This is a genomic window from Rudaea sp. 3F27F6, assembly GCF_005503555.1.
In the GTDB taxonomy this organism is placed as follows: Bacteria; Pseudomonadota; Gammaproteobacteria; order Xanthomonadales; family Rhodanobacteraceae; genus Rudaea.
In genome coordinates, this window is sequence record NZ_SCNG01000001.1 from 56,094 (window position 1) to 286,779 (window position 230,686).

Below are 230,686 nucleotides of genomic sequence, written 5' to 3' on the forward strand. Positions count from 1 at the left end.
CGCGGGGCGCCCGGAATACGCACGCGTCAGCCGCGTGCTGTCGGCGCTCGCATGCATCACTGCGTGTTTCCAGGCCGGCGGCGCGCTCGATTCCGGGCAAGCAATGAACGCGGTGCCGAGCTGCGCCGCCTGCGCGCCGAGCGTCAGCGCCGCGGCGATGCCCTGCCCGTCCATGATGCCGCCCGCGGCGATCACCGGCACGGCGAGCGCGGCGGCCATCTGCCGGTACAGCGCGAAGCCGCCGATCAGCGCGTCGTCGAACGGTACGAGAAAGGTGCCGCGATGCCCACCGGCTTCTGTCGCCTGCGCGCAGACCGCATCGGCACCGACTTCCACCCAGGCGCGGCCTTCAGCGAGCGTCGTCGCGGTGCCGATCACGAAGGTGCCGCGCGCATGCAGGCGCTCGATCTGCTCGGCGGAAAGTATGCCGAAGGTGAAGCTCGCGACCGGCGGCGCGGCTTCGACGAGCACCTCGAATTGCGCGGGGAAATCCTGCCCCCACTGGCTCGGCAGCTCTTCGGCCACGCCAAGCTCGCGCCAGAACGGTGCCAGCCATTCGCGCGCACGAAGCACCTGAGCCTCGTCGACCTGCGGTGCGCCGAGCACGAACAGATTCACCGCGAACGGCCGTGTCGTACGCGAGCGCAGTTGCGCGATCTGCTCGCGCATCGCCGCGGGCGACAGAATCGCCGCGGCGAGACTGCCGAGCCCCTCGGCCTCGCAGACGGCAACGGCGAGATCGATCGTGCTGACGCCGTTCATCGGCCCTTGGATCAAAGGCAGGTCGATACCGAGGCGTTGGGTCAATGACGTCTTGATGCTCATTTCAAATCGATTGCGTTCGCTAACGAGAGAAGACATTCCATCGCGAAAGACGCGGAGAAACGCTGCAGAACATGATACTTCCTATCGTGCTTATCTCTTCGGCTATTGAACTGAGACGAACGAAAGATTGGACCGCAGAGAACGTACAGAACATGGAGACAGAAAACGATTGATGCCGAAGTTTTTCTCGGCGTTCTCCGTGATTGAAGCTCTTCTCTAGATTCAACTCAATCGATCGAACTCGCACGCGTTCGACAAACTCCTCACCGCATCGACATCACATGATCTTGGCCGATGCAGCGGCTTCTATCGCTGCTGTCGATACGGCGCGAGGATGGCCGGATCGGCGAGCAGCGGTTCGGGCACGAGCCAGCGCGGCTCGCGGCCCGTGGCGAGCAGCGCGCGCACCTGGCTTGCGGAAATGTCGAGCGGAGTCACCGGAATACTGAGCACCTTGCCGGCCGGCGTATCTTGCAGCTCGCGCGGCGAACGCGCGCGACGCGGCACCGCCTCACCGACGAGTTCGCCCGACCACGGCTCCGTACGGCCCGGCCGCGTCAACATGACGATATGGGCGAGGCGGAATAACTGCCGCCATTCACGCCAAGTCGGCAGCGAACCGAACGCGTCGGCACCGACGAGCAGGATCAACGGCTGTGCTTCGCCGAATTCGGCGCGCAGGCCGCGCAGGGTATCGACCGTATAGGACGCGCCTTCGCGTCGCAGTTCGCGCGTATCGACGACGAGGCGCGATTGGCCGGCGAGCGAGCGTTCGAGCATATCGACGCGTTGCGCCGCGCTCGCCAATGGCGCGGGCTTGTGCGGCGGCACGTGCGCGGGCATCAGCCTCACTTGCGCATCGAGCGCCTCTGCCGCCTCCCAGGCGACGCGCAGATGACCATTATGGACCGGATCGAAAGTGCCGCCGAGGATGGCTATTGGGAGCATGAGATCAGTAGCTTTTTTCCACGGATTACACGGACGAACACGGATAGAGCGGAACAGATAGAACAAATGATCGGCTTCTATATTCCGCTTTATCCGTGTGCATCCGCGTAATCCGTGGCCAAATCTTCTCTGAAACCTAGCCGGCACGAACCAAACCCGCGCGCGGCTGCGCGATCGCGACGAGCAGGCGCTCGAATTCGACCCAGGCATCGCCGATGCCGCGGCCCTTGCCGATGCGGTCGACGCGGCCGGCCTGGATCAGGCATGCGTCCCAATGCCCGCGGTCGGCGCGCGACAGCGCCTTCTTGTAGATCGCCTCGCGCGCGGGCCAGATGCGTTCGGCCTTGAACGCGGCCGCGGGGTTGCCGCGCGCATTCGCCAGACGCGCGAGCAATTGCAATTGGTTGAGCATCCAGCCGAGCATCGCGACGACTTGTTCGCCTTCCGCGCGCAGTCCGGCGAGGATGCGCAGCGCGCGCGCGGAATCGCCGGCGAGCGCCGCATCGGCGAGCTTGAACACGTCATAGCGCGCGCTGTCGGCGACGAGATCTTCGAGCGTGGCCGCGTCGAGCGGCTTGATCTGATCGGGACCGCTGCCCTGCAATAGCGCGAGTTTGTCGATCTCCTGCGCCGCGGCAAGCAGATTGCCTTCGATGCGTTCGGCGAGCGCGTCGATCGCATCGCGCGTCGGCTTAAGGCCGCGCGTAGCCATGCGTTGCGCGATCCAGTCGGGTAGTTCGTTCGGTTTGAGCGGCCACATCGACACGAAGATGCCGGCTTTCTCGACCGCAGCGACCCAGCTCGTCTCGTGCGCCTTCGACCATTGTGTCGCGGTGATCAGCAGCACTGTGTCGGGCGGCGGGTTCGCGCAGTAGTCGATGATCGTCTGCGCGCCTTCCTTGCCGGGTTTGCCGGTCGGCACGCGCAGGTCGATCAGCTTGCGCGTCGCGAACAGGCTCATCGCGCTTGCGCTCTGAGCCAGCGCGTTCCAGTCGAAGCCGGAGTCGGCGTCGAGCACTTCTCGCTCGCTGTAGCCGAGTTCGCGCGCACGTGCGCGCAACGCATCCGCGGCTTCGAGCAGGAGCAGGTGCTCCTCGCCCGCGAGCAGATAGACGGGCTTGAGCTCGCCCGTCGCGAGTTGCTTGCGCAGCGCCGGTAACGGTGTCGGCATTTTGTACGGGGATTTACTGCGACAGGCGCCGTTCGACCGAATCGATCTTGCGCATCACGGCCTGGGCCATGTCGCGTTCCATTTCGCGGCGGATCACGTCCTGCTGAGCGCCCGTGCCGGCGGCCTGGGTCTGGTCGAAGGTGAAGCTGCGCGTTTGTTCGATCGGCTGCTTTTCGAGCACGGTCTTGCCGGCCGAATCGACGATCTCGAGATCGACGTGGTAGATCATGTTGAACTCGTTCACGCGCGCATTGCCGCCGACCGAGCCGACCAGCGTCTGCACGCCGACGGCGGTCATGCGAATCTCGCCGACACCTTCGCCGGGCGCCGCGATCGTGGCGCCGGCGCGCTTCATCGCGTCTTCGACGCTGCGCCGGAGCTGCCCCGCCGGTTCGGAGCTGACCACCGCGACGCGCTGCATGCTCGGCGCGAGCTTGACCTCGCCGCGCAGATGGAAACCGCAGGCGGAAAGCAATGCGGCGGCGCAAAGCGGCAGCACCGCCTTGCCGAATCCCCAATTCCGAATTCCGAATCTCATGGTTTCATCCTACGACAATATTCACGATCTTGCCCGGCACGACGATGACCTTCTTCACCGTCTGCTCAGCGATGAACTTGATCACGCCGGCATCTGCCAGGGCGATTTTTTCGATTTCCTCGCGCGAGGCGCCGACCGCGGCCTCGATCTGTCCGCGCAGCTTGCCGTTGACCTGCACCGCGAGAGTCACCGCGTCCTTGGTCAGCGCCGACTCATCGATTGCAGGCCAGGCCACATCGATGATCGCCTGCTGCTGCCCGAGCGCAAGCCACAGCGCGTGCGAGATATGCGGCGTGATCGGATTGAGCAGCAGCACGATTGTCTCGAACGCCTCGTGGCGCACGGCGCGGCCCTGGTCCGACATATCGTCGAACTTGCCGAGCGCGTTGAGCAGCTCCATCAGTGCCGCAATCGCAGTGTTGAACGACAGGCGGCGGCCGTAGTCGTCACCGACTTTGGCGATGGTTTCGTGGGTCTGCCGGCGCAGCGCCTTCTGCGCAGCGTTCAGCGCGCCCGCATCGACCACGGGATGATCCGGCTGGGCGACGTGCGCATGCAGGTCGCGCCACAGGCGGCGCAGGAAGCGCGCCATGCCTTCGACGCCCGCCTCGTTCCACACCATCGACTGCTCGGGCGGCGCGGCAAACATCGAGAACAGGCGCACCGTGTCGGCGCCGTACTTCGCCACCATGATCTGCGGATCGACGCCGTTGTTCTTCGACTTCGACATCTTCTCGATGCCGCCGATCGACACCGGCTTGCCGTCGCTCTTGAGTACCGCGCCGACGATGCGCGCTTTGTCGTCGCGCTGAATCTCGACGTCGGCCGGATTGATCCAGGTCTTCAAGCCGTCGGTCTCTTCGCGATAGAACGTCTCGGCGATGACCATGCCCTGACTGAGCTGATGCACGACCGGCTCATCGCTCGTGAGCATGCCCTCGTCGCGCATCAGCCGATGGTAGAAACGGAAATACAGCAAGTGCAGGATCGCGTGCTCGATGCCGCCGATATACATGTCGATCGGCAGCCAGTAGTTCGCGCGCTCGTCGACCTGCGTCGCCGCGCCGGGCGAGGTGTAGCGCGCGTAGTACCAGCTCGACTCCATGAAGGTGTCGAAGGTATCCGTCTCGCGCTCGGCCGGGCCGCCGCACTGCGGGCAGGTGGTCTTGCGCCAGCTCGGGTCGGCCTTGATCGGCGATTGCACGCCCATGAACTGCACGTCTTCGGGCAGCACGACCGGCAGTTGGTCTTCCGGCACCGGCACCGCGTCGCACTTGGGGCAATAGATGATCGGGATCGGGCAGCCCCAATAGCGCTGGCGCGAAACGCCCCAGTCGCGCAGGCGGTAGTTGATGCGCCGCGTGCCCTTGCCTTCACGCTGCAACTTATCGGCGAGATAGTCGAAGGCTTCGCGGTAGTTCTTGCCGTCGAGTTCGCCCGAATTCACCACGGTGCCGTACTCAGTGTAGGCGCCCTCGGTGATGATGCGGTTTTCGAACTCTTCGACGATGCTCAGCGCGCTCGGCGCCTCGACCACATCGATCGCACGGCTCTGGCCGAGCGCGGCGGACATCGGATCCTGGTTGCCTTCGGCCTCGCGGCCGAGTTCGGTGATCGCGTCGCGCACGGCGTCGCTGACGATCACCATCTTGATCAGCAAATCGTACTTGGTGGCGAATTCCCAATCGCGCTCGTCGTGCCCCGGCACGGCCATGACCGCACCGGTGCCGTAGCCCATGAGGACGAAATTCGCCGCCCAGATCGGCAGCTTCTCGCCGCTGATCGGATGGATCGCGTGCAAGCCCGTGTCGACGCCCTTCTTCTCCGCCGTCTCAACGACAGCCTCGGACGCGGCAACGTGGCGGCATTCCTCGATGAACGCGGCCAGTTCGGGATTGTGCTGCGCGGCCTTCAGCGCGAGCGGATGCTCGGGCGCGATCGAAACGAAGCTGACACCCATCAGCGTGTCCGGCCGCGTGGTGAACACAGTCAGCGGCTCGCTCTCGCCGTCCACGCCGAACTGGATTTCCAGACCTTCCGAGCGCCCGATCCAGTTGCGCTGCATCGTCTTGACCGCGTCGGGCCAGCCGGGCAGTTTGTCGAGGCCGTCGAGCAATTGGTCGGCGTAGTCGGTGATCTTGAGGAACCACTGCGGAATCTCGCGTCGCTCGACGAGCGCGCCCGTGCGCCAGCCGCGGCCGTCGATCACCTGCTCGTTGGCGAGCACCGTCTGGTCGATCGGGTCCCAGTTCACCACCGAATTCTTGCGGTAGGCCAGTCCCTTCTTGAACAGACGCACGAACATGCGCTGCTCGTGCACGTAGTAATCCGGGCGGCAGGTGGCGAATTCGCGCGACCAGTCGATCGCATAGCCCATCGTCTGCAGCTGCGCGCGCATGTGGTCGATGTTGGCGTAGGTCCACTTCGCCGGCGCCGTCTTGTTCTTGATCGCCGCGTTCTCCGCGGGCAGGCCGAACGCGTCCCACCCCATCGGCTGCAGCACGTTCTTGCCGAGCATGCGCTGGTAGCGGCTGATCACATCGCCGATCGTGTAGTTGCGCACGTGGCCCATATGCAGCGCACCCGACGGGTACGGCAGCATCGACAGGCAGAAATACTTCTGCTTGTTCGGGTCTTCCTTAACTTCGAAAGCCTTGGTGTCGTTCCAGAATTTTTGCGCCGCGGCTTCGACGGCGGCGGGATCGTAGTGTTGTTCTTGCATGATCGATCGGAAATGGCGCATCCGCGCGCCGTAGGCAGGTCGCGCAGGGTACCTTACGGGGGCGATTGGCGCCAATCCGCGGCGTCGGCGCAAGGCGAATCCGCTGCCCGCGCGAGCGGCGATACACGGGCGATTCCGCTACTGCGCCGAGCCACCGACGAGTGGCCGCAACCGTTTATGCGGCAGTGCGCATGGCTTCCCTCCTGGCCAATCGCTAGCATGCGGGTCCCTTAGCCGGAGATCGCCATGCGTCTTAGTCTTGCCGTCGCCCTCGCCCTCGCCTTGACCCTCACCACCTCCGTGCACGCCGACGACAAGGCAGCGGCGACCGGACTGACGGCCATCCGCTGCGGGCACCTGCTCGACACCGACGCCGGCAAGCTGCTCGGCGCGACGACGATCGTCGTCGAGGGCACGCGGATCAAGGAGGTCAAGGCCGGCAGCGTCGACATTGCCGGTGCGGCCAAGGTCATCGACCTGCCGACCAGCACTTGCCTACCCGGCCTGATCGACAGCCATACCCACCTGACCTTCGAGACCAGCCCGACCGGCTACACCGACCAGTTCCGCTGGAACGTCGCCGACTACGCGATCCGCTCGACCGTCTACGCCAAGCGCACGCTTGAAGCGGGCTTCACCACTGTGCGCAACCTCGGCGACGGCAACGGCGAATCCGTCGCCCTGCGCAACGCGATCAACGCCGGCATCATCCCGGGTCCGCGCATCTTCACCGCGGCGCAGGCGATCGGCTCGACCGGCGGCCATGCCGACGGCACCGACGGCTACCGCAAAGACCTCGCCGGCGATCCCGGACCGAAAGTCGGCATCATCAACGGCACCGACGATGCGTGGAAAGCCGTGCGCCAGCACTACAAAGACGGCGCCGACGTAATCAAGATCATGCCGTCCGGCGGCGTGCTCGACGAGAGCAGCAGCGTCGACAACGCGCAGATGACGATCGAAGAGATCAAGGCCGTAGTCGCCGCGGCGCGCGACTACGGCTTCGTCGTCGGCGCGCATGCGCACGGCGCCGAGGCGATCCGGCGCGCGGTGCTCGGCGGCGTCGATTCGATCGAACACGGCACCTTCATGAACGACGAAGACATGAAATTGATGAAGGAACACGGCACTTGGTACGTGCCGACGATCATCGCCGGCAAATACGTCGAGGAAAAAGCCGGCGTGCCGGGCTACTACCCGCCGCAAGTCGCCGCGAAGGCCAAACAGGTCGGCCCGATCATCCAGGCCACCGCGGGCAAGGCCTACAAGGCCGGCGTCAAGATCGCCTTCGGCACCGACGCCGCAGTGTATCCGCATGGTCAGAACGCAAAAGAGTTCAAATACATGGTCGACGCCGGCATGCCGCCGCTGTTCGTCATCCAGGCCGCGACCACCCATGCGGCGCAACTGCTGCGGCGCGAGAAGGACCTCGGCAGCATCGCCCCGGGCAAATTCGCCGACGTAATCGCAGTCGACGGCAACCCGCTCGACGACGTCACCGTGCTGCAGAAGGTCGGCTTCGTTATGAAGGCGGGGGAGCGCTACAAATAGCAGGCACTAGATCCACGCACTCTAGCTCTGCAGAACCCAGCGCACATAGACCGTGCCTTCGCTGCTGGGCGCGCCGAGCTGGCCGTACTACGAGTATGTGCGCTCCACCGACAGGCCCGGCACGCTGCTAGTCGGCAGTTGCGGATAGGTCTGCGTGTCCACACGGCTCGCACTGTTGTACGTCGTTCCGTTGACCAAGCTCAGCGTTGAGCCCGGCTCGTTGATCATCGCCTGAATGCCGCTCGGGCGGCTTGCGTCGTCATAGGTGTATTGCTCTTTCCAAACCGCGGCGCTCAACGCTGGGTCGCTCTCTTTGCCGCGGCGGCGGATAAAGAAAAAATGACACCTTTTCTCTCACCTTACCCATTCTTATTATCAAGAAGATTGAATTATTGACTTTGCCTCATTGCATTTGAGGCAAACAAAGATATATACCATGCCGCAATCAGCAATGATGAACTCATCATTTATCGAATCCAATTGGCCGTAGAACGTCATCGGCCCACCACAATCAGAGCAATTCGGCCATTCTGCTCTTTGTAAAAAACTAGGCCTACCACCGAGCTGATGACGAGTGCCGACTTCTTGAGAAGCCCATTCGAATTTGGGCAAGTTCGCTGCATCTTCGCTCAACGGTTCCGGGCGAAGACGAAATGGTGGAATTTCTTTCATTTTCTTACTTTATTTACTGCAGGGACGACGGCTCGACCTCCAACCCTTCTAACCCATCGAACCACTCATCGCGTAGGCTATCGGGTAACTTCGTTCCGCACCACGGACAATAGTCGATTTCCAACGCGCTGCTACCTCCGTCCAAGATATCAATACCGTACTCGCGAAATTTCGCCGAATAGCTGACCGGTATCTATTCGCTTTCAACAGCAGGATTCATCTGCCTGCACCAGTGTGGAGGGGTTTTCATATATCCAACTTCCTTCTAGGTACATGCTGTTTAGTCATCTTTTGGTATGCCTAACTAGAAAGTCTCGTCAAATAGATGATCCTGATCCCATCCTTGCTCTCTGCCTCAATCGATCACCCCATTCACCACCGACTCTATCGAGCACATCATTCAACGGCCAACCTGGAGCAGTTTCGATTAAGTGAAGAAGAGTCCATGCAAGACCGAAACAGTAATCAGGCCCGAAGAGCTTCACGAGCACCATTGCCTCAACGTCAGAGACAGGCTGCTTAATTTCCGTTAGCAGATTTTGGACCTTCTCCAACCAGACCACATCAGGATTCGCCGAACCAGGTAATGGCCCGAGCTTCATCAGTTCTTCGACTTTGGATTGCATACGATCGTCCGTCCCCATCTCGTTCTTGGAGCCTATAGCAGCTAATCGGGGAGTCGAACGAGACGCAGACTGTGAAGAAGTTGGTATTTCTCTCCTCCAGCAAGTTCTTCTGTGAGTTCCTGCCCAGCCCAAGCGGGTGTCATTAAGTGAAGGTGGCCGACATTTGATCTCAAATACTCCAACTTCCGAAGAAGCACGCCCAGCCCTTCGGCATCGAAACACAAGGCAACTTCCGGGTCCTCGCCCTTCTGAAGTTCTACGGTCAGTTTCATTCTTCTGATCCTCCTCCCATTTCGTATTTCTTTTTCCCCAACGGCCCTTTGTAGCTTCTCAATCGGTTTACATCAACATGAGGCGCCTCGCCAAAGCTAAGTCTGCGCGTCCACGCGGCCCGCGCTGTCGTAGGTCGTCGCGCTAAACAGGCTCAGTGTCGAGCCCGGTTCGCTGATCGTCGTCGCGATGCCCATGGGTCGGCTCGCGTCGCCATACGTGTATTGTTCTTTCCAGACCTCGGCGCCCGATGCTGGATCGTTCTCCGTGCCGCGGCGGCGCGACACCGTGGCGATCTGGCCCACTCCGTTCGTCGGATCGTAGGTCCACGTGTCGAGCAGGCTCTCCACCGCCACCCGGGCCTTGTCGGTCGGCGAGATCTGCTTGCGCTGCGTCACCCGGCCTAGCACGTCGCGGCCGGTCACCTTTGTCGTCACTTTGCGCGCGTCGGTCCGCGCCTGCAGCTCTCCGAGCGCGTTGTAGGTGAAGTTCCACGTGCCCTGGTCCGGGTCCACGCTCTGCAGTCGATGGCCCAACGCGTTGTAGGTCGCCTGGATAACGTTATTTTCCACGTCGCGGATCGCCGCCACGTGGCCCAGCGCATCGGGCCAGTAGTTCGTCGTCTTGCCGTTCGCATCGACCGTCTGCATCAGCTGACCGAGCACGTTCGTGCTGCGGCTCATCGTGATCGACGAATTCGGGCAGCGGCAAGCGGGGTTCTTGATCGTTCGCGCTGACGGCAATTTGTTCGGCAACCTGCACAACGCGCGGGGTGTCTATGCGGCCTGGTGCGAGCGGCAGGAGGTGCAGACCCACGCGCTACGCTATGCCTTTGCGCATCACCAGTACCGGCACTATCGGGCCGATAAGGTTCTCCCATCGCGAGACCCTGACCGCGCTGAGCAAGGATCTGGGGCGCGGCGACAGTCGTGGCCGTTGGGTCAAGATGGTTTACCTGCGTGGCATGGACTCGGCTTAGTTCGACTAGCCGCTCAACGCACAAGCTCGACGCGAAGCCGGGCTAGATGCGTCAGGTATGCTGGTTAACTGGCTATGGGTTGGGAACCATTTTCTACTGGTTTCCACGTTACAAATCCATCAACCCAATGATCCTGTCCAATGACGTAAGGATCGACGGAAAAACCTTCAGGAAAGTCCTCAAATCCTGTTCTCTGGCGAGCGCGCTGAACTGCCGCGTTTGCAGCATCGGCTGTTGCATACACGCCGACAAACTTGAAGTCTTCCTCACCATTCGGAAGATCATGGACGTGAGTAACAATGAAAATTTTTTCCACGATATTTCTCGATTGATTACTTATTTAGGATCGACGAAGGAGCGATCCCCCACTTGCGAATCTTGCTCCATTCCGAACTAGGTCCTGTCGGATAATTTCCTTTTCCATATTTCCCACCAAGAAGCCTGCCTGCAAAGCTCTTACCGCTCTCACCAACTTTCGGTCGTTCTCCTTTCGCCCAGCTCGGAACACCCTTCGCACCTTCTTTGCCGCTGACGCCGGGTACTGGAACTTTCGTGGCATCAGATTGATCGCTCGTCATCGCGGTCGGCCCGCGAATCCCTTCAGCATCCCCAAATCCCGGCGTGGTCGGTAGCGATGGAGCCTGAGGTAACGTCAGCGGACACGAATTTCCGCAAGTATTCGACTAGCCGCTCAACGCACAAGCCCGGCGCGAAGCCGGGCTTGTGCGTCAGGTGTGTGAACACCACTGCCTAACCGAGAATCGCGGTACGTCCCCGATTATTCTAGTGTTACGCTGCCCCCTTATTATTCCCGAGCTAGTACGGTAGTGTAATACCGCGTTCTGAACAGATTCGCTCAAAGTAAGTCAGCGCGCCAAACAGTTGCTCCTTCAAATCCTCTATCTCACCTGCCAAGTCCTCTAGCTGTCCAGTATCGAGCAGTCGTTCCATTAGCTCCACCTGCTTCTGCAGGGACCGCAATGTGTCACCCTGGACAACTACACCAGGATAGTTCCTCTCCGGCAACTGCACGACCGCATAGTTGACTGGCGGGCTCAGAAGATCGGCTTGCATAGTCATAATTCGCTCCTCACTTACTGCTGCGGCGTGAAGGTGATAAACGGCTCATTCTGCTTCACCTTTCCTCTGAAGAAGTCTTGGTTGCGTGGCCCACCGAGCCCTCTCGGACCTTCGGGCAAAGAGCTGCGAAGACTGTGAATCGTTCTACCCTTAGTAGCTTCTGGCACAACGTAGTCCCAGTCTGACATTGCATGAGTTGTACCTTTGGCCCGACTCCCAATCACCGTAATTTCAGTGCCGGTTCGATTAGCAGCGTTCTGAATGCGCACAATCTCCTGGGCAGTAAGGTTCTCAAGCTTCGCCCCCCCACCAACCAGCGGCCCTACACCCTTCGCAACAACACGCTCTGGCATCCCAACTAGAGATGCCATAAACATGGCACCTTCGCCAACCGCAGCGCCACGCCGGCTTTCCGGCGGAACAGGCGAAATGGGCACAATGTCGTCCAGCAGGTGTCTCTCACCGCCGCTCGTAGCCCAAACAGCAAACCGCATGAAGTCATTTGACGCGCGATTTGCGGTGTTATTCGCACCTGTAACAAACCCAAACGCATCATCACCAAACGTTCCCGGTGCGCGGCCACCATCTCGGTAAGCTGTGCTTTCCGGCAGGAATCCTTGCGTTAACGAGTCCATGAATTTGGGGAACTGCTCCGCAAGACGAGCAACCTGGCCCATCGCGTTATTCGTAGCTTGGTTGATCGCTTGCAAAGTACCGTAGATGTTATTTAGCGCGCGAACTTGGTTCGCATTCAGTGTTTGCGATCCATTGTTGGTAACCACCACGGTAGCTACTTTCTTGCCATTGGAATCGACTATTTGATTAACGCCATCGTTCGAAGCAAGACACACAGAATCAACCTTGCCTTCCTTATCCATCTGGCATTGATAACCCGTCGGGTCTTTACCACTAAGCGGATTGTTCCCAATATAACTATATGGATTCAGCGATTGCGAGCTAGCTGGATTCGCAATGATCGGATCGACATTGAGGAACCTCCCTAATTGGTAATCGTACACCCGCCCGCCCATATGGATCAGCCGCACCTCGTCCGCATGGTCGTGCTTGGTGAACCCGTGGATCGTCTTGTCGAGGTCCAGCGTGCCGTTCTCGCGGTTCCCCATGTCGCCATTGCGTGCCTTACCGAACGCGTCGTACATGCGTGTCGTCGGCACGTTGTTGTCGACCACGCTGATCGTGCTGCCGAGCCGGTCTCTGAGCAACACGCTGACGCTGTCCACGCCACCCGTCCGCGTCACCACCACCGGACCCAGCTCGTGCACCTGCTTGGCACCGTTGCCCACGCCCACCTGCTCGTAGCCGTTCGGGCCGAAGTAGCGCAGACCCTGACCTGACAGTTCCGTGGTCATGCCACCCAGCGTCGAGTAGCTCCAGTTCATCATGCCGGTTGCCGGATTGCGCACGATGCTGCGCGGATGGTTGTCCGCGTCGTACACCGCCGTGATCGCCCCGCCGATCACGTTGCCGTTCGCATCACAGGTGTAGCTCAGGCCGTTCGCCGAAGTGACCGCATGCGGGCCGCAGCCGGTGCTAGTACCGCCGTACGCGTAGCTCGTCGTACCGTTGTCGCTCTTGCTGACGATGTTGCCGTTGGCCGAGTAGGTGTAGGTCACCGGATCGCCGATCGCTCGCGCCGCTTTGGTCAGGCGCTGCAGGCTGTCGTAGGTGTACGTCTCGGTATTCGTCGCCGCGCCCGCGCTGCGCTGCTGACGCATCAGGTTGCCGAAGCCGTCGTAGGCGTAGCTCACCTGATCGCTCGTCCCGCCACTCCAGCTCAGCGTTTTTGACTGGCCCGTCGAGAGGTAGTCGCTGTGGCTGCCCGTGATGACGCCGGGATACTGCTCCACGGTCACATGGCCCCAGGCGTTCTGGCCCTGCCCGACCCAGTACACATAGCCCGTGCCCGCGTTGCTCAGCGCGCCGAGCTGGCCGTAGGCGGTGTACGTGTGTTTCACCGACAGGCCCGCCATGCTGCTCGTCGGCAGTTGCGGATAAGTCCGCGTGTCCACGCGGCCCGCGCCATCGTAGGTCGTCGTGCTGAACAGGCTCAGTGTCGAGCCCGGTTCGCTGATCGTCGTCGCAATGCCCGTCGGGCGGCTTGCGTCGTTGTACGTGTACTGCTCTTTCCAGACCTCGGCGCTCGATGCCGGATCGTTCTCTGTGCCGCGGCGGCGCGACACCGTGGCGATCTGGCCCACGCCATTCGCCGGGTCGTACGTCCACGTGTCGAGCAGGTTCTCCGCCGCCACCCAGGCCTTGTCGGTCGGCGAGATCTGCTTGCGCTGCGTCACCCGGCCCAGCACGTCGCGACCCGTCACCGTCGTCGTCACGTTGCGCGCGTCGGTCTGCGTCTGCAGCTCTCCGAGCGCGTTGTAAGTGAAGTTCCACGTGCCCTGGTCCGGGTCCACGCTCTGCAATCGATGGCCCAGCGCGTTGTAGGTCGCCTGGATAACGTTGTTTTCCACGTCGCGGATCGCCGCCACGTGGCCCAGCGCATCGGGCCAGTAGTTCGTCGTCTTGCCGTTGGCGTCGACCGTCTGCATCAACTGGCCCAGCACGTTCGTGCTGCGGCTCATCGTGATCGACGAATTCGGGCAGCGGCAAGCGGAGTTCTTGATCGTTCGCGCTGATGGCAATTCGGCCGGCAACCTGCACAACGCGCGGGGTGTCTATGCGGCCTGGTGCGAGCGGCAGGAGGTGCAGACCCACGCGCTGCGCTACGCCTTTGCGCATGACCAGTATCGTGCCTATCGGGCGCAAGGGTTCTCGCATCGCGAGACCTTGGCCGCGCTGAGCAAGGACCTGGGGCACGGCGACGGTCGCGGCCGGTGTGGGTCAAGATGGTTTACCTGCGCGGCATGGATGCCGCCGGGTTCGACTAGCCGCTCAATGCACAAGCCCGGCGCGGAAGCCGGGCTTGATGCGTTAGGTGTGCCTGATCAGCTGACTATGCTACCGCCAGCGGTGGAGCCAGCACTTCACGGAACGAGTAGCCCGTGAAGCCACCTTTCTCGAAGACCGTTTTGAACCGCTCAGAGACATAGCAGGCAACCCGGTATCCCTCCGGACGAAAAATGTCGCAGCCTGCTAGGCGATTGCCGAGGAGCACCGCTTTTCGAACCGCGCTTATTTGCCCGCGCTTGCTAGGAGCGGTGAAGTTGTCGGCAAACAGGCTGATGTCAGAACGCTTCCGATCCAGGGCGTCGCGCACTGTCGTAATGTTCGCCACAGCGAAGCCTTCGATTTCTTCATCATTGGGCCGCAGCACTCGAAGCGGCAAGTACTGGATGTCGCAGCCGACTCCGCCTTCCTCCAATGCCGCCCGAAGGCGCGCCGAGTAGATCGGCACGCCAAGGTAACTTTGCAACACGTCGTCCGGGTCACCATCATCTGCTGGCTTGGCGGCCTTAATCCATGCGTTGGCCGGCCAATTTTCGACCCTTTCACCTCGTCGCAACAACCAGTCCTCCATCCCTAGGTCACCATCATCGGCGACGTAGGGGTTGGCCACAGTATTGTCACACGCGATCGCATCGAACCATTTCACGGGATACCGGCCCCTTTCACCATTTCCGGGTTCTTCAACAGCTCTTGCCTTATCTCATCGAGCGTCGTTCGGAGTGCGCCTTGCGCTTCGACGCCTTGCAGTCCATCCGTCGCTTCTTGGAGTCTGCGTAAAACATAGTTGTGATACTCGGCGGCATGGCGACCAGCATGGCCTTCCAGAAGTACTTTCTTTGCCTCGTACTGCAAATTCATTCCAGCTCGTTTGAATATCTTCTGGAATGCTTCGGTGAACCCACTTTTGATCGCCTTATCGGTGGCGATGTGATGCAACTGGGACTTTACTAGCGGCAGCAGAACTCCCGCACCCGCTTTAATCGCGGTAGCGCTGGCAATGGATCCCCACGATTCAATCCCGTCATTGTTCGGCGCATGTTCTGAGCTGCCAAAAAGAAAGCCCCCCCGTCGCGAGATAGGCGGAGTAGCCCGCTTCTTTCCAAGGATTCCATTGCGTAGTGTTCGCGAGCATGTACTGCCCGCGCTGCGCGTCGGTCCAAGGCAATCCTTGAACTTTCCCTACGGGCTGATCCGGCCCGAGCCCGTAGGTCGAAACCACTTGCCCCAAAGCACCGTTAGTCGCCGAACCGATCGAGTTGTAGCTGATGGGTCTTCCGCCGCTCAGCGCATTGGAGATATAGCCCGTCTGACCAGTGAAGGTGCCACTGACCGAGCCGCCGCTTCCCTTAACAGTGATCTGATCGCCCTTGTCGGCAACAACTAGAGTCGTCTTCTTACCATCCTCTCCCTTGTGATGTTGCCGCTGTTCGAGTAGGTGTAGGTCACCGGATCGCCGATCGCGCGCGCCGCCTTGGTCAGGCGCTGCAGGCTGTCGTAGGTGTACGTCTCGGTGTTCATCGCCGCACCCGCGCTGCGCTGCTGACGCATCAGGTTGCCGAAGCCGTCGTAGGCGTAGCTCACCTGATCGCTCGTGCCGCCACTCCAGCTCAGCGTTTGTGACTGGCCCGTGGACAGGTAGTCACTGTGACTGCCCGTGATCACGCCGGGGTATTGCTCCGCGGTCACATGGCCCCAGGCATTCTCACCCAGCCCGACCCAGTACACATAACCCGTGCCCACGTTGCTCAGCGCGCCGAGTTGGCCGTAGGCGGTGTACGTGTGTTTCACCGACAGGCCCGCCATGCTGCTCGTCGGCAGTTGCGGGTAAGTCTGCGTGTCCACGCGGCCCGCGCTGTCGTAGGTCGTCGCACTGAACAGGCTCAGTGTCGAGCCCGGTTCGCCGATCGTCGTCTTGATACCCATCGGGCGGCTTGCGTCGTTGTACGTGTACTGCTCTTTCCAGACCTCGGCGCTCAATGCCGGATCGCTCTCCGTGCCGCGGCGGCGCGACACCGTGGCGATCTGGCCTACACCGTTTGTCGGATCGTACGTCCAGGTGTCGAGCAGGTTCTCCGCTGCCTGGCGCAGCGCATCGGCCCAAGGATTCGTGTCTTGCCGCTGACGAAATTCCTGCTGTCATATACGCGTCGCCAGGAGCGTACTGCGTACCATATTAGCAGCTCAAATCAGAGCAACGCCAAGCGACCGATTCGCCACTCTTGTAGAACCATCTCAGCGGTAAAGCCGATTACTCCTTTCATGCGCGAGATGAACTCCAAAACGGCGACAGCACGACTCTCGTCCAAAGACAGAAAATGAGTTGCTGCCCAACACCGGACGCTAGCATCTTTGTTATCCAGCAATGGCTCAAGCAGCGTGCGCTCTCTATCGGGGCGCTGACGCATCACTTTCAATATCTCGAAAATAATGTCAGACATCTGATTCGCCCGATCACTATCAATCGGGCGAGTCATTGCTTTTCCGTGTTGACGAGCAGCATCAACGTACCGCTTCACGAGTTCTTCATCATTCATTTTTAATCAATGCGCGGGGTGTCTATGCGGCCTGGTGCGAGCGGCAGGAGTTGCAGACTCACGCGCTGCGCTACACTTTCGCGCATGATCAGTACCGGCTCTATCGTGCCGAAGGGTCCTCGCACCGCGAGACTCTGGCCGCACTGAGCAAGGACCTGGGGCACGGCGACGGTCGCGGCCGTTGGGTCAAGATAGTCTATCTGCGCGGCATGGATGCCGCTGAGTTCCACTAGCCACTCAACGCACAAGCCCGGCGAGAAGCCGGGCTTGTGCGTCAGATATGCCTATCCTGTCGTTATGCTGATGACCCTTCCAACTGCAACCTCTTTACCTTCCCAGAGTGCTATCGACACTCCTGGCGATAGCTTCGGCAAGACAAGATTGGGATTCATGAACTTGACCGGCAACCTATAACTCTTGCCCAGATGAAGCACCCCTTCCTCAAGCGGCAAGCGACAATCGAATGCCTCGCCACCTACAAAAAGCGGACACCCGTAGTAGCTGCCCACGACATCACTACGGCGACCACCTTCGGCCGTCGTTTTGAATCGAACTTCAATAATGGCGTCTGATTTCATTTTGGTATCGGCATAGTGCTGAGTACTTCAGGCGTTAGTCCTTGCAACCGCTCGCCCGGGATGACCCAGGCGGGAATACCACGATCTACCGTTGCCGGGGCAAGTCCATTGAAGATGCTATTGGGCACACGAGTCTGAATCAATGTATACGGCGCATCGCCAAATCCATTGACTGCTTGCCTGGCATAGGACGCAGCTGCATCCGCAGAAGTGGTGAAGTATTTGCCTTCTGCCGAGCCAAGGTTTCTCAACACGTTCGTTGCTTGAATGTCTGCTAGCTCCTCTGGGCCAACTGCTCGATAAAGCATCGTCGTTCCATTCTTTACCGTATTGCTAGTTGCGCTTACGGCCCCGGCCAACACGGTTGTAAGAACAGTTTTGTCGCCACTCCCAGCGGGATGTTTTTCATAAAATCTTGAACATTGCTCTGTACCTTGATTGCAGGCAGCAACAGACGCTTTGAGATAAGCGTTTAGGTCTTTGTCAGTTCTGAATTCTCCATATCGCAGGTTGGCAAAGCGCTGCCCGATCCGACCAAGGAAGGTATCGGGTAGCCCAGAAGATAGCGGCCCGGAGTTGTCGGGGTATGGATCACCACAACGCAGCGGAATCTGACATCCGCCCGCATTCGGCGCAGGCTGCCCTGGCTGCGTCGCTGGCGTGCCGCCTGTCGGCGCTCCCAACACTTGTTGTCCAGGTGTATTGCCACCTGCCCCCTGCGAATTCGACTTAGTCGATCCGTTTGACGATGATATTTCCTTTAGCCACCCCGACAGAGCCTTGTCGTCTTCTTCTCGCCAACATGGGCTGCCTGGTGTCTTGTCACCAAAGCACTGATATCCCGTTGGATCTTTGCCCGACAACGGATTGTTCCCAATGTAAGAGTAGGGATTCAGGCTCTGGCTGTTGTGCGGATTGCCGATAATCGGATCGACATTGAGGAACCTCCCTAATTGGTAATCGTACACCCGCCCGCCCATATGGATCAGCCGCACCTCATCCGCATGGTCGTGCTTGGTGAACCCGTGGATCGTCTTGTCGAGGTCCAGCGTGCCGTTCTCGCGGTTCCCCATGTCACCGTTGCGTGCCTTGCCGAACGCGTCGTACATGCGTGTCGTCGGCACGTTGTTGTCGACCACGCTGATCGTGCTGCCAAGCCGGTCCCTCAGCATCACACTGACGCTGTCCACGCCGCCCGTCCGCGTCACGACTACCGGCCCCAGCTCGTGCACCTGCTTGGCACCGTTGCCCACGCCCACTTGCTCGTAGCCGTTCGGGCCGAAGTAGCGCAGGCCCTGGCCTGACAGTTCCGTAGTCATGCCACCCAGGGTCGAGTAGCTCCAGTTCATCATGCCGATTGCCGGGTTGCGCACGATGCTGCGCGGATGGTTGTCCGCGTCGTACACCGCCGTGATCGCTCCGCCGATCACGTTGCCGTTCGCATCGCAGGTGTAGCTCAGACCGTTCGCCGAAGTGACCGCATGCGGGCCGCAGCCGGTGCTAGTACCGCCGTACACGTAGCTCGTCGTACCGTTGTCGCTCTTGCTGACGATGTTGCCGCTGTTCGAGTAGGTGTAGGTCACCGGATCGCCGATCGCGCGCGCCGCCTTGGTCAGGCGCTGCAGGCTGTCGTAGGTGTACGTCTCGGTGTTCATCGCCGCACCCGCGCTGCGCTGCTGACGCATCAGGTTGCCGAAGCCGTCGTAGGCGTAGCTCACCTGATCGCTCGTGCCGCCACTCCAGCTCAGCGTTTGTGACTGGCCCGTGGACAGGTAGTCACTGTGACTGCCCGTGATCACGCCGGGGTATTGCTCCGCGGTCACATGGCCCCAGGCATTCTCACCCAGCCCGACCCAGTACACATAACCCGTGCCCACGTTGCTCAGCGCGCCGAGTTGGCCGTAGGCGGTGTACGTGTGTTTCACCGACAGGCCCGCCATGCTGCTCGTCGGCAGTTGCGGGTAAGTCTGCGTGTCCACGCGGCCCGCGCTGTCGTAGGTCGTCGCACTGAACAGGCTCAGTGTCGAGCCCGGTTCGCCGATCGTCGTCTTGATACCCATCGGGCGGCTTGCGTCGTTGTACGTGTACTGCTCTTTCCAGACCTCGGCGCTCAATGCCGGATCGCTCTCCGTGCCGCGGCGGCGCGATACCGTGGCGATCTGGCCTACGCCATTTGTCGGATCGTACGTCCAGGTGTCGAGCAGGTTTTCCGCCGCCACCCAGGCCTTGTCGGTCGGCGAGATCTGCTTGCGCTGCGTCACCCGGCCCAGCACGTCACGACCGGTCACCGTCGTCGTCACGTTGCGCGCATCGGTCTGCGTCTGCAGTTCTCCGAGCGCGTTGTAGGTGAAGTTCCATGTACCCTGGTCCGGGTCCACGCTCTGCAGTCGATGGCCCAGCGCGTTGTACGTCGCCTGGATAACGTTGTTTTCCACGTCGCGGATCGCCGCCACGTGGCCCAGCGCATCGGGCCAGTAGTTCGTCTTCTTGACGTTCGCATCGACCGTCTGCATCAGCTGGCCAAGCACGTTCGTACTGCGACTCATCGTGATCGACGAATTCGGGCCACCGCTTCCGCAGTAACCGCTGGCCGTGATGTTCGTTTGTCGGCCTACGTATGCATAGGTCGTGTCGAACTTGCCGCCGCTGCATGCCGCCGGCGCCTCCTTGGAGGTGACGCGATTCAACGCGTCGTAGGCGAACTCGGTGTAAGACGGCTGATCGGCGCCGACGTAGTACGGGGTGGATTGTTTCCAGGTCCGGCCGTTCTCGTCGTACCGGGTCAGCGTCGCGCTGAACGCGTACTGCAACTGGTTGCGCGCAATGCCGCTGTATCCCGCCTGCGCTTGTTTCACCGGGCGGCCCAGCAGGTCGTACCACACCACTTTGGTCGGATAGCCCGCCTGTGTGCTCACGGTGCGGAACGCCGCCAGGGTTTCGTTCGCGTCACTGCCGGAGCCGGTGCATCCGCCGGCGCACGGCGTCGTCGCGATATTGATCGCCGGCTCGATCAGACCCCCGGCATTGCTGCGCGTCGTTTGCATGGCGTGGCCGAAGGCGTCATAGGTCGTGGACGCGATGATGCTGTTGGGATCGATCGCGCTCTCGATCTGGCCGTCCCGGGCTCGCGTCGTCGTCTTAACCTCGTGACCCAGGCCGTTCTTGGTGCTCGCGACGAAGTAGCCGTCGCTGCTGTATGCGTACGTCGTCGTGCGCGCTTGGTCAATGCCGGACCCGGTGATCTGCACCGCCGTAGGCAGGCCGTAGTTCGTCGCGGCCGGAGAAGCAGGATACGTGTACGTCGTCGTCGATTCCTGATTGGCGACGCCTGGCTGCACGGTCTTGGTTGCCGGCGTGCGGTTCGGATCGTTCCAGGTGTACTTCGTCGTCAGCGTCTTCGCGCCCGTGTCGGTACCTGCAGGCGGCGCCAAGGCATAGCTGACTTGGGCCTGTGCCGTGGTGGTATCGAGCTTGTCGAGCCACCAGTCCGACACCTTCGAATAGTCGTAGGTATTGGTCGTTGTCGTCGTGTGGCTGTCGACGAACGTGCCGCCCGAGGCGTCGTCGCCGCGCGACACCGCCTGTTTCTTTATATTGCCGTAGACGTCCCACTCGCTGTTGGAAGTCGTGCTGTGGCCAGATAGATCGCCGGTGCCGAAATCGTAGTCGTTGCTCGCTTGTGTGCTGGCCACAGGACGCTGCACCGTCGCCGCTGTTGGTATGGTCAGTGGCGCGGTGCCCGAATCGCTCTGCGGACACGAAGCCAGGCTGCCGTCAGACTGGACGCACGAATACGCGGCGGTCTCGGTGCGGATCGTGCGCGAGCCGTTTGTCGCCGCCGTTCGCGTGGTCACCTGATCCATCTTCCCGACCAGCGGGAACTTCTGCTTGAACGTCGTCGTCGTCGCCAACCGCTGCGACGCATCGCTTGCGGCGTTCTCCACCGTGATCGTGCGGAAACCCTGGAACCCGCGGCCGAGGTGGTTGTACATCGCTTCGCTGTAGCCATACACCGCACTGCGTGCACCCGTTGTACCGCCGATGCCGTTGCTCTGCGTCATCGCGCTGACCACGGGCATGCTGCTCGTGAAGTAATAGTGGCGCGCATCGGCATAGCCGCCGTCGCCATCGATCAACGGATTCTTGATCGTGTAGAGCGAAATGCCGTCCTGCGCGATCGGCTGGGCCAGCGGCAGATAAGTCCACTGCGCCGTGTCGCCGAGGCCGTTCGTCGCCTTCGCCAATAGGCCGGGCAGCCCCCCGGCGGTCGATGTGGACACGCTCAGTGGGGAAACCACCGAGCGCAACCCGGTGCCGACGTTCTGGTTGATGAAGATCGGAGAGTCGTATTTGAAACTCGAAGCTGCCACGGAGGACGGGCTCGCGTCCGTAGGCGACGCGTACGTCGGGACTGTGGCGGGCCCATACCCCGGCTCGTCGACAATAAGGCAGCTGTCCCACCTCAACGTCGTGTTTGGCAGCGGCAATTCGAATCGCGCATGCGGACAGCCGATTCGAGTGACGAGGTCCTGCAGACCGTCTCCGAACACGTCGATGTTGGGTGGCGAGGACTGTGGATTCGACAGCGTAGAAACGAGCGAGGTCTCTACCAAGTCGGCGCGAATACTCGTTGCGTCGAGCTGCACGAACTTGACCGCCGCAAGATGATAGGCGCTCGCATCGGCGTATCCCACATCGTCATGCCCTGTATTCGAACCGTACATCGGGAAGATGACGTTCTTGTTCCACTTGCTGAAGCCGTCCGGAGCCGGCCCAGGCATATGGTAGTCGCCGCTAGGATCCTGCGGACAGGCGTAAGCGGGACACATCCACGCAGTCTGATCCGGCAACGGCCCTGTCGTTGTCTCCGAGGTTTGGCATTCGCCGTTCGGTGTCGGCGGCAGCGCATAGAACACGCACATTTTCAGCGCGAAACCTTGTTGTTTGGAGACGACGAGCACTTCCGGCTTGCCGTCGCCATCGATATCTGCCTGCGGCAAGCGGCCGGCGTACTTGAAAAAGTAGCGATAGGGCTGCGATGGATTGTTGTAATTGTCGAGTCCGGCATTGCGGCCGTTTCCGCTCGTCGTGATCAACGGGCCGAGGTGACCGCCCGTATTCAGGCGGACCTGCCAAATTCCCTGGTTAGGACGGGCAATGACGAAATCGTTCAGCCCATCGCCGTTGACGTCGATCCAATGGATCACATAGCGGGTTGACCTGGAACATTCATCGTCCATCCCTGAGCTGCTGACCAATCCAATCTGCGTGCAGCTCAGCGCAACCTTGGTGCTCGGCACACCGTTGACCACTTGCATGGAGAGAATCTTGCTCAGCGCAGCCCCCCCGTTATCGCCATCGCCTGCCAAATAGTTGTTGCCGATGAAAATATCGGGAATACCGTCACCGTTGAAGTCGGTGATTTGTGAGATGCGTTCGTCCAGCGTGATGTAGTAGAGCGTCGGATCGCCGAGCGTCGGCAATTTGACTTCGCGATTCAGGCACGACAATTGAATTCCGTCCGAAAATTTCGGCGGATGAGACGCATCCATCTGTCCGGTCAGCGGATTGACTTCCGTTTGATTCAAGTACGCGAACACGGCGCGCTTCGGGGTTCCGCTCTGGTCGTTGCCGCAATCGTTCGCCTGCGCCGCGGCAAACTGTTCCTTGACAATATCGAGCTTGCCGTCGCCGTTGATGTCCACGACGTGCACAGAATCCAGTTCAATGCCCTGCGGTATCCCCGGCGGAGGAACGAACGCCGGTATGTTCGTCGGCAATATTTGAAGAGCCTCGCTTCCCGTGGCGATGGCGCCTCGTTTCAAATTCCAAACGGCCAACTGGACTTTACCGAGATCGGAACTCGAGCGCGGAAGGAGGATCGCCGCCGAACGTCCATCGCCGGCGAAATCCCCATAACAGTCGCTCTGCGCTATGCACAGTTTCCCGGTCATCTCTACGGCGCTGCGCACTTGGCGATCCGCGGTCAGTTGGACCAAATAGTCTTTGCCGGTCTGCCCGCGACCGATATGTGCAGCCAGTTCCGCCGTGCCGTCACCGTCCATGTCTCCAGCCGATACGATCCAATCGTCCGGATCGTCGGTGTTGGGGTCACCCGCTACCGGTGCCGCCAGCGCCATGCCTTTGGCAGTCATTGCTTTCATGACTGCCGCCGATAACGATGGCGGTGTCTGCGGCGCCGTCGGGATCTTGAGAGCTGCCAAGGATGTTAGATGGAAGTCCGGCTTCGCATCGCCGGCGTCTTTCTCCGTCGAAACGAATTGAGTTTCGGGATGGCAAACCAAGCCCTCGGAGCCCGAAGCACATTCCTTCAAACTCACCATCATCAAGCGCTGGCTATAGGACGACACGGCGTACGTCGGCGTGTAGGTCCGCACAGTTGCTGTCCCGACTTTGGTCGTGATCGATTGCAGCGCTTGCGTCTGCATCGTCAGACCGCCGGCCAGATAGCTCGACGAAATATCGGTTGGCACGGCTGACCCGTTCGAGGCGCTGACCGCATTGGTGCGCGGTTGGTATACGAAACTCACCGAACGATCGCCGACGGTCGCGTTGTAGCCGGTATAGGCCACATTGCTCAGCAATACTTCGCCGTCGCCCTTGTTGGTATAGGTATAGATTTGATTGTTACCGACCCGGTCTTCGATCTTCTCGACGAGCCAACTCAACGCCGCGGGAGCGCCCGTCGGCTTCACGCGCGAGGACGCCGTACTCGAGATAGAACAAGACGATCCGTTGGTCACACCGCCGTAATGCAGGATGCGGCCGTTCTTCTGTTCCACGCGGAAGCACGCAACGTCGCTACCGCTGATATCGCCGCCGATCTGCGTGATGCGCGCATAGCTGTCGACCTCGGTGCGGTATTCGGTGCCTTGCGTGCCGTAATTTTTGGTGTCTGCCGTGCCGTCGTTTTTGGTTTTGGCCACCTTGACGAGCCGCTGACCGTCGAGGCAAAGGCGATCGGTGTCCGCATACGTGACGCCGAGTGTTTGCCCGTCCTGCTCCGGCGTCCGCGGGCAGCGATGGATCGAACTCAACCCGGAAATCGTCCAGCCCATGCCCACCACGCCGTTGCCGCTGCGGCTGTTGTAGACGAGCGCGAGATCGGGCTGCATGCCGGCGCGTCCCGGCGGCACGACGATCGGCACGTGATACTGCGCCGCACCGCCGTCGGTGCCGGCCTGGCCTGCCATTGTGCCAACCGTCGGATCATGCGTGACGGCTGGGTCGATCGGCGGACCGAACGTCGGCATCGAAGGCGGCGTGGCGGTGCTGCCCACAGCCAGTTGCGTCACATTCACCGTCACTGGATCGAGCCCGATGACGAGGATCGACAAGGTCGCCGTCCGCGCGGTCGTCAGCGCGTTCGCCGTCGTCGTCAAACCGAGCGAACCGTCGCCCGTGCCGTGGTCCGGCGCCACCGTCAACCAGTCGCGCACGCTCGAGGTCACCGTCCAGGAACAGCCCATCGGTTTGACCGCGACTTTCTGCTCCGCGAGGCCACCGCCTGCCGGCAGTTGGATATCGGTCGGCAGCACGGTCAGGTTGCAGTTCATCGCCTCCTGCGAGACGGCCAGCGCGGCAGAGGCATCCTTGCCGATCACCTTGACCGTGCCTTTTAGCGCTTTCGCCGTCGTGTTCGCTCCCTTCGGCGCGAGCGTGATCTTGCCCGGACCGATGCCGCCGGTCGGCGTCGCCGTCAGCCAGCCCACCGCATCGCTGTTGTCTACGCTCCAATAGCAACCCGTTGGTGCGTCGACGTTGATCTGGCGCGTCGTCGTCGCCGTATCGCTCGCGAGGAATCCAACGTTGTCCGGCGTTAAGGCCAGCCCTGCGCAAGACGCGCCTTCGCTCGGGGGCACGGTGACGAGGCCGCTGGATGTGTACTCGCTACACAGGCTGTCCGTGCACGCCGCCACTCCGATGTAGTAGGTGCTGGGCGCAAAATCGACCTTGATCGACGTTGGCGTCAGCGGGACGCGATCGACCACGATGCTCCACGGCACGTCGTTGCGCAGACGGTAAGCGATAAGGTAGGAAGTCGGCGAAATACCGCCTTGAGCCGCCTGCCAGTCGATCTGAATCTTGCCGCCGCCCGCGTAGGCAGCGGTCACCGCCACCGGCGGTCTCGGGAAGTCTTCGGGATTGCCGACACTGATTGCCACGTTGTCGCTGCGATCGCCGAACCAGACCGCACCCGAGTCGGCGTCCTGCACAAGCTGCCATTGCAGGTTGTACACCCCTGCGATAGGCGGCGTCTTCGCGTTGAATAAGAACGTGACGGTCTCGCCAGGCGCCACCGGCGCAGGCAACTCCACACGCCGGCTATCGACCCAATTCCAATCGATGGAGAGCGCGCCGAGACGAAATTTCTGCTCGCGCGTCCAGGTCGTGCTGCCGGTGTTGCGGAAGGTCAGCGACGCCTGAATAGTCGTGTTCTTCGGCGCCGCGTTGCGCATCTGCGCCCAGGTCATCGGATTCTGGTAGAGGAACTGTGCATCGAGCGCCGGCGTCGGCAGCACGGTGAAATCCTGCGGGCTTACCGCCGTCTGTGCGTCGACCTTGACCGTGATCGGGCCGGTGACGGCCGCGAGGGGCACGGGCACACGCAACGTTTTGCTGTCGACGAATTCGACCTTGGCATCATCGACAGGCGCGCCGCCGGCGAAGGTGACCTGGTTGCGTCCGAATACCCGGCTGAACCCGGTACCCTCGATCGTGATGAAAGACAGGAACGATCCGCGCTTCGGCGAGACCCTGGTGATCGTCAGCGGTGTCGGCGGCGGCGCGACATAGTTGAAGTTTTGCAGACTGGTCGCGCTGAGCCGGCTCGACGTGGTAACGGTGAACGGGCCGCTCTGCACGTCGCGCACGATCTGCACCTCGATCGTCGTTTCGTTCCACGACATCACCGGCACCCTGAGGTCGCCCAGCATCACGGTGTCGCTGACCGGATAGAAGTTGGTGCCGCTGATCGTGACCCGTGTTCCGGGGCCACCGCCTGCGGGCGCGAAACCGGTGATCTTCGGTCGAGGCGAGAAATTACCGGCGGTCGTCACCGTCTGGCTGCCGACCTTCACCGTGATCGGGCCATATGTCACCGGGTAAGGCACTGTCACCGTCAATTGTGTCTTTGTCGCATTCACCTCGCTTACGTCCGCTCGCGCGGCGTTGCCGGTAAAGGTGACGGCGTTGTCGGCCGCAGTGGAACTGAAGCCGGCGCCCGTCAGGATGATCTTGCTGCCAGCCGTATCGCCGGCACCGTCGATCCAATAGACCACCAGCGGCACTGGAGTAACGTTGATGTTCTGCAGGGAGGTGAGCCCAAACGCTGCACCCCCGTCTTGCTGCATCTGCCACAAAAATGCGTAAGGGCCCGGCGTTTCGGGCGCGGTCACGGTGAGCTGGAACGTCGCGTTCTGGCCCGGCGCCGTATCCGCGGACAACGACACTTTGCCGCCGACACCCCAGTCCAGCCCGTTGGTGCTGGCAAGCTGGATCGTCTGCCCGGCACGCCAAGTCGACGAGCCGATGTTCTGCATCGTGATCGCGACATTCGGATATTTCTGTCCCGCGGTCATCGTCGCCGGTACATTCTGCGAGACGAACTTCGCCGCAAGCGCCGGTACCGTGAAGGCACTGCTCGACGCGCCCGTAGCACTGGCGACCTGGACCGAAATCGGTCCGGTAGACGCGCCGGCCGGTACGCGGGCGGTCAGTTGCGTGGCGGAGACCGGTGTAACAGTGGTCGCCGGCACACCGTTGAACTTGACCGTGTTCGTGTTCGTCGCGACGCTGAAATTCGTGCCGGTGATCGTGACCAGTTTGTCGACTTCGCCGCTGGTCGGATCGAACCCGGTGACGGTCGGCACTGGGTCGGTGACGGTAAATGTATCTGCGCTACTGACCGGACCGTCGGCCGTCTGCACAGTGAGTTTCGCACTCGCGGCATTTTGCGGAATCGTCGCGACAATGGTCGTGTCGCTCCAACTGCCGACACTCAGCGCACTCGAACCTATGGACGCGCTGCGTTGCGTCGCGCCGAAGCCACTGCCGCCGATCGTCACCGACGTGCCCGGCGGCCCGGTCTTCGGATTGATCGAATTGAGTACCGGGACCAAGGTGAAGAACCCGTTGGCTGTGGTGACCGTGTTCTGTCCGACCGTGACAGTGATGGCGCCGCTCATCGCATTTGCCGGCACGATAACCGTCAGCGACGTCGAGCTGGCCAAAGTGACTTGCGCGTCAAGGCTCGCGCCTTTGAACCGGACGGAATTGCTTCCCGGCGTCGTATTGAACCCACTGCCGCCGATCACCACCGACTGGCCGATCGAAGCTGCGAGGCTTTGGCCGGTGACAGTCAGCGGCGCTTGCCAGACCCACCACACGTCGACACTGCATTGTTGCGAAGCATTATTGTTGTATGCGGGATTGGTCATGAACACGCGCGTGATGAATTGACCGTAGCGCGGATTGCCGGGGTCATACTGCGAGTGCGGGACGTCCGCGTACCAAGTACCGCCACCGGCATTTATACCCTGCAGCCACTGCAGGTCGTTCGTGTTGTTCTCTTCGACCCACCAAGTCGGGAATTTCACGTCAGAGGCATTCTGTACACCGTAGGCATAAATACGCTGGCTCGTTGCATTCGTCGCGACGACCGCCGCCTGTGCCGCAGCCGACGAACACGTCGCTGCCGGTGTCGGATCAACCGTGAAGCTCGGGCCGTTACCGGTCGAGACACCGACGCTGACGCTGACCGGTCCCGTGGTCGCGCCGAGCGGCACCGTGGCAGTCAGCTTCGTGCTGGTCATCGACGTCACCGTCGTTGAGGCGACGCCGTTGAACTTGACCACGTTGCCGCCTGCCGCCGTGCTGAAGTTGGTGCCGGTAAAAATCACCGAGTCACCGACCATACCGTGCGTCACCGACAAAGTGCTGACGGTCGGAACGGGCGGCGTGACCGTGAACGGATCGACGCTGTAGTAGAACTGGTTGGCAACGTCGGCGAATCCAAACTGGCTGGAACTGGCGCCGTTCGGAATCGTGGCGACGATTTGTGTCGGGCTCCAACTCGAGATTGCCAACGGCCGCCCCCCGATGCCGACGACTGCGCCGCTTTGCGTCGCCCCGAAACCGGTGCCGGTCAATGTGACCTGAGTGCCGACCGGTCCGTTCAATGGAGTAAAACGGGTGATGTCCGCAACGACCGAAAACGCGCTCGTCGAGACACTTTGCCCGCCGACCCTCACCGTGATCGGACCGCTGCACGCGTCGGGCGGTACCGTCACCTCCAACGCGTTGCTGCTGGTTGCGGTCTGGTTGGCCGCCTGACTGGCGCAAGCGAATTTGACGGCATTGCCACTCGACGTCGAACTGAATCCCGTACCATTGATCGTGGTCGATTGGCCGACTTTAGCCGCAGACGGTTTGACATTGCCGACCGACAATGTCACCGGCGTGACCGTGACCGCAGCGGCCGGCGCGATCGTGCCGAACCAGCCCACGCCGTCCTGCAGCATCTGCCAGACGAAGTTATAGCTGCCCGGTGTTGCTGGTGCCGTGATCGTGAAATTGAACGTCACCTGCTGGCCGTAAGCCACGTCGTTCGGCAGGGCCACACGCTGGCCGACGCCCCAGTCCACACCGTTCTGCGAACCGAGACGATAGAGCTGTCCGGCAGTCCAGGTGCTGGAACCGATGTTCTGCATCGTCACCGACACCGCCGCAGTCTGCCCGGCGATCATCGTGCTCGGCGGCGGCGTCTGCGCGATGAAGGCCGCCGCTTGGGCGGCGAGCGGATTGACCGTAAAGGTGCCGCTGCTCGTCGCGGTCTGTCCGTCCTTGGTCACGCTGATCTTGCCGCTCGTCGCGGTCATCGGCACGACCGCCTTCAGCCACGTGCCGACGTTGCTGCGATCCGAGATCGTGGCCGTGACGCCGTTGAACTTGACTACGTTGTTCGCGATCGTGGGGCTGAAATTTGTGCCGTTGATCTGGATCACGTCGCCGGGTTTGCCGCTCGTCGGCGTGAAGCTCGTGATCGTCGGCGCCGGATGAGTGACGGTGAACGACTGCGTGCTCGGCGCCGAAGTCATGTCCCAATTGGTCAGCGTGATCGGTCCGGTCTGCGCGCCATTGGCCACGAACGTGACGATCGTATTGTTGACAGTAGGACTCGATGAAGACGAAACACCACCGGTGAAATTGACCGTCGAGTACCAGACATTGCGTCCGGTGATCGTCAAGTTCGTCAACTCGGCCGGGCCGCTCGTCGGCGTGAACGAAATCCCGTACGGCGGGTAGTAGTAGAAGCCCGCCGAGACAGCCGTATTGCCGCCGACCGTGACGCTGATGGAACCGGTGTCGCCGCTCGGTGCCTTGACCGCCAAACTCGTCGAGCTGGCCGAGACGACATTGGCATAGGTTCCGCCGAACTGGACCGTGTTATTGGCCGGGTTCGGATCGAAGCCACTGCCGACGATCGTGACTATCGTGTCCGGTGCGCCCTTGGCCGGTGAGAAGTTGTCGATCGTCGGCCCCGTGCCTGCGGCCACCGCCGAGGCCGCCGCAGCGCGCCCAACGGCATTGCCGGTTTGCGTCGATACGCCCGCGATGGTGAAGTCTCCGCCCGTCTTCGACTCGATCCCGTTGATCGTCAGACTCAGGCGCCCCGTGGTCGCGCCAGGGGGAATGCGCACGCTGAGCGACGTAGCACTCGCCTGCGTCACTTCACCGGCGATGCCGTTGAACAACACGCGGTCCGCCGTGGCGATCCGGCTGAAGTTCTCGCCGCTGAGCGTCACCGTCTCGCCGACCGCGGCCTGCTGCGGACGCAGACCGGTCAGACGCGGCAGACCCGTCATCTCGACGCCCCAGGCCTGTAACTCGACGATACGCGCCGCACCGGCCAAGCCGGCCTTGGCGACAATGCGCAGGCGCATTGCCGCGGTCGGCGCGAACGTCACCGTGCGCTTGACCAGATTGTTGTCGGTGATCTGCGCGACCGTGACCCAGCCATTGCGCCACACCTGCACATCGAATGCGGTCAACCCCCACTTCGTGAAGGTCGTCGAATCGGTCGGCTCGCCGCCTTGTTCGTAGTCGTCCTGCAGCGTCCACAGCGTCACCGCATCGAGCACCTGCGGCTTCTCGAATGCCAGCTCCACCGTGGTCGGGAACGCGCCCTCGCCTGCGCTCATCCAGCCGCCCGTCGCGGCGTTGCCCCAGTCCTTGCCGTCGACGATGCCGTCCACCATCGCGGTGGCCGGATACAGTTCCTCCGATGCCGAGTCCGCGACGATCGTCGCGGTCGGCGCCGGCGTTTTATCCTTGTTCTTGCTTGCCATCGGCAAGGCGACATTGCCGATACCCGAGGCGCCCCAAGCCTCGAGCTCGACGAGGCCGATGCCTTCGCTGCCGCCGCTCGTGCAGATGACGCGCACTGCACCGGCTGACACCGGCGCGAACGACACGCTGCGCTTGATCAGGTGGTTGCCGCTGACGTGAGCGACGGTCTTCCAGTTGTTGCCGTGGCCGTTGGACACCTGCACGTCGAACTCCACCACGCCGACGCGAGTGAAGGTGCGCGCATCGATGCCGTCGGCATCGACCACGACGCCGTCCGGCGCGGAGTACAGGGTGACCGCATGGATCGTCTGCGCCGTCGCGAACGTGACTTGCGCCCATTCGTTCGCCTTGGTCGCAGCGCGCCAGCCGTCGCCGTGACCCCAGGTCGACCCGAGCCAGGCGTCGTCGTTCAAACTCGCCGCGGGGTAGTCCGCGCTCGATGCCGTCGACGACACCGACGCCGCGCCGCCGTTGGCCGAAGCAGCCCAATCCACGATCGTATCGGCGGTTTGGGCAAGCACCTTGCCCGAGAAAAGACACAACAACATCCCCGCCATCGCCCTTGCGGCGACGGCGCTTCCCCTGTGCAAACCCATGCCCTACCCCGAAACCATTTCTGCAAAAATAGCTATCGAATGTAGACGTTTATTTACAAAACTGTCAATCACCGATTATTTTGCGGATGCGTGATCCTGGTGCCGATAACAGGTGATCAAGCTTCCGAGTACAGATATCTTGTAGGTGCTTATCGACGATGCTCAAAGGTCGGCGATTAATACTTGCCTCGCGCAATCAAATACGCGCTTTGGGATAACTTGCCGCCCAATGAAGTAGTGAAACGTCGACAACGGCAGATGTCCGCCCGCAGCCGGCACGTACCAAGACAATGTCACCGGGAGTTCACGAATGCCATGCAGACTGAGGCCATGTCGACGCAAACTTCGCGGATCCGTCCGTACCTCTTTCTCGCCCTGTTCGCCGTGACCTTACCCGTCGCCGCCGCAGAATCGCCCGCACACGTGCGCCCCATTGCGGATCACGTGCTCGTCCTCGGTCATCGCGGCGCGAGCGCGCTGCGTCCGGAACACACCCTGGCTTCGTACGGCAAAGCGATCGAGGACGGCGCCGATTTCGTCGAGCCCGATCTCGTCATGACCAAGGACGGCGTGCTCGTCGCGCGTCACGAGAACGAAATCTCCGGCACCACCGACGTCGCCAAGCATGCCGAGTTCGCGGCGCGCAAGGCGACCAAGACGATCGACGGTCAATCGGTCAGCGGCTGGTTCACCGAAGACTTCACCTTCGCCGAATTGAAAACTCTGCACGCACGCGAGCGGCTGCCCGAACTGCGTCCGGACAATGCGAAATTCGACGGTCAGTTCACCGTGCCGAGCTTCGAAGAAATCGTCGAATTCGTCGCCGCCGAATCGAAACGGCGCGGGCGCGTCGTCGGTCTGTATCCCGAAATCAAGCACTCGACTTATTTCAAAGGCATCGGCCTGCCGATGGAAGATGCGCTGCTCGCTGCGATCCGCAAGCATCCTTACACGGCGAAAACCGCGCCGCTGTTTATCCAGTCCTTCGAGATCGGCAACCTCAAGTATTTGCGCGGCAAGCTCGGCAAAGATCTGCCGAAGGTCAAGCTGATCCAGTTGCTCGGCGAAGAAAAAGAACAGCCTTACGACGCAGTCGCGGCCAAACAGCCGCTGAGCTTCGGCCAGATGATGCAGGCGCAGGGCCTGATCGAAATCGCTCGCTACGCCGACGCGATCGGACCGAATAAACTCTCGATCATCCCGCGCACGGCCGACGGCAAGCTTGCCGCTCCGACTGCGCTCGTCGCAAATGCGCACGCGGCCAAGCTGCTCGTGCATCCGTGGACGTTCCGCCCGGAAAACTATTTCCTGCCGAGCGATCTGCGCGCACCGGGCACGCCGGCCACGCGCAACGACGCCGGGCTCGTCACCGAAATCCGCGCCTATCTCGACGCCGGCATCGACGGCTTCTTCAGCGACGATCCGGCTCTTGGCCGCAAGGCGCTGGAACGTTGAGATGAAGCGGCGGCCTTCCGTGGCCGCCGCCCCTCCGCAACGCCCCCTATCCGCGCACGCCGACGGATTTACTCGCGGTGAGCAGTTCGCCTTGCAGGGTTTCGATCGCGGCAATGTGCGTATGCACGGCATTGATCAGCGCCGTCGCGAAGGCGAATTCGGCTGGCGTGGTCCAGCCGGGATTGCGGATGATTTTAAGCAGCTCCGCCAGCGTCACACCGCGCCCGAGTTTGGCCAGCGCGTCGCTCAATGCGGAAATCTTCTTGTCCAAAATATGTACGTGATCCGAAGACATAAACAGTTCCTCTCAGAATGGGTCGAGGGCCGCACCGCCCTTTGCGTGGGGCTTTCCTGGCCCGCGGGAAAAACGTTGGTTCGTCCTAAGCTTTTCTCTTCGTGCGCCTTGCGGGATGCGTCCTTGCGTACTAGTTACGCGCTTCGGAGCGCGGCACTGACAACGGATTCGCAAGCACCGCGCCGTCATAGATCGAGCGACAGGTCAGTTTCGCTGTAGCCCCAGCTCTTCAATGCTTCGGCGAGGTTGTCGTAATTGGAAGGACGCGTGGCGCCGGCGGGATTCTGTTTGTACGCAGCGAGCTTCGCCGTACCCGACGGCTGCCCCTGCGGCGCGATCTCGTTGTAGCCCATCAGCATCGGCAGTTCGTTCGCGTTCTCCGCTGCGGACAACTTGGTCAAAAGCGGTTTCAGTGCATCGGCGATGGCGTCGTCGGATGCGGACACGATCCCTCTCGGGTCCTGCGTGCCCGACTGCGGGAACACGATGAAGCTCACCGGGAAGTTATTGTTGAAACTGTTGCCGCGTCCGCTGCCACCGAGATCCTTGCCGACCTTGTGCGAGCACTCGCCGAGCTTGTAGCCATAGCCGGTGTCGACGAAGTAGAAGCCGCTTTGCAGGTTCTGATCGTGGCGCAATGCGAGACCGTAGTCGCCGAGAGCGACGCCGAGCGCCTGGAACTTGTCCGACAGCGCGCCGTAGGCGACGCGCGAAGCGTCGACGTAGCTGTCCTGGCGATATTCCGCTCCGGTCGGCTGCGGCGTGCTCGAGACGTAGTAGCCGGGATTCGGATCGTCGTTCTTCGCCTGCTGGATCACCGGAAACTTGCCGCCAACCTTGACCTCGTCGCGCTGGTCGATCTGTGCGTCGCCGCTCTGCACAGCGGCATCGGTCGCGCTCAGCGCGACGACACCGAACCAGTGCGTGCTGTCGAATGCATTGCCGAGATCGTCGTCGCCGGTGAGGCCGCTACCCGGCGGCGCATATGCCGTCGGCGAGCCGTCGAAATCGACGTTGACGTGACCGAAGTACACATACGCGACGGCCGTGTCGGGATCGGAATCCCAGCTCACCACGGTAAGCGGAATCTTCGGGTAGTCGCTGCCGTTATGCCAGAGCAGCGAGTGGTCCTTGAATACGAGTCTTGCCATGTCAGTTTCTCCTTTGTCGAAACGTCATTGCCTTCCGATCGCCGCGGTCGCTGCACGTTGCCGGCGATACCCGAACCGTCTGCGCTTTCCTCAGGAAGAAAAGCGCGTGGACTTGTTCCAGGTATCGGCGGACGTCAGAAAGTCGTGCGCACCTTGATCGTCGGTATCGGCGCGAACGGTGTTGTTGCCCTCGAAGCCCATGCAGACCGTGTCGCGGCAGACTTTTTTCACCACGTCGAGGTCCATCAGGCGCGCAACGCCCGCGTCGCTCAGAATGTTGTTGAGCGCACTCGCGACGCGGTCGCCGAGCGGCGCGACCACGCTCGCGGAAACGGCATTTCCGTCGGAGTCGTACTGCAACTGGATAAAGCCGGTGCCGTCCATGCAGTCGTTGTTGAAGTTCTGATTGATCCACGACAGCAGCATGCTCGCCGCAATGGTCTGCACGGTCGGCGGCACCACGGTGCGCAACGCGGCGAGTTCGTTCTCGATGCCGCCGATGTAGCCGCCGCGACCGCCTTCGTCGTTGCCGTTGTATTCGTTGCGAATCTGGTTGCGCAGCGCTTCGCCGGTCTGCCCCTGCGTGTAGTTGTTGACGATCGTCGCGCGCAGCGCGGAGACCCATTCCGACGCCGCTTTGCTGACAGCGGCCTTGGCAGCGCGATCGACTTCGTCGGACAGCGCATGCACGAGATCGACGAGCGGACCGAGATCGGCTCCGGTCGAATCCTTGACCGCGGTGACCGCGGTTTTTTCCAGCGTCTTCAATCCGGTCTTGAGGAACACGCCGACGATGTCGGGACTGGCCTCCTGCGCCGACGCGGTCTGGAACGCGGCCTGGACGTTGTCGATGGCCGCGGTGTAGGCGGTCACCATTTTCGATTTGGCTTCGACCACGGCAGCCACGTATTGGTCGATGGTCTGCATGTCGGTGTCGTAGTCGGTGGCGGTCGTGTCGCTCATGTCGTTCTCCTGTTCGGGTGAGAGGGTGGAGGCCGGCGGGATTCGCGCGGTTTCCTTCGGTGGTTTTTCAGCGATGGCTTCGCCGGGGCATTCGTGGGCTTGGCTTTCGAGTCATGGATTGATTTGCTGCGAAGGCGTTGTGCCGCTGCGTCATGCGTCGCTGCGCGCCGGCTTCGGTCCGCTCGCACGCAGACCCATCATCTGCTGCAGCGCGTTGAACCAGAACGGCGCGCCGAGCGAGACGCCGAACGCGGTCAGAACCCATCCGAGCACGCGCCACACACCGCTCGCGCCGTCGCCGAATACGGCGTGGGCGAAGATCGCGAACGGATCGGAAGTGGCGCCCGCGTGCTTGGCGTCGTCGGTCCAGCCGATCGGAATCGGCAGAGCCTGCAGTTGTTGCAAGACGGCTGTGGCATCGGCGGGCGGCGTGCCATCGGCTCCCGGCGCAGGTTTAGCAGCAGTCGCCGCCGCGGTCTGCACGATCGCCGCGCGCACCGTGGCCGGATCGTTCCATAGCGTCGTTGCGATGCGGATCGAGTCGACGTTGAATGCCACCGCCGCGACGAGTCCGAACGTGAGCAAGAAGTACTGACTGAAGCGCTTGTACTCTCCGCTCGCGCGATCCATCGCGTCGTCGAACCAGGTCTGCAGATGCGTCTGCAGCGCGTCGAGATCGCCCGCGGCGCGCTGCACGAACATGGTCAAGCTGTCCTTGGCCGAGCTGGCGGGAAGCTGGGCTACGCCGTTTTCGATCTGGCTGAACGCCGGCGCCTGACTGCCTTGTGCGAGCACATTCATCAGCGCCAGCGCAAAACTCTTCGCCGGCAGATAGGAAGGCAGCTCGGCCGCACCGAGCGGCTTCACCAAAGCATGCGCCTTGACGCGCGCGGCGAGCGACGGCGCATCGCCCGAGCCGAGGTTGTCGCAAAGCAGGCGGTCGAGCGTGCCGAGCAGGCGCTTGCCGCGCAGCTTGATCGCACCGACGACGAGTTCCTGGAACGACGAGGCGAGCATGCCGAGCAGCAGATAGGTCAACACCAACCCGAGAGCAACGTTGAAAGCGGTTCCGATGGACATGTCTCGATCCCTCAGTCTTTGAGCAGGTTGAGCAGCACGCGCGTCTGGTAGTGGTACGAGTCCTGCCCGGCGCCGTTGTAGCGGCGCACGGCGTAGGGCCAGTCGCAGGCAAAGTCGGCGCGGTCGGGCACACCGTGATAGGTCGCCGTGGCGTAGTACTGATCGACGTGGTAACTCGACGCCGATCCTTCGCAGCACGGCATGCCGGGAACGATATTCACCTTGCGCGCAGCGAGCGCGCAGTTGCGGCAGTCGGCTAGGTAGCGCGCGTCGCGCGGCGCGTACTTGCACAGGCGCAGCGGCAACAGCGGATGCTCGGCGCTGCGGTCCTCGGCACGGTCTGCCGTGCCGGCGACGAAATGATCGAACTTGTCGCGCAGCTCGGCATAAGCGTGCCTGACGTTCTGCGCCGGATCGCGCATCAGGTCGTTCACTTCCGCAGCGCTCGGCGGATGATGGAACAAGGTGTATTGGCCGACGCCGTAGCCGCGCGACGTGATCGCGTCGGCATTCGCCGCCTCGGCGTGATCGAGGCCGACGACGATGTAGTCGTCGGCGTTGCCGCCGGCCGGCACGCAGAAATGCCGCACGCCGCTTTCCTGGCGGAAAATAGCGAGCATGAACGGACTCGGCGCAATACCGTTGTAGAGCTGCGCGATCGCCGCGGCGACCTTGGCGTTCTCGCCGGCCGGATCGGCCGCATTCGGCAGCTTCGCCACTCGCGTATCGGCAAGCAATGCGGCGATGCAGCCGGCCAGGGCCTGGTCGACCACGCCGTTCACCGCCGTCACCTGGGGCACGCCGCCGGCCTGATTGAAATCGGTCATGGCGACCGGCGCCTCGCCGTCGGCTTCGCGCGAGGTGCCGTGATTGTTGAGCAGGTCGAACTGCAGCGCGCGCACGGCGCTTTCCGTACCCGCGCCGAAGCTGCCGTCGATCATGCCGCGCAGATAGCCGAGTGCGCGCAGATCTTCCTGCAGCGCGCTCACCATGTGCGGATCGTTGCTCGCGTTGCGCGCCAGGCTCAGGCCGGCTTGCTGATAGATGGGGCTCATGGTCGGGTCTGCCGTTGCGTCATTGCGGAGTGTTTTTGTCGATGTCGCTTTGCAGGAGGAGCAGCACAGGCGCTTCGGTAAAGTCGTGCTGCACGCTGAATTGCAGCAGCGCACGCGCCGCATCGACGAAAGCGATGGTCAATTGCACGGTGCCCGGCAAGGTGAAGACCGCGTTCTCGAGCGGGATGACGATATGCCGGCTGTCGGAGAGCAGGTTCTTGCTCAGCGCCAACGTCTGCGGCGCGACGCCCGGCAACGATGCGAACGTCATGCTCGCGGAAACCGACAGGACATTGGCGAAATTCACTCCGCTCGCATCGATCGCAACGACGTATTGCGTCTCCTGCACGTCGGCGGTCTGAAAGTCGAGAAAGCGCGCGACGTCCGCCTTGGCCATCGGCGTCGGCAGAATCAATTGGCCGTCCGCGGCGATCGCGAGATTCGCGTGGTCGGCCGGCAGCGGGATCGTCGCCGTCGCTCCGGCGGCCAACGCGATCGCGCCGGGCACGACGGCAATCGCCGACGGCGAAACAAGCGCGTAGCGCGACAACTGCAGGCCGAGCGGCATTTCGTTGGTCAGCTTGATCTGCGCCGCGGCCTCGTCGATGCTCGGCACCAGCTCGTCGGCGCCCGCGGTGTACTTGAAGTTCAGCACCAGCGGCGCGAGCACCGGTTCGGTGTAGGCATCGTCGAGTTTCAGGCTCAGCGAACCGACCAGGGTGGTGCCGTTGGTCGAGCACAGTTGCGCGATCAGCAGATTGGCGTTGGCGACCGCGGGCGTCTGCGCGCTCGCATCGGCCACCGACACGCTGACCGCGAACGAATTGGCCTCGGCCGCCGCGGTGAACTGCGAAGTACTTTGGAACGCGGTCTGCAGCGTCGACGCCGGCGTATCCTGGAGAAATTCCGGCAGCTTGAGCTTGAAGTCCTTCAAGTCGGCGTTCTGCGAAATCTCCTGGGCGAACTGCAGGAACTCGATGCGGCTGACCTCGGGCGCCACGGTGAAGTCGAACTCGAACTTGCACTTGCTGCCGTTCGACGCGGCGCTGTCGACCAGGGCCAGGCACTGCGCCGCGCAGCCCGAGCGGCCGCGCACGATCGAGTAGCGCGCGGGCACGACGACGATCGTGTGGCTAAAGCTGCCGACGTAGGCGCGGCGCAAACTCGGATAGCGCTGACTGATGTCGCCGAGCGCCTTGAGTTCGCGATACTCCGAACCGCCGCTATCGAACTCGCGCAGATCGTCGGCGTCGCGGATCACGCGGTTCGGAATCGCGTCGGTCGATACAGTGAATTTCAGTTGATAGCCGTCCTGGCGATATTTCAGGCCGAGCGCGATCTGCGCCTGCCAGGTCTGCCGCGTCTGCACGAACGAAACCGGCGGCGCCACGCCGCCGAAGCGGAAGTTCTGCACCGCGACCGGAACAAACGAACGCAACGGCGCGGGCGCGGCGACCGCAGCCAACGGCTCCGGGGACGCCGGACCGGTCCTGACCGGCAGGAAACGCGGCAGGAAAACCGGAGCGCCGACCCTGCTCCACGCCGCATAGGACGCGGCGAGCTGGATCTGCGCTTTGCCGAACACGGTCAGGTCTTGATACAGCCCGAGCACCGAAGAGCCGAGGATCGGCGCGAAGCTCAGGGTCAGGCTGCCGTCGCCGTTGTCCTTGACCGTGCCGGTCACGTTGCGTTGCTTCGCCTGACCGCTGTCGTCGGTGTAGGCGCTCACGAGCGTCGCGCTCAAGTCCGCGAGCGGAATTTCCTCGAGGTGTGCGCTCGGATTGGCCTTGGCGAAATCGTTCGCATCGCCTGGCCGCGACTTGCGCAAGGTCAGACTGATCTGCGCGGTGTAGAACGGATTGCCTTGGGCGTCCTGCCCCGATTGCTTTGCTGCGAAGGCGAAGCCCGCATCGACGTCATCGGCCAGCGCGTAATCGGCCAGGTACCAATGCAGATTCGCGTCATTGCGGTCGGCGAACAGGCTGCCCGTGCGCGTACTCAGCATGGGCAGACTCGGCGGCTGCGGCGGCGCCACCGTTACCTGGGTCGCAACGAGAACGTCGCGGTTCAACACGAGCTTCGACAGATCGACTCGTGCCGCCGCGCCGAGCGCGGGCGCGGCGGGCGCCGCCGCCACCCGCGCCGGCGGGATCGTCACGGCGCCGGCGAGCCGCACCGTATTGCCAGTCAGGAACTGATTCATCGCATCACATCCGTCAAGGCCGTGGGCTCACTTCGCCGCGGTTTCCTGCAGCGTCTTCAGGATGTACTGGCTGACCAGCGCATTCTTGTCCGGGTCGGTCAGCTCGGGCACGATGATCTTGCACGGCACGATGCGCTTGATCCGGCCGAGATTGAGCGGAATCGCCTGCACGCCACTCCAGGTCACCGCAGTGCCGGCAAAGTCCGACGGCGGCGGCGCGACTTCGACATCGATCTTCACCTTGGCCACGGTCTCGTTGAAATACTTGTCCGACCAGACCTGCCAGATGCCGACCGGATTGGCCTTGGGATCGTCGTTGGACATCACGATCACATCGCTGCGGCTGCCCATCTGGATCGTCAAGGTCACCGTGACGTTGGACGACTTGATCGGCCGGTCGAGGAAGAACTTGATGTAGACGTAACCGACTTCTTCCGGGCCGATCACCGGGTTGTGCATGCTCGTCGTCGTCTCGATCTGCATCTGCGTGGAGTTGTTCGAGAGATCCACGCGCGGATCGTCGGGCTTGTAGACAAGGGTCTTGGTGATCTTGACCTGATCTTTGTCCCAATCTGCGGGGCTCGGCTTGTCGAGGCGCAGATTGGAAAAGTTGATCAGGTCGTTCGGGTTGTCGCGGCTCCAGCGGCCGAGCGTGACCGGCGCGGTGCTATCGATCTTCCCGGGCGTGTAGTGGAAACCTTCGGCCTTGGGCACGAGCTTGACCTTGCCGTCGGGCCCGACCGGATTGTCGAAATCGACGAAGCTGACCTGCACGAGCGCGGCGCTGATCGGGTCCGACGTGACGCTGTCGCCGAAGTCGATGTTCGGCGAAGCGACGACCTGGATCTTCTTGAAAAATTCGCCGATGTCGACGATCGAAAGATACTTGTCGAGGTTGGCCTTGATCGCCGGTTCGATCGACGTGAGCGTGCCCGACACCGTGTCGTCCTTGGAAATTGTCTGATCGATCTCGAAGTGATCGTCGAAGACAACGCCGTGCTTCTGATAATTGAACTTGAGCGACACCGCCGCGCCGCCGCAGGCGCCGGTACTCGCCTTGGCCGGATCGTCCGGTTTCGGCTGCCAGTTGAAGATTTCGTTCTTGACCAGGTCCCAGGCCTTGTTCTGCATGTCGGATACCTGAGTCTCGATCAGCTTCTTCATGTCGGCGTCGACATCCGTGCCGTTCTGCCGGATGACCGTGGAAATGCCGCCGCTGGTCACGCAAGACTGATAGTTCGCACTTAGGTCGGCTTGGAAGAAACCCATGTAATTCGCCGCGGCCGCACCGGAGAACTGGGTGAACACCTTGTCCACGTCCACGTGCATCTGGATGTCGCAGGCATTGATGTAGAACAGCAGCTTCATGTTGTAGTGCACGGTAAACGGACAGCGGCCGTCCTTGAGCGCGCCGACGACCGCGCCCGCGGCCATCTGATTGCAGGTGACGAGGAAGCTGCTGATGCCCGAGGCTTCGATGCTGCCCTTGCCCGTGCCCTGCGCGCCGATAAACCACGGCGACTTGCCGTCGCCCGTGCCGGGCAGTTGCGGAATCTCGATCGTCACGTTGTTGTCGACGATCGGCACGATGCCGAGCAGCGGCGCAGGTGCGCTTGCGTCGCGCGAGAAAAATGCGACGATGCGCGCGGGCGGCTGGTCGTGGTCGCCGGATTTGAGTTTTTCCAGCGCGGCCGCGATGACGCTCTCCGGCACCGCCATCGTCGTCGAGAACGAGATGAACGCGCCGCCGGCATCGACTTCGCCGTTCGTGCTCGGCGCGCCGCCGGGCATCAGCGAGTCCTCTTCCGTCATCAGCCCCTTGAACAAGGTGACGCTGAAATCGAAGTCGGTCGGCGAATCCGCGCGCTTGGCCAGATAAATCTGCTTGGGCATGTAGTAAAACTGAGTCGGCAATCCGCTGCTCTTCAGTTGCGGATTCGCGGCGTCGGGAAACACCTCCAGCGCATACTTGGCGCCAGTCTGGTCGTCGATCTCGATGGTGATGAAGTCGGGCCCGAACAGCGGGCCGAGGGGATGGATGCCGTTGTCGATCATGGGCGCCGCCTCCTGGCGGCTGACGAATTCAAAGGGGGAAACGAAAGAGCGACCGCATCGTTCGCCGCGAGTCGCGCCGAACGGCACGCCAGGCGCACGCATTCGGCATTTCGATTGTTCGCATTCGGCAAACCATGTACCGCTCTTTCCCGCCCTGCCCGCTCGACGCAGAAGCAGGACATGCACGGTTACGCGAATGCGCTTGCATCACTGACAAAAATTTTTTCGGTGTGCGTCGATCGCGCTTCGATGCCTTCGTCAGGGCGACAACGGCACGAAGAATTCGCGGCATCGTTTCGCCGAGCCGAAAGCATTTAACCCATCAGAGGAGAAAAACACCGAGCCGCGCACGGCCACATCCAGTGGCCGGATGATCGGCACATGCTCGCCGCCGAAGGCCGAGCCGCGGAATCGCAATGCCGGCGGCGCGTGTACGAATCCAGACACCGCCGCGGCGCAACGTGGGCGCCCAGGCCGATCTGTATTTCTTGCACTACTATGTCAGCGATTCACCGCAATTGACGTAACCGCAAGTCGTACCGAACCGGCTTTCGGATTCGGACGCATCGACCCCGATGTGTTGCGCATCGGGACTCTTCTCATCTTTTTTTGAGGATCGGATCATGAGCAGTGGCGGAACAGTAGGCGGGGGCGAAGACACACAGAGCATTTCCATTCCCTGCGGCGGCAAGGCCGCGATGGAATTGCATTCGAATGCACTGACCGACAAGGACCCGGTCGTGCGCGCGACGGCGCTGTTGATTTCGGGCAATACCTTTCTGAGCTCGTCGCAGGACCGATGCCTGCCGCTCAGGATCAGATCGCGCCTCGAAGAGGTAGGGCTGCGCCTGCTCGAAGCGAGCACGGAACTCCTCGCTCGCCACGAAAAGATCTGAGCGTCCCTCAGATTTTCTTCGCGGACTGCACGCGCGCCAACACCCAGCGGAAGCCGTGTTGACGCGCCGTCTCCACGAGACTGCCACGCGCGGCCGCTGCGGCCGGATCGGAGCCGCGTTGCAGCGCCTGTACGAGAGCCAGTTGCGCTTCGAGCGAACTGGCCAGCCAATGGCGTGCCGCGGCGTCCCGCGCCAATTCTTTCAAGCGCGCGACTCCCTGCGCGCGCTTTCCCGATGCGACGGCGGCCTGCGCCAAACCGACATCGACATCGAACACGTCGCGGCGTGATGTGATCCGGCTGCGCAACTGCAACGCGCGCTCGACCGCGCGGTCGCGTTCTTCGCTGCGGCCCAGCGCATCCAGACACTGCGCCATATAAACCTGGGCCTGGGCTTCATTGCCGATCGACTCGCCGCGGGCGAACTCTTCGATCGCCGGTGCCAGCCGCTCGCAGGCTTGTGCGTATCGGCCATCGGCCAAGTCGATCTTCGCCAGGCTCAAATCGATCTCTCTTTGCGTGCGGCTGTCCTTGACCTCGTGCGCGCCCTTCTGCGCGTCGCTAAAGACAGCGACCGCCTGTTCGACGTTGCCGAGATCCATCTGGATCAGGGCGCATTCGCGCAGCGCAGTGATGCGCGCCATCGGATTGCCGAGCTGCTGCGCCTCCGCCTGCGCCTGCGCGCAGCTTTTTTCGGCACCGGCCAGATCGCCGCGCAGACGCAGCGCCTCCGCGTAATTGACCAGCATGTCCACGTGCGGAAGTTTCGCCCCCGCCTGCTCGCCGAGTTCGAGCGCACGGCGCAGGTCGTCCATCACGTCGTCGCTGACCGCCTCGTCCATGCGCAGGAAAGCCAGCGCGTTGAGCACTCGCGCCTCACCGACCGCGTCGCCGGTCTCGCGGCGGATTTCCAGCGAGCGCCGCCCTGCCTCCTCGGCCGCGTCACGGTCGCCGAGATCCACCAGCACGCGCAGCAGGTTGAAATACAGGATGCCGAGTCCGTGCTGATCGCCACTGCGCTGATAAATCTCGCGCGCGCGCTCGTAGTAGTTGCGCGCTGATTTCGGATCGTTCTGCTGCGTGCTGATGCGCGCCAGTTCGACATAGGCATTGGCCTCGCGATGCGGGTTGCCGACCTGTTGATTGTCCGCGGCGGCTTCGCTGAACAGCCGCTGCGCTTCATCGAGCTTGCCGGTGCCGCGCAGGCCCTGGGCGAGCAAGTGCTTGGCGAGCGCGGCGAGGGCCACGTCGTCGCGTGCCTTGGCTTTGCGCAGGGCCGTCTCGGCGAACGCGATCAGGCTCTTCAGGTCGTTGCGTCGCTGCGCCGCGGTGGCCGCGCGGATGTCGACGCGCGGATCGTCTCCACTACCGGGCAGTTTGCGCAAATCGGCCAATGCCGCATCGAATTCCTTCCATTTGCCGGCCTGGGTCAGATCGTCGATCAGGGCGAGATGCAGCTCCGGATTGTTCTCGTCGACGGCGAGCGACTTCCGGTCGAGCTCGATCGCACGCGCCCAGTCGGCCTGCTGCACGGCGACCTCGCGCTCGATGTGCAGTCGCAGGTCCGGTGGCAGATCGGCGCTGTTCGCCTCGGCCTGCCGGGCGGCCGCTTGCGCCTTCGCGTCGTAGCCGAGCTGCTTCCATGCCTGAGCGAGATACAGATTCGCCTGCGCATATCCGGGCGCCATCGCGACGACGCCGAGCAGCTCGTCCCTGGCTTTGGCGGCGTCGTATTTGTGCAGCGCTTCGAGCGCGATGCTCATCGCGCGGGTGACCTCGATGTTCTGCGGCCGCGCCTCGCCATTCGCATGCGCTTCTTTCGGCGTCAGGCCAAGATAGCCGACCTGCTCACGCAAGCTGGCGCCGGCCTTCTCGACCAACTCGGCCAGATCGGACAGCGCGCCGGTCTGCGCGACGTTCGCCAGCGCAGCGCCGCTGCGTGCGTCCTGCAAGGCGAGATCGAAGCGCAGCCTGCCCTCGCCCGGTGGACCCGAAACCAAATAGCTACCGCTGAGCACGTAATCGGCGCCGAGCCTTCGATGCAGCGTCGCCAGACTTTGCGTCGAGTAGCCGCCGGCCATCGGCGGGGCGAGGTCGCTGCGCGCCGAGCGGACCAGTTCGTCGGGCAGAGCGTGCATGCGCGCGCCATGCGCGAGTTCGGTGGCGAGCATTTCCGCGAGCGCCGGCGCGAGCCAGTCCGCGTCCTTGTTCGCCGTGGAGTTGCGGAAGTCGACGATCGCCAGTGTGGCGTTCGCCGGCGCGGCGGGCGCCAACGTGCGCGTCAGCCAGCTCGCCGCGGCGACCACGGCCACGGTCAAGGCGACCGCGAGCGCCGCGGCGGTGCCGGCGCGGTGCCTGCGCATGAAAACGGCAAGGCGATGCGAGAGCTGTTCGCGCCGCGCCGTGATCGCCTTGCCGGCGAGGTGATTCTGCAGATCGGCGGCGAACGCGGCGACGCTCGCATAGCGACGCGCAGGTTCGCGGCGCAGCGCGGTCAGCACGATCATGTCGAGATTGCCGCGCAGTTGCCGCTTTGGCACCGGCGTCGACGCAGCATCCGCGCGGCTCGGCGCGCGCGGGTCTTCGCTTTCGATCACGCCGAGCACGTCGCGCTGGCCGACCGCGCCGCGAAAATCGTGCGTGTGCCGGCCGGTCAGCAGTTCGTAGAGCATGCAGCCGAGCGCGTAGACGTCGGTCGCCGGCGTGATCTCGCCGCCGCGCAATTGCTCCGGCGCCGCGTAAGCGGGCGTCATCGGCTGCTCGCGCTGCAGATGCGTGATCGTGTCGGCGTCGGCGACGTCGCCAAGCAGTTTGGCGATGCCGAAATCGAGCAGCTTGACCCCGGCGCTGCGCGTCACCAGCACGTTCGACGGCTTGAGGTCGCGGTGCACGACGTGATGCTCGTGGGCGAATTGCACCGCGGCGCAGATGTCGAGGAAGATGCGGATGCGGCCCTCGAGGCCGACTTCATGACCGCGGCAGTAGTCGAGCAATGGCAGCCCCTCGACGTACTCCATCGCGAAGTACGGGCCGCCGTTGGCGGTGATGCCGCCGTCGATCAGATGGGCGATATGCGGATGGTGCAGGCGCGCGAGGATCTGGCGTTCGCGCAGGAAGCGCCGGTGTACGGCCTCCGAATCAAGTCCACTGCGGATCAGCTTGAGCGCGACGCGCTGCTCGAACTGCTCGTCGGCGCGCTCGGCCAACCAGACCACGCCCATGCCGCCGGCGCCGATTTCGCGCAGCAGACGCCACGGGCCGATACGGTCGCCCGTGCGCACGCTGGCAACGCCGTGGTTGCCCGTGGAATCCCTCGCGGCGGCACGGCGCGCCTCGTCGAGTCCGACTTCGAAGCGCGGCGCGGTGTCGTCGGCTGCGATCAGCGCAAGGACTTCGCTACGCAGCTCTTCGTCGCCCGCGCAGAGGCGCGCGAGCATGTCGCCGCGCTGCGCCGTGGGCGCGTCGACGACTTCCTCGAACACCGCGAAGATGCGCTGCCAGCGTTGCGTTTCCGAATCCGTGACCACACGCCACCTTTCCGTCCAGCCGCGATAGCGCGGCACACCGCCCTGCCCCTTTGCGCCGGTGATCGGCCCGGCCGCCGCGAACGCCGACGGCTACGCGTCCGCCTTGTCGGCCAGATTGAGTTCGCGGATCAGGAACGCGCGCGCACGGCGCCAGTCGCGAAATACCGTGCGCTCGGTCAGCCCCTGCAACTGCGCGATCTCGGCGATCTCGAGGCCGCCGAACACGCGCCACTCGACCAGTTTCCCGGCGCGCGGATCAATCTGCGCAAGACGCTCGAGTACATCGTCGAGCGCGACCAGATCGACCGTGTCGCCGGTCAGGCCCGCGTCTTCGTGCAAGGTCACCGCGCGGTACTCGCCGCCGCGCTTCGCACGCCCGCGGCTGCGCGCGTGATCGACGAGAATCTGCCGCATCGCGCGCGTCGCCAGCGAGAGGAAATGCACGCGGTCGATCGATCCGATCTCCGGCGCGGCATGCAACTTGAGATAGACTTCGTGCACGAGTCCGGTGGTATCGAGCGTCGCCGGGTCGCAGGCGACGCGGCGCTGGCCGCGTGCGATGCGCCGCAGTTCCTGGTAGACCAGCGCGAACAAGGTCTCTTGCGCGGGTTCGGGAGACGGTCGAGTCGCATGGATCATGATCACGGACCCCATCGGCCGCAGAATCGCCTGCGTTGCGTGCAGCAGCTACGGATCTTCCCCTGCGCGCAGCTTAGCATCGATCCGCGGCCGCGGATGCGCCTTCGCAGGCCTTCCGCCGGGGCCGCTGGACCGGCGAAAACGCTGTGCTTGTAAAACGCGGACTGCATCATATTTTACCGTTTCCAACGAACCGACTTGCCACCCATGACCGACACCGCCAACGTCTTCGACGTCACCGAACAAACCTTTGAAACCGACGTCGTCCAGACTTCGCTGACCACTCCCGTCCTCGTCGATTTCTGGGCCGACTGGTGCGGTCCGTGCAAGTCGCTCGGGCCGATCCTGGAAAAAGTCGTCGACAGCTACGGCGGCAAGCTCAAACTCGGCAAGGTCGACACGGACAAGGAAATGCAGCTTGCCGGTGCATTCGGCATCCGCAGCCTGCCGACCGTCGTGCTGGTCAAGGACGGGCAGATGGTCGACGGCTTCATGGGCGCACTGCCCGAGTCCGGCGTGCGCGCTTTCGTCGAGAAACATCTCGGCAAACCGGCTCCGGTCGAAGAACCGGCACCGGTGCCCGATGCCGCGCTCGCGAACGAAACGCCGCAGCAGGCCGTCGCGCGCGTGAACGAAGAGATCGCCGCGAACCCGGACAAGCCCGAACTCCAACTCGACCTCGCCCTGGCGCTCGCGCGCGCGGGCGAAGCCGATGCGGCCCAGGCACAGCTCGACGCCCTGCCGCCGAACCTGGCGAGCGACGCCAAAGCGAAGCGCGTCTCCGCGCAACTCGATTTCGCGCGGACGCTGAAGGACGCACCCGATGCCACCGCACTGCGCGCCCGACTCGTCCAGGATCCCAGCGACCACGCCGCACGCGACCTGCTCGGCGTGCACCTGTTGCTCGGCGACGAGCCCGCGCAAGGTCTCGACGAATTCCTCGCCCTGCTGCGTTCGGCGCGCGAGTGGAACGAGGGCCAGGCAAAGAAGCGCCTGATCGCCGCGTTCAACGTGCTCGATGACGAGGAGTTGGTGGGCGCCTATCGGCGCAAGATGTCTTCGTTGTTGTTCTGATCTCTCTTTTTTTAGGGGCAAGAGCTTCCACTCGCCCTGCGGGCGAGCGGCTTACTTTCTCTGCTCGTGCAGAGAAAGTAAGCAAAGAGACACGCCCCAGAACATTGCGCCCTATGGGCATCCTGCCCATAGGGTCCGCGTCAGCGGACGGGTTCCGCTAATTGCACCTCCGTGTGCAATAGCGGAATGCGCGCGATCCATCGCGCGCACCCTGCGGGCCTTTTCGTCCGCTGCCGCCGCAATGTAATGGGGACCCGAGGAAGCCGGAGCAGCGCGCTTCGTGCGCGCCAGAGAAAAAGCGAGACACAGGCCCTCGATGCTCGGCTCTGCCTCTGCCTTTGCTTTTGCTTGTGATCTCGGGCCCCCGTCAGCCGCGGCGAGGGCATGACGGAATCGCCCGTAGGGTCGCGCGCAGGATGCGCGCGAGTTCGCGAATGGACAGGGATGTCCATCGAGCGAACCCCGGCATGACCTCGCGGACCGCCGTAGGCGGCGCGGCTCCCGGGGCGGCGTTTCTTTGGTTACTTTCTTGTCGCTGTAGACAAGAAAGTGACCCGCTCGTCCGCAGGACGAGTGGAAGCCTTTGCTCTTAAACCAACACAATCAAAAACAAAGTCGCTGGATTCCCGCCAAGAGCGCGCGGGAATGACGAGCAAGGGCGAGAGCGCGATTCCCGCTTTCGCGGGAATGACAAACGAAAAAACGAAAGCAACGTGCCGACGTGTTACGCCGGCTTCCCCGTCCGCCGCAATCCGAACTGAATCAACAACCCAATTACCACGAACAACACCGCCGCACTCAACGCGAGCGACCAGTGAATGCCAATGCGCGCACCAGCCAGCCCGACGGTGATGCCGCTGAACATGCGCATGCCCATCGCGAACATGCTGAACACGCCGATCGCACGGCCGCGCATCTCGGCCGGCGCTTCGAGCTGGACCAGGGTCTGCGCCATCGCGTTGAACGACAGCTCGACGAAACCGGCGACGAAGAGCAGCGCGAGTGCGAGCGGATAGCTCGACGTCAAAGCGAAGCTACCGAGTGCAACGCACCAGATCATCGCGAGCACGCAGGCCGTGCGCGCACGCGGCTGCAGCAGGCCGCGGCTTTCGAGTACGAAGCCGGCGGTCAGGGCGCCGGCGGCGTCGGCGCCGAGCAGCATGCTGTAGAAGAAATCCGCTTTACCCTGGCCGAGGTCGTGAGCAAAGCCCGGCATCTGCGCCTGGTAGGCGTTGCCGATGAACAGCGAAGCGCAGCCCGCGAGCAGCGTCATCGCGAGAATCACGCGATGCTGCGCGATCTCCTGCAGTGCGCGCCAGATGTCGCCGAGGCTGCGCACAGCCCGCGTCGCGACGGCGGCGCCGGCGGTGCGGAACTTCGGTCCGTACGGCGCGACCGCGAGCCAAAGGATGAAAGGCAGGTAGAGCAGCGCATTGGTCAGGATGCCGACATTCGGCCCGAGCCACAGCAGTAGAGCGCCGCCGACGCCGGGGCCCATGAGCATGCCGAGCTGGCGCGCGGTCGCGTTGAGGCGCACCGCACTCTGCAGATGCTCGCGCCCGACGATGTCGTGCAGCAGCAACTGCGACGGCGGTCCCCAGAGCACGCCGGCCATGCCGTGCACGATCAGCAGCGCTGCAGCATGCCACACCTGCAGAGTGCCGGTAATGAACAGCACGCCCCATAGGATCGACACACACATAAACAGAGTCATGCCGAGCTGAATCATGCGCCGCGGATCGAAGCGGTCGGCAAGCGCGCCCGAGTAGACCGAGAACAGCAGGAACGGCAGCCAGTGCGAAATCACCGCGAAGCCGCCGAGAGCCGGCGAGTTGAAGTGCTCGTGGATCACCCAGTAGCTGATCACGTGTTCGATGTTGTCGGCCATCATCGCCAGGGCCGAGAGGAAGAAATAGGCGCGGAAGCCCGGGTGCCGCAAGGCGGCGAAAGCGACATGGGAAGTTTGTGCAGAAGCGGGAGCGTTCATGGATGTCCTTGAAACCAATCCGGTCAAGCGAAGGCGCCTCGGGCTTCGCCTTGCGGCGAAGACACAACGAGTCCGGCAATCCGGAGACGGTGGGCGCGTTGGTTGACGTGAACGCTTACGGCAGCCGCGAGAACCGCGATGCGGCGTGCATGATACCGGCGCGTCGGACGCCGTGGCAAGGCGACCGCGGCGGATAAAATATTTTTCATCCGCCGCGCGCGGTTGAATTCAAACGCGTTAGCGGGCAAGGTCGAACCGGATCACTCACACCGCCGACGATGAATCTCACCACGCAATCGTTCTCCGCGCGCACCTTGCGCCGCGGGCTCAATATCTGGCCGCCGTTCCTGTTCGGCGGCATGCGCGTGCTCGAATGGAGCGAAGACTGGCGCCACGTGCGCGTGCGCATGAAGCTCGCCTGGTACAACCGCAACTTCGTCGGCACGCAGTTCGGCGGCAATCTGTTCTCGATGACCGATCCGTTCTGGATGATCATGACGATGCAGGCGCTCGGCCGCGACTATATCGTCTGGGACAAGGCCGGCGCGATCGAATTCGTCGCGCCGGGGCGCGAAACGGTCTACGCCGACTTCGTTCTCGACGAGGCCGTGCTCGACGAAATCCGCGCGGCGACCGCAAACGGCGAGAAGTACCTGCGTTGGTTCGACACCGAAGTCAAAACCGCCGGTGGCGAAGTGATCGCGCGCGTGCGCAAGCAGATCTACGTGCGGCGCAAGCGCGACAAATAGCTGCGTCCGCGGCGGCGCTCGTCTTGCACCGCCGCCGCGCAAGCGCTGAACCTCGGGCGAATCACACGCGGCCCGCGCATGCAAGGCCGCCCCCGCATCGCTATGATGCACGTCCTCGATTCCGTTCCGTCACTTTCCGATCCGTCGCCATGCCCCGCCTCTACCTGCAACGGTATCTGATTACCGGCCTGCTCACCTTCGTTCCGCTGTGGCTGACCTGGATGGTGTTCGCCTTCATCGTCAGCGTGCTCTCGCATGTCGGTGCGCCGGCGGTCACGGCCACGTTTGCGCTGATCAGCGCGATCTTCCCGGCCGCGGCGGAGTGGCTCGGGCAGGAATGGTTCCGTTCGATCGTCGCCTTCGTCGGCACGATCGTTGCGCTCTATCTGCTCGGCTTCGCCGTCAGCCGCATGCTCGGCCAGCGCCTGCTCGAAGCGTTCGAGCGCCTGATCGGCCGCATTCCGCTCGTGCAGACGATCTACGGCGGCTCGAAAAAACTCATGACGATGCTGCAGAGCAAGCCCGGCAGCACGCAGCGCGTCGTGCTGATCGGTTTTCCGTCGCCGACGCTGAAGACGATCGGTTTCGTCACACGCACCTTCGCCGACAGCAATGGCCGCGAGATGGCCGCGGTCTACGTGCCGACGACGCCGAATCCGACTGGCGGCTATCTCGAGGTCGTGCCGGTCGACGAACTCATCGCGACCGAGTGGAGCGTCGACCAGGCGATGGCCTTCATCCTATCGGGCGGCGCTGCGGGACCGGACAAGCTGCCCGACATCCCCGCGCCACCGCGTCCGTAATGCTGCGCCGGCTCGCCTCGATTCTCTGCCTGCTCGCTGTCTGCGCCGCAAGCGCGCATGCCGATGACTGGACCACGCCCGCGGAAACCGCACATTTCAAAACGACGCCGAGCTACGCCGACACGCGCGCCTATCTGCAGAAGCTCGCCGCCGCCGCGCCCGACAAGCTCAAACTGACGCGCTTCGGCGTCTCGCCGGAAGGCCGCGACCTGATGCTCGTCATCGCCGCGAGTGGCGGCGAGTTCACGCCTGAGGCGGCACGCCGGTCGGGCAAGGAGATCGTCTTCGTCCAGGCCGGCATCCATGCCGGGGAGATCGAAGGCAAGGACGCGGGACTGATGCTGCTGCGCGATCTGGTCGATGCGAAATCCGCATCGGCGAAGACGTCGCCCGCCGCCGCGCGGCTCCAGCACGCGCTCGACCATGCGATCCTGCTCTACGCGCCGATCTTCAACGTCGACGGCCACGAGAATTCCAATCCGTATCTGCGCATCAACCAGAACGGGCCCGACGAAATGGGCTTCCGCGCGACCGCGCAGAACCTCAATCTCAATCGCGACTACATCAAGGCCGCTGCGCCGGAGATGCAGGCCTGGCTCGCATTGTGGAACGCGTGGCTGCCGGATTTCCTCGTCGACGTGCACACCACCGACGGCGCCGACTACCGCTACGACCTGACCTGGTACACCGAGGATTGGGGACCGCTCGACGCGGGCATCAAGGCCTGGCAGGACACGGCGCTGAAAATGCGCATTTTTCCACAAGTGGAAAAACGCGGGCATCTGGTCTCGCCGTATCTCGAATTGAAGGACCACCGCGACATCACCAAGGGCATCGAGAATTTTGGCTCGGGCCAGCGCTACTCGACCGGCTATGCCGCCCTGCAGAACCGCGCCGCGCTGCTGGTCGAAACGCATATGCTCAAGTCGTACGAAGTACGCGTGCGCGCCACCTACGATCTGGTCGCGGCGATCCTCGACGAATTGCGCGCGCATCCCGGTGAGCTGCGCCGCGTGGTCGAAGCTGCCGATCGCAATACGATCGCGCGCGCCGCGCAGCCCAACGCATCGCTGCCAATCCTGTTCGACACCGGCGAACGGCCGACAACGTTCAAACTCAAAGGCTACGCATTCACGCAGACGCCGAGCGAGATCTCGGGCGACGTGTGGACGCAATACGACCCCGGCAACGCCAAGGACTACGAAATTCCGAACTGGCGCGATCTCGTGGTCAAGCACAGCGTCACGCTGCCTGCGGCGTATCTCGTGCCGGCCGGCTGGCCGCAGGTTATCGAAAAGCTCAAGCAGCACGGCCTGCAGATCGAACTCACGGCCAAGCCGTTGACCGTCGCCGCCGAGCGCTATCAGCTCGACGCTCCGCAGTGGGCGCCGGCGCCGTTCGAGGGGCAGTTGATGCTGCGGAAATTCACCGCGTCGACGAACAAGGCCACGCTGACGTTCCCGCCCGGCTCGGCGCTGGTGCGTCTCGACCAGCGCGCGGCCAACGTCGCGGTCAATCTGCTCGAACCCGAAGCGCCCGATTCGCTGCTGCGCTGGGGCGTCTTCAATGCGATCTTCGAGCAGAAGGAAGGTGCCGATGCGCGCGTGCTCGAAAAACTTGCGCGCGACATGCTCGCCAAGGATGCGTCGCTCAAGGCCGAATTCGAGACGCGCTTGAAGAACGACCCCGCGTTCGCCGCCGATGCGCATGCGCGCCTCGACTTTTTCTATCGCCGCTCGCCGTGGTACGCCAAGCAGAATGTCGGCGCCTACCCGGTCGTCAGACTCGACGCGGCGGCGCTCGAAGCGGCGCGCAACGCGCCTTGAGCGCGCGAACGCGGAGATCGCGCCGGCTTTTTAAAAAAGAATTCGAACGTATGTAGGGCCTTTCGCGGCACGCGCGGGCCACCATATTGCCGCTCACTGCGACGAAACGGCGGCGTACGCCGTCCAAACTATGCCTTCCGGCACTGGTCACAGGTGTCTCCGGAGGCGCAAGCTGTTTACAAACGCAACAGTCTCCTTGATGTTATTGCTACGGCCGGTGCCTCACCGGCCTTTTTTTCTGCCGCGCGGCGCTGCCGCCGGCATGACTTTCTGCACTGCTGGCGCAGGTCGCAGCGCCCTATCCTGCGAGGTCGCCTTTACCGACTGCAGGAGTTCATATGATCCGTCGTCTGCGCGCACCGCTCGCCTTCGCCATCGCCGCCGTTCTCGCGGGAGGCGCCCATGCAGCCTCGCCGCAGGCCGGCAGCGCCTTCGATCCGGCTTCGCTCGATGCCAAGTTCAATCCCTGCGATGATTTCTACGGCTACGTCAACGCCAGGTGGATCGCGGCCAATCCGATCCCGGGCGACCGCACACGCTGGGGCACGTTCGACGAACTGCGCGAAGCCAGCCTCAAGGCGCAGCACAAGCTGATCGAGGATCCGGCCGCCGCCAAGGCGGCGAAGGGTTCGATCGAGCAGAAACTCGGCGACTTCTACGCAACCGGCATGGACGAAGCCGCGATCGAGAAAGCCGGCATCGTGCCGCTCCAGGGCGAGCTGAAGAAAATCGCCGCGCTCAAGTCGAGCGACGACCTCGTTCGCTATCTGACCGATGCGCATGCGCACGGTCTCGGCGGCTATTTCGGTTTCGGCGCATCGCCCGACTTCAAGAATTCGAGCATGATGATCGCCTACGCGGGCGAAGACGGTCTCGGCCTGCCCGAGCGCGCCTATTACCTCGAAGACCGCGCCGACTACGTGAAGATCCGCGGCGAATACGCAGAGCACATCGAAAAGACTTTAACTCTCGCCGGCGTCAAGCCCGAAGAGGCGAAGCAGGACGCACAGTGGATCATGGCGCTGGAAACGCGCGACGCGAAGGCGTCGCTGTCGCCGATCGAAGCGCGCGATCCGAAGAACCAGTATCACTACGTCAGCGTCGCCGACGCGGACAAGGCGACGCCGCATTTCTCGTGGACGAAGTTTCTCGCCGCGCAAGGCCTCTCCGGCGTGCAGGGTTTCTCGCTTTCGCAGCCGGAATGGTTCGCCGAGTTCGACAAGATGCTGACCGAGGTGCCGATCGCGCAGTGGAAAGCCTATCTGCGCTTCCACGCGATCGACGAAGCCGCACCGTACCTGAGCCACGCATTCGTCGAAGAACACTTCGACTTCAACCAGCACAAACTGCGTGGGCAGAAAGAGATCGAGCCGCGCTGGAAACGCACGCTCAATGCGGTCAACGGACACCTCGGCCAGGCCATGGGCCAGCTCTACGTGAAGGAAAATTTCCCGCCCGCAGCGAAGCAGTCCGCGGAGCAGCTCGTCGGCAATCTGCAGGCCGCGCTGAAAATCCGTATCGAGAAACTCGACTGGATGAGCGCGGAGACGAAGACCAAAGCGCTGGAGAAATTGTCGACGTTCCGGCCGAAGATCGGCTATCCCGACAAGTGGCGCGACTGGACCGGCCTGACCATCACGCGCGCCGGCTATCTCGACAACGTGCTCGCCGCGAGCAAGTTCAATCACGACTGGCGCATGGGCCGTATCGGCAAGCCGGTCGACAAGACCGAATGGGGCATGACGCCGCAGACAGTCAACGCGTCGTACTCGCCGCTCAAGAACGAGATCACCTTCCCGGCGGCGATCCTGCAGCCGCCCTACTTCGACGCCAAAGCCGACGACGCGCTCAACTACGGCGGCATCGGCGCGGTGATCGGCCACGAGATCACTCACGGTTTCGACGATAAGGGCAGCCAGTTCGACGCGCAGGGCAACAACAGCAACTGGTGGACCGACGACGATCGCAAGAAATTCACCGAACGCGCCGACAAGCTCGTCGCCCAGTTCGACGGCTACGTCGCACTGGAAGACATTCACGTCAAGGGCAAACTCACGCTCGGCGAGAACATCGCCGACCTGGGCGGCCTCAATGTCGCCTACGACGCGCTGCAGATCGCGCTGGCGAAGAACCCCGACGAGGCCAAGTCGAAGATCGACGGCTTCACCCAGGACCAGCGCTTCTTCCTCAACTTCGCGCGCCTATGGCGCACCAACACGCTGTCGGCGACGGCCAAGGTCAATCTCAACACCGATCCGCATGCGCCGGGCCAGTTCCGCGCGATCGCCGCGCCGTCGAACATGCCCGCGTTCGCGCAGGCGTTCTCGTGCAAAAGCGGCGGTGCGATGGTGCGCGACGGCGACAAGCAGGTGAAGATCTGGTAGCCACGCGCAGCGACCATCCACACACGGAGAGCTTCAGCTACCGGCGCGCCGAACGTGCGCGCCGGCCGATTTATTGAAGAAATACTGCAATGGTTCGAATGCTAACCTCGTCGCACAGTTCGACGAGAAACAGGCATGAATCGCAGATCCCCGCCGTGGGGAGCCATTGAAGCGTTCGTCGTCGCCAGCCAGTCGGCCAGCTTCAAGGATGCGGCCGCCGAACTGGCGCTGAGTCCGGCCGCGTTCTCGCGGCGCATCCAATCGCTGGAAAACCACATCGGCGTGCGTCTGTTCGACCGCACCGCGCCGACGCTCGACCTGACCAGCGCCGGTCACACCTACCTCGAACGGCTCAAGCCGGGCTACGACTCGATCCGCGCCGCGGCGGAATGGATGCTGCCGAATCCGAAACAGCGGCCGATCCGCGTCGGCGTGTCGCAATCCTTCGCGATCAACTGGCTGATCCCGCGCCTGCCGCGCTTCCAGGCTTCCGCGCCCGATATCCGCCTCGTGCTGCACACCTCGGCGCACAGCGCGGACGTACAGGGCGGCGCCGCCGACGTGCGCATCCTGTTCGGCCACGGCGAATGGGAAGACGTATCGACACAGAAGCTGTTTGACCTCGAAGCCTGCGTCGTCAGCGCGCCCGTGCTTGCCGACGGCGAGGCGCCGCCGCGCACGCTGCGCGATCTCGCCGATTGCTGCCTGCTCGATCTGGCCAACCCGCGCGGCAGTTGGGACCGCTGGCTGGCCGCAACGGCACACGACGGCGCCGTCGCGCCGCGCAAGCGCATCGAGTTCGACAGCCTGCAAGTGATGTACGAGGCCGCCGCGCAAGGCATGGGCGTCGCCCTCGGCGTGGCGCCGTTCGTCGATCAGTTCCTCGCCGGCGGACGCCTGCGCGTCGCACTCGGTCCGGCCTTGCCGATGCACGGCGCCTACTACGTCACCGCCCTGCCGGAAATGCGCCGGCACCCTGCCGTGGCGCGATTCTGGAACTGGCTTGCGGGCGAATCGGCGACACCGCCGCGCATCGCCATTCATTGATTACACGCTGATGACTTTTCTGCGCTTCAACGCTTGCGTTGCGTGCAATCGCGCTTGTCTGCTTCGCGCTGGCCCGCTTCGCGGCCGACTCCAATAATTTCGCCAACGCGGCGCATCGTGCGCCGCGAACGTTTTCTCGGAGCCGGTATGGGGACCCTCGAAATTTCGACACGTTCGGCGCTGCAGGCGCTCGCCGCCGTGTTCGCCGTGAACGGCAGCGCGGCTGCGCAAACCGCGCACGAACAGACTGCGCAGATGGACACGATCGTCGTCACCGGCACGCGCTCGCCGGGACGCACCGCGCTCGAATCCTCGGTGCCAATCGACGTGATTGGCGTCGAACAATTGCGCGCGACCGGATTCAGCGATCTCGCCCAGGCGCTCGAATATTCCTCGCCCGCGGTCAATTTTCCGCGCGCGCACACCACGCCGAGTTCGGCGAACACGCGGCCGATCACCTTGCGCGGCCTGTCGCCCGACGAAGTGCTCGTGCTGATCAACGGCAAGCGCTGGCACACGAGCGCGGTGATCAACACCAACTTCGCCGTCGGCCGCGGCTCGGCGCCGTTCGACCTCGGCGCGATTCCGCTGTCGGCGATCGACCACGTCGAGATTCTGCGCGACGGCGCCGCCGCGCAATACGGATCGGATGCGATCGGCGGCGTGATCAACATCATCCTGAACTCGGCCGACCAAGGCGGATTGGTACAGGCGGGCAGCAGCATCACCGATCGCGGCGACGGCCTGCATTTCGACGGCTCGGCGAACAAGGGCTGGGAGTTGCACGGCGGCTTTCTCAACCTCACTGCGGACGCGACGACGCAGCGTTCGACCAATCGCGCCGGCGTCGATCAGCGCTACGGCCGCGTCACCTATCTGATCGGCGATCCCGACGCGAAGATTCTCAACCTCGCCGCCAACGCCTCGGTCCCGGTCGGCGCGGCGAGCGATCTCTACGCAACCGCGCTCGTTTCACGCAAGGACAGCGTCAACGCGGCCGGCTTTCGCACGCCGGGCACGTCGCCGCTGTTTCCCGCGGGATTCCGTCCGCTGGTCAATCCACTGATCTGGGATGTCGGCGGCACGGTCGGCCTGCGCGGCCGTCTGTTCGGCGAGTTCGCCTTCGATCTGAGCAACACGTTCGGCCTTTCCAACGCCGATATCAGCGTGCGCAACAGCGCCAACACCTCGCTCGGCGCCGACAGCCCGGCGCGGTTTGACGCGGGCACGGCACGCTACGCGCAGAACACGACGAACTTCAATCTGAGCCGGCCGCTCGACGGCTGGCTGTCCGGCGGCAATTTCGCCGCGGGCCTGGAATACCGCTGGGAAAATTACCGGCTGCGGCAGGGCGAACCGGCTTCATATTTCCGCAGCGGCGCGGCGGGATTTCCCGGTTTCAATCCGCGCATTCCGGTGGACAACGGACGCAATGCCGCGGCGGCTTACGTCGATCTGGAAATCAAGCCGGCGGCGTGGCTGACTCTCGGCGCGGCCGCACGCTACGACCACTACAGCGACTTCGGCAGCGCGCCGACCGGCAAGCTCAGCGCACGCGTTCAAGCGGACGAACACTGGAGTCTGCGCGCGTCGGTCAGCAACGGTTTCCGCGCGCCGTCGCTGCCGCAGCAGTACTACAGCTCGCTGACCAGCGTCGCCAACGGCGCGAACAAGGAAATCGTCAACGTCGGCACTTACCAGGTGCGCGATCCGGTCGCCCAGGCTCTCGGCGCCACGCCGCTGCGTGCGGAAAAATCGCGCACGGCGACCGCGGGCATCGTCTATGCCCCGTCGCATGACTTGTCGTTCACCGCCGATTTCTTCCGTACCGACATCGATCACCGCATCGCCCTGAGCGACGCGCTCGGCGGACCCGCGGTGCTCGCCGCGCTGCGCGCCGCCGGCATCACCGACGTGCAGCAGGCGGCATTCTTCACCAACGCGCTCGATACACGCACGCAGGGTTACGAAGTCACGGCGAACTATCGCACCCGTCTCGACGAAGCGACCTCGCTGCAGATCAAGTTCGGCTACGGCCATTCGCCGACCACGATCCGTTCGACGGCGCCAAACCCCATGCTGCCCGCGCTGCCTCTGCTCAGCGAGCATTCGCTGCTGTTGTTGACCAGCGCGCAGCCGGAGAACAAGGCCACCTCGCAATTCAGTCTGACCCGCGGCGGCTGGAACCTCACGCTCGACCTGACCCGCTACGGAAAATACGTCGATGCGCCGATCCTGAGTCCGCAGACATTCGGCGCGAAGACGGTGGCCGATCTGTCCGTCTCCACCGCGCTCGGCCAGACGGCGACGCTCACGCTCGGCGTGCTCAATCTCGGCAACGTCTACCCGGACAAGCTGGCGCAGCAGGACGTCGCGTTCAAATCGTTCGGCGGCAGCTTTCTCTACGGCGAGGAATCGCCGTTCGGCATCAGCGGCCGAACCTACTACGCACGCCTGAAGTGGGAGCTGCCGTGAAGCTCGCGATCGTCTCCGATACACATCTTGCGCAGCGCGCCGCGGCGTTCAACGAGAACTGGCAGTCGGCGCAGACCTGGATCGACACGAGCGGCGCCGACGCCGCGATCCATCTCGGCGACATCTCCGCGGACGGCGACGACGATCCGGCCAGCCTCGAATTCGCCGCCGCGGTGCTGTCGCGCTCGGCCATTCATGTGCACGCACTGCCGGGCAACCACGATCTCGGCGACAACAGCCGCGAGGCCACTGCCGCGGAAGCGCATTCGATCAACGACGCGCGACTCCAACGCTACCGCGAACATTTCGGCGCGGACCGCTGGTCGCTGACGACGCCGCATTGGCTGCTGCTCGGCATCAACGCCCAACTACTCGGCACCGGCATGGACGAGGAACACGCGCAATTCGCCTGGATCGAAGAGCAACTGCACGCGCACGCCGAAATGCAGGTCGGCTTGATGCTGCACAAGCCGCTGCTACCCTTGGCCCCCGGCGAACTCGACGAAAGCGAACGCTACGTCCCGCCCGCGGCACGGCAACGCCTGCTCGATCTGCTGCGCACGCACGCGCTGCGCTTCGTCGTCAGCGGACACACGCACCAATCGCGGCGGCAACGGCTCGACGGCATCGAACACGTGTGGGTGCCTTCGACTTCGTTCTGCATTCCCGATGCGATACAGCCACGTCTCGGCGAGAAGATCGTCGGCCTGATGCAGCTCACGCTGAAGGACGCGGAGTATCGCTTCGACACGATCCTTCCCGACGCGATGCGCCGCTGCAATCTGCTCGATCAACTGGACATCTATCCGCAACTCGCCGGCATCAAGCAGCGGCTCGGCGCGGCAGGCGAACTATGACCCGAACCTCTCCAGCGCCGAACGCACCGTCCGCGCCCTATTCTGCCGTCGTCGTCGGCGCGCTGACGCTCGCCTACACGCTGTCGTTCGTCGATCGTCAGATACTCAGCCTGCTGGTCGAGCCGATCAAGCACGACCTGCATCTGAGCGACACGCAGATCAGCCTGCTGCAGGGACTCGCCTTCACCGTGCTCATGGGTGTCGGCGGACTGCCGATCGGCTGGCTCGTCGATCGGCTTCCGCGTCTGCGCATCGTCTCCTGCGGTATCGCATTCTGGAGCGTGATGACCGCGTGCTGCGGCCTGTCGGGCAGCTACGCCGCCCTGCTGCTCGCGCGCATGGGCGTCGGCCTCGGCGAATCGGCGCTCAATCCGGCCGCGTATTCCGCACTTGCCGATGCGGTGCCGCGCAAGCGGCTCGGCTTCGCCATCGGCGTCTACGGCATGGGCGTGTATATCGGCGCGGGCCTGGCGATGATCCTCGGCGCCGAAGCGATCTCGCGCATGCCGGCCGGCGGACTGACCCTGCCGCTGCTCGGCACGATGCGCTCCTGGCAGGCGGTGTTCGTTCTAGTCGGACTGCCGGGAATTTTCCTCGCCCTGCTGACTCTGCTGATCCGCGAACCGGTGCGCCGCGAGACGCTCGATGTCGGCACGACGGACCTGCCGGCGGTACCGTCTTCGACGCGCCGCTATCTGCTCGACAATCGCCACGCGCTGAGCATGCTGATCCTGTGCCAGTCTTTCGCCGCGATGCTGTCCTTCACCCTCAACGCCTGGGCGCCGAGCTTTTTTATCCGCAGCTTCGGCTGGAGCATCGCGCAAACCGGCCACGCTTACGGCATCACCATCGCCTGCGCCGGCGTGCTCGGATTTCTCTGCTGCGGCGTGCTCGGCGACCGGCTCGCCGCGCGCGGCGACATCGCGGCGCGCATGCGCATCATGAGCTACGCGATGCTCGCGAGCGCGCCGCTGTGCCTGCTTGCGCTGACCGCCGCCGATGCCGGTGTGGCCTTGACCCTGCTCGGCGCAACGACGTTCCTGATCACGGTAGCGATCGGCAGCGGCCCGGCGGCCTTGCAGGAAATACTGCCGAACCGCATGCGCGGCACGACGACCTCGCTCGCGGTGCTGGTCGTCAATCTGATCGGCCTCGGGCTCGGTCCGACCCTCGTCGCCGTGCTGACCGACTACGTTTTCGCCGATCCGAAGCAACTGCATACCGCGCTTGCGATCACCACGCCGTGCATGGCGCTCGCCGCCACCGTTTTCGGGCGGTTGAGCCTAAAGCCCTATGCATCGAGCCGGCTCTATCTGGCACGCTATCTGCGCGAGCAGGCACATGCTGGCTCTAGCGAACTGGTGCCGGCCGCAGCGCAGGCCGCGCATTGAATTCCCGCTGACGGAGCATCCCGTGCCGAAAATCCATTTGATCCGCCACGGCCATGTTGCCCCCGGCGACCGCGGCTGCGCCGATCCGGGACTCGACGATCTCGGCCTTGCGCAGGCGGCAAGCCTTGCACTGCGTTTGGCCGAACAGTTCCCTCGCCCATTGCCGATCCTGTCGAGCCCGCTGCTGCGCTGCCGGCAGACCGCGGCGCCGCTCGCGCAACTCTGGAATTCGACGCCGACGATCGATGCGCGCGTCAGCGAGATTCCCTCGCCGAGCGCCGAACCCGCGGCGCGCAAAGCGTGGCTCACCGAAATGCTCGCGGCCTCCTGGCCGGACCCCGCGAGCCCGGACTCCTCCAACGATTTCTCAATGCGTCTGTCCGCCTGGCAGAACGCTGCGCTCGCCGCGATTGCCGAATGCGCCGAAGACACCGTGATCTTTTCCCACTACTTCGCGATCAACTGGCTCTGCAGCGCAGCCAGCGGTTCCGCGCGCATCGACCGTTTCCGCCCTGCACATACCGCGATGACTTCCTGCGAGTTCGATCGCGGCGTGCTCAGCCTGATCGAACAGGCATAAAAGGGCTCCGAATTTAGACGAGGAAAGCCCGAGAAAGCGCTGGAAACTGACCCAATCCAGCGCCCGATACTCAATCTGAAGGTTGTATACAATTTATCAACGGCCGATGGCGAAGGGGTTTCGGGAGATTCCCCAAGGGTTTCCACCCAAATGGGCGGTTCGGCCCTGCCGTCAGTTTTCGAGCTTTTTCAGCCAATCGCCCGCGGTGGTGGGTCCGGTCGCCACGGTATCGGTGTGGTCGGCGATGGTTTGACGAATGGCCACCCAGAACTTGGCACCGGTCGGCGCACCGAGCTTCTTCAAGGCCGCATCGACGAGCGCCTGCTTCGCCGGATCGACGGTCTCGTTCTGGATCAGCAGGAAGTCCCAGGCGCCGCCGTCGGAGTGCACGTACAGCTCGCGCGGCGGCAGGCCGGCCTGGCGATTGGCTTCGTCGTACTGCGCGATCAGCTTGAGGAACTCGACATGCTTTCCGGGCGCGATGTGATAGATCTCGATCATGCGCGTGTCGTTCTGTCCCGCGAATGCGGATCCAATCGAAGCGAAAGCGAGGGCTGTTGCGAGCAAGCATTTCGAAAGCGTCATCGTGATCTCCGTTGTAATGGTGTCGGGTGGAAAGTTCGAAGAGAGCCGAGGCGGTGGGGCCGATACGGTCCCGCAGCGCAAGCGGAAAAGAGACGGCAGCAGTCAGGGCGTCGACGGAGAATCGGACTCCTCACGCTCGCGCTCGCGGCTGAACCACTGTTTCGCCAGCTTGCGCGGCTCGGGATAGATCTCGTCCAGCGTCGCCGCGTCGTAGAGGCGCCCGTTCTTCATCACCGAGGTGATCGCGAGCGCGTTGCGGATATCGGCGCGCGGATCGCGGTCGAGCACGACGAGATCGGCGTACTTGCCGGGTTCGAGGCTGCCGATCTCGTCCTGCCGGCCGATCGTCTCGGCGGAGCCCATCGTTGCCGCACGCAACACCTCGTGCGGCGTCATGCCGCCGGCCGCGTGCGCCTGCATCTCCCAGTGGGTGCCGTAGCCCGGCACTTCGCCATGCGCACCGATGCCGACCAGACCGCCGGCACGCTGCACCTTGGCGGCGCCCTGCGCGATCGCGGCGAAGAAATACTCTTCGGGTGCATTCCAATGGCGGCGCGCGAATTTCTTTTCGGCAAGCAGCGGCGGCGAGAAGTGGCGCAACTTCGCGTCGGCTTGCGGCGCATCGCGCTCGATGTAGAAGTTCTGTGCGGGCGGACCGCCGTGCGAGATCTGCAGGGTCGTCGTGTAGCTCGTGCGCGTCTGCGCGAGCAGTTCGACCACGTCCTTGTACAACGGCGCCGCGGTCAGGGCATGTTCGTTGCCGGCGAAGCCGTCGATGATCTGGGTCAGGTCGAGCTTCATGTCGAGCGCGCCTTCGGTCGTCGGCTGGATGCCGAGTTCCTTCGCCGCCATCGCGACCCATTGGCGCACGCGCCGATTGCCGGTGCGATATTCCTTGAGATTGCGCGTGCGGAAATGATCGGGGTAGCGCGACAGCACGTCTCGCACTTCGCCAAGGTTGGCGAACTCGTTGTAGGAGAAAATTGCCGGCCCCGTCGAGTAGACGCGCGGCCCCAGCGACAACCCAGCGTCGAGCATATCCTGGTAGGCCAGCATATCGATCGACAGCGGCGACGGGTCGAGTCCGGCGGTCTTGCCGTAGGCGAGATCGGTCAGGAAGCTCCAGTTCTGCCTGTCGAGAACGCCGCGCCGGATTTCGGCCCAATGATCGTGCGTATCGATAAAGCCCGGCACGATAAACTTGCCCGCGACATCGCGAACGACGGCGTGCTGGGGAACCGCCACCGCACCGCGTTTGCCGATCGCGGCGATGCGATTGTCGACGACGACGACGTCGGCATCGTCGATCACTTGATCGCCGTGCATCGTGATCGCCGTCGCGCCACGCAACACGAGCGTCCCGTGCGGCACGTCGCGTGGCACTTCGACCTTCAGCGCAAACGATTCGACGCCGTGCTGGCCCGCTTGCGGCTTCGCGCCCTGCCCTTTTTCGCCGGCGCGATCGAGCGCAATTTTCTCCAACGGCTGCCGATACAGCGTCGAGCCGACGACCCAGAAGACCGTTTTGCCGCCGTCGGCCCAGCCGAAGAAGTCCGCGCCGACATTGGTCAATTTGCGATGCTCGACCGGCGGCACAGCGAGATCGATCGCCTCGCCGGGCTTGTCAGGCATGCGCAGCAGATAGAGTTGTTCGACGATTTGCGCGAGGACGTATTTTCCGTCGGGACTGATCCGCAGATCGTCGACGGGCACGCGGCCTTCCTGGAAGTAGAAGCCGGGCCCGGTGACGGAGACGAGCTTGTGACGGCCCGAGCCGTCGAGTTTGACGGCGTTGAGGCCGTCCTCGAACACCACGTCGACGTCGGCGCGGTCTGCGCCGAAATGCGGCAGACCGCCCATGCGTCCGCGTGCGAGCACGCGCGGTTCGCCGCCATGTACGGGAAGCGCGATCAAGTCCGCCTCGCGCAGCGGACCGTATTCCATATAGGTGTGCATGCGCTCGGCGTTGCTCGAGCGTTGCGCGACGACCGTCGAACCGTCCGGCGTGAATGCAGGATAGGTGTAATACGCGGCGGCCTGGGTAAGAGCCGTCGGCTTTCCGCCGGCTGCGTCGATGCGCCAGATCCGGCCGGCCTCGTCCGCGCTCCAGCTCACGTAGACCAGGGACTTGCCATCGGGCGACCAAGCCGGCTGGAACGCCGCCACCCCCGCGGGCGTCAACGCGCGCGGTGCCGCATCGGGCGCAAGCTCCATCGTGTAGACGCGGCCGAGCGCGGAGAACGCGACTCTTCGGCCGTCCGCAGACAATGCCGGGAACTGGGCAAGACGCGCACGCACCAGACCGGTGTCGTCCTTGAACGACTGCCGCAGCGACGGGCCGATGTCGAGATCGACGTGCGCGCGGAACGGAATGACGGCGGCCTTGCCACTCGCCAGATCGACGCGGTGGATTTTGCCTGCGTAGGCAGCGATCACGGCGCGCCCGTCGGGGGTGAACGCATAGCCCGGGACGAGATCGCGCGTTCCCGAGCCTTCCTGGTCGTCGTGTTGTTCGACCCGGATCAGTTTGCGGTCGGCGCCGCTGTCGAGATCGCGCACGCGCAAGCCGGTCTGGCCGCGATCGCGCACGGCATACACCAGCGTTTTGCCGTCGGGCGACAAGGCCGGCCGCATCGCGCTGCCGGAGTTCGTGACGATGGTGTTGCTGGCACCGCTGACGAGGTCACGCCGTTCGATGCTCCACATCGGCAGCGTCATGTCCTCCTCGAAGGTGCCATAGCATCCGGCGAGAAAAAGCGTACGGCCGTCGCGCGCCGCGACGGCGCCGAGTGCACTGTAGCGTTGCTCCTTCGGCTGCGCCTCGTAGGTCTTGCCCTGGGTGATGCGCTGGCCTTTGCCGTCGCCGTCGAGCGCAAACCGCCACAGCTCGAACGCGGTCAAGTCGGGATGGTAGATCGAGACGAAAATCGCGCGTCCGTCCGCGGACCACGTCGGCGAGGTGAATTCGGCGTTGTCGTCGAACGTCGAAATCTGCCGCGCATGCGCGCCGTCCCTGTCGGCGATCCAGACGTTCTCATTGCCCGAGCGGTCGCTGACGAAAACTATGTGCTTACCATCCGGCGCGAATCGCGGCTGCGAATCGAAAGCGAGGCCGCGCGTGACCGCGGTTGCCTCGCCACCGCCGATCGGCAGCGTGTACAGATCGCCGAGCAGCTCGAACACGATGCTGCGCCCGTCGGGCGCCACGTCGAGCGAGATCCAGGTGCCTTCGTCGGTGTCGAAACGAACGTGGCGCGCCGGCACGAGCGGCAGCGCGTTCTCCACCGCCGTCGCGAGACCCGCGGCGAGGCAAAGCAGGCCGATCAGGAGCAGCCGGTTCAAGCTCATGGGTCGGTGATTCCAGTGAGGAAAGAGGCAAGCGGCATCGCAGACGATTTCATGGGCGATAGGCGGGCGGCCAGCGCTCCTGCGCATGTTTCGGCGCGTAGCGATCGCGCAACAGCGTCTGGCGCGTGATTTGCGATGCGGGTTCGCCGCGAACGAGGACGAGATCGGGCGCACTGGCCGGCTCGAGCGGGTCGCCGCTCCATATCACCAGATCGGCGTCGAGTCCGCGCGCCATGCTGCCGTAGCGGTCGGCGATGCCGAACATGCGCGCCGGATGGATCGTCAACGCCTTCAGCGCTTCGGCAAAGGACAGACCGTTGGCGACCGCGAGACCCGCGCCTTCGCGCACGGCCGCGCCGGCGTTGTGGCTGAGATGGATCGTATTGCCCGACACGCTGAACGCGATCGTCACGCCGGCCTTGGCCAGCAGCGCGGCGTTGTCGGCACGCGCGCCGAGTTCGTCGAAGGTCCACGGAATGTCCGCTTCGGGATCGAGCACGACCGCGACCTTACGCGCCGCGAGCAGATCCGCACAGCGCCAGGCTTCGCTGCCGCCGAGCACGATCAACGGAAGGCGATAGTCGTCGGCCAGCGCCACGGCTTGGCGAATATCCGATTCGCGCGCGACACGCATAGCCAGGGGCATGTGTGTTTCGAGCATCGCGTGCAGCGCCGCGATGTTGAGCGAGTTCTGCAATTGATCGCGCGGCGCCGGTACGGTTTTCGACGGGGCATAGGTCTTCGCTTCGTCGAAGGCGTTGCGCAACAACTGCCATTGCGCACTGCGCGAGCCGCCGCCCTGCTTGGTCGCGAATCCGCCGACGCTTGCATACATCGCCGCTCTGGCGCGATCGAGAATGCTGCCACCGGGTTGGATGCGCAGGACTGCGCCCATGCCGAGGAAGGCCGGGTCCGATGCCGCCGTGGGACTCGTCGCTGCGCGCGTCAGCCCGTCGGCGAGCGCCACCGGCAACAGCATCGAGTTCGCATTGAGTCCGTACTGCACATCGAACGCCGCGCCGAGCGGGCCGCCGCTCACGCCGTGGTCGCGCGTTTCTTCGAGCGAGGAGACTTCGACTAGGCCAAGGTGCGTGTCCGCATTCATCAGGCCCGGCGTGACGAGGCGGCCCACCGCGTCGATCACGCGCGCGCCCGGCGGCGGCGGCTCCTTGGCAACGACCGAGTCGTAGCGGCCGTCGCGGATCACGATAGTCGCATCGTCGACGCGGCCGCCGCTGGCGTCGGCCATTGTCCACGCCTGCGCATGCACGATGGCCACGGTTTCGCTCGCGCTCGCGTCGGTCGGCGCAAGACCGAACGCCAAGGCTGCGGCCATCGCACTTGCGAGCGACAAGAACTTATTTGCCATCGCCGCCCACCTTCGCCGCCTTCGTCGTGCTCGGTTGGCCGAGTTCGAAATCCGAACGCGGCTGGCGCGCCGGATTTGCCCGGTCGTAGACCAGCGCGCCGTCGATGAAGACCTGATCGGCTTTGGTGTAGACGCTGAACGGGTCGCCCGACCAGATCACCGCATCGGCGTTCTTGCCCGGTTCGAGCGAACCGATCTGCGCGTCGAGGCCGAGCACCTTGGCCGAGTTGAGCGTGACCCAGGCGATGGCGTGTTCGGCGCGGATATCGAGGCCCGCGCGGCGACCCGCGGCGAGCGCCTTGGCCGCTTCAAGCGGCAGGCGCTGGCCGAGCCACGGCGAGTCCGAGTGCAGCGCGACGCAGGCACCGGCCGCGTCGACAAACGTGGCGTTCTCACGGATGCCGTCGAGCGCTTCCATCTTGTAGCCCCACCAGTCCGACCAGACGACGGCGCAGGTGCGATTCGTGACGAACAATTGCGGAATCTTGTAGGCCTCGACGGCGTGATGAAACGCGTCGATGCGGAAGCCCGCTTCTTTGGCGACGTCGAACAGAGTCGCCATGTCGTCGGCGCGGTAGCAATGCCAATGCACGCGGATATCGCCGTCGAGCACGCCGGCCAGCGTGTCTTCTTTCAGGTCGTCCTCGGGCGGCTTGCCGTGTTTGCCGGAGACGTAGTCCTGCCACTTTTTTCGATACTCCGCCGCAACCAGGAACGCAGCGCGCACGCCGGCGACATTGCCCATGCGACTCGAAGGGAACTTGCCCTTTTCGCCGAATGCGTATTTCGGGTTCTCGCCGCAGGCGAGCTTCATGCCGTACGGCGCGCCCGGAAATTTCATCGCCTGCACCGTCGTCGCCGGCACGTTCTTGAGCACCACGCTGCGGCCGCCGATCAGGTTGTTCGAACCCGGCAGGATCTGCAGCGCGGTGACGCCACCCGCGCGGGCGCGTGCAAACGACGGGTCCTGCACAGTGATCGAGTGCTCGGCCCAGACGTTCGGCGTAAGCGGATCGCTGATCTCGCTCACGTCCGAATTCTCCGCATCGAGGCTCGTGAACGGAGCGGCGAAGTCGCCGTCGTGCGAGTGCACGTCGATGATGCCGGGCGTGACCCAACGGCCCTTCGCGTCGATCGTGACGGCACCCGCGGGCGCGGCGACGGCCTGCGTGGAAAGCGCGACGATCTTGCCGTCGCGCATCAATAGGTTCGCGTGCTCGAAGCGGTGGCCGGCACCGTCGAGGACGGTCGCATCAACGATCAGCGTGTCCTGGCGCGGCAACGGCGCGTAGGTACTCGGGAACGGATTGCGCTTCCACGGCAGCGTAGCGTCGGCCGCTCCGCGTTCGCGCGCGGAATGCGGCCCTCGCTCTTCGCCGTGCGGGCCGGCTTGCGCGGTCGACAGCGTCAGCGCGAGAGCCGGCAAGAGTAAGGCGAACTTCATGCGGCGAACGTCAGAACTTGCGCGTGATGGTGAAATTGGCCGCACGGCGCAGGCCGTAGTAACAGGCCGTCGCGTCCGAGCAGCGCGACAGGTACTCGCGATCGAACAGGTTGGCGACGTTGAGCTGCAGCACCCATTTGTCCAGATTGTAGTGAACGGTCGCGTCCCACAGCACCACCGACGGCGCGGGGAACTGATTGAACGAATCGCCGTAGCTCTTGCCGACGTAGCGCATGCCGAGGCTGGCGCCGAGGCCGGCGAGAGATCCTTCCTGCTGGGTGTAGTCGACGAGTCCCGAAAGCATTTGCTTGGGCACCTGGAGAAGCTGCTTGCCGAGGCTCGCGTCGTTGGCCTTGGTCACTTCCGAGTCGGTATAGGTGTAGGCCGCGTTGAAACTCCAGGTTTCGTTGAAGCGCGCGACCGCTTCAAGTTCGACGCCTTTGACTTCGACTTCGCCGGTCTGCACGTTGAAGAACGCATGCCCCGGATCGGTCGTCAATACGTTCTTCTGGGTCAGATCGTAAACCGCCGCGGTGAACAGCAAACTCTTGCCCGGCCCGAGCACCGGCTGGTACTTGATACCGGCTTCGACTTGGTTGCCTTCGGTCGGCTTGAACAGTTTGCCGCTGAAGTCGGCGCCCGGCGTCGGCTGGAACGACGTCGCATAGGAGACGTACGGTGCGACGCCGCCGTCGAAGAGATAGTTGAGACCGGCGTGGTAGGTGAACTTGTTTTCGGTCGACGACGTGCCAGCACTCGTGGTGGTGACGTTGTCCTCGCGGCCGCCGAGCGTGAGCACCCAGCGATCGATCTTGATCTGGTCTTGCACGTAGAGGCCGGCCTGCTTCTGCACTTCGTTGACGTACGGGGAAAGCGGCGGAGTGACGATCGGCGCGCCGTAAACGGGATTGAACAGATTCAGAGGCGGAACGGCATACGGACTGGGATTGCCGTCCGGACCGAGTTGGCCGGTGTAGGCGAATCCGAATTCCGAGTTATCCGTATACCGACGGTAGTCGATGCCGACGAGCAGGTTGTGTTTCGCTGCGCCCGTGTCGAATTTGCCTTCGACACGCGAATCAACGTTGAACGATTTGACGTTCTCGTTGAACGGAAAATTGTTGCGGTTGACGAGACCGTAGTTGATCGAACCGTCGGGATTCGTCGCAAGGCCCGCGCCGTAGACCTGCAGGATCTTCACGTCGGACGAGAAGTACTTGAGGTTCTGCTCGAAGCGCCAGTCGTCGTTGAACTTGTGGTTGAAGTCGTAGCCGACGCCGTATTGATCGCGGTCGAAATGGTTGTAGTTGGGCTCGCCGAGATTGGTGCTGGTCGGCACGCGGCCGAGCGGATTCGGCGCGGCGACGCCCTGGATCGGCAGGAAGCCGCCGCCGTCGCCGTAGACGTCGTCGTGCTGGAAATAGCTGAGCCAGGTCAGGTTCGTTTCGGGAGAAATCACCCAGGTCAGCGCGGGCGCGACGTAGTAGCGATCGGTGTCGACGCCGTGCGCCTGCGTGCCCTTGTCGAACCAGAGCGCGGTAATGCGGCCGAGGAAGCGACCGTCCGCATCGAGCGGCCCGGTGAAATCGGCGGCGAGCTGCGTGTTCGCATAGCTGCCGTACTGCGCCTGCACTTCGCCGCTGAACTGCGCTTCGGGGCGGCGGCTGGTCAAGTTGACGATGCCGCCCGGAGGCGACAGGCCGTACAGCGTCGACGACGGACCCTTGAGCACTTCGACGTTCTGGAAGCCGTAAAGATCGACGCCGACATTGCTCACCGAGCCGATCGGTGCCTGCAGGCCGTCGATGTATTCGGGCGGATAGAAACCGCGCAAAGTGAGCCAGTCGTAGCGCGGATCGGGGCCGTAATTCTCGCCGATGATGCCCGCGGTGTAGCGCACGACCTGACTGAGATTCTGCCAGTCGAGCAGGTCGATCTGGTCGCGCGTGATCACCGTCACCGACTGCGGCGTCTCGATCAGCGGCACGTTCGACTTGGCCGCGCCATTGGTTTCTTTCGGCACATAGTCGGGCGCGGAGACGACGATGCCTTCGAGCTGCGTCGTTTCTTTCTTCTGCGGCTCATCCGCGGCCGGGTCGGCCGGTGCCGAATGGGCAACGGCAGCAACGACGCTCAGCGCGAGCGACACGGCAATGTGCAGCGGGCGACGTCGGCAGGGGCGATGCGGGAGAGTGGATTCACGGGCGGTCATAAGTCCCCCTAAGGACATGGTGAAAACAATGAACGGACGATCCTCTCCGCGTCTGTCCGAACTTGCGATGCTGCTCCGTCACGATCACTCTCGTCTTCTTGCCTGGAGGGCGCCTACGTGGCAGGGACTTTCATCGTCGCGTTCGGGCCATCGCAGGCGGTGTCGTCGTTAGCGCATATTTGGCAAATGATAATTATTATCAAATAGACATCCAAGCCGGACGCGCCTCAGCGCTGCGCGTTCACGGCTATCGGCGAAACATCGTGCGCAACCATGCCGCGCCGTCGGCGATCGCCCGATCGGCAACATCCGCGATGGATACGGCTTCGAGAAAACTGTGCGTCGCGCCGGGATACTCGACGAAATCGGTATTCACTACGGAACTGCGCAGCTTCGCCGCAAGCGCCCTACTCTGCTCGGCCAACACGTCGCACTGCGCGCCGATCAGGAACGCGGGCGGCAAGCCGGCGAGCCCGGCGCGCAGCGGCGCCGCGAGCGGATCGAGCGCATCGCCGGGACGGACGAGATAGTTGTGCCAGAACTCCGCCATCTCGGCGGCGGTAAGCAGATTGCCTTCGGCACCAAAGCCTTCAGCCGCTTCGTTCGAGATCTCGTCGGTGTAGCAGCCGTAGATCAGCAGCATGCCGCGCAACAACGGCGACGAGGAGGCATCGCGCAGCACGAGGCTCGTCGCGACCGACAGGTTCGCCCCGGCCGAATCGCCGCCAATCGCCAGGCGCGCAGCGTCGAGCCCGAGCGTGCCGGCCTGCGCATGCAGGGTGCGAACGACATCGACTATCTGTTCCAGCGCGAGGGGAAATTTCGCTTCCGGCGACAGTGCATAGTCGATGCCGACGACGACCGCACCCGCCCGCGCGGCGAACTCGCGCATGACGCGGTCGTGCGTGTCCAAGCTGAACATGGTCCAGCCGCCGCCGTGCAGATAGATCAGCGCAGGCTGCGACGTCTTGCTCTCCGTGGGCCGGTGCACGCGTACGCGAACGTCGCCGTGGCGCGTGGGCAAATGTATCTCCTGTGTCGCCGCCATCGCAGGCCCACCCTGACGCCAGGGCGTGCGCACGATTTCGGCGATGCGGCGCTTTTCGGCGACGGGCAGCGATTCCACCTCGGGATGCTGCGCCCATGCCTGCGCCAGCGCCGCGACGAAGCGGCGGATCTGCGGATCGAGCGGATCGTGAACAGCCACGTCCGCGCTCATGCCTGATGTTCCTTTGTATACATCGATACTCCCAAGCGGTTTTGTGACGATTGCGTGACCTTCGGTTCTATGCTTAGAATCGAATCGCGCCCTCACCCGGCGCCTGTCAATTTAGTCCGCGCCGGGAATCGCGCTGTCGAAAGGGGATCGTTTGTCGTCTCGCGTGGGCCACATGCAGCGCAGCAAGAGAAGCATCGACTATCAGTACGTACCGCGCCCGATCGCGGTGCTGACGGACGACTATCCTTCCGGCTTCCACGATCCCAAGCACTCCCACGTGAGGGCTCAGCTCGTCTACGCGATCAGCGGCGTGACGATCCTGACCACGGACGACGCGAGCTACGTCGCCCCGCCGCAGCGTGCGATCTGGATTCCGCCCGGCGTCGCGCACGAAGTCCGCTGCCGCGATCGCGTGCAGATCCGCACGCTGTACGTTTCGCCCGATGCAGCGCCGGACCTGCCCAAGGCCTGCCAGGTGTTCGAAGTGTCGAATCTGCTGCGCGAGCTGATCCTCACCGCCGCCGACCTGCCCATCGAGTACGCACTGGAAGGCCGCGAAGCGCGCATCATGGCGCTGATTCTCGACGAGATCCGCGTGGCCCGGCGCATTCCGCTGTACGTGCCGATGCCGATCAACAAGCGCCTCGCGCGCGTGTGCAGCACCATCCTTGCCGATCCGGCGCAGCACGATGCGCTCGACGTGTGGGCGGACGCGGCGGCGATGGGCCGGCGCACCTTTACACGCGCCTTCCGCCGCGAAACCGGCATGAGTTTCGCCACCTGGCGCCAGCAGGTCCGCCTGATGGATGCGCTGTCGCGCATCGCCACGGGCCATTCGGTTACCTCGGCGGCGCTCGACGTCGGTTACAACAGCCCGAGCGCGTTCGCCGCGATGTTCCGCCGCACGTTCGGCGTATCGCCGACGCATTACGTCGTCGCCGAGTCGGCAGCGGCCGCGCACGTCGACTGAACGTCTTCGTCGCCAAGGTTCGCATTCGCAGACGTACCGCCCGCGCAACGACGCCACGAACGGCCGCAGCGGCCAAAATGGCCCGTTCGCAATAGCGAAAGTCCCCAGACAAAAGGCTTCACGTCGCCTTTGCCGCGAAATTAGGCCACAGTCCGAAGGTTCCACCGACGAAGGCCTCGAGGAAATGGCGTCTTTCCTGCGCATCGCGCACAAATACCTGAGCCTCACCTTCGGCCTGCTCTGGCTGCTGCAGACGGTGACGGGCACGCTGCTCGTCTTTCGCGGCGAGCTCGATGACGCTTTCCTGGCCGGCCCCGACCGGCCGCTCGCGCCGGCGGTACTCGGCGCCGCAGTGACACGGATCGCAGCGGAGCGCGCCCCGTCGCAACTCACTTTCATTCTCGCCAGCGAAGGATCGAAGAATCGCTTCGACCTGCTGTTCGAAGCACCCGACGGGCGCACGCGCGTACTCCGCGTGGATGGCGAAGGCCGCCCGGTCGCCGATCGTCCGCGCGATCACGACTATCCCGCGCCGGGCCTGTTCCAGACCGCGCTGGATTTCCATGAAAGTTTGTTCGCCGGCCAGCGCGGCATGTGGTTCATGGGCATCAGCGGTTTACTGCTGTTGTCGAATCTCATCGCCGGACTGGTCATCGCGTGGCCGAAGAAAGGGCAAGCGTGGCGTCGTGTTCTCCTGCCCTCCGCGACCGGCTCGCTGCCGGCAAACCTGTACAAGTGGCATCGCGCCCTGGGCTTGGCCTTCGCGGTATTCGCGATCGCGGTCGTCGCCACCGGCGTATTGCAGGAATATCCGGTCGACGACTGGATGGGCGTGCAGCGGCCCGAGCCGCCGAAACAGACCAACTCACTACCGCCCACGATCGCGTTCGGCGATGCGCTGTCGACCGCACTCATCCACTACCCCGGCGCGCCGATCGCACTGATCGAAATGCCCGCGCCGGATCATCCCTGGTACCGCATTCGTCTGCGTCAGGAAGGCGACTCGCGGCGCGTGTTCGGCTGGACCTCGGTGCTCGTCGATGCACACGACGGGCGCGTACTGCTCGACATGCCCGCGGCCGAGTTGCCGCTCAACGCAAAAATATACAACTCGTTCTATTCGATCCACACCGGCGAATTCTTCGGCCTTGGCGGCCGCATCGTCGTGCTCTGCGTCGGCCTCTGGCTGACCGCGATGGGCACGCTCGGCGCCATGCTGTGGTGGACGCGACGCAAAGCACGCGCGGCACAACGGCCGCGAACCCGAACGGCGGAGGCATGATGAGCGCAGGACGTTTCACCCCACGCAGCGATGCGGACGTGGCCGATTTGGTCAACCGGCATCCGCTGGCCTTGCTCGTTTCGCCCGGCGATGGCCGCATGCATTCCACGCCGCTGCCGATGCGCATCGAACACCATGCCGACGGACGCATCGCGAGCCTGACCGGGCACATGGCGCGCGCCAATCCGCAGGTCGCCGCGTTGCGCGCCGATGCGCAGGCGACGCTGCTGTTCCTCGGCGCGCACGGCTACGTTTCACCGTCGTGGTTCGAAGACCGCACCCAGGCGCCGACCTGGAACTATGCCTACGCCAACTTCTCCGTACGCATCGATTTTCTCGACGATGCGGCGAACCTGGAGCGCGTGGTGCGCGATCTCGTCGACGCGATGGAAGCGGAACGTGAGCGCGCCTGGCGCGTCGACGACATGGGCGCGCGCTATGCGCTGCTGGCTTCGCGCATCATCGCCTTCCGCGCGACCGTGACGAACATCGAAGCCAAGTTCAAGCTCGGCCAGGACGAGCGTGACGACGTCTATCCGGAAATCCTCGCCGGCCTGCACAACGAGAACGGCAGCGAGGAACTCGTCGCGATGATGCAACTGTTCAACGCGCATCGCACCGGGAACGCGCCCGCATGACCGCTTCGCGTCTGTTCACGCGCAAATCGATCGAAACGCTGCAGCAGCAGACGCGCGAGAACGGCATGCGCAAAGTGCTCGGACCGCTGCAGCTCGTCCTGCTCGGCATCGGCTGCATCGTCGGCGCGGGCATCTACGTGATGATCGGGCCGGCCGCGGCGAGTTACGCCGGGCCCGGCGTGATGCTGTCGTTCCTTATCGCCGGGCTGGCCTGCGCGCTGACCGCGCTGTGCTATGCCGAACTCGCCGCCGCGGTGCCTGCGGCGGGTTCGTCGTATACGTACTGCTATGCCGCGATGGGCGAGGTGTACGCATGGACCCTCGGCTGGCTGCTGATGCTCGAGTACGGTTTGGCCGGTTCGTTGCTCGCGGTCGGCTTCGCCGGCTATTTCGCCAGCCTGCTCGGTGATTTCGGCGTCCATTTGCCCGCGGTGATTTCGACCTCGTTGCTGCAATCGTCGGTCGTCGACGGGCATATCGGTTTTCACGCCAGCGGCGGAGTCAATCTTATCGCCGCCGGGGCATTGGCCGGCATTGCTGCGATTCTTATCGTCGGTGTGTCGAAGTCGGCCTGGGTAAACGCGGTGCTCGTTGCGATCAAGATCGCCGTGCTCGCGGCGTTCGTCGCGATCGGCATCGGCTCCGTCGACGTGCATCACTGGTCGCCGTTCGTGCCGGCCAACGAAGGCGGTTTCACCTACGGCTGGCAAGGCGTGCTGCGCGCCTCGTCCATCCTCTTCTTCGCCTACCTCGGCTTCGAAACCGTATCGACTGCCGCCGGGGAAACGAAAGACCCGCAGCGCGCGATGCCGATCGGCATCCTCGGCGCGCTCGGCGTGAGCACGATCATCTATATCATCGTCGCCGCGGTGCTCACCGGCATCGTCCCGTTCCGCGAACTCGGCGTGCCCGATCCGATCGCGGTCGCGGTCGATCGCATCGGCCATCCCGGCTTTGCCGTGCTGATCAAGATCGGCGCGCTGACCGGACTCGCCTCCGTGCTCCTCGTCAACGGCTACGGCCATTCGCGGATCTGCTACGCGATGGCGCAAGACGGTCTGCTGCCTTCGGCGTTCGCGCGGCTGAGCCCGCGCTTTCGCACGCCATGGATCGGCTGCCTTCTGGTCTGCGCGATTTCCGCTGTACTCGCCGCGTTGTTTCCGCTGTCGATCCTCGGCGACTTCGTTAGCATCGGTACCGCGCTCGCCTTCGTCATCGTCGCGTTGAGCCTGATGTGGCTGCGTACGACGCGACCGGACATTCCGCGCCCTTTCCGTGTGCCTCTCGGCGGCTTCCATATCGGGCGCATCTGGATCGGTTACATCCCGACGGCCGCGATCGTTCTCTGCATCGCGATGATCCTGCCGGTCGTGCTGGACATCGTGGCAATGGCCCGTCGCGGCAACCTGCTGCCCGCCGCCATTCTCGGCAGTTATGCCTGCCTCGGCGCGCTTATATATGTTTTCTACGGAATGAATCGCGCTCAACGCCGCGCCTAGATGCTTTAGGCCAAGGGTCCAGTGTCGATCATGGATCGGAATCAAACTCAGTTTTTCGCGTCGGACTTAGTGCCAAGCCGACCGACGTCTACAGAATCCGAATAACCAAAAAAAAGCCCCCTGTATGCCAGGGGGCTTCCATTCTCTACACGAAACGCTGCCGCGCTATCGAACGAGCCGACTCCGCATTTCGCGCGCTAGCTGCGTATCAGGCAACTTACTTGACCTGGAACGACGTCGTCGACAGCGTCTTGCCGTCCGAGGTCACTTCAAGCGTGTAGTTGCCGACCGGCCAGCCCGAGGCCTTGGTCAGCTTGTCGTCGACATTGCTGATGCCCGGCTCGGCGACCGTCTTCGCGTTGTCGGCGATGGTCTGGCCGTCCTGGAACTTCCAGCGCAGGCCGAGCGCAATGTTCGGCACCGTGGTCGTCACCGCGACCGAAGCGTAGATCGTGTCCTTGGGGCCGAAGGTGCCGACCGGCGTGCTGATCTTGCCGTCCGCGCCGACCGCATTGCCGAGCAGGACCGCGTTGACCTGGGCCGGGGCGGCCGGAGCCGGCGGCGGAGTCGGCGCAGGCGCAGGCGCAGCCGGAGCAGGTGCCGGAGCGGGCGCGGGTGCCGGCGGCGGAGCCGGCTTGCTGCAGGCGGCCAGAGCGACGGCGCCGGCCAGTACGATCGTCAACGGAATGCGTTTGCTGAGTTTGTTCATAGTTGCCCTCTGTGGTATGGACTCAAAGTTTGCCGCGCATGCGGTGCGATCAGGCCGTCGTCTTGCCCGAAGCGGGCGCGGCGGGAATCGTCAGAACCTGCCCCGGATGGATCAGGTCGGGATTCTTGATCTTGTCGGTGTTGGCGTCGAAGATTTTCTTCCACTGATTGGCGTCGCCGTAAAAGTGCTTGGCGATCTTCGACAAGCTGTCGCCGCCGACGACCGTATAGGTCTGGCTGGCCGGTGCCGGAGCGTCCGTCGATGCCGTCGCCGGAGCCGGCGTCGAGGTGACCTTGAAGTCGCTTTGCACGTCGGAAAAATCTGCTTTCGGATCGTTGCTCATGATCGATGTTCCTCCTGCCCTGGTTGGAAAATGCGACAAGGGTCGCGAGACCCTACGCCCCCGCACCATACACGTTTTTTTCTGCAGGCGCATGCGTTGCGTCCGGCAAAAAACCGTCTTGCGCGAAGTCTAACGATTACCTAACAAATGGCTTGCAGACGCGCTGCGCGGACGCAGCGGGCGAGGGTTTCCTGCGTCGTTATCCGCGTCGGCGCATGGCCTGCGCACGCCAGTAGCGCAGCAGCAGAAAACCTGCCGCGGCACCGCCGAGATGGGCGAAATGGGCGACGCCTTCCTGCGTGCCGGTGACGCCGAGCACAAGTTCCACGGCCATATATCCGACGACCGCGATCGGTGCCGGAATCGGTACCGGGAAGAAGATCATGATGATGCGCGCGCTCGGATAGATCATCGCGTAAGCGAGCAAGAGTCCGAACACCCCGCCCGAGGCACCGAGCGTCGGATAAAAATCGCCGGGCTTGAAGAAATGGATGGTCGCGAGCTGCGCAAGCGCTGCGCCGATCACGCAGACGAAGTAGAAGAACGTATATCGGCGCGAACCGAGCGCCTGCTCGACCGGGCCGCCGAACATCCACAGCGCGAGCATATTAAAAGCGATGTGGGGGAAGCTGCCGTGCAGGAATCCGTAGCTGACCAATTGCCACGGCTCGAAGGCCTGCAGCATGCTGCCATCGGGCAACTGCGCACCGTCGATCGGCCACAGGGCGAAATAGTGGATCAGGAAATTGTTGGCGATCTGCTGCAGAAGATAGATCGCGATATTCGCGATCAGCAGTGCGCGGGTAATGGGAGGGATATTCTGCATCGGTGTCTACGATCGTCCTGTCGGATTCAGAAGCGCCAGATTTCCGCATCGAGATTGCGCTGCCAGCCGAACAATGCAAGATCGACGCGGCCGGCCTTGACCACGACGCCTTCGCCGATCAGGCGCGCACGCTGTTCGCGGAAGGCGCGGCTGCCGGGCTTGAAGGCGAAGCGGCCGTCCGCGCGCAGCACGCGATGCCAGGGCAGTTTCGCGTCCGCTCCGGCGTCGCCGAGCACGCGTCCGACCAGGCGCGCATGGCGCGGCAGGCCCGCGCGCTTGGCGATCTCGCCGTAACTCGCGACGCGGCCCGGCGGAATCGCGCGGATCGTGCGTTCGATCGCGGCATGTTCGGGCTTGATACCGTCGTCGTCGGTCTTCTTCGCTGCAGGCTTGGCTTTCTTCATACGCTCCACTTCACCGGCGCGGCACGTTAGCATACGCCCCAGTCTATGGGAGAGATTCATGCAATCGTTCGAGGAAATCCGCGCCTACGTCGCCGCCAAGCATCCGCTGCGCATCAATGATCCGTATCTGATCTGCTTCGACGTCGCGCTCGAACAAGGCCAGCGCCATCAGGGCCTGTACCTCGCCGAGCTCAATGACGAGGAAGGCCGCTCCTATCTGCGCGTATCGACGCCGCTCGGGCCGCTCACCGGCATGGACGCGCGCCGCTGTCTGCGCTTCAACTGGGAGCAGCGCCTCGGCTATCTCGCAGTCAGCGACCTCGACGGCTCGCCCTATCTGCACCTGTGCGAGAACCGCCCCTACGAACTGCTCGACCCGAAGGAACTCGATCGCCTCGTCGCCGAACTCGGCCCGCTCGGCGACAAGCTCGAACAGGCGATCTCGCAGGGTAGCGACGCGCTCTGATTCCGGCGCGGCTCAATCGGCGCGGCGGCCGGTGAGTTTGAGGAAGGCCTCGTGCTGATAGCGGCTCATGCGCAGTTCCTGGCCCGTGCTCAGCACGAGCATGTGATAGCCGTTGAACCACGGATGGATCGCGGCGACGCGGCCGAGGTTGACGATCGCCGAGCGGTGCACGCGCGCGAAGTGCTTCGGGTTTAGCCGCGCTTCGAGCGCCGTCATCGTCTCGCGCAGTTCGTAGACCTGACGACCGACGTGCAGGCGCGCGACGTTGCGGTTCGCCTCGATCCAGTCGATCTGGCCGACATCGACGAAGACCAGATGCTCGTCGACCGGTACCGGGATGCGTTCAATGTAATCCTGTTCGCGGCGCAGTTCGTTGAGCGCGCGCAGCACCTGCGCGGACGCCGCCTGTTCGAGCGCCGAGTCGCTCGACGCGAGGCGCCGCTTGGCGCGCTGCATCGTGTGCAGGAAGCGCTCGCGGCTGAACGGTTTGACCAGATAGTCGACCGCGTTCGCTTCGAACGCGCGCACCGCGTAGCGCTCGTAGGCGGTGACGAAGACCGTGGCCGGCAACCGCTCCATGCCGACCTGAGCGGCGACGTCGATGCCCGACATCGCCGGCATCTGGATGTCGAGGAAGACTAGGTCGGGCACGAGTTTGCGGATCTGCTTGAGCGCGCTCGCGCCGTCGCCGCATTCGCCGAGCAGTTCGAAATCAGGGTCCTCGTTGAGCAGGCGCACGATGGCGAGGCGCGCGATCGGTTCGTCGTCGACGACGAGGGTGCGGATTCTGCCCATGCTATGCCGCCTTCGCGCCGGATTTCGTGGCGTGATCTTCGAGCTGCTTCATCGGCATGCGGATGCGGCAGATCGCACCGCGCGGCTTCAGCGCGTCGAGTTCGATATGGCCCTCGTTGGCGTACAGTTCCTTGAGCCGCAGGCGCGAATTGGACAGGCCGATGCCGCGGCGGAACAGATCGTCGGGCGCAGCGTCGAGCATACTGTTGCGATTGCGCACGTCGATGCACAGGCTCTTGGCCACGCGGTAGCAATCGACTTCGACGCAGTCCTCGCCGACGTTCTTGCCGATGCCGTGGGCGATCGCGTTCTCTACGATCGGCTGCAGGACCAGGCTCGGCACGGCGCACTGCAACAATTCGGGATCGACGTTGACCCGGCTGGTCAGACGGTCGCGGAAGCGCACGCGCTGGATGCCGAGATAGAGATCGAGCAGTTCGAGCTCTTCGCTCAGGGTGATTTCCTGGCGGTCGTCATCGAGATAGGTGCGCAGCAGTTCGGCGAGGCGCAGCAGCATGTCTTCGGCGGCGGCGGCATCCTCGCGCGTCAAGGTCGCGGCCGCGTGCAGAGTATTGAACACGAAATGCGGATGCAGTTGCATCTTGAGCACGAGCAGGCGCGACTGGGCGAGCTGCGCCTGCAAACGACTCGCCTGGATTTCGCGGCGAATGCGCTCGCGATAGAAATGCAGCGCCTGACGCACACCGACCAGCACCCAGTAGGCGAGAAAATCGGTCGCCGCGTGTTTGGTCAGGAACTGCGAGAGCTGATATCTCACTTCCGGCCGGCCCGGCACGATGAAGTGGGTGAGCACCGCGCCGAGCGTTACCGCCGACAGGGCAAAGACGAGGCTGACGCCGAAGTTCGCCCAGAGCAGGCGCCAGCGATGCGGCGGCTCGATCGCCTCGTCGGGCATGAGCCACAGCGTCGCCGGCAGCAGAACCGCGAGCGTGCCCCATTGGATCGACGTCCAGCGCAGGTAGTCCGCCCAGTCGTACACCGGCCCGTACAAGAACCAGTCGGACATGAAGCTGACCAGGGCGAACAGATAGACGACGATCAGCCAGGCGCCGATATAGATGGCGCCACGCAGAGCAAACGCGCTGATGTCCAAGCGGGTTTCCGCCACGGGCACTTCCAGGTCGAGGGTGTCGGCGCTCATCGTACGCATGAGATGGCGGCCTAGGAAGATTGGTTGCACTGGATCGCGATTCGTCCCCGCGTCACGACGATTCGTCCCGAAACGCTGGCGCGGTCGCGCGAGGGCGCCGAGGATGCGCACAAACCGGGGCGCAGTCGACGTTCTCGACTCCTCCCAAGGCATCGGCGATGGCTGTGCCCCGGTTCCCGATCGAACTTACGGAGATTCCCATGCGCAGCGTCTGCCTGATTGCCCTGCTGCTCGCCGCGACCAACGCGTGCGCCGCAGGAGCGACTCACTATCTCGACCTCGTCAACACAGCGAAGAACAGCATCGTCTCGTTCTCGGTCGCGCCGATCGGCAGCAACCGTTTCCGTCCCATGCAGCTCGGCGACTCGCCGCTGCAGGGCGGCGGCGAGTCGGCCACGCTCGCGATCCGCGACGACGGCGACACCGGCTGCCTGCGCGACTTGCGCACCGAGTTCAGCAACGGCCGCGTGCTGATCCAGAGAAACTTCGACGTGTGCAAATACCGCAGCTACCACACCGGCCAATATCTGCGCGGACAGGCGCAGACGGTGATCGCTTCGATGCCGTAAGAAGCGGTTTCAGTACATCCGGCCTGGGCCGCGAGCGGCCGCTCTAGCCGAACAGGGCTTCGACGGCGCGCACGAGTACGTAGGCGATCGCGCCGGACACCGGGATCGTCAGCAGCCAGGCCCAGACCATGCGCTCGACCACGGTCCACTTGATCGCGTTCGGGTTCTTGGCCACGCCGACGCCCATGATCGCCGCCGAGATGTTGTGCGTGGTCGATACCGGAATGCCGACCGTCGATGCCGCGATGATCACTGCAGCCGAACTGGTCTCCGCGGCGAAGCCGTTGATCGGATGCAGCTTGACCATCTTGTGCCCGAGCGTCTTGATGATGCGCCAGCCGCCGGCCGCGGTGCCCGCCGCCATGGTCAGCGCGCAGACGATCTTGATCCACAGCGCGATCTCGAACGACTTCGCCGCATCCTGCTCGACGCGCAGGAAGTGCAGGAACGAGGGCAACTGATCGAGCGAGCCCGCGCTTGTCGCTCCGGCGAGCGCCAGGGCGATGATGCCCATGGTCTTCTGCGCATCGTTCATGCCGTGCGAAAGACCCATCGCACTGGCCGAAAGAATCTGCGCCTTGCCGAAGAAGGCGTTGACGAAGCGCGGCTTGCCAAACTGATTCAGATGCGAGCTTGCGCGCGAGCCGAGCCACGAGATCAGCGCGAACAGCAGGCCCATCACGACGATACCGAGAATGAAGCCGGCAAGCGGCGAAGTGATCATGGGCAGAATCACTTTCGGCCAGAGGCCCTTGCCGTCCCACCAGTGCACTCCGGCCTGATTCCAGATCAGCGCATGCCAGTTGTTGTGCGCGCCCGCCAGCGCGGCGCCGCAGAGACCGCCGACCAAGGCGTGCGAAGAACTCGACGGCAGGCCCCACCACCAGGTGATGAGATCCCAGATCGTCGCGCCGAGCAGGGCGCAAATCAGCAGTTCCGGCGTGATCGCGACGACGCTGGCATCGACGAGGCCCGAGGAAATGGTCTTCGCCACCGCCGTGCCCCAGAGCGCGCCGATCAGGTTCGTCGCCGCGGCGAGCAGCACGGCCTGGCCCGGGCTCAACACCTTGGTCGCGACTACGGTCGCGATCGAGTTGGCAGTGTCGTGGAAGCCGTTGATGTACTCGAAGATCAGGGCGACGAGGATGACGGCGAGGACGAGGGTCAGGGTCACGTTGCAACTTCCGATGTGAGCGGTGAACGGTGAGCGGTGAGCGGGACGAGCAGAAGCAACGCAGTGATCTGGCGGAGCCGTGGCTCCTTCCGCTCACCGCTCACCGCTTCCCCGCTCACGTCTTCGCGTCTCACGAGTTTTTCAGCGCAATCGCATAAATCACATTGCCCGCGTCGCGGCAGCGGTCGATCGCCTTCTCGAGCATCTCGAACAGGTCTTTGCGCAGGAGCAGGCGCGCGGCGTCCTGCTCCTTGGTGAACAGGTCGCGGTAGAGATCGAGGATCAGGCGGTCGGCCTCGCCTTCGATCGCCTGCATGCGGTCGTTCAATTCCTTCATCTTGTCGAGCGGCATGCCCTTGCGCAGCTGGCCGACCATTTCGGCGATGACGTCGCAGCCTTTTTCCAGCATGACCGCGCGCGAGGCGAAATCGACGTCCATAAGCTGGCCGGCAAAGATCGCGTAGCGTTCGGCGAATTTCTCCACCGTTTTCGGGATCTTGTACAGCGCCGCGGCGAGCGCTTCGATGTCTTCGCGCTCCAGCGCGGTGACAAAGGTGTTGACCAGCTCGGCGCTGATGTCGTTGAACACCTGCTTCTCGCGCCGGCGCGCGAGGCGGAACTCGTCGAGCGAGGGATTCGGCGTCTTCTGCTTGGACAGCGCGATCAGCGCGCGCGCGCTCTGCCGCGCCGCGTCCGCGCTCGCCTCGAGCAGGCCGTAGAACTTGTCGCCTTTGCCGAAGATGGTTTGCAGGGAGAACATAGACGGCCTTCGCACGGGGATGGAGGGCGGCAAGTTTACCGTTTTGTTACAAAAAACGAATCAAAGCCGGCTATGTCGTTGTCGGGCCGCGATTTATGGCCGCGACCGCCCCGGCCGAAACGGCCGTGCGGCGCGGTCCACCGGGCTTGCGCGCCCGGCCGGCGCCGCTGTCATAAAACTTTCAAAATCCACGCGTAGCCTGCGCAGGCGAAATACGGAGCGGCGCGGGGTACGTCGTCCGCGCCTCCGCCTGCTTTCCACCTACGGAGGTTTCCATGTTCCATCGCATTCGTCATTCGCTGACGGCTTTCGCCGTCGCCGCCACGCTGTTCGCGGGCTCGGCCCAGGCCGTCGACATCACCGGCGCCGGCTCGACCTTCGTCCAGCCGATCATCACCAAGTGGTCGGCCAGCTACGCCGACAAGTCCGGCAGCCACATCAACTACGGCGGCGGCGGTTCCGGCGCCGGTATCGCCCAGATCAAGGCCGCGACGATCGACTTCGGCGCGTCCGACAAGCCGCTCTCGCCGGAAGAACTCTCGGCGGCGGGCCTCGGCCAGTTCCCGATCGTGATCGGCGGCGTCGTGCCGGTGGTCAACATCGAAGGCATCAAGGCCGGCGACGTGAAGCTCACCGGCGCCCAGCTCGGCGACATCTATCTCGGCAAGATCAAGAAGTGGAACGACCCGGCGCTCGCCGCCAACAACCCCGGCGTGAAGCTGCCGGACGTGGCGATCCAGGCCGTCTACCGCTCGGACGGTTCGGGCACGACGTTCAACTACACCAACTATCTGTCCAAGGTCAGCACCGAGTGGAAGGAAAAGATCGGCGAAGGCACCACGGTGCAGTGGCCGGTCGGCGTCGGCGGCAAGGGCAACGCGGGCGTCGCCGCTTACGTGCAGCAGATCAACGGCTCGGTCGGCTACGTCGAACTCGCCTACGCGCTGCAGAACAAGATGGCCTACACGCAGCTGCAGAACTCGGCCGGCAAGTTCATCACGCCGAATCTCGCCAGCTTCGCCGCGGCCGCTTCGCACGCTGACTGGAAGAGCGCGAAGGACTTCCAGCTCGTGATCACCAACGCTCCGGGCGACGACTCCTGGCCGATCACCGCGACCGCGTTCGCCCTGGTCTACAAGACGCCGAAGGACGCCGCGCGCTCGAAGGCCGTGGTCGACTTCTTCAAGTACGCCTACACCGAAGGCGGCAAGCAGGCCGAAGCGCTCGACTACGTGCCGCTGCCGGCCGCGCTGGTCCAGCAGATCGAGGCGTACTGGAAGGCGGAAGTCAAACTGTAATCTCCCTCCCCGCCCCTCTCGCTCGTACTTGGAGAGGGGCGTTTCTTTTTTCTCCGCGGCAGGAAGTTTACGGAATCGATCATGGCCGCCAGCGCCGAATCTCTAGCCATTGCGAAAACCGACGAGCAGCGCGCACGCCGCGACGGCTTCGCCGATCGTACCTTCCGCCGCATCGTTGCCAGCGCCGGCATCTTCGTCCTGATCACTCTCGCCGGCGTCGCGCTGACCACGCTCTGGGGCGGACGCGAGGCGTTCGCCACCTTCGGCTTCAAGTTTCTCGTCTCCAGCGAATGGGACACGGTCGGCAAGCAGTTCGGCGCGCTCGCGCCGGTCTACGGCACGCTCGTCACCGCGGCCATCGCTCTTCTCATCGCGGTGCCGATCAGCTTCGGCATCGCGCTCTATCTCACGGAAATCGCGCCGAACTGGCTGCGTACCCCGGTCGGCTCGGCGATCGAGCTGCTCGCGGGCATTCCGTCGATCATTTACGGCATGTGGGGCCTGTTCGTCTTCGTGCCGATCATGGGCCGCTACGTCATCCCCTGGCTCAACGACCACGTCGGCAACTGGCCCATCATCGGCGCACTGTTCAGAGGCCCGCCGCTCGGACTCGGCATGCTGACCGCGGGCATCGTGCTCGCAATCATGGTCATCCCATTCATTTCCTCGGTGATGCGCGAAGTGTTCCTCACTGTGCCGACGCGGCTCAAGGAATCCGCCTACGCGCTCGGTTCGACGACCTGGGAAGTGGCCTGGGACATCGTCCTGCCGTACACGCGCACCGCGGTGATCGGCGGCGTCTTCCTCGGCCTCGGCCGCGCGCTCGGCGAGACGATGGCGGTCACCTTCGTGCTCGGCAACGTGCATCGCCTGTCGCTGTCACTGCTCGAACCGGGCAACTCGATCGCGGCGACGATCGCCAACGAGTTCGCCGAAGCCGACTCGGAAATCTTCCGCTCGTCGCTGATCGCACTCGCCTTCCTTCTCTTCGTCGTCACCTTCATCGTGCTCGCGATCGCCAAACTGATGCTGCGCCAGATGGAAAAACGTGAGGGCAAGGCATGAACACTCAGCCCGCCCAGACCGACAGCCGCATCGAAGCGGACAAACGCGCCGCGTTCGCCGACCGCCTGTATTTCCGCCGCCGCATCTACAACGGCATCGGCCTGATCTTCGCCACGGCTTCGACCGGCTTCGGCCTGTTCTGGCTCGCCTGGATTCTGTGGACGACGTTCTATACCGGCATCTCCGCGCTCAACGGCAAGCTATTCACGATGATGACGCCGCCACCGGGCGACGAAGGCGGCCTGCTCAATGCCTTCGCCGGCAGCGCGATGATCTGCCTGCTTGCGATCCTGATCGGCGCGCCGATCGGCATCGCCGCGGGCACCTATCTCGCCGAGTACGCGAAGAAGTCGCGCCTCGGCGAAGCGATCCGCTTCTTCAACGACATTCTGCTGTCGGCGCCGTCGATCGTGCTCGGCATGTTCGTCTACACGGTCGTGGTCAAGCAGGTCGGCCACTACTCCGCGTTCTCCGGTTCGCTCGCGCTCGCCCTGATCGTGCTGCCTGTGGTCGTGCGCACGACCGACGAAATGCTCAAACTCGTGCCGAGCGCGATGCGCGAAGCCGGCCTTTCGCTCGGTGTGCCGCAGTGGAAGGTAACGATGCAAGTTCTCTACCGCGCCGCCCTGCCCGGCATCGTCACCGGCGTGCTGCTCGCCCTCGCGCGCATCTCGGGCGAAACCGCGCCGCTGTTGTTCACCGCGTTCGACAACCAGTTCTGGAGCACGAACGTGGGCCAGCCGATGGCCTCGATACCGGTGGTGATCTACAAGTTCGCGATGAGTGCGGATGCCGGCTGGAAATCGCTGGCCTGGGCCGGCGCGCTGATCGTCACGCTGTTCGTGCTCGCCCTAAGCCTCCTCTCGCGCGCCATACTTCTGCGCAACAAGGTGTCCAATGACTAATCCGAATATTCCGCTGGCGACCACGAGCAGTGTCACGCTCGTCACGCCGCCGCCCGGCGCCGATGCGAAAACCGGCGCGACGGCCGCACCGCCGAAAATGTCGGCGCAGGGCCTCGACTTCTACTACGACAAGTACCACGCGCTGAAGAACGTCAGCCTCGACATCGCCGAGCGCAAGGTCACCGCGCTGATCGGCCCGTCGGGTTGCGGCAAGAGCACGCTGCTGCGCATCTTCAACCGCATCTATTCGATCTATCCGCGGCTCGAAGCCAAGGGCAAGGTGCTGCTCGACGGCGACAACATCCTCGATCCGAAGTACCCGCTGAACCGCCTGCGCAGCAAGGTCGGCATGGTGTTCCAGAAGCCGGTGCCGTTTCCGATGTCGATCTACGACAACGTCGCCTACGCGATCCGCCACTACGAAAAACTGTCGAAGGCGGACATGGACGTGCGCGTCGAGGAAGCGCTGCGCCAAGGCGCGCTGTGGGACGAAGTGAAGGCGAAGCTCAACCAGAGCGCGCTCGGCCTCTCCGGCGGCCAGCAGCAGCGCCTATGCATCGCGCGCGCGGTCGCGCTCAAGCCCGAAGTGATCCTGCTGGACGAGCCGACTTCGGCGCTCGACCCGATCGCCACCGGCAAGATCGAGCAGCTCGTCGAGGAATTGAAAGAGCGCTACACAATCGCGATCGTCACCCACAATATGCAGCAGGCGTCGCGCGTGTCCGACTACACCGCCTTCATGTACTTGGGCGAGCTGATCGAGTTCGGCGACACGACGACGATCTTCGAGAACCCGACAAAGAAAATGACCGAAGACTACATCACGGGACGCTACGGCTAAGAGCGGGGATTGGAGATTCGGGATTGGGGATTGGTAAAAATCGCCCCTCCTTTCCGGCTCCGCCCGAAACTGCCGTACCCTCGCTCTTCCGAATCCCCAATCTCCAATCCCGAATCCCGGCCTCTGCCATGTCCGAACACATCGTAAAAAGTTTCGACGACGAACTCTCCCAGCTCAATGCCGCAATCGCGCGCATGGGCGAGCTGACCCAGAGTCAGTTCGCGACGACGATGAACGCATTGCGCACGCGCGACGTCGAGGACGCGGCGATGGTGATCCGCGACGACATCGACGTCGACGCGCTCGAGCGCGACATCGAATCGCGTGCGATCCGTGTGCTCGCACTGCGCCAGCCGATCGCGCGCGACTTCCGCGAAGTGATCTCGACCTTGCGCATCGTCGTCGAACTCGAACGCATCAGCGATTTCTCGGCGAACATCTGCAAGCGCGTGATCGCACTGAATTCGCACTCGCCCGAGCAATGGTTGGTCGAGATCGGCGAACTCGGCGAACTGGCGAAGAAGCAGCTCGCCGACGTCGTCACCGCGTTCACCGAGCGCAATCAGGAAAAGGCGATCACGGTCTGGGCCTGCGACGAGCAGATCGACGACACCTATACCGGCATCTCGCGCCGCCTCATCGACTACATGAAGGCCGATCCGCAGCACGTCGCGATTGGCGCGCATCTGATGTTCATCGCCAAGAACGTCGAGCGCATCGGCGACCACGTCACCAACATCGCCGAGTCAATCTATTACCTCGTCACCGGCAATATCCTCGATGCGCCGCGACCGAAAGGCGACAAGACCAGCCTCGACCAGGTCGAAGCGGAAGCCTGAGCGGGACGTCATTCACCCCGACACGCGTCTTTCATGCGGCCGGCGGCAAGCCGGCCGTATTTCAGCCTTCGTCCAGAAACAGATCGATCAGCGTGCGGCGGCATTCGCCGCGGCGGAGTGTGACGTGCCCGCCTCGTTCGCACCCTTCACGTAGCGTCCGAACCATGCGGTGATGCGGCTCCATTGATCGCGCATCGCCGCGGGCGACTGCGCGACATGGCCTTCGCCCCAATAGCGCACGAGGGTCGGCTTCTTGCCGGCGCGCACCAGCGCGTTGTACATGCGCTCCGCGCCCGGCAGCCCGGTGACGCCCATGTCCATGTCGCCGTGCAGCAGCAGCAGCGGCGCATCGATATGCTCGACCTGGAAGATCGGACTGTTGCGCTGATACGGCGCCGGATCGATCCAGAACGGCTTGGCTAACCGCGGCTGGCCGATTTCGACGAAGGTCATCTCGGCCGGAGAAATGCGCCCGTCGCCGCTCAGGGTTTCTTCGAGCGCGCGCGTGCCGTAGGCATAGGTCCAATCGTAGATGCCGGCCATGGAAACGCCGGCCTTGAAACGGTCCGAGCGCTTGGCGAGGATCGACGCCGTCGAATAGCCGCCGAAGCTCTGGCCGATGATGCCGACCTTCTGCGCATCGACGATGCCGCGCGCGGCCAGCGCATCGATCGCCGCCACGGTCTCGCCGGCCAGCGTCGCCATCAAATCGGTCTCGGCACCCGCACCGAGCGGCGTGCTCGGATAGATCACCGCATAACCCTGCGCGGCGAGCAGTTGACCGCTGAACGCCGGCGGCTGAATCACCGCGCTCGCTTCGTACGGCGACGCCTCGACGACGAGACCGCCGTAGACCGAGACCAGCGCAGGCAGTGCTTTATCGGGCGCGGCACCGGGCGGACGCAGAATCCATCCGATCTGCGGCTTGCCCTCATAGCTGTATTCGAAGCGCTCGGGTGCGGCGATTACGCGGCTCTCCAGCGCCTCGTTGACTGTCGCCAGCGTGCGCTCGCTCGCGCCGCCGAAGCGCAGCGTCGTCGTCCAGCCGCGCGAGATCTTCCGCACTGTGGTCAATTGATCGGGCGTCGTCGCGACGATTTCGCCCTCTCCGGTCAACACCGTGGTCTTGCCCGAGCGCAGATCGAGCACGAGGCGCTGCACTTCTTCGTGCGCGTCCATCGCGTAGACGGCCAAACGCTCGACCTCGCCGTTGCGGTAGTACGCCGATCGCGGCGACAACTCCGGATAGCGGCGATCGTTGCCGAATGCGACGATCGTCCGCCCTTCGAGCGCGGACAAGCGCTGCGGCTTGCTTCCCGGCGTCACCTTCCAGACGGCACCGTCGGCGACGACCCAAGCGCGCGCATCGGCGCCCGGCGCAAGAAACCCGTTCACCGAAGTTTTCGCGAACGCGGTGAGATTTTCCGCGCGGCCGCCGGCGAACGCGTAGACGTCGAAACGCCAGCTCTCGCTCTCGCCGTACTCGAGGCGCGCTTCTCTTTTGCCCGGACTGCGCGGCGCTTCTTTTGCCGCCGTGTCGCGGCGCGCGGCCACCGCGGCCGGCTGTTCGCCGATCCAGCCGATCGGCAATACGCCGCCAAGATTTTCCGCCGTCGGGTCGATGAACGAGAGCTCTGCGGCGGAAATTTCTTTGCGCTTGCCGCTGTCGGCATCGATCTCGTAGAGATGCGCAGCGGCGCGGCCGGCCTTTGCCGGCTTGGCCGTGACCAGCAGACGCCGGCCCGAAGGCGACCACGACAAGGCGCCACGTTCGCCGACATCGATGTCTTCGTAGCGATGCAGCACGCGCGCGCCATCGGCGTCGAGTCGGAACAATTGCAACTCGCCGCGTCGCGACGACAGACCGAGCGCTTCCGGAATCTTCTCCGCAAGGCGCACGGCGGCGACGTAGCGATCGTCCGGCGCGACCGCGATGGCGACGTAATCGCCGTCGGCGATCTTCGCCGACAGTCCGCGGCGCGGCGCGGCGAGCATGAGGCGCCCCGTCGGCGGCTCGGTCGTCGCGAAGACTTCGTTCGCCGAGCTGACCGTGACCGGTGCCGACGTGCCGTTCCAGCCGTCGCGCCATCTTGCTGCGGCACCTTGCGCGACCTGCGCATGCGCGCCGCGCTGGAGCGCGCCTTCCGGCCACGCGGCATAGACGATGCGCGCATCGCGCGCCCAATCGAACGCCGGGAAGTAGTCGAGCGGTCGACCCGGCAGCGCGACCGGCTTGCCGTCGAGGCCGCTATAGGCGAAGCCGTAGCCCTCACGCGTCGTCGCCATCAGCAGCAGACCACGGCCATCCGGCGCCCAGCCTTTCTCGGGCAGAAGGCTATAGCGCACATCCGTGGTCGATGCGATCTCGCGCGTCGAACCGTCGTCGAGTTTGGTCACGAACACGCGCTCGCCGACTTGCTGCGTATCGTCGTAGCCCCACGGCGTGCGTTGGGAATACGGCGTCTCGCGCGCGAACACGAGCTTGCCGCCGTCGGGCGAGAACTCGGCCGCGCCGAGGCTCTCCGCATCGAGTAGATCGTCGACCGTGATCGGCGTTTTCGCCGCGCCGGCGAAAGCCGAAGTCGTCAGCAACAGTGCGCAAATCGCGGCGACGTTCCGTCGCGCGAACCGAGACGTATGCGTCACCGCGAAGTCCCTCCGAAACTCTTCGCCAGGCGCACATAGATCATGCGACTCTGCGGTGGAAAGTTTCTCGCGTCGAAGCCCAGATTCGCCGGACCGTCGACGAACGGCGGACGCCGGTCGAACAGATTGTTGATGCCGAAACGCACGGTGACGTCGCGCAGCAGAGCCGATTCGGGATTCGTCGGCGAATAGCTCAACTGCATGTCCACCGTGGTCAGCGAAGCGACGTCGCGACGCACGATGCGCGGGTCGGCGCCGTCGTTGTATTCCGAGTCGGTGTAGCTCGCCGACACCGAACCGCCCCAGGCATCGTGCGACCAGTTCAGGCCGAGGCGCCCGCGCCACTTCGGCGGATTGCCGACCTTGCCGTCGAGATCGCGCACCGGTGCGCCGCGGATCAAACGATCCTCGTAGTAGTCGAACAAGGTGCCTGCCGCGAACGCATTGAAGTAATGGCCGCCGACGCTCCAATCGTATCCCGCGGCGAGATCGAAGCCGGCGATGCGCGTCTCGGCGCTGTTGATGCTGGTGATACTGATCGATTTCAGCCGGCCGCTCGCGTCGCGCACGATGATGCCGGACGGCAGGCTGCCCTCGTACTGCAGCAGGGTCGTCTCGTCGAGGCCGTCGAGCGAACCGCGGATACGATCGCGATAGTTCGTGTGGAAGTAGTCGACCGATACATGTGCACCGTCGAGCCATGCGGGACGGTACTCCGCGGCGACCGTCCAGGTCGTCGCCTTCTCCGGCTGCAGATGCGGATTGCCGCCCTGAAGCAGGTTGATGTAGACCGTGGCCGGGCCGCCCGGCGCATGCGGATCGTAGACCGGATAGTTGCTCGACACCGCCGCCGGCAGATTCAGATCCTGCAGCGACGGCGCGCGAAACGAGGTGCCCCAGTTCGCTTTGAGGCTCAGCGATTCGGCCGGCCGCCAGAGCAGGCCGACTTTCGGATTCGTCGTATCGCCGAAATCGCTGTAGTGCTCGGCGCGCACCGCCGCGCTGAACGCCAGCTCGCGCACGCCGGGGCGCGCATTGTCCTTGCCGACCAGCGGCAGATACGTTTCCGCGAACAACGCGCCGACGTGCCGCGGCGAACCGGGATAGTCTTCGGCGCTGGGCGTGTCCGGGCCCGCTTGACGGCTGTGCATGCTTTCTTCGCGATACTCGCCGCCGACGGCGAGGCGCAGCGCGCCGCCGGGCAACTGGATCACGCTGCCTTGCGTCAGCCCCGACACGCCCTTGAGATCGGTGCTGCTCTCGGTGATCGTGTGCGCACGTATCGCGTCGATCACGCCGGGCGACTGGCCGCTGCCGTCGCCGAACGGATTGAACGCAATGCTCGGATCGGACGACGCGAGGCGCCGGTTCAATTCGGTCTGGTTGATGTCGTCGGTGCTGACGCGCGAGCGGTCTTTCGAAAACGTGGTCAGCGCTTCCCAGGTCCAGTCGCCACCAAATTCGCCGCGCAGTCCGGCATGCGCGAACCAGCCGCGATTGCGCGACTTGTTGCCCTGTGGTCCAAGCTCGGGGAATTGATAACCGACCATCACGTCTTCGCGAAACGGCGTGAACGCGTTGCTCGTCGGCACGACCATGTAATTCACGTTCGCGCCGGCCAGCGCCTCGTTGTTGCGCTGTGCGGCGACGAGATCGGCAAACAGCGTGACCGCACCGAAATTCTGCTCGACGTTCAAATACGCGGAAACATTCTTCTGCCGCGGTAGCAGGTACGGCACGGACAAGTCGCCCGTGTTCATCCCGTTCAAACCGAGTTGATCAAGGCGCAGCGCACGCCCGTTCTGTCCGGACGGCAACGCCGCCGAGTACACAGGCGCGCCATCGGGACCGACCAGGGTCGTGAACGGCAGTCCGTCGAAATAGCCGAGCGGCAGCACCGTGCTCGGCACGCCGAGGCCCGGTATGCGGAAATCGCCTCCGCCCTTCGAGCGCAGATCGAGCGTGTTGCCGACGCCGAAATCCTGGGCCCGGATCGGATCGCGCCGCTCGTACTGCACCGAACCGAGCAGATGGCCGCCTTCCCAGTGATGGCCGAAGGCCTGGTTGAACAAGGTGCTGTTGCTGCCGGCCTGGTCGCGGCCGTACTGCAGCGCGGTGTCGAAACCTTCGAAGTCCTTGCGCAGGACGATGTTGACCACGCCGCCGACCGCATCGGAGCCGTACAGCGCCGAGGCGCCGTCGGTGAGGATGTCGATACGCTCGATCGCCGAGACCGGAATCATGTCGACATCGACCGCGCGACCAAAATCGCCCGCGCCGCTGCTGATGCGGCGGCCGTCGACCAGGGTCAGCGTCGCGCCCGCGCCGAGGCCGCGCAGATCGATCTGGTTGGTCGAGCCCATATTGCCGCCGGTGAAGAAGCTCGTGCCCGACGTCTGCCCGGCGAAGTTCTGCGGCACCTTCGCCATCACGTCCTGCACGCTGGTATAGCCACCGCGTTCGATGTCGACACGATCGATCGTCAGCACGGGCGAAGTCGGCGAGACGTTGTGCAGCAAGGTGCCGACGACGGTGACGTTGCCGAGCCGCAGCACTTCGTCTTCCGCCGTCTTGGGTCTCTCGGCATTGTTGCGCTTGGGCTCGCCCGCGGGCGGCACCGGCGCGCGCTTGATCACCACCGTGGTCGCGTCGGTGAATTCGTAAATCAGACGGCTGCCTTTGAGCAACGTGTCGAGCGCGGTCCTGGCCGGCGCAGCCGCATCGTAACCGGCGACGCGGTGACCTTGGACCAAGGCCGGGTCGTACAGCACCTGCAAGCCGCTCTGCGTGGTGAACTGATTCAGCGCCTCTTCGAGCGTGCCCGCAGCGATGTGGAAATTGCGGCTCGGCGCCGGCTGCGCCTGCACCGTCGAACCCATACCGAACAAAGCCAGTGCCACGGCGAACGAAATCGCCCGGACGCGCCGGCGGCGATGAAACGATTGCATGTTTTTGTCTCCCTCAATTCGTCATGCCGCGATCGACGTCGCGGTTCGAAGGGGAAAGAACGGAGGCCGATGCGGAAACCCCTATAAGCCGATCGAAAACAAATCGGCTGACGATCTCCGCGCGGCCTAGCGGCGCCGCAGCCGCGTTTCGCCGTCCGCCGACTCGGCCTGGATCGGAAAGGCGCTCTGCAGCGCACGCACGAGTGCGTCGTTGTTGCCGATGCGGAACTCGCCGCTGATCTTGTACGCATCGAGCGACGCGTCGGCGATCACCAGCCGGCCCGGGCCGTAGCGGTTCGCCTGGGCGACGACCTCGGCCAGCGGCGTCGCGCGGAACACCAGCTTGCCCTGCGTCCAGCCGCTGACCAAGGCGAGATCGACGCTACGCTTCTGCCAATCGTTGCCGCTGATCGCCAATTGCTCGCCGACGGCCAGCTTGGCCGTCTCGTGCCCGTCGTGTGCCACTTCGACGGCACCTTCGACCACGCTTACGACGGTCTGGGCATCTTCTTTGTGCACGATGAAACGCGTGCCGAGGTCGGTGATCGCGCTGCCGCCAGCGTTGACGACGAAGGAACGGCCTGCCTCGTGCGCCACCTCGAACGAAGCCTCGCCCTTCTCCAGTTGCAGTACGCGCGTGCGCCGGTCGAAACGCACGTCGATCGCGGTGTCGGTATTGAGGATCAGCTGCGATCCGTCATCGAGAGTGAAGTGGCGCTGCTCGCCGTGCGCCGTCGCGTAGCGGGCGACGAGCGAAGGCTGCATCGCATACCAGCCGCCGAGACAGACCAGCACCGCAGCAGCCGCGGAAGCCGACAGCCAGGCCCAGCGGCGCGGACGCAGCGTGTCAGGCGGACGATCGAGCTGCCGCGATTCGTCCAACCATTGGCGCACATCGGCGTCGTCGCCGAGCGTCTCCATGTCGCCCCAGAGCTGCTGCGTTTCCGAATAGGCCGCCGCATGCGCCTCGACGCCTATCCAGGCGTTGAATGCACTGCGCTCGGCCGCCGAACAGCGTCCGCTGCGCAGGCACGCGAACCAGCGTTCGGCTTCGCCGCGAATGACTTCGATGTCGTCGGTGCGTTGCATATCTACTTGAACGTTCGTCCGCGCTGTTCCCCCGATACGCGCCGGCAAACGGCGAGAGCGTGGGCGATCTGATTCTCGACTGTGCGCTCGCTGGTGCCCATGCGGCGCGCTATCTCGCGGTAGCTCAGCGCGTCGAAACGGTGCAGCAGGAAGGCTTGCCGGCAACGCGGCGGCAATTCCGCGATCGCGCGCTTGATCAGCGCAAGCTGCTGCTGCCCGGCGAGCACGCGGTCGGGCTGCGGATCGGTCGAAACCAGATCCTGATCGTCGAGCGTGCAATGCTGGTCGGCGTGCTGAGTGCGCGCATGCCGATGCCGGTCCGCGACGACGCTGGCGGCGACGCGATAGAGCAGCGCGCGCACCTCGGCGGCATCGTCGAGCCCGCGGTAGCGCAGCATGCGCAGAAAGGTTTCCTGAAGCGCATCCTCGGCCGCCGGGGCGCTGCCGAACTGGCCGAGCAGATAACGGCGCAACCCCGCCTCCATCTCTTTCAGCAGGACGGCAAAAACCTCGCCTCCGACCGCAACGTCCGCTGCCTGCGAAGGCGACGGGTCGGCCGAAAGAATGTCGCGGGGCACGAGCAGCATGGAGCAAGTGTAGAGGCAAAGCGGCCGCGATCGTCAACTGCACCTGGCGCTCGACGGAGGCACTCCCGAAGCTGCAAACCGCATCGGGCCGGCGTCGAAAACTCGAAGAAACGTTCTTTCAATCCTGCCGCGCCCAGCTTCGCTTCTCGCGGCAAAGCAGGCCCGCGCGGTGCGCCCTTTTTTCAACGGGAAGCAATCTCACCAACCGTGCCAAGGTTATGATGAAGCACGATCCGAACGCGCCGTGCGGGGCCTTCAGCAAATCGAGCGGCGGTGTCTATTCCAATAAAAGAATGGGGAGAAAACGCAGTGGATGATCATTCGACCATAGGCCACGTCGTCGACGAGATGTACGCCATGATTTCCGGCCCCGCTGGTCCCCGCGATTGGGCACGCCAAAAGAAAATCTTCCATCCGCAAGCGCGGCAAATCCGCATGACCATCGACGAACACGGCGCGCCCAAGTCGAAAATCATGGGCCTTACCGAGTACGAACAGGACGTCGCCCCGATCTTCGAAAAGCTCGCGTTCTTTGAACTCGAGAAGAAACGTCGCATCGACATCATGGGCAATATGGCCCACGTCTGGAGCCTCTACGAAGCGCGCCGCGACCCGGCGGACCCGATTCCCGAGCGACGCGGCATCAACTCGATCCAGCTTATGAAGGAAAGCGATGGATCATGGTGGATCATCTCGATGATTTGGGACAACGAGCGGGAAGGTGTCGTCGCTGCGCTGTTTTGAGTGGCGGGGTTTATCGAAGAGCAGAATGGACGAAGAAGCCATCGATACGCCGGCGGCAAGCCGCCTCGATCTTTATCAAAGTACCGCGCATCCCAGACGCGAAAAAGCCCGCAACAATGCGGGCTTTTGGACATTCTTGGATGCCGATGGACTTTGCCGTGGTGCCGGAGCCGGAATCAAATTGTCGGCGCTGCCCCTTATATTATTGGGCTCTCATACAGAGATCGGGGTGGGATACCCTCAAACTTACCCCTAGATGGCGATGCTTGCCTCAAGTGCTCGCCGATCACTCGATCAGTTGCCGGGGAGCCCGCATTCCAGCTTGATCAGGGAAGCTAAACGACCCATCTTCCCACTCTCGACGCCCCGCAAGAGCAGATTTTCGCGAACAGCCAGGTGCGTTTCAGCCGCCCCATCCGCCGCGCACGCCAGCGAGCAACTCCACCAGATAGAGAACACGCGGCCGAAGAAGCTGCGGGTGAAGTAACTCTTGAAAAGCAAGTGGTGCGGGAGGTTCCGCAAGAAAAAGTGTTTGCATCGACACGGTGCGTCAATTCTTATGAATTGCGTAGAAAACTGACTCCCACCGTACCTGGCTATGGTGGCCAAAGGTCAGTTTATAACCCGGATTGAGTGACATGATTTTCTGAGGGATTTCCCAAAGATCCGACGGTTTGTGATACCCGGAGATAGCAAGCCTTGGCTTGAACGTACGGATTATGTTTTCAGCGCCAGCCAACGCATCCATTTCGGCACCCTCTATATCCATCTTAATGTAGTCAACCCGGTTGAGGCGATTCTTGGCGTAGTCATCAAGGGAAATGAAATCAAAAGCGCTATCTTCAACTCTTAGGCCGGGGGTAATTCGATCAAGGCCGATGGCGTTTTGCTTGGCTTTGCTCGTGCGCTTACCGACTGCCTCCGTATTGAAGTGCATAACCTGAGCTAGATTTGGGTTGAGTTGCGATTGCAGATCACAGTATCTGTTATGCAGAGGCAGCGGATCGAAAGCATGAACTTGGCCGCTAGGCCCGACCATCGCCGCAAAAATTACAGAATAGTCACCAATGCAGGCTCCGCAATCGAGAACCACTTCTCCAGTTTTTGGCGATATGTCTTCGCCTTCGCGGGTTACGAAATATTGTCGGTAATAGTTGATCCCATCAAGTAACTGACTATTGCAAATCACCTGCATGTTGACGCCTTCAGAGCCAGAGACATTTAGGGTCAAATCGCAAATTTGCAGCGGTAAACCGAGATAGTCTTCAGGCAGTCCAGCCATGCTGAATGGGATTGCCTTATTGAGCCTCGCTAAATCGTCATAATCCATCCGGGGATAAAGAAAATGTCTGTGGCTCGTAGTTCGCAGGATCAGAGAAAAATCGTAGAGCAACCGACTTAAATCGTCTGCTAGCAGACAACGAGTTGTCCATAGCTCTGTAGCATGCTCGCGCAGCCAGTTCAGCGAGATTGCTGAGCGCTCTTTCCATCCCAGCATTGCTAGAGCGCCCTTAACTGGGCTCAGAAGTAGCTTTAATCGATATGACGTTGCACGTTCGAACCAGGCCCAGTCGCCCGACTTCCCATCCATGCGCTTTTTACCGCCTGATCGTTGCGCAAATTGGATTTGCTCAGTAATACTTTTTAACCAATTTTTAAAACTTTGATTGTCTGAGGTCATGCTACGGCGTGCTCCGCGTTAGCCAAAACTGTTTTGGAAAAAACTTTAAGCGCATTGACGACTCTTCCGATCGCACAGTGTGCGCTTAATAGAGTTCATCCTTCCCTCCTGCGGCCAGTACTTTTATTTTTCCAAGTGAAAAGCGTAATCCCAATGGCTTCTAGCATTTTTGCTAATAACATGAATATGCCCAGCATGATTATGCTGGAACAAAGAACCCCGATCGGCAAAGATAGCTGGCTGTGAAGCCATCCATCCGGATGGAGTTCTGCCCATCCCATTGTTGCCAGCCACGCACCAAAAATAAAGAACGAGAAAACAATACCAGAAGGGGTGACATGGATTTGATTAGTTACCTGATTTGACGATTTTTTAAAAAATCGCAGAATAATTAATCCTGCGGCAATTAGAAAAACAATGATGGCCACTGCGACAGAGAGAAATTCCCAAAATCCCACATTATTAAAAATCTTCATTTCTTTCTTGGCCCCAGCAAATCAGACTCATCATGAGTTACATCGTAGATCCAAGCCCCAAAAGTACTTTTACAATCGCTGAAATACCCCCAAGCCAAATTGAATCCTCGGCCAATCTCCCAGCCGCCGACAGCTGCTGACGCGATTCCGAGCCCTCCAATGGCTGCCGCGCTACCGCCCGCCTCTGCCGCCACGGCTACGCCCCCCCCAAAAGAAGATCCCCCTCCGACTACGGAAACAAGGGACTTGACTCCGGGCCCGACAGAGTCATCACAACTACAGGCGGTGCCAAATTTGTCCGTTTCGTAAACGATCAAATATAGACCTGTAAACACAGGCAGCATTCCGAACTTCCCTGCCACCTCCCACGAATACCAATCAATTTCTCCAGTTGGATCAATATGTGTGGTGGGTCGCCCTCTCACGTAACCATAACCACTCACTCCGGCTGCAAGCCCTAGCGGGTCTTCACTGATGAGCCGCTTCAAGCTTGGGCTATAGTAGCGAGCGCGGTAGTAGTAGAGACCGATGCCATCGTTCTCACGCCCAGTGTACTGATAAGGGTTGTTGCTCGACCCTTGCGACTGCATCTCGCCATAGGGCTCATATACATACTTCTGCTGCACCGTTCCGCTGCTGTCCGACAGCCCCAGTGTGCTGCCCAGCACATCGGTGAGGAAGTAGTATCGACCCGAGGTTTCACTGCGGGCATAACGCTCATCGATGCCCAAACCGGCCAGGATCGAATAATTTGTCCCACTCTGCGTTTCTTGTACCGCATCCACGCCGTCATAGAGGAAACTGGTGGTATTCCCGGCAATCGTCTTGCTAGTCCGGCGACCTAGAGGATCGTATTCAAATGTCGCCAACGTAGCACCAGTACCGCTGTTTTGTATTTGGACGAGCCGGTGACGCGCATCGAAGGTGTAGCTCTGACTGGCTACTGCATTTGTCGAAGCGTCGCCGTTTTTATCGTAGCCCAGCACCATGCCGTTCCACTGCGTCTGACGATTATTGAGATCGAACGCCCCCACCGTCGTCGACGCTGTCGCTAGCATATCCGGAAGAAATCCACCGGTTTGGCTTGAACGCCGACCGGCGGCATCATAGGTGTAAGCCAAGCTCGACAATGTTGCGCCGCCAGCAGTTTGGTAGATGATTCCAGTCACTTGATTGCCTGCATCGTACGTGCAGCTTGTAATCACTCCATTCGGCAAAGTCAGGCTCGTTCGCCGATTCGCGGCCTCATACGCAATTGACATGGTTTCGCTACCCTGCTGAATTTTCGTCAGCCGATTCGCATTGTCGTAGGTGTAGGTGATCTGCGCTTGGCTGCCTGGCGTCATCGTCGCACGTCGTCCGAGGGCATCGTAGGTGTAGCTGACACTGCCTTGCGGGGTTAGCTCTTGCACCAATCGGTCGAAATCGTCGTAGCTCCGCGTGATCGTTCCCGATATTGAGTCGAGAATTTGACTTACGCGATTGCCGGCATCGTATGTAAACGTCACCGTGCTTGCGTCAGCATACGTGGCTTTACTGACCCGGTTCAGCGCATCGTATTGGTAGCTTGCCTGTTGCCCTTTACGATCGGTGTAGGTGATCACATTGTCCATGTTGTCGTACGTCACCGATTCGGCTTGATTGAGCGCATCGGTGCGCACGGTCCGGCGGTTGCGCGCGTCGAACGAAAACTGGGTCTTGCCTCCGTTGGGATCGACGACGCTAATCAGGTTGCCATTCCCATCGTAGGCATAGTTAGTTGATTGGCCTAGCGGGTCGGTATTCTGCGTAATTCGATCGAGTGCGTTGTAGGCCACCCGTGGTAACCGGCTCGTTGAATCCCTGGTGGCGATATGCGCCCCAGACTGTCCTTTGAGAAGGATACCGTCCGATTGAGCGGAGCGAATACTGGTGTCGGTCAGCGTCATCGAAGTTGCCCCTCGAACAATTGGAGCTATCCAGATGCTTGTCCCCGAAGAGTCGAGGATGTCAATGAACTAGGGTGGATTGCCTCGGATGACGCAGATACAAAAAAGCCCGCAGCTATGCGGGCTTTTGGGAATTCTTGAGATGCCGATGTACTTTGCTGTGGTGCCCGGAGCCGGACTCGAACCGGCACGAACCTATTAGGGTTCGGCGGATTTTAAGTCCGCTGCGTCTACCGATTTCGCCACCCGGGCGGCAGTGCCAGAAAATGGTGCGAGAAACGCAGGCACGTTCTCAACTCTCCGGTGCGCATGAATGCGCTTCGACGGCCAACGTCTGGAGGCGAGGGTCGGAATCGAACCGGCGTACACGGCTTTGCAGGCCGCTGCATGACCACTCTGCCACCCCGCCCTCTCGAAGCAGGCCGTTCGGGAGCGTATCAACACGCTTCCGAAAAAACAAAACCCCGGTATTTCTGCCGAGGTTTTGTCGAAAAAACTGGAGCGGGAAACGAGACTCGAACTCGCGACCCCGACCTTGGCAAGGTCGTGCTCTACCAACTGAGCTATTCCCGCGGGAGCCGAAAATAATGCCGTTTTGTCCGGCGTCTGTCAACAACTGATTGCAAATTTTGTTCAACGCCGATCGCGCAGCACCGGCCATGCCGCGCGCAGGTATTCGAAGGCCGACCAGATGGTCATACCGGCAGCGATCACGAGCAGGGTTTCGCCGACATGGAACAGGCGCAAACCTTCGAGATCGTGCTGGTAAAGCAGCACTTCGATCGCGATGATCTGCATCACGGTCTTGATCTTGCCGAGCGTGGCGACGCTGACGCGTGTGCGCTCGCCGATCTCGGCCATCCATTCGCGCAGCGCCGAGATCGTGATCTCGCGGCCGACGATGACCGCGCTGGTCACGGCGAGCAGCGGCGTCGGGTTTTCCTGGACGAGTAGGAACAGGGTCACCGCCACCATCAGTTTGTCTGCGACCGGATCGAGAAACGCGCCGAAGGCCGACCACATGTTGTAGCGCCGGGCGATGTAGCCGTCGAGCCAGTCGGTGATCGCGGCAAGCAGGAAGATCAGCGCCGCGGCAACATTGGCGCCGCGGAAATCGGCATAGAACACGACCACCATAACCGGCAGCAGTCCGATGCGAAACAAGGTAAGAATGGTCGGCCAGGTCAGCGGCATGGAATCGGGACTGGAAACGAAAGACAGGTCGTAAAGGTGAAGCACTCGGCTACGCAAACCCTGCGGCCTTCGATCTTCAAGTTTACGGGCTCAACTGTGAAACAGCGCATAAATTTTTTCCGCGAGGTCGCGGCTCATGCCTTTGACCTGGGCGATTTCTTCGATACCCGCATTGACCACGCCCGGCAAGCCACCGAAGTGCTTGAGCAGGGCCGAGCGGCGCTTGGCGCCGACACCGGCGATGTCTTCGAGCCGGCTCGTGTCGCGCGCCTTCTGCCGCTGCTTGCGGTGTCCGGTAATGGCAAAGCGGTGGGCCTCGTCGCGCACCGCCTGGATCAAATGCAGCGCGGGCGATTCGGGGCCGGGCCATAAGGTCTTGCCGCTCGCGCCGAGGATCAGGGTCTCGTGCCCTGCCCTGCGTTCGACACCCTTGGCGACGCCGACGATCAGGACGCCGGCGATCGCCAGATCGGCGAGCACGTCGAGCGCCTGCTTGACCTGACCTTTGCCGCCGTCGATCAGCAGGATATCGGGCAGATTGGCGGGCTCGCCCGCCGGCTTCGATCCGTTCGCCGGATCGGCGGCCGAAGCGGGTGAGCCGGAGGCGGCCGATTCCGCCACCACCTCCGCAGCGCGGCGAAAGCGCCGCTCGAGCGCCTGGCGCATCGCGGCGTAATCGTCGCCCGGCTCGATGCCGGTGATGTTGTAGCGCCGGTACTGCGCCTTGACCGGCCCTTCCGGGCCGTAGACGACACACGAGGCGACCGTCGCTTCGCCCATCGTATGGCTGATGTCGAAGCACTCCAGGCGCTGCGGCATTTCGTCGAGCCCGAGCAGTTCGCGTAGCGACTCGAAGCGCTCGCGCTGCGTCTCGTTGCTCGCCAGCCGCGTGGCGAGCGCAGCCTCGGCGTTCTTCGCCGCGAGTTCGAGGAAGCGCGCGCGTTCGGCACGCACGCTGTGCTTGATTTCGACTTCGTGCCCAGCCTGCTCGGTGAACGCATGCGCTAGCAACTGCGCATCGGGCAAAGCGTGCTCGACGATCAGTTCGCGCGGCACCGGCTTGTCGACGTAGTACTGCGCGATGAACGAGGTCAGCACATCGGCAATGTCGGCGTCGTGCGGCAGCTTGGGGAAAAAGTCGCGCGAACCGAGATTGACGCCATTGCGGAAGTACATGACCGACACGCAGGCCACGCCGCCCGAAATGCGACAGGCGATCGCGTCGAGATCGGCGCTCGCGCCCTGCACGTAGTTCTTCGCGAGCAGGCGCTTGAGCGTGGAAACCTGGTCGCGCAGGCGCGCCGCCTTCTCGAAGGCCAAGTCGGCGGCCGCGCGCTCCATCGTGGAGATCAGCTCGCCGATCACCGCATCACTTTTGCCGTCGAGGAACATCGCCGCATGCCGCACGCTGTCCTGATACTCGTCCTTGCCAATCAGGCCGACGCAGGGCGCGCTGCAGCGGCCGATCTGATACTGCAGGCACGGCCGCGAGCGGTTGCGGAAATAACTGTCCTCGCACTGGCGCACGAGGAAGATCTTCTGCATGTGATTGAGACTTTCACGCACCGCCCACGCACTCGGGAACGGACCGAAGTACTTGCCCTTGCCGCTCTTCGCGCCGCGATGAAAGGCGATGCGTGGAAAATCCTCGCCTTCCGAGAGATACACGTACGGATAACTTTTGTCGTCGCGCAGCAGGATGTTGTAGCGCGGCTTCAGCGACTTGATCAAATGCGCTTCGAGCAGCAGCGCCTCGCCCTCCGTACGCGTGAGCGTCGTCTCCATGCGCGCGATCTGCGAGATCATCGACATGATGCGCGGTTCGAGGCGCGGCTTGAGGAAATAGCTGCCGACGCGCTTCTTCAGGCTGCCGGCCTTGCCGACGTAGAGCAGATCACCGCGCGCATCGAACATGCGATACACGCCGGGCGAACTCGTCAGCGTGCGCACGAACTCCTTGCCGTCGAATGCTGGGGTGCTGCTGTCGCTCACGTCTTGAAAATCATCCGTAGTGATTTGCGGTCTTTGCCGCGATGGTATCCACAATGCGGGCACGCTTGCAGGACTGCAAGTGAAAACCCGTCGCTAAAACGTCGGCAGCCTGCGCTTGATCGGCTGCGCCTTGACGATCGCCGTGTTCGTCTCGGCCTTGTCGGCGATGCGGTCGAGGATGCCGTCGAGATGCTCGATCGAGCGCAGATGCAGGCGACCGACAAAACAGTCGTCGCCGGTGACCTTGTCGCACTCGGAAAATTCGCCGATCTCGGCGATCAATTTCTGCACCGCGAGCATCTTGCCCGGCAGCGGACGGATACGCACGATCGCCTGCAGTTCGTAGCCGAGCGCGCGCGGGTCGACGTCGACCGTGAACGCGCGGATCGCGCCGCGTTCCTCGAGGCGGCGTAGCCGCTCGGCGACGCTCGGCGAGGACAGCTTCACCTGTGCGGCGAGTTCCTTCAACGAAATGCGCGCGTCGTCGACCAGGATGCGGACGATGCGCCGGTCGATTTCGTCGAGATCGGAGAAATTTAGGTTATCTCGAATCATTTCTTTCCAATGGAAGGCATATCGAAACGATTACCTAATTTTTTGCATATAAACAGCACACACAGGCTACTACGCTATTGCCCTGATTTCCATCACGGGACAGCGGCTATGAATACCCCATCGCGGCAGGGCACGGTCGAGATGACCGCGGCCATGATCATCTCCGGCACGATAGGCTGGTTCGTCGTCGTATCGGGCCAGGACGTCGTCGCCGTCGTGTTCTGGCGCTGTCTGTTCGGCGCAGCGACGCTGGCCCTGGTCTGCGCGGCGCTCGGATTCTTCCGCCGCGACGCCATCACGCGCCGGCAGCTGGGCCTGGCCGTGCTCGGCGGCCTCGCCATCGTCGGCAACTGGCTGCTGCTGTTCGCCGCGTATCCGCGCGCGTCGATCTCGATCGCGACGGCGGTATACAACACCCAGCCGTTCATGCTCGTGGCCCTCGGCGCGCTGTTCTTCGCCGAGCGCCTCACCGCAATCAAACTCGGCTGGCTCGCACTCGCGTTCGCCGGCATGCTGCTTATCGTGCAGGCCAAGGCCTGCACAGGCGTACAGGGCAGCGACTATTTCGCCGGCATCCTGCTCGCGCTCGGCGCGGCCTTTCTCTATGCGGTCGCGGCGATCGTCGCAAAGAAACTCAAGGGCGTGCCGCCGCATCTGATCGCACTGATCCAGGTCTCAGTCGGCACGCTTGCGCTGGCGCCGCTGGTCGACTTTGCGCACGTGCCCGCCGACGCGCGCACCTGGAGTCTGCTGCTCGCACTCGGCGTGGTGCATACAGGCCTGATGTACATCCTGCTCTATGGCGCGATCCAAAAACTGCCGACCAGCCTCACCGGCGCGCTGTCGTTCATCTATCCGATCGTGGCGATCCTTGTCGATCTGATCGCGTTCGGCCATCGCCTGCAGATGATCCAAGTCGTCGGCGCTGCCGCGATCCTGATCGCCGCGGCAGGCATGACTTTGGGCTGGTCGCCGCGCAAAGCAGCCATCGGCGAGCGCAAGCGCGCCTAGCCGGCCGGCGAAACGCTTAGCGAATCGCTGCCGCAGATGCCGGCGCACAAGCAAGCCTAAGTTTTCGCCAACGCCCTGAGTTTCGCGATCAGCGCGTCTATGCCCTGCTCCGCAAGGCTCACGACCCGCTCGAAATCCTGCGCCTGACCGTAGTACGGATCGGGCAGATCGTGTGGATCGTCGACACCGACCCAGGGCAGGAACATCGCGATGCGATCGTGACCTTCACCGGGCGCCATGCGCGTCAGCGCGCGCAGGTTCGTGCTGTCCATCACGAGCAGCTTGTCGAAACGCGCGAAGTCCGCGCTCTCGACCTGGCGCGCGCGATGCGCCGAAGCGTCGTAGCCGTGCGCGACCGCACTCGCCAGCGAACGCCAATCCGGCAGCTCGCCGATGTGATAGTCCTCCGTGCCCGCCGAATCGACCTCGACGTCGAGCCCCGCCGCGGCGAAGCGCTTGCGTGCCACGGCCTCGACCACGGGGGAACGGCAGATGTTGCCCATGCAAACGAACAAAATCGATGAAATTTTCTCGTTGTTCAATATGTTATCTCACATTCCCGCTCATAACTGCAGAGCGAAAGGCATCACTAATTAAGCGACCGCTGCCGCAAGGAGTATCGGGGTACCGCAGCCCGTCGCAGCGACTCTCTTGAGCGAATAGTTAGGGCGCGCCACCTGGCACCTCTTTGCAGCAGGACGCATCGAACAAAAATTTTTTTCCGGGCTTGATGAGGTGTGGAGTGTGCTGCTCCCACCATGTCGCGGCTGCCGGAGCATGAGATTTAAGTACTTCCATAGCTGCCAACACCTCGACCACATAGCCAACACTGGGCTGCTCAATGACGGGGATACCTACGAGACGTTTAAGTTGGGCGAGGAAACCCAGTTCTTTGCCCAACACGCCTCTCGAGCTCCAGAGGCCGGGTTGCGGAGCTTCGATGTCTGCTAGCGGAATAGTTGCACCGATCCACGCGGCCCGAACTTTTTCTGGCGCTTCGCCCGGCGGAATTGCCACGATTTGGACGAGCTTCATAACGCCCTATGCTTGAGCTAGGTGGCTTCCACCACAGACCTCACGATGTTAGCGCGAGTCGACACCGGCAGTCCGCTCGAGTGAATAGCCACGCACCTACTCGGAACAAGCCATTTCGGCTGAATCGTTCAAGAGCCGCATATTGCCGAGCCAGACCTGGAAAATCGGATATGGCCATAGCTCGATACCAAACTTTCCAGCAAGGACAGGGCAACTTGTCGTTTTGAGCAAGCTCGGATGGTCCAAAGGCATCATACCCATGGCAATTTTGAGATTCTTTTTGAACGGATTGTGCACCGTGAGCATCATGGAATTGTCTGGCTTCTGCTGCAAAGAAGCGGATAAAGTTTTTTCCGGGTGCTCGATCGTCTTGACGAGCTTTAAGTTGACAAGTTGATCGCCTTGGATATCTGCCTCGAACAACACCGATTGCCCGGCATACACTGATACGCCGCTTGGCTGCACTACCGGGACCACGGGCAAAATTTTGTCGTAGGTGGAGCCGTCCTTCTGCTTCAAGATCACGTGCACGTCGAAAGCGCAGCCGACCTTTTTGCACATGTCATGCGCGGCCTCCCCGGGAGAAACGTCTCTGTACTCCGCCACACAGAGTGAACTCAAACAGAAGTTAAGAAGGAGAAAAAGTGCCCATATCGAACGCCGCATAAGACTCCTTTCAATTGCATAACGCCTAAGCTCAGCGGCCTGTGGGCCGCAACGTGTGATCAAGCGAGCAACTTCCCTCGCACGGGCCTGCCTGAGCGAATAGTCAGTCAGCCGGCAACGGAGACAACCGACTCTGCAGGAAAACCGCTTGCCAAGAACTGCGCACGCGTGACGCGTAAATGCACCGGCCGAGTGAGCTGCTCTGAGACGACCGAGCCCTGATATGAGTGACAGTACACTTGGACCTCTGCGCCCTCGTCGAATACAGAAACGACGAACTCACGAAAGCGCCGAGCCTGGACATCACGAGCCGCGTCTCGAGCTTCAGCGTTTCTCTTATTCGCCTCACAACTTTCTGCCAATGCGCGCTCGATTTTCGCTTCCGACCAGCCCTTGCGCCTGAGCTGTGCGCGCTTCTTTTCACTATCCAATTTTGCAGTACGTATCTCGTGAAAAAGGCTACATGAACATCCGCCCATAGTAATGAGAAACTTCGCCATCTCCGGCTTGAAAAGAGCACATGCGGTTGTACCGCTCGACTCTGCGACGTTAACCGAAGAGTGGGTATGCGCTGATATGCGTACCTTCTCCGCCGCTTCGCCATTAACCGCCAGGGTGATAAACCAGCACACGACAAAAATTCCTTACAGGCTGAAGCTTGGGCTCAGCGACCGCTGCCGCGAAGAGGATCGAGATAGCGCAATCCGTCGCAACAACCGGATTGAGCGAACAGTTGGGCGTCATTTTGACGAGTGCGCTAGTGCACGAATATCGTTCACACGAGTGAGGAAATTGATCCCACCGGAAGAAAACGAGCCAGTTTGTTGTTGGACATGCAGATTTTCATCCACGAAAAATACCTGCTCTTCCCCAAGGAGTATGCGAAGGGCACAGTTAGTATCGAAGTCCGTAACTCTGACTTTTTGTGGAGGCTGCCCCTTAAAGACTTCCATCACCTCGTAGCGTACTTCCGCGGCTCCTCTTTCCTCCCCTGGTTCCATCGGAACCAGTTGCATTTGCGTGACGCGCGCACGAAAGACTGACTTTGCGTTGGCAAAGTTCACCTCATCTGGCTTCGGAAGAAACTTACATGCAAACGCACCAGATGCCGCAAAGAAAAAAAGCACGGTGATGGCCAGGCACTTCATAACGCCTAAAGCTCAAGTTAAGCGGCAACTACCGCAACGAGCGCAGGATACAGCAACCCGCCACTGCGGCCCGCTTGAGCAAACAGTTAGGTTTGCTATACGGCACGCTCTAGGTCGCCGTCATCGAAGTCGCCAACGATCTCGAAAGTGCAAAAGTCGTCTACTTGGCTGCGCTCAGTGAGCGTGCGAGTTGGATAGCGGCATCGAATCGGGGAAGCATAGGAGACTCGATCGCCCGATATTCAAATCAACGACTGGAAACATGTTTGCCCGGCGCCGCTGCAGACAAACATTTATTTCACGGAATTTCTTACCCGAGAGAAGGAAAGTCTACGCTACGCGGATTCGCGCGGAACTGCCTCGCGTCTGCGGCCCCACGCACGTTCGCGCCGCGACTCTTCTTCGTGCAACTGACCAATCGGCTTGAGCAAGTCGCTGCGGCTCACGATGCCGATCAGAGTCAGCGACACGGCATCGGTAACCACGGGCAAGCGCTCCAGTTCAAGTGCGGCGATGCGCGAGGCGACGGCGCGGCAGTTCTCGGTCGGCAACGCATAGACCGGTGGCGACGCCGAGAGCAGCGAAGCGATCGGCGTATCGTCGCTCGCATTTGCGGCAATAAGCGAGAGCTGCGCACGGTCGAGCATCGCGACGAGCTTGCCGTCGGCAACGACGGGATAGGCGCGTTGGGTCTGGCCGTTGCCGAAATAGCGGTCGCGCACGACCGACAGCGGTGTGTCCGCCGGAACGGCACGCACATCGTGCGTCATCACCTCGTCGACGACGTGGCGTTCGAGCGCATCGACGCCGTACTCGCGGTAGACGTGTTTGCCGCGCCGCGCGATCTTCTCGGTCAGGATCGAACGCGGCATCACGATCACGGTGAAGCCGTAGGCGACCGCACAGCCGAGCAGCAGTGGCAAAAACGCGTTCGCGTCGTGAGTGAGGCCGAAGGCAAAAACGATTGCCATCATCGGCGCGCGCATCGTGCCTCCGAGGGTTGCGGCCATGCAGACCAGCGCCCATAGCCGCGGATCGCCGCCCGGCAGCCAATGGCCGAGCACGCAACCAAGGCCCGCGCCGATCATCAGCAGCGGCGCGAGGACGCCGCCCGACGTGCCCGAACCGAGCGCGATCGCCCAGATCAGCGCCTTGACCGCAAGCAGCGCGATAGCGGCCGAGAGCACGAGATGATTGGCAAGCAGATCGCCGATCACTTCGTAACCGACACCGAGCGCGCGCGGCTGCAGCCAGCCGCCGAGGCCGACGGCGAGACCGCCGAGCGCCGGCCACCACATCCAGTGCAGCGGCAGCTTGGTGAAGCCGTCTTCGATCAGATAGAGCGCGTAAGTCATGGCCGCCGACAGCGCGCCGCTGGCAAGGCCCGCGGCAATGCAAGACAGCAGCGCAATGGTCGACGGCGGCGGCGTATCGAGCGGGAACAGCGGCCCTGCTTCGGCCCAGAGCGGACGCAGGAAGCCCGCAACCGCGCAGGCCAGCGCGACCGGCAGCAGGCTGCGTGGGCGCAGCTCGAACAACAGCAGTTCCACCGCCAGCAGCACGGCCGCGAGCGGCGTCCCGAAGACCGCGGTCATGCCCGCGCAGGCGCCGGCGACGAGCAGCGCCTTGCGTTCGGCGGAAGTCAGATGGAACGCCTGCGCGAGCAGCGAGGCCGCGGCGCCTCCGGTCATGATGATCGGCCCTTCCGCGCCGAACGGACCGCCGCTGCCGATGACGATGCCTGATGACAACGGCTTCAGCACGGCGACCTTCGCCGACATCTTGCTCTTGCCGAAGAGGATCGCCTCCAGCGCCTCGGGGATGCCGTGGCCGCGAATCTTGTCGCTGCCGAAGCGCGCCATGAGGCCGACGATCAAGCCGCCCAGCGCGGGCACGGCGATCACCCAGGCGCCGAGATGATTGTCCGCGGGCGAACTCGCCGCGAGCGATATCGTCTGAAAGAAGAACAGGTTGGTGAAGAAACGAATTCCGGCGAGCAGAACCCAAGCGCCCACGCTGCTCAGTACGCCGATCGCAAGCGCGAACACCGACAGCAGCAGCAATCGGTCGCTGCCGGAGAAATCGCGCTTGTTTTTACCGTGACGGTCCATGCAGGAATCACCGCTGTTTTGATTTGAGGCCCGTCACCGCGGCGTCACGCGGCGTAACGTGATCGACGCGGAATGCCTCGCCGAGCCGCCTGAGCTCACCGACGTGTTTCGACGCGATGCGTTCGACTAGCCGGCGCGCGGCCGCGGTCAGATGAATCTCTACACGGCGCGCGTCGCTCGCGCTGCGCCGCTTGCGCACGAGACCGGCGCGCTCGCAACGCTGCACCAGCGCGACGGCGCCCTGATGGCTGATCCTCAACAGTTCAGCGAGTTCACCGACGGTGGCCCATTCGCGTTCCGCTCCGCCGCGCAAATGCAGAAGCAGCAGGTATTGCATCGGCGGCACGCCGGCGCCTTGCGCGGCGCGCTCGCTGAAATGCAGGAACTCCGCGAGGCGCGCGCGGAATTCGGACAGCGCGATGTACTGGCGCTTGCTGACCATAGGGAAAGAATCCGTGAACGAAGAATATACAATATTGTGACATATTTTTCCCAAACGAATCCCAACCGCCCCGCCGACAGCGGGATGGAATATCGATGCGGTTCTACTAGTGTTTGGCCCTAGGGCCGGTCTTTCGTCGCGTCGGCCAGCACGCGCTCGGCGTGGGCCAGATCCTCGGCGGTGTCGACGCCGGGCGGGAAAGGCTCGGGTGCCAGGCGCACCGCGATGCGGAAGCCGTACTCCAGCGCGCGCAGTTGTTCCAGCGACTCGGCGCGTTCGAGCATGGTCGGCGCGAGTTGCGCGAACCGGCGCAGGAATCCGGCGCGATAGGCATAGATGCCGATGTGCCGCAGGAATTCGATGCCTTGCGGCAGCGGCATGTCCGACGCAGCGATGCCGGTTCCCGCCCCGGCCTGTGCGAACGCGTCGCGCGCCCACGGTAGCGGCGCGCGGCTGAAGTACAACGCCGACTCGTCGCGCGCGCGCACGACCTTGACGCAGTTCGGATTGAATAATTCTTCGGCCGACACGACCGGCGTCGCCAGCGTCGCCATCGGCACGTTGTTCTGCGCGAGCGCCGCGGCAACGGCGCGGATGCCGCTTGCCGGCGCGAGCGGCTCGTCGCCCTGCAGGTTGACGACGATCGCGTCGTCGGGCCAGCCGAGTTGCTCTGCGCATTCGGCGAGGCGGTCGCTGCCCGAGGCGTGATCGGTACGCGTCATCGCAATCGTCGCACCGATGCCGTCGAGCGCCGCGGCGATCCTGCCATCGTCGGTCGCGACCACGACCTGCGTCGCGCCGGCCGCCTGTGCACGGCGCACGACGTGACGGATCATCGGCTCGCCGGCAAGCGCCAACAGCGGCTTGCCGGGCAGGCGCGTGGACGCGTAGCGCGCGGGAATGGCGACGATGAAATCGGTCATGGAATCGGTTCGGCTCCTTCGGCAGCGCAGACTACCGAATATCGCAGCGGATCAGAAGGCGCTTGAGCCGCGGGTGGCAAATCCATGCGGCTCGCGCTACCCCGCCCGCGCCGAAGATACGAAGCCGACTGAAGCCGCCATTCGATGTCGGTGGCCGCGCGACAGCGGACTCAGAGCTTCGCTTGCGCCGCAAGCCCGGCAACGAGCCGCACCGCGGTGTCGCGATCGACGCTCGGTTCCGTGGGGGCAGCGGCGAGTGCCGTTTCGGCCTCGGCACGATAACCGCGTGCCGCCGCAGCGTTGCCCAGCGCCGCCTCGACGCGCGCCATTCCGGCGGCCGCGCGCGCGACGAGTGCGGCCGGGTTCGGCGTGTCGGCTTTCGTCGCGGCCAGGGCGCGCTCGAACTGCGGTTTCGCCTCACCGTGGCGACCCAGGCCCTGGAGGATATCGCCGAACAGAAGATGCGCGCGGACGGCCCTTTCCGAGCCCGCATCGGCCAGCTCGGCGTACGTCGCGATGGCCCTCGCGGCGTGCACGGCCGCGCTCTCCGCCTGACCGCTCGCCGCGAGCAACTCGGCCTCGACCGTCTCGGCATAGGCGATGTCCGGGTGTGCACCGCGATATCGACTGCGCGCATCGGCGAGCGCGCCGTCGGCCAGCGCGCGGGCTTCGTCGAGCCGGCCGCGCGCGATCAGAATCAGCGCGAGATCCGCCTGGTCGTGGCCGCGGCCGTTGTCACCGTAGTCGGCACCGAGCAGGCTGCGCGAGCGCGCGATCGCATCGCGCAAGCCCGCTTCGGCTTCGGCAAAAGCGCCCTGGCGGAAACGCACGCGCGCCAGATTGCCGAGACACACTGCCTCGTCGAGTGCGGCGGCCGGTGCCAGCGCGCGATTCATCGCGATCGCCTTCTCGTAATAGGTGCTCGCTTCGGCGAACTTGCCTTCGAGCTTGAGCACATTGGCGAGATCGTTGAAATGTCGCGCGACGTGCGGATGCGGATGCGTGTACGCAGCGGCATCGATCTCGATCGCCTCGCGTATAAGCTGCTCGCTCTCGCCATAGCGCCCGAGTCGGATCAAAGCCCAACTTAGAAACGCCGCCGCATCGGCGACGTCCGGGTGACGAGCGCCGAGGTGTTCGCGCGTGCGCGCAAGCACCTCGCGCAATAGCGGCTCGGCACGGTCGGCGTGGCCGGCGTCCATCAGGGTCCAGCCGAAATTCATCGTCGCCTCGGTCAAGGCGTCGCTATCGTGCGGCAGTACGCGACGTGCGAGCGCGAGCGATTTTTCGCCGGCGTCGATCGCCAGCGCGGATTCGCCGACCCGCTCGTGCAGGCCCGCGAGCCAGGAAAGCGCGCGCACCTCTTCGACCGAGTCGCGGTTCGGCCCCGCCTGAAACGCGTCGAGCGCGCTCTGCAGCCGCGCCATCGCTTCGCGCGCGCGGCCGAGTTCGTCGATGTCCTTCGCGATCAGATATTCGGCATGCAAGGTGCGCCGGTCGGTGGCGCCGAGCTGCGCCTTCGCCAATGCGACCGCTTTTTCGAGCGGCTCGCGCGCACGCTCCGCATGGCCGCTGCGCCGTTCGAGATCGCCGATGAGGCCGAGAATTTCGACGCGCAGCGCAGGCTGCTCAGCGAAATCGCGGTCGGCGCGTTCGCGGCCGCGCGCGAGCAGCTCTTCCGCGGTCTCGCTCGTCGTCGCCCCGGGCGATGCGCTGTCGAACAGACCTTCGAGAAACGATTTGACCGCGTCCGCGCGCCGCGCCTCGCCTTCGGCAACGAGCGCCTGCGCATGCGCCGCGCGCGCGGCGTCGCGGGCGAGGCGCCATTGGTACAGGCCCAGCGCGGTCGCGGCGGCGAGAATCAGCGCGATCGCGGTGCCGGCGACGACCGCAACCGCGTGGCGTTTGGCAAAGGTCGAAAGCCGATAGGCGAAAGTATCGGCGCGTGCCTGCAACGGCATGCCGTCGAGATGGCGGCCGATGTCTTCGCGCAATGCGGCGACGGTTGCGTAGCGGCGCATCGGCTCCATCCGCGTCGCCTCGCGCACGATCGCGTGCAGGTCGGCGCCGAGTTTTCGCCTCAGTGCGGCATCGTCGAACGCGGATGCGTTCGCCTCCGCCGTGCGCGGCTTGGTTCCGCCGAGCAATTCACCGAGCAGCACGCCGAGCGCATACACGTCGATCGCGGTCGTCGCCGCCGCGCCGGCAAACTGTTCGGGCGCGGCATAGGCGCGCGTCAGGCGTCGCGCTTCGGTATGCGTCCTTTCGCCGTCGCCGGTGAGCAGTTTGGCGATGCCGAAATCGACGAGCTTGACCCGCCCGTCGGCACCGACGAGCACGTTGCCGGGCTTCAGGTCGCGATGCACGATCAAATTGCGGTGCGCGTATTCGACCGCGGCACAGACGTCGACGAACAAGGCGAGGCGTTCGCGCGCACCGAGCCGCGCGCGCGCGCAATGCGCGAGGATGTCGCCGCCGGAAACGAATTCGAGCGCGAGGAACGGCGTGCCGGTCGGGGTGAACCCGGCGTCGAGTAGCTGCGCGATATGCGGATGCTGCAGGCGCGCAAGGATGCGCTGCTCGCGCAGGAAACGCCGGCGCTCGTCGGGATCGTGCACGTCGATGCGCAGTAGCTTGAGCGCCACGGTCTGCGGACCGCCTGGCAGCTCGCGCTCCGCTTCGAACACGCTGGCCATGCCGCCGGCGCCGACGAAACGGTGCACGCGGTAGCCCGCGATCGCGGGCGGCGCGTCGACGGGAGCGTCGGCGAGGCCCGGCAACCATTGCGCAACGCCGCGCTCCAACGCTTCGATGTCGGGCGCGTTGTCGAGCGCCTGCTCAACGAGTGCGCGCAAGGTTGCGTCTTCGCAGTGGCGGCTCAGCCAGTCGGCGCGGTCCGCTGCGGGCACGTCGAAAAGCCGGTCGAGCAAGGGCTCGATCTCGCGCCAGCGTTGGGCGAATTGGACGGTCATCGATGCAATCCGTGGTTTTCCTAGCTTCTTTAGCGCAATAGAGCAGCGCCGACCGACACGTTTCAGTCGCCTGCCGCGAGGCAGCCGGACAAAAACGTGCGCGCCTTCAGCCAGTCGCGCTCGACCGTGCGCGTGTTGACGCCGACGACCTCGGCGATTTCCGGATTCGACAGCTCGGCGAACAAACGCAGCTCGGCGACGCGCGCAAGACGCGGGTCCAACGCCGCCAGCCGTTCGAGTGCCTCGTCGAGCGCAAGCACATCGATCACCTCGCCCTCCGCCGCTTCGCCGGTCATGTCGGGCGCTTGACGTTTCTGCGCGTTCTTTCGTCGCGCGCGATCGATCAGCAGGTGGCGCATCACGCGGCCCATGTAGGCGTAGAAGTGGGCGCGATCGGTGAATTCCACGCCGGCTTGGCGCGCCAGCGTCAGGTAGGCCTCGTGCACCAGGGCCGTTGTCTCCAGCGTATGCGCCGCTTCGTGCGCGCGCTGGCGCCGGGCGAGCTGGCGCAGCGACGCGTAGATTTTCGGAATCAGCGCATCGACCGCGGCGGCGTCGCCATGCGCGGCGCGCGCGAGAAACTCGGTGATGTCGGGCTCGATGCTCACGCGCAAGAGTCTAGCAACTGCGGGCGCCGTCGTTGCAGCGCTTTCGCCGTGTCGGTCGGCGCGACTGTTTTGCGCTGGACGAGGAGATGGCATCGCTTCGGGCCGAGGGAGCCCACGCCAAGCCGTCGCACCCCTCATTCAACGAAGGATTGAAACCATGTCCAGTCAGCGCAATGCACGCCTCCCCCTGGCGGCCAGCTTGTTCGTCGTCGCGCTCGCCGCGTCCGCCGGCACTGCCCTCGCGGATTCCGACGCCGCAACCTCGACCGATACGACGACGGCGAACTACACGTTCCAGACCCTCGACTATCCCGGCGCCTCGGGCACGGTTATCTGGGGACTCAACGATTTCGGCGAACTCGGCGGCGAATACCACCGGCCCGGCTTTCCGCCGCACGCGATGATCTATCGCAACGGCAATTTTGAATCGCTCGATCCGAACGGTTTGTTCGGCGACCGCTTCAGCGCCGCCGGCACGCCGAGCGACATCGGCACGCTGATCGCCGACTACGCCGACACGTCGGGACGAATGCACGGCGTGGTCATGCAATGGGGCCAGGTCGAAACCGTCGATTTCGCCGGCCATCTCAATGCCAACGTGGACGGGATCAATATCTTCGGCGGAATCGCCGGCGTGTACTGGGATGCCGACGGCGTCTACCACGGCGTCGTGCGCAATTGGGGACGCGACACGCCGTTCGATTTCGCCGGCGCTTACGATACCTATCCGCTCGGCATCAACAACGCCGGCGAGATCGTCGGCTACTGGAACACCGCGCGCCACGCGCAATGGCACGGTTTCTACCGCAGCCCGGACGGACAGCTCAGCCAGATCGACGTACCCAACGCAGGCCCGTTCGGCACGGTCACGATTTCGATCAACGACGTCGGCCAAATCGTCGGCTACTACGCCGACAACGCCAACCATTACCACAGCTTCATCCTGCGGCACGGCCGGTTCCAATTCCTCGACGTGCCCGGCGCGGTACAGACGTTCGCCAACAGCATCAACAATTTCGGCGTGATCGCGGGCGACTACTACGACGCGAGCGGCAAGCAGCACGGGTTTATCGCCAGACCGTCGCGCTGACGCGAGGCGGCGATGGCGATACGGCCGGGGCTGCGTTCCGACTCGTGGTCCCGGCCGCTTTTATCGCAAACGAACCGCCGCGCCCGGAAGACCGCGGCGGTTCAACGCGGCCGTCTCGATACGCTTAGGGCTGCGCCAGGCGTTCGATATGGCGTTTGGCTTTTTCGTCGGCGACCATGCGGCGCACGTCGGCGAGCAATTGTTTGGCGTCGAAGACGATGCCGTCCTTGATCGTGTACTCGACGCCACCGACGCGATGCACCTTGCCGTCGTCGCCGAGACGGATATGCCCGGTGCCGTAGAGCACCTTGAGATTCGCCAGCGGATTCTCGGCGAGCACGACAAGGTCGGCGAACTTGCCGGCCTCGATCGAGCCGAGACGCTGGTCCTCGCCGAGCGCCTGCGCACCGTTGAGCGTCGCCGCGCGGATCACTTCGAGCGGATGGAAGCCGGCCTCGCGCAACAGTTCGAGTTCCTGGATCGTGCCGAAACCGTAAAGCTGATAGATGAAGCCCGAATCCGAGCCGACGGTGACGCGGCCGCCGCGGTTCTTGTAGTCGTTGACGAAGGCCATCCAGCGCCGATAGTTCTCGCGCCAGGCGATTTCGTCCTCGCTGCCCCAGTCGAAGAAGAAGCTGCCGTGGTGATCGCGGTTCGGCGTGTAGAAATCCCACAACTGCGGCAGGGTGTATTCCTCATGCCAGTCGGCGCGGCGCGCGCGCATCAAGTCGCGCGAGGCGTTGTAGATGGTGAAGGTCGGATCGAGGGTGAAATCGAGCTTGAGCAGTTCGTCGATCACTGCCTCGTACTTGTCGCTGCCTTTCTGCGCGGCCTGCGCCCACAGGCGTCCGGCCTGGCCGAAGCGATCGGCTTCGTTGTTGTAGTTGTACGCGGGCGGATAATTCTGCACGGTGCGGTCGTCGAACAGCGCTTCGGGCAGGCCGTACCAGTGCTCCATCGAGGTCAGGCCCCAGCGCGCCGTGGTCAGCACGTTGACGCGCGAAACGTCGGGCTGCGCGTGGTGGCAGGCGCTGCGCATACCCTGCTTCTTCAATTCCGCGAACGCGGCTTCGAGCACGTCGGGACGGTAGCCGAAGCACTTCATGCCGACGATGCCCTTCGCCTTCATCTCGCGCACCCAGCGGCGCGCCTGCTCGGGCTGGGTCATCGGTTCGCGCTCTTTAAAGCCGAACGCGGCGTACGGGAAGATGCGCGGCGCGGTGATCGCATTCGCCGCGCTGCGTTTCGACTCGCTGACACACCAGTCGACGCCGTTCATGCAACCCGGCTCGCGCACCGTGGTGATGCCGTTGCCGAGCCAGAGTTTGTAAACGTATTCCGCCGGCGTGCCCTGCTCGGCGCCGCCGATGTGGCCGTGCATATCGATGATGCCCGGCATCACGTAGCGCCCGCTGAGGTTCATCTCACGCCCGCCCGCGGCGAGCTTGGGCCGCTTGTCCGCGTCGATCGGCGCGCCCGGGCTGCCGACCGACTGCACCTTGACGATGCGGTTGCCCTCGATCACCACGTCGGCCGGGCCGAACGCCGGGCTGCCGGTGCCGTTGATCACGACGACGCCGCGCAGAATGAGCTGTGAATACGGTCCCTCGCCTTCGTGGCGTGCCGGCGCGGGCAACACCTCGTCCTTGGCTTGCGGCGCAGACGGCGCTGCGAACGACGCCGCCTGTACGCACAGCAGCGCAAGCACTGCCGCGACCGTCGATCCGATCCGAATACGCATGAACTCTCCCCAGTTGGCGCAGATGGAATAAACGCAAAATAGCAGAGACGACGCAGCCAAGCTGCGTGCTCGTGCACGCCGGACGGAACGGCGGCCATGCGATAATTTTCACCGCCGCCGCGAAACCGCCCGCGTTTCTCCACAAAACCCTACGACCCTAAGCCGATGCCGCGCAAATGGACTCCGATTCTCGCGTTCCTGCTCGCCTTTCTGGTCGGCATGGGCTGCGTGCTCGGCTATGTATGGTGGAACAAAGCATGGTGGGAAAAACACCAGTCACATCCGGCGATCGCTTATCAGGAACTGGTGCGCGGCGTCTGGGTGACGAGCCAGGTATCGCCGGACGACATCCGCGCGGGAAAGCTACGCGGCGTGCGCACTGTGGTCGACCTGCGTCCCGACGGCGAGGCCGCGGACCAGCCCCCGTCGACCGAAGTCGCCGAAGCAGCCAAGGCCGCCGGCATCGGTTTCGACTACGTCCCGATTCCGCACGGCGCGATTCCCGAAGAAGCCGTGACGAGGCTACAGGCCGTGCTCGGCGAACGCCCTTATCCAGTTCTGCTCTATTGCCGCAGCGGCAGCCGCGCCGCGCGGACCTGGGCGCTCGGCGAGGCAACGCAGGCGAACGGTTTGCCGGCATCGACGATCCGTGACACCGTGACCCGCGTCGGATTCTCGACCAAGGATATCGACACCGACATCGATGCGCGCATCGCCGCGCGCAAACAGGGAACGAATTGACGTGTCGGCACCGGCGCAGGAGCATCAGGGCGGAAAAAGCCGAATGAGCCCGCTTGTCTGCATACTATGGGCAATCGCGATCGTGCTCGGCCTGATCCTCGGAGCGATCGCCGGTATCGCCCTCGTTTTACACTTTCGCTTGATCGACATCTGTTGAAACGCTCCCCTTACTACGCTCCCGCGCTGATGACGGCGAGCGCGATCCTGTTCGGCCTGATGGCCGTCGCGCTGCGCCTCGCCACCGCGCAGGTCAGTTCGTCCGAAGCCGCATTCTTCCGCGCCTTCTTCGGCCTGATCTTCACCCTGCCGCTGCTGATCAAGCCCGGTTTCGCCCTGCTGCGCACCTCGCGCTTCCATCTCTATCTGCTGCGCGGCATGACCGGGGCGATGTCGATGCTCGCGAGTTTCTGGGCGCTCGCTCATCTGCCGCTCGCACAAGCGGTGTCGATCTCGTACTCGACGCCGCTGTTCGTCACCATCGGCGCGGTGTTCCTGCTCGGCGAAGTCGTGCGCGCGCGGCGCTGGACGGCGGTCGCGATCGGCTTCGTCGGCGTGCTCGTGATCATGCGTCCGGGCAGCATGAGTTTTTCCGTCGACATGCTCGTCGCGCTGATCGGTGCGGCGTTCGCGGCAAGCTCGTACATCAGCATCAAGTTCCTCTCGCGCACCGAGCCGCCCGACGCGGTCGTGATCTACATGAGCCTGATCATGTCGCCGATCGCGCTCGTGCCGGCGCTGTACGCGTGGACCTGGCCCGACGCGACGGGCTGGCTCTGGCTCGTGCTGACCGGGCTGATCGGCACGATCGCGCAGATCCTGATGACCCGTGCCTACGAGGCCGGCGACGTCTCCGCGCTCGTGCCGATCAACTTCCTGCAATTGCCGGTCGTGGTGGTCTGCGCGTACTTCCTGTTCGACCAGAAGCTCGATCTGGCGACAGCGCTCGGCGCAGGTATCATCATCGCCGCCAACCTCTATATCGCGCACCGCGAGGCGATGCTGACGCGCCGGCGCCGTGCGGAAGATTCGTCAGGCGAAACCGGCACACAGGCATGAGAAGAGCATGAACGCACCTGCCGCAGAGAGTGACTCTGCCCAATCCACGCGCCCCCTGTCTCGGCCGGATATCACGAGCATGCTCGCGCTCGCGGTCAGCGTCTTCGCCCTCGCGCTCGGCGCGTGGCAGACGAGGCTGATGCAGAGCCAGGCGCGCGCGAGCGTCTGGCCGTTCCTGTCGATCGGCTACAGCTACACGAGCAACGTCGATCCCGACAGTTTCATCTGGCAGATCGACAACAACGGCGTCGGCCCGGCGCGCGTGCAGTCGGTCAGCCTGAGCGTCGACGGCAAGCCGATGCGGCATTGGGAAGAAGTCCTCGTCGCGATCGATGCACCGCCGCGCCGCAACCTGGCGACGACCAGTCTCAACGGCGGGGTGATCCCGCCGAGCCTGAACCGCGAGACGACGATCGCCGCGATCCGCGTCAACGACCGCGAGGTCGCCGCGCACTTCAAGAGTTCGATCGCCCGCTTCCGCATGGACATCTGCTACTGCTCGGTCTACGACGAATGCTGGGTCGCGCATTGGCAGCAGTCGCGCGTCGATCCGGTCGAACGCTGCGGCGCGGACGGCAGCGTGCAGTTCGACGAATGAGCATAGGCACCGCGGCGGTGCGAACATCGCCGCGCCCAATCCGCATCAGCGAGTGCAACCCATGGACACCAACGACCTGCCGCCTGCCCGCTCCCGCCGCATCCGCGCCAGCGACATCGGCAGCTTCGCCGCGCTCGCACTGAGCGTGCTCGCGCTCGCGACCGGCGCCTATCAGACCCGGCTGATGCAGGCGCAGACCGAACTGATGCAGACGCAGTCGCGCGCCAGCGTCTGGCCCTACGTCACCGTCGGCAAGAATGAAGACGCGATCGCCGGCCACGAGACCTTCGTCTGGCGCGTCGACAACAACGGCGTCGGCCCGGCAAAAATTCAATCGGTCGAGGTGAAACTCGACGGCAAGCCTTACCGCAACTGGAAAGAGTTGTTCGCCGTGCTGGCGCCCGAGCAGGAGTTCCACGCACAGACCTCCTCGCTCAACGGCCTCGTGCTACCGCCGAGCCTCAATCGCGAAACGACGATCGAGATGGTCAAACCCGACACAGCCGAGCGCGCCAAGGTGTTCCTCACCGCGCAGCAGCGCATATCGATCGAAGTCTGCTACTGCTCGGTCTACGACGAATGCTGGATCGCGCAATCGCTCAAGCCCGGCAACACGTCGGTGCCGCGCTGCGAAAGGGCCGGCAAGCTGCAGTTCGAGGACTGAAGCCTCGAGGCATCGATCGGTCGGTACGACGACGGCGACCGGATTCGCCGATGCCAGCGCATGCCAGCATCACATCTCGCACTAAGCGCCGGGCGTCGCTCCCTCGCTGCGGCCGATCTCGTCCAGATGGATGCGCACGGACGAGGCTTCGAGTTTGCTCGTCGGCAACGCGATAAAGGCGTCGATGCGATTCTTCAGATAACGGAACGCCGTGGCAAACGCCGTGAGCTTCTGCACCGACGTGCCTTCGACCGCGGCCGGATCTTCGATGCCCCAATGCGCCTTGAGCGGATGACCGGGCCAGATCGGGCAGACTTCGCCCGCGGCGTTGTCGCAGACGGTGAAGACAAAATCCATCTGCGGCGCCCCCGCCGCCTCGAACTCATCCCAGCTTTTCGAGCGCAGGCCCTCGATCGGATAACCGAATCGTTCGAGCGTTTCGAGCGCGAGCGGATTGACCTCTCCCTTGGGCATGCTGCCCGCGGAATAAGCGCGGAAACGCCCCGCACCGTCTTTCGCGAGAATGCTCTCGGCGAGGATCGAGCGCGCCGAATTGCCGGTACAAAGAAACAACACGTTGAAACTGCGATCGGTCATGACGGACTCCGCGTAGGGGAAGTAAGTAAAGGGTAGGCTGCCGGGCGCAGCGCATGGGCAACGGCCAGCACAAGAATCGCACCGCTCAGTTGCGCCAGAATGAAGCCCGCGACATCAACAGGCCGAATGCCGGCGAACGTGCTGGTGAGCGATCGGGCGATCGTCGCTGCCGGATTGGCGAACGACGTCGATGCAGTGAACCAGTATGCGGCCGTGATGTAGCTGCCGACCGCCGCGGGAATCGCGCCGGGGCGATGCCGCAAGGCAATCAGGATCGAGGCGAGCAGGCCCGCGGTCGCGACCGCCTCGCTTATCCATTGACCCCATCCCGTGCGGACTTTTGCACCGATCTGCCAGACGTTCAGATCGAACATCAGATGGGCCAGCCATACACCGGCCAGCGCACCGAGCACCTGCGCGAACATATAACTCATCGCTTCGCCAGCGCCTTGATCGCCGCGCCACCACATAACGAAGGTCACAACGGGATTGAAATGCGCGCCGGAAATCGGGCCGAGCAGAGCGATCAACACATACAAGCCTGCGCCGGTGGCCACGGCATTCGCCAACAACGCAATCGCCGGGTTTCCCTGAGCCAAGCGTTCGGCCATGACGCCCGAGCCGACCACCACGGCGAGCAACACCGCGGTGCCGCCGAACTCTGCAAGCCAAGCATCACGGCGATTTCTCATAGCAAACCCCGATTCGGATAAATCGCGCCGGCCGGACATAGGCGAAAGAATCCGCAGGCGGCGAAGATACTTATGGCGTATTCACGCGGCAGACCGATGCCCACAGTGGCGTCACCGGTATGCCGCAAGCGTCTGTTGTCCTCGTCCGCTACGAGCGGACACAGCACGCCGCCGCTGATTCGCTGCGCATTTCGGCGCGGTCCTTGCCGTACACGGGTGCGCTGGCGAGGGTATGAAAGGTTTCCCAGGCGATGCCCTGCGGGTCGGTGATCCAGTGCTTGTCCGACTGCGCGTAGCAACACGTCGTTGCCTCTTCGTCGAGCACGCCGCTTCCGCTGCGCACCAGACGCGCGCGCATCGCCTGCAATTCCTCGGCGTCTTCGACCTGAAACCCCAAATGGTCGACGCCGTGCTGCGCGGAGCGCGTCGAGATCGCGAAATTGATTTTCGGGTCGTCGAGCATCCATTTCGCATAGTCGGCCTTGCGCACGCTCGGAGCCGAGCCGAACAGGGTCGAATAAAAGCCGATGCTTTGATCGAGATCGGCGACGGCCACGTGGACGTGAAAGCGGTTCATGTTTTCTTCCTCGCAGGTTTGGACGAACGTTTCGGCGGACAGCATGCGGCGAGGTCGCCGCGACAGCAGTTCTCAGTGAGGTAGGCGACCAAGCCGTTCATCGCTTCGAAATTCGCCGTATAGCGAACGTAGCGGCCTTGCTGCTCGCTGCGCACAAGACCGGCGATGACCAGTTCTTTGGCGTGGAAGGTCAGGGCAGTCGATGCGATTCCGAGCGCTTCGGCAATTTGCCCGGCAACGGCACCTTCGTGGCCCATTTCGACGAGGTAGCGAAAGATCGCCAGGCGCGACCGCTGGGCGAGCGCTCCGAGTGCGGCAAGTATCGTGTCTTCTTTCATATTTCAATAATTATTGAAATATTGAATTTTGTCAACGACCGCGACTCGCTCGTCTGCGCTGGAGTGCGAGAACCGTTACTGCTGAAGAATGAAGAAGGTGCAGACGCTACGCTTCACGCCTCACCCGATCTTGCGAAAGGTACGTTCGCCCGAGGCATCGTCGGCGAATTTCTCTACTCGGTCTCCGCGCACGAATCGATCCGAACGCGAGTCCGAATCGACGCGTAGTCGCGAACGAGATCCAGAAATTGTCCTGTTGAAGACCACGTCTTCGAGCGCACCCCGAACTTCTCCGGGAATCGGCGAAATCGAGGACAGTCGCCGCGCTATGCCCTAGCGGTGAATTTGCGCGCCACGTATTCCTCGACGATGCCGACGAATTCGTGCGCGATGTTCTCGCCGCGCAGGGTCATCGCTTTCGCGCCGTCGATGAACACCGGCGCGGCCGGCGCCTCACCCGTGCCCGGCAGCGAGATGCCGATATTGGCATGCTTGGATTCGCCCGGACCGTTGACCACGCAGCCCATCACGGCGAGGGTCAGATTCTCGACGCCGTCGTACTTGATGCGCCACTCGGGCATCTTCGCGCGCACATGCTCCTGCACGGTCTTGGCGAGTTCCTGGAAGAACACGCTCGTGGTGCGGCCGCAGCCCGGACAGGCGGTGACCAGCGGCGTGAACGCGCGCAGGCCCATGGTCTGCAGCAGCTCCTGGGCGACGATCACTTCGCGCGTGCGCGATTCGTTCGGCTCGGGCGTCAGCGAGATGCGGATCGTGTCGCCGATGCCTTCCTGCAGCAGCACGGCAAGCGCGGCGCTCGAAGCAACGATGCCCTTCGAGCCCATGCCGGCTTCGGTCAGGCCGAGATGCAGCGCGTAGTCGCCGCGCGCGGCGAGGTCGCGATACACGGAGATCAATTCCTGCACGCCGGAGACTTTGCACGAGAGAATGATCTTGTCGCGCGCCATGCCGAGTTCCTCGGCGCGCGCGGCCGAATCGAGCGCCGAGCGGATCAGCGCTTCGCGCGCGACGTGCGCGGCGTCCCAGGGTTCGACGCGCGCATGGTTCTCGTCCATCAGCGCGGCGACCATGCTCTGGTCGAGCGAACCCCAGTTCGCACCGATGCGCACCGGCTTCGCGTACTTCAGGGCAAATTCTATAATTGTGGAAAATTGCACGTCGCGCTTCTTGCCGAAGCCGACGTTGCCGGGATTGATGCGGTACTTCGCCAGCGCTTCGGCACAAGCCGGTTCGACGGCGAGGAGCTGGTGACCGTTGTAATGGAAGTCGCCGATCAGCGGCACGCCGACGCTCATCATGTCGAGGCGCTCGCGGATGCGCGGCACCGCGGCGGCAGCCTCCGGCGTATTCACCGTGATGCGCACCAGCTCCGATCCGGCGCGCGCGAGCTCGGCGACCTGTTTCGTCGTCGACGCGACATCGGCCGTATCGGTATTCGTCATCGACTGCACGACGACCGGCGCCGCGCCGCCGACGTGCACGCTGCCGATCGCGACACCGACCGAGGCGCGCCGCGGCAGCACACCGACGTGCGCGAGTGAAGACTGGGAAGATACGCTCATGGGAAAATCGGACCGGACGGGCCGAAGTACGGCCGCAATGGCGTCGATTTTACCGAATCGGCGATGAACTCGCCCGTTCACGTGACGTGTTCGCGCGAAAACTCGCGGTCATATGCGCAGCGCAGACTGCAAGCCGAGACAGCGCCCGGCGCAGGCCACGTCTCAGCCGTGCACGATACGCACGAGCGCTTCGTCGGGCAGGACGATTTTCTGGTACAGCCCGGCTTCGAGCAGTTCGTACGAAGCGACGCGCACCGGCCGTGGCATCGTATCGGCCGCTGCGTCGTCGATGCGCAGCACTTCGAGCATCACCGCGTCGCGCACGAACGGCCGCGGCACGAGAATGCCCTGCTCGCCGCCCCGTGCTTCGCCGCCCGCACCGATCAGAATTCCGCGTATCGGCGCGCGCGACATGCCTCCGGCGTCGAGTGCGTACACCGCGACTGCGAGCGGCTGCGACGACAGCAGTTCCACGCCGGCTTCGACGCCGCGGTCGCGATCGGCGCGCAGCCAACGCAGTGCGCCGTAGCGCCACTGCTGCTCGCCGCGCGCAAGCGGGGCGACGGCGATCAGCTCGCCGACGCGTGCACGCGCATCCTCGCCCGCGTTCCAGCGCAACCGGTACCCGCGCCGGCTGCGGTCCACCGCCTCGGCGCGTGCGCGCCGTACGGTGGCGCGCGACGGCGTGCGCTGCGCCCAGCTCGCCACCGCGGTGGGTGCTTCGCCGCCGAGCGGCAGGGCGGTCTCGAAATCCTGATTGCCGGAAAGCAGAAAATGCAGGCCCGACAAACCGACTTCGGTTTCGAGCAGAGTTTCGTCGGCGCTGCGCGGATGTTCGCGCTCGCTGCGCTCCGACCAGACGCGGCGCAGCACTTCGACGATGCCGGCCGGCAGCGCCGCGCGTGCGCCGCCGCGGCGCGCCGGCACGACGATCTCGTCGCCATCGCCGCGCTTGTCGAGCAGCGCATCGAACTGCGCAAGCAAGCCGCTGATGTCGAGCACCCAACGATCGTCCGCATCGATCTGCGCGCCGCGCGGCGGCGCCGGCGGCGATAGATCGCCGGCGGCATAGATCGCGATCGCGCCGATCGGCGCGTGTCCCGGCCGCACCTCGCACCACGACGCGAGCGCCGCGAGATTCATATGCAGTTGCCGGTTCTGCACCTGGGTGAACTGGTTCGGCCGCGCGAACGCGTGCAGCACGGCCTGGGTGTAGATCGCACGCGCGCTCGTCTTCGCTCCGGTCGAGACGACCGTATATTCCGCGTCCGCACAGCCCGAGGCGACGGCGAAACGGAACAGGTCGTGCAGGCTCTGCCAGGTACCGGCGGCCGGTTCGCCGTGCATTCTCCAGGCAAGCCAGAGACGCACGCTTTGATGCAGGCAGGCGCGCATGAGCGCCTTGGCGACGACGGAACGGCGCAGGAACGAGACCTTGCCGTCGGCCGTGCACAAATCGCAGACGATCTCGGCATAGCCGATCGCCAGTTCGCGCTCGATCTCGGCGGCAAGCTGGGCGTCGTCGTAGCGGTCGGTCGACATCGGAAAAAATTCGCGCGCTTCGTTTTTCGCGTCGTCGACGAGCGCGGCCGAGGTCAGCTCGAGCATTTCGAGCATCGCCAGGCGCGCTTTCGGCGCGACCACGGCGGCATTGAGCTGGCGCAGCGCATCCTGCAGGCGGGTCAGGGTGAAGCCGCGATTGGCCAGTTGCAGCCGGTCCAGCCATTCGCGCATGGCCTTCGGATCGGCGACGAAGGATCCCCTCTCGGCCGCGGCACGCGGCGGAAGCATCGATTTCAATCGAGTGTACACAGCATTCATATCAATCACGGCAATCAACGGCGCGGGGTCATTCCTAACGGCTCCCGGCCAGGGCGGCAAGCACGAGCCGGCGCGTCAGCTTTTCGGTAACGGTCGCCGGATATTGCAGGTTCAATCGCGTCATGAGTATTTCCGCGTCGGCCACTTGTGGGGAGGAAAGCAGGCTCTTGAGCAAGAATGATGCCAGCTTCAATTTGCTCGCCGAAAGCGCCTTGAGTTTGCCGAGCGCAGGCAGCAGGCGCAGTTCGTCCGCGTCGAAATCGCTGCCGAACGGAAACGCCGGGAAATGCGCAGCCAGATCGCCGCGCTTGAGCGCGTCGACGAGGTTTTTCTTGGTATTGCGCCGCCATTCGGCCGGGATCGTGAAGTCGCGGCGCAGCTTGCCGGCGGCCTTGGCCTGATTGGCGAGCCGGTCCTGGAAACGCGCGTCGGCGATGGCGAGCATGGCGATGATGCAATCCTCATCCGACTTGCCACGCAGGTCGGCGGTGCCGTATTCGGTCACATAAATGTCGCGCAGGTGACGCGGAATGGTGGTGTGGCCGTAGTTCCAGAGAATGTTCGACTCGGCGTTGCCGCCGCGCTCGCGCGTCGAACGCAGCAACAGGATCGAGCGCCCGCCGGTGAGCGCATGCGCCATCGCGACGAAGTTGTACTGTCCGCCGACGCCGGAGACGACCTGGCCGTTCTCAAGCGCGTCGGACGTCGCCGCGCCGAGCAGGGTCGCCATCATGCAGGTGTTGAAGAAGCGCGCATCGCGGCGCTGCAGGGCGTCGAGCGATTCGCGGCCGCCGTAGATCTGATTGATGTCCGACACGCGCGTCATCGACAGGCCGTCGAAGTCCGCGCCGTCGAGGCCGTGCAGCCAGGCGTAGAAATCCTTGGAGCCGAGATAGAACGCACCGCGCAGATAGCGGCCTTCGCGCAAAGTCCGTCCGGCGAGTACGCGGTTCCACTGCGCGCGCGCGTCGGCATTGCTCAGATCGAGCGGCAGGCTGCCGCCGTCGGGCAGTTGCAGTGCGGTGAAGCCCAACTGCGTGCCTTCGGGCAGCAGGCCGAAGCGGACCAGGCGCGCCCATTCCGCCTTGTTGATGAAAGGCCCCAGCGCGCCGCGCGCGTAGAGCGCATCGGCGGCATGCGCGTGCAAGGCCGTGTCCATGATGCTGCCGTCTTCGAGTGCCTGCTCGAGCGCTTGGTCATCGTAGACGCGGCGCTTGAGGACGCCGGCCTTGGCCAGGTGCATGAAACCGTCCATGACCATTTCGCTCGCGCCGTAGAGGCCGGTCGCGAAAGCGCCGAGTTCGCCGATGCGCGCCGCCACGCTGCCCTCTGCGGTCTGCGCCGACACCGCGTCGAGCGCGGCGCGGTACGCGGCGTTGTCGCTCTGGCGCAGCAGCAGCGCATGCACGATCGCGTCGGACAGCGCGCCGATGCCGATCTGCAGGGTGCCGCCGTCGCGCACGAGGGTCGAGGCATGCAGGCCGAGTGCGTATTCGACCGGATCGATCGACGCGCGCGGCAGCGCAAACAGGGTGTGACGGTTGGCGTGGTCGAACAACAGCGCGTCGAAGAAATCCGCCGCGACCTCGGCTTCGTTGCCGACGAAAGGCAGGTCGGGGTGAACCACGCCGACCACGTAGGGACGCGGCGCACCGGCGGCCTGCATACGATCGAGCAGATCGGCGGTGACGTCGGGATTGCAGGCGAGGCTGTAGCGGATGCGCCCGGCCTCTTCGCGCGCGGCGATCAGTTGCACGATCACGTTGATCTCGCGGTCGACGAGATCGCGCGCGACGTGCGTGTAGTTCATGCTCGCGTAGTCGCGCTGCGCCGATTCGACGCCGAGCATCGCGCCCGATTGCATGTAGAACTCGTGCACGCGCACGTTCGCCGGCAGCGTGCCGGCCTTCTGCGCGGCGACATAGGCGAGATCGGGGTAGTCCGCGCCGAAGTGACGAGCGAGAAACGGTTCGACGAAACGCCGCTCCAGGTCGGACTTGGCCTCGGGCCGCGCCAGCGACAACGCGGTGTACAGATCGAGACGCAGCGCCGCATCGTCGGCGACGCGACGGTACAGCGCATTCAGCAATACGTTGGGCTTGCCGAGGCCGAGCGGCGCGGCAACGCGCAGCGCGGCGCCCGCGTGCGCGAAGATGCGCGCGACGCAGGCGTCGACCGAAGTAAGCATGTCGGGATTTCCGTTCACGTAAATCTTCCTGAAACCGGATTGCAATGATCGCAGATCGCGAAGCTGACCGTCATGTGCGGCAAGTCTCGCGGATATTCGCTGTGCGCACAGCCTTGCTGGACACGGCCGCCGCTTGATTCTACTTTTGCGCTTTCCGCGCAGTCCGCGCCGCGACCGCGAGAGGACGCCACCGATGAAAATTGCCGCCGTTCGCGAATACGCCCTCGCTCTGCCCGAAACCGCCGAGGCGCCGCATTTCAACTATGCCGCGTTCCGCGTGCGCGGCAAGATCTTCGTCACCGTGCCGCCTGCAGAGACGCATATCCACGTCTTCGTCGGTGAAGAGGAGCGCGAACCGGCGCTCGCGCTCTATGCGGAATTCGTCGAGAAACTGTTCTGGGGCGAGAAGGCGATCGGCCTGCGCGTCGAACTCGCCAAGGCCAAGCCGGCCGTGGTCAGACAGCTCGTGCACAAAGCGTGGGAAACCAAGGCGCCGAAGACCCTGCTGGCGAAGATCGCAGCACGCTGAAGCGACTGCCGCCGCGACCGGGTCGGCAGCGAGCAGCCGCCGGCGTGCGGCATACTTGAGGCATCGCGTCCGCCTCCCCATTGCGTGCATCGTCATGTCTACCGCCTTGCTCATCATCGATATCCAACGCGCCCTGTGCACGGGCGAAGAAGCCGCTTTCGACATCGAACGCGTCGTCGAAAAAATCAACGCGCTCGGCGCCGACGCGCGCGCCGCGGGCGTACCCGTGGTGCTGGTCCAGCACGAGGAAGACACCGGCGCGCTGCGCTTTGCTGGCGACGGCTGGCAGCTCGCGGAGTCGCTGGTGACGGCGCCGACCGACCTGCGCACACGCAAGACCGCGCCGGACTCCTTCCACGACACCGGACTGCACGCACAGCTCAGTTCACTCGGCATCGATCGGCTCGTCGTCTGCGGCCTGCAGAGTGACTGCTGCGTTGAAGCGACGTCTCGCGGCGCGCTGGCCCTCGGCTACGAGGTGGCGCTTGCCGCGGATGCGCACTCCACCGTCGACAGCAACGGCATCGCCGCAGCGCAGTTGTCCGCGCGAGTCAATTCCGCGCTCGCCGATCTGGCCGACGCAGGACAGCGCATCGCCGTACTGCCGGCGGAGCAGATACGAATCCACGCCTGAAACCTGGCCGCCGTTGCGCCTGCGAATACGCGGGCCTGTGCGGCGGTTCCATCATCCGAAGTTTTCCGAAATGAACGCGAATCACGCGCTGCAAATCGATATCGTCGCCAGCGAAGACCTGGACGAGAGCCTGCGCAACGAACTGCTCGCGCTGTGCAGCGCGGCCTACGAAGAAGACTTCTCGCCGTTCCTCGACCTGCTGCATCCGGCGACGCATCTGCTCGGCCGCATCGATGGCGAACTGATCAGCCACGCCGCCTGGGTCGAGCGCGAACTGCGCGCCGGCACGGGCGGCGCACTGCGCACCGCCTACGTCGAAGCCGTCGCCACGCTGCCCGCGCATCAGGGCCGCGGCTACGCGAGCGAGCTGCTGCGGAGCATTCCGCCATTGCTCGGCGACTACGCCATCGCGGCGCTGTCGCCGTCTGCGGACGCTTATTACCGGCGCCTCGGCTGGGAACTCTGGCTCGGGCCGCTGTCGTACGTCGATCGCGACGGCACCGAGATTCCGACACCCGGGGAAGAAGTGATGATCCATCGCCTGCCGCACACGCCGCCGTCGCTGGATCTGCATGCGCCTCTGTCGACCGACTGGCGGCCCGGCGACGTCTGGTAGCAGTTCGCCTCGCGTCTCAACCGGGCGCCGCTTTCGCTCATCTCCACTTATGGCTCTCCTGCGGAATCTTTCGATGAAATATGTCTGGCTCGTTTCCCTGTTCCTCACCTTCGCCTGCGCATCGACATCGACGCACGCGGCGACCGACGCCGAGCGCTACCAGCTCTCGCGCGACGTGGTGAAAGATCTCGAACGCATCGTCGCGCCGAACGGCGTCCAGGAAACGTACAAAACGAAAATCGGCGGCATCGACCAATGGCTCAATGTGCGCGGCCAGGACAAGGCGAACCCGATCATCCTGTTCATTCACGGCGGCCCGGCTTCGCCGCTGATGCCGACGATCTGGCAGTTCCAGCGGCCGATCGAGGAATATTTCACCGTGGTCAACTGGGACCAGCGCGGCGCCGGCAAGACTTTCGGCGAGGTCGCGCCCGATTCGATCGCCGACAGCATCCACATCGGACGCTACGTCGACGACGCGATCGAGGTCGCCGAGCACATCCGCAAAAAATACGGCAAGCGCAAGCTGATCCTGATGGGCCACAGCTGGGGCACGGTCGTAGGCATGGGCGCCGCGCTGAAGCGGCCCGACCTGTTCCATGCCTATGTCGGCATCGGCCAGAACGTCAACACGATGGAGAACGAGCGCGTCAGCTTCGACTTCGGCCTCGCTCAAGCGAAGGCGCACAACAACGCCGAAGCGGTGAAGGAGATGGAATCGATCGCGCCCTATCCCGGAGACAAGCCGGTCACGCGCGAACGCATCATCATCGCGCGCAAGTGGCCGCAGTTCTACGGCGGCTTGAGCGCATACCGCGACAACTCGCCGTACTTCTTCGACGCGCCGCTGCTCTCACCCGAATACGATTTCAACGACCGCCAGGCGATCGACAAGGGCAACGTGTTCACCCTTGCGCGGATCATGCCGGAGTTCCTCGCCGTCGATTACACGGGAGTGCGCACGTTCCCGATTCCGGTCGTGATGTTCATGGGCCGGCACGACTACACGACGCCGTCCGAGCCGACCGCGAAATGGCTCGATCAGGTCAAGGCGCCGTACAAGCGCGGCATCTGGTTCGAGCATTCCGCCCATATGATCCCGTGGGAGGAGCCCGGCAAAACCCTGATGAGCCTGGTTCAGTACGTACGTCCGCTCGCGCTCGACGCGAACGGCGCCGAACGCTGAGAATATCCGCCGATTCGAGGAAACCCGACATGACTTCTTCCCTGCGACACCTCAGCGCGATCAGCCTGTTCGTCGAAGACGTGGCGGTTGCCAAGCGCTTCTATCAAAACGTGTTCGGCGCCGAAACGATCTTCGAGGACGAGGTCTCCGCCGCGCTGCGGTTCGACAACTTCATCCTCAACCTGCTCCACGTCGGCAGCGCCGGCGAGATCATCGAGCCGGACCAGCCCGGTGCACGCAATGCCGGCTCGCGTTTCCAGCTCAGCGTCTGGATCGACGACGTCGATGCGGTCTGCGCGCGCCTCGCCGAGCACGGCGTCACCCTGCTCGCCGGCCCGAAAGACCGGCCCTGGGGCAAGCGTACAGCGAATTTCGTCGACCCGGCGGGGCACTCGTGGGAAGTCGCGCAGGTCATCGCCACAGCGCAGAATTGATCGCGTCTGCTTGAACAGGAAACCGGCATGTTGATCCACGGCGCCTGCCATTGCGGAAACATCGCTTTCGACCTGCACTGGGAACCCGATCCCGTGCGGATTCCCGCACGCGCCTGCACCTGCTCGTTCTGCATCGGCCACGGCGGCGTTTGGACGTCTTTTCCGTCGGCTCGCCTGCGCGTGGAGGTCGAGCAACCTTCGCTCGTGTCGCGCTACGCCTTCGGCACGCAGACCGCGGAGTTCCACGTCTGCTCGCGTTGCGGCGTCGTGCCGGTGGTCACCGCCGCCATGGACGGCAATCTCTACGCCGTCGTCAACGTCAACACCTTCGAAGAAACCGCGAGGGCGCTCGTGCAGCAGTCGCCGATCACGTTCGACGACGAAGATCCGGCTACACGCCTGGCGCGGCGCAAACGCAACTGGATTGCCGACGTCGGCTTTGCCGGCGGCCAGGGCTGAAGTCCGCCGCCCGCCCCACGCGGCAGCGGAGTGGCAATAGGCCGGACTCCACCGCAGAAGACGAAGTCGCTACTATGCGGACACCGGCGAGGACGACCTCGCCGGCCTATTCGACCTTACGGGGACGACCCCAGCATCAGGAGAAATCTCATGGCTTGGGTACTGCTCGTTCTCGCCGGTCTGCTCGAAGTGGTCTGGGCGATCGGACTGAAATACACCGAAGGCTTCACGAAGCTCTGGCCGAGCGTCGGCACCGTGGCGGCGATGACCGCGAGTTTCTGGCTGTTGGCGACCGCGATGAAGACGCTGCCCGTCGGCACCGCCTACGGCGTCTGGGTCGGCGTCGGCGCGGTCGGCACGGTGATTTTCGGCATCGTCCTGTTCGCCGAGCCGATGAACGCCGCGAGGCTGATCAGCGTCGGTCTCATCATCGCGGGCATCATCGGGCTCAAGCTGGCTACGCCGGGTTGACGCCGCGAGAAAGCGCGGCGAGGCGCGCGCTCAGTCCGGCTCGAAGCCGAGCGCGGCCGAGTTGATGCAGTAGCGCAGTCCGGTCGGCTTCGGGCCCTCGGAAAAGACGTCGCCGAGATGCGAGTCGCAGCGCGCGCATTGGACCTCGACGCGGCGCATGCCGTGGCTGTCGTCTTCCTGCTCGCTGACCGCGGCGTCGTTGAGCGGCCGGTAGTAGCTCGACCAGCCGCTGCCGGATTCGTACTTCGTCTGCGAGGAAAACAGTTCGGCGCCGCAGGCCGCGTACAGATAGGTGCCGGCCTCGTGGTGGTCGCAGTATTTGCCGGTGAACGGCCGCTCGGTGGCCGAGCAGCGGCAGATCGCGTACTGCTTCGGACTCAGTTCTTCGCGCCACTGCGCATCGGTCTTTTCGATCTTGTCGGTCATCGTCGATCTCCCGTCGACCGCGTGTCGGACGCGTGGAATATGCGACCGCGCCGGGCATCGGGCAACGCCGCCGCGCCCGTCCAAACATGAACGGTACGCCGCCGCGCGGATTGCCCCTGCCCCCTCATTCGGGCAAGATTGCCGCCCTCGTGCCTGCTTGCGACCTCACTGTGCAGCCATCCCTGCTACTCGACCGCCGGCTTCGGCACCTGTCCCTGCGTCCGCTGCCCCTGCTGCTGATGCTCGTCCTCGCCGAACCCGCCGCCGCGCAGACCGCGGTCGTCGCACCGTCGAGTACCCAGTACATGTGCCCGGCGGGTGTGATGCGCTGCGTGACACCGAAGGACGAATTCGGCAAGTGCAAGCGCAACGACCTGCTCGATTTCTTCGTCTCCGGCCTACCGCCGGCGGGCGACCGCTCCAAAGCGCAGACCCTGGCCGACGCCAATAAGGTGACGTGGCTCGACAAGACCCACGCCCAGCTCGAAGACAGCGTACAGATGCAGAAGCTCGACGCCCTGCTGCGTACCGACTTCCTCACCTACGACACCGAGACCACGGACTACACGGCGACCGGCCACGTGCGCTACCAGGACGCGAGCATGCTGATGTCGGCCGACAAGGCCCGCGGCACGACGACGCCGAACGTGACCTATCTCGACAACGTGCGCTACCAGATGCTCGACCAGCGCGGCAATGGCGTCGCCGCGATCGTCAATCAGACCGACCCGGACCACACGAAGATGACGTCCGGCACGTTCTCGACCTGCGATCCGACCGAGCGCCAGTGGGAAATGCGCTCGGACAATCTCGAAATCGACAAGGTCAAGAACGAAGGCTACGGCCACGGCGTCACTCTCGCCTATCAGGGCGTGCCGTTCATGTGGCTGCCATATATCTCGTTCCCGATCGACGAGGACCGGCATTCCGGCTTCCTCATGCCGGTCATGAACTACAGCAGCCGCAAGGGATTCAAGCTCGGCATTCCGTATTACTTCGATCTGGCGCCGAACTACGACGCCACGCTTAAGCCGATCGAGTTCACCAAGCGCGGGCCAATGCTCGATTCCGAATTCCGCTATATCTCGGAGTGGGATCGCCTGCAGCTCAACCTCGGCTACATGCCGAACGACCAAGTGACGGACTCTTCGCGCGGCTACCTGCGCCTGCAGAACTGGACGACGTTCTCCTCGAACTGGGGCGCGACGGTCGATATCCACCGCGTTTCCGACAACGTCTACCTGCGCGATTTCGGCGACAGCTTCCAAAGCACCGCGATCAGCCTGTTGCCGTCTAGCGCCTATGTGAACGGCCACGGCACATGGTGGAACATGTCGATCGGCGGCGACATGTGGCAGGTCAGCGACCCGAGCATGGAGCCGGTCTGCGCCGGCGGCGGCGCGCCGGGCACGTGCTCGAACCCGGCCGTATTCAAGCCTTATACGCGCCTGCCGCGCGTGACCTTCAACGCCGCACAGAAATTCGGCGATCTCGAAGTCGGCATGGAGTCGGAGTACGTCAATTTCAGCCGCGCCTATTCGGTGACCGGACAGCGCCTCGATCTCTATCCACACATCTCTTATCCGATCGAAAGCCTAGCCTGGTTCATCCGCCCGACGATCGGCTATCGCTTCACCAAGTACGATCTGTCGAATCTGAACTTCGCCGATCCGACGCAGTTGCGACCCAACGTTGCCGCGTCGCGCAGCCTGCCGATCGTCAGCCTCGACTCGGGCCTGTTCTTCGAGCGCGACACCAAGCTGTTCGGCAACTCGCTGATCCAGACCCTCGAACCGCGCCTGTTCTACCTGTACGTGCCGTACCGCAATCAGGACCGGCTGCCGAATTTCGATACGTCGCTGCCCAGCATGGATTTCCCGAGCCTGTTCCGCACCAACGCCTACACCGGCGGCGACCGCCAGTCGGATGCGAACCAGGCAACGTTCGCGCTGACGTCACGCCTGATCGACGCGGAAAGCGGCGACCAATTCCTCAGCGCGAGCATCGGCCAGATCCGCTACTTCAAGACGCCGCGCGTCAACCTGCTGCCCTACTATGCGCCGCTCGCTTACACCGGCAAGGACATCTTCACCGAGGTCCAGGTGCGCATCAACCGCAACTGGAGCGTGACCTGGGACCAGCAGTGGAATCCCGATCCGGTCTACCCGGCTACGCAGAACGGCAAGAACGTCTGGATTCCGTGGGACCATCGCACCGATCTGTCCTCGATCGCGATCCAACGCCGTTTCGGCACCGACGGCGTGTTCAACTTCTCCTATCGCTTCCGCCGCGGCTATCTCGAACAGTACGACGTCACCACGCTGATTCCGCTCAATCAGCGCTGGAGCATCGTCGGCCGCTACTACTATTCGCTGCGCGACCGGCAGATGCTCGAATCCTTCGCCGGCGTGCAGTACGACACCTGCTGCGTCGCCATGCGCCTAGTCGCGCGGCGCTGGCTCAACAACGTCAGCAATACCCTCAACGGCGGCGTCTACCTGCCCGACAACGTCAAGGCGGAAACCACGGCGTTCTTCGAGGTCGAGTTCAAGGGCATCGGCTCCAGCGGCCAGCGAACGGAAAATTTCCTGCGCCATGCTATCCTTGGCTATCAATGAGTTACGTTCCTGCGTCCGCGCCGCCTGAGCGTGCGCGGGTCGCCCGATGCGCGGAGTCCGTTCAGGGTGGCCGCGCTATCTTCCTTTTCCCGCACGCGGGCGCGCCGGCGCCCCGCCGAATGATTGTCCGATTGCAGAGTCGCCGATGAACAAGCTTTTCGCCGCCCTCCTTGCCGCTTTCCTCGTTGCCGCGCCTGCGCTGCACGCGCAGATTCAGCCGATCGAGCCGCTTGACCGCATCGTCGCGATCGCCGACGACGACGTCATTCTGCAGAGCGAACTCGACCGCGCCGTGGCCCAGATCCAGGCTCAGTACCGCAGCAATCCGCAGCAGCTGCCGCCGACCGACGTGCTGCGCAGCCAGTTGCTCGACCGCCTGATCATGAACCGCCTGCAGATCCAGCGCGCGCAGGGCACCGGCATCCGCGTGACCGACAACGACGTCGATCAGGCGATCCAGCGCATCGCGCAGCAGAACCAGATCGACATGAGCCAGTTGCGCGGCGCACTCGCGCGCGACGGCGTCGACTACGACGAGTTCCGCAAGCAGACCAAGGAACAGATCCTCGTACAACGCCTGCAGCAGCGCATCATGCAGAGTTCGGGACAGGTCACCGACGCCGAAGTCGACACGATGCTCTCAAGCGGCAACGTCAAGACCGGCGAAATCCATCTCGCCCATATCCTGATCGCGACGCCGGAGAATGCGAGCGCCGACCAGATCAAGACGGCCAAGGACAAAGCCGACGACGTGAAGAAGCAGATCGACGGCGGCCTCGACTTCAGCGCCGCGGCGATCCGCTACTCGAACGCCCAGGACGCGCTGCCCGACGGCGGCGACCTCGGCTGGCGCCCGGTCAGCTCCGTCCCCGAGGCCTTTGCGCAGATCGCCGAGACGCTTTCGCCGGGCCAGGTTTCCCCGGTCGTGCGCGGACCGAACGGCTTCCACATCATCAAGGTGGTCGACAAGCGCAACACCGGCGGCAAGCAGCTCGTCACCGAATACCATGCGCGTCACATCATGATCCCGATCACCGAACTCGTGTCGAGCGCCGAAGCGCAGAAGACCGCCGCCGACCTGCGCCGCCGCATCGTCGACGGTCACGAGGACTTCGCCAAGCTGGCCAAGGAATACTCGAAGGATCCACCGACCGCCAACCTCGGCGGCGACATGGGCTGGTTCCCGATCGACCGCTACGGCACGGCCGTCGCGACGACGATTTCCGGGCTCAAGAACAACAACGACGTCTCGCAGCCGTTCCAGACCGACGTCGGCTGGCACATCCTGCAAGTGCTCGGCAAGCGCGAAATGGACCGCACCGTCGACGCCCAGCGCGACCAAGTGCGCGAGATGATCCGCCAGCGCAAGGCCGAAGACGAAATCGAAAGCCAGATGCGCACGTTCCGCGCCGAAGCCTATATCTGCGCGGTCGATCCGGCCTACGTGACCAAGGAACGCGCGTCCTGCTCGGAAGCCGTGCTCAAGAAGGCCGAGTCCAAGTAAGTCCGCGTCGGGGCGGCACGAACGTCGCCCAGGGCATCGCTGCCATGCTCCCGCGCATCGCCATCACTGCCGGCGAACCCGCCGGCATCGGTCCTGAAATCGTCGCGGCACTCGCCGCGACCGATCTCGCCGCCGACCTTGTCGCCGTCGCCGACGCCGGCCTGCTCGCCGCCGCGGCGAAGTCAGCCGGAACGGCACTCGAACTCGAAGACTATCCGGCACCGCGCATCACGCAGCGCAAGCCCGGCTCGCTGCGCTGCCTGTATGTGCCGCTGCGCGCGACGGCCGTGCCCGGCAGGCTTGATCCACGCAACGGCGCCTACGTGATCGACACCCTCGCGCGCGCGGCCGACGGCTGTGCCGCGGGCGAATTCGATGCGCTGGTCACCGCGCCGGTGCAGAAAAGCACGATCAACGATGCCGGCATTGCTTTCACCGGCCATACCGAATTCTTCGCCGAACGCGCGCATTGCGAAGTCGCGATGATGCTCGTCGCTCCGGGCCTGCGCGTCGCTCTGGCGACCACGCATCTGCCGCTCTCTGCGGTCGCCGCGGCGATCACGCGCGACACGCTTGCGCGCATCGTCCGCATCGTCGATGCGGATCTGCGCACGCGATTCCGCATCGCGAACCCGCGCATCTGCGTGCTCGGCCTGAATCCTCATGCCGGTGAATCGGGCCATCTCGGCCGCGAAGAAATCGACACGATTATTCCCGCGCTGAACGCACTGCGCTGCGAAGGTATTGCGCTCGACGGCCCGCTGCCGGCCGACACCGCCTTCCTGCCCGGCCTGCGCGCGAAATACGACGCCTTTCTCGCGATGTACCACGACCAAGGCCTGCCGGTACTCAAGGCGCTCGGCTTCGGCGATTCGGTCAACGTGACCCTCGGCCTGCCCTACGTGCGCACGTCGGTCGATCACGGCACCGCGCTCGATCTTGCCGGCACCGGACGTGCCGACGCATCGAGCCTGATCGTGGCGACGAAGCTCGCGATCGAACTTGCCGCGAACCGCGGCTGATCATTCCCGGCAGAGTTCTTCCTTCACCGGCACCACCACGGGCGCCGGCGTGCGCGCGAAGCCCGGCACGCGCTCGAAGATCAGCGCGACCGCGAACAACACGAGCGCACAACCCGCGATCGCCGCCCAGGTGATCGCTTCGTGCAGGAACAACGAGGCCCAGAGCAGCGCGAACAAAGGCACGAGGAAGGTCACCGTCACCGTGCGCTCGACGCCGGCCGCACGCAGGATGCGGAAATACAAGGCATAGGCGATGCCGGTGCAGAGAATGCCGAGTGCGATCAGCGCGGCGGACACGCCGCCCGCTGGCAACTCGGCCGGCGCGGTCGCCAATGCCACCGGAATCAACGGCACGCAGCCGCCGATCAGATTGCCTGCGGTGATCGTGAGCGGATCGGCATCGCCATAGCGCGCCTTGGCCAGAATCGCGCCGACCGCGTAGAGGAACGAGGCGAGCAGCGCCGCCGCGAAACCGATGACCGTTCCCCAATTCATTTCCAGATGACCGAACCGGGCCAGCGTGGCGACGCCGAGTACGCCGACCACCACGCCGGCGAGCTTCGACGTCGACGGCCGCGTGCCGCGGCCCCAGCCGATCAGCACGGCGAACAGCGGCACGGTCGCATTGAGCACGGCGAGATAGCCGGCCGGCAGCGAGCGCGCCGCGACCGCGAACAGGGCCAGCGGCACGCCCATGACGATCGGACCGACCACGAGGTAGTCGCGCCAACGCGCGCGCCACTGCAGGGACTTGCGCATCACTACGAGCACGGCGAGCAGGGTCAGCGCGGCGAAGATCATGCGCCCGGCACCGGTCATGCCCGCGCCGATCACCGGCACGGTGATGCGCTGAAACATGAAGGAGGCGCCCCAGATCATGCCGAGGGCGACGAGTTGGGCGAAGATCGCGGCGTTCATTGAAGACTCCGTGGAAAGGTTCGCGCGGGCCGCGCGGGCGTCCGTCCCAGATGCGCATCCTAAGCCGCGCGCACGCGCGCGGGAAACGCTATTTTCTCGCCTCACCTGTGAGTTTTTTTCACAGATGATAGACTGCGCCGCATGCGTTCTCCCATGCCGATCGGCGCATGAATCCCTGGCACCGCCTGCCGCCGCTGCGCTCGCTGCGCGTGCTCGAAGCCGCCGTGCGCCACCAGAACTATTCGCGTGCGGCGGAAGAGCTCAACCTCACCCATAGCGCGGTAAGTCACCAAATCCACGCGCTCGAAGCGGCGCTTGGACTGCCGCTGCTGCGCCGCGCCGGCCGGCAGATGGCCGCGACCGACGCAGGCCGCCAGCTCGCCCAGGACGTGCGCGCGGCGCTCGACCAGCTTGCCGCGGCACTGGAACGCCTGCGCGATCACGATAGTGCAAATTCGCTCACAGTCAGCGTGCTGCCGTCGTTCGCCGCGGCGTGGCTCGTCACCCGCCTCGGCGGCTTCCTCGAACGCCATCCCGGCATCGATCTGCGCCTCGACAGCACGCCCGCGGTGTCGGACTTCCGCAGCGACGGCGTCGACGTCGCCATCCGCTACGGCACCGGCAATTACGATGACTTGGTCAGCGAAAAACTGTTCGACGACGAAATGTTCCCTACGCTGAGCCCGGCGCTCGCGCGGCGTTCGCGTCTGCGCAGCCCGGCCGACCTCGCGCGGGTGCCGCTGCTGCGCATCCGTCAGCAGCCGTGGGCGCCGTGGTTCGCCGCGGCCGGCGTCAATATCGCCGAACCGCGCCGCGGCCCGGTATTCAACGACTCCGAACTCGCCCTGCAGGCGGCGATCCAGGGCCAGGGTGCGGTCCTCGCGCGCGGTTCGCTTGCCGCGCTCAAATTGCGCGCCGGCACGCTCGTGGCCCCGTTCGCGCAGCGCATTCCGTCGCCGGCCACCTGTCATCTTGTCTATCCGCCGCAGAACGCGCGCAAGCCGACCCTGCTCAAGTTCCGCGAATGGCTGTACGAGGAACTGCGCGCCTCGCCGCCCATGTACCGTCCCGACGCCTGACCGTGTTCGCAGCAGCCGCATTCGGCGGAGCGCACGCGCACGGCGCTCGGAATCCCCATGTGCTCGACTGTACACTTCGGTTGCTGCGCTGCGTGCTCACGCGCACTGCCTTCGCTCGCCACGCTTAGAGAACGGGTTCCACCGCATGAACGATTTCGCCCCGCACGTCACCAAGAAGCGCTTCGGCCAGCACTTTCTCCACGACAAAAATATACTACGCCGCATTGTGGAATATGTGGCAGCGAAGCCCGGCGAGTGCCTCGTCGAGATCGGCCCCGGCGAAGGCGCGCTGACTTTTCTGCTGCTGCAGGCGACCGGCCGGCTCACCGCGATCGAACTCGACCGCGACCTGATCGAGCCGCTGCGCGCGCGCGCGAAAGGCGTCGGCGAACTGACGATCGTCAACCGCGACGTGCTCGAAGTCGATTTCTCCGCGCTCGCGCGCGACGCCGGCGTGAGCAAGGTCCGCCTCGTCGGCAACCTGCCCTACAACATCTCCACGCCGATCCTGTTCCACTGCCTCGACCATGCCGGCGTGATCGACGACATGCACTTCATGCTGCAGAAAGAAGTGGTCGAGCGCATGGCCGCCGGTCCCGGCAGCAAGACTTACGGGCGGCTCTCGGTGATGCTGCAACTGCGCTGCTCGGTCGAGCCGCTGTTCGATGTGCCGCCGACTGCGTTCTCGCCGCCGCCGAAAGTCGATTCGGCGGTCGTGCGTCTCGTTCCGCTGCCCGCCGAAAAGCTGCCGCAGACCGATTTCGTCGCGATCGACCGCGTCGTCCGCGCCGCGTTCGGCCAGCGCCGCAAGACACTCGGCAACGCCCTGCGCCAAGTCGCCGGCGCAGACGATCTCGCCGCTGCCGGCATCGACGCGCGCGAACGCGCCGAACAGTTGCCGCCCGCGGCATTCGTCGCGCTCGCGCGCGTGCTCGAATCGAAGAATTGAGCGCGCTTCTGTCATAGAAACGTAATTCGCGGCACACGATTCACCTGTCCGCATTCGGGCATGAAAAATCGCAAAGCCGCGAGAAACGCGGCGCCGTTTCGTTCCCGGCCCTTGCTTCACTGTTCCGGCCTGCGCACAATCGGCGCATGAGCGACGACACCCTCTATGCGATCAGCGTGGCCGTGCAGACCCAGTTTCTGCAGGACCAGTCCATGCCGGATGCGGACCGCTACGCATTTTCCTACACGATCCACATCGCCAATACGGGCCGCGTCGCCGCTCGCCTGATCTCACGCCACTGGATCATCACTGACGCGAACGGCAAGGTTCAGGAAGTGCGCGGCGAAGGCGTGGTCGGCGAACAGCCCTGGCTGCGTCCGGGCGACGATTTCCAATACACCTCCGGCGCCGTGCTCGAAACCGCCGTCGGCACCATGCGCGGCAGCTACCAGATGCTCGCCGACGACGGACGCCGCTTCGACGCGGCGATCCCGCAGTTCACGCTGTCGATCCCGCGGACCGTGCATTGACGGCGCCGCACTGATGGCCATCTACGCGATCGGCGACGTTCAGGGCTGCTACGACGAGCTTGCTCAACTGCTGGAAAAAATCCGCTTCGATTCTTCGCGGGACACGCTCTGGTTCTGCGGCGACCTGGTCAACCGCGGCGGCCAATCGCTTGCCGTGCTGCGCCAGGTGCAGTCGTTCGGCAAGAGCGCGGTGGTCGTGCTCGGCAACCACGATCTCTCCCTGCTCGCAATCGCCGAGCGCGACGAAGCCGCACAGGCGAAAGTGAACCCGGAACTGCGCGAAGTGCTGTTCGCGCCCGACCGCGACGTGCTGCTCGGCTGGCTGCGCACGCGCCCGCTGCTGCATGTCGATCACGCGCTGAACTTCGCCCTCGTTCACGCCGGCTTCGCGCCGGGCTGGACGCTCGACCGCGCCGAACGCGCCGCGCGCGAAGTCGAAGGCCGCCTCGCCGGCGACGGCGCCAAGCGTCTGCTGCTCGGCATGTTCGGCAACAAACCCGACCAGTGGACGCCGCGGCTGCGCGGCATCGACCGTTTGCGCGCGACGATCAACGTGATGACGCGCCTGCGTTTCTGCGACGTGCGCGGGCGCATCGCCTACGGCGAAAAAGGCGGCCCCGGCACGCAGAAGCCGGGACTGTATCCCTGGTTCGAAGTGCCCGGCCGCGTGCGCCACGATATACGCATCGTCTGTGGCCATTGGTCCACCCTGGGCCGCTTCATGGGCATGGGCATCTATGCGATCGACGGCGGCTGCGTCTGGGGCGGCGAACTGATCGCGCTGCGCCTCGACGGCGAGGAGCCGCAGTTCATCTCGATCAAGTCGAAACGCGCCAAACCGGCCAAGGGCGAAGACTAGCCCAACGCCTCATCCGCCGCAGCCGAGGAAAAATGACCCGGCCGGCCTTCGAATCGTGATTCCTTCTTTGCAAGACGCCGTTACCCGGCGCCGGCATGTGCCCACGTGTCCCCGCAAGCAAGGAATCCACGATGAAACTGAAATATCAGGCAATGATGTTGACCGCGGCCGTGTGCATGACCGGCAGCGCGATGGCGATCGATCTCGGCGGCGCGCTCGGCGCCGGCGTCGGCGCGGCCAAGGGCCTGTCGCTCAGTGACGACGACATCCGCAAGACCTCGGACGAGGCCTGCGTGGCTTACGACAAGCAGAACAAGATCGCCGCGCCCGGCAGCAAATACGCCGCGCGCCTGGCCAAGCTCACCCAGGGACTGAACAACGAAGACGGCATCAATCTCAACTTCAAGGCCTACCTGGTCAGCGACGTCAACGCGTTCGCCATGGCCAACGGCTGCGTGCGCGTGTTCGCCGGCCTTATGGACAAGATGAGCGACGACGAGATCCGCGCCGTGATCGGCCACGAGATCGGCCACGCCAAGCTCGGCCACACCAAGGCCAAGATGAAGACTGCGATCCTCACGCGCGCCGCGCGCCAGGGTGCGGCGGCTACGGGCGGCAAGGCCGGCACCGTCGCCGCCTCCGAACTCGGCGGCGTCGCCGAGTCCTTCGTCAATGCGCAGTTCTCGCAGAAAGAGGAAAGCGAGGCCGACGTCTACGGCTATCACTTCATGGTCAAACACAAGTACGACCCGAACGCGATGGTGTCGATGCTCGGCAAGCTGCAGGGCAAAGGCGGTCTGATGTCGAGCCATCCGTCCTCGCCCGATCGCGTCGCCAAGATTCAGGCCTTGATCAAGAAGGGCTAAGGACGGCTCCGGCTGTGCAAACGCGGCGATCCAGGGACGGATCGCCGCGTTTCTTCAGATCAGTCCACGCCAGCGAGTGCGGCTGTTCAAAAGCAGTCGCCTTAGGAGCGAACTTTTTCAGCCGCTCCGCAATGAGCTCATCATCAAGGGCGTGCTTGGTCTGCCCCGGTACGAACGCCCGTATGGCGAAAACGCCGAGGCCGTGGATCGCGGAAGCACCGACTTCAACGGAGTTCGTCATTTCGCCCTTGTCGCCTGGTCGGCGAGTTGCCGGATGTAGGGGTCGGTGAATTTCGATCCGCGCAGTATCTTCGCGTTCTCCGCGATCATTGCACGCGTTGCGGCGCCGTCGCCGCTACCGGTCTGTTTTCGGCATAGGCCGACGAACAGGGCCGCGGTCGCGGTCTTCACGCGATTGGGCGGTGCATCTTTGAGTTTCCCGTACTGCTCCCAGGCGGTTTCCAAGGCCGATCGCGAATCGGCGCAGCGACCCTGCAGGTAGTCGATCTGGGCCACGGCATAGTGCGCGAGCATGCGCAGGCGCGCGTCGGCCTCTTTTCCGAGTCGTTCGGTTTCGTCACGCACCGCCTCGGCGTTGCGCCGCGCGTCGTCGAGCTGGCCGAGGTTGCGCTGATCGAGCGCCAACGCCAGTTTCCCGGCCAGCGACGCCGTGCTGCTCGCGCCGGTCTGCTTCTGCAGCAGAGTCAGTGCTTCGGCGCGGTACTTGGTCGCCTGTTCTGCATCGCCGCGCATGCGCGCCGTGTAAGCCAGATTCGACAGCAGGCCGCCGATGTCGTCATTGCCGGTGGCGCGATATTTATCGAGCACTTTGCGCGACAGCGCTTCGGCGTCGGCAAAGTCACCGACGTTCAAATACGCATTGGACAGGTTGAAACTCATCGACAAGGTTTTCGGACTGTCGGCACCGTACAGCCGCGTCGACATCTCGACCGCCTCGCGCATGAAGACGAGACCGCCCTCGCCGTCGCGCTCTTCGTTGCGGATGCCGGCGAGGCCGTTGAGGCTGCGCCGCGACAACTCGTTGTCGCTGCCGAGCTGCTGCCGTGCGTCGGCATCAACGCCGCGCAGCAGGGTCTCCGCCTCGCCGAGCTCGCGCTGGCTGGTCAGCGTCTCTGCGAGCTGGACGCGCGCATACAAGGTGCGCGGATGCTTGTCGCCGAACGCGTCGCGATAGGCGGCAACCGCCTGGCGCAACATCGCCGCCGACTCGTCGAGGCGGTCGAACGCGCGCAGCACGTCGGCGAGTTCAATCTGGATATCGACGATCGGCGGACTGCCCGGCGCAGACAGGCGCTTGCGGATGTCGAGCGCCTCGCGCAGCAGGCCGATCGCCGCCGGGTAATCGCTCTGCATGGTCTTGGCCGCGGCCAGTGCTTTGAGAACTGTCGCGCGCTCTTCGTCGCCGTCGCGCCCCATTTCCTTGGCCTGCGCCAACGCCTGCTCGAAGCTGCCGATGGCGAGATTCAGATCGCCGCGCTTCGACTGCATTTCGCCGTACTCGTACAAGGCCGCGATGAGCAGGCGCGCGCTCTGCGGAGACTCGCCACGCAAGCGCGCGAGTGTGCGCTCGAGCAACACCTGCGCCTCGTCGTAGGGTCCGCGGTTGCTGTTGACCGCGGCGGCGAAATCGACCGCAAGGCGCAAGGCCAGCGGCGATGTCTCGCCGGCCGTCGCCACCGCGGCGGCATGCGCCTCTCGCAGCAGGGCGACCGACTGCGCATAGCGGCCGAGACCGGCATAGGTCTGGCCGAGCACGTCGAACAACTGCGCCTGCAATTCGGGGCGCTCGCGCAGATCGTCGCGCGCTTCGCGCACGGCGCCGTCGATCAGTTCCGCCGCGCTCGGCGTCTTGCCGTAGGTGAGTTCTGGGTTCGCCGACTTGAACACACCGACGAGAAAATCACGCACCGCGTTCGCCGTCGCCACTTCCGCGCCCGCGCGCCGTGCTTCGGCCTCGGCGCGATCGCGCTGCAACCTTGCTTCGCGCGCCTGCCAGAGCGTGCCGGCCATGCCGGCGATCAGCGACAACGCGACCGTCGTGGCGATTGCGAGCGCAAGACGATGCCGACGCAAGTAGCGAAGTGCGTGATCGAGCGTATTCGGCGCACGCGCGGCGAGCGGCCGGCTGGCGAGCGCGGCGTCGAGGTCGGCGAGCAAGGCCTCGACCGTGCCGTAGCGTGCGGCCGGCGCCTTCGCCAATGCCTTGAGCGCGATCGCATCGAGGTCGGCGAGCAGGCGCTTCGGCGCGCCCGTGATCGGCGCTGCGATCGCACTCGGCCGCACGGGCTGTTCGTCGCGCACTTTGGCGATCATCGCCGCGAGCGCGAGCCCGCGCAGTGCGAGCGGCGGTTTGCCGCAGAGCAGAAAATACAACAGGCCGCCGAGTGCGTAGACGTCCGAACGCATGCCCGCGCTGTTGTCGGCAATCAATTCCGGCGCGGCGAATTCGGGGGTCAGCGCGATCTGGGTCGCGTGCGCCGCGTCGCCTTCGTCGGCGAGCGCGCGCGCGATGCCGAAATCGAGCAGATGCGCATGCGCGTTCGCATCGACGAGGATATTCGCCGGCTTGATGTCGCTGTGGATGACGAGGCGTTCGTGCGCGTAGGCGACCGCCTCGGCGACCTCGCGGAACAGGCGCAGGCGCTGTGCCAGCGCAGGCCGGTCGCGTTCGATCCAGGCGTCGAGCGCGACGCCGTCGATGTACTCGGTGACGAGGAACGGATGGCCATCCGCCGTCGCGCCCGCGTCGAGCAGGCGCACGATGCCCGGATGCTGCAGCGCGGCCAGCACGCGGCGCTCGGATTCGAGACTGCGCTTCAATTGCGGCCGGTCGTCGCGGATGAACTTGATCGCGACGCGCTTCTCGAACAGGCCGTCGGCGCGCTCGCCGAGCCAGACCTCACCCATGCCGCCGCGCCCGATCAGGCGCAGTGCACGCCAGTTGCCGACCGCCGCGCCGTCGCGGCCGATCGGCACGGGCGTCGGCGCGGCGAGATAACCCTCGGAGCGCTCGATGCCGGCGAGCCACTCGCGCAGCGACGCCGCATCGCCGGCCGATGCACGTGCGACCTGTTCGATGAAACCGGCCTGCTCGCTCTCCGGAAGCTCGAGCAATTCGTCGAGCAAGTCCTCGCGGCGCTGCCAGTCTTCGCGCGTCGGCTCCTGCATCCGGCTTCAACCCGCCGCGTCGGGATGCAGCTTGTTGTACAGCCAGCCGCGCGCCTTGCGCCAGTCGCGTCGCACGGTGCTGCGGTCGAGGTCGAGCACTTCGCCGGTCTCTTCTTCGGACAGGCCGGCGAAATAGCGCAGTTGCACGACCTGGGCGAGACGCGGACGAATCTGTTCGAGACGGTCGAGTGCGTCGTTGAGTTCGAGCAGGCGGTTCGCTTCGGCGAGGTCGCCGCCGATCTCGTCGAACGCACCGAGCGTCTCGTGCTGCGCGCCGGCGCCGCGCTTCTGCGTGACGCGGTCGCGCGCGTGGTTGATGACGATGTGGCGCATCGCGCGCGCGGCGAGCGCGAGAAAATGTTTGCGGTCGATCTGCTCGAACAGCTCGGGCGAGGACGCGAACTTGAGATAAGCCTCGTTGACCAGGGCCGTGGTCGACAAGGTCTCGCCCGGCGTGGCGCGCCGCCGCTGGCGGTGCGCGATCTGGCGCAACTCGTTCTGCATGCCGGTCATCAGCGCTGCCAGATCGGCATGCTGGGCCGTGATGGCGCTTTCGATGCGAAAGCGGATTTCGTCCTCGGACAGACTCTTCATATCGAAACCGATTGCGGAACCCCGAACGCGAATCGGGCCGAACGGCCACAGCCTCCCTTGCTTCTGCGCCGATTGTTCGGCCTGACGGTGTAAATTCGCGTTAAGAACGCCGGCTCGAACTGTGCACGGCGACTTGCACGGTCAGGGATTTCTCGCGTAGTCGACGAAGGCGAACGCAAATTCGTGGCGTGCATCCGCGAGGTGCGCCTCGCGGAACGTCTCGTGCCATTGCGTCGGATCGAAACGCGGGAAATGCGCATCGGCATCGTGCGCCTCGGTGTCGATCCAGGTCAGATGCAGCGTGGATGCGAGCGGCAGCGCGAGCGCATAGACCTTGCCGCCTCCGATCACCATCAATTCGTCACCGCCGGCGATCGCCAGCGCCTCGTCGATCGAAGCGACGACGCGCTGCCCGGCGAACGGCGCCTGGCTGCCGCGCGTCAGCACGAGATTCGGCCGCCCCGGCAGCGCACGCCCGATTGCGAGCGCGGTCTTGCGCCCCATCAGCACGGGCTTGCCGAGCGTCAACGCCTTGAAGCGCTTGAGATCGTCGGGCAGATGCCACGGCATCGCGCCGTCGCGGCCGATGGCGTAGTGGCGGTCGAGTGCGGCGATCAGGGCCAGATTCATCCGAGCATTGTCGTCGTTCACGGCGCGCAAGTCAGCCGGTTGTGTCCGTTTCATTTATCGATTACGATCGTAATCGATTGTTCGTCCAACCACGGAGAGCACGATGATCGCCGCAAGCATTACGCTGTTTCACGCCGCGCTGAGCGCCGCCAATCCTGCGGGACAAGTCTTACCCGCATCGTTCGAAGCCGACCGCGTCTACGTCGTACCGCAGACTCAGGACGGTGCCAAACTGAAGTTCTTCACTGACAGCGGCGGCGCAACCATATTGCTCGAAAGCCTGGTTTCGCGCCTGAAACTTCCCGCGCACGCTCTGCCCAAGGAATACGGCGACGACGCAAAAGCAGCCAAGCTGCCCGCATTCAAACCGGGGCTCGGCATTCCTGTGCCTCTGGATTTGGACGGCCAGATACCCATCGCGCCGAATTCCGATACGCATTTCGACATCGGCGACGGCATGCTCGGCGAGGCTTGGCTCGGAGGCCGCATTTGGACTTGGGATTACCCGAAGCACGCGCTTACGCTCGAAGCGTCCGCGTGGAAACCGCCGCAACGGGCAAGCCGCGTCGCGCTCGGCTTTCCCGTCGACGAGAAAGGCGCGCGCGCCGCCAATTTTCCACGCATCACGATTCGCATCGACGGCAAGCCTATCGATCTGCTGCTCGACACCGGCGCGACCACGGTACTGACCACGCAGGCGCTGACTTCGATCGGCGACGGACAGCCGGCGACGCGCGCCGCGAGCTTCATCGCCGACAGTCAGTTCCAGGCATGGCATAAAGCGCATCCGGAGTGGCGCGTGATCGAAAACGCACAGGACGGCACGAAAACTCCCGTCTCCCTCATCGAGGTGCCGGAAGTCGAAATCGCGGGCACGCGCGTCGGACCGGTATGGTTCAACTGGCGCTCGGACCGCGCTTTTCACGACTACATGTCGAAGATGATGGACAAGCAAGTCGAAGGCGCGATCGGCGGCAATGCGCTGCGCCATTTCGTCATGACGATCGACTATCCGCGAGCGGCAGCCTATTTCCTCTGCGCGGCGGAATGCGCGCCTAGACCGCGATCGGCGCCTTGATCGGCGCATGCGATTTGTAGTCGACGATTTCGATATCTTCGTAGCGGAAATCGTCGATCGACTTGATCGCGGGATTGAGTTTCAGCTTCGGCAACGGCAACGGCGCGCGCGTCAATTGCTCGCGCGCCTGATCGAGATGGTTCTTATACAGATGCGCATCGCCGAGCGTATGCACGAAGTCGCCGGGCTGCAGCCCGCAGACCTGCGCGACCATATGCGTGAGCAGCGCATAGCTCGCGATGTTGAACGGCACGCCGAGAAAGATGTCGCCCGAACGCTGGTAAAGCTGGCACGACAGCCTGCCCTTGGCGACGTGGAACTGGAATAGCGCATGACACGGCTGCAGGGCCATCTTCGGCAGGTCGGCGACATTCCACGCGCTGACCACGAGGCGGCGCGAATCGGGATTGCGCTTGATCTGCTCGATCAGTTGAGCGACCTGATCGATGGCCTTTCCGTTTTCTCCGGTCCAGGCACGCCACTGCTTGCCGTAGACCGGACCCAGGTCGCCGTTCGCATCGGCCCATTCGTCCCAGATGCCGACGCCATGCTCTTTGAGATAAGCGATGTTCGTGTCGCCGCGCAAAAACCAGAGCAGTTCGCGCACGATCGATTTCGTATGCAGCTTCTTCGTCGTCACGAGCGGAAAACCCTCGGCCAGATCGAAGCGCATCTGCCAACCAAACACCGACAGTGTGCCGGTGCCGGTGCGGTCGGCTTTCTCGTCACCGCGTTCGAGCACGTGGCGCAGCAGGTCGAGGTACTGACGCATCAGGCGGATTCCTTGGCTGCCGCCGGCACATTGGCGGCGGCCGGATCGGGCTGCAAGGTCGGCGCGCGGCGCGACATGATCAACAGGATCAGACCGACGAGGATCAGCGGCAGCGACTGGATCTGCCCCATCGTCAGCCAGCCGAAGGCGAGATAGCCAAGCTGCGCATCGGGCATGCGCACGAACTCGACGGCGAAGCGGAACACCCCGTACATCAGCGCGAACAGGCCGGACACAGCATAGCGCGGGCGCGGCTTCATCGAATAGAGATACAGTACGGCGAACATCACCACGCCTTCGAGCGCGAATTCGTAGAGCTGCGAAGGATGCCGCGCCTGGTCGTTGAGCTGGCCGGCGAGATACATCTGCTGCAGCTCGGCATGCGTCTTGTTGAGATTCTCGAGCGCGCTCGGGAAGATCACGCCCCACGGCTCGGTGGTCAGCTTGCCCCACAGTTCGCCGTTGATGAAGTTGCCGAGGCGGCCGAGACCGAGACCGATCGGCACGAGCGGCGCGACGAAATCGATCGTGTCGAAAAAGTGGATACGGTTGCGCCGCGACCAGAGCCAGCCGGCGAACAGCACGCCGAGGAAACCGCCATGGAACGACATGCCGCCGTCCCAGACGCGGAAAATCTGCAGGGGATCCTCGACGATCCAACTCGGCGAGACGTAGGTCAGCATGTACCAGATGCGCCCGCCGAGGATGACGCCGAGCATCACGTAGAACGCGAGATCGGAGAACGCCTCGTAGCCGACCGGCAGCCTGCCCTGCGCGCGGCGGCGATTGCCGACGAACCACGCACCGGCGAAGCCGAGCAGATACATGATGCCGTACCAATGGACGGCGACGGGGCCGAGCGAGAACGCGATCGGATCGATATTGTGGAAATACGGCATGCGCGGCGACAGCGGATAAGCGGTCTGTATTGTCGCAGAAAGCGCCGTGACGATGGGTACGGGCGATCCGCGGGGGCGGCATGGCATAATCGGCGCTGTTTCCGGGGAGAACTTATCCATGATCAGACACGTTTGCCTAGCTGCGATGGTTGCCGTCGCGGCCGTTTCGCCTGCGGCCTTCGCCGATGACGCCAAGCCGACCGCCCAGTCCAAAGTCACCGTGATTCCGGAGGCCGACTTCGCCAAGCACCCGCCACTCGGCGCACCGGTACTGTCGCCTGACGGCCAGCACATCGCGGTGACGGTGAAAACCGAGGAAAAGGACGGCGACAACAAGTACCAGCTCGCGATCCTGCACCTGCCCGACCTCAAGTACGTCAGCCGTCTGGAGATGGTCGCGACCTTCCTGCCGATCGACGTGACTTGGGTCGACAATAAGCGCCTGGTCATGGGTACCGGCAAGGAAACCGCGTTCGCAGAACAACCGGCCGCAACCGGCGACATCATCGCGGTCGATTACGACGGCAAGAACAAGCGCATGCTCTACAGCGACCGTTCGCGCGGATCGAGCGCCGCGGCGATGAACATCCTCAAGATGCCGATCGGCTTCGGTTCGATCAGCGGCGCGCCGGACAAGGCCAACAGCCATTTCTACCTGACCGTCAACCCAGCCCCCGAGCGAGGCGGCAGCGATGCGCAGGCGAACAAGACCTTGATCTTCGACGTCGACGCGGTCAGCGGCAACGTCAAGGAAATCGGTTCGATCGGCTACGACGGCTACGACTTCCTCGTGCATGACGGCGTCGCGCGCTATGCCTGGGGCCAGGACAACAACCTCAAGGACCATGTCTACTATCGCGCCGGCGCCGACAAGGAATGGACCGAGCTGCCCGCCAATGTGGTCGGCAAGCAGTTCCAGCCCTATGCAATGTCGCCGGACGGCAGCAAGCTCTACTCGATCGGCAACCCCGACGGCGGCCCAGGCCAGTTCGTCATCAGCAACCTAGACGGCAGCGAGCGCAAAGTGCTTGCGTCGAATCCGCGCGTCAGCGTGGGTCGCGTGTTCTGGTCGCCGGCACCGCACGTGCCCTACGCCGTCGCGTTCGAAGATGGCCGCACGTCGATCACCTGGCTCGACGAAAGCAAGTACGCGAAGGCGCTCAAGGCGCTCAACACGAAGTTTGCCGATCATTACGTCGGCTTCTCCGATATCTCCGAAGACGGCTCGGTCGCTCTCGTCCGCGCGATGAGCGACCGCGACCCGGGCACCTATGCGATGTTCGACTTGAGCACGAACAGCATCCGCCCGCTCTATCAGAGCAAGCCGTGGTTCGACCCGTCGCAACTCGGCGAACGCCGTCCGTTCTGGTTCAAGGCGTCGAGCGGCAACGAGCTTGGCGGCTACGTGACTCTGCCTCCGGGACGTGGCGAGAAGAACCTGCCGACCGTGATGATCGCGCACGGCGGACCGATGGGTCCGAACGATCCCTGGTCGCTGTCGGGCTCGTGGGAAAACACGGAAGCGCAGTTCCTCGCTTCGCGCGGCTACGCCGTCGTCCAGGTCAACTACCGCGGCTCGGGCGGCCGCGGCGCGAACTTCTTCGACGCCGGCTACCGCCAGATGGGCACCGGCATGATGCAGGACATGCTCGACGGTCTGAACTGGGCGATCGACAAAGGCTATGTCGACAAGAGCCGCATCTGCGTCTACGGCGCGAGCTACGGCGGCTACACCGCGTTCTTCCAGCCCGTGTATGCGCCGCAGGGCACGTTCAAGTGCTCGGTCGCGATCGCCGGCGTTTCCGACATCCGCATCCAGGCCAACCGCAGCGACACGCGCCGCTCGCGCGGCGGCCGCAACTTCCTGCGCGAAGCCTGGGGCATGGGCGACGAAGCCTATATCAAGGCGAACTCCGCGATCGACCACGTCGACAAGTTCAACGTGCCGGTGCTCATCGTCCACGGCGAAGACGACAAACGCGTGCCCGTGCAGAACGCAAGCGAAATGCGCGACGCGCTGCAGAAGGCCGGCAAGCCGGTCGAGTACATGACCAAGCCGAAGGAAGGTCACGGCTTCTTCAAAGAAGAGAACAACACCGAGCGCTACAAGGTGACCGAAGCGTTCCTGCTCAAGTACCTCGGCCCGGGCGCGCCGAAGCAACAGTAAGGCTCACGCCATCACGCGACACATCCGACGCCCGGCCTTTGTGCCGGGCGTCGTCGTTTGCGGTGCCGCGTCTCGCTCAGCCGCCATCAGATTCGTTGCGCCCGTGGAAGTCGATCGCATCTTGCGAGCAGACCGCAAGGCAAAGGCCGCAGGCACGGCAGCGTTCGGGCGCGACCACGACGGCCTGAAGGCCGCCGCTCAGCGACAGCAGGAAGCGCGTGCTCTCCGGCAAATCGTCATGAGAGGCCGCATCCACGGGTTGCAGGGCGAGCACATCGTATGGACATACACTCACGCAACCGGCGTCGCCCAGGCAGCGTTCGCTGTCGACCAGTGGCCAGACCATGCCGGCATCGTCGCAATCAAAGGCGCGATTCATAAGGGCAACACCTCGCACGATGCATTCGAATCGATTCCGCTGATTTTCATACGCGTCCGCCCTAGAAACGATGGCTTGCAAACAGACCAAATACGTTCTGCGTCTTGTCCTGCGTGATCGGGCTGCCTCCCGCATCGCCCCGCAGGCGCGAACTGGAGATGAACGCTCCGGCGCCCCAATGCGCATCGAAGCGATAACGCGCATTGACGCCGAAGCCGACGCTGCTCACACCACTCCCGGCGTGATACTGCGCAAGGCCGGAACGCGCCGACTGCTGTGCGTCGATGCCGAAGAACGTCTGCATGTATTCGCCGTTCGCCCACGTCACCTCGGGACCGGCACTCAGCACGAGCCGGCGCGACAGCGGCCAGTTGGCATCGAGTCCGAACTTGACGATGGTGCCCTGGCGGTTGTCGCCGACGTCGCGCGACAACGAGAGATCCGCACTGAGCCATCCCAGCGTATAGCGCGCAAACGCACCGGCGCGCGTGGTGCCGTCGATGTCGCCGAGGCCGCGCAGGCGCCGGTCATCGGACTCCTTGCGCGCCTTGAACGCCCCGACCGATACCGTCGCACCGATGCGCAAGTGCTCATCCTCGTACACATACACACCGAGCCCGCCTCCGGGACCGCCGCCGCCGGCACCGTTGCCGCCACCAAGAAAGAAGCGGCCATAGCGGATGCTGACTACCGGCAATGCACGCGTCTTCTGTTCGTCGCTGCCGGGATACTTCGGCAGGCTCGCGGCGCCGGCGCCGATCGTGATGTCCCAACTATCCTTCGGCTTTCCGCTCGCGCCTTCGTCGGCATTTTCGTCGGCCGACGCAGACACGGCTTGATTCGGGGAAATGGCAAAGAGCAGAGGCAGGAGAGCTAATATCCGGCAATTCGAAAGCTGGCTGCGCATGGGAATTCCGCTTCGGGTGAGCGGAGGGATTCTGCGCAGCGAGTTTTAAAAACTCTTTAATCGCGCCGGACCACAATGCCTTCGCAGCGAACTTGTCGAGGCAGCTACCAAACTATGCAGATACTTCTGGTCGAAGACGATGCGATGCTCGCCGACGCGGTGAGCGCGGGCCTGCGTCAGGATAACTGGGAAGTCGACTGGGTCACCGATGCGGTGGGCGCACGCCTGGCCACGCTCGATCGGCAATATGCGGCGATCCTGCTCGATCTCGGCCTGCCCGGCAGCTCCGGCCTGGCCGTGCTCGCACATCTGCGCGAACGCTACGATGCTACGCCGGTACTGATTATCACCGCGCGCGACAAACTCAGCGACCGCATCAATGGACTCGACGCCGGCGCCGACGATTACCTGGTCAAACCGTTCCAGCTCGACGAACTCGGTGCGCGCCTGCGCGCGCTGGTCCGACGCAGCCAGGGCCGCGTTTCACCGATGCTGTGCTATCGCGACATCATCGTCGACCCGGGCCGCCGCCACGTCAGCAAGAACGGCGCGGCCGTCGCGCTCAGCATGCAGGAATACCGCACCTTGCTGGTACTGATGGAACGCCGCGGCCGCGTGGTCACGCGCAACGAACTCGAGGACGCGGTGTACGGCAGTTCCGGCACGATCGAAAGCAATACGATCGCCGTCTATATTCACCACCTTCGTGCGAAGCTCGGCGAGGACACGATCACCACCGTGCACGGCTTCGGCTATCGTTTCGGCGAGGCGCACTGACAAATATGACCGTACGGCCGAATCTCGACGCCGCGGCGTCGGCAAGCACGATAACGCCCCGCGCGCGCGTGCGGCGGATCAAGTCGTTGCGTATGCGCCTGTTGCTCGCGCTGTCGCTGACGATCGTCTTCTTCTGGGTCATTCTGCTCGTCGGCTGGCAGATCATCGCCACGCGCGACAAAACCGTGTGGGATGAATCGCTGCAGCAAATCGCCCTATTGACCTTGGCTTCCCTCCCGGCCGATGTCGAAGGGGTTTTCGCCCATCCCGGACAACTCGCCCAGGCGCCGCGGGTCATGCCGAACGCGGAGGCCGAGAAGGACATCAGTTTCCAGATCTGGCTCAACGGCCAGGCCATTGTGCGCTCGCCGGATGCACCGACCACTCCGCTCAAGCCCGACTTCGTCGACGGCTTCGCCAACGAGAACATCGGCGGCGACGTCTGGCGTACCTACAGCATCGGCGATGCGAGCAGGAAGGTTTTCGTACAGATCGGCAAGTCGCCCAAGCAGCGCGCCAGCCAGATGTTCTACGGCTTGCGTAAGGCCGGGTTCGTCAGTCTCCTGCTGCTCATACTTCCGGGCATCGCGATCTGGTGGGTCACGCGCTGGTCGTTTGCTCCGATCGACACGCTGCGCGAGCTGATCGGCCGGCGCAAACCGCTCGACCTCACCCCGCTGCCGGACGCCGAACTGCCGACCGAAGTGCAGCCTCTGGTCGAATCGTTCAATGCGCAGCTCAAGCAACTCGACGCCGCCGTGCAGAACGAGCGCCGCTTCATCGCCGACGCCGCGCACGAGCTGCGCACGCCGCTCGCGGTGCTCGCCGCGCACGCGCAGGTCGCGCTGCGCGCGGGCAGCGTCGAGGAGAAGAACGAAGCGCTACTGCGCTTGTCCGCCGGCGTCGAGCGCAGCGCGCGCCTGTCCGAACAACTGCTCGATCTCGCTCGTGTCGATGCGGCAAAGAGCGCGCTCGAACATACCCAGATCGACCTCTCCGAAATCGTCGTGCTGATCGTGCGCGACTTTGAGCCTGGCGCGCGCCAGCGGCGCCAGTCGATCGTGCTGGAAACCGACGCCGCGATCGTCAACGGCGACGTCGATGAACTCGGCATTCTGCTGCGCAATGTGCTCGACAATGCGCTGCGTTATAGCGGCGACGGCGGCCACGTCGCGGTGACGTGCAAGCACGCAATGCGCAACGGCGCGATCGGCGTGAATCTTTCGGTCGCCGACGACGGCCCCGGCGTACCGAGCGGCGAGTATGCGCGCATCTTTGATCGGTTCTACCGTGTCATGGGCAACGGCGCGCGCGGCAGCGGCATCGGCCTCTCCCTGGTCGCGCGCATCGCCGCTTCGCATGGGGCGACGATCGAAATCGGACCCGGACTCCGCGGGCGCGGCTTCGGTATCCGCATCTGGTTTCCGTAGACTTTCGCGATCGCCGGCGTCGAGAAGTTCTCGGTCCCGCGCACCGAGGCAGTACGACTTACGCCATCACGCGACACATCCGACGCCCGGCCTCTGTGCCGGGCGTTTTTTGCCTGCGCGATTGCGCGCAACATGATCAGAAATGGTAGGTCGAAAACGCGCCGAAGACGTTCTGCGCCTTGTCCTGCGTGATCGGGCTGTCCTTCGCATCGCCCTGCAGGCGCGACGCGGAAACGAAGGCGCCGATTCCCCAATGATCGTTGAGACGATAGTGGGCGCTGGCGCTGAGCCCGACGCTGCTGACGCCGCCGCCCGCGCGATACTGCGGCCGACCAGAGCGCAACGCTTGCTCCGCGTCGATGCCGAAGAACGTCTGCATGTATTCGCTGTTCGACCAGGTTACGCTCGGACCGGCATTCAAGGTCAGACGGTCGATCGGCTGCCAGCGCGCAGTCACACCGAGCGTGGCGACGGTGCCCTGACGATTGCCGCCAACGTCCGTGCTCACCGACGCGCTCGCGGTGAGCCAGTCGAGCGTGTAGCTGGCGAAGCCGCCGACGCGGGTGGTCGCGTCGATATTGCCCAAGCCGCGCAGACGCGGATCATCGCTCTCCTTGCGCTCTTTGAATCCGCCGCCCGGCGAAACGGCCGCGCCGATGCGCCAGTGTGCATCCTGATAAAGATAGGCACCGATGCCGCCGATGCCCGCGGTGGATTCGCCACCGAAAAAATATCTTCCGTAGCTGATGTTGACGTAGGGAAGCGCGCGCGTTCTTTGCTGATCGCTTCCTGGATATTTCGGCATGCTCGCCGCGCCGGCACCGATGGTGATGTCCCAACCCTTGTTGGATTGATCGCTGTTCTCATCGGCCTGCGCAGAGGCCGCGAAGATGAGAGATGCCGCTGCGGACGCGGCAAGTACGCTACGGAATATCGGTTTACGGTGCTGCATATTTTCCTTTTGCGAAGAATCGCTGGCGTTGGTGGAAGGCGCATGGATTCTGCGTAGGAGGTTTACAAAAACATATAGCTGCGATCGGCAAAATTAGGCGACGTACAGGCGTTACTCAGCTTGCAATCAGCCTTCGTTCACCCTGAACAACGAAGTGCGGAAAGCGCGCTAAATTCCCGTTTGCCGAACATTGCAGCAAACTGTCTTCGAGCAAAGCTGAATCGCTGCGATGAACAAAAACGAAAATCCACCTGTGCGTTTCGCGCGCAAAAAACTTGCATCGGCGATCAAATGCAAATGCGTCGGATTGAAGTCACGTTCGTCGAAATAATCGGTACGGGACCACGCAAGGCAGATGAACAGTGCGCTTGTCGCCGATCGGCGCTACTCTCGACGACGCCAAATCGATTGCGCCGACCATGCCGAACCGCCTAGCCACCGAAACCAGTCCTTATCTGCGCCAGCACGCCGACAATCCGGTCGATTGGCGGCCGTGGGATGCCGAGGCCCTCGCCGAAGCGCGCGCACAGGACAAGCCGATCCTGCTCTCGATCGGCTACAGCGCCTGCCATTGGTGTCACGTCATGGCGCACGAAAGCTTCGAAGACGCGGCGACTGCGCGGCTGATGAACGAAATGTTTATTTGTATAAAGGTGGATCGTGAGGAACGGCCCGATATCGACAAGATTTACCAGCTCGCCCATCAGGCGCTGACGCGTCGCGGCGGCGGCTGGCCGCTGACCGTATTCCTCGCGCCGGACGACCTCGCTCCGTTCTATGCAGGCACGTATTTCCCCAAGGAAGCGCGCTACGGCATGCCGCCGTTCGCCTATGTGCTCGAACAAGTTCGCGGCTTCTGGGACACGCGACGCAGCGAAGTGCGCGCACAGAACGCCGCGTTGCGCGAATTCCTCGACGAACACGGCACCGGCGCCGCGCATGCCGGCGCGCTCGATGACGCGCCGATTCGCGCCGCGCTCACGCAGATCGCGCAGTTGTTCGATCCCGAATACGGCGGCCATGCCGGCGCACCGAAGTTTCCGCATTGCCCTGAGTTGGAGCTGCTGCTCGATCTCAGCGCCACATCTCTTTTCCTTCTCCGCCAAGGAGAAGGAAAAAACAATGTGGAGCTAACCCTTACGCGTATGGCCAAAGGCGGCATCCACGACCAGATCGGCGGCGGCTTCTGCCGCTACAGCGTCGACGAGCGCTGGGAGATTCCGCATTTCGAGAAGATGCTCTACGACAACGCGCAACTGCTGCCGCTGTACGCAGAGGCAGCGCGAAGCAATGCGACCGATCAGCACAAACCGGCCGCGGCCGTCGTCGGAAAACTCGTGGACTGGCTGACGCGCGAAATGACTGCGCCGCACGGCGGTTTCTACGCCGCACTCGACGCCGATTCCGAAGGCGAGGAAGGCAAGTTCTACGTCTGGCAACGCGACGAAGTACATGCCGCGCTGAGCGAGGAAGAATTCAAAGTCGTCGAGCCGTATTACGGCTTCAACCGCCCGCCGAACTTCGAGCATGCAGCGTGGAATCCGATCGTCGCGCAACCACTCGATGCGATTGCGCAGACCATCGGAGTTTCGCAGCCGCACGCAGAAAACCTCCTCGCTCAAGCGAACGCAAAGCTGTTTGCCGCGCGCTCGCAGCGAGTTCGCCCGGGGCTCGACGACAAGATCCTGACTTCGTGGAACGCGCTGATGATCGCCGGTCTCGCGCGCGCGGCGCGCGTGACGCAGACGCCTTCCTTCGCCGCGCTCACCGCACGCGCCGTCGAATCGCTGCGCGGTAACGCCTGGCGCGATGGCCGTCTTTACGCCAGCTTCGACGGCCGCGCGGCCCGATTTCCGGCCTATCTCGACGACCATGCTTTCCTGATCGATGCCCTGATCGAATTGCTGCAGACGGATTGGCGCCGTGATCATCTCGACTGGGCGATCGAACTGGCCGACGCCCTGCTCGAACGTTTCGAAGATCGCGAACACGGCGGTTTCTACTTCACCGCGCACGATCACGAAACGCTGATCCAGCGGCCCAAGCCGTTTGCCGACGAAGCGCTGCCTTCGGGCAACGGCGTCGCGGCGAGGTCGCTGCTGCGCCTCGGTCATCTCCTCGGCGAAACCCGCTATCTCGATGCGGCCGAGCGCACGCTGCGCGCCGGTTTCACGGCGATGACGCAGATGCCCGCGGCCTGCGCGACGCTGCAGCGCGCGCTCAACGATTTTCTGCGCCCGCGCACGCTCGTCGTCGTCCGTTTCGATTTGCCTGCCGAAGAGGAAGCCTGGCGTACCGCGCTGCACGGCTGCGGCGATCTGCGTCGGATCGACGCTTATTTCATTGCGAACCGTGCGGCCGAACTACCCGGCACACTCGCTGCGCAAAAATACATCGCGGGCGGCGTGGCCTATGTTTGCCGCGGACCGCAATGCGATCCGCCGCTGACCGCGCCATCGCGGCTCGCCGATGCTCTGCGGGCGACCTAATGCGCGGAAACGGTCGTGCTAAAGCCGCACGGGCCGGTCAGGCAGTTCGTTCGCCGTCGGCCTGCCGTCGGCTGGGAAATGACGCGCGAGGATGGCGCTGACCTCCGCAACCGCGGCGATCGCGCCCGGCTCGAATTCGCCGGCCTGGAAGCGCTCGCGCAGGCGCGCGCAGACCGCAATCCATTCGGATTCGGCGACGCGTTCGCCAATGCCGCGGTCGGCGACGATCTCGATCGCGCGGTCGGCGACGAGGACATAGATCAATACGCCCGAGTTGTGCTCGGTGTCCCAGACGCGCAGATGCGCGAACACCTCGTGCGCGCGTTCGCGCGCACCACGCCCGCGCAGCAATTCACCGGGCGACAAGGCGCCTTCGATGGCGAAGCAGACTTGGCCGCGATGTGTCGCCTCGCCCGTCGCGATCGCTTTCTGGATCGCGTCGAGCGCGCTGTCCGGAAAGCGCCGCCGCGCCGCACCTTCTGCGGCAAGATGCCTGGCGATGCGTGCGATGCCCATCGTCACCAGCTCCCCGAGGCGCCGCCGCCTCCGAACGAACCGCCGCCGCCGCTGAAACCGCCGCCCCCGCCTCCACCGAAGCCGCCGCCGCCAAAACCGCCTCCGCCGCCGGGAAAGCCGCCCCAGCCGCCGCGATTGGCGAAGCCGCCGCCTCCGCCGCCGAGCAGGCCGAGAACGAGACCGACGACGCCGAGGCCGACAGCCAGCGGCACGACGCCGGAAAGCAGCCACGCCGCACCGGCGCCGACGATGCCGGTAAGGCCGGCGCGCGGCGGTGCGGACAGGCCGCCGAACAGCGAGCGCGCGAACAGGATCGCGAAGACGGCGAAGATGACCGCGTTGAACGGATCGCTACCGCCCGAGACGCGCTCATCGGTCAGCGGTGGCGGCAGAGGTTCGCCCTGGATCAGTTTGCCGAGCACGTCGGTCGCGTCGTGGATGCCGCCGTAATAGTCACCGGTGCGGAATTTTGGCGTGACGTATTCGCGGATGATGCGTGCCGCGGCCGCATCGGGAATCGCGCCTTCGAGGCCGCGGCCGACTTCGATGCGCACGCGGCGGTCGTTCTTCGCGACGATCAGGATGGCGCCGTCGTCGGTGCCCTTGCGCCCAAGCTTCCACGCGTCGCCGACGCGGATGCCGAACTGCGCGATGTCCTCGGGCTGGGTGGTCGGCACGATCAACACGCCGAGCTGCGAACCCTTGGATTTTTCCAGCGAGGTCAGGTCGCTTTCGAGCTGCTGTTGCTGCTGCGCATCGAGCGTGCCGGTCAGATCGGTGACGTGCGTCTTGAGCGGCGGAATCGGTTGTGGATCGCCCTCGGCGGCTAGTACCGGCACCGCGGGAGCGAGTATGAGCAGGAGAAGCGAAAAGCAAATTTTCAGCCACGCATCACACGGACGCACACGGATCGAGCACTGAAGCGAAAAGACACGAAAAAAATCCGTGTTCATCCGTGTAATCCGTGGCCGAATGCTTTTGCTTTGCGTCTACGTCAATGCGCGGGCTGGGCGGGCGGCTGCGCCGGCTGGGCGGCTGGCTTGCCGAAGTCCACCGTCGGCGCGGTCGAGATCGCCTTTTCGTTTTCGACGGTGAAGTTGGCCTTGGGCTTGTAGCCGAACATCATCGCGGTGATGTTCTGCGGGAAGCTGCGCGCGAAGGTGTTGTAGTCTTGAATCGTCGAAATATAGCGGTTGCGCGCGACAGCGATGCGATTCTCCGTGCCTTCGAGCTGCGCCTGCAGATTCTGAAACAGGCCGTCGGCCTTGAGCGTCGGATAGTTCTCCGACACCGCCATGAGGCGCGACAGCGCACTCGACAGCTCACCCTGCGCCTGCTGGAACGCCTTCACCTTGGCTTCGTCGGTCAGATCGTCGGCGTTGATCGTGATCTTGCCGACGCTGGCGCGCGCATTGGTCACGGCTTCGAGCGTCGATTGCTCGTGTTCGGCGTAGCCCTTCACCGTATTGACCAGGTTCGGCACCAGATCGGCGCGGCGCTGGTATTGGTTGATCACTTCGGACCAGGCGGCCTTGACCGCTTCGTCCTTGGACTGGAATCCGTTGTAGCCGCAGCCGCCGAGCAGGAACGCGGCGATCAGGATCAGCGCGATGCGTTGCAGATGCATGGTCTTACCCCTCCGATGGACGATGACCGGGGCATCATACCGAATGCGCGCATCCGCTGCGCGCGCAATGCCCGGCTAGGCGGCCGGCTTCTGCTTCTTCGCCGCCCAGAGATTGAGCACCTCGACGATCGCCGAGAACGCCATCGAGCCGTAGATGTAGCCGCGCGGGATGTGCAGGTCGAAGCATTCGCCGACGAGGACGACGCCGATCAGCACGATGAAGGCCAGCGCAAGCATTCGGATCGCCGGATTGTTGTCGATGAACTCGCCGACCGGATTCGAGGCGAACAGCATGACCGCGACCGCCAGGATGATCGCCGCGACCATGACCGGGATGCTGCGCACCATGCCGACCGCGGTGATCACCGAATCGATCGAGAACACGATGTCGATGACCGCGATCTGCGCGATGACCCAGGAGAAGCTCGCCGCTGCCGCCGCGCCGGCGGTGACCTCCGCGTGTTTGCCGCGGATCGAGTCGGCAATCTCCATGATGCCCTTGACGATCAGGAAGGCACCGCCGCCGCCGAGAATGAGGTCGCGCACCGAGATGACTTTGCCGAACAGGCTGAACAACGGCATGTGCTTGTCGTCGAGACGCGCAAAGTAGGCGAGCGTCACCAGTAGGCCGATACGTGTGAGGCAGGCGAAGGCGAGGCCGAGCTTGCGTGCCAGCGCACGCTGTTCGGCGGGCAGGCGACTTACTGCGATCGAAATGAAAACGAGGTTGTCGACGCCGAGCACGATTTCCAGCGTGCTGAGGGTGAGCAGAGCGATCCAGAGTTCAGCGTCCAATCTCTTCTAGCCTCGTCGAAAAACGGGGTGCACGGTCTTTACGTCGTAGCGTGCTGCCAAAGTATCAACCCCCAGCACAACACCACGTTGAGCATCAGCAGGAACACCGCCGCCGAACCCATGTCCTTGGCGCGGCCCGCCAACTCATGGAACTCGGGCGTCGTTTTGTCGACCACGGCCTCGATGGCGGAGTTCAATATCTCCGCGGCAAGGACGAGCATCAGGCAACCGACCAGCATCGCCTTCTCAACCGCGCCGCGCCCGAGCCAGAGTCCGAGCGGAATCAGCACCATGCTGAGATAGACCTCGAGGCGAAACGACGCCTCGAACGTCCAACTCGCGCGCAGACCCTTGAGCGACCAGATCAGCGCTTTGTAAATCTGCTTGGGGCCACGCGGCTCCGTGCTAGGCATCGTCCTCTCCCCTGTCGTAAATCGGCGCCGCTTCAAACTCCAGCCGACGCCGCGATACCGCCGGGAGCGGACGTTTCGGCCGCGATTTGCGCGGCTGCGATACGACCGGGCTGCGACAGCTCGAAGATCAGCATGGGGTGATGCGGAAGTGTTTAACCGATGTGACGTATGATGCCATAAGGTGATCGACGGCGCCTTTGCCGACAGCGACATTGCAGCATAAAACCCGCTCCGCGCGATCAATCTTCCACATCGTCACACCAAACTATTTCTACGCACCCGACCTGATTCTTATGCTCGAATTTCTCCGTATCGTCCTGCTCGGCATCATCGAAGGCATCACCGAATTCCTGCCGATCTCCTCGACCGGCCATCTGCTCGTCGCCGAACGCTGGCTCGGTGAGCGTTCGGAAACCTTCAACGTCGTCATCCAGGCCGGCGCAATCCTCGCCGTCGTGCTGATCTACCGCCAGCGCCTCTGGCAGCTCGCAACGAATTTTCATAAACCCGAGAATCGCGACTACGCCTCGAAGCTCATCGTCGCCTTCCTGATCACGGGCGCGCTCGGCTTTGCGATGACGAAACTCGGCTTCAAGCTCAAGGACGACGTCACTCCGATCGCCTGGGCCTTCATCATCGGCGGTTTCTGGATGCTCGCCGCCGAGCACTTCGCCGCAAAACTGCGCGACTCGGCAACGATCACCTGGAAAGTCGCCATCCTCGTCGGCCTGGCCCAAGTCGTCGCGGCGATCTTCCCCGGCACCTCGCGCTCGGCCGCGACGATCTTCATCGCCATGCTCGCCGGAACCAGCAACCGTCCTGCGGCGACCGAATTCGCCTTCCTCGTCGGTATCCCGACGATGTTCGCCGCGTCGGCCTATGAGCTGCTCAAGGCGACGAAAGCCGGCGGGGGCCATGAAGACTGGGGCGCGCTCACACTCGGTTTCGTCGTCTCGATGGTTGTGGCCTTCGCCGCGGTGAAGTGGCTGCTCGGCTTTATCCGCACGCACAAATTCACGCCGTTTGCGCTGTATCGCATCGTGCTTGGTGTGGCTTTGTTGTTGTTGATGCCTGCCGGGGGTTAGGGTGCGATTCGTCGCGTCTGACTTTTGCTTCTTCTTTAGCTCGTCATTCCCGCGCGCTCTTGGCGGGAATCCAGTGACTTTGCTTTTGTTTTTGTTGGGTTAAGAGCAAAGGCTTCCACTCGCCCTGCGGGCGAGCGGGTAACTTTCTTTGTTTGTGCAAAGAAAGTCCCCAAAGAAACACACCCCAGAACATTGCGCCCTACGCGCATCCTGCGCTCCGGGTCCGCGTCAGCGGCCGGGTTCCGCTAATTGCACATCCCTGTGCAATAGCGGAATCGGCGCGATCCATCGCGCCGACCCCGCGGGCCTTATCGTCCGCTGCCGCCGCAATGTAATGGGGACCCGGAGAAGCCGGAGCAGCGCGCTTCGTGCGCACCCAAGCAACGGCCATCTTCGTAGCCGGCGGCTTTTGATTTGTCTTTTGATCTTGGGTCCCCGTCAGCCGCGGCGAGGGCATGACGGATAAGCCTGAAAGGTCGCGCGCAGGATGCGCGCGAGTTCGCGAATGGACACGGATGTCCATCGAGCGAACCCCGGCATGACCTCGCGAACCCGGAGCGCGCAGCGCGAAGGGCGCGGCTCCCGGGGCGGCGTTTCTTTGGTTACTTTCTTGTCGCTGGAGACAAGAAAGTGACCCACTCGCCCGTAGGGCGAGTGGAAGCCTTGCTCTCAACCAATCACAAAAACAAAGTCGCTGGATCCCCGCCAAAAGCACGCGGGGATGACGAGCAAGGGCAAGAGCTGGATGACCAGCCCTGCGGCTGTTGAAAGCCCTGCTTCCGCAGGAATGACAAGCAAAAAACAGGGCGCGCGCAACGCAAACCTCCGACAGCCGCGACTAGCGGTAGATAACACAATCAGGAGGCGGGAAAGCCGCGCTTCCCTGCGCGGCCAAGCAGAACCCTCAAATCAACTGGCGTAACGCGCCTCGCGCACCACCTCGCGATGATGGTTCTGCAGTTTTTCCTTGTGCTTCTTCACCTGGCGATCGAGCTTGTCGGCAAGGCCGTCGATCGCGGCGTAGAGGTCGGCGCCGGTGGCGTCGGCGTGGATGGTTTTGGCGGCGGCGCAGTGGACGGTCGCCTCGGCCTTGTGGAAGAGCTTTTCGACGGAAAGGACTACGTTGGCGTCGTGCAGATGCTCAAAATGGCGGACGATGCGGCCGAGCTTGGTTTCGGCGTAATCGCGCAGGGCGGGGGTGACGATGATTTGATGCCCACTGACGGTAATCTGCATGACGAAGTCCTCTAGATGTTGGAATTCATAATGCCCGCCCGACTAAGGCGGACAGAATTTCTGACCTGTGCCTTTGTCGTTGGTTCCGCGTCCTCCTCAAACTCGTGCCGTTACGATTTCCATCATAGTGCAGAGGCAGCCAAACACAACCGTCCGCGTTCAGAAGAAGAAGGAATATTCATACCTTCGCGGTATTTGGCCACGGTACGCCGCGCGACCTCGATGCCGCGCTTGTTCAGCTCGGTGGCCAAAGCCTGGTCGGAAAGCGGCTTGCGCGGCGCTTCCTCGTCGATCAGCTTCTTGATCATTGCCTGAATCGCTGTCGAGGACGCCGCGCCACCGTCGACCGTGCCGACGCCGGAGGAAAAGAAGAACTTGAACTCGAACGTGCCGCGCGGCGTGTGCAAGTACTTGCGCGTGGTCATGCGCGAGACCGTGGATTCGTGCATGCCGATCTCGTCGGCGATGTCGCGCAGCACGAGCGGGCGCATCGCCTCGGGACCGAAGTCGAGGAACGCGCTCTGCGCCCGCACGATCGCGTTGGCCACCTTCAGCATCGTGTCCGCACGCGTGGCGAGGCTCTTGATCAGCCAGCGCGCTTCCTGCAGTTGTCCGCGCAGGTACTGCGCATCCTCGCGCTGCGCGCGCGCGATCAGGCCGGAGTAATGGCGGTTGATCGACAGGCGCGGCTGGCAGTGCGGACTCAGGCTGACGACCCAGCGCCCGTTCTGCCGGCGCGCATAGGCGTCGGGTGCGACGAATTCCGGCACGGTCGCGCTGTACTGCGCGCCGGGCTTCGGGTCAAGCGAGCGGATCAGGGCGATTGCCGCGTCGATTTCCGCGGCGTCCGCCTGCAGTTGCTTGGCCAGGCGCGCGCGATCGTTGCGTGCGAGCGTTTCCAGATGGCTGCCGACGATCGCGCGCGCGGCCTTCCAGCCCTGCAGTTGCGGATCGAACGTGTCGAGCTGCACGTGCAGGCATTCGCTCAGATTGCGGCTGGCGACACCGATCGGGTCGAAATGCTGGATGCGCCGGCGCATCGCCTCGACTTCCGCCACGGATACCGCATGGCCGTTGATCGCGGGCAGGCCGGTCAGCGAAGCGCACAGTGAGTCGGCGTCCTCGTGCAGATAGCCGTCCTCGTCGATCGCCTCGACGATCGCGGTGCCGATCGCGCGGTCGCGCAGCGAGAGCGAAGTAAGGTTGAGCTGCCAGAGCAGATGGTCGCGCAGGTCCTCGGGCTCGGGGTCCTGCTTCTCGAGGCCGTCCTCGTCGACCGGCTTGGGATTGCCGTAATCGCTGCCGTCGTCCTCGAAATCGCCGGCCAGCTCGAAGTCGTCGACCTCATGCGCTTCCTCTTCGGCGGCGGTCTCGGCGGTTTCGACGCGCTCGGCCTCGGCCTCGGGCGCTTCGTACTCGTCCGCGACGACGGCGTCATCGTCGTTGCCGGCCTCGCTGAGTTCGAGCAACGGGTTGGACTCGAGCACTTGACGAAGCTCGATTTCGAGTTCGACGCTCGACATTTGCAGCAGCTTGATCGCCTGCTGCAATTGTGGCGTCAGCGAAAGCTGCTGATGCAGGCGGAGTTGTAACGCGGGCTTCACGGCGACGACGAAACCATCCAGGGCAACGGTCAATTCAGCATAGCGCCAAATCGGGGGCTGGAGTCAATGCGCGATCACAGTTTCGCAACGAACTTGTACGCTGCATGAAGCCCGACATCGGCTGCGTGCGTGCAGTAGTTGCGAATCGGATCAGACCAGCGGCAGGACGATTTGCACTTCGAGACCGCCACCCGCCACGTTGCTGGCGCGGATGTGGCCGCCCTGGCGCTCGACCGCGCGCTTGGCGATCGCCAGGCCGAGGCCCGAACCGCCGCTCTTGCGCGCACGCGCATCGTCGGTGCGGTAGTACGGCTCGAAGATGTGCACGAGGTCGCCGTCGGGCACGCCCGCGCCGGCGTCGACGACGCGCAGCCGCGCCTCGCGCTCGAAGCGCTCCAGACGAATGCGTATGGTCGAATCGGCGCGCGTGTAGTTGACCGCGTTGCGCACGACGTTCTCGATCGCGCTCGCGAGCAGGTCGGCTTCGGCCTGCACCGTCATCGAGCCCGAGGATTCGTACTCGAGCGCGCAGTTACGTGCCTGCGCCTCGAAGGCCGCGTCGGCGGCGATGTCGGCGACGAGCACGTCGAGCGCAACCGCTTCGGTTCTCGCCTGTTTGGTCGTTTCCATGCGCGAGAGCTGGATCGACTGCGCGATCATCTCTTCGAGCCGTTCGGACTCGCGCTCGATGCGGTCGAGCTGCAGGCGCACATCGCCGGCCGGCACTTGGCCGCGCGCGAGTTCGAGGGCGACATGCTGGCGCGCGAGCGGCGAACGCATCTCGTGCGAGATGTCGCGGATCAGACGGCGCTGGCCCTCGACGAGTTCCTTGAGGCGCGCGGCCATGCCGTCGAACTCGCTCGCGAGCGCAAGCATCTCCGCGCTGCGGCCGAAGCGCAGCGGTCCGACGCGCGCGTCGAGGTCGCCGCTGGCGACCCGCGTGGCGCTGAGGCGGATGCGCGACAGCGGCGCGGCAATGTAAGCAGCAAGGATCAGGGCGAAGATCGCGCTGATCACGCTGGCGATAAGCACCTGGTCCCAGAAGTACGTCGGGCGCCGGTACAGCATGCGCAGCATCGGATGGGTCAGATAGGCGGCAACGGCGGTATAGCGCGCGCCGCCCGGCAGGACGATGGTGCGGATACGGCTGCGATTCGAATGCAGGCCCTGTTCGTCGGCGACCGCGTTGGCCGCCTCGGCGGCGATGTCCTCGCGGACTTCGTTGCCGAGCAGGTCCTTGTTGTCCGCGTCGAGCACGTAGAGGGTGATGCCGCGCTCGTTCGCTCCGCGCTGCACCTCGCGCAGCGCGTCGACGCCGCCCGCATGCAGGGCGCGACTCGCGCCGCGCAGTTGCTCGTTGAGCACCGACTCCATGCGCGTGATGTCGAGACCGGGAATCTTCTCGTTCTCGAACGTGTACGAGGTACTCCAGGCGATCGCGACGATAAGGAAGAGCGTGGCCGCCCAGAACAGGGCGAAGACACGCCAGAATAGACGCCGCACTCAGCGATCTCCCACAAAGAATTCGAAAGCACTTCGCCTGCGAACCCGGTGTCCGGTCCGCCCCCGATTCGGCCGATAGACCGCGCCGCCTGCTTCCCCAGGGAACGGCGTGCACGACCGTACTGACGCAACCGGTCCGCCGCCGCCCCTGACGCCGGTCACTACTCCTCCACGACGCGGAACAAATACCCGCCGCGCTGGATCGTGTGGATCAGCGAATCGCCGTCCGAGGCCGGACCGAGCTTACGACGCAGCTTGGAAATGTGCACGTCAATGCTGCGGTCGAACGGGCGCAGGGTGCGGCCGAGCACGGTCTGCGCGATCGCATCCTTGCCGACCACATGGCCTGCCTCGCGCATCAGCAGCGCAAGGATATTGAATTCCGTGCCGGTCAGCGCGACCGACTCGCCGCGCACGCTGACGGTGCGCGCCGCAGCGGCCAGTTTGACCGGGCCGAGAATGATGTCGCCGAGATGCGCCCCGTCGGCTTCGCCGCGCGTGCGGCGCAGGATCGCGCGCAGGCGTGCGGCGATTTCGCGCGGATTGCAGGGCTTGGGCACGTAGTCGTCGGCGCCGAGTTCGAGGCCGAGGATGCGGTCGATGTCTTCGCCGAGCGCGGTCAGCATCAGTACCGGTAACTGCGAGGTGCGGCGCAGCTCGCGCAAGACGTCGATGCCGGATTTCTGCGGCAGCATGACGTCAAGGATCATCGCATCGTAGCCTTCGTCGGCGAGCCGCTTCAGTGCGGTGTTGCCGTCCTCGGCAACGTCGACGGCAAAGCCCTCGCGCACGAGGAAATCGCTCAACAATTGGCTCAGTTCTTCGTCGTCGTCTGCAAGCAGAATTTTCGCATCGCTCATAGAGCCGCACTATACCGCGCCAACGCGCGCTGTCACGCGGAGCGTGACGAATTTTGCAAACACTTACATCTGTTTACCGGGCTCGTTGCGCGCCTCGTTTGCGTCGCGGCGCGGACGGCGCCGACCGCCCCGCGCGCAGGCGCGGGGCGAAACTGGCAAAATGGCGTTTCATCACGCCCGCCTGGACGCCATGGAACGCCTCACCGCCCGCGAATTGTTCGACAAGATTTCCGAGCGCCTCGCCCTGCGCTGGATCGCGGGCGAAGCCGGCGAAAAGCGCGCGCTCGCCCCGGCGGAAAAACAGGCGCGGCGCCCTTCGCTTGCCGGCTACCTGAACATCATCTACCCGAATAAGATCCAGATCATCGGCACCGAGGAACTGAACTGGCTCAACAGCCTCGACATGCGCGAGCGCTGGGAGGCGGTCGAGCGCATCATCGCCTTCCAGCCGACCGCCCTGATCGTGACCAAGGATCAGGACGTCCCCGGCGACGTGCTGACCGCGGCGAACGAGAGCAATACGCCGATCTGGCTGAGCCCCAAGCGCGGCCACGAGCTGCTGACCTACCTGCAATACCATCTCGCGCGGCTGCTCGCGCGCCGCGTGACCCTGCATGGCGTGCTGCTCGAGGTCTACTCGATCGGCGTGCTGATCACCGGCGAGTCGGGCTCGGGCAAAAGCGAACTCGCGCTCGAACTGATCACGCGGGGCCACCGCCTGGTCGCCGACGACGCGCCGGAATTCACCCAGATCGCGCCGGACGTGATCGACGGCTCCTGCCCGGAAATCCTCCAGGACCTGCTCGAAGTGCGCGGCCTCGGCATCCTCAACGTGCGCGAGATGTTCGGCCAGACCTCGGTCAAACCGTCGAAATATCTGCGCCTCATCATCCACCTTGCGACCTCGAAGCGCCTCGACAACGACGACAGCGGCCTCGAGCGCATCTACGGCGACAACAGCTATCGCGAGATTCTCGACACCAAGGTGCCGCAGACTACGATTCCCGTCGCCGCCGGCCGCAACCTTGCCGTGCTCGTCGAAGCCGCGGTGCGCAATCACATGCTCAAGACCAAGGGCATCGATCCGGCGCAGACCTTCCTCGACCGGCAGGCGCACCAGATGTTGCGACAGTCGCCTTGGTGATCGGCCTCTGCGGCCCCATTTTCAAAGCAAAGCGGATGGAACCGATGAGCGATGCCACAATGAAAATAGCGCGAATAGGCATCAGTCCGCGCCGATCCGATCCCGCCTCCGACATGAACCCGCTCTTCCGCCCTCGATACCCCGCACCTCTGTGATGAACAACGGCGAGAAAAACGAAAAACAGCACGGAAACGCGTCGCGTCTCGTCGTCATCAGCGGCATGTCGGGCGCGGGCAAGACCATCGCCCTGCGTGCGCTCGAAGACCTCGACTACTACTGCGTCGACAATCTGCCCGCGGCGCTGATGCCGGCCTTCGTCGCCGCGGCCACGGTTGGCGGCCCGGGGCTGCATCCGCGCCTCGCCGTCGGCATCGACGTGCGCAACCGCAGCGAAGACCTGCAGCGCGTGCCGGCGATTCTTTCCGAACTCGCGCGCCAGGGCATCGAGTGCGAGCTGATCTTCCTCGATGCGCGCGACGACGTGCTGTTCAAGCGCTATTCCGATACGCGCCGCCGCCACCCGCTGACCGGCGACGGCCTCTCGCTCAGCGACGCGATCGCGCTCGAACGCAAGCGCCTCAAGCCGGTCTCGGTGATCGCCAATCGCGTGATCGACACCAGCGATCTCAACGTGCACCAGTTGCGCCGCCTGATGGCGACCGAACTCGGCATGGTCGGCGGCGAGCTGTCCCTGCTGTTCGAGTCGTTCGCCTACAAGCGCGGCGTGCCGGCCGACGCGGACTTCGTCTTCGATGCGCGCTGCCTGCCGAACCCGCATTGGGACGCGCGCGTGCGCCCGCTCTCCGGCCGCGATGCGGCCGTGCGCGAATGGCTCGAAACCAAGCCGGAAGTCGGCGAATATCTGCGCGAGGTGTCGGGCTTCCTCGATACCTGGCTGCCGCGCTTCGAGGCCGACAACCGCTCCTACGTGACGATCTGCCTCGGCTGCACCGGCGGCCGCCACCGCTCGGTCTATCTCGCCGAAAAACTCGCCGAGCACTTCCGTGAGACGCGCGAGCAGGTGCTCACTTTCCATCGGGAATTGGAATGAAGAGCGGGGATTGGGGAGTGGGGATTCGGGATTCGGAGCAGCGTCGTAATCGACGCTCTTCTCCGTTCGCCCGAGGCCGTGCCTTCCCGCAAGTCCCCTTGTACCGATTCCCGAATCCCTACTCCCCTACCCCGGCCTCATCATGACTGTCGGCGTTCTTCTTCTCACCCACGAAAGCATGGGCGACGCGCTGATCGAAACTTCGCGCCACCTGCTCGGCCGCATCAGCCTCAAGGTCGATGCGCTCGCGATCCCGCCCGGCGCGGACATCGACTTCGCCATGGAGGCGACCGCTTCGCGCATCCGCGCGCTCGACGCGGGCGACGGCGTGCTCGTCCTGACCGACGTATTCGGCGCCACGCCGAGCAACGTGCTCGACCGCATCGCGCCGACCGGGGTGTCGACGAAACGCGTTTCCGGCCTCAATCTGCCGATGCTGTTGCGCGTGCTAAATTACCCCGAGCAGTCGCTTGCCGAACTGGCGCAGACCGCCGAACAGGGTGGCCGCGCGGGGATCAAGATCGATTGAAACCGGGGTTGGAGATTCGCGAAAGCGGCCCCATCCCGAATCCCGAATCCCGAATCCCGAATCCCGAATCCCGAATCCCGAATCGATGATCGAACGCGAAGTCACCATCAGCAACAAGCTCGGCCTGCATGCGCGCGCCTCGGCCAAGCTCGTGCAACTGCTGCAAGGCTACAAATCCAATGCGTTTCTGATTTTCAAAGGCCGCGAGGTGAACGCGAAAAGCATCATGGGCGTGATGATGCTCGCCGCCGGCGTCGGCAATCCGATCATCCTGCGCACCGACGGCGCGGACGAGGAAGCGGCGATGACCGCGATGGCCGACCTCTTCGCGCGTAAATTCGACGAGGGCGCGTGAGCGGGCGCCTCGTCCTCAACGGAACCACCGCCGCCAAGGGCGTGGCGCTCGGCCGCGCGCGCCTCGTCCAGCCCAGCCAGATCAGCGTCGACGAGCGCCCGCTGCCGGCCGAAGAAGTCGAAGCCGAAGTCGCCAAACTCGCCTCCGCGCTCGTTGCCGCGCGCTCCGAACTCGCCGCGCTGCGCGACAAACTGCACGGCGCGCTCTCGCACGAAGTCGGCGAGTTCATCGACGCGCACAGCATGATCCTCGACGATCCCGAACTCGTCGACGGCCTCTACGACCTGATTCGCACCGGCCGCCTGCGCGCGAGCGCGGCGCTCAAGGTACAGCGCGACCGCCTCGTCGCCGCGTTCGATGCCATCGACGATCCTTACCTGCGTAGCCGGCGCGAGGACGTCGATCACGTGATCGGCCGCGTGCAGGGCGAGCTGACGCGCGACAAGACACCGGCCGAACGCCAGATCGCCGCGCGCGTCGGCACGATCCTGGTCAGCGATACCGTTGCCCCGGCCGAACTCGCGCAGATGCGCGAGACCGGCGTGCTCGCCTTGGTCACGACCGGCGGCAGCCCGCTTTCACACAGCGCGATTCTCGCCCGCTCGATGCGCATGCCGATGCTGGTCGGCGTGCACGATGCGCTCAAGGAAATCTCCGACGACGACCTGATCCTCGTCGACGGCCGCAGCGGCCACGTCGTTGTCCATCCGACCGCGCAGGATCTCGCCGTCTACCGCAATTACCAGCGCGAGCAGGCACGCAGCCTCGACGAACTGTCGCGCCTGCGCGGCGCGCGCACGCAGACGCGCGACGAAGTCGAGATCCGCCTCCACGCCAATGCCGAACAGCCTGCCGACATCGCCCAGGCGCATGCGATGGGCGTCAGCGGCGTCGGCCTCTACCGCACCGAATTCCTGTTCCTGCAGCGCGGCGACGCACCGGGCGAGGAGGAGCAGTTCCACGCCTATCGCGAACTCGTGCTCGGCATGGGCGGCCTGCCGGTCACCATCCGCACGCTCGATCTCGGCGCGGACAAGGCCGACAGTTCCGGCATCGCCCTGACCGACGAAGACAATCCTGCGCTCGGCGTGCGCGGCGTGCGTCTGTCGATGCGGCGCCCGCATCTATTCGCGACGCAGCTGCGCGCGATCCTGCGCGCGAGCCGCTACGGGCCGGTACGCATCCTCGTGCCGATGGTGACCGCGGCTGAGGAAGTCGTCGCCGCGCGCGCGCTCGCCGCGCAATGCGCGCGCGAGCTGCGCACCGAAGGCCACGAGATCGCCGACCAGTACGAGTTCGGCGCGATGATCGAAGTGCCGGCCGCGGCGATCGCGCTGTCCTCGCTGATCCGCCACCTCGACTTCATCTCGATCGGCACCAACGATCTGACCCAGTACATTCTCGCCGCGGACCGCGGCAACGAGGCGCTCGGGGTGCTCCACGACCCGCTGCATCCGGCCGTGCTCAAACTGCTCGCGCAGATCATCGCCACCGCCCAGCGCGCGAAGAAGACGGCGACGCTTTGCGGCGAGATGGCCGGCGATACGCGCTATACGGCCTTGCTGCTGGCGCTCGGTCTTACCGATTTTTCCATGCATCCTTCGTCCCTGCTCGAAGTCCGCCACGCGATCGCCAACAGCGACCACAAGGCGCTGCGTACGGCGTCGAAAACGCTCTTGCGCGCGCAGTCGCGTGCCGGCATCGAGCGCGCGCTAGCCCAACTGCGCGGGGATTGAAATCGCCCGGCGGCCCTGTGTCATCATTGCCGGCCTCTCCTCCGCGTCCTCGTTCATGTCGAGCCCGATCAATCCGAATCTGTTGGCGAAGACGGATGTGCTCGCCGCACGCTTCGCCCCGCGCGAGCCGTTCCGCCACATCGTCATCGACGATTTCTTTTCGCCCGATTACGCCGCACAGTTGCTCGACCAATTTCCGCCGTTCGAGCGCGGCAACGCGCGCAACGAGGCGGGCGAGCTAGGCAACAAATCGACCGTGGAGCGCATTCGCGGGCTCGGCGCCGCCTACGCCGCGCTCGACGACCTCGTGCAATCGCGCGAATTTCTCGACCTGATCAGCCGTATCACCGGCATCGATAGCTTGCTCTACGATCCGTGGTACTTCGGCGGCGGCACCCACGAAAACCGCCAGGGTCAGGACCTCGACGCGCACGTCGACTTCAACCGCCATCCGGTGAACCGCTGGCACCGGCGCCTCAATCTGATCGTCTATCTCAACCATGAGTGGCAGGACGACTGGGGCGGATCGCTGCAGCTGCACAGCGATCCGCGCAGCGCCGACGATCGCGTCATCACCATCACGCCGCGCTTCAATCGCGCAGTGATCTTCGAAACCACCGAAACGAGCTGGCACGGTTTTCCGCGCATCGCCCTGCCTGAAGACAGGCAGACGCTCGCGCGCAAGTCGGTGGCGCTGTATTTCTACACGACGGACCGCCCGGTCGAAGAAACCGCGAGCACGCATTCGACGATCTACGTCGACGCACCGCTGCCCGCGCGCTTCGCCGCCGGGCGCACGCTCGATGCGGCCGACGTCGAAGAGCTGCGCGGCCTGCTCGCGCGGCGCGACCAACATAATCAGCGCCTCTATCGCGATCTGACTGCGATGACGGGGCAATTCGAGCAGGCCCAGGCCGCGCTGTACGGCGGTCGGCTCGGGCGTCTGCGCCACGTCGCCCAGGTCGCACTGCGGCGCTGGCGCGGCAGTTGAGCGGATCGAGTTCACCTCGCTCGCACAGTCCATGATCCGTTCCTTCCTGCGCCGCCATGTCGTTCCGCTCGCGCGGCGGCTGCCGCCCGCGGTGCAGGAGCCCTTGCGCGAAGTCTGGCGCGCGTTCGCCCCGCGCGCGATCGCGCACACGGGCCGCATCGACGATGCCGCGTACCGCGCACACGTCGACAACGAAACCGCGATCTTCGAGACGCAGACCGAAGTCCACGACCTGCCGCCGATCGCGCACTACTGGTCGAACAAATATCTGCGCCCACGCCTGGAGACGTTCGGCTTCTCCGATCCCGAGCAGTTCTTCATTGCGACTCTCGAACGCGCCTTCCGCGCAACGACGGCGCGGCCGGCGCGCTTCGTCAGCATCGGCGCCGGCAACTGCGACACCGAAGTGCGCATCGCTGTGGCCCTGCGCGAACGCGGGATCACCGATTTCACTATCGACTGCCTCGAACTCAACCGCGCGATGCGCGAGCGCGGCGCGGCGCTCGCCCACGAGGCCGGCGTCGGCGGGCAGGTGCTGCCGATCGAAGCCGACTTCAATCGCTGGCAGCCGCAGCGCCGCTATGACGCCGTCATCGCCAATCAGAGCCTGCACCACGTCGTCGATCTGGAAGGTTTGTTCGATGCGATCGTGCGCAGTCTTTCCGTGCACGGCGTCTTCGCCACATCGGACATGATCGGCCGCAACGGTCACCAGCGCTGGCCCGAGGCGCTCGCGATCGTGCGCGAACTTTGGCGCGAACTGCCACCAAGCTATCGCTACAACCTGCAACTCAAACGCCGCGAGAAGACCTTCCGCGACTGGGACTGCTCGCGCGAAGGCTTCGAGGGCGTGCGCGCGCAAGACGTGCTGCCTTTGCTGGTCGAGCGCTTCGGCTTCGACTTCTTCTACGCCTACTCGAATCTGATCGACCCTTTCATCGACCGCAGCTTCGGCCCGCACTTCGACGCCGCTTCGCCGGCCGATCTCGCCTTTATCGACCGCGTGCAGGAGCGCGACGACGCCGAGATTCTCGCCGGCAACATCACGCCGACGCATATGCTCGCGGTGCTGCGCGCCAAGTCGCCCGGACGCGGCGAACGCGCGGCCCCGGTCGTCTGGCGGCATCTGACGCCCGAATTCTGCCTGCGCAAGCAGCCTCTACCGCGCTGAAGGTGCCGCGGGCGCGGCGCAAATGCGGACGCGCCGCCGCGATTCGCCGCACAAATTCGCTATGATTCGACCAGGGGATATTTCGCGGCGCGGCGGATGCCGCACGATCGCGATCACGGGTTGCCTCGCCGCGATCCTCGCCGGCGCCGGGCCCGCAGCACCTCCGCTACACGACTCGCCCATCTCACGGAATCGCGGCAAATGATCAAACTCGCCCTGGTCGTGCCCTGCTACAACGAAGAAGCCGTGCTGCCGGCCGCGATCGCGCGCCTGACCGCGTTGCGCGACGAACTCGTCGGCGAGAATCTGATCGACGCCGATTCTTCGATCACCTTCGTCGACGACGGCTCGACCGACCGCACCTGGCCGCTGATCGAGAGCGCCGCGGCCAACGACGCCGGCATCCATGGCATCAAGTTGGCGAAGAATCGCGGCCATCAGAACGCGTTGATCGCGGGATTGCTCAGCGTATCCGGCGACGTGCTGATCAGCATCGACGCCGATCTGCAGGACGACCCCGGCGCGATCCGCGACATGCTCGCGCGATACTCGGAAGGCGCGCAAATCGTATACGGCATACGCGCTCTGCGCGAGACCGACACCTGGTTCAAGCGTTGGACCGCAGAGAGTTTTTATCGCCTGATGCGCCTGCTCGGCGCCGATGTCGTCTTCAATCATGCCGACTACCGGCTGATGAGCCGGACCGCGATCGACGCGCTCAAGCAGTTCGAAGAGGTCAACCTGTTCCTGCGCGGCATCGTTCCGCAGCTCGGCTTCAAGACCGCCAAGGTCTACTACGCGCGCGCCGGGCGTTTTGCGGGAGAATCGAAATATCCGATGCGCAAGATGCTCTCTCTCGCATGGAACGGGCTGACCTCGCTGACTTCCGCGCCGCTGCGCTGGATCACCCTGTTCGGCATCGTCGTATCGATCTTCAGCTTTGCGATCACCTGCTGGATTCTGGTGCGCAGCTTCTTGTTCAGCGTCAGCGTACCCGGCTGGGCGTCGACGGTCGTGCCGGTCTATTTCCTCGGCGGCATACAGCTGCTCGGCATCGGCATCATCGGCGAATACATCGCCAAGATCTATCTGGAAACAAAGCGCCGGCCCCGTTACATTGTCGAGAAAATCATCTAGGGCTCATGACGAACGATTTCCGTTGTCTGCTTTGCGAAGGACAAGACGCGGAGTTGGTCTTCCCTCGCTGCAAGGACTATTACCTCGGTACCCCACACGTCGTCGACTATGTTCGCTGCACGCGATGCGCCCTGCTGCAGCAGTTTCCACGCCCCCCGGATACAAGCGCACTGTACAGCGACTATCCGATACACGCTGCCAAGTCACCTTTGTTCAAGCTGCTGCGGCGTGTCGTTATGGCGGACATGTATTTTTCGCCTGCGCAGAAGGTACATGCGACCCTGCTTGACTATGGCTGCGGCGACGGCGGTTTCCTCGACACGTTGTCGACACGGCGCGATCTGCGCTTGATCGGCTACGAACGCGGCGCGGCCCAAGCGGCACATGTGCAGGCGGCGCTCAGCGTGCCGATCCATTCCACGCGCTCCGCGCTGTTGGCCAGCGAAGAAGGCAATGTCGATGTATTGACCTTGCATATGGTGCTCGAGCACGTGCTCGACCCCGGAGAGGTCTTCGCGGACGCGCAGCGGCTGCTGAAACCGCAGGGCACGATGTACGTGGTCGTACCCGACGCCGAATCTTTCGAAGCGCGCCTGTTCGGCAAAAAGTGGCATAGCCTCGATGCGCCGAGGCACATCTGTTTTCCCGGCAAGCCGCACATACAGGAATTGGCGCAGCAATACGGCTTCGACCTCGTGCGCGACCGACCGGCGGCATTCCCGAATGGATTCGCAGGAAGCCTCGCCGTCGTTCTTGCCGGCCGCTTCCACTTTGCGCTGTTCGCCGCACTCCTGCCGTTCGGCCTGTTGTTCTCGCGCCTCGTGCCGACAGGCGCTCATGCGTATTGGCTGACGAAGCGCTGATCCGGGTCGGACCCGCCGTTCGGCTCGTGCCGATGCGCCGGCTGTGCACCGCATGTCAGGCGCGGAAAACCAGCGACCTGTGCATGAAATTTGCCAGCAACAGCGTCGGCGGAGCCGAAAACAGACCGGCCAGCGGGGCGCCAACACCAAAGTGCATCAGCGCTCCGATAAAACCGAGATTGACCACATACAGCACCGGCCAGACGAAAAGATACGGCAGCAGCTTGCGCGGATCGCGGTTGGCGAAGACAAAGACACTGTGCGTGGTGAAATTGATCAAGATACCGATGACCAGCGAAATGAGGCTCGCCCATGGCACGGCAAGCCCCAGCCAGAGCATCGTCCAATAGACGACGAGGTTGAAGCCGGTATTCGCTGCACCGACCACGAGATAACGCACGAATTGCGGATGCATGAGCGCCCTGAAGCGGCGAACCCAAAATGGGCCCGGCCTCGGCATCTAAGCTTCCCGCCGGTAGCGCAGGTGCAGTTCGTGAAACACGAACCAGTCGCCTACTGCTTCCGCGTCGACAGGAAAGTAGCCGGCCCGATCGAGAACGTAACCTTCGCATCGCTCGAGTCCGTTGTCGCGCAACCAGTCGAGATTGACGAAGGTCTTGTGCACCGCGCTCGACGCGTAGCCCTTGGCACTCGGCACGACAGCAACGATAGTCGTCACACCGAGTCTTCGGCAGGCGCCCCAGAGTTTGTGCATCACCTGCGCCGTGTCGCTGAAGTGTTCGAGCACGTGCGAGATGACCAGGGAACGGTAGCGGTTCGGCTCCAGTGGCGACAGCGAGAAATCGTCGGCCGCGGCATCGTACAGGCGCACGTCCATCCCGTCCTGCTGTAGCGCTTCGACCAAATGCGGATTGACCTCGAGTCCGACCGAGCCCGCCGGCAGACGCGCAAGTATCTGGCCTGCGCCGCAGCCGAAGTCGATCGTCGGCCCCGATATCTCGCGCAATACGCGATCGAGATAGAGTTTCTTGACCAGTCGGCGCAGCGGATGGCGGCTGCGCCGCAGTTGTTCCGCGGCATAGGCGCGATCGAATTCCTGCGCGGTATCGCTCATGCTGCCGTCCGTCCGCGCCGCAGCAGCCACCAGTACACGGCCTGGCGCAGATGCGCATTGATCTTCGCCACACCGATGCCGAGCGCGAGATCCGTGCGACCGATGCGATAGCCCGGCGTACTTTGATAGGCGCGCGCAAATGCGGCGAACTCTTCGCTCTGGCGCCGGCCGATCGCCACGCTCCACGAGCCCGGCGAAATACGGAACGACGAAAGCGGTTCGGCAAGGTAGTGCGCGTCGCCCTCGCGCAGGGCGCGAAACCAGTAGTCGAGATCGATCATGTAACCGTAGCGGCCGTCGAACTTCCCGATGCGCGCGGCGAGTTCGCGGCGCATCAGCACATTGCCCGGCTCGCCGACCAAGTTGGTGCCTTTGCGAATACAGGAGGCGATCAAGTCGGCGGCGGCGATACGGCGATCGCGGCCACCGAAGGCCGCGCGCCGCAGAACCCGGCGTTCGGCCGCATCGATGAAGTCGCGTGTGCCGAAAACGAAGGCGAGACTGCGATCGCGATCCCGTTCCAGCACCGCGACTTGCCGCGCGAGACAATCCGCTGCGAGCAGATCGTCCTGCGGCAGCAGCTTGAAGTAAGTTCCGCGTGCCTCGTCGAGACAACGGTTCCAGTTGCCTTGTGCGCCGAGATTGCGCGCATTGCGCAGATAGCGGATGCGCGGATCGGCATAGCTTTCCGCGATCGCCTGCGTGCCGTCCGGCGAATCGTCGTCGATCACAACCAGTTCAAAATCCGCGAAAGTCTGCGCAAACACCGAGTCGATCGTCGCGCGCAGATGAGCAGCGCCGAGATAGACGGGAATGCAAACGGAAACGAGCGGGGGTGGATTCTGCATGGGCCGCGCGACGTGGATCGGTATGGGAACTGTGGGTGCGGGCGGGGCATGATACCCGATCGGCGCCGGGCGGATTCGCCTCCGCCGCGCGCCGGTCGTGAGCCGTGCGGATTGGGTTAAACTGGCTTGGCGCCTCGCGCCGGCGACGCCAATCGAAAACCGAACGAAACTAGAATATGCCAATATCAGGCACCGGCATTTTCCCGCCCAGGCCGCACTGACCGCGTCGCGATGATGGATCTATCGTTTTTAGGCAGAAAGAAGCGAACCGCGCGCAATTCGATTTGCTGGATTGTAGGCACTTCGGTTTCCATCGAAGCCGGCGGCTATGTATCGAAATTGGCCGAGCGGCTGGCGTCCGCGGGCACGCAACTGCGCAATCTGTCGGTTGGCGATCAGACGTCGATCATGGGCTGCATGCGCGTGCTCGATGCGGAAATGCAAATCGAGGCGACGGACACCGTCGTTTGGGAATACAGCCTGCTCGATACCCTGCTCGTCGAAGAGGCCTACGTCCCAGAGGAGGACGTGATCCGCGCCAGACGCGTGGCGTGGCAGCACATTCTTCTGCGCGGCGCGCGGTTGATCGTGCTGATGACGCCGCCGAAGAAACATCTCGCGCGCAGAAGCCCGCTCGAATCTCTCTGCGCAGCGGATGCCACGGAACTCGGATTGACCGTTATCGATTTGCGCGATCTGTTCAGGCAGCTCGGTATCGTCGAAACATCGGCCGAATATCGCGACGATCGTCATCCGCGGATCGATTCGCCCGTGGTCGAGCGCACGGTCGACTCCGTTTTGCAGGCAATCGACGCGCCTGCGGCCGTTCGCAGCAACGCCATTCCTGCATGGGCAGCTGCGCACGCGCTAGACGCATGGAAATGGCATTCGGCCGAGAGACTCGCCGAGAGCTGCGGCCTGCCCTTGGCGGGCTTCAGCAACTCGCTCGTGAGTCTGCGCGCGTTGTCGCTCGACATCGACCGGCCGCTGCACGTCGACGCAGCGTCGCGCATCGTCGCCGCCGGCATCGTCAGCACGCATGACACGGGTAGTCTCTGGTGCCGCCACCCGCGTTGCGCATCGGCCTCGACGCGCTTGCCAGCCGATCTCGACTACGCGTTCCTGTTGCGCACGACCGCACTGCCCTGTTTGTCGCCGCGCATATCCGAACTCGGCTCTGCGCCGGATTACGCCTATTTTCGCGGCAACTGGGCGGATTACGGGCAAAAGCTGATCGACCGGCCCGGCCCCGTGTTCCTCAGCGGCTTGCTCACCGCGGCATAATCTGCGCCCGTGCCGAACGCCGATTCCAGCGACGAATCCCTGCGGAATTTTTTACCAATGCCCATGCCTGCCGTAATTGCAAAAATCGTCCGAACATGTCCGCTCTCGCGCTAAGCCCTCTTCGCATCCGCCGGTTGGCCTATTGGGTGCTGTGCGGTTTTTTCCTGCTTGCAGCGCTTTTGTATGCGTGGGCGACACTGTGCGCCATCATCAATTTCGGCTGGCGCCAGCCGATGTTCGACCAATGGCGCGAGTACGAGATTTTTCTCGGCGATGTGTTTCCGCTCAACGTAATCCAGAACGCGAACGGCCATCGGCCGATTTTTCCGAATCTGCTGCGAGTCGCTGAGATTCAGTGGCTGGATGCCAATCAATATCTGCAATTGACCGTCGGCACTCTTTGCGCCTACGCAATCGCTGCCATCGTCGCGATGGTCGGATGGACGGAAAAGCGCCTGCCGCTGGTCGCTCGATGCGCCTGCGTCATGCTGGCTGTATTGGGTCTCCTCTGGCTAGGCAATGCGCGCCGCCTTATGCACGGCAGCGAAGCGTTGCACGGCTATCTGCCGACGCTGGCGGTCCTGCTGGCCTGTCTTTGGACCTACGCATCGGCTCAGCGACGCAGTATCGCCCTGTTGTTTGCCGCCTCGGCGGCCTGCGTGGTGGCGACTTTCAGTTTCGGCGTGGGCCTCGCCGGCTTCGTTTGCGTCCTCGCGCTCGGACTGATGTTGCGCCTGCCGCTGCGCTGGCTGCTCGTTCCGCTGACCACGCTCGGTATTTCCCTGGTGCTGTACATCTTCGTGCTGCCGGGCGGACAAAACGTGCGTGCTCAAGTCAGCACGAGCCTCGTCGAGGGCGCGGTCGTCACGGCACAATGGCTGTCATCGCCGTGGTGCCTGATCTGGCTGGGCCTTGCCGACTACGGGACCGGGCCTTGGCCAGGCCACCACACTGCACTCGAATGGCTCATGCAGCACTCGGCCACGGGCCTCATGGCAATTACTGGCCTGAGCTGGCAAACATGGGGGGGCATCGTCGGCGGCGCCGGAATCGTCGCGTTAGCCTGGTACGTCCTGTCGCGATTGATTCGGCCGAAGCCGCTCAACCGATTGGAGGCCGTGGCCACCGGACTGGCGATCTACGCAGCCGCCAGCGCCGTGCTCAGCGTGTTTCCGCGAATCGCATCGTTTCACGCCCACCCCGACCAGATATTCGCCGACCGCTATATGACGTGGCCTTGCCTTTTCTGGCTTGGCCTTAGCTTGCTCGCCGTTTCATGGATCGCCCAGAGCGCGCGTCCTTTGCCCAAGGCCGTCGGCATTTTCGGCTTGATTTTGCTGCCGATCGTCATGGCGGTTTCGCAGCGCGATCAAACCATATGGAGTTTGCTGGTGTATCGATCTTCCCAGCAGGCCGCCGCGTCGCTGCGCAGCGGAATATTCGACGATGCGCATTTTCCCGGCGAGGACATGGGGGTGGAAGCGCGCATGCGCCAAGCTGCACTGTTGCGCAGCAAGCACCTGGCCATGTTCACCGACCCGGAGTGGCAACAGATCGGCGCACCCTGGCAGGGAAGTCTGGAAAAAGACCCGAATGTCGCCGCACATGCCTGCTGGCTCCAACCGGTGCTCGATTATCCTACTCAGCGCAACGCGGGCCATCTCGAAGGCGCCGTAACCCAAGGCAAACGCAGGGTCTACACCGAGGGTATGCTTGCCATCCTCGATGAGGACCGTCGCATCGCCGGCCTGACCGAATTCAGCCACGCCGCACCCAACGAACCCGACCTGCTTTTTCGCGTTCGCAGCAAACGCGGCTTCGACGGTTATGTACGCGACTTCGACGAGAACAAGAAATACGTGCTCGCCCTGCTCAACACTCATACCAAGCAAGGCATCACGCTCGGCACTGTCGATCCTCATTGCGAATGAATCGGGTGCCGCATGCTGCCGCCGAATAAAACCCCTATGCGGGATACCGCTTCGCCATTCGCCCGCTCCGGCTGGCTGCATGTGCCGGCAATCGTCGTCCTGAGCGGATACGTACTGCGCCGCCTGCTCTGGCTGCATTCCGAACAACCGGGCTATCCGGGTTTCATCGCGGATGTCTTCGGTGCCGTCTGCGCAGCACTGATTTTGCTCGGCCTGGCAGTCGGCCCCTGGCGCAAACGGCAATCTTGGTTTGTTCCGGTCCTGGCCGGCGCCGCGGCCGGCGTACTGTTCTTCGTGGCGACTTTAGGTTTCGCCCTGGTCGACCCCGGCAGTATCGAATGGCTGCTGCGCGGCGATTGGGCGCAGCACTTCGTCGGCTGGCATGTCTATCGCAATGCGCAGTGGATGTGGCCGCCCGGCGCCTTCGACGCGATCATGCATCCCGTCGGAACATCGATCAGCTATACCGATTCGCTGCCGCTCCTCGCCATACCGCTGAAGTTGTTCTCCGCATGGCTGCCTTGGAGATTTCAGTACATCGGCTTATGGCAATTGATCAATTGCGCGCTGCAGGGCGTATTCGGCGCTTTGCTCGTGCGCTGCTTTTCGCCGAGCTATGCAGTGCAGGTCATCGGCGCCGGATTTCTGCTGCTGGCGCCGGTCTTTCTCGGCCGCCTCGATCACGACACGCTCACAACGCAGTGGATTCTGCTTGCCGGACTCTGGCTGTATTTCAATCGCCTCGGTGCCACGAAAACGTTCGCCGGCTGGCTGATATTGGCAGCTGTCTCCGCACTCGTCCATCCCTACTTGAATGCGATGCTCGTTGCGATCGCATGCGCCTACTATTTGCGTGAAACCTACGTGGACAGGCGCCTGGCGGTTCGTAGCGCCGCCATCCGCTTCGCAGCCCTGCTCTGCATTACCTTGCTGGGCTTCTGGCTGTCCGGCGGCCTGCTGGTCCGCCCTTCGGGTGCCGGCATTTCTTTGGGCATTTACAACGCCAACCTGCTCGCCTGGATCGACCCCCAGTACATGTCGCGCTGGCTGCCGACGCTGCCTTCTGGCGGCAACGGACAGTACGAAGGATGCGGCTATCTCGGCCTTGGAGCGATTTTCCTGATCGTCATCGGCGTGATCGCGCTCGCCGCCAGGCGGGATTCGCAGATTTCCCCACAAAGACTGTGGCCTCTGCTGCTCGTCGCTGCCTTGATGACCGTGTATGCCTTCGGCACGAAGTTCACCGTCGGCAGCTTGACGCTCCTCGACATAACCCCGAATCGACACACTTTCCTGGATACATTTCGCAGCTCGGGACGCTTCATATGGCTCAGCTGCTACCTGCTTACGATATTCGGCATCGCCGCAGTCGCCGCGCGCGGCGGCCGCTTCGCCGTGCCGCTGCTGACCATCGGATTGGCCGTCCAGGTGTTCGACCTGACTCCGCTGCATGCGCGAACGTTCCGTCTGCGCGAGGGTGCCTACGCCCGCGAGGCGGAACCCGTATTGCACGATCCCTGGTGGAACGAGGCCGCGCAGGGCCGCCGCCATATCGTCCTGGTCCCACCGCTCGCCTGCGGGCAGCAGGCTGTGCCGTATTTCCCGTTTTCCCTGCTCGCCGGCGATCACGGGCTGACCGTCAATGTCGGCTATGTCGCTCGCTGGGACGGGCGCGGTTATGCCGATTACTGCACCGCGCTCAAGCAGCAGATCCCGGCAGGCGTACGCAACGCCGACACGCTGTACGTGGTGCGCCCCGATCAAATCGATGACTTCAGGAAAAGCAGCCCGGCCGACATGCAATGCACCGATGCCGACGGCTATGTCGGATGCCTTATGCCTCGTTCCGGCTAGGCGGCCTCTCATTGGCGGCACTTCGACAGTCCCGCGTTTGCGGCCTCAGGTCATTGGAAACAGCTCGCCCGCAGCGAATGTGGCGGCCATCAAGACAAGCAGAGAAACACTCGCGAGCATCCAGGCAAAAAATCCACTCGGACGTCTGAGCCAGCAGGCCAAAGCAAAGAATATCGGGACACAAGTGGACGCATAGCGCGCCATCGCTATCAAACTGCCGCTGTTCCACGGCAATGCCATCGAGAACAAGGTGAAAGCCGCGAATCCGAAGTAACCGCGCCAGGCCAGCCACATGGCCGCGCCGAGGCCGAGCAGGAGGCTGAACAGATTCGGCCACTGCGCATTCCACGGCTCGGCGAAGACGAGCGGATCGCGGTACCAGTGTTGCAACGGTTCGAGGAAATGCCCGCTTTCGCGCCCCCAGGCGACCTGGATATGTGCAAAAGCGAGCGGGTCGCCGGTCTTTCTCCACAATATCCACATGAAGGCGAGCAGGCCGAACGTTGCGAACAAGGCCAGTCCCGTGCGCTTCGCGAACCCCACCTGCCCGCGCGCCTGCCACCATAGCAGGGGCGCGAGGAGCACACCGACCAGGCGCGTTCCCGAGCACAGGCCCGCAAACAGCGTCGCCGATAGCCAGCGCCCTCTCTGCATCGCGAGCAGGCTCGACGAAAGCAGCAACAGGAACAGCGATTCCGTGTGCGGCAGCGAGAAGAAATACGACGTCGGCCAGAACGCGATGCAGAGCACTGCGCGTGTTGCGGTTTCGTCGTCCTTGAGCCGCCGCACCCAGCGCCAGATTTGCGCCAGTGCGAGCAGAAAGAAGATATTGGCCAACAACATCCCGCCCAGCCACGGAGGAATGCCGATGTCGATAAGCAGACGCCAAAGTTTGGGATGCAGCGGGAAGAATGCCCAATTCGCCTGCACACGCGTATCGAACGGACGCTTGACGTAGCCATGCTCGGCGACGTTCAGATACCAGCCGGCATCGCCGAAATAAGCGATCTCGGGAATGCGCTGGAAAAATCCCGGCGAGAAAATACGCACGACGCCCGCGGATTTCTGCGGATCGGCGCGATATTCGGCATAACCGAGACTCAGCGCAAAGACCGCAAAGATCAGCAGGCGCGAAAGAAAAAACGCATACAACGCGACTTTCAGTGCGCCCGGCCAATCGGACTTGCCAGAATCAACCGCCGCGGCGGCCGACGTTGGTACTGTGGACGTTTCCGGTATAGGCACGAGAACAATCTCCCTGAGTTCGTGCGGCGAACAGCCCCAACAACGGTCGCGTTCCGACCGCGGCGCGCGCCGAATGTCCAGAATCGTCGGCAAATGTAACAAAACGGTGTCGCGCGATGCCGAAGAGCCGTCGATACAGGCCACCCGCGAACAACCCTAGTGGGAGCGCTCAGCGCCCGCGCTGTTCGTCCAGCGTCAGTGCGACTTTGTCGCGCAGGTACACCGGCAGCGCGGCTTCGGGCGCAAGGCCCGCCCCGCGAGCGAACTGCGCCGCAGCGAGGCGCAGTACCGCTCGCGCCTGCGGATAGCGCGCACCGTCGGCGAACACCGGCGGCGCAGGCAGGCGTGCGGCGAGCGCTTCGCGATAGGCGTCCCAACCGGTACCGACGACGACCCAGCTGCGGCTCGACCCTTGTGTACTTTGCGGCAAATTCCACTTTTCCGCCGCGCCGACGGTTTCGTCCGAGATCGCTTCGACGAGGCCGTCGTCCGTGCGGCGGAACGCACCCGCATAGATCTCGCCCATGCGCGCATCGACTACGGAGAGAATCGGTAAATCGCGATGTGCGTCGTCGTCCGGGGCATCCAAAGCGAGCGCGGCAAGCGAAGACACTGGCACGACCGGCAGATCGAGCCCGAGCGCGAGTCCCTGCGCGACCGAAATCGCGAGCCTTACGCCAGTGAAAGCGCCCGGGCCGCGCCCGACCGCAATGCCACCGAGATCGCGGCGGCCGAGCCGCGCTTCGGTCAACAGCGAATCGATCATCGGCAGGATCAACTCCGCATGCCGGCGCGGGGCGAGTTCGCTGCGCTCGATGATCTTTCCATCGACACTCAGTGCGGCGGAACAGGCTTCGGTTGCGGTATCGATGGCGAGAAAATTCATGGTCTGTGCTGTTGCTTCCCTTCCCCTGCCGGAGAAGGTGCCCGAAGGGCGGTGAAGGAAAATCTGCCGCTGAAATGCAACTCCGTCGATCCCGGCGAGGACTCAGCCTCGCCTGCTGCACAATATGCGCCGGCTTCTCCCCGTGGGTGACGTCGATCACGAAGTGGCATAAGTGTACCAATCCACGCGCCGCGTCAGATACATCAGCGCCGCGACGACGACCAGCAGCGCAATCGCCCCCATCAGCAGCGAATACTGCTCGCTGACGACGAGGCCGTAGAGCAGTGCGTAAATCAACGCCAGCGCCGCGCCGAGTACCGCGCCCGCCTTGCGCGCGCGCAGGACGGCCGCCGCGTAGCCGCCGACGAGCAAAACCACAGCCGTCGCCGCGGCGAGATAGGCAAGGGCGAATCCGATCTGCTCCGACAGGGCCAGTAACACGACGTAGAACGTGGTCAGCGCAAGGCCGACAAGCAGATACTGCACCGGATGCACACGCAGCTTCTTCAGCACCTCGAACAGGAAGAACGCGACGAAGGTCAGTGCGACGAACAGCACGCCGTATTTGCCCGCGCGTTCGTTCTGTTGATAGACGTCCGCGGGCTGGTACAAATTCACTCCGAATGCCGCAGCGGCGGGATCGATGCTGCCTTCGCCCTCCTGCCAGTGCTGCCCATAGCTGCGGTTGAGATCGAGCACCTGCCATTGCGCCGAAAATCCCTTTTCGTCGACCGCACGCTGCGCCGGCAGGAAGCCGCCGACGAAACTGGGGTTCGGCCACGGCGCGGAAAGGCTCGCCTCCGTCTGCCGCGCGAGCGGCAGCCATTGCAGGCTGCCCGTGCCCGCCAGCGTGAGTTGCAGCTCGAAGCGGTGCGCTTCGTCCTCCTGCGCCGCCTTCACCCAGGTCGAAAGATCGAGCGACAACGCGATCGCGCGCAGCGCACCGCTGCCGTTGGCCGGGCCGAACACATGTTCCTTACCGTCTAACTTGAGCGTCGAGATGCGGCGTATGCCGCGCACGTCGGCGATCGGCAAACGCAGCTCGGCCTGATCGAAAAGATAGGTCGTCTCGCGCGTCTCCTCGGCAGCGCCCTTGCGCCCTTCAAGCGCGCGCAGATCGCGCGCGAGAAACTGCCCGTCGATCTTCAGCCCTGCCTCGTACACCGGGGTCGAGTAGATGCCGTAGCTGCGCAGCTCGGGTTTCAGGCTGCCGTTGATCGCCAGGCGGTCGGCGAGCACGATTTCAGTGTAGTCGTGCGTGACCCAGCCGCTCGAACTCTGCACACGCACGCGCTTGGGTATCGCCAACACCGGACCGCCGACATTCTGTGCCGCACCCCAGCGCTGGGCGATATCGCCGAGCGCCTGTGCGCGCAGGCTGCTGCGCTCGTCGATAAGGCTCTGCACCTGCACAAGCGGGATCAGCATCAACAGCGCGAGAAACGCGATGCCGAGCACCTTGAACGTGATCGATTGCGGGAGGTTCACTGCCATCGTCCTTCTCCGTGGGATTCCGGCGTTAATCACAAACGCCTGCGCAGGCAATAAAATGGACCTCACCGGGCGAATTGCGGTCGCAGGCTGGCCGCGATCTGACCCCATGACCTTGAAGGACTCCCCTGCATGTCGTTGATTTCCCCCAGCGCGGCGAACGCCGGCGACGAGATCGCCCGCCGCTTCCGCACCGCGCAACCGTTCCGCCACGTCGTCATCGACGGGTTTTTCGATCCGGCGTTCTGCCAGCGCATACTCGACGACTTTCCGCGCTTCGAAGACCGTTACGCCGTCAACGAAATGGGCGAAGTCGGCGGCAAAGCCGTGCGCATGGGTGTGCGCGAGCTGTCGCCGGCCTACGGCGAACTCGACGCACTTCTACAGACGCGGGAATTCCTCGACTACGTCGCGAAAGTCACCGGCATCCCCGATCTGCTCTACGACGAGGACTACGTCGGCGGAGGCACGCACGAGAACCGCGACGGGCAAAGTCTCGCCACGCACGTCGACTTCAACTATCACCCGCGCACGAACACGCACCGCCGCCTCAACCTGATCGTCTATCTCAATCACGAGTGGGACGAGTCCTGGGGCGGCGCGCTCGAGCTGCACTCCGACCCGTGGAACGCCGCGGCTAATCGCAAGCTCTCTGTGCTGCCGCTGTTCAACCGCGCGGTGATTTTCGAGACCAACGAAGTGTCGTGGCACGGCTTCGAGGAAATCCGCCTCCCGGACGACAAAAAATCGGTCTCGCGCAAGTCGTTCGCGATCTACCTGTACACCAAGGAGCGGCCCGCCGCCGAGACCGCGCCCTCGCATGCCACCGTCTACGTGCCCGACGGCATGCCCGCCGGCTGGAGCGCCGGCCGAGCGCTCGACGAGAACGACCTCAATCTCCTGCGCGGCCGCTTCGCGCATCTGCGCGGACAGCTCAAATACCTGTACGAACGCGAGAAGCACGACAGCAACCAGCTTGCGGTTCTGAGACACGCGGTCGAGGAAGCACGCGGCGCGTGGCGCCTGCCCCTGCAGGGCTACGTCAAGCAAACCGAGGCGCCGCAGGGCATCTGGAACGACGGCTGGGTCAGCCTGCATCTGCGCCTGAGCTTCGTGCCCCAGCGCGCCATGCACGGCATCGAAATCCAGCTGTCGACGCCGGCCCAACTGCCTGCGGATCAGATCCTATCGATCGAAATTGACGGCCAGCGCTGGGACCATCACATTGCGCGCGGTGCGCGCTCGACTATCTCGTTGAAAGTGAAACGCGCCGCAGGCGAAAGAGTCGAACTGAAGATCCACGCAGCAACGCATTTCGTGCCCGCCACGCTCGGCGAATCGGGCGACGATCGCGGATTGGCATGGATGCTCTGCGAGGCGATGGTGCTACATTGAGCGCAATCGAAAAAGAAGAAAACAATTGATGCTCGCCCGCATTTCGGCGCTGCTGAAACTCGTCGCAGCGACGGCGCTGATTCTCATCTTGACCGATGCCGCCGTATTCCGCAGCGGCCTCTATGCGCCGTGGATCGAGCCCAATTCGACCGCCGGTGCAACCGTCAGCGACATCGAGCTCATACGCCACTACACCGACCCGAAACGCAGGAACATTCTGGTACTCGGCAATTCCCAGATCGGCGAGGGATTTTCCTGGCCGACCGCGGACGCCGCTCTCGGCGCAAGCAATCTGCACTTCGTCAACGGATCGGTCGCGGGCACATCGCCAAGGGTGTGGAATTACCTGCTCAGAGAAGTCGATCCGAACGCCGATCGTTACGCGGGGATTGCCCTGATGGTCGATTACGATCTGTCGCTCTGGGGCGGACTCTCTGCCGACTATCCCCTCGACACCGCGTATGCCGCACCGTTGCTGCGACTCTCGGACCTGTTCGACTACCCTGCTTCGTTCCTAGACCCCGAATTGCGTGAACGCGCGCGACGCGCGATCTTGCTGCCCCTGCAGGCGATGCGCCTGGATCTGCTCGACTTCATTGCCAACCCAGCCAAACGCAGGCACGAAGTCCTGGTCGGCAGACCCGGTTGGATCGGGGCCGGAGCCACCTATCCCGGGCACTCAGAAGCCTTACCCCAGCTGCCGCTTGATGCGGCGACCGCAATGCCAAGCGATTGGGGTGAAACCGATCCCGCTGCACTGAAGGCGAAACTCGAACCGTATTTCCACGGCCTACACAACAAGGCAGATGCCGCCGTCCGCAACGCGAACATGGCGTACTCGCGCGAATGGGTCGGCCGCATCGCCGCGCGTTACCACGCACGCGGAATTCCGGTCATCGTGTTCAGCGTGCCGCGTGGGCCTTGGCACGGATTGCTCGTGCCGCCACCGCAGCCCAATCCCGCCTTGCTGGAGCTAAGCAACGCCGGAAGCATTCATGTCCTGCCGGGCGACGCCTTCGTGCAGTTCGAAAAGCCGCAGTACTTTTTCGACACGCAGCATATGAACCACGCCGGCCGCGAAGCGTTCTCGGCTCTCCTCGCCGAAAAAATCGCGCCGTTGGTGCACTGAGCCCGCATGCTATTCGACACCCTTCAGTACTGGCTGTTCTTCGCCGTCGTTCTTCTGCTTCTCTCCGCGCTGCGTCCGACTGCCGGAAAATGGCTGCTGGTCGTCGCGAGCTACGTCTTCTACGCATGTTGGGACGTGCGCTTCGTCGCCCTGCTCGGCGCCTCGACACTGGCGAACTGGCTGTTCGGCCTGTGGATCGACGACAGTGAGGACAAGTCGCGAAAACGCGCGCTGATCTGCGCGATCGCGTTCAACTTGGTCACGCTCGGCTTCTTCAAGTATTTCAATTTCTTCGCCGACACGCTCGCCGCGCTGCTTCATCTCGACCCCCACGGCATGACTCTGCGCATCGTGCTTCCGGTCGGCATCAGCTTCTTCACCTTCGAAGGCATCGCCTATGCGGTCGATGTCTATCGACGCGACCTGCCTGCGCGGCGAAACGCACTCGACTTCGCCCTGTTCATTTCCTTCTTTCCGCATCTCATTGCCGGCCCGATCATTCGGCCGATGAATTTCTTCCCGCAGGTCGGTCTGCCACTCTCGCTGAGCGACGAGGATGCCCGCTGGGGACTGCGGGAAATTCTGAAAGGCCTGTTCAAGAAGATCGCTCTGTCGAATTTCTACGCGCCGATCGCGGATGCGTATTTCCACGGCGGCTTGTGGAACGGCGCTGCGGTGCCGGCCTGGATCGGCGTGCTCGCGTTCTCGATGCAGATCTATTTCGACTTCTCCGGCTATACCGACATCGCACGCGGCTGCGCGCGCCTGCTCGGCTATCGGTTCCCGTCGAATTTCGAGCGCCCCTACCTCTCCGCCGACATCAGCGATTTCTGGCGGCGCTGGCATATCTCGTTGTCGTCGTGGCTGCGCGACTATCTCTACGTCCCGCTCGGCGGCAACCGCAAAGGCGAGCTGCGCACGAGCACGAATTTGCTCATCGTCATGGGGCTCGGTGGACTTTGGCACGGCGCCAGTTGGAATTTCGCGGTCTGGGGCCTCTACCACGGCTCGCTGCTCGTCGGCCATCGCTACTGGCGCAAGGCTGTCGTCGGCAGCGGATGGGCCGGCACCGCCGATCATCCGGTTCTACGCCCATTCTGGATTGCGCTTACCTTTTTCCTCGTCACGCTCGGCTGGATACCGTTCCGCGCACCGGATTTCGCGACCACCTGGACGACGCTGCACGCGCTCGCCGTCATCCCGGACCTGCAGCTCGTCTATGCCTATCCCGCGATTGTGGCAATTCCTTTGCTGACTTTGCTCTTCTGCGGCTTCGATTACCAACGCCGTTTCCAGGACTGGCTCGCCACGCGCGCAAACTTCGCCACCGCGGTTGCCGCCGCAGTCGTCGCAGTGATCGCCCTGCAATTATTTGGCGAGATCGACGCGAAGATTCCGTTCGTCTACTTCCAGTTTTAATGGCCCGCCGACGAACGGGGCGTTCCTGCTAAAGAGAACTCGCCGGATTCGATCGATAGCACCGCAGCAGCATTTGCACCGCCTCGTCGTCGCCCGCGAACTCACAGGAGTCAATCGAAGCAATCGGTCGCACGGGCACGCTCGCATTGGTGAAGAACGCGGCGCGGAACGTGGCGAGCTCGGCGAGGCGCACGGTACGTGCGACGCTCGGCACCCCGGCGCCTGCCAGGCCGCTTTTCAGCGATTGCATGCTCACGCCGTCGAGCTGCGGCGCATCGGGCCAGACGATGCCGCCGTCGCGGTCGACGAAGCCGATGTTCCAGATCGAACCTTCGCTGACGATGCCGTTCTCGTCGACGAAGACGGCATCGTCGAAACCGGACTGCTGCGCGAGGCGCCGGTAGCGGAACAGCGGAAATGTGCCGACGTGCTTGATCGCCGCGTCGTCGCGCGCGTAACGGAATGATTTCAAGCGCAGCGGCGGCGCCGCATGCGGCGGCGATGCGGGTGCGACGATGATAAGCACGTCCGTTTCGACCGCTCGGTCGAGATGCTCGCGATCGAGCGCGCGCGAGAAAACATTGATGCGTACTGACAAATCGCGCGTGCTGTCGGCAACGGCATGGCGCAGGTAGCCGCGTACGCGTTCGCGATCGAGCTCGCTGCCGAACAGCTCGCGCGTCGCGTGCTGCAACCGGTCCAGATGCAGATTGAGGCCGCGCACACCGCCGTCTTCCACGCGCAGCGCGGTGAAATGTCCGTAGTTGGTCTGCACGAGATAGCGCAAATCGTCGACACCCGCAGGTGCGCCGTTGAGTTCGACACGCACCGCCGCGGTCTCCTTTTCCGCATGCGCGGACAAATCGGAGAGCGTGGGGGCAACCGATGGATCTTTTGTGGACATGACTCCCTCCGACCTCAGCCCTCTCCCACAAGCGGGGGTTCGGGCAAGAGCGCCTGTTCCGCCCGGCCTGCAACGGCGAAAAATTTCTCCACGTCCGCCGGCTCGCGCGTTATCGGCATCGGCGGCAGGCTCTTGAGAAACAGTTTGCCGTAGGCTTTACCTGTCAGTCGCGGGTCGCAAAGCATCAGCACGCCGCGATCGGCGACGTCGCGGATCAGACGGCCGACACCCTGTTTGAGCGCGATCACCGCAGCCGGCACCTGCCAGTCAAAGAACGGATTGCCGCCGCTTTCGCGCAGTGCATTGAGACGCGCGACCAAAACCGGATCATCAGGCGCGGCGAACGGCAGTTTGTCGATGATGACGCAGCTCAGGGCCTCGCCGGCCACGTCGACGCCTTCCCAGAAACTTGCCGCGCCGAGCAGGACGCCATTGCCCGATTCGCGGAACTGGGTGAGCAATTGGTGCCTCGGCGCGGTTCCCTGTATGAACAGCGGAAACGCCGAATCGGCGAGCAGGTCCGCCGCGCGACGCAGCGCGCGATGCGAGGTGAACAGCAGAAAGGTGCGGCCACGCGCCGCGTCGAGCACAGGCCTTGCGGCGGCGATCACGCGGTCGGTGTAGTCGGATGCGTTCGGGTCCGGCAGACCTTTCGGCAAATACATCAACGCCTGCCGCTGGTAGTCGAATGGGCTGAGCAGACTCAGGCTCACCGGATCATCAAGGCCGAGCTGGCGCGAGAAGTGCTGGAAATCGCCGGCCACCGACAAAGTCGCCGAAGTGAAAATCCAACTCGCGCGCGACTGCTCGCGCAGCGCGCGCATCGGTGGCGCCAGGTCGAGCGGCGTCGCATGAAACGAAAAGCCCTGCTGGAACAACTCGTACCAGTGCACCGCATCGTAGGCGCCGCCATCGAGCACCGAGTGCAGGCGCTGGCACATGCCCTCGGCGCGCTGATGCGCGCTGTCCATGCCCCGCGAGCGCTCCGAGTGCAGCCCAAGCGCTTCGGTCAAATTCTTCAATACGTCTTCGAGATCGCGCAGCTCGCTCTGCGCAATGCTGTCGTTTTCGATCAATGCGAACGCGCCCTTCGCGGGCAGCTTGTCGAGCGCAAGGCGCACACGGCGCAATGCCGGCGCCATCGCCTCGATCGGTGCTCTCAACGTGGCGAGCGCGCCGGTGACCTGCGCGCATTCCGCCAGCGCGTCCTGCGCAAGCTCGGTGAGCTGGCGCGACGTGATGCTCGTGGAAAAAAACACGCCGGCCAGCTCGGGAATCTGGTGCGCTTCGTCGAGAATGAACGCCTGAGCGCCCGGCAAGATTTCGCCGAAGCCTTCCTGCTTGATCGCCAGATCCGCGAACAGCAAATGATGATTGACGACGACGAGGTCGGCCTCCTGCGCCGCGCGCCGCGCCTTGACGACGAAGCAGTCGCCGAACATCGGGCAATCGGCGCCGAGGCAATTCTCTGCGGTCGACGTCACGCGCGGCCACAGCGGCGAGTCCTCCGGCACTTCGGCGAACTCGCCGCGATCGCCCGAAGCCGTGCGCTTCGACCACGCGCGGATCGCCTGCAAGTGCGCGACCTGTTCGCGCGAAGTCAGCCGTCCGTCGCGGCTGACCTGATCGGTGCGGTACAGGCACAAATAATTCGCCCGCCCCTTGAGCAGGCTCGTCTTCAGCCGCGCCCCGATCGTCGCGCGCACGCGCGGCAGATCGCGATGGAACAACTGGTCTTGCAGCGTCTTCGTCCCGGTCGATACGATCACGCGCTTGCCCGAGCGCAGCGCGGGCACGAGATAAGCAAAGGTCTTGCCCGTGCCGGTGCCCGCTTCCGCAATCAAGATTTCGCGATCGGCAATCGCTTCCTCGACCGCGTCGGCCATCACTTGCTGGGATTCGCGCGGAGCGAAGTTCGCCACCTCGTGGGCGAACGGGCCGTCGGGGCCGAGCAGCTCATGCGCGCTTTGGCTTTGGCCGATCACTTCGTTGCGCCTTTGTTTCCGTTGTTTTCGTCGTGGTTATTCGTTGTGGCTACGTATTTCGTTGTTGCCACGCATCTGGGGGCGCGATTCATGTCGCTCGGCTTTGCTCTCTGCTCGTCATTCCTGAGGCTCTCAACAGCCCAATGGCTGGTCAAGCAGGAATCCAGCTCTCGCGTATGCTCGTCATTCCCGCGTGCTCTTAGCGGGAATCCAGTGACTTTGCTTTTGTTTGCGTTGATTTCGGAGCAAAGGCTTCCACTCGCCCTACGGGCGAGCGGGTTACTTTCTTTGCTTGCCCAAAGAAAGTAACCAAAGAAATGCACCCCGGGAGCCGCGCTCGCAGCTTCGCTGCGAGTCCGCAAGGTCATGCCGGGGTTTGCTCGATGGACATCCATGTCCATTCGCGAACTCGCGCGCATCCTGCGCGCGACCCTATGGGCTGATCCGTCATGCCCTCGCCGCGGCTGACGGGGACCCAAGATCAAAAGCCACAGCCTACGAAGGTGGCCGTTGCTTTGGCACGCACGATGTGCGCTGCTTTCGCTTCTCCGGGCCCCCATTACATTGCGGCGGCAGCGGACGAAAAGGCCCGTCAGGGGCGGCGCGATGGATCGCGCCGATTCCGCTATTGCATACGGATGTGCAATTAGCGGAACCCGGCCGTTGACGAGAATCCTATGGGCAGGATGCCCATAGGGCGCAATGTTCTGGGGCGGCGTCTTTTGGTTACTTTTCTTCGCTGCTGAAGAAAAGTGACCCGCTCGCCCAAAGGGCGAGTGGAAGCCTTTGCTCTCAAACAAAAACAAAAAAAGCAAAGTCGCTGGATCCCCGCTAAGAACATGCGGGGATGACGAGCGAAAGCGGGCATGACGAGCAAAGGAGAGAGCCAAGCGCAGCGCCAACCGTCAATAGCGCGCAGGCGCCGCCTGCTTGCACGCGGCGACCTGCGCCTGGGCCTGCTCGGCGCCCGCGGCGTCGCCGAGCGCGTTGCGGACCTCGACGAGCGTCTGCTGGTTGCGCGCGCACAGCGCTCCGACCTTGGGACCGGCGTCGTAGGACTTCTGCGCAACTTCGCCGGCCTGGCGCCATTCGCGCAATTCGACGAGGAGTTCGGCTTCGAACTGCAAAATGTCGGGCCCGGGCCCGGCGATCTTCTCGGCCTTGCGTACCGCGTCGAGCGCCGGTGCGAACTGACCCTGCGCTTCGAGATCGCGCGCCTGCTTGAGCAGGCCGTCGACCGCCGGGTCGCGCAGCGGCTTCACTTCGACGGCGGACTCGACCTTGGAGCCGGCCGCGCGGATCGCAGTGACCGCAGCGCTCGGATCGCGGTCAGGTTTGGCCGCGACCTTGGCCGGCGGAGCGGGCTGGGTGCAGGCGGCGAGCAGCGCGCCGGATGCGACGGCGAGAACGGCAAACTTGGAAAAATTCATGTTTAGACCCGGAAGCGGAACGGCGTTCATTTGCTCGCCGCCGCGATCAAAATTTTCGCGACGGCGCTCCGCGCATAGTTTACGGGTTTCCGCTGAAAATCGACTTGATCTCTTGCAGAACGCAGCCGTCCGTCTCGGTCGGGGCGAAGCCGGACATGAACGGCAGTTGCCGCGCGCCCGCGCAATGCGCCTCGGTGCGCTGGCCCGACTGCGGATTGACCGTGACCATGTCGATACCGTCGAGAGGAATATCGAGCGGCGCGCTCGGCAATTTTTTGAACAGCGCTACCCAGGTGGCCACGCCGCCGCTCCAGCTCCACAGGCCGGTGACCTTGTTGTCGTCACGGCCGACCCAGATGACCGCGAGGTGCGAACCGGTGAAACCGGCGAACCAGGCGTCGCGCTGCGAATCGCTGGTGCCGGTCTTGCCGGCCGCGTGCAGGTTGCCGAGGCCTTGATCGGAGATCGCATGCGCGGTGCCGTGTTCGGTGACGTCCTGCATGGCGAACGTGACCAGCCGCGCGGGCTGGATGTAGTTGCCCGCGCCGGGCTTCACGCCGTAGCGTGCCAGCGCCTTGCCCTGCGCATCGACTACGCCGCGCAGCGCGCGCAGCGGCAGCGCGTGACCGTCGGCGGCGAAATATTGGTAGAGCTGGGCGACTTGGAACGGCGACAGATCGACCGCGCCGAGCAGCAGTGATGGATTCGGATTGATATCCGCATCGAGGCGGAACGATTCGAGCAGGCCGCGAATCTTCGGCAGGCCCAGGGCGAGGCCGAGATGAACCGTGGCGAGGTTGTACGAATGCGCAAGCACGTCGATCATCGGCACGTTGCCGTGACTGAGCCGATCGTCGTTCTGCGGCGTCCAGCGCGAACCGTTCGGCATCGCCATGTCGACCGGCGAATCGTCGAGCAGGGTCGCGAGCGAGTATTTGTCCGGCTGCGCGAGCGCGACGAGATTGACGAACGGCTTGACCAGCGAGCCGATCGGCCTCCGCGCGTCGAGCGCACGGTTGAAACCGGGATCGGCCGGATCGCGTGCGCCGATCAGCGCCTGCACTTCGCCGTCGCGCGCGCCGGTGACGACCATCGCGCCCTGGGTCTCGGCCTGCTTCTTGCCTAGGCCGTCGAGCGTCTTGACCAACGCCTGCTCGGCCAACGCCTGCGTCGACGGCGCCAGTGTCGTGTAGACAACGAGGCCCGCGCGCTGCAGCTGCGCATCGGGATAATCGTGCTGGAGCTGCTGGCGCACGAGATCGAGGAAAGCCGGGTAGCGGTTGCGCGGCAGGCCGGGCGTATCGGCCACGCCGAGCTTTTCGTCGCGCGCCGACTTGAACGTGTCCGCGTCGATCAGGCCAGTCTCATAGAACGAATTGAGCACGATATTGCGCCGGGTCAACGCACGCTCGGGACTGCGCCGCGGATCGTACAAACTCGGCCCCTGCACCATGCCGACGAGCAGGGCGATCTCGGCCGGCTTGAGGTCTTTGGCATCGCGGCCGAAATAGAACTCCGCGGCCGCGGCGAAGCCGTGCACCGCTTGACCGCCCTGCTGGCCGAGGAAGACCTCGTTCATGTAAGTCTCGAGGATGCGGTGCTTGTCGTAGCGCGCCTCGATCAGCAGCGAGATGATCGCCTCGTTGAACTTGCGTGCAAACTTGCGGCTGTTGTCGAGAAACAGATTCTTGACCAGCTGCTGGGTCAGCGTGCTGCCGCCCTGGACCATGCGTCCGGCGAACAGATTGGTGAGCATCGCGCGCACGATCGCGAAGGTGTTGATGCCGTGATGATGCTTGAACTCGCGGTCCTCGACCGCCTGCAGGCCGGCAACGAGCAACGGCGGCAACTGTTCAAGCTTGACCACGCGGCGCTCCTCCTGCTCGGAGCCGTAAAGCGTGGCAATGCGCGCCGGGTCGAGCCGCGCGTATTCGAGCGCCGCACCGGTGTCTGCATCGGCGACGCTCGCCACCGCGTTGCCCGACAGCGTCACCGCGACCCTGCGCTGCTTCTGCGCGCCTTCGGCATCGACGAAGGCGCGCCGCGCGATGACGAACTTCGCCCCGTTACGCACATAGGTGCCGGGCAGTTTCGCCGCCGCGTCGGCTTCGTAGCGTGACGCGTCGAGCTCCATCAGCAAGACCTCCGCCGACATCGGCGTGCCCGCGCGCAGTTCGAGCGGCCGCGCGTAGACGCGGCTCGGCAGATCCCAGGAAAAATCGTCGAATCGGCTGCGCAGTTGCGCGTCGAGATTCTGCACATACAGCGGCAGGAAACCGGCCGCGAATCCGAGGCCGAGCCAGAACGGCACGCGCGCGAAGCGCCAGACGAAGCGGAACGTTTCTAGCGAAGTAGACAGGAAAGACAAAAAAAGGGTACCTCACTCCATTGGAAAGGTTGGCCGGCAACGCCGCTTTCTGATCCGCGCCATGATGAACGACGGCTTGGGCAAACTCTACTCGATCAGCCTGAACAACAAGCCCCCGCGATGACTTTGCGCCGCGCATCCGCGATAATTTCCGCGTTTAGCCACAATTGGCCACGGATTTTGCAGATGCTCCAAGAGCAATATCGACCTGACCGCACGCCATCAGGGGGCTTACGCGCGCCGGACGCTTTCTCCATTCCGGAGCGAAAGGCCCGGCGTCCGCATTCGCCACGGATTCTGCTTTGATCGACTCCAACCTCCAAACCCGGCCGCGTCTGTGCGTATTCGGCGCGCAGGCCGCGGAAGCCGGCTGGCTCGCGCGCGTGCGCGCCGAAGCCACGAATTGCGACCTCGCCCTGTTCGGCGCGTCCGCGGATAGCGGCGACGCCTTCGCGCGAATCGAAGGCGACGATGCTGCGGCCGTACTGCACGCGGCCGCCGAGGCGTGGCCCGGCGACGAGGTGATCCTGCTGCGCGCGAACACTACGCTACCGCCGTACTGGTATTCGCGCCTGATGCGCGCGCTGGCGGCCGACGACACGCTCGTCGCCAGCCCGCTCGACAACACCGATCCGGCGCGTTCGCCGCTGATCACGGGCCTGCGCTGCGCCGCCGACGCGGCCGTCGTCGATGCGCTCTGCCATGCCTACGGCCGCGGCAGATCGATCGATACCTCGTCGTTCTCGCCGCTGCTGAGCGCATGGAGCGGCGCCGGCCTGCAGCGCATAGTCGCGGCGAACGTGCGCACGCTTGCTCTGCCGCAGACGCTGGCGCCGTTGCGCGGCGTCGTACTCGATCATCTCTACGTCGCCGATCCCGCGACCGCTCTACGCGGTCCCGCACCGGTGCCGCCCGGCGGCGACGCCATGCCGCCGTCGCCGCTCGGCGAGCTGCGCGAGCGCGTGTCCGCTGCGTTGACCGCAGAAGCCACGCCCGGCGAACGCAATACACCGCGCGCTTACTTCGGCCTCGACGACAAGCCCGTCGTCTTGCACGTGCTGCACGGCTGGGGCGGCGGCGCCGAGCGCTTCGTGCGCGACCTCGCCAGCGCCGATGCCGAGCGGCATCATCTGGTCCTCGTCGCGCGCGGCAATTTCCCGCGGCGCTGCTACGGAGAATCGCTCGAACTCGTCGACGGCGCGTTCTCGACGCCGGCACTGCGCAGCCTGACCTTGCCGAACCCGATCCGCAGCACGACGACCGGCGACACAGCGTACAAAGCCTTCCTCGACGAAGCGCTGCGCGATTACCACGTCGATGCGCTAATGATTTCGTCGCTGATCGGTCACAGCCTCGATGCGCTGCGCAGCGGCCTGCCGACCGTGCTGGTCACGCACGACTACTATCCGCTGTGGCCGATCCTGCATCGCGATTTCGGCGATGCGCAGCTCGCTTTCGACGACGCGCAGCTCGCCGCTGATCTTGCGCGCGCAGGCACGGACTTCGAGTTCGCCGAGCGCGAGCCGGAATACTGGCGCCGCCTGCGCGCGGCCTACGTGTCCGCGGCGCTCGCGGCGAAACCGCATATCGTCGCACCGAGCCGTTCGGCGCTGCAGAATCTGCTGCGCCTCGAACCGCGCCTCAAAGCGCTGGTCGCCTCGGTGATTCCGCACGGCCTCGCGCCGTGGCCGCCCGGCGCGCCGGTGCCGACACCCGCGCCGCCAGCGCGCCCGAGCCTGCGTCTCGTCGTGCCGGGCCGCGTGCGCCGCGGCAAGGGCGCCGAACTGCTGCGCGCGGCGTTGCCTGCGCTGCGCGAACATGCCGAGCTGTTCCTGCTCGGCGCCGGTGCGGAAGGCGAGCAGTTCTTCGGCGAAACCGGCGTGCACGTCGTGCTCAACTACCGCCGCGCCGACCTGCCCGCCCTGCTCGCGCAGATCCGCCCCGACGCTGCGCTGCTGCTACCGACCGTCGCCGAGACTTTCAGCTACACGCTGTCGGAACTGTCGAGCCTCGGCATACCCGCCATCGCGACGCGCGTCGGCGCGCTTGCCGAGCGCATCAAGGACGGCGTCGACGGCTGGCTCGTCGCCCCCGCGGCCGAATCCGTGGCGGCCGGCGTCGAACGGCTTGCACAAAATCCCGCGGCGATCGGCGCGGCGCGTGCCAGCCTCGTCGCTGCACCACCGCACGATCTCGCTCAGATGGCCGCCGATTACGCCGCGCTGCTGCCGCTGTCTTCGCGCCGTGTAATAACCGCGGACGCGACCGCATCGACATCCGACACTATCCTCGCGCAGACGCGGGCCGACCTGCTCGGCAACGCGCAGCGCCTCAACGCCGATCTGCGCGAGCAGATCGCACGGCAGCAGGGCGAAATCGCCCAGCGCAGCGATTGGGCGATCGGACTCGAACACGACGTTCGCCGTGCGCGCCGAGTCATCGAGAAGAACCAGGCCTATATCGCCGAGCAGGACAAGACGATCGACGAGCGCACGCAGTGGGCGCAACAGTCCGCCGCGCGCGAAACCGAGACGCGCAACGAACTCTCGCGCTTCGCACGCGTGCACAAGCGTCTGCAGATTCAATTCGACGAGCGCACGCGCTGGGCCACGGAACTCGACGGTGAGCTGCAGAATGTGCGCGGCGAATACACGAACCTGAGCCACGCACATACACAGCTGCAAAACGATTTCGACGAGCGCACACGCTGGGCGCTGCAACTCAACGAGAAGGTCCAGGAAATGCTCGGCAGCACCTCGTGGCGCATCACCGGCCCGCTGCGTTTCGCGATGCGCAAGCTGCGCGGCGCGCGCACGCGCATCGGCTTCCAGTTGAAACGCGTGCGCAGCGCCGCCGCGCGCACGCGCGGCAGCCTCGCGCGGCGCGGCCTGTTCGGCACATTCCGCCGCATCGGCGAGGAATTCGCGCGCAAGCGCGGCGCGCCCGTGCCGGCGCCGATCATCGCCGTGCCGCCGGTGCCGGCGAAACCCGATGCGCCGCTGGAAACCTTCGCCGTGCCGACGTCCGCGCAGGCGAAAGTCAGCATCGTCATTCCGGTCTACAACAAGATCGAATATACGGTCGCCTGCCTGCGCTCACTCGGCGAGCATGCCGGCGCGACGCCGTTCGAGGTCATCGTCGTCGACGACGGTTCGAGCGACGCGACGCCGGCGCAACTCGCACAGATCGACGGCATCCGCGCCGTGCGCAACGAGCGCAACCTCGGCTTCATCGGTTCGTGCAACGCCGGCGCGGCGCTCGCGCACGGCGAGTTCGTGCTGTTCCTCAACAACGACACCGTCGTCACGCGCGGCTGGCTCGATGCGCTCGTCGCCTGCTTCGCCGAAGAACCCGACGCGGGCCTGGTCGGCGCCAAGCTGGTCTATCCCGACGGCCGCCTGCAGGAAGCCGGCGGCATCGTCTTCCGCGACGGCTCGGGCTGGAACTACGGCCGCTTCGACAACCCGAACGATCCGCGCTACGAATACCGGCGCGAAGCCGACTACTGCTCCGGCGCGGCGATCATGCTGCCGCGCGCGCTGTTCGAGCGGCTCGGCGCCTTCGACACACGCTACACGCCGGCCTACTACGAGGACACCGACCTCGCCTTCGCCGTGCGCGCCGCGGGCAAGAAAGTGTTCTACGAACCGCGCTCGGTCGTCATTCACTTCGAGGGCATCACCTCGGGCACCGACACCGGCAGCGGGGTCAAGCAGTATCAGGTCGTCAACCGCGAAAAATTCCTCGACAAGTGGAAGGACGCGCTCACCCGCCAGCCCGCGCCGATCGATTCGGCGAAGCTGGCTCCGGCCGCGGCGAACTTCCGTAGTCCGCGCCGCGTGCTTGTCGTCGACGCCTACACGCCGACGCCCGACCAGGATTCGGGCTCGCTGCGCATGACCAACCTGATGCGCCTGCTGCGCGAGGCCGGCTGGCACGTCAGCTTCCTGCCGGACAATTGGGCGCATGCGGAAAAGTATACCGAAGGCCTGCAGGCGCTCGGCGTCGAGGCGCTCTACCATCCGTTCTTCGCCGATCCGGCCGCATGGCTGCGCGAGAACGGCGAGTCGCTAGACGCGGTGATCCTGTCGCGCCACTACGTCGCGAGCAATTATCTCGACCTCGTACGCCTGTACGCGCCGCGCGCGACGGTGATCTTCGACACCGTCGATCTGCACTACTTGCGCGAACAACGCAGCGCCGAACTCGAAGGCAAGCCCGAACTCGCACGTCAGGCCGCAGCGACGCGCGAGGCCGAGCTCGAACTGATGCGCGAATGCGACATCACCCTCGTCGTCAGCCCGGTCGAACAGGCGATCCTCGCGCGCGAAGTGCCACAGGCGCGCGTCGAGGTGTTGAGCAACGTCCATGAAATCTACGGGCTGCGCCGCGGCTACGCCGAGCGCGCCGACCTGGTCTTCGTCGGCGGCTTCCAGCATCCACCGAACATCGACGCGATGCAGTGGTTCGTGCGCGAAGTGTTCCCGCGCGTGGTCGCGCAGGCGCCGGCGGTCAAGCTGCACATCATCGGTAGCAAGGTCGTCGCCGAAGTGCTCGCGCTGGCGAGCGACAGCGTCGTCGTGCACGGTTACGTCGAAGACATCGCGCCCTACATGGACGGCTGCCGCATCTCGGTCGCGCCGCTGCGCGTCGGCGCCGGGGTCAAGGGCAAGGTCAATATGGCGATGAGCTACGGCCTGCCTGTGGTCGCCACCGCCACCGCGGTCGAAGGCATGCACGTGGACGCCGGACGCGAGGTGCTCGTCGCCGACAAGCCGGCCGATTTCGCCGATGCCGTCGTCCGCCTCTACGGCGACGAGGCGCTGTGGAATACCTTGTCCGCGAACGGGTTGGAAAACGTGCGCTCGCACTTCTCGTTCGAGGCCGCGCGCGCGGCGCTCAAAACCATCCTGCCCTGATCCGAAGACGTGCGCCGCGCTCGCGCGGCGCCGCTTATTGCGCCGCGCGGTAGCGCCGCTCGATGTCGTCGGCCATCTTCTGCAGATGCGCTTCGACGCCGGCGAGGTCGGCGGGCTTCGGGCTCCAGTCCGGATCGGGGAACTGCGAGAGCGCCGACTGCAGATTCGCCGCGTCGACGAAACCGGGATCGGGCGTCGCCGGCGCGAGTTGCCAGAACGGCGCAAGAAAGACGTAGCCGTCGAAGAATTCACCGAGGCTCAGCTTCTCGTCGCAGAGGCTGTAGTAGCCCGGCTCGCGCACGTCGCCGAGCGGCGTGCCGCGCAGATCGAAGCCGGCCGGCGCATTCGCATTGAGCCGCATCAAGCGTTCGATTTCGCCGCCGCCCGGCTGCGCGAACGCCGGCTGCGCGCCGGGTCGGTTCGGCAGACTCTGATGCAGCAGCACGTTGCCGACGCGCTCACCGTAAGCGCGCAACAGCCGATTGCCGAGCGCGTTCTCAGTGCGCAGGCAGAAGCCGTCGCTGTCGGCATGCGTTTCCGGCATGGCGAATCGGGTGAACGCGTGCAGCGTGCCGGTCAGCACGAGGGCCTTTTCGCCGCGGCCGAGGATGTCGCGCGCGATCAGATCGGCGCGGAACGCGTCGGGCGTACCGCGCGGAAAGATCTTCGCTAGACTCTGCGGCGTGCGTACGCCGTCGAAACCACTCCAGTCGTAGCGATAGCTCATGTTGACGATGCGGAACGGCGGCTGCCCACGCGTCAGCGTGCGGTTGAACGCCCAGGCCGCGCGATACAGCTCGCGGTATTCCTTCCAGCTCCACATGCTGTTGTAGCGAAACATCAGTTCCCTGGCGCGGGCTTCGTCGAAACTTGCCGCAGTCACCAAGGCGTCGAGCGCGTTCTGGTCTTCCTCGGTGCCGAACTCCATGACCAAATTGCGTACGCCAGCCGCGTACAGTTTCGGGATCAGTGCGGCGACGAAGTCGAGGTTCTGTTTGACCGCATGATCCTCGCCGAGCAGCAGCACATCGACGTGGCGGAACTTGCCGACGAGATAGTCGTCCGGTTTCTGCGCGCGCTTGAGGAAAGCCAAATGTTCCGCATCGGTATGCGGTCGCACCGTTGCGGTGGCCGACACGCGCGGCGAGAAAAGGAATTGCAGCGGTGTGGCGAGGCGTTTGTTCCATGCGCCTTCGCTGTGGTTCTCTCCGGCAAAGACGCGGCTCTCGAAATCGCTGCCGCGCGTCCATCCGCGCGCGGCGATCAAATCTTCGAACGCGAGACTGTAAGGCCGATAAAACGCATCGAGCGTCGCCGTGCCCTGGTCGATGTAGACGCGATGTCCGGCCGGATGCAGCACGCTGGCATCGAGATAGCCGGCAAAGGCCTGCGTCACTTGCGGCGCGTATACGGCCGGATCGGGCCGCGGCTCGCGCGAACTGCCGAGCAGCCAGTGCATCGACAGCGATGCCGACGCGCCGAACACCTGCGGATACTCGGCCTGCGCGTAGAACGATATCAGTCCGCCCATCGACGAACCGATGACATAGGTGTCGGCGCGACCCGGCCGGGTACGGTAGGTGCGATCGACGAAGGGCTTAAGCTCCTCCACGATGAAACGCAGATATGCGTCGGACAAAGGCTCGCCGCCCCAGCCCTTCGCGATCGCTGCGCGTGTCTCGGCGGGCAGGCGATCGTAGATTTTCTTCGGCAGGTATTCGCGACCGCGCAAGTCGGTGCTGGCGATGCCGACAACGATCACGCGCGGCATCCTGCCTTCGCTGATCAGGCGCGATGCCGTTGTATCGACGCCCCAGTTCGCACCGCTCAGCGAATGGCTCGAATCGTAGAGATTCTCTCCGTCGTGCATGTAGATCACGGGCAGGCGTTCGCCCTTGGCGTCGTAGCCTTCGGGCAGCCAAACGGTCACGTCGCGCGCCTTGACGAATTTCGACGCATAGGCCGGATAGCGCACCAGCGTGCCTTCGGCCGCGGCGAACTGCACCGGCAATAACAGCAACAGAGCAACCAGCCACCACGCTGCGCCATCTGATTTCCGCGTCGCGCGGTTGCCGCCCTGCCTCATCGATCGGTGCTCCGAATATGCGAATGCGCGCGTTTATAGCGCATTCGCCTGCGCCGCCGGCAGCGGCATCGCTTGAATACGTATTCAATGCGCAGCGTCGCAGGCGCAATCGCCGTTGCGGCGAAAGTGCGGACGCGCGAAATCAGAATTCGAGGCGCGATTCGCCCGACGCGCGCGCATCCGCACCGAAGCGCCGCTCGTGCAGAACGAAGCTGCCGTCGGCGCGCGCATAAGCCAGCGTGCTCGCGCGCGTGCCGTAGGCGTCGCCGTGCACCGCCATCGGCATGACGAAGATCGACGCCAGGCGGCGTTCGAATTCGATGCCGATTCCGGTCTCCGGCAGGTCTTTGTCTTCCGGCCGGGTATCGTCGTAGAGCAGGTCGAGCAAAGGTTCGTCTTCCATCTTGCCGGCTTGCAGCGAGGCGGAAAATTTCTCGTGCAGGCGGCGCATCTTCGGCCACTTGTCTTCGAGCGAGCCGTTGCTGAAAGCATGAATGCCCGTGCCGAGCTGTCGCACGGCGCCGTCGATGCTGCTGACGAAACAGGCACCGGCCGCGTCGCCGACGACGAGATTGAACGGACCGTATTCGGCGCGTTCGCGCCCCACCGTCTCCGCGTAGGCCGCCGGCGCCCGCGTCCCACCGACGAATTCGCCGATCAGCGCGCCGCGCGAGCGTGCGGCCGCGGGCGCACCGGGCTGGCGCACATTGGTGACGGCGGCGTAGCGGCCGTTGCGGTTGACCGCAAGCCAGGAACCGCCGGCCTGCAGATCGCGGCCGCCGAATACGCCGGGCGCGTCGCTCCATTCCTGCGCCGCGGCGGTCGGGCGCGCATGGAACTCGTCACGATTGCCGAGCAGCAGCCAGGGCCGGCCGGGAACGGCGTCGATCGCGAGCAGCAGCAGACACATGATCGCGCCGCCCTAGCTGCCCGCGGGCAGGTTTTCGATTCTCGCCTCGAGCGCGGCGCTGCGCGGATTGGCCGGGCTGAGTTGGCGCGCGGCGTTGAGCGCACGCGTCGCCTCGCCGCGCTGGCCGCGGCCGACGTAGCGGTCGGCCTGATCGAGATAAGCATTGGCGAGGCGTTCGCGCAGACCGATGATCGCAGGGTTGCCCGGATCGGTGTCGGCGATCGCGTCGAGATAACCGCGCGCCGCGTTCGGCCGGTTGGTGCCGAGCGACTGGTCGAACAGCGTGCGCGCACGCGGCGCGATGCGCTTCAGTCCTTCCATCGCGCGCGTGTTGTTGCCGTCGATGCCGAGCACCGCGCGGTATTTGTCGTAGGCACCGCCCGGGTCCATGAGCACGCCCGCGGCGAGCGCGCGGTCGGCTTCGGCGAGCATGTCCTCGATGCGCGCGCGATCGGCGAGGCTCGGTTCCTTGAGCTGCTCCTGCGCGATCGCGTCGGACTCGCGCTGGTCGCGCATGCGCGCGCGCACGCGGCGCACTTCCTCGGCGTTGCCGGCGAGCGCCTCGGCCTGGCGCAGCGCGGCTTCAGCCGCGGAGGAATTGTTCGCATCGAGTTGCACGCCGGCCTGCGCGGCATAAGCGAGGCCGACCTTGCGTAGACCCGCTTTCGCCAGCGCATTGTTCGCGTCGCTCTTGAGCACCGCGCCGAACAGCGCCTGCGCGCCTTCGGGACCGGCGAGTTTGCCTTCGCCGAGCGCGCGCTCGGCGCGCACGAGCTGCTGATCCTGGGCCTGCGTGTCGGCAGCGCGGCGCTGCGCGAGCGCGGTGCGCAGTTCCGGAATCGCCGCATGATTCGGCGCAAGCTCGGCGAGCTGGCCGACGCGTTGGTTGGCGAGATCGATGTCGCCCTGGGCGAGCGCGTCGCGCGCGAGCTGCGCCTGCGCCGCGGCGACCTTGTCGAGTCCGTGCTTGGCGACCGCGTTGCCCGCGTCGACTTCGAGAATCTGCCGGTACAGAGTCGCCGCGCCGTCGGCGCCGAACAGGCGGTTCGCGGTCAGCGCCGTGTCGGCGCGTGCGAGCAGGTTCTCGACCTTCGACCCTTGCGCCTGCGCGGCGTCGAGCGCCGATTTGAGTCCTTCGACCTCGGCGCCACCGCCAAGGATGTCGTTGGCCGCGTCGAGATCGCTGCGCGCCGTGGCGAGATCGTTCTTGCGCAAGGCCTCGCGCGCCTCGGCGAGCAGACGCTCGCCGACCTGGTTCAAGCCTTCGCGTGCCTGATCGTTGTCCGGGTCCTGGGCGCGCACGCTCTGGAACAACGCGCGCGCGCCACCGTCACCGAGCAGCTTGCCGTCAGCCAGCGCCTTCTGCGCGCGCGCGATGGTGTCGTTCAACTGCGTGTTCGGCACCAGCGAGCGCAGGCGGTCCTGCCAGTGCCATCCCGCCGCGCCGAGCACGACGAGCACCAGCGCAATCGCGGCCGGCGCGAACCAGCCGCGCGCACCCGTGGAACGCTTCGCCGCGCGCCGCGGCGTGCCGCGGCCGATCGCGCGATAGCTGCCGGTTTCGCCGAGATCGTCGAGCCGGCCGAGCGACGGATCGGCGCGGTGATGGAAAGCCACTGCGGGCGTGGTCGGCCGCGCCGAGCCGGGCACCGGCTTGTCGTCGCCGAGATCGATATTGCCGAAATGGAATTCGCCCGAGTCGGCCGCGGACCGCGCGAGTTCCGGATGTTCGCCCGCTTCGAGCGCGCGCTCGAAGCGCTCGATCGCGTCGGCGAGCTGCTGGCCGTTCTGGTAGCGGTCCTCGGGCTGCTTGGCGAGCATATGGTCGAGCAAGGGCTGCAGCGCGGCATAGCGCTCGGGCAGCACCGGCACGGGCTCGTTGATATGCATGATGCCGACGGCGAGCGAATCCTCCGCGGTGTACGGCACGCGCCCGAGCAGCAGCTCGTGCAGCACGATGCCGAGGCTGTACAGATCGGCGCGGCCGTCGACCGTCTTGCCGCGCGCCTGCTCGGGGCTCATGTAGTGCGGCGTGCCGATCACGGCGCCGGTGCGCGTCATGCGCGTAGCCGAATCGGCCGCGCGCGCGATGCCGAAATCGGTCAGCGCGGAGGAGCCGTCCTCACGCAGAAGAATGTTGTCGGGCTTGACGTCGCGGTGAACGAAGCCCTTGGCGTGCGCATAGTTCAGTGCCAGCGCGATTTCGCGCGTGATGCGCAGCGCGAACGCGAGCGGACGCGTCGAACCGTCGTTCGGCAGTACCGCGCCGCCGCCGAGGTATTCCATCGCGATGTAGTTGTGATCGCCGTGGCGGCCGACGTCGTGGATGCCGACGACGTGGCGGTGATGCAGCTTGGCCGCGATGCGCGCCTCGCGCAGGAAGCGCTCGGAAAAATCGGGGTCGGTCTGCAATGCCGGCGACATCACCTTGAGTGCGACGTCGCGCTGCACCGATTCCTGCGTGGCGAGATAGACCGTGGCCATGCCGCCGCGGCCGAGCTGGCGCAAGATGTGATATCCGGGTATTTCGATCAGGGGCATAACTTGCTGCCGTCGGACTTGTTCAGGAACCTGCCCAGGGGGCGGCATTTCAGGTCCGAGGCGTCGGTGGCGGACTCGGATCAAGCATAGCATGCGCACCCGTATAGCTCGCGAGGCTCACTCGATCGCGGCCTTCGAGATCCTGCGCGGTCGCCGCCTCGGCGTAGCCGTTTGCGGCGAAGATATCGCGCACCGCGGCACCCTGGTCGTAGCCGTGCTCGAACAGCAGCCAGCCGCCGGGTTCGAGGTGCCGGCGCGCATCGTGCGTAATCGTGCGGATTGCATCGAGACCGTCGGCGCCCGAAGAAAGCGCGAGCGCCGGCTCGAAACGCAGGTCGCCGCGACCGAGATGCGCATCGCCCGCGGCGATGTAAGGCGGGTTGCTGGCGATCAGGCCGAACCGCAGTTCGCCGAGCGCGGCGCACCACTCGCCGCGAGCAAACTCGACGTTGAGCAAACCAAGCCGCGTCGCGTTGCCGCGCGCCACGTCGAGCGCCGCGGCGCTCGCGTCGGTCGCGAGCACGCGCGAACGCGGGCGCTCGTGCGCGAGGGCGAGCGCGATCGCGCCGGAACCGGTGCCGAGATCGGCGATACGCATCGCGGCATCCGGCGGAATCTTTTCCAACGCGAGTTCGACCAGCAGTTCGGTCTCCACACGCGGGATCAGCACGTCGGACGTCACCGCGAGATCGAGCGAGAAGAACTCGCGCCGGCCGGTGATATAAGCCACCGGTTCGCCCTCGGCACGGCGCGACACGTAGCAGCGGAATTGTCCAGCCAACACGCGATCCGCTACGTCGTCAGCGTGCGCGAACAGCCAGGCGCGATCGACGCGCAGCGCATGCTGCAACAGCAGCTCCGCTTCGCGCCGCGCTTCGACCGTCGCGCGATCCGCCGACAACGACTGCACCGCCTGCGCGAGCAGATCGCGCACTGTCGATTCGCTCACTTTTGCTCCGTATCGGACGGCGCCGCGTCGGCCTTCGGCGCGAAGCTCTGCGTATTCCGCACTTCGGGCCGCGTGCGCCAGTAGCCGCCGCGCGTCCATGCGGCCCAGGCGTCGCGCAGCCAGCCGATCAGCGCGTTCGCAAGCCACAGCGCCCAGGCCAGCATCAACACTTTGTAGACCCAGATCGGCAGGGACACTGCGCTCGCCTGCGGCAGCACATCGACGACGCGGTCGGCGAACCAGCGCAGTTGCTCCGCGTTGGAGCCGTTGCCGACGACGTGCATATCGGGCGAACCGAGCAAGCCTTGCGGAATCGCGGAGACGAGCGCGACCAGCGCGATCAAGGTCAGCACGGCGAGCGCGACCTGGACCAGATCGAAGCGCCACCATGGCTCTTTGGTCGCGCAGCGTGCACGCCAGTCGAACGCGAACAGCCAGGCGACCACGACGATCAGCGCGATCCACGAGAACGTCGAGAAACCGAGCGCGAGCAGCAGCCAGTGATGGAACTTGAGCTTGGTGCGCCGCGTGCGCGCGAGCGCCCAGGCGACGGCGATCATCACGACGAGTTCGCCCCAGTAGAGCACGGCCGGACCGACGGCCGGACCGCTCGTGGCGAGCAGCCAGCGGTCCGCCGGCAGGCTTTCGTCGAGATCGATGTTCGCCGCGGGCAGGCCGAGCGCGACCGCCGGCGTGCGCGAGATGAACCCGATCGCGGCATCGTCACGGAAATTCACCATGAAACGTTGCGTGCCCGGTTTGACCGGCAGGGTCAGCTTGCCGTCCTGCGCGCGCAGGTTGAGAGTTTCGGCGTCGCGGCGCACCGACGTGACTTCGGCGCCCTTCGGCAACGAAATCGTCTGCTCGCCGCCCTGGCTCGCGCGCAGGGTGAAAGTCAGCGTATGCGCCGCGCTGCGCTGGCCGGCCTCGCTGCTCAGGTTCACCGAGTCGATCGCGCGCGTTGCGCCGGCGACCGGCGCGGGCTTGGTAATCTTCAACGTCAGCGTTTCGCCGGGCAGCGGATAGAACTCGAAATTGCGGTCGGCGCTCGCGTCGTCGCCCGCGTCGGGAGCGACGAACGGGATGCCGGCGAAATCCACGTGCCAGGTCGGGCTGACGACCACGCGCCAGACCTCGGCGCGGTCGGCGAGCGCCGGCGCGGTCAGGGTCAGCGTTTCCGCCTTGTCGAGCGTACCGTTCCAGATCGTCTCGACTTCACCGTCGGCAATCGCGACGGTCGCGGTGGAATTCTGTACTTTTATACCCGGCGTCGAAACATGCTCGCCACTGAGCACCGGCAACGCGACCGTGACGCCGCCCGTGGCCGGCGACAGACGCTGCACCTGAGTCTGCACGCTCCAGTCGAGACCGAGCGCAAGCGAGCGCACGACGCGCACGTACGGCGGGAACTGCTGCGCGCCGAGTTCGGGCTTGGCGCCCGCACCGGCGTCGTCGCGCGTGCGCGCCAGGCTCAGCGAGCCGCCGAGCAGGCGGTCGTCCTCGATGCCGCTCGCGGTCCAGCCGGTACCCGAGAACAGCGCGCGTGCCGGCACGAGAACGAAGTTCAGCGCGAGCCGGTCGGCATTCGCTGCATAGACCAGTTCGACGCGATGCACGCCGCGGTCGAGCGCGATCCAGTCGGTGCCGTCGGCGCTGCGCGCGACCGGTGCATCGGCAGCGAGATCCGCTTTCACGCTCTTCAGCGTCGCGTTCGCATCGACGCGCGGCAAGGGCACAGCGAGACGCTCGCCCGCATGGACGTCGAGCACGACGGCGATCGTGTCGCCGTTCGCCGACACCTGCACCTGCGCGATGCCGGCGCAGGCCGGCGCGCACTTCGGCGCTTCGGTCAGGCGCTCACGCAACTGGGTGAGCAATTCGTCGGAAGGAATACCTTGCGCCTGAGCGGCAGGTGCCGCAACGAAGCCGGCCGCGGCGAGGCCGATCACGGCGGCCAAGCCCGCGACGCTCGCCGCTCTCGTACGCGGTGCACGCGGCGACGCTGCACGGCCGCGCCAACTGCTCCACGCCAGCCATACCAGCAGCAACGCGAGCACGATACGCAGCGGCCGCACGAGCCAGGGCGGCGCGATCACGAGGCGCACGCTCTGCGCCGGCGTCACCGGTCCGCTCCAGCCGAGTTGCGCCGTGCCGCCGATACTCCAGCTCGGTTCACCGGCACCGGTCTGCATCACGGTGGACTGGCTGTAGTGGTCGATCTGTTGCTGCGGCGAAATAATGCTACCGGTCACCGTTACGGTACTGAGCGCCTTGTTGTTGACGTAGCCGCCGCTCTTCGGCGCCGCCGCCATACTGTGTGCTTTTCTTGCGGCACCGACCGCCTCCTTGCGTAATTCCCTCTCCTGGCTCACGTCGTCGATCATCGCAGCCGGTGGTGGTGGTGGCGGCGGAGCTGCAGGCGGCGGTGGCGATGCCATCTTATATTGAGTGGCGGCTATGCCCCACTCGTCGCCATCGAACCAGCTTCCGCGCGACCCACTGCTTTGCTCCAACTGCGGATACAACGCATAACGCACCTGGTCTGCTAGGAACGGCAGCGCGACGAGCACGAGCAACGCCGTCGCCGCGCGCCGCAGCCAGGTCGTCGCGACCTGCAACTTGCCCGCAGGCACCACGCGCGCGATCAACGCGAGCGCGAGTACGGCGACGAGCGTCCACAGCGGTGCGCCGGCTTCCTGGTAGCCGAGCGCGAGATAAGCCACGGCGGCCACGGCACCGACGACGCCGAGCAGGCGCCATGCAAGCAGGGCGAGAATCGCGCAGATGAATACGTCGAGCAGGCTCCAGCGCGACATCCAACTGCCGGCGACGCGGTCCGCGCCCGGTGCGGCGAGCAGTTTGTAGCCGTACGGAAAATGCAAGGTCGTGTCGATGCGGTCGAACGACTGCTGCCAACCCGTTGCGGGCAGCTCGGATACGGCGTCGATGCGTACCGCGCTCGCCAGATTCACTTGCGGCGTGCGCCACTCGACGCCGGACAGTGCCTCGGTCGCGCCGCGCGTGATCAGCAGCGCCTCCGGTTTCGCGCCACTGCGCGTGCCGGCATCGGCACGCTCGAGCTTGAACGGCGCGGCGACGTCGAGGCGCCAACCCTGCACCATCGAACCGCTGACCACGTCCTTCGCGTACCAGCCGGAGCCGGCGAAATCGAGCCAGGCTTCGCGGCGCAGATTCAGGCGATTGGCCTCGTTCGGCGCAAGCCCGCGCGAACGTTCTTCGACGGTGATCTTCTCGCCGTCGCCGAGCGCGAACGCCGGCAGGCTTTGCCATTCGGCCGGCACCTGCGCCTGCTGCGGATCGACCGAGACCGCGGCGACCGCATTGGTCACGCGCAGGCGCGGCGAGGCTTCGTAACTCCACACTTCCTGCTTCGGCCACGGTGCTGCGGGCAGACGCGCGGCGACCGCGGCAAGCGGCGCGACCGCGCGCGCACTGAGGTTGAGCACCGCGGAACCGGGCTGTACCTGCACATGCAGACGGCCGTCATTGTCGAGCCGCGCGGGCCAGTTGCCGTTCAACGCCGTCGCGACAAAGCCCTCGGGCAGTATGGGGCCGAAGGTTTCCTCGCGCGCCTGGCCCGCGGCGTTGAAGCGGATCTGCGTGGTCAGCATCGCCGGCACGCCGTCGGCGAGTTCGCGGAACACGTGCAGTTCGACGCTGTCGGCTTCGGGCGCCGCGGCCGCGCTGCGGCCTAGAGTGACTTCATCGCCGTCGCGCTGCACCGGCGTCACCGTCTTGCCGTCGACACTGAGCGCGACAAGACCGATACCGTCCGGCACATGCAGCGACTGCGGGCGCTCGCGCCACGGGATCGTGCCGCCGACTTCGTAGCTGCCCGGCGCAAGCCAGAGCGCGGGCGCGCCGCCGCGATCGAGCACCGGCTGCGCCTGACCGTTCACCTTGACCTGCTGCGGCCAATGCTGCGCGTCGCCGGGCAGCGCGATCCACGACGGCGCGTCGACGCGCCAGTGCAGGGAAAACGCGGCGCCGTTCGCGCCGGCATCGAGGCTCAGTCGGCCCGGCCATGCGCAGATGCGTCCGTTCGCATCGTCCGACATCTGCGTGGCGAGGAACGGGCAGGCGCGAAAATCGAGATCCTTGAGTACCCAGCCGCGCCAGTCGCGCAGCAACGAGGGGATCGCCGCATCGTCCGCGGCCGGCGCGGCGTGGGCGAGGCTGCAGAGCATCAACAACGCGAGGAAGCGCAACGGCGATCGGAACATGGAACTCTCCTGGGACGACGGTCGATGCGGGATGCAACGTGGGACGAATGCGCGCGGGGTTATCGTCGCGCCGAGGCGATGATATACAAACCGCGCCGCCGTTCATGCCGCCGCGCGCACCGTCGCGCCGGGCGTTCATGTGCGATAAGGGAAAGCCGGCGCGGCGACGCCACGCCGCTCTCTTCGCCATGACACCTTGGCCTTCGCGGCGAACGTACTGGAAATTTCCGCGGGGAAATCGGGCTGCTTTACCTCTCACGCCACGGTGCGAGGAGACACTGTGCCTTTGCCTTTCCGCGTCTTCGCCTGGAAATGCAAACTTGGAGTCGGTGAGAAATGCGTCAGCCGTCCGATTTTGCGCTTGCCAGCGCGAAGGCCGCGCGTTCCAGCCGGTGCGCGTGCTCGGCGCGACTGACCGTGGCCGATACGAAGCCGCCCTGCTCGACCAATGCCGCCGCACGCTCGAACGGCAAGCGCGAGGCCGGCACATCGATGCGGCCGAAGATACCCCACGCCGGCACACGCAATTTGTGTGCAAGCCGCGCCAACCGATACGGCGCTTTGCCGGCGAGCGAGGTGAGATCGAAGGCGCCTTCGCCGGTCACGACCAGATCGTGCGCGCGCACGAGCGCATCGAGGCCGGCCTCGCGGCGCAGGATATCGAAACCGGATTCGAGCTTCGCATCGAAGAACACGGTCAAACCATAGCCGCAGCCGCCGGCCGCACCGGCACCGGGCGCGTGTGCGAAGTCTTTGCCGAGATCGTTCTCGACGACGCGCGCGAGTCGGCGCAGGCCGCGGTCGAGTTCACGCACCGAGTCGGCGTCGGCGCCCTTCTGCGCGGCAAACCGATATGCGGCGCCGTTGCGTCCGTAGAGCGGATTGTCGACGTCGCAGGCGGCGACGATGCGCACGCGCGCACGCGGTTTCGGCGCGACGATGCGCGAGAGCCGCAGCAGGCCCGCACCGTTGGCGGGAATTTCGTCGCCGCGGCGGTCGAGGAATTGCCAACCGAGCGCCGCGGCGATGCCGATGCCGCCGTCGTTGGTCGCACTGCCGCCGAGGCCGATCAGGATTTTGCGCGCGCCCGCCTCGATCGCTTTGCGCAGCATAAGGCCGCTGCCGAAAGTCGAGGTCGTCGCCGGATCGCGCAGCGAAGGCGGCAGTTGCGCCAGCCCGCCCGCCGCGGCGAAATCGAACAGCGCGGTGCGGCCGCCGCCAAGTAGAACCCAGGCCGCGCGGCAGCGGCGGCCCGCCGCGTCGACGCTGACGCAATGCCGGCGTTTTCCACCGACGGCGTCGCTCAGGGCGAGAGCGAATCCTTCGCCGCCGTCGGCAAGCGTCTGCTGCGTGAACTGCGCCCGCGGCCACGCGCGCGCAAGCCCGCGCACGATCGCGCGCGCGGCCTGCCCCGAGGTCAGCGTGCCCTTGAATTTGTCGGGCATCACGAGCACGCGCTCGGGGGATTTCTTGTCGTCGATGCGGATCATCATTCAGTCAGCGGACCAACCGCCGCTCGATGCTCACTATTCCGTTCGTGGTGAGGTATCGAACCACGAACGGCAATCCTGTGGAGCGTTCGCCCTTCGATACCTCAGAGCGAACGGGGCTTAATCTAAAACTATTGATGCGGCACGAATAGGCATGAATCCGCTCAAGCTGAGCATCGTGCTGAAGGCGCGCAGGCAAAGCCTTATGTATCAATCCGTCCGGCTGAGCGTAGCGCAGAAGGCGCGCGGTCCAAGCCTTCGCAGCGGCACTTCGACTTCGCCGCTGCGCGGCTACGCTCAGTGCGAACGGTTGGAGCTTTTCGACTTTGGCGTTGTGCGGCGGTGCTTCGTGCAACCGGTCAAAACTCATCGTGCCGGATCAAATCGTGCCGGATCAATAAGACACCAGCGATCAGCGCGATCGGGCGAAGTCGTGCGCAAGTTCTAGCGCACCGATCACCCCGGCGCGTCCGCCGAGCTGCGCGGGCACCACGAGTTCGTCGAGATCGATGCCGTTCGCAGTGAAATCGATATAACCGTTGAGCAGCTCGCGCAGGCTGTCGCGCACGCGCGGGAACAGATGCGCCTGCATCATCACGCCGCCGCCAAGGATGATCCGCCGCGGCACCGTGGTGACGAGCAGGTTCACGCAGAGCGCGGCGAGATAGTGCGCCTGCAGTGCCCAGCCCGGGTGCTCGGGCGGCAGGTTTTCCGCGCCGATGCCCCAGCGCGCGCGCAGCGCCGGGCCGGACGCCAGGCCTTCGAGGCAGCGATCGCCATGGAAGGCGCAGATGCCCGCAAACGCTGCGTCCTCGGCGAGCTTGGGCACGTGCATGTGGCCGACTTCGGGATGGGCGAAGCCGTAGACAGTCCTACCGTTGGCGAGCAGGCCTGCGCCGATGCCCGTACCAACGGTCACGTAGACCACGTCGTCGAAACCGACGCCGGCACCGTGGCGCACTTCGCCGAGCAGAGCGATATTCACGTCGGTGTCGATCGCCGCGGGCGCGCCGGCACCGCGCGCGATCTCGCCAAGCATATCGGCGCCCTCCCAGCGCAGCTTCGGCGTGCGCGCGATGCGGCCGTACTGCGGCGATCCGGGCCGCACGTGCACCGGGCCGAACGAGCCGATCCCAACCGCGGCGACGGCGCCGTGGCGGGCGCGCGCGTCGGCGAAGAAATCGGCAACGCGCGCGAGCGTTTCCTCCGGCGTCGTGGTCGGAAACGCAGTCTCGGTGAGCAGCTCGTCTCCGCCGGCACCGACCGCGCAGACGAATTTAGTGCCGCCGGCCTCGACCGCGCCGTAAAGAGTATTCTGGAATTTCGACACGATCGGGTTCCGTCGGCGGCTCAGTTCGCGAAAACCAGCCGCCACCCCTGCGCGAGCAGGGCGAGCACGAAGCCGGCGAGAAAACTCAGGTAAGCGAAACGCAGGTAGCGGTATTTGTGCTCGGCGAGATAGGTGCCGAGGCTGTAGATGTCGTTCGCCATCGCGCAGTAGACCGAACCGTCGGTCTTGAGCGACCGCGCGATCTCGGCGAGAAAGCGTTCGCGCGACAACCCGGCGAAGTGGCCCATGAACAGGAGGTTGAATCCGGGCGGCAGCTCGGTCGTGGTCAGCTTGAACGGCCGGTACTTCGGCAACACGGCGAGCACCGCGAGCAACAGGGCAAGCAAGGTGAACAAGTCGAGGATCAGCACCGAATAGCGCAGGTCGGGATCGTGCAGCTTGCCGAGGCTCAGGGTCAGTACGATCGAGGAAACCGTGATGACGATGCTCGCCTTGGTGTCGGCCATGACACTGAGCGAGACGTGGTGCTGCTGCGTCGTGCGAAGCAGCGCATCGCCGGTATTGCGTTCGGGTATGTCGGCGAAGAGCTCTCTGCCGCGTTGCGATGGCGTGTCACTCATGAGCGTTTCCGACAATCCCCGATTCCTGCAACAATCAGCCGATGATAGGAACGAAGCCGCGCCTTGGCAATTTCGCCCGCCGCCTGCGCCATCTGCGTGCGCTGGCGACGGCGCTCGCGTCGCTGACGATCGCGTCCTGCGCGCAGATCTGGTACGCCACGGTCGGCAGCGCCGACAGCGCACACAATCTCGCGGTCAAGCACGGCATCGTCTTCGACGCCGAGCATGGGCTCAAGCTCGACGTCTATGCCCCGCACGACGCGGCGCAGGCGCCGGTCGTCGTGTTCTTCTACGGCGGCAGTTGGGAGGAAGGCCGCCGACGCTGGTACCGCTACGTCGGCGAGGCGCTCGCGAGCCAGGGGCTCGTCGCCGTGCTGCCGGACTACCGCAAGTTTCCCGACGTGCGCTTTCCGGCCTTTATGACCGATGCGGCAAATGCAACAAAGTGGACTTTTGTACACGCGACGGAATTCGGCGGCGATCCACGGCGCATCTTCGTCATGGGCCATTCGGCCGGCGGCCATATCGCCGCCCTGCTCGCCTGCGATAAACGCTATCTCGCCGAGGTCGAACTCAAGCCGCGCGACCTCGCCGGCATGGTCGGCCTCGCCGGCGCCTATGCTTTTTTACCGTACCAGGACGATGAGGCGGAGATTTTCGGCGACGACGCCGAAGGCCGCTACGATTCGCAGCCGATCAATTTCGTCGATGGCGACGAGCCGCCGATGCTGCTCCTGCAAGGCCTCGACGACGACGAAGTGCCGCCGAACAATGCCGAGGTCATGGCCGAGCGCGCGCAAGCGATGAACGGCACTGCCGTGCTCAAGCTCTATCCCGATATCGATCACAGCGACTTGCTGTTGGCGCTCGCGCGCGGACGCAGGGGCAAGCCGCCGGCGATGCGCGACATTCTCGATTTCGTTGCGAAGCCGCCGGTGCAGAAACAGCCGTAGGGAGTTTCTGCGCGACTCTTAGGTTTATCCAACTTCGTCGTTCCTGTGGCTCGCGACAGTCGAAGGACTAGTCAACCTGGAATCCAGTTTTTGTGCGGGCGCGGCAAGAGTTGGATCCCAGCTTGACCAGCCTCCGGCTGTTGAGAGCCGCTGGGATGACGAGCATCCTTTCTGGGATGACGAATAAATCGGAGCTTCCGTAAGCAAGGTTTTCAGCGCCCGCGCGAAAAATCCGCCGATGCCGCGCTGCGCTTTCGCCCTTCGCAACAATCAATCAGCAAGGTTCGATAAATCGAACCCTGCCGGACCTTCCTCCGTTTGAGCTTCAGCGCGCGGGATGCGCCTCGGCCCAGTTCTTCAGCGCCTTGTCGCCGACGTGCTCGCGCAGCGCGGCGCAGGTGTCGACTTTTTCCAGGGTTTGCGCGAGGTGGCGCTCACCGCCGATCACGTCCTTGATGCGCGGCGCGAACCATTCGCGAATCTCGTCGCCTTCGGCCTTGCCGCAGCGGCCGTCGCCAGCGAAGCTGATCGCCATCGGCTGGTACGAATCCGGCAGGCGCTTGACCAGGGTGTCGAAGTGCGGCTTGAGCCAGGCCCAGAAGCCGGCGCGGTTCTCTTCCTCGCCGACGTGGCCGCTGTAGAGGTAAGGAATTTCACCGACCGCAACCGCAGGCGTCAGGCCGTAGTTGCGCGCGTCCTCGCCGAGTTTGGCGTCATGGGTCGCGCCGAGCGCGGCGAGCAGTTCGTAGCGCTGCTTGGTCTGGCGGTTGGTCTTGAGTTCTTCCTGCACGGCCCGGTACGCGGGTTCGCCCGAATCCTGCACAGCGACCGTCAACGCAACGCCGCGGATATCCGGATCGAGCTTGCCGAGATCGGCTTTGGCGCCGCCGTCGAGACCGAGCGCCGTGCGCGCTTCGGCATTGAGCTGCGCGCGCAGGTTCTTGTCGCGCACGACGGTCGCGAGGAAATTCACGAGGCCGACGCGCAGGCGCGTGGTCGCGTCGCTGTCGTCCGCGCGCTTGTGCAGACCGAGCGCGGCGAGGCGCGGCGCGTACAGTTTCGCCGCATAGGCGTCGAGCGCGGGACGCGTGGTGTCGGTAGCGAGATGCTCGCGAATCCACTCGAACGAGCCGAACAGCGCCGTCGCGATCTGCGGGGAGTCCGAGTTGGCCAAGGCAGGCATCGCGTCGAGGACGACGTCGGGTCCGATCGTGCCCTGCTCGAACGCGCTCGACAGCGCGTCGGCGTAAACGAGCTGTTCGGCCGGAGCGAGCCCGGCGACCTGCTTCTGCAGCGCGGCGAACTCGGCTTTGTCGAGGGCGAAGCGGTAGTAGCCGGCCGCCTCGGCATTCGGCATCACCCATTGCGCGCAGCCGCCTTCGAGCGCGAATTCCTTTTTCGGCTGATCGAGCAGGAAACACTGCCGGCTCGACTTGCCGTTCTGACCGAGACGCGCGCAGACCGGCACCTGCCACTGCAGGTTGTCGTGGCTCAGGACGCCGTAAGGCAGGTAGCGCGACTGGCTCAGTTCGATCGAACCTTTGCCGCTGTCGCCGACCTTGTTGCACTTGGCTTCGACGCGCACGAGCGGCAGGCCCGGCTGGTCGAGAAAGCTGCGCATCGCCTTTGCCAGAGTTTCGCCCTTGCCGCTGACGCGCGCGATCGTCGCAATCAGATCGTCGGAATTGCCGCTGCCGAACTGGTGCTTGGCCAGATAGTCGCGCATCGCATCACGGTAGGTGTCTTCGCCGACCCACTCCTCGAACATGCGCAGCACCGCCGCGCCCTTCTGATAGGTGATGCCGTCGAAGGCGTTCTCGATGTCGCCCTGGTCCGTGATCGGCTGGCGGATCTTACGCGCCGAGAGCTGGCTGTCGCTCTGCATCGCATGCAGGGTGCTCTCAAGACGCGACAGGTCGCCGAGATATTCGGGCTTCAGCGCCACGGTCGCCTTGCCCTGCGCCCAGGTCGCGAACGCTTCGTTGAGCCAGATATCGTCCCACCACGGCACGGTGACGAGGTCGCCGAACCACTGGTGTGCGATCTCGTGTGCGTTGACGTTGAAGCTGGAACGATAGCTCGCCGCGGGCGACTTCGCATCGATGCGCAGCAACGCATCGCGATAGACGATAAGGCCCGCGTTCTCCATCGCGCCCGCGGAGAAATCCGGCGCGCCGAGCAGGTCGAGCTTGTCGAACGGGTACGCCTGGTGGGTGTAGTCCTCGTAGTACTTCACCGTCTGCGGCGTCTGTTCGAGAATCCACTTGAGCTGCGGGCCGGTGCCGCGCGGGCCGACGCCGCGCAGCGGAACCGCGGCGTTGCGCACCGAGTTCGGCGCGAGCGCCGGGCCATCGACTACGTCCCACGGCCCGACCGCGAGCGCGACGAGATAGGTCGGCAACGGTTTGGTGCGGGCAAAGCTGAGTGTCTTCCACTTTTTGTCCGCCGACTCCTTCGCGTCGGTCTGCAGCGTATTCGCGATCGCGACTTCGTCGGCCGGCACGGTCAGGGTGATGTCGAACGGCGTCTTGAAGCGCGGCTCGTCGAACGACGGAAACGCATAGCGCGCGCTGATCGCCTCCATCTGCGAAGTTACGTAGGCGTCGTCGCCGACCTTGACCTTGTAGATGCCCTGCAGCTTCGCGTTGAACGGCGCCGAATAATCGAAGGTCAGCTCGATGTCCTGCGCCGGCAGCTTGGTGCCGAACGCGACTTCGACGACGCCCGACGGATCGCGCACGCCGAGTTTCACTTCGCGCGATTTGCCTGCGGCGTCGATCAGGCTGACTTTGGCGACGTCCAGCTCGCGCGCGTACAGCCAGACATGTTCGGCCGGCTTGGCCAGCTTGATCTTGATCCGCACCTTGCCGTCGAAGCGCTCGGCGCGGGGATCGATCTTGAGGTCGAGCACGTAGGCCAGCGGCTTGGCGTCGTCGGGCAGTTTGCCGGTCGGCACCGCCTCGGCCGCCGCGGCCAGATGAACGATCGACAGGCACGCGAAAACGGCGCTGCAGATATTGCGCAAAACGGACATGGCAGACCCCCGCGAAAACGCCAATGTTAAACCAGAACGAGCGCGGCCCCGCGCGGACCGCCCGGCAAATACCGGGGCTTTGCGTTCGCGCCGTCCCTTCCGCAGCCGGGAGGGACGGCGCATTGCCGTCAATGGCCGTGCGTCTTCGCCCATTCCGCGAGCGCATTCGTCCCGGCGTGTTCGCGCAGCGCGGCGCATTGGCCGATGCCTTCGAGCGCCTGCGTCAGCGCACGCTCGCCGCCCATGAGGTTTTTGACACGCGTCGCAAAGAAGTGCGACAGCTCGTCGGCTTCCGATTTACTGCAGCGACCGACGGCTGGCAGGCTGATCACGGCTGACTTGGCCTCGTCGTAGAAGCGACCATTGAACGCGTCATAGTGTGCCTTGTACCAGGCCCACAGCGCCGGGCGGATTTCCGGCTCGGAATTTTGCGCCGAATAAATCGAGCCCATTTCGATGTCGCTCACCGCGGGGGTCAATCCGTAGTTGCGTGCTTTTTCGCCGAGCGCGGCGTCGCGCGTGCTGCCGAGGGCGTGCAACAAGTCGGCGCGCTGCTGCGGATCGTGGTTGCCGGCCAGTTCCTTGAGCACGGCCGCGAACGCGGCGGCTCCGGAGTCCTGCACGGCGACCGTCAGCGCGATACCGCGCAGATCCGCATCGACACGACTGAGGTCGACTTTGCCGCCACCATCGAGTCCGAGCACGGCCCTGCCCTGCTTGTTCAATTCCTCGCGCACGGCCTTGTCCTCCACGTCGAGGGCAAGAAAATCGATCACGCGCGAGCGCAGGTCGGTGGTCGCGTCCGCCTCGCCCGCTTTGCGCTGGTAGCCGAGCGCAGCGACGCTCGGTGCATAGAGGCGAGATGCCCACGCCTGCAGCGCGCTGCGCGTCTGCGTATCGGCGAGATGTTCGTCGATCCAGTTGAAGTCACTGACCAGCGCGGTCGCGACCTGAGGCTTGTCCGACGTGGCGAGCGCGGGCATCGCATCGAGCACGGCCGTCGGCGGCAGCTCGCCGCGGCGGAACGCGCTCGACACGGCATCGGCATAGACCAGTTGCTCGGGCGCCGACAGCGATCCGATATGTTCGCGCAATGTGGCGAGCGCGGATTCGCTGAGGCTGAAACGGTAGTAGCCGGCTGCATTCGCATTCGGCAGCACCCAGTCCGCACAGCCGCCGTCGAGGGCGAACTCACGCTGCGGCTGGTCGAGCAGAAAGCATTGCTGCGCCGACTGCGCGCCGCGGCCGAGGCGCGCGCAGACCGGCACGCTCCACTGTTGCGTCTCCTTCGCGGCGGCGCCGTAGGGCAGATAGCGCGACTGGCTCAGGACAAGCGCGCCTTTGCCCGCATCGCATTTCAGTTCCGCGCGCACGAGCGGAATACCGGGCTGGTCGAGAAAGCTGCGCATCGCGGCTTTCATCGGCTCGCCCTTGCCGGTCACGCGCGCGATGGTCTCGATCAAGTCCTCCGAATTGCCGTTGCCGAACGCGTGCGCGGCGAGGTATTGGCGCAGCGCGTCGCGGAATGCGTCTTCGCCGAGCCATTGCTCGAACATCAGCAGCACGGCCGCGCCCTTGAGGTAGGTGATGTCGTCGAAAGCCGTGCCGACGTCGCCCGGGTTGGCGATCGGCTGGCGCACCCGGCGCGCCGAGAGCAGGCTGTCCTTGCGCATCGCCTTGCGTGTGTCCTCGGCCCGGCTCAGGTCGGCCAGATAGCCGGGCTTCAAAGCGACCGTCACCTTGCTCGCCCACCAGGTGGCGAAGGATTCGTTGAGCCAGAGGTCGTCCCACCACGGTACGGTGACGAGGTCGCCGAACCATTGATGCGCGATCTCGTGCGCGATCGTGTCGTAGGCGCCGCGGTATTCGTTCGCCGGCGAATGCTCGTCGAAACGCAGCAGCGCTTCGTCGAAGATCAGCAGTCCGGCGTTTTCCATCGCGCCGGCGAAATTCGCGCTGCCGAGCAGATCGAGCTTGCCGAACGGATACGCCTGATTCGTATACTTTTCGTAGTATTCGACCAGCGCGGGCACTTGCTCGAGCGCCCATTTCAACTGCGGCGCCGAGCCGCGCGGACCGATCGCGCGCAGCGCCACGGGTGTCTTGCGCACATCGTTGGCACCGAGCGCCGGCGCCTCGGCGACGTCCCAGGGCCCAACCGCGAACGCGATCAAATAGGTCGGCAGCGGCTGCGTCGCCGCATAGGTGATGGTCTTCCACTTGCCGTCGGCCGAATCCGACTCGCGCGCCGGCAAGGTGTTGGCGAACGCGGTTTGCGCTTTCGGCACGATCAGGCTGACTTCGAACGGCGTCTTGAAACGCGGCTCGTCGAATCCGGGGAATACCTTGCGCCCGCTGAGCGCCTCCAATTGCGTGACCGCGTAGACGTCTTTGCCGATCTTCGCTTTGAACAGGCCGTCCGCGGTCTTGTTGAACGCGGCCGAATAGCTCAGCCGAAGTTCGAGCGTCTGCGCCGGCAGGCTCGCGCCGAAAGCGATCTCGGCGACGCCGTCCGCGTCGCGCTGCAGGTACTTGGCCGCGTGCGACTTGCCCTGCGCGTCGATCACTTCGACCTTGCTCACGGCCAGGTTATTGCCGTGCAGCCAGAGGTGATCCGCGGCCTTGGTCAGCTCGACCTTGATGCGCGCGTTGCCGCTGAAACGCTCGGCGTTCGGATCGATCTTCAGTTCGAGCGCGTAGGAAACCGGCGCCACGCCGTCCGGCAGCTTGCCGGTCGGCACCGCCTCGGCGGCATGGACGGACAGAGACAGTGCCGCCGCTGCGGCGGCGAACAACGCGGATATCGCACGCATGACTTCGCTCCTTGAGGGGTGACCGAAGCTGACCATGGGCGCGGCGCAACGACAAGCGCCTGCAACCGCGGTTTTTCCAGGAGCCAATACGGCGCTGAAACCGGGCCGACTCTTTAATTGATGAAAGCTATCACTATCTTTTCATCAATCGATTGTACAAATATGATGCGCCGCACTAAAGTACGTCGCATCCCTTCACCACCAACCCAAAAGGAAGCAAGCAATGTCCTTGATCAACACCCAGGTCAAACCCTTCAAGGCGACTGCCTACCACAACGGCAAGTTCGTCGACGTCAGCGACGCGACGCTCAAGGGCAAGTGGTCGGTCGTCGTGTTCTATCCGGCCGACTTCACCTTCGTCTGCCCGACGGAACTGGAAGACCTGGCCAACAACTACGCCGAATTCCAGAAGCTCGGCGTCGAGATCTACGGCGTGTCGACCGACACCCATTTCGCCCACAAGGCGTGGCACGACACCTCGGACGCGATCAAGAAGGTGCAGTACCCGCTCGTCGGCGACCCGACCGCGACGCTATCGCGCAACTTCGAAGTGCTGATCGAAGAAGAAGGCCTCGCCCTGCGCGGCACCTTCGTCATCAATCCGGAAGGCCAGATCAAGCTGTACGAAATCCACGACAACGGCATCGGTCGCGACGCCAGCGAACTGTTGCGCAAGGTCAAAGCCGCCCAGTACGTCGCTTCGCACCCGGGTGAAGTCTGCCCGGCGAAGTGGCAGGAAGGCGCCAAGACCCTCAAGCCGTCGCTCGACCTCGTCGGCAAGATCTAAAAGCAACACCTCCCCGGCAACGGGGCTCTTGATGAGCTTTGGCTTTGGCTTTGCCTTTAGCTCTTGATCTCGGGCCCCGTCTGCCGCGGCGAGGACATGGCGGAATCGCCCGCAAGGGTCGCGCGCAGGATGCGCGCGAGTTCGCGAATGGACACGGATGTCCATCGAGCGAACCCCGGCATGTCATCGCGTACCCGTAGCGCGAAGGGCGCGGCTCCCGGGGTGCATTTCTTTGGTTACTTTCTTTGGGCAAGCAAAGAAAGTAACCCGCTCGGCCGAAGGGCGAGTGGAAGCTCTGCTCCTTTAGCGCTAAAGAGCCAAAGCAAAGTCGCTGGATTCCCGCTAAGAGCACGCGGGAATGACGAGCAAAAAAGCCGGGCGCGATGAATCGCGCCCGACACCCCGGCAGCCCGGCCCCGCCGAAATAACGAAAGCCAACACCCACCGTCACACCATCTACAAAACGCGCCACCCGCAAGGAGTCATCGCCATGTTGGACAACGACATCAAATCCCAACTCCAGAGTCATTTCGCCAAGCTGTCGCGCCCGGTGGAAATCCGCGCCGCGTTCGATGCGGGCGAGAAATCTCAGGAACTGCGCGGGCTGCTGACCGACATCGCCTCGCTCTCGCCGCAGTTCTCGTTGATCGAAGAGAACGGCGCGGGGCTGCGCACGCCTTCGTTCGCGCTGACCACGCCGGGCCAGGACATTCACCTGCGTTTCTCCGGCATGCCGATGGGCCATGAATTCACTTCGCTCGTGCTCGCCCTGCTCCAGGTCGGCGGCCATCCGTTGAAACTGTCGGACGAGACGATCGAGCAGATCCGCGCGCTCGACGGCGAGTACAAGTTCGAGACCTTCGTCTCGCTGACCTGCCAGAACTGCCCCGACGTGGTCCAGGCGCTGAACCTGATGGCGACGATCAATCCGCGCATCGGCGTGGAGATGATCGAGGGCGGCACGTTCGAGCAGGAAGTGACCGAGAAGCAAATCCTCTCCGTGCCGGCGATCTTCCTCAATGGTCAGGAGTTCGGCCAAGGGCGCATGGGCGTCGAGGAAATCCTCGCCAAGCTCGACTCCGGCGCAGACGAACGCGACGCGGCCAAGCTCGACGCACGCGCACCGTACGACGTGCTCGTCGTCGGCGGCGGCCCTGCCGGCGCAGCGGCGGCAATCTATGCCGCGCGCAAGGGCATCCGCACCGGCGTCGTCGCCGAGCGCTTCGGCGGCCAGGTGCTCGATACGATGGAAATCGCCAACTACATCTCCGTCGTGCACACCGAAGGCCCGCAGTTCGCCGTCGCGCTCGAGGAGCACGTCAAGGATTACCAGGTCGACATCATGAACCGGCAGCGCGCTGCGGGACTCGCCGCTGACGGCAGCCTCGTCGAGGTCAAACTCGCCAATGGCGCGACGCTGAAATCAAAGACCGTCGTGCTCGCGACCGGCGCGCGCTGGCGCAATATGAACGTGCCGGGCGAAGCCGAATACCGCACCAAGGGCGTGACCTATTGCCCGCACTGCGACGGCCCGCTGTTCAAGGGCAAGCGCGTCGCCGTGATCGGCGGCGGCAACTCGGGCGTCGAAGCGGCGATCGATCTTGCCGGCGTCGTCGCCCACGTCACCCTGCTCGAATTCGACACCAAGCTGCGCGCCGACGAAGTGCTGCAGCGCAAGCTGCGCAGTCTCGCCAACGTCGACGTGATCGTGAACGCGCAGACTACCGAAGTGCTCGGCGACGGCGCCAAGGTCAACGGCCTCAAGTACAGCGACCGCACGAACGGCAGCTCGCACGAACTGGAACTCTCCGGCGTCTTCGTGCAGATCGGCCTGTTGCCGAATACGGACTGGCTCAAGGGCACGCTTACGCTGTCGGCGCGCGGCGAGATCGAAGTCGACGCGCACGGCCGCACTTCGATGCCCGGCGTGTTCGCCGCGGGCGACGCGACGACCACACCGTTCAAGCAGATCGTCATCGCCGCGGGCGAAGGCGCGAAGGCGGCGCTCGCGGCGTTCGATCATCTGATCCGCTCGCCGATTGCCGAATCCGCGGAGAAGCTGGCGGCGTAGAATTGCCGTCAGTTGAATCGAGCGGGAGCGAGTGTGGAACAGATCGATTGGGCCGACTTCGTCAAAGTCGAACTGCGCGTCGGCAAGATCGTCGACGCGCAGCCGTTTCCGCAGGCGCGCAAACCGGCGTACATCCTGCACGTCGACTTCGGCGCCGAGATCGGCGTAAGAAAATCGAGCGCGCAGATCACCCAGCTCTACGATCCGCAGCAACTGATCGGCAAGCTCGTCGTCGGCGTGGTCAATTTTCCGAAGAAGCAGATCGGTCCGCTGCAGTCGGAATGCCTGGTGACCGGATTCCACGACGAGAACGGCCACGTCGCGCTCTGCGTGCCCGATCGGCCCGTGCCGCTCGGCAGCAAACTTCTGTAGAAATCGCCGCGCGCCTCAACGCGCCGGCGCTGCGGAATACGCGTCGAGCCACGGTTTCAGCGGCACCGACCAGATGTTGTAGTTGCCGTTGTCCCAGGCCTGCAGACGCGCCAGATCGGCGCGCGCCTGCGCTGCGCTGCGCGGGTAGGCGATCGGCATGACGCGTTCGCTGCTGAAGTACAGCGTCTTCAGATCCGGACTCAATCGCGGTTCCGCATCGGAACCCGGACTGTTGACCACGTCGCCCATCCAGATCGGCTCGCCCCACGCGCCGTCGCGCTTGAACACGATGAACAGGTCCATGCTGCGCTTCGGCTTGCGCCCGGAACCGAACACGAGGAAGGATTCGTCGGGCGCGACCGCGGGATCGACGTCGCTCGTGCTGCCGTCGCTAAAAGGCAGCGGTTGCGGCGCGGAAAACGCGCCGTCGCGGAACGCGGCGCGATAGAGGCGGAAATGGTTGGCCTTCTCGTCCCAGGTCATAAAGTAGAGGCTGCCGTCGGCGGCCAGACTCGGCGCGAAGATCGTCGTATTGAAGTTGACGATCGCGGGTAGATGTTCGGGCTGCCGCCAGCCCGAAGCGGTACGCCGCACGCGCCAGAGATTGCCGCCGGTATGTTCCGCGCCCTGAAAGTGCGACTTGATCTGCTTGCCACCCGCCGCGACCGGCCGGTCGGAAACGAACACAAGCGACAGGCCGTCGGGCGCCATCGTCGGCTCCATGTCGTTCCATTCGCCGGAAAACGGCGCGATCTCGGGCTCGGACCAGCGGCCGTTCGCGCGATGCGAAACGAGCACGGTCGATTGCTCGGCGCTGCTGCGCTGGAAATAGACGGTGTTGCCGTCGGCGGTGAAAGCAGGCGCCGCTTCATGCGCGGACGCAGAGATCACGCCCGGCGCGAAAATTTCCGGCGCCGATGCGGCTACGCCGCGTTCGTCGGCCGCGGCCGCCAGCATCAAGGGGATGACCAACCCGATCAGCACCGCCATGCCGTCTTCCGCCTGCTTCTTGGGGCGGCCACGCTAATTCCGCTGCCGCCGGCGCCGCGCCTGCCGAAAGTCACGCCGGCGCCGCGCGAACGGCGTAAGATGCCAATCGAATTCCTGATTTCGATATAGCTCCTCAATATTCTCAAGAGCCTTCCGCATGAACCTGCGCGATCTCAGCTATCTCGTCTCGCTCGCCGAACACAAGCATTTCGGCCGCGCTGCGCAGGCCAGCTTCGTCAGCCAGCCGACACTGTCGACGCAGATCAAGAAACTCGAAGACGAACTCGGCGTCGCCCTCGTCGAGCGCACGCCGCGCAAGGTGCTGTTGACCGAAGCGGGCAAGGAA

The 230,686-nt window shown here is 64.2% G+C and carries 188 protein-coding genes and 3 tRNA genes (2 of these 191 only partly in view); 76 read left to right on the plus strand and 115 right to left on the minus strand.

Annotation, left to right across the window (positions count from 1 at the left end; all coding sequences use genetic code 11):
* From FFS30_RS00275 to leuS, 5 genes are all read right to left on the minus strand, one after another.
* Positions 1–825, minus strand: the 5' portion of a protein-coding gene (locus tag FFS30_RS00275) for a nitronate monooxygenase (RefSeq protein WP_137911115.1). The gene continues 252 nt to the left of window position 1, outside the view; 825 of the gene's 1,077 nt are visible here — the first part of the coding sequence; its start codon is at positions 823–825; its stop codon lies off the left edge, out of view.
* Between the two features lie 306 nt (positions 826–1,131).
* Complete coding sequence (gene nadD, locus FFS30_RS00280; protein ID WP_137911116.1) at positions 1,132–1,773, minus strand: nicotinate-nucleotide adenylyltransferase; 642 nt, start codon at positions 1,771–1,773, stop codon at positions 1,132–1,134.
* Between the two features lie 136 nt (positions 1,774–1,909).
* Positions 1,910–2,944 carry a DNA polymerase III subunit delta gene (gene holA / locus FFS30_RS00285; RefSeq protein WP_137911117.1) on the minus strand — a complete coding sequence of 345 codons (1,035 nt, stop codon included), beginning with the start codon at positions 2,942–2,944 and terminating at the stop codon, positions 1,910–1,912.
* Between the two features lie 13 nt (positions 2,945–2,957).
* Entirely contained in the window at positions 2,958–3,482 is a 525-nt protein-coding gene (gene lptE / locus FFS30_RS00290; RefSeq protein WP_137911118.1) for an LPS assembly lipoprotein LptE, read from the minus strand.
* A 4-nt stretch (positions 3,483–3,486) separates the two neighbouring features.
* Positions 3,487–6,204 (minus strand): leucine--tRNA ligase, encoded by a 2,718-nt coding sequence (gene leuS / locus FFS30_RS00295; RefSeq protein ID WP_171014336.1) that lies wholly within the window; start codon positions 6,202–6,204, stop codon positions 3,487–3,489.
* 246 nt (positions 6,205–6,450) lie between these two features.
* Between leuS and FFS30_RS00300 the strand changes: the two genes are divergently transcribed.
* Complete coding sequence (locus FFS30_RS00300; RefSeq protein WP_249352093.1) at positions 6,451–7,755, plus strand: amidohydrolase family protein; 1,305 nt, start codon at positions 6,451–6,453, stop codon at positions 7,753–7,755.
* An 87-nt stretch (positions 7,756–7,842) separates the two neighbouring features.
* On the opposite strand, the gene FFS30_RS00305 is transcribed toward FFS30_RS00300, so the two are convergent.
* The 12 genes from FFS30_RS00305 to FFS30_RS00365 form a co-directional block, all read right to left on the minus strand.
* A complete protein-coding gene (locus tag FFS30_RS00305) occupies positions 7,843–8,052 on the minus strand; it encodes a hypothetical protein (RefSeq protein ID WP_137911121.1) in 210 nt (69 codons plus the stop codon).
* Positions 8,053–8,130: 78 nt separating this feature from the next.
* Positions 8,131–8,427 (minus strand): DUF1963 domain-containing protein, encoded by a 297-nt coding sequence (locus FFS30_RS00310; RefSeq protein WP_137911122.1) that lies wholly within the window; start codon positions 8,425–8,427, stop codon positions 8,131–8,133.
* 317 nt (positions 8,428–8,744) lie between these two features.
* Positions 8,745–9,053, minus strand: a complete 309-nt coding sequence (locus FFS30_RS00315) for a hypothetical protein (RefSeq protein WP_137911123.1) — start codon at positions 9,051–9,053, stop codon at positions 8,745–8,747.
* Positions 9,054–9,094: 41 nt separating this feature from the next.
* Entirely contained in the window at positions 9,095–9,325 is a 231-nt protein-coding gene (locus FFS30_RS00320; protein WP_137911124.1) for an Imm32 family immunity protein, read from the minus strand.
* Positions 9,326–9,421: 96 nt separating this feature from the next.
* Entirely contained in the window at positions 9,422–10,006 is a 585-nt protein-coding gene (locus FFS30_RS00325; protein WP_137911125.1) for a hypothetical protein, read from the minus strand.
* Between the two features lie 360 nt (positions 10,007–10,366).
* A complete protein-coding gene (locus FFS30_RS00330; protein WP_137911126.1) occupies positions 10,367–10,618 on the minus strand; it encodes a hypothetical protein in 252 nt (83 codons plus the stop codon).
* A gap of 500 nt (positions 10,619–11,118) precedes the next feature.
* The gene (locus FFS30_RS00340) at positions 11,119–11,382 is read right to left on the minus strand and encodes a hypothetical protein (RefSeq protein WP_137911127.1); all 264 of its coding nucleotides are present in this window, start codon (positions 11,380–11,382) and stop codon (positions 11,119–11,121) included.
* Between the two features lie 14 nt (positions 11,383–11,396).
* Entirely contained in the window at positions 11,397–13,979 is a 2,583-nt protein-coding gene (locus tag FFS30_RS00345; RefSeq protein ID WP_137911128.1) for an RHS repeat-associated core domain-containing protein, read from the minus strand.
* Between the two features lie 371 nt (positions 13,980–14,350).
* The gene (locus tag FFS30_RS00350) at positions 14,351–14,950 is read right to left on the minus strand and encodes a DUF1629 domain-containing protein (RefSeq protein WP_137911129.1); all 600 of its coding nucleotides are present in this window, start codon (positions 14,948–14,950) and stop codon (positions 14,351–14,353) included.
* Positions 14,947–15,240 (minus strand): AHH domain-containing protein, encoded by a 294-nt coding sequence (locus FFS30_RS23695; protein ID WP_171014337.1) that lies wholly within the window; start codon positions 15,238–15,240, stop codon positions 14,947–14,949. The genes FFS30_RS00350 and FFS30_RS23695 overlap by 4 nt, the downstream gene beginning before the upstream one ends.
* Positions 15,241–15,684: 444 nt before the next feature.
* On the minus strand, positions 15,685–16,317 hold the full coding sequence (locus tag FFS30_RS00360) for a hypothetical protein (RefSeq protein WP_137911131.1): 633 nt from the start codon (positions 16,315–16,317) through the stop codon (positions 15,685–15,687).
* A gap of 173 nt (positions 16,318–16,490) precedes the next feature.
* Positions 16,491–16,778, minus strand: coding sequence for a DUF2019 domain-containing protein (locus FFS30_RS00365; protein WP_249352095.1), 288 nt, complete (start codon positions 16,776–16,778; stop codon positions 16,491–16,493).
* Here FFS30_RS00365 and FFS30_RS23700 point away from each other — a divergent pair.
* On the plus strand, positions 16,778–17,071 hold the full coding sequence (locus tag FFS30_RS23700) for a hypothetical protein (RefSeq protein ID WP_171014331.1): 294 nt from the start codon (positions 16,778–16,780) through the stop codon (positions 17,069–17,071). The two genes, FFS30_RS00365 and FFS30_RS23700, sit on opposite strands and share 1 nt — an antisense overlap.
* Positions 17,072–17,122: 51 nt before the next feature.
* On the opposite strand, the gene FFS30_RS00370 is transcribed toward FFS30_RS23700, so the two are convergent.
* Both FFS30_RS00370 and FFS30_RS00375 read right to left on the minus strand, forming a co-directional pair.
* Complete coding sequence (locus tag FFS30_RS00370) at positions 17,123–17,416, minus strand: hypothetical protein (RefSeq protein ID WP_137911133.1); 294 nt, start codon at positions 17,414–17,416, stop codon at positions 17,123–17,125.
* A complete protein-coding gene (locus FFS30_RS00375) occupies positions 17,413–31,281 on the minus strand; it encodes an IPT/TIG domain-containing protein (RefSeq protein ID WP_171014338.1) in 13,869 nt (4,622 codons plus the stop codon). Before FFS30_RS00375 ends, FFS30_RS00370 begins: the two co-directional genes overlap by 4 nt.
* Here FFS30_RS00375 and FFS30_RS23705 point away from each other — a divergent pair.
* Together FFS30_RS23705 and FFS30_RS00380 are read left to right on the plus strand one after the other, a co-directional pair.
* Positions 31,259–31,477 (plus strand): hypothetical protein, encoded by a 219-nt coding sequence (locus FFS30_RS23705; RefSeq protein ID WP_171014339.1) that lies wholly within the window; start codon positions 31,259–31,261, stop codon positions 31,475–31,477. The genes FFS30_RS00375 and FFS30_RS23705 overlap by 23 nt on opposite strands.
* A gap of 236 nt (positions 31,478–31,713) precedes the next feature.
* Positions 31,714–32,838 carry a glycerophosphodiester phosphodiesterase gene (locus FFS30_RS00380; RefSeq protein WP_137911135.1) on the plus strand — a complete coding sequence of 375 codons (1,125 nt, stop codon included), beginning with the start codon at positions 31,714–31,716 and terminating at the stop codon, positions 32,836–32,838.
* A 46-nt stretch (positions 32,839–32,884) separates the two neighbouring features.
* On the opposite strand, the gene FFS30_RS00385 is transcribed toward FFS30_RS00380, so the two are convergent.
* The 7 genes from FFS30_RS00385 to FFS30_RS00415 form a co-directional block, all read right to left on the minus strand.
* A complete protein-coding gene (locus FFS30_RS00385; protein WP_137911136.1) occupies positions 32,885–33,133 on the minus strand; it encodes a hypothetical protein in 249 nt (82 codons plus the stop codon).
* Between the two features lie 185 nt (positions 33,134–33,318).
* On the minus strand, positions 33,319–34,284 hold the full coding sequence (locus tag FFS30_RS00390) for a hypothetical protein (protein WP_137911137.1): 966 nt from the start codon (positions 34,282–34,284) through the stop codon (positions 33,319–33,321).
* Between the two features lie 90 nt (positions 34,285–34,374).
* The gene (locus FFS30_RS00395; RefSeq protein WP_137911138.1) at positions 34,375–35,247 is read right to left on the minus strand and encodes a hypothetical protein; all 873 of its coding nucleotides are present in this window, start codon (positions 35,245–35,247) and stop codon (positions 34,375–34,377) included.
* Positions 35,248–35,397: 150 nt separating this feature from the next.
* Positions 35,398–36,327 carry a hypothetical protein gene (locus tag FFS30_RS00400; protein ID WP_137911139.1) on the minus strand — a complete coding sequence of 310 codons (930 nt, stop codon included), beginning with the start codon at positions 36,325–36,327 and terminating at the stop codon, positions 35,398–35,400.
* Between the two features lie 11 nt (positions 36,328–36,338).
* Positions 36,339–37,382, minus strand: a complete 1,044-nt coding sequence (locus FFS30_RS00405) for a peptidoglycan-binding domain-containing protein (RefSeq protein WP_212742376.1) — start codon at positions 37,380–37,382, stop codon at positions 36,339–36,341.
* A gap of 19 nt (positions 37,383–37,401) precedes the next feature.
* On the minus strand, positions 37,402–39,585 hold the full coding sequence (locus tag FFS30_RS00410) for a hypothetical protein (protein WP_137911141.1): 2,184 nt from the start codon (positions 39,583–39,585) through the stop codon (positions 37,402–37,404).
* 27 nt (positions 39,586–39,612) lie between these two features.
* Positions 39,613–41,640: a hypothetical protein gene (locus FFS30_RS00415; protein WP_137911142.1), complete on the minus strand. Its 2,028-nt coding sequence runs from the start codon at positions 41,638–41,640 to the stop codon at positions 39,613–39,615.
* Between the two features lie 623 nt (positions 41,641–42,263).
* Here FFS30_RS00415 and FFS30_RS00420 point away from each other — a divergent pair.
* The gene (locus FFS30_RS00420) at positions 42,264–42,536 is read left to right on the plus strand and encodes a hypothetical protein (protein ID WP_137911143.1); all 273 of its coding nucleotides are present in this window, start codon (positions 42,264–42,266) and stop codon (positions 42,534–42,536) included.
* A 7-nt stretch (positions 42,537–42,543) separates the two neighbouring features.
* Here FFS30_RS00420 and FFS30_RS00425 read toward each other — a convergent pair whose 3' ends face one another.
* Both FFS30_RS00425 and FFS30_RS00430 read right to left on the minus strand, forming a co-directional pair.
* Positions 42,544–46,062 (minus strand): serine/threonine-protein kinase, encoded by a 3,519-nt coding sequence (locus tag FFS30_RS00425; RefSeq protein WP_137911144.1) that lies wholly within the window; start codon positions 46,060–46,062, stop codon positions 42,544–42,546.
* A gap of 90 nt (positions 46,063–46,152) precedes the next feature.
* Positions 46,153–46,716 carry an ECF-type sigma factor gene (locus FFS30_RS00430; RefSeq protein ID WP_137911145.1) on the minus strand — a complete coding sequence of 188 codons (564 nt, stop codon included), beginning with the start codon at positions 46,714–46,716 and terminating at the stop codon, positions 46,153–46,155.
* A 192-nt stretch (positions 46,717–46,908) separates the two neighbouring features.
* On the opposite strand from FFS30_RS00430, the gene trxA reads away from it, so the two are divergent.
* On the plus strand, positions 46,909–47,775 hold the full coding sequence (gene trxA, locus FFS30_RS00435; RefSeq protein WP_137911146.1) for a thioredoxin: 867 nt from the start codon (positions 46,909–46,911) through the stop codon (positions 47,773–47,775).
* Positions 47,776–48,499: 724 nt separating this feature from the next.
* On the opposite strand, the gene FFS30_RS00440 is transcribed toward trxA, so the two are convergent.
* Positions 48,500–49,762, minus strand: coding sequence for an MFS transporter (locus tag FFS30_RS00440; RefSeq protein WP_137911147.1), 1,263 nt, complete (start codon positions 49,760–49,762; stop codon positions 48,500–48,502).
* Between the two features lie 278 nt (positions 49,763–50,040).
* Between FFS30_RS00440 and FFS30_RS00445 the strand changes: the two genes are divergently transcribed.
* The 9 genes from FFS30_RS00445 to FFS30_RS00485 all read left to right on the plus strand — a co-directional run bounded on the left by FFS30_RS00445 (position 50,041) and on the right by FFS30_RS00485 (position 61,874).
* Positions 50,041–50,511 (plus strand): DUF4442 domain-containing protein, encoded by a 471-nt coding sequence (locus FFS30_RS00445; RefSeq protein ID WP_137911148.1) that lies wholly within the window; start codon positions 50,041–50,043, stop codon positions 50,509–50,511.
* A gap of 149 nt (positions 50,512–50,660) precedes the next feature.
* Entirely contained in the window at positions 50,661–51,314 is a 654-nt protein-coding gene (locus FFS30_RS00450; RefSeq protein ID WP_137911149.1) for a DUF502 domain-containing protein, read from the plus strand.
* Complete coding sequence (locus tag FFS30_RS00455) at positions 51,314–53,140, plus strand: M14 family metallopeptidase (RefSeq protein ID WP_137911150.1); 1,827 nt, start codon at positions 51,314–51,316, stop codon at positions 53,138–53,140. The genes FFS30_RS00450 and FFS30_RS00455 overlap by 1 nt, the downstream gene beginning before the upstream one ends.
* 338 nt (positions 53,141–53,478) lie before the next feature.
* Positions 53,479–55,524 (plus strand): M13 family metallopeptidase, encoded by a 2,046-nt coding sequence (locus tag FFS30_RS00460; protein ID WP_137911151.1) that lies wholly within the window; start codon positions 53,479–53,481, stop codon positions 55,522–55,524.
* Positions 55,525–55,659: 135 nt separating this feature from the next.
* Positions 55,660–56,571 (plus strand): LysR substrate-binding domain-containing protein, encoded by a 912-nt coding sequence (locus FFS30_RS00465; RefSeq protein WP_137911152.1) that lies wholly within the window; start codon positions 55,660–55,662, stop codon positions 56,569–56,571.
* Positions 56,572–56,718: 147 nt separating this feature from the next.
* Positions 56,719–59,046: a TonB-dependent receptor gene (locus tag FFS30_RS00470; protein WP_137911153.1), complete on the plus strand. Its 2,328-nt coding sequence runs from the start codon at positions 56,719–56,721 to the stop codon at positions 59,044–59,046.
* A complete protein-coding gene (locus FFS30_RS00475) occupies positions 59,043–59,903 on the plus strand; it encodes a metallophosphoesterase (protein ID WP_171014341.1) in 861 nt (286 codons plus the stop codon). Before FFS30_RS00470 ends, FFS30_RS00475 begins: the two co-directional genes overlap by 4 nt.
* Positions 59,900–61,294, plus strand: coding sequence for an MFS transporter (locus tag FFS30_RS00480; RefSeq protein ID WP_137911155.1), 1,395 nt, complete (start codon positions 59,900–59,902; stop codon positions 61,292–61,294). The genes FFS30_RS00475 and FFS30_RS00480 overlap by 4 nt, the downstream gene beginning before the upstream one ends.
* Positions 61,295–61,316: 22 nt before the next feature.
* The gene (locus FFS30_RS00485; protein ID WP_171014342.1) at positions 61,317–61,874 is read left to right on the plus strand and encodes a histidine phosphatase family protein; all 558 of its coding nucleotides are present in this window, start codon (positions 61,317–61,319) and stop codon (positions 61,872–61,874) included.
* A gap of 171 nt (positions 61,875–62,045) precedes the next feature.
* Here the strand turns inward: FFS30_RS00485 and FFS30_RS00490 are convergent, their stop codons facing one another.
* From FFS30_RS00490 to FFS30_RS00515, 6 genes are all read right to left on the minus strand, one after another.
* Positions 62,046–62,459, minus strand: a complete 414-nt coding sequence (locus FFS30_RS00490; protein WP_137911157.1) for a hypothetical protein — start codon at positions 62,457–62,459, stop codon at positions 62,046–62,048.
* Between the two features lie 102 nt (positions 62,460–62,561).
* Complete coding sequence (locus FFS30_RS00495) at positions 62,562–65,807, minus strand: amidohydrolase family protein (protein WP_171014343.1); 3,246 nt, start codon at positions 65,805–65,807, stop codon at positions 62,562–62,564.
* A gap of 49 nt (positions 65,808–65,856) precedes the next feature.
* The gene (locus FFS30_RS00500) at positions 65,857–67,176 is read right to left on the minus strand and encodes an amidohydrolase family protein (RefSeq protein WP_212742377.1); all 1,320 of its coding nucleotides are present in this window, start codon (positions 67,174–67,176) and stop codon (positions 65,857–65,859) included.
* Complete coding sequence (locus FFS30_RS00505; protein WP_137911159.1) at positions 67,166–68,620, minus strand: amidohydrolase; 1,455 nt, start codon at positions 68,618–68,620, stop codon at positions 67,166–67,168. Before FFS30_RS00505 ends, FFS30_RS00500 begins: the two co-directional genes overlap by 11 nt.
* Before the next feature lie 10 nt (positions 68,621–68,630).
* A complete protein-coding gene (locus tag FFS30_RS00510; protein ID WP_171014344.1) occupies positions 68,631–70,769 on the minus strand; it encodes a TonB-dependent siderophore receptor in 2,139 nt (712 codons plus the stop codon).
* Positions 70,770–71,079: 310 nt separating this feature from the next.
* Entirely contained in the window at positions 71,080–72,051 is a 972-nt protein-coding gene (locus FFS30_RS00515) for an alpha/beta hydrolase fold domain-containing protein (protein WP_137911161.1), read from the minus strand.
* A gap of 172 nt (positions 72,052–72,223) precedes the next feature.
* On the opposite strand from FFS30_RS00515, the gene FFS30_RS00520 reads away from it, so the two are divergent.
* The 4 genes from FFS30_RS00520 to FFS30_RS00535 all read left to right on the plus strand — a co-directional run bounded on the left by FFS30_RS00520 (position 72,224) and on the right by FFS30_RS00535 (position 76,440).
* Positions 72,224–73,021 carry a helix-turn-helix transcriptional regulator gene (locus FFS30_RS00520; protein WP_137911162.1) on the plus strand — a complete coding sequence of 266 codons (798 nt, stop codon included), beginning with the start codon at positions 72,224–72,226 and terminating at the stop codon, positions 73,019–73,021.
* 184 nt (positions 73,022–73,205) lie between these two features.
* A complete protein-coding gene (locus tag FFS30_RS00525; protein WP_137911163.1) occupies positions 73,206–74,303 on the plus strand; it encodes a PepSY-associated TM helix domain-containing protein in 1,098 nt (365 codons plus the stop codon).
* Positions 74,303–74,941 (plus strand): FMN-binding negative transcriptional regulator, encoded by a 639-nt coding sequence (locus tag FFS30_RS00530; RefSeq protein WP_171014345.1) that lies wholly within the window; start codon positions 74,303–74,305, stop codon positions 74,939–74,941. Before FFS30_RS00525 ends, FFS30_RS00530 begins: the two co-directional genes overlap by 1 nt.
* A complete protein-coding gene (locus FFS30_RS00535) occupies positions 74,938–76,440 on the plus strand; it encodes an amino acid permease (protein ID WP_137911165.1) in 1,503 nt (500 codons plus the stop codon). Before FFS30_RS00530 ends, FFS30_RS00535 begins: the two co-directional genes overlap by 4 nt.
* Before the next feature lie 217 nt (positions 76,441–76,657).
* Here the strand turns inward: FFS30_RS00535 and FFS30_RS24050 are convergent, their stop codons facing one another.
* The 4 genes from FFS30_RS24050 to FFS30_RS00555 form a co-directional block, all read right to left on the minus strand.
* Complete coding sequence (locus tag FFS30_RS24050; protein WP_212742378.1) at positions 76,658–77,149, minus strand: hypothetical protein; 492 nt, start codon at positions 77,147–77,149, stop codon at positions 76,658–76,660.
* A 49-nt stretch (positions 77,150–77,198) separates the two neighbouring features.
* Positions 77,199–77,492 (minus strand): LysM peptidoglycan-binding domain-containing protein, encoded by a 294-nt coding sequence (locus FFS30_RS00545; protein WP_137911166.1) that lies wholly within the window; start codon positions 77,490–77,492, stop codon positions 77,199–77,201.
* Positions 77,493–77,691: 199 nt separating this feature from the next.
* The gene (locus tag FFS30_RS00550) at positions 77,692–78,318 is read right to left on the minus strand and encodes a rhomboid family intramembrane serine protease (protein WP_137911167.1); all 627 of its coding nucleotides are present in this window, start codon (positions 78,316–78,318) and stop codon (positions 77,692–77,694) included.
* Positions 78,319–78,344: 26 nt separating this feature from the next.
* Entirely contained in the window at positions 78,345–78,722 is a 378-nt protein-coding gene (locus tag FFS30_RS00555; protein ID WP_137911168.1) for an MGMT family protein, read from the minus strand.
* 58 nt (positions 78,723–78,780) lie between these two features.
* Between FFS30_RS00555 and FFS30_RS00560 the strand changes: the two genes are divergently transcribed.
* A complete protein-coding gene (locus FFS30_RS00560; protein WP_137911169.1) occupies positions 78,781–79,188 on the plus strand; it encodes a YbjN domain-containing protein in 408 nt (135 codons plus the stop codon).
* A gap of 12 nt (positions 79,189–79,200) precedes the next feature.
* Here FFS30_RS00560 and FFS30_RS00565 read toward each other — a convergent pair whose 3' ends face one another.
* Positions 79,201–79,983: a LytTR family DNA-binding domain-containing protein gene (locus FFS30_RS00565; protein ID WP_137911170.1), complete on the minus strand. Its 783-nt coding sequence runs from the start codon at positions 79,981–79,983 to the stop codon at positions 79,201–79,203.
* Position 79,984: 1 nt separating this feature from the next.
* Positions 79,985–81,145 carry a histidine kinase gene (locus FFS30_RS00570; protein WP_249352097.1) on the minus strand — a complete coding sequence of 387 codons (1,161 nt, stop codon included), beginning with the start codon at positions 81,143–81,145 and terminating at the stop codon, positions 79,985–79,987.
* A 209-nt stretch (positions 81,146–81,354) separates the two neighbouring features.
* On the opposite strand from FFS30_RS00570, the gene FFS30_RS00575 reads away from it, so the two are divergent.
* Entirely contained in the window at positions 81,355–81,723 is a 369-nt protein-coding gene (locus tag FFS30_RS00575; RefSeq protein WP_137911172.1) for a hypothetical protein, read from the plus strand.
* Positions 81,724–81,766: 43 nt separating this feature from the next.
* Here FFS30_RS00575 and FFS30_RS00580 read toward each other — a convergent pair whose 3' ends face one another.
* Together FFS30_RS00580 and FFS30_RS00585 are read right to left on the minus strand one after the other, a co-directional pair.
* Positions 81,767–82,897 (minus strand): inorganic phosphate transporter, encoded by a 1,131-nt coding sequence (locus FFS30_RS00580; protein WP_171014346.1) that lies wholly within the window; start codon positions 82,895–82,897, stop codon positions 81,767–81,769.
* Between the two features lie 130 nt (positions 82,898–83,027).
* Entirely contained in the window at positions 83,028–83,657 is a 630-nt protein-coding gene (locus tag FFS30_RS00585; RefSeq protein WP_137911173.1) for a pit accessory protein, read from the minus strand.
* Positions 83,658–83,932: 275 nt separating this feature from the next.
* Here FFS30_RS00585 and pstS point away from each other — a divergent pair, with 275 nt between their 5' ends.
* From pstS to phoU, 5 genes are all read left to right on the plus strand, one after another.
* Complete coding sequence (pstS, locus tag FFS30_RS00590) at positions 83,933–84,955, plus strand: phosphate ABC transporter substrate-binding protein PstS (protein WP_137911174.1); 1,023 nt, start codon at positions 83,933–83,935, stop codon at positions 84,953–84,955.
* An 81-nt stretch (positions 84,956–85,036) separates the two neighbouring features.
* Positions 85,037–86,020: a phosphate ABC transporter permease subunit PstC gene (pstC, locus tag FFS30_RS00595; RefSeq protein ID WP_137911175.1), complete on the plus strand. Its 984-nt coding sequence runs from the start codon at positions 85,037–85,039 to the stop codon at positions 86,018–86,020.
* Positions 86,017–86,925, plus strand: coding sequence for a phosphate ABC transporter permease PstA (gene pstA / locus FFS30_RS00600; RefSeq protein ID WP_137911176.1), 909 nt, complete (start codon positions 86,017–86,019; stop codon positions 86,923–86,925). The genes pstC and pstA overlap by 4 nt, the downstream gene beginning before the upstream one ends.
* Positions 86,926–87,022: 97 nt before the next feature.
* Positions 87,023–87,766 (plus strand): phosphate ABC transporter ATP-binding protein PstB, encoded by a 744-nt coding sequence (gene pstB / locus FFS30_RS00605; protein ID WP_249352254.1) that lies wholly within the window; start codon positions 87,023–87,025, stop codon positions 87,764–87,766.
* Positions 87,767–87,894: 128 nt separating this feature from the next.
* Positions 87,895–88,605, plus strand: coding sequence for a phosphate signaling complex protein PhoU (gene phoU, locus FFS30_RS00610; protein WP_137911178.1), 711 nt, complete (start codon positions 87,895–87,897; stop codon positions 88,603–88,605).
* A gap of 87 nt (positions 88,606–88,692) precedes the next feature.
* Here the strand turns inward: phoU and FFS30_RS00615 are convergent, their stop codons facing one another.
* The 4 genes from FFS30_RS00615 to FFS30_RS00630 all read right to left on the minus strand — a co-directional run bounded on the left by FFS30_RS00615 (position 88,693) and on the right by FFS30_RS00630 (position 95,875).
* Positions 88,693–91,251, minus strand: coding sequence for a prolyl oligopeptidase family serine peptidase (locus FFS30_RS00615; RefSeq protein WP_137911179.1), 2,559 nt, complete (start codon positions 91,249–91,251; stop codon positions 88,693–88,695).
* On the minus strand, positions 91,248–94,199 hold the full coding sequence (locus tag FFS30_RS00620; RefSeq protein ID WP_137911180.1) for a TonB-dependent receptor: 2,952 nt from the start codon (positions 94,197–94,199) through the stop codon (positions 91,248–91,250). Before FFS30_RS00620 ends, FFS30_RS00615 begins: the two co-directional genes overlap by 4 nt.
* Positions 94,200–94,325: 126 nt before the next feature.
* Entirely contained in the window at positions 94,326–95,288 is a 963-nt protein-coding gene (locus FFS30_RS00625) for a FecR domain-containing protein (RefSeq protein WP_137911181.1), read from the minus strand.
* A 2-nt stretch (positions 95,289–95,290) separates the two neighbouring features.
* Positions 95,291–95,875 (minus strand): RNA polymerase sigma factor, encoded by a 585-nt coding sequence (locus tag FFS30_RS00630; protein WP_137911182.1) that lies wholly within the window; start codon positions 95,873–95,875, stop codon positions 95,291–95,293.
* Between the two features lie 309 nt (positions 95,876–96,184).
* Here FFS30_RS00630 and FFS30_RS00635 point away from each other — a divergent pair, with 309 nt between their 5' ends.
* The gene (locus FFS30_RS00635; protein WP_137911183.1) at positions 96,185–96,619 is read left to right on the plus strand and encodes a hypothetical protein; all 435 of its coding nucleotides are present in this window, start codon (positions 96,185–96,187) and stop codon (positions 96,617–96,619) included.
* 25 nt (positions 96,620–96,644) lie between these two features.
* Positions 96,645–96,875 (plus strand): hypothetical protein, encoded by a 231-nt coding sequence (locus tag FFS30_RS00640; protein WP_137911184.1) that lies wholly within the window; start codon positions 96,645–96,647, stop codon positions 96,873–96,875.
* 294 nt (positions 96,876–97,169) lie between these two features.
* Here the strand turns inward: FFS30_RS00640 and FFS30_RS00645 are convergent, their stop codons facing one another.
* The 9 genes from FFS30_RS00645 to FFS30_RS00685 form a co-directional block, all read right to left on the minus strand.
* Complete coding sequence (locus FFS30_RS00645) at positions 97,170–98,300, minus strand: FkbM family methyltransferase (RefSeq protein ID WP_137911185.1); 1,131 nt, start codon at positions 98,298–98,300, stop codon at positions 97,170–97,172.
* Between the two features lie 95 nt (positions 98,301–98,395).
* A complete protein-coding gene (locus FFS30_RS00650; protein ID WP_137911186.1) occupies positions 98,396–98,776 on the minus strand; it encodes a hypothetical protein in 381 nt (126 codons plus the stop codon).
* Complete coding sequence (locus FFS30_RS00655; RefSeq protein WP_137911187.1) at positions 98,773–100,704, minus strand: RHS repeat-associated core domain-containing protein; 1,932 nt, start codon at positions 100,702–100,704, stop codon at positions 98,773–98,775. Before FFS30_RS00655 ends, FFS30_RS00650 begins: the two co-directional genes overlap by 4 nt.
* Before the next feature lie 161 nt (positions 100,705–100,865).
* Positions 100,866–100,956: transfer RNA gene (locus FFS30_RS00660), tRNA-Leu, on the minus strand.
* An 83-nt stretch (positions 100,957–101,039) separates the two neighbouring features.
* Positions 101,040–101,113: transfer RNA gene (locus FFS30_RS00665), tRNA-Cys, on the minus strand.
* Positions 101,114–101,201: 88 nt separating this feature from the next.
* Positions 101,202–101,277, minus strand: a tRNA-Gly gene (locus FFS30_RS00670).
* 60 nt (positions 101,278–101,337) lie between these two features.
* Positions 101,338–101,898, minus strand: a complete 561-nt coding sequence (gene pgsA / locus FFS30_RS00675; protein WP_137911188.1) for a CDP-diacylglycerol--glycerol-3-phosphate 3-phosphatidyltransferase — start codon at positions 101,896–101,898, stop codon at positions 101,338–101,340.
* A 90-nt stretch (positions 101,899–101,988) separates the two neighbouring features.
* Complete coding sequence (gene uvrC, locus FFS30_RS00680; RefSeq protein WP_137911189.1) at positions 101,989–103,890, minus strand: excinuclease ABC subunit UvrC; 1,902 nt, start codon at positions 103,888–103,890, stop codon at positions 101,989–101,991.
* Positions 103,891–103,983: 93 nt separating this feature from the next.
* A complete protein-coding gene (locus FFS30_RS00685; RefSeq protein ID WP_137911190.1) occupies positions 103,984–104,445 on the minus strand; it encodes an Lrp/AsnC family transcriptional regulator in 462 nt (153 codons plus the stop codon).
* A 108-nt stretch (positions 104,446–104,553) separates the two neighbouring features.
* On the opposite strand from FFS30_RS00685, the gene FFS30_RS00690 reads away from it, so the two are divergent.
* The gene (locus FFS30_RS00690) at positions 104,554–105,456 is read left to right on the plus strand and encodes a DMT family transporter (RefSeq protein ID WP_137911191.1); all 903 of its coding nucleotides are present in this window, start codon (positions 104,554–104,556) and stop codon (positions 105,454–105,456) included.
* A gap of 56 nt (positions 105,457–105,512) precedes the next feature.
* On the opposite strand, the gene FFS30_RS00695 is transcribed toward FFS30_RS00690, so the two are convergent.
* From FFS30_RS00695 to FFS30_RS00740, 10 genes are all read right to left on the minus strand, one after another.
* Entirely contained in the window at positions 105,513–105,998 is a 486-nt protein-coding gene (locus FFS30_RS00695) for a low molecular weight protein-tyrosine-phosphatase (protein WP_343182318.1), read from the minus strand.
* Positions 105,999–106,119: 121 nt separating this feature from the next.
* Positions 106,120–106,491 (minus strand): hypothetical protein, encoded by a 372-nt coding sequence (locus tag FFS30_RS00700; RefSeq protein WP_137911193.1) that lies wholly within the window; start codon positions 106,489–106,491, stop codon positions 106,120–106,122.
* Between the two features lie 96 nt (positions 106,492–106,587).
* Positions 106,588–107,052, minus strand: a complete 465-nt coding sequence (locus FFS30_RS00705; RefSeq protein WP_137911194.1) for a hypothetical protein — start codon at positions 107,050–107,052, stop codon at positions 106,588–106,590.
* A gap of 212 nt (positions 107,053–107,264) precedes the next feature.
* Positions 107,265–107,789 carry a hypothetical protein gene (locus tag FFS30_RS00710; protein ID WP_137911195.1) on the minus strand — a complete coding sequence of 175 codons (525 nt, stop codon included), beginning with the start codon at positions 107,787–107,789 and terminating at the stop codon, positions 107,265–107,267.
* Positions 107,790–107,897: 108 nt separating this feature from the next.
* The gene (locus FFS30_RS00715; RefSeq protein ID WP_137911196.1) at positions 107,898–108,305 is read right to left on the minus strand and encodes a hypothetical protein; all 408 of its coding nucleotides are present in this window, start codon (positions 108,303–108,305) and stop codon (positions 107,898–107,900) included.
* Between the two features lie 335 nt (positions 108,306–108,640).
* Positions 108,641–110,416 (minus strand): chloride channel protein, encoded by a 1,776-nt coding sequence (locus tag FFS30_RS00720; protein ID WP_137911197.1) that lies wholly within the window; start codon positions 110,414–110,416, stop codon positions 108,641–108,643.
* Positions 110,417–110,423: 7 nt separating this feature from the next.
* Positions 110,424–110,858 (minus strand): helix-turn-helix domain-containing protein, encoded by a 435-nt coding sequence (locus FFS30_RS00725; RefSeq protein WP_137911198.1) that lies wholly within the window; start codon positions 110,856–110,858, stop codon positions 110,424–110,426.
* A 119-nt stretch (positions 110,859–110,977) separates the two neighbouring features.
* The gene (gene kdsB, locus FFS30_RS00730; RefSeq protein WP_137911199.1) at positions 110,978–111,781 is read right to left on the minus strand and encodes a 3-deoxy-manno-octulosonate cytidylyltransferase; all 804 of its coding nucleotides are present in this window, start codon (positions 111,779–111,781) and stop codon (positions 110,978–110,980) included.
* Positions 111,782–111,951: 170 nt separating this feature from the next.
* Positions 111,952–114,753, minus strand: coding sequence for a serine/threonine-protein kinase (locus tag FFS30_RS00735; RefSeq protein WP_137911200.1), 2,802 nt, complete (start codon positions 114,751–114,753; stop codon positions 111,952–111,954).
* A gap of 62 nt (positions 114,754–114,815) precedes the next feature.
* A complete protein-coding gene (locus tag FFS30_RS00740) occupies positions 114,816–115,361 on the minus strand; it encodes an ECF-type sigma factor (protein ID WP_212742379.1) in 546 nt (181 codons plus the stop codon).
* 157 nt (positions 115,362–115,518) lie between these two features.
* On the opposite strand from FFS30_RS00740, the gene FFS30_RS00745 reads away from it, so the two are divergent.
* Complete coding sequence (locus tag FFS30_RS00745; RefSeq protein WP_137911202.1) at positions 115,519–116,451, plus strand: hypothetical protein; 933 nt, start codon at positions 115,519–115,521, stop codon at positions 116,449–116,451.
* A 124-nt stretch (positions 116,452–116,575) separates the two neighbouring features.
* Here FFS30_RS00745 and FFS30_RS00750 read toward each other — a convergent pair whose 3' ends face one another.
* Positions 116,576–118,192, minus strand: a complete 1,617-nt coding sequence (locus FFS30_RS00750) for an amidohydrolase family protein (protein WP_249352101.1) — start codon at positions 118,190–118,192, stop codon at positions 116,576–116,578.
* Positions 118,193–118,357: 165 nt separating this feature from the next.
* On the opposite strand from FFS30_RS00750, the gene FFS30_RS00755 reads away from it, so the two are divergent.
* The 4 genes from FFS30_RS00755 (at position 118,358) to FFS30_RS00770 (ending at position 121,251) form a co-directional block, all read left to right on the plus strand.
* A complete protein-coding gene (locus FFS30_RS00755; protein WP_137911203.1) occupies positions 118,358–118,933 on the plus strand; it encodes a sulfur transferase domain-containing protein in 576 nt (191 codons plus the stop codon).
* Positions 118,934–119,119: 186 nt separating this feature from the next.
* Positions 119,120–119,989, plus strand: coding sequence for a DMT family transporter (locus FFS30_RS00760; RefSeq protein ID WP_249352256.1), 870 nt, complete (start codon positions 119,120–119,122; stop codon positions 119,987–119,989).
* 79 nt (positions 119,990–120,068) lie between these two features.
* Positions 120,069–120,587, plus strand: a complete 519-nt coding sequence (locus FFS30_RS00765) for a hypothetical protein (protein ID WP_137911205.1) — start codon at positions 120,069–120,071, stop codon at positions 120,585–120,587.
* A gap of 61 nt (positions 120,588–120,648) precedes the next feature.
* The gene (locus FFS30_RS00770; protein WP_137911206.1) at positions 120,649–121,251 is read left to right on the plus strand and encodes a hypothetical protein; all 603 of its coding nucleotides are present in this window, start codon (positions 120,649–120,651) and stop codon (positions 121,249–121,251) included.
* Between the two features lie 81 nt (positions 121,252–121,332).
* Here FFS30_RS00770 and FFS30_RS00775 read toward each other — a convergent pair whose 3' ends face one another.
* From FFS30_RS00775 to FFS30_RS00805, 7 genes are all read right to left on the minus strand, one after another.
* Positions 121,333–121,848 (minus strand): arsenate reductase ArsC, encoded by a 516-nt coding sequence (locus tag FFS30_RS00775; RefSeq protein ID WP_137911207.1) that lies wholly within the window; start codon positions 121,846–121,848, stop codon positions 121,333–121,335.
* Positions 121,845–122,579 carry an MIP/aquaporin family protein gene (locus FFS30_RS00780; protein WP_249352103.1) on the minus strand — a complete coding sequence of 245 codons (735 nt, stop codon included), beginning with the start codon at positions 122,577–122,579 and terminating at the stop codon, positions 121,845–121,847. The genes FFS30_RS00775 and FFS30_RS00780 overlap by 4 nt, the downstream gene beginning before the upstream one ends.
* A 109-nt stretch (positions 122,580–122,688) precedes the next feature.
* The gene (locus FFS30_RS00785; RefSeq protein WP_137911208.1) at positions 122,689–123,117 is read right to left on the minus strand and encodes an ArsI/CadI family heavy metal resistance metalloenzyme; all 429 of its coding nucleotides are present in this window, start codon (positions 123,115–123,117) and stop codon (positions 122,689–122,691) included.
* The gene (locus tag FFS30_RS00790; RefSeq protein ID WP_137911209.1) at positions 123,114–123,455 is read right to left on the minus strand and encodes a helix-turn-helix domain-containing protein; all 342 of its coding nucleotides are present in this window, start codon (positions 123,453–123,455) and stop codon (positions 123,114–123,116) included. The genes FFS30_RS00785 and FFS30_RS00790 overlap by 4 nt, the downstream gene beginning before the upstream one ends.
* A 326-nt stretch (positions 123,456–123,781) precedes the next feature.
* Entirely contained in the window at positions 123,782–125,038 is a 1,257-nt protein-coding gene (ispG, locus tag FFS30_RS00795; protein ID WP_137911210.1) for a flavodoxin-dependent (E)-4-hydroxy-3-methylbut-2-enyl-diphosphate synthase, read from the minus strand.
* A 162-nt stretch (positions 125,039–125,200) separates the two neighbouring features.
* Entirely contained in the window at positions 125,201–126,829 is a 1,629-nt protein-coding gene (locus tag FFS30_RS00800; protein ID WP_137911211.1) for a hypothetical protein, read from the minus strand.
* Positions 126,830–126,893: 64 nt separating this feature from the next.
* The gene (locus FFS30_RS00805) at positions 126,894–129,065 is read right to left on the minus strand and encodes an acetyl-CoA hydrolase/transferase C-terminal domain-containing protein (protein WP_249352106.1); all 2,172 of its coding nucleotides are present in this window, start codon (positions 129,063–129,065) and stop codon (positions 126,894–126,896) included.
* Between the two features lie 175 nt (positions 129,066–129,240).
* Here FFS30_RS00805 and FFS30_RS00810 point away from each other — a divergent pair, with 175 nt between their 5' ends.
* From FFS30_RS00810 to sugE, 7 genes are all read left to right on the plus strand, one after another.
* Complete coding sequence (locus tag FFS30_RS00810) at positions 129,241–129,576, plus strand: MmcQ/YjbR family DNA-binding protein (RefSeq protein WP_137911212.1); 336 nt, start codon at positions 129,241–129,243, stop codon at positions 129,574–129,576.
* Positions 129,577–129,670: 94 nt separating this feature from the next.
* The gene (locus FFS30_RS00815) at positions 129,671–130,210 is read left to right on the plus strand and encodes a cysteine hydrolase family protein (RefSeq protein ID WP_137911213.1); all 540 of its coding nucleotides are present in this window, start codon (positions 129,671–129,673) and stop codon (positions 130,208–130,210) included.
* A 70-nt stretch (positions 130,211–130,280) separates the two neighbouring features.
* Entirely contained in the window at positions 130,281–130,826 is a 546-nt protein-coding gene (locus tag FFS30_RS00820; protein ID WP_137911214.1) for a GNAT family N-acetyltransferase, read from the plus strand.
* A 73-nt stretch (positions 130,827–130,899) separates the two neighbouring features.
* On the plus strand, positions 130,900–132,012 hold the full coding sequence (locus FFS30_RS00825; RefSeq protein ID WP_137911215.1) for an alpha/beta hydrolase: 1,113 nt from the start codon (positions 130,900–130,902) through the stop codon (positions 132,010–132,012).
* A gap of 29 nt (positions 132,013–132,041) precedes the next feature.
* Positions 132,042–132,446 carry a VOC family protein gene (locus tag FFS30_RS00830; protein ID WP_137911216.1) on the plus strand — a complete coding sequence of 135 codons (405 nt, stop codon included), beginning with the start codon at positions 132,042–132,044 and terminating at the stop codon, positions 132,444–132,446.
* A 27-nt stretch (positions 132,447–132,473) separates the two neighbouring features.
* Positions 132,474–132,905: a hypothetical protein gene (locus FFS30_RS00835; protein WP_137911217.1), complete on the plus strand. Its 432-nt coding sequence runs from the start codon at positions 132,474–132,476 to the stop codon at positions 132,903–132,905.
* Between the two features lie 150 nt (positions 132,906–133,055).
* Positions 133,056–133,376 (plus strand): quaternary ammonium compound efflux SMR transporter SugE, encoded by a 321-nt coding sequence (gene sugE, locus FFS30_RS00840; protein ID WP_137911218.1) that lies wholly within the window; start codon positions 133,056–133,058, stop codon positions 133,374–133,376.
* 30 nt (positions 133,377–133,406) lie between these two features.
* On the opposite strand, the gene msrB is transcribed toward sugE, so the two are convergent.
* Complete coding sequence (gene msrB / locus FFS30_RS00845) at positions 133,407–133,802, minus strand: peptide-methionine (R)-S-oxide reductase MsrB (RefSeq protein ID WP_137911219.1); 396 nt, start codon at positions 133,800–133,802, stop codon at positions 133,407–133,409.
* Between the two features lie 170 nt (positions 133,803–133,972).
* Between msrB and lptD the strand changes: the two genes are divergently transcribed.
* The 3 genes from lptD to pdxA all read left to right on the plus strand — a co-directional run bounded on the left by lptD (position 133,973) and on the right by pdxA (position 138,946).
* Positions 133,973–136,420: an LPS assembly protein LptD gene (lptD, locus tag FFS30_RS00850; protein WP_212742380.1), complete on the plus strand. Its 2,448-nt coding sequence runs from the start codon at positions 133,973–133,975 to the stop codon at positions 136,418–136,420.
* Positions 136,421–136,565: 145 nt separating this feature from the next.
* The gene (locus FFS30_RS00855; protein WP_137911221.1) at positions 136,566–137,924 is read left to right on the plus strand and encodes a peptidylprolyl isomerase; all 1,359 of its coding nucleotides are present in this window, start codon (positions 136,566–136,568) and stop codon (positions 137,922–137,924) included.
* Between the two features lie 44 nt (positions 137,925–137,968).
* A complete protein-coding gene (pdxA, locus tag FFS30_RS00860; protein ID WP_137911222.1) occupies positions 137,969–138,946 on the plus strand; it encodes a 4-hydroxythreonine-4-phosphate dehydrogenase PdxA in 978 nt (325 codons plus the stop codon).
* On the opposite strand, the gene FFS30_RS00865 is transcribed toward pdxA, so the two are convergent.
* Entirely contained in the window at positions 138,947–139,864 is a 918-nt protein-coding gene (locus tag FFS30_RS00865) for a DMT family transporter (RefSeq protein ID WP_137911223.1), read from the minus strand. It abuts the gene before it with no gap.
* A gap of 167 nt (positions 139,865–140,031) precedes the next feature.
* On the opposite strand from FFS30_RS00865, the gene gcvA reads away from it, so the two are divergent.
* From gcvA to FFS30_RS00890, 5 genes are all read left to right on the plus strand, one after another.
* On the plus strand, positions 140,032–140,943 hold the full coding sequence (gcvA, locus tag FFS30_RS00870; RefSeq protein WP_137911224.1) for a transcriptional regulator GcvA: 912 nt from the start codon (positions 140,032–140,034) through the stop codon (positions 140,941–140,943).
* A 145-nt stretch (positions 140,944–141,088) separates the two neighbouring features.
* The gene (rsmA, locus tag FFS30_RS00875; RefSeq protein ID WP_137911225.1) at positions 141,089–141,892 is read left to right on the plus strand and encodes a 16S rRNA (adenine(1518)-N(6)/adenine(1519)-N(6))-dimethyltransferase RsmA; all 804 of its coding nucleotides are present in this window, start codon (positions 141,089–141,091) and stop codon (positions 141,890–141,892) included.
* Positions 141,893–142,038: 146 nt separating this feature from the next.
* The gene (apaG, locus tag FFS30_RS00880; RefSeq protein WP_137911226.1) at positions 142,039–142,422 is read left to right on the plus strand and encodes a Co2+/Mg2+ efflux protein ApaG; all 384 of its coding nucleotides are present in this window, start codon (positions 142,039–142,041) and stop codon (positions 142,420–142,422) included.
* Between the two features lie 13 nt (positions 142,423–142,435).
* The gene (locus FFS30_RS00885; protein ID WP_137911227.1) at positions 142,436–143,281 is read left to right on the plus strand and encodes a symmetrical bis(5'-nucleosyl)-tetraphosphatase; all 846 of its coding nucleotides are present in this window, start codon (positions 142,436–142,438) and stop codon (positions 143,279–143,281) included.
* A gap of 131 nt (positions 143,282–143,412) precedes the next feature.
* Entirely contained in the window at positions 143,413–144,147 is a 735-nt protein-coding gene (locus FFS30_RS00890) for a M48 family metalloprotease (RefSeq protein ID WP_137911228.1), read from the plus strand.
* On the opposite strand, the gene FFS30_RS00895 is transcribed toward FFS30_RS00890, so the two are convergent.
* From FFS30_RS00895 to FFS30_RS00910, 4 genes are all read right to left on the minus strand, one after another.
* Positions 144,134–144,388, minus strand: coding sequence for a hypothetical protein (locus FFS30_RS00895; RefSeq protein WP_137911229.1), 255 nt, complete (start codon positions 144,386–144,388; stop codon positions 144,134–144,136). The two genes, FFS30_RS00890 and FFS30_RS00895, sit on opposite strands and share 14 nt — an antisense overlap.
* The gene (locus FFS30_RS00900) at positions 144,385–147,336 is read right to left on the minus strand and encodes a tetratricopeptide repeat protein (protein WP_137911230.1); all 2,952 of its coding nucleotides are present in this window, start codon (positions 147,334–147,336) and stop codon (positions 144,385–144,387) included. Before FFS30_RS00900 ends, FFS30_RS00895 begins: the two co-directional genes overlap by 4 nt.
* 6 nt (positions 147,337–147,342) lie before the next feature.
* The gene (locus FFS30_RS00905) at positions 147,343–147,930 is read right to left on the minus strand and encodes an ECF-type sigma factor (RefSeq protein WP_137911231.1); all 588 of its coding nucleotides are present in this window, start codon (positions 147,928–147,930) and stop codon (positions 147,343–147,345) included.
* A gap of 141 nt (positions 147,931–148,071) precedes the next feature.
* Positions 148,072–148,560 carry a dihydrofolate reductase gene (locus FFS30_RS00910; protein ID WP_137911232.1) on the minus strand — a complete coding sequence of 163 codons (489 nt, stop codon included), beginning with the start codon at positions 148,558–148,560 and terminating at the stop codon, positions 148,072–148,074.
* Between the two features lie 103 nt (positions 148,561–148,663).
* Here FFS30_RS00910 and FFS30_RS00915 point away from each other — a divergent pair, with 103 nt between their 5' ends.
* The gene (locus FFS30_RS00915) at positions 148,664–149,638 is read left to right on the plus strand and encodes a hypothetical protein (protein ID WP_137911233.1); all 975 of its coding nucleotides are present in this window, start codon (positions 148,664–148,666) and stop codon (positions 149,636–149,638) included.
* Here the strand turns inward: FFS30_RS00915 and FFS30_RS00920 are convergent.
* Together FFS30_RS00920 and lgt are read right to left on the minus strand one after the other, a co-directional pair.
* Positions 149,616–150,410 carry a thymidylate synthase gene (locus tag FFS30_RS00920; protein WP_137911234.1) on the minus strand — a complete coding sequence of 265 codons (795 nt, stop codon included), beginning with the start codon at positions 150,408–150,410 and terminating at the stop codon, positions 149,616–149,618. The two genes, FFS30_RS00915 and FFS30_RS00920, sit on opposite strands and share 23 nt — an antisense overlap.
* Positions 150,410–151,309 (minus strand): prolipoprotein diacylglyceryl transferase, encoded by a 900-nt coding sequence (gene lgt / locus FFS30_RS00925; protein WP_137912535.1) that lies wholly within the window; start codon positions 151,307–151,309, stop codon positions 150,410–150,412. Before lgt ends, FFS30_RS00920 begins: the two co-directional genes overlap by 1 nt.
* 118 nt (positions 151,310–151,427) lie before the next feature.
* Here lgt and FFS30_RS00930 point away from each other — a divergent pair, with 118 nt between their 5' ends.
* A complete protein-coding gene (locus FFS30_RS00930; RefSeq protein WP_137911235.1) occupies positions 151,428–153,476 on the plus strand; it encodes a S9 family peptidase in 2,049 nt (682 codons plus the stop codon).
* A gap of 76 nt (positions 153,477–153,552) precedes the next feature.
* Here FFS30_RS00930 and FFS30_RS00935 read toward each other — a convergent pair whose 3' ends face one another.
* Both FFS30_RS00935 and FFS30_RS00940 read right to left on the minus strand, forming a co-directional pair.
* Positions 153,553–153,855, minus strand: coding sequence for a 4Fe-4S dicluster domain-containing protein (locus FFS30_RS00935; RefSeq protein WP_171014347.1), 303 nt, complete (start codon positions 153,853–153,855; stop codon positions 153,553–153,555).
* A 61-nt stretch (positions 153,856–153,916) separates the two neighbouring features.
* On the minus strand, positions 153,917–154,687 hold the full coding sequence (locus tag FFS30_RS00940) for a MipA/OmpV family protein (RefSeq protein ID WP_171014348.1): 771 nt from the start codon (positions 154,685–154,687) through the stop codon (positions 153,917–153,919).
* Between the two features lie 189 nt (positions 154,688–154,876).
* Here FFS30_RS00940 and FFS30_RS00945 point away from each other — a divergent pair, with 189 nt between their 5' ends.
* Together FFS30_RS00945 and FFS30_RS00950 are read left to right on the plus strand one after the other, a co-directional pair.
* Positions 154,877–155,539, plus strand: a complete 663-nt coding sequence (locus FFS30_RS00945) for a response regulator transcription factor (RefSeq protein ID WP_137911238.1) — start codon at positions 154,877–154,879, stop codon at positions 155,537–155,539.
* A 5-nt stretch (positions 155,540–155,544) separates the two neighbouring features.
* Positions 155,545–156,969, plus strand: coding sequence for an ATP-binding protein (locus tag FFS30_RS00950; protein WP_137911239.1), 1,425 nt, complete (start codon positions 155,545–155,547; stop codon positions 156,967–156,969).
* A gap of 136 nt (positions 156,970–157,105) precedes the next feature.
* Here FFS30_RS00950 and FFS30_RS00955 read toward each other — a convergent pair whose 3' ends face one another.
* Positions 157,106–157,921, minus strand: coding sequence for a MipA/OmpV family protein (locus FFS30_RS00955; RefSeq protein WP_137911240.1), 816 nt, complete (start codon positions 157,919–157,921; stop codon positions 157,106–157,108).
* Between the two features lie 362 nt (positions 157,922–158,283).
* Here FFS30_RS00955 and FFS30_RS00960 point away from each other — a divergent pair, with 362 nt between their 5' ends.
* Positions 158,284–160,410, plus strand: a complete 2,127-nt coding sequence (locus tag FFS30_RS00960) for a thioredoxin domain-containing protein (RefSeq protein WP_212742381.1) — start codon at positions 158,284–158,286, stop codon at positions 160,408–160,410.
* An 18-nt stretch (positions 160,411–160,428) separates the two neighbouring features.
* Here the strand turns inward: FFS30_RS00960 and FFS30_RS00965 are convergent, their stop codons facing one another.
* From FFS30_RS00965 to FFS30_RS00985, 5 genes are all read right to left on the minus strand, one after another.
* Positions 160,429–160,926: a TPM domain-containing protein gene (locus tag FFS30_RS00965; protein WP_137911241.1), complete on the minus strand. Its 498-nt coding sequence runs from the start codon at positions 160,924–160,926 to the stop codon at positions 160,429–160,431.
* Between the two features lie 2 nt (positions 160,927–160,928).
* The gene (locus FFS30_RS00970) at positions 160,929–161,765 is read right to left on the minus strand and encodes a YgcG family protein (RefSeq protein WP_249352108.1); all 837 of its coding nucleotides are present in this window, start codon (positions 161,763–161,765) and stop codon (positions 160,929–160,931) included.
* A gap of 155 nt (positions 161,766–161,920) precedes the next feature.
* Positions 161,921–162,553, minus strand: a complete 633-nt coding sequence (locus tag FFS30_RS00975; RefSeq protein ID WP_137911243.1) for a LemA family protein — start codon at positions 162,551–162,553, stop codon at positions 161,921–161,923.
* Between the two features lie 75 nt (positions 162,554–162,628).
* The gene (locus FFS30_RS00980) at positions 162,629–163,348 is read right to left on the minus strand and encodes a TerC family protein (protein WP_137911244.1); all 720 of its coding nucleotides are present in this window, start codon (positions 163,346–163,348) and stop codon (positions 162,629–162,631) included.
* Positions 163,349–163,386: 38 nt separating this feature from the next.
* Complete coding sequence (locus FFS30_RS00985) at positions 163,387–163,761, minus strand: diacylglycerol kinase (RefSeq protein ID WP_137911245.1); 375 nt, start codon at positions 163,759–163,761, stop codon at positions 163,387–163,389.
* A gap of 293 nt (positions 163,762–164,054) precedes the next feature.
* On the opposite strand from FFS30_RS00985, the gene FFS30_RS00990 reads away from it, so the two are divergent.
* Positions 164,055–164,846: an undecaprenyl-diphosphate phosphatase gene (locus FFS30_RS00990; RefSeq protein ID WP_137911246.1), complete on the plus strand. Its 792-nt coding sequence runs from the start codon at positions 164,055–164,057 to the stop codon at positions 164,844–164,846.
* 909 nt (positions 164,847–165,755) lie between these two features.
* Here the strand turns inward: FFS30_RS00990 and raiA are convergent.
* The 4 genes from raiA to FFS30_RS01010 all read right to left on the minus strand — a co-directional run bounded on the left by raiA (position 165,756) and on the right by FFS30_RS01010 (position 170,049).
* Positions 165,756–166,082, minus strand: a complete 327-nt coding sequence (raiA, locus tag FFS30_RS00995) for a ribosome-associated translation inhibitor RaiA (protein ID WP_137911247.1) — start codon at positions 166,080–166,082, stop codon at positions 165,756–165,758.
* Positions 166,083–166,204: 122 nt separating this feature from the next.
* Positions 166,205–167,686 (minus strand): RNA polymerase factor sigma-54, encoded by a 1,482-nt coding sequence (locus tag FFS30_RS01000; protein ID WP_137912537.1) that lies wholly within the window; start codon positions 167,684–167,686, stop codon positions 166,205–166,207.
* Positions 167,687–167,836: 150 nt separating this feature from the next.
* Complete coding sequence (locus tag FFS30_RS01005) at positions 167,837–169,189, minus strand: ATP-binding protein (RefSeq protein WP_137911248.1); 1,353 nt, start codon at positions 169,187–169,189, stop codon at positions 167,837–167,839.
* A 161-nt stretch (positions 169,190–169,350) separates the two neighbouring features.
* Positions 169,351–170,049 carry a response regulator transcription factor gene (locus FFS30_RS01010; protein WP_137911249.1) on the minus strand — a complete coding sequence of 233 codons (699 nt, stop codon included), beginning with the start codon at positions 170,047–170,049 and terminating at the stop codon, positions 169,351–169,353.
* Between the two features lie 190 nt (positions 170,050–170,239).
* On the opposite strand from FFS30_RS01010, the gene hprK reads away from it, so the two are divergent.
* The 9 genes from hprK (at position 170,240) to FFS30_RS01055 (ending at position 179,026) form a co-directional block, all read left to right on the plus strand.
* A complete protein-coding gene (gene hprK / locus FFS30_RS01015; RefSeq protein WP_137911250.1) occupies positions 170,240–171,193 on the plus strand; it encodes an HPr(Ser) kinase/phosphatase in 954 nt (317 codons plus the stop codon).
* A gap of 154 nt (positions 171,194–171,347) precedes the next feature.
* A complete protein-coding gene (gene rapZ / locus FFS30_RS01020; protein ID WP_137911251.1) occupies positions 171,348–172,244 on the plus strand; it encodes an RNase adapter RapZ in 897 nt (298 codons plus the stop codon).
* Between the two features lie 142 nt (positions 172,245–172,386).
* Positions 172,387–172,773 carry a PTS fructose IIA subunit family protein gene (locus FFS30_RS01025; protein WP_137911252.1) on the plus strand — a complete coding sequence of 129 codons (387 nt, stop codon included), beginning with the start codon at positions 172,387–172,389 and terminating at the stop codon, positions 172,771–172,773.
* Positions 172,774–172,858: 85 nt separating this feature from the next.
* The gene (locus FFS30_RS01030; protein ID WP_137911253.1) at positions 172,859–173,128 is read left to right on the plus strand and encodes an HPr family phosphocarrier protein; all 270 of its coding nucleotides are present in this window, start codon (positions 172,859–172,861) and stop codon (positions 173,126–173,128) included.
* Complete coding sequence (ptsP, locus tag FFS30_RS01035) at positions 173,125–174,864, plus strand: phosphoenolpyruvate--protein phosphotransferase (RefSeq protein ID WP_137911254.1); 1,740 nt, start codon at positions 173,125–173,127, stop codon at positions 174,862–174,864. The genes FFS30_RS01030 and ptsP overlap by 4 nt, the downstream gene beginning before the upstream one ends.
* Before the next feature lie 55 nt (positions 174,865–174,919).
* A complete protein-coding gene (locus tag FFS30_RS01040) occupies positions 174,920–175,855 on the plus strand; it encodes a 2OG-Fe(II) oxygenase (RefSeq protein ID WP_137911255.1) in 936 nt (311 codons plus the stop codon).
* A 31-nt stretch (positions 175,856–175,886) separates the two neighbouring features.
* Positions 175,887–177,026 carry a class I SAM-dependent methyltransferase gene (locus tag FFS30_RS01045; RefSeq protein WP_137911256.1) on the plus strand — a complete coding sequence of 380 codons (1,140 nt, stop codon included), beginning with the start codon at positions 175,887–175,889 and terminating at the stop codon, positions 177,024–177,026.
* A 201-nt stretch (positions 177,027–177,227) separates the two neighbouring features.
* Positions 177,228–178,163 (plus strand): glycosyltransferase family 2 protein, encoded by a 936-nt coding sequence (locus FFS30_RS01050; protein WP_137911257.1) that lies wholly within the window; start codon positions 177,228–177,230, stop codon positions 178,161–178,163.
* 209 nt (positions 178,164–178,372) lie between these two features.
* The gene (locus FFS30_RS01055; RefSeq protein WP_171014349.1) at positions 178,373–179,026 is read left to right on the plus strand and encodes a class I SAM-dependent methyltransferase; all 654 of its coding nucleotides are present in this window, start codon (positions 178,373–178,375) and stop codon (positions 179,024–179,026) included.
* A gap of 55 nt (positions 179,027–179,081) precedes the next feature.
* Here the strand turns inward: FFS30_RS01055 and FFS30_RS01060 are convergent, their stop codons facing one another.
* From FFS30_RS01060 to FFS30_RS01070, 3 genes are read right to left on the minus strand one after another with little or no spacing between them, the layout of a single operon-like run.
* Positions 179,082–179,441 carry a GtrA family protein gene (locus FFS30_RS01060; RefSeq protein WP_171014350.1) on the minus strand — a complete coding sequence of 120 codons (360 nt, stop codon included), beginning with the start codon at positions 179,439–179,441 and terminating at the stop codon, positions 179,082–179,084.
* Between the two features lie 45 nt (positions 179,442–179,486).
* Complete coding sequence (locus FFS30_RS01065; RefSeq protein ID WP_137911260.1) at positions 179,487–180,101, minus strand: methyltransferase domain-containing protein; 615 nt, start codon at positions 180,099–180,101, stop codon at positions 179,487–179,489.
* Positions 180,098–180,949, minus strand: a complete 852-nt coding sequence (locus FFS30_RS01070; protein ID WP_137911261.1) for a glycosyltransferase — start codon at positions 180,947–180,949, stop codon at positions 180,098–180,100. The genes FFS30_RS01065 and FFS30_RS01070 overlap by 4 nt, the downstream gene beginning before the upstream one ends.
* Positions 180,950–181,288: 339 nt before the next feature.
* Here FFS30_RS01070 and FFS30_RS01075 point away from each other — a divergent pair, with 339 nt between their 5' ends.
* The 3 genes from FFS30_RS01075 (at position 181,289) to FFS30_RS01085 (ending at position 186,018) form a co-directional block, all read left to right on the plus strand.
* Positions 181,289–182,233: a hypothetical protein gene (locus FFS30_RS01075; RefSeq protein ID WP_137911262.1), complete on the plus strand. Its 945-nt coding sequence runs from the start codon at positions 181,289–181,291 to the stop codon at positions 182,231–182,233.
* A gap of 95 nt (positions 182,234–182,328) precedes the next feature.
* Positions 182,329–184,164: a hypothetical protein gene (locus FFS30_RS01080; RefSeq protein WP_137911263.1), complete on the plus strand. Its 1,836-nt coding sequence runs from the start codon at positions 182,329–182,331 to the stop codon at positions 184,162–184,164.
* 36 nt (positions 184,165–184,200) lie between these two features.
* A complete protein-coding gene (locus FFS30_RS01085; protein WP_137911264.1) occupies positions 184,201–186,018 on the plus strand; it encodes a DUF6311 domain-containing protein in 1,818 nt (605 codons plus the stop codon).
* Positions 186,019–186,063: 45 nt separating this feature from the next.
* Here FFS30_RS01085 and FFS30_RS01090 read toward each other — a convergent pair whose 3' ends face one another.
* The 3 genes from FFS30_RS01090 to creD all read right to left on the minus strand — a co-directional run bounded on the left by FFS30_RS01090 (position 186,064) and on the right by creD (position 189,643).
* The gene (locus FFS30_RS01090) at positions 186,064–187,263 is read right to left on the minus strand and encodes a mannosyltransferase family protein (protein ID WP_137911265.1); all 1,200 of its coding nucleotides are present in this window, start codon (positions 187,261–187,263) and stop codon (positions 186,064–186,066) included.
* A gap of 169 nt (positions 187,264–187,432) precedes the next feature.
* Positions 187,433–188,149: a tRNA (adenosine(37)-N6)-threonylcarbamoyltransferase complex dimerization subunit type 1 TsaB gene (gene tsaB, locus FFS30_RS01095; protein WP_137911266.1), complete on the minus strand. Its 717-nt coding sequence runs from the start codon at positions 188,147–188,149 to the stop codon at positions 187,433–187,435.
* Positions 188,150–188,305: 156 nt separating this feature from the next.
* Positions 188,306–189,643: a cell envelope integrity protein CreD gene (creD, locus tag FFS30_RS01100; protein WP_137911267.1), complete on the minus strand. Its 1,338-nt coding sequence runs from the start codon at positions 189,641–189,643 to the stop codon at positions 188,306–188,308.
* 129 nt (positions 189,644–189,772) lie between these two features.
* Between creD and FFS30_RS01105 the strand changes: the two genes are divergently transcribed.
* From FFS30_RS01105 to FFS30_RS01115, 3 genes are read left to right on the plus strand one after another with little or no spacing between them, the layout of a single operon-like run.
* Positions 189,773–191,035, plus strand: coding sequence for a 2OG-Fe(II) oxygenase (locus tag FFS30_RS01105; protein WP_137911268.1), 1,263 nt, complete (start codon positions 189,773–189,775; stop codon positions 191,033–191,035).
* Between the two features lie 25 nt (positions 191,036–191,060).
* Complete coding sequence (locus FFS30_RS01110; RefSeq protein ID WP_137911269.1) at positions 191,061–192,164, plus strand: hypothetical protein; 1,104 nt, start codon at positions 191,061–191,063, stop codon at positions 192,162–192,164.
* Positions 192,165–192,170: 6 nt separating this feature from the next.
* Complete coding sequence (locus FFS30_RS01115) at positions 192,171–193,583, plus strand: MBOAT family O-acyltransferase (protein WP_137911270.1); 1,413 nt, start codon at positions 192,171–192,173, stop codon at positions 193,581–193,583.
* Between the two features lie 28 nt (positions 193,584–193,611).
* Here FFS30_RS01115 and FFS30_RS01120 read toward each other — a convergent pair whose 3' ends face one another.
* The 4 genes from FFS30_RS01120 to mrcB all read right to left on the minus strand — a co-directional run bounded on the left by FFS30_RS01120 (position 193,612) and on the right by mrcB (position 200,270).
* Positions 193,612–194,487 (minus strand): aminotransferase class IV family protein, encoded by an 876-nt coding sequence (locus tag FFS30_RS01120; RefSeq protein WP_137911271.1) that lies wholly within the window; start codon positions 194,485–194,487, stop codon positions 193,612–193,614.
* Positions 194,488–194,501: 14 nt separating this feature from the next.
* Positions 194,502–196,472: an ATP-dependent DNA helicase gene (locus FFS30_RS01125; RefSeq protein WP_137911272.1), complete on the minus strand. Its 1,971-nt coding sequence runs from the start codon at positions 196,470–196,472 to the stop codon at positions 194,502–194,504.
* Positions 196,473–197,377: 905 nt separating this feature from the next.
* The gene (locus FFS30_RS01130; RefSeq protein ID WP_137911273.1) at positions 197,378–197,902 is read right to left on the minus strand and encodes a tetratricopeptide repeat protein; all 525 of its coding nucleotides are present in this window, start codon (positions 197,900–197,902) and stop codon (positions 197,378–197,380) included.
* 79 nt (positions 197,903–197,981) lie between these two features.
* Positions 197,982–200,270 carry a penicillin-binding protein 1B gene (mrcB, locus tag FFS30_RS01135; protein WP_137911274.1) on the minus strand — a complete coding sequence of 763 codons (2,289 nt, stop codon included), beginning with the start codon at positions 200,268–200,270 and terminating at the stop codon, positions 197,982–197,984.
* A gap of 302 nt (positions 200,271–200,572) precedes the next feature.
* Between mrcB and FFS30_RS01140 the strand changes: the two genes are divergently transcribed.
* Positions 200,573–205,189 carry a glycosyltransferase gene (locus tag FFS30_RS01140; protein WP_137911275.1) on the plus strand — a complete coding sequence of 1,539 codons (4,617 nt, stop codon included), beginning with the start codon at positions 200,573–200,575 and terminating at the stop codon, positions 205,187–205,189.
* A gap of 34 nt (positions 205,190–205,223) precedes the next feature.
* Here FFS30_RS01140 and FFS30_RS01145 read toward each other — a convergent pair whose 3' ends face one another.
* The 8 genes from FFS30_RS01145 to FFS30_RS01180 all read right to left on the minus strand — a co-directional run bounded on the left by FFS30_RS01145 (position 205,224) and on the right by FFS30_RS01180 (position 219,320).
* A complete protein-coding gene (locus FFS30_RS01145; RefSeq protein ID WP_137911276.1) occupies positions 205,224–207,275 on the minus strand; it encodes a ChaN family lipoprotein in 2,052 nt (683 codons plus the stop codon).
* A gap of 142 nt (positions 207,276–207,417) precedes the next feature.
* Complete coding sequence (locus FFS30_RS01150; RefSeq protein WP_137911277.1) at positions 207,418–208,185, minus strand: NRDE family protein; 768 nt, start codon at positions 208,183–208,185, stop codon at positions 207,418–207,420.
* 12 nt (positions 208,186–208,197) lie between these two features.
* Entirely contained in the window at positions 208,198–210,726 is a 2,529-nt protein-coding gene (locus tag FFS30_RS01155; protein ID WP_171014352.1) for a protein kinase, read from the minus strand.
* A gap of 49 nt (positions 210,727–210,775) precedes the next feature.
* The gene (gene prmC, locus FFS30_RS01160) at positions 210,776–211,675 is read right to left on the minus strand and encodes a peptide chain release factor N(5)-glutamine methyltransferase (RefSeq protein ID WP_249352110.1); all 900 of its coding nucleotides are present in this window, start codon (positions 211,673–211,675) and stop codon (positions 210,776–210,778) included.
* Positions 211,672–215,919: a hypothetical protein gene (locus FFS30_RS01165; RefSeq protein WP_137911280.1), complete on the minus strand. Its 4,248-nt coding sequence runs from the start codon at positions 215,917–215,919 to the stop codon at positions 211,672–211,674. Before FFS30_RS01165 ends, prmC begins: the two co-directional genes overlap by 4 nt.
* Before the next feature lie 341 nt (positions 215,920–216,260).
* Complete coding sequence (locus FFS30_RS01170; protein WP_137911281.1) at positions 216,261–217,412, minus strand: glycerate kinase; 1,152 nt, start codon at positions 217,410–217,412, stop codon at positions 216,261–216,263.
* A 409-nt stretch (positions 217,413–217,821) separates the two neighbouring features.
* Positions 217,822–218,739 carry an ROK family protein gene (locus FFS30_RS01175; RefSeq protein WP_137911282.1) on the minus strand — a complete coding sequence of 306 codons (918 nt, stop codon included), beginning with the start codon at positions 218,737–218,739 and terminating at the stop codon, positions 217,822–217,824.
* Positions 218,740–218,759: 20 nt separating this feature from the next.
* Positions 218,760–219,320 (minus strand): Pycsar system effector family protein, encoded by a 561-nt coding sequence (locus FFS30_RS01180; protein WP_137911283.1) that lies wholly within the window; start codon positions 219,318–219,320, stop codon positions 218,760–218,762.
* 41 nt (positions 219,321–219,361) lie between these two features.
* Here FFS30_RS01180 and FFS30_RS01185 point away from each other — a divergent pair, with 41 nt between their 5' ends.
* Positions 219,362–220,273, plus strand: a complete 912-nt coding sequence (locus FFS30_RS01185) for an alpha/beta hydrolase (protein ID WP_137911284.1) — start codon at positions 219,362–219,364, stop codon at positions 220,271–220,273.
* Between the two features lie 325 nt (positions 220,274–220,598).
* Here FFS30_RS01185 and FFS30_RS01190 read toward each other — a convergent pair whose 3' ends face one another.
* Together FFS30_RS01190 and FFS30_RS01195 are read right to left on the minus strand one after the other, a co-directional pair.
* Complete coding sequence (locus FFS30_RS01190) at positions 220,599–223,307, minus strand: M1 family metallopeptidase (RefSeq protein WP_171014353.1); 2,709 nt, start codon at positions 223,305–223,307, stop codon at positions 220,599–220,601.
* A 128-nt stretch (positions 223,308–223,435) separates the two neighbouring features.
* Complete coding sequence (locus tag FFS30_RS01195; RefSeq protein ID WP_171014354.1) at positions 223,436–226,120, minus strand: M1 family metallopeptidase; 2,685 nt, start codon at positions 226,118–226,120, stop codon at positions 223,436–223,438.
* 223 nt (positions 226,121–226,343) lie between these two features.
* Between FFS30_RS01195 and ahpC the strand changes: the two genes are divergently transcribed.
* From ahpC to FFS30_RS01210, 3 genes are all read left to right on the plus strand, one after another.
* Positions 226,344–226,907, plus strand: a complete 564-nt coding sequence (gene ahpC / locus FFS30_RS01200; RefSeq protein WP_137911287.1) for an alkyl hydroperoxide reductase subunit C — start codon at positions 226,344–226,346, stop codon at positions 226,905–226,907.
* A gap of 490 nt (positions 226,908–227,397) precedes the next feature.
* Entirely contained in the window at positions 227,398–228,978 is a 1,581-nt protein-coding gene (gene ahpF, locus FFS30_RS01205; protein ID WP_137911288.1) for an alkyl hydroperoxide reductase subunit F, read from the plus strand.
* A 33-nt stretch (positions 228,979–229,011) separates the two neighbouring features.
* A complete protein-coding gene (locus FFS30_RS01210) occupies positions 229,012–229,350 on the plus strand; it encodes a tRNA-binding protein (RefSeq protein WP_137911289.1) in 339 nt (112 codons plus the stop codon).
* Between the two features lie 15 nt (positions 229,351–229,365).
* On the opposite strand, the gene FFS30_RS01215 is transcribed toward FFS30_RS01210, so the two are convergent.
* A complete protein-coding gene (locus FFS30_RS01215) occupies positions 229,366–230,340 on the minus strand; it encodes a PD40 domain-containing protein (protein WP_137911290.1) in 975 nt (324 codons plus the stop codon).
* 157 nt (positions 230,341–230,497) lie between these two features.
* Between FFS30_RS01215 and oxyR the strand changes: the two genes are divergently transcribed.
* A protein-coding gene (gene oxyR / locus FFS30_RS01220) for a DNA-binding transcriptional regulator OxyR (protein ID WP_137911291.1) crosses the window boundary here: on the plus strand, positions 230,498–230,686 show its 5' portion. 789 nt of this gene lie beyond the right edge of the window; 189 of the gene's 978 nt are visible here — the first part of the coding sequence; it begins with the start codon at positions 230,498–230,500; its stop codon lies beyond the right edge, outside the window.

Excerpts from the sequence above, each read along its gene's own strand:
- nadD (WP_137911116.1), bottom strand. The coding sequence starts at position 1,773 with ATGCTCCCAATAGCCATCCTCGGCGGCACTTTCGATCCGGTCCATAAT.
- holA (WP_137911117.1), bottom strand. The coding sequence starts at position 2,944 with ATGCCGACACCGTTACCGGCGCTGCGCAAGCAACTCGCGACGGGCGAG.
- lptE (WP_137911118.1), bottom strand. The coding sequence starts at position 3,482 with ATGAGATTCGGAATTCGGAATTGGGGATTCGGCAAGGCGGTGCTGCCG.
- leuS (WP_171014336.1), bottom strand. The coding sequence starts at position 6,204 with ATGCAAGAACAACACTACGATCCCGCCGCCGTCGAAGCCGCGGCGCAA.
- FFS30_RS00300 (WP_249352093.1), top strand. The coding sequence starts at position 6,451 with ATGCGTCTTAGTCTTGCCGTCGCCCTCGCCCTCGCCTTGACCCTCACC.
- FFS30_RS00310 (WP_137911122.1), bottom strand. The coding sequence starts at position 8,427 with ATGAAAGAAATTCCACCATTTCGTCTTCGCCCGGAACCGTTGAGCGAA.
- FFS30_RS00315 (WP_137911123.1), bottom strand. The coding sequence starts at position 9,053 with ATGCAATCCAAAGTCGAAGAACTGATGAAGCTCGGGCCATTACCTGGT.
- FFS30_RS00320 (WP_137911124.1), bottom strand. The coding sequence starts at position 9,325 with ATGAAACTGACCGTAGAACTTCAGAAGGGCGAGGACCCGGAAGTTGCC.
- FFS30_RS00325 (WP_137911125.1), bottom strand. The coding sequence starts at position 10,006 with ATGAGCCGCAGCACGAACGTGCTCGGTCAGCTGATGCAGACGGTCGAT.
- FFS30_RS00340 (WP_137911127.1), bottom strand. The coding sequence starts at position 11,382 with ATGACTATGCAAGCCGATCTTCTGAGCCCGCCAGTCAACTATGCGGTC.
- FFS30_RS00345 (WP_137911128.1), bottom strand. The coding sequence starts at position 13,979 with ATGAGCCGCAGCACGAACGTGCTGGGCCAGTTGATGCAGACGGTCGAC.
- FFS30_RS00365 (WP_249352095.1), bottom strand. The coding sequence starts at position 16,778 with ATGACTCGCCCGATTGATAGTGATCGGGCGAATCAGATGTCTGACATT.
- FFS30_RS00370 (WP_137911133.1), bottom strand. The coding sequence starts at position 17,416 with ATGAAATCAGACGCCATTATTGAAGTTCGATTCAAAACGACGGCCGAA.
- FFS30_RS00380 (WP_137911135.1), top strand. The coding sequence starts at position 31,714 with ATGTCGACGCAAACTTCGCGGATCCGTCCGTACCTCTTTCTCGCCCTG.
- FFS30_RS00385 (WP_137911136.1), bottom strand. The coding sequence starts at position 33,133 with ATGTCTTCGGATCACGTACATATTTTGGACAAGAAGATTTCCGCATTG.
- FFS30_RS00390 (WP_137911137.1), bottom strand. The coding sequence starts at position 34,284 with ATGGCAAGACTCGTATTCAAGGACCACTCGCTGCTCTGGCATAACGGC.
- FFS30_RS00395 (WP_137911138.1), bottom strand. The coding sequence starts at position 35,247 with ATGAGCGACACGACCGCCACCGACTACGACACCGACATGCAGACCATC.
- FFS30_RS00400 (WP_137911139.1), bottom strand. The coding sequence starts at position 36,327 with ATGTCCATCGGAACCGCTTTCAACGTTGCTCTCGGGTTGGTGTTGACC.
- FFS30_RS00405 (WP_212742376.1), bottom strand. The coding sequence starts at position 37,382 with ATGAGCCCCATCTATCAGCAAGCCGGCCTGAGCCTGGCGCGCAACGCG.
- FFS30_RS00410 (WP_137911141.1), bottom strand. The coding sequence starts at position 39,585 with ATGAATCAGTTCCTGACTGGCAATACGGTGCGGCTCGCCGGCGCCGTG.
- FFS30_RS00415 (WP_137911142.1), bottom strand. The coding sequence starts at position 41,640 with ATGATCGACAACGGCATCCATCCCCTCGGCCCGCTGTTCGGGCCCGAC.
- FFS30_RS00420 (WP_137911143.1), top strand. The coding sequence starts at position 42,264 with ATGAGCAGTGGCGGAACAGTAGGCGGGGGCGAAGACACACAGAGCATT.
- FFS30_RS00430 (WP_137911145.1), bottom strand. The coding sequence starts at position 46,716 with ATGGGGTCCGTGATCATGATCCATGCGACTCGACCGTCTCCCGAACCC.
- trxA (WP_137911146.1), top strand. The coding sequence starts at position 46,909 with ATGACCGACACCGCCAACGTCTTCGACGTCACCGAACAAACCTTTGAA.
- FFS30_RS00440 (WP_137911147.1), bottom strand. The coding sequence starts at position 49,762 with ATGAACGCTCCCGCTTCTGCACAAACTTCCCATGTCGCTTTCGCCGCC.
- FFS30_RS00445 (WP_137911148.1), top strand. The coding sequence starts at position 50,041 with ATGAATCTCACCACGCAATCGTTCTCCGCGCGCACCTTGCGCCGCGGG.
- FFS30_RS00450 (WP_137911149.1), top strand. The coding sequence starts at position 50,661 with ATGCCCCGCCTCTACCTGCAACGGTATCTGATTACCGGCCTGCTCACC.
- FFS30_RS00455 (WP_137911150.1), top strand. The coding sequence starts at position 51,314 with ATGCTGCGCCGGCTCGCCTCGATTCTCTGCCTGCTCGCTGTCTGCGCC.
- FFS30_RS00460 (WP_137911151.1), top strand. The coding sequence starts at position 53,479 with ATGATCCGTCGTCTGCGCGCACCGCTCGCCTTCGCCATCGCCGCCGTT.
- FFS30_RS00465 (WP_137911152.1), top strand. The coding sequence starts at position 55,660 with ATGAATCGCAGATCCCCGCCGTGGGGAGCCATTGAAGCGTTCGTCGTC.
- FFS30_RS00470 (WP_137911153.1), top strand. The coding sequence starts at position 56,719 with ATGGGGACCCTCGAAATTTCGACACGTTCGGCGCTGCAGGCGCTCGCC.
- FFS30_RS00480 (WP_137911155.1), top strand. The coding sequence starts at position 59,900 with ATGACCCGAACCTCTCCAGCGCCGAACGCACCGTCCGCGCCCTATTCT.
- FFS30_RS00490 (WP_137911157.1), bottom strand. The coding sequence starts at position 62,459 with ATGACGCTTTCGAAATGCTTGCTCGCAACAGCCCTCGCTTTCGCTTCG.
- FFS30_RS00495 (WP_171014343.1), bottom strand. The coding sequence starts at position 65,807 with ATGAGCTTGAACCGGCTGCTCCTGATCGGCCTGCTTTGCCTCGCCGCG.
- FFS30_RS00500 (WP_212742377.1), bottom strand. The coding sequence starts at position 67,176 with ATGGCAAATAAGTTCTTGTCGCTCGCAAGTGCGATGGCCGCAGCCTTG.
- FFS30_RS00505 (WP_137911159.1), bottom strand. The coding sequence starts at position 68,620 with ATGAAGTTCGCCTTACTCTTGCCGGCTCTCGCGCTGACGCTGTCGACC.
- FFS30_RS00515 (WP_137911161.1), bottom strand. The coding sequence starts at position 72,051 with ATGAGCGCGGACGTGGCTGTTCACGATCCGCTCGATCCGCAGATCCGC.
- FFS30_RS00520 (WP_137911162.1), top strand. The coding sequence starts at position 72,224 with ATGCAGCGCAGCAAGAGAAGCATCGACTATCAGTACGTACCGCGCCCG.
- FFS30_RS00525 (WP_137911163.1), top strand. The coding sequence starts at position 73,206 with ATGGCGTCTTTCCTGCGCATCGCGCACAAATACCTGAGCCTCACCTTC.
- FFS30_RS00530 (WP_171014345.1), top strand. The coding sequence starts at position 74,303 with ATGAGCGCAGGACGTTTCACCCCACGCAGCGATGCGGACGTGGCCGAT.
- FFS30_RS00535 (WP_137911165.1), top strand. The coding sequence starts at position 74,938 with ATGACCGCTTCGCGTCTGTTCACGCGCAAATCGATCGAAACGCTGCAG.
- FFS30_RS24050 (WP_212742378.1), bottom strand. The coding sequence starts at position 77,149 with ATGAACAAACTCAGCAAACGCATTCCGTTGACGATCGTACTGGCCGGC.
- FFS30_RS00545 (WP_137911166.1), bottom strand. The coding sequence starts at position 77,492 with ATGAGCAACGATCCGAAAGCAGATTTTTCCGACGTGCAAAGCGACTTC.
- FFS30_RS00550 (WP_137911167.1), bottom strand. The coding sequence starts at position 78,318 with ATGCAGAATATCCCTCCCATTACCCGCGCACTGCTGATCGCGAATATC.
- FFS30_RS00555 (WP_137911168.1), bottom strand. The coding sequence starts at position 78,722 with ATGAAGAAAGCCAAGCCTGCAGCGAAGAAGACCGACGACGACGGTATC.
- FFS30_RS00560 (WP_137911169.1), top strand. The coding sequence starts at position 78,781 with ATGCAATCGTTCGAGGAAATCCGCGCCTACGTCGCCGCCAAGCATCCG.
- FFS30_RS00565 (WP_137911170.1), bottom strand. The coding sequence starts at position 79,983 with ATGGGCAGAATCCGCACCCTCGTCGTCGACGACGAACCGATCGCGCGC.
- FFS30_RS00570 (WP_249352097.1), bottom strand. The coding sequence starts at position 81,145 with ATGAGCGCCGACACCCTCGACCTGGAAGTGCCCGTGGCGGAAACCCGC.
- FFS30_RS00575 (WP_137911172.1), top strand. The coding sequence starts at position 81,355 with ATGCGCAGCGTCTGCCTGATTGCCCTGCTGCTCGCCGCGACCAACGCG.
- FFS30_RS00585 (WP_137911173.1), bottom strand. The coding sequence starts at position 83,657 with ATGTTCTCCCTGCAAACCATCTTCGGCAAAGGCGACAAGTTCTACGGC.
- pstS (WP_137911174.1), top strand. The coding sequence starts at position 83,933 with ATGTTCCATCGCATTCGTCATTCGCTGACGGCTTTCGCCGTCGCCGCC.
- pstC (WP_137911175.1), top strand. The coding sequence starts at position 85,037 with ATGGCCGCCAGCGCCGAATCTCTAGCCATTGCGAAAACCGACGAGCAG.
- pstA (WP_137911176.1), top strand. The coding sequence starts at position 86,017 with ATGAACACTCAGCCCGCCCAGACCGACAGCCGCATCGAAGCGGACAAA.
- pstB (WP_249352254.1), top strand. The coding sequence starts at position 87,023 with ATGTCGGCGCAGGGCCTCGACTTCTACTACGACAAGTACCACGCGCTG.
- phoU (WP_137911178.1), top strand. The coding sequence starts at position 87,895 with ATGTCCGAACACATCGTAAAAAGTTTCGACGACGAACTCTCCCAGCTC.
- FFS30_RS00620 (WP_137911180.1), bottom strand. The coding sequence starts at position 94,199 with ATGCAATCGTTTCATCGCCGCCGGCGCGTCCGGGCGATTTCGTTCGCC.
- FFS30_RS00625 (WP_137911181.1), bottom strand. The coding sequence starts at position 95,288 with ATGCAACGCACCGACGACATCGAAGTCATTCGCGGCGAAGCCGAACGC.
- FFS30_RS00630 (WP_137911182.1), bottom strand. The coding sequence starts at position 95,875 with ATGCTGCTCGTGCCCCGCGACATTCTTTCGGCCGACCCGTCGCCTTCG.
- FFS30_RS00640 (WP_137911184.1), top strand. The coding sequence starts at position 96,645 with ATGGACGAAGAAGCCATCGATACGCCGGCGGCAAGCCGCCTCGATCTT.
- FFS30_RS00645 (WP_137911185.1), bottom strand. The coding sequence starts at position 98,300 with ATGACCTCAGACAATCAAAGTTTTAAAAATTGGTTAAAAAGTATTACT.
- FFS30_RS00650 (WP_137911186.1), bottom strand. The coding sequence starts at position 98,776 with ATGAAGATTTTTAATAATGTGGGATTTTGGGAATTTCTCTCTGTCGCA.
- FFS30_RS00655 (WP_137911187.1), bottom strand. The coding sequence starts at position 100,704 with ATGACGCTGACCGACACCAGTATTCGCTCCGCTCAATCGGACGGTATC.
- pgsA (WP_137911188.1), bottom strand. The coding sequence starts at position 101,898 with ATGCCGCTGACCTGGCCGACCATTCTTACCTTGTTTCGCATCGGACTG.
- FFS30_RS00685 (WP_137911190.1), bottom strand. The coding sequence starts at position 104,445 with ATGATTCGAGATAACCTAAATTTCTCCGATCTCGACGAAATCGACCGG.
- FFS30_RS00690 (WP_137911191.1), top strand. The coding sequence starts at position 104,554 with ATGAATACCCCATCGCGGCAGGGCACGGTCGAGATGACCGCGGCCATG.
- FFS30_RS00700 (WP_137911193.1), bottom strand. The coding sequence starts at position 106,491 with ATGAAGCTCGTCCAAATCGTGGCAATTCCGCCGGGCGAAGCGCCAGAA.
- FFS30_RS00705 (WP_137911194.1), bottom strand. The coding sequence starts at position 107,052 with ATGTGCAAAAAGGTCGGCTGCGCTTTCGACGTGCACGTGATCTTGAAG.
- FFS30_RS00715 (WP_137911196.1), bottom strand. The coding sequence starts at position 108,305 with ATGAAGTGCCTGGCCATCACCGTGCTTTTTTTCTTTGCGGCATCTGGT.
- FFS30_RS00720 (WP_137911197.1), bottom strand. The coding sequence starts at position 110,416 with ATGGACCGTCACGGTAAAAACAAGCGCGATTTCTCCGGCAGCGACCGA.
- FFS30_RS00725 (WP_137911198.1), bottom strand. The coding sequence starts at position 110,858 with ATGGTCAGCAAGCGCCAGTACATCGCGCTGTCCGAATTCCGCGCGCGC.
- kdsB (WP_137911199.1), bottom strand. The coding sequence starts at position 111,781 with ATGACCGATTTCATCGTCGCCATTCCCGCGCGCTACGCGTCCACGCGC.
- FFS30_RS00735 (WP_137911200.1), bottom strand. The coding sequence starts at position 114,753 with ATGACCGTCCAATTCGCCCAACGCTGGCGCGAGATCGAGCCCTTGCTC.
- FFS30_RS00745 (WP_137911202.1), top strand. The coding sequence starts at position 115,519 with ATGTCCAGTCAGCGCAATGCACGCCTCCCCCTGGCGGCCAGCTTGTTC.
- FFS30_RS00750 (WP_249352101.1), bottom strand. The coding sequence starts at position 118,192 with ATGCGTATTCGGATCGGATCGACGGTCGCGGCAGTGCTTGCGCTGCTG.
- FFS30_RS00755 (WP_137911203.1), top strand. The coding sequence starts at position 118,358 with ATGCCGCGCAAATGGACTCCGATTCTCGCGTTCCTGCTCGCCTTTCTG.
- FFS30_RS00760 (WP_249352256.1), top strand. The coding sequence starts at position 119,120 with ATGACGGCGAGCGCGATCCTGTTCGGCCTGATGGCCGTCGCGCTGCGC.
- FFS30_RS00765 (WP_137911205.1), top strand. The coding sequence starts at position 120,069 with ATGCTCGCGCTCGCGGTCAGCGTCTTCGCCCTCGCGCTCGGCGCGTGG.
- FFS30_RS00770 (WP_137911206.1), top strand. The coding sequence starts at position 120,649 with ATGGACACCAACGACCTGCCGCCTGCCCGCTCCCGCCGCATCCGCGCC.
- FFS30_RS00775 (WP_137911207.1), bottom strand. The coding sequence starts at position 121,848 with ATGACCGATCGCAGTTTCAACGTGTTGTTTCTTTGTACCGGCAATTCG.
- FFS30_RS00780 (WP_249352103.1), bottom strand. The coding sequence starts at position 122,579 with ATGTCCGGCCGGCGCGATTTATCCGAATCGGGGTTTGCTATGAGAAAT.
- FFS30_RS00785 (WP_137911208.1), bottom strand. The coding sequence starts at position 123,117 with ATGAACCGCTTTCACGTCCACGTGGCCGTCGCCGATCTCGATCAAAGC.
- FFS30_RS00790 (WP_137911209.1), bottom strand. The coding sequence starts at position 123,455 with ATGAAAGAAGACACGATACTTGCCGCACTCGGAGCGCTCGCCCAGCGG.
- ispG (WP_137911210.1), bottom strand. The coding sequence starts at position 125,038 with ATGAGCGTATCTTCCCAGTCTTCACTCGCGCACGTCGGTGTGCTGCCG.
- FFS30_RS00800 (WP_137911211.1), bottom strand. The coding sequence starts at position 126,829 with ATGCTTCCGCCGCGTGCCGCGGCCGAGAGGGGATCCTTCGTCGCCGAT.
- FFS30_RS00810 (WP_137911212.1), top strand. The coding sequence starts at position 129,241 with ATGAAAATTGCCGCCGTTCGCGAATACGCCCTCGCTCTGCCCGAAACC.
- FFS30_RS00815 (WP_137911213.1), top strand. The coding sequence starts at position 129,671 with ATGTCTACCGCCTTGCTCATCATCGATATCCAACGCGCCCTGTGCACG.
- FFS30_RS00820 (WP_137911214.1), top strand. The coding sequence starts at position 130,281 with ATGAACGCGAATCACGCGCTGCAAATCGATATCGTCGCCAGCGAAGAC.
- FFS30_RS00825 (WP_137911215.1), top strand. The coding sequence starts at position 130,900 with ATGAAATATGTCTGGCTCGTTTCCCTGTTCCTCACCTTCGCCTGCGCA.
- FFS30_RS00830 (WP_137911216.1), top strand. The coding sequence starts at position 132,042 with ATGACTTCTTCCCTGCGACACCTCAGCGCGATCAGCCTGTTCGTCGAA.
- FFS30_RS00835 (WP_137911217.1), top strand. The coding sequence starts at position 132,474 with ATGTTGATCCACGGCGCCTGCCATTGCGGAAACATCGCTTTCGACCTG.
- sugE (WP_137911218.1), top strand. The coding sequence starts at position 133,056 with ATGGCTTGGGTACTGCTCGTTCTCGCCGGTCTGCTCGAAGTGGTCTGG.
- msrB (WP_137911219.1), bottom strand. The coding sequence starts at position 133,802 with ATGACCGACAAGATCGAAAAGACCGATGCGCAGTGGCGCGAAGAACTG.
- FFS30_RS00855 (WP_137911221.1), top strand. The coding sequence starts at position 136,566 with ATGAACAAGCTTTTCGCCGCCCTCCTTGCCGCTTTCCTCGTTGCCGCG.
- pdxA (WP_137911222.1), top strand. The coding sequence starts at position 137,969 with ATGCTCCCGCGCATCGCCATCACTGCCGGCGAACCCGCCGGCATCGGT.
- FFS30_RS00865 (WP_137911223.1), bottom strand. The coding sequence starts at position 139,864 with ATGAACGCCGCGATCTTCGCCCAACTCGTCGCCCTCGGCATGATCTGG.
- gcvA (WP_137911224.1), top strand. The coding sequence starts at position 140,032 with ATGAATCCCTGGCACCGCCTGCCGCCGCTGCGCTCGCTGCGCGTGCTC.
- rsmA (WP_137911225.1), top strand. The coding sequence starts at position 141,089 with ATGAACGATTTCGCCCCGCACGTCACCAAGAAGCGCTTCGGCCAGCAC.
- apaG (WP_137911226.1), top strand. The coding sequence starts at position 142,039 with ATGAGCGACGACACCCTCTATGCGATCAGCGTGGCCGTGCAGACCCAG.
- FFS30_RS00885 (WP_137911227.1), top strand. The coding sequence starts at position 142,436 with ATGGCCATCTACGCGATCGGCGACGTTCAGGGCTGCTACGACGAGCTT.
- FFS30_RS00890 (WP_137911228.1), top strand. The coding sequence starts at position 143,413 with ATGAAACTGAAATATCAGGCAATGATGTTGACCGCGGCCGTGTGCATG.
- FFS30_RS00895 (WP_137911229.1), bottom strand. The coding sequence starts at position 144,388 with ATGACGAACTCCGTTGAAGTCGGTGCTTCCGCGATCCACGGCCTCGGC.
- FFS30_RS00900 (WP_137911230.1), bottom strand. The coding sequence starts at position 147,336 with ATGCAGGAGCCGACGCGCGAAGACTGGCAGCGCCGCGAGGACTTGCTC.
- FFS30_RS00905 (WP_137911231.1), bottom strand. The coding sequence starts at position 147,930 with ATGAAGAGTCTGTCCGAGGACGAAATCCGCTTTCGCATCGAAAGCGCC.
- FFS30_RS00910 (WP_137911232.1), bottom strand. The coding sequence starts at position 148,560 with ATGAATCTGGCCCTGATCGCCGCACTCGACCGCCACTACGCCATCGGC.
- FFS30_RS00915 (WP_137911233.1), top strand. The coding sequence starts at position 148,664 with ATGATCGCCGCAAGCATTACGCTGTTTCACGCCGCGCTGAGCGCCGCC.
- FFS30_RS00920 (WP_137911234.1), bottom strand. The coding sequence starts at position 150,410 with ATGCGTCAGTACCTCGACCTGCTGCGCCACGTGCTCGAACGCGGTGAC.
- lgt (WP_137912535.1), bottom strand. The coding sequence starts at position 151,309 with ATGCCGTATTTCCACAATATCGATCCGATCGCGTTCTCGCTCGGCCCC.
- FFS30_RS00930 (WP_137911235.1), top strand. The coding sequence starts at position 151,428 with ATGATCAGACACGTTTGCCTAGCTGCGATGGTTGCCGTCGCGGCCGTT.
- FFS30_RS00935 (WP_171014347.1), bottom strand. The coding sequence starts at position 153,855 with ATGAATCGCGCCTTTGATTGCGACGATGCCGGCATGGTCTGGCCACTG.
- FFS30_RS00945 (WP_137911238.1), top strand. The coding sequence starts at position 154,877 with ATGCAGATACTTCTGGTCGAAGACGATGCGATGCTCGCCGACGCGGTG.
- FFS30_RS00950 (WP_137911239.1), top strand. The coding sequence starts at position 155,545 with ATGACCGTACGGCCGAATCTCGACGCCGCGGCGTCGGCAAGCACGATA.
- FFS30_RS00955 (WP_137911240.1), bottom strand. The coding sequence starts at position 157,921 with ATGCAGCACCGTAAACCGATATTCCGTAGCGTACTTGCCGCGTCCGCA.
- FFS30_RS00965 (WP_137911241.1), bottom strand. The coding sequence starts at position 160,926 with ATGGGCATCGCACGCATCGCCAGGCATCTTGCCGCAGAAGGTGCGGCG.
- FFS30_RS00975 (WP_137911243.1), bottom strand. The coding sequence starts at position 162,553 with ATGCATCTGCAACGCATCGCGCTGATCCTGATCGCCGCGTTCCTGCTC.
- FFS30_RS00985 (WP_137911245.1), bottom strand. The coding sequence starts at position 163,761 with ATGCCTAGCACGGAGCCGCGTGGCCCCAAGCAGATTTACAAAGCGCTG.
- FFS30_RS00990 (WP_137911246.1), top strand. The coding sequence starts at position 164,055 with ATGCTCGAATTTCTCCGTATCGTCCTGCTCGGCATCATCGAAGGCATC.
- raiA (WP_137911247.1), bottom strand. The coding sequence starts at position 166,082 with ATGCAGATTACCGTCAGTGGGCATCAAATCATCGTCACCCCCGCCCTG.
- FFS30_RS01010 (WP_137911249.1), bottom strand. The coding sequence starts at position 170,049 with ATGAGCGATGCGAAAATTCTGCTTGCAGACGACGACGAAGAACTGAGC.
- hprK (WP_137911250.1), top strand. The coding sequence starts at position 170,240 with ATGGAACGCCTCACCGCCCGCGAATTGTTCGACAAGATTTCCGAGCGC.
- rapZ (WP_137911251.1), top strand. The coding sequence starts at position 171,348 with ATGAACAACGGCGAGAAAAACGAAAAACAGCACGGAAACGCGTCGCGT.
- FFS30_RS01025 (WP_137911252.1), top strand. The coding sequence starts at position 172,387 with ATGACTGTCGGCGTTCTTCTTCTCACCCACGAAAGCATGGGCGACGCG.
- FFS30_RS01030 (WP_137911253.1), top strand. The coding sequence starts at position 172,859 with ATGATCGAACGCGAAGTCACCATCAGCAACAAGCTCGGCCTGCATGCG.
- FFS30_RS01040 (WP_137911255.1), top strand. The coding sequence starts at position 174,920 with ATGTCGAGCCCGATCAATCCGAATCTGTTGGCGAAGACGGATGTGCTC.
- FFS30_RS01045 (WP_137911256.1), top strand. The coding sequence starts at position 175,887 with ATGATCCGTTCCTTCCTGCGCCGCCATGTCGTTCCGCTCGCGCGGCGG.
- FFS30_RS01050 (WP_137911257.1), top strand. The coding sequence starts at position 177,228 with ATGATCAAACTCGCCCTGGTCGTGCCCTGCTACAACGAAGAAGCCGTG.
- FFS30_RS01060 (WP_171014350.1), bottom strand. The coding sequence starts at position 179,441 with ATGCATCCGCAATTCGTGCGTTATCTCGTGGTCGGTGCAGCGAATACC.
- FFS30_RS01065 (WP_137911260.1), bottom strand. The coding sequence starts at position 180,101 with ATGAGCGATACCGCGCAGGAATTCGATCGCGCCTATGCCGCGGAACAA.
- FFS30_RS01070 (WP_137911261.1), bottom strand. The coding sequence starts at position 180,949 with ATGCAGAATCCACCCCCGCTCGTTTCCGTTTGCATTCCCGTCTATCTC.
- FFS30_RS01080 (WP_137911263.1), top strand. The coding sequence starts at position 182,329 with ATGTCCGCTCTCGCGCTAAGCCCTCTTCGCATCCGCCGGTTGGCCTAT.
- FFS30_RS01085 (WP_137911264.1), top strand. The coding sequence starts at position 184,201 with ATGCGGGATACCGCTTCGCCATTCGCCCGCTCCGGCTGGCTGCATGTG.
- tsaB (WP_137911266.1), bottom strand. The coding sequence starts at position 188,149 with ATGAATTTTCTCGCCATCGATACCGCAACCGAAGCCTGTTCCGCCGCA.
- creD (WP_137911267.1), bottom strand. The coding sequence starts at position 189,643 with ATGGCAGTGAACCTCCCGCAATCGATCACGTTCAAGGTGCTCGGCATC.
- FFS30_RS01105 (WP_137911268.1), top strand. The coding sequence starts at position 189,773 with ATGTCGTTGATTTCCCCCAGCGCGGCGAACGCCGGCGACGAGATCGCC.
- FFS30_RS01115 (WP_137911270.1), top strand. The coding sequence starts at position 192,171 with ATGCTATTCGACACCCTTCAGTACTGGCTGTTCTTCGCCGTCGTTCTT.
- FFS30_RS01120 (WP_137911271.1), bottom strand. The coding sequence starts at position 194,487 with ATGTCCACAAAAGATCCATCGGTTGCCCCCACGCTCTCCGATTTGTCC.
- FFS30_RS01130 (WP_137911273.1), bottom strand. The coding sequence starts at position 197,902 with ATGAATTTTTCCAAGTTTGCCGTTCTCGCCGTCGCATCCGGCGCGCTG.
- FFS30_RS01145 (WP_137911276.1), bottom strand. The coding sequence starts at position 207,275 with ATGAGGCAGGGCGGCAACCGCGCGACGCGGAAATCAGATGGCGCAGCG.
- FFS30_RS01150 (WP_137911277.1), bottom strand. The coding sequence starts at position 208,185 with ATGTGTCTGCTGCTGCTCGCGATCGACGCCGTTCCCGGCCGGCCCTGG.
- FFS30_RS01155 (WP_171014352.1), bottom strand. The coding sequence starts at position 210,726 with ATGCCCCTGATCGAAATACCCGGATATCACATCTTGCGCCAGCTCGGC.
- FFS30_RS01165 (WP_137911280.1), bottom strand. The coding sequence starts at position 215,919 with ATGTTCCGATCGCCGTTGCGCTTCCTCGCGTTGTTGATGCTCTGCAGC.
- FFS30_RS01170 (WP_137911281.1), bottom strand. The coding sequence starts at position 217,412 with ATGATGATCCGCATCGACGACAAGAAATCCCCCGAGCGCGTGCTCGTG.
- FFS30_RS01180 (WP_137911283.1), bottom strand. The coding sequence starts at position 219,320 with ATGAGTGACACGCCATCGCAACGCGGCAGAGAGCTCTTCGCCGACATA.
- FFS30_RS01185 (WP_137911284.1), top strand. The coding sequence starts at position 219,362 with ATGATAGGAACGAAGCCGCGCCTTGGCAATTTCGCCCGCCGCCTGCGC.
- FFS30_RS01190 (WP_171014353.1), bottom strand. The coding sequence starts at position 223,307 with ATGTCCGTTTTGCGCAATATCTGCAGCGCCGTTTTCGCGTGCCTGTCG.
- FFS30_RS01195 (WP_171014354.1), bottom strand. The coding sequence starts at position 226,120 with ATGCGTGCGATATCCGCGTTGTTCGCCGCCGCAGCGGCGGCACTGTCT.
- ahpC (WP_137911287.1), top strand. The coding sequence starts at position 226,344 with ATGTCCTTGATCAACACCCAGGTCAAACCCTTCAAGGCGACTGCCTAC.
- ahpF (WP_137911288.1), top strand. The coding sequence starts at position 227,398 with ATGTTGGACAACGACATCAAATCCCAACTCCAGAGTCATTTCGCCAAG.
- FFS30_RS01215 (WP_137911290.1), bottom strand. The coding sequence starts at position 230,340 with ATGGCGGTGCTGATCGGGTTGGTCATCCCCTTGATGCTGGCGGCCGCG.